Origin of the sequence: Streptomyces sp. NPDC050564, from assembly GCF_044457265.1 — a bacterium.
Taxonomy (GTDB): Bacteria; Actinomycetota; Actinomycetes; order Streptomycetales; family Streptomycetaceae; genus Streptomyces.
Genome location: NZ_JBITGS010000003.1, coordinates 113,048 through 337,454 on the forward strand (window position 1 = coordinate 113,048; position 224,407 = coordinate 337,454).

Annotated in this window: 204 protein-coding genes, 7 tRNA genes and 2 pseudogenes (2 of these 213 cut by a window edge); 62 read left to right on the forward strand and 151 right to left on the reverse strand. The window is 70.4% G+C overall.

Annotation, left to right across the window (positions count from 1 at the left end):
- The 5 genes from ACIBK0_RS06360 to rpe all read right to left on the reverse strand — a co-directional run.
- Window positions 1–643 carry the 5' portion of a GuaB1 family IMP dehydrogenase-related protein gene (locus ACIBK0_RS06360; protein ID WP_399076247.1) on the reverse strand. The gene continues 800 nt to the left of window position 1, outside the view, so the window shows 643 of its 1,443 coding nt (coding positions 1–643); it begins with the start codon at window positions 641–643; its stop codon lies beyond the left edge, outside the window.
- Between the two features lie 107 nt (window positions 644–750).
- Window positions 751–1,128 carry a barstar family protein gene (locus ACIBK0_RS06365; RefSeq protein WP_399076249.1) on the reverse strand — a complete coding sequence of 126 codons (378 nt, stop codon included), beginning with the start codon at window positions 1,126–1,128 and terminating at the stop codon, window positions 751–753.
- Entirely contained in the window at window positions 1,125–1,538 is a 414-nt protein-coding gene (locus tag ACIBK0_RS06370; protein WP_399076251.1) for a ribonuclease domain-containing protein, read from the reverse strand. Before ACIBK0_RS06370 ends, ACIBK0_RS06365 begins: the two co-directional genes overlap by 4 nt.
- 50 nt (window positions 1,539–1,588) lie before the next feature.
- Window positions 1,589–2,632 (reverse strand): sugar-binding transcriptional regulator, encoded by a 1,044-nt coding sequence (locus tag ACIBK0_RS06375; protein ID WP_399076253.1) that lies wholly within the window; start codon window positions 2,630–2,632, stop codon window positions 1,589–1,591.
- A gap of 78 nt (window positions 2,633–2,710) precedes the next feature.
- Window positions 2,711–3,397 (reverse strand): ribulose-phosphate 3-epimerase, encoded by a 687-nt coding sequence (rpe, locus tag ACIBK0_RS06380; RefSeq protein ID WP_399076255.1) that lies wholly within the window; start codon window positions 3,395–3,397, stop codon window positions 2,711–2,713.
- Window positions 3,398–3,531: 134 nt separating this feature from the next.
- Between rpe and ACIBK0_RS06385 the strand changes: the two genes are divergently transcribed.
- Window positions 3,532–5,703, forward strand: a complete 2,172-nt coding sequence (locus ACIBK0_RS06385; protein ID WP_399076257.1) for an MMPL family transporter — start codon at window positions 3,532–3,534, stop codon at window positions 5,701–5,703.
- A gap of 89 nt (window positions 5,704–5,792) precedes the next feature.
- Here the strand turns inward: ACIBK0_RS06385 and ACIBK0_RS06390 are convergent, their stop codons facing one another.
- Entirely contained in the window at window positions 5,793–7,226 is a 1,434-nt protein-coding gene (locus tag ACIBK0_RS06390) for an RsmB/NOP family class I SAM-dependent RNA methyltransferase (protein WP_399076259.1), read from the reverse strand.
- A 188-nt stretch (window positions 7,227–7,414) separates the two neighbouring features.
- Entirely contained in the window at window positions 7,415–8,347 is a 933-nt protein-coding gene (gene fmt, locus ACIBK0_RS06395) for a methionyl-tRNA formyltransferase (protein WP_399076261.1), read from the reverse strand.
- Window positions 8,348–8,913: 566 nt separating this feature from the next.
- Between fmt and ACIBK0_RS06400 the strand changes: the two genes are divergently transcribed.
- On the forward strand, window positions 8,914–9,456 hold the full coding sequence (locus ACIBK0_RS06400; protein ID WP_399076263.1) for a hypothetical protein: 543 nt from the start codon (window positions 8,914–8,916) through the stop codon (window positions 9,454–9,456).
- Between the two features lie 107 nt (window positions 9,457–9,563).
- On the opposite strand, the gene ACIBK0_RS06405 is transcribed toward ACIBK0_RS06400, so the two are convergent.
- From ACIBK0_RS06405 to pyrR, 14 genes are all read right to left on the reverse strand, one after another.
- A complete protein-coding gene (locus ACIBK0_RS06405) occupies window positions 9,564–11,711 on the reverse strand; it encodes a primosomal protein N' (protein ID WP_399076265.1) in 2,148 nt (715 codons plus the stop codon).
- Between the two features lie 405 nt (window positions 11,712–12,116).
- Window positions 12,117–13,325 (reverse strand): methionine adenosyltransferase, encoded by a 1,209-nt coding sequence (gene metK, locus ACIBK0_RS06410; RefSeq protein ID WP_399076267.1) that lies wholly within the window; start codon window positions 13,323–13,325, stop codon window positions 12,117–12,119.
- Window positions 13,326–13,565: 240 nt separating this feature from the next.
- Window positions 13,566–14,768: a bifunctional phosphopantothenoylcysteine decarboxylase/phosphopantothenate--cysteine ligase CoaBC gene (gene coaBC / locus ACIBK0_RS06415; protein WP_399076269.1), complete on the reverse strand. Its 1,203-nt coding sequence runs from the start codon at window positions 14,766–14,768 to the stop codon at window positions 13,566–13,568.
- Window positions 14,769–14,864: 96 nt separating this feature from the next.
- Complete coding sequence (gene rpoZ, locus ACIBK0_RS06420; protein ID WP_003982715.1) at window positions 14,865–15,137, reverse strand: DNA-directed RNA polymerase subunit omega; 273 nt, start codon at window positions 15,135–15,137, stop codon at window positions 14,865–14,867.
- 37 nt (window positions 15,138–15,174) lie between these two features.
- On the reverse strand, window positions 15,175–15,732 hold the full coding sequence (gene gmk, locus ACIBK0_RS06425; RefSeq protein WP_399076274.1) for a guanylate kinase: 558 nt from the start codon (window positions 15,730–15,732) through the stop codon (window positions 15,175–15,177).
- Between the two features lie 37 nt (window positions 15,733–15,769).
- Window positions 15,770–16,093, reverse strand: coding sequence for an integration host factor (locus ACIBK0_RS06430; protein ID WP_016638838.1), 324 nt, complete (start codon window positions 16,091–16,093; stop codon window positions 15,770–15,772).
- 310 nt (window positions 16,094–16,403) lie between these two features.
- Window positions 16,404–17,246, reverse strand: coding sequence for an orotidine-5'-phosphate decarboxylase (gene pyrF / locus ACIBK0_RS06435; protein ID WP_399076276.1), 843 nt, complete (start codon window positions 17,244–17,246; stop codon window positions 16,404–16,406).
- Window positions 17,243–18,349: a quinone-dependent dihydroorotate dehydrogenase gene (locus tag ACIBK0_RS06440; protein ID WP_399076278.1), complete on the reverse strand. Its 1,107-nt coding sequence runs from the start codon at window positions 18,347–18,349 to the stop codon at window positions 17,243–17,245. Before ACIBK0_RS06440 ends, pyrF begins: the two co-directional genes overlap by 4 nt.
- A gap of 75 nt (window positions 18,350–18,424) precedes the next feature.
- Window positions 18,425–21,733: a carbamoyl-phosphate synthase large subunit gene (gene carB, locus ACIBK0_RS06445; protein ID WP_399076280.1), complete on the reverse strand. Its 3,309-nt coding sequence runs from the start codon at window positions 21,731–21,733 to the stop codon at window positions 18,425–18,427.
- A complete protein-coding gene (carA, locus tag ACIBK0_RS06450; protein ID WP_399076282.1) occupies window positions 21,726–22,868 on the reverse strand; it encodes a glutamine-hydrolyzing carbamoyl-phosphate synthase small subunit in 1,143 nt (380 codons plus the stop codon). The genes carB and carA overlap by 8 nt, the downstream gene beginning before the upstream one ends.
- The gene (locus tag ACIBK0_RS06455; RefSeq protein WP_399076729.1) at window positions 22,865–23,416 is read right to left on the reverse strand and encodes a hypothetical protein; all 552 of its coding nucleotides are present in this window, start codon (window positions 23,414–23,416) and stop codon (window positions 22,865–22,867) included. Before ACIBK0_RS06455 ends, carA begins: the two co-directional genes overlap by 4 nt.
- Window positions 23,417–23,430: 14 nt before the next feature.
- The gene (locus ACIBK0_RS06460; RefSeq protein WP_399076284.1) at window positions 23,431–24,717 is read right to left on the reverse strand and encodes a dihydroorotase; all 1,287 of its coding nucleotides are present in this window, start codon (window positions 24,715–24,717) and stop codon (window positions 23,431–23,433) included.
- Window positions 24,718–24,721: 4 nt separating this feature from the next.
- A complete protein-coding gene (locus tag ACIBK0_RS06465; protein ID WP_399076286.1) occupies window positions 24,722–25,699 on the reverse strand; it encodes an aspartate carbamoyltransferase catalytic subunit in 978 nt (325 codons plus the stop codon).
- 90 nt (window positions 25,700–25,789) lie between these two features.
- Window positions 25,790–26,380 carry a bifunctional pyr operon transcriptional regulator/uracil phosphoribosyltransferase PyrR gene (gene pyrR, locus ACIBK0_RS06470; protein WP_399076288.1) on the reverse strand — a complete coding sequence of 197 codons (591 nt, stop codon included), beginning with the start codon at window positions 26,378–26,380 and terminating at the stop codon, window positions 25,790–25,792.
- Window positions 26,381–26,633: 253 nt separating this feature from the next.
- Between pyrR and bldD the strand changes: the two genes are divergently transcribed.
- A complete protein-coding gene (gene bldD, locus ACIBK0_RS06475; protein ID WP_067366005.1) occupies window positions 26,634–27,134 on the forward strand; it encodes a transcriptional regulator BldD in 501 nt (166 codons plus the stop codon).
- A 209-nt stretch (window positions 27,135–27,343) separates the two neighbouring features.
- On the opposite strand, the gene nusB is transcribed toward bldD, so the two are convergent.
- From nusB to ACIBK0_RS06550, 15 genes are all read right to left on the reverse strand, one after another.
- Window positions 27,344–27,778, reverse strand: coding sequence for a transcription antitermination factor NusB (gene nusB, locus ACIBK0_RS06480; protein ID WP_399076291.1), 435 nt, complete (start codon window positions 27,776–27,778; stop codon window positions 27,344–27,346).
- 2 nt (window positions 27,779–27,780) lie between these two features.
- A complete protein-coding gene (efp, locus tag ACIBK0_RS06485; protein ID WP_010988257.1) occupies window positions 27,781–28,347 on the reverse strand; it encodes an elongation factor P in 567 nt (188 codons plus the stop codon).
- 59 nt (window positions 28,348–28,406) lie between these two features.
- Window positions 28,407–29,513 (reverse strand): M24 family metallopeptidase, encoded by a 1,107-nt coding sequence (locus tag ACIBK0_RS06490; protein ID WP_399076293.1) that lies wholly within the window; start codon window positions 29,511–29,513, stop codon window positions 28,407–28,409.
- 72 nt (window positions 29,514–29,585) lie between these two features.
- Entirely contained in the window at window positions 29,586–30,485 is a 900-nt protein-coding gene (locus ACIBK0_RS06495) for a Pro-rich N-terminal domain-containing protein (RefSeq protein ID WP_399076295.1), read from the reverse strand.
- 318 nt (window positions 30,486–30,803) lie between these two features.
- Window positions 30,804–31,895 (reverse strand): 3-dehydroquinate synthase, encoded by a 1,092-nt coding sequence (gene aroB, locus ACIBK0_RS06500; RefSeq protein ID WP_399076297.1) that lies wholly within the window; start codon window positions 31,893–31,895, stop codon window positions 30,804–30,806.
- Window positions 31,892–32,374 (reverse strand): shikimate kinase, encoded by a 483-nt coding sequence (locus tag ACIBK0_RS06505; RefSeq protein ID WP_399076732.1) that lies wholly within the window; start codon window positions 32,372–32,374, stop codon window positions 31,892–31,894. Before ACIBK0_RS06505 ends, aroB begins: the two co-directional genes overlap by 4 nt.
- 29 nt (window positions 32,375–32,403) lie before the next feature.
- Window positions 32,404–33,588 carry a chorismate synthase gene (gene aroC, locus ACIBK0_RS06510; RefSeq protein ID WP_399076299.1) on the reverse strand — a complete coding sequence of 395 codons (1,185 nt, stop codon included), beginning with the start codon at window positions 33,586–33,588 and terminating at the stop codon, window positions 32,404–32,406.
- Window positions 33,589–33,803: 215 nt separating this feature from the next.
- On the reverse strand, window positions 33,804–34,262 hold the full coding sequence (locus tag ACIBK0_RS06515; RefSeq protein WP_383746246.1) for a (2Fe-2S)-binding protein: 459 nt from the start codon (window positions 34,260–34,262) through the stop codon (window positions 33,804–33,806).
- Between the two features lie 48 nt (window positions 34,263–34,310).
- Window positions 34,311–36,518, reverse strand: coding sequence for a molybdopterin cofactor-binding domain-containing protein (locus ACIBK0_RS06520; RefSeq protein ID WP_399076302.1), 2,208 nt, complete (start codon window positions 36,516–36,518; stop codon window positions 34,311–34,313).
- Between the two features lie 137 nt (window positions 36,519–36,655).
- On the reverse strand, window positions 36,656–37,495 hold the full coding sequence (locus ACIBK0_RS06525; RefSeq protein ID WP_399076304.1) for a shikimate dehydrogenase: 840 nt from the start codon (window positions 37,493–37,495) through the stop codon (window positions 36,656–36,658).
- The gene (gene mltG, locus ACIBK0_RS06530) at window positions 37,476–39,248 is read right to left on the reverse strand and encodes an endolytic transglycosylase MltG (protein WP_399076307.1); all 1,773 of its coding nucleotides are present in this window, start codon (window positions 39,246–39,248) and stop codon (window positions 37,476–37,478) included. Before mltG ends, ACIBK0_RS06525 begins: the two co-directional genes overlap by 20 nt.
- Before the next feature lie 123 nt (window positions 39,249–39,371).
- On the reverse strand, window positions 39,372–39,836 hold the full coding sequence (ruvX, locus tag ACIBK0_RS06535; protein WP_189188023.1) for a Holliday junction resolvase RuvX: 465 nt from the start codon (window positions 39,834–39,836) through the stop codon (window positions 39,372–39,374).
- A gap of 11 nt (window positions 39,837–39,847) precedes the next feature.
- A complete protein-coding gene (gene alaS, locus ACIBK0_RS06540; RefSeq protein WP_399076309.1) occupies window positions 39,848–42,520 on the reverse strand; it encodes an alanine--tRNA ligase in 2,673 nt (890 codons plus the stop codon).
- The gene (locus ACIBK0_RS06545; protein ID WP_399076311.1) at window positions 42,520–42,870 is read right to left on the reverse strand and encodes a DUF6167 family protein; all 351 of its coding nucleotides are present in this window, start codon (window positions 42,868–42,870) and stop codon (window positions 42,520–42,522) included. The genes alaS and ACIBK0_RS06545 overlap by 1 nt, the downstream gene beginning before the upstream one ends.
- Window positions 42,871–42,877: 7 nt before the next feature.
- A complete protein-coding gene (locus ACIBK0_RS06550) occupies window positions 42,878–43,312 on the reverse strand; it encodes a DUF948 domain-containing protein (protein ID WP_189188020.1) in 435 nt (144 codons plus the stop codon).
- 159 nt (window positions 43,313–43,471) lie between these two features.
- Here ACIBK0_RS06550 and ACIBK0_RS06555 point away from each other — a divergent pair, with 159 nt between their 5' ends.
- Complete coding sequence (locus tag ACIBK0_RS06555) at window positions 43,472–45,643, forward strand: ATP-binding protein (protein ID WP_399076313.1); 2,172 nt, start codon at window positions 43,472–43,474, stop codon at window positions 45,641–45,643.
- Window positions 45,644–45,673: 30 nt separating this feature from the next.
- Here ACIBK0_RS06555 and rpsD read toward each other — a convergent pair whose 3' ends face one another.
- The 3 genes from rpsD to ACIBK0_RS06570 all read right to left on the reverse strand — a co-directional run bounded on the left by rpsD (window position 45,674) and on the right by ACIBK0_RS06570 (window position 48,712).
- A complete protein-coding gene (gene rpsD / locus ACIBK0_RS06560; protein WP_362021045.1) occupies window positions 45,674–46,288 on the reverse strand; it encodes a 30S ribosomal protein S4 in 615 nt (204 codons plus the stop codon).
- A gap of 373 nt (window positions 46,289–46,661) precedes the next feature.
- Entirely contained in the window at window positions 46,662–48,017 is a 1,356-nt protein-coding gene (locus ACIBK0_RS06565) for a replication-associated recombination protein A (RefSeq protein ID WP_399076316.1), read from the reverse strand.
- A 59-nt stretch (window positions 48,018–48,076) separates the two neighbouring features.
- Entirely contained in the window at window positions 48,077–48,712 is a 636-nt protein-coding gene (locus ACIBK0_RS06570; RefSeq protein WP_399076319.1) for a vitamin K epoxide reductase family protein, read from the reverse strand.
- A 139-nt stretch (window positions 48,713–48,851) separates the two neighbouring features.
- Here ACIBK0_RS06570 and ACIBK0_RS06575 point away from each other — a divergent pair, with 139 nt between their 5' ends.
- Genes ACIBK0_RS06575 through ACIBK0_RS06590 form a run of 4 tightly spaced genes read left to right on the forward strand, consistent with a single transcriptional unit; the run spans window position 48,852 to window position 52,370 of the window.
- Window positions 48,852–49,718: an ABC transporter ATP-binding protein gene (locus ACIBK0_RS06575; protein ID WP_399076321.1), complete on the forward strand. Its 867-nt coding sequence runs from the start codon at window positions 48,852–48,854 to the stop codon at window positions 49,716–49,718.
- On the forward strand, window positions 49,715–50,560 hold the full coding sequence (locus ACIBK0_RS06580; protein ID WP_399076323.1) for an ABC transporter permease: 846 nt from the start codon (window positions 49,715–49,717) through the stop codon (window positions 50,558–50,560). The genes ACIBK0_RS06575 and ACIBK0_RS06580 overlap by 4 nt, the downstream gene beginning before the upstream one ends.
- On the forward strand, window positions 50,557–51,750 hold the full coding sequence (locus tag ACIBK0_RS06585) for a sensor histidine kinase (RefSeq protein ID WP_399076734.1): 1,194 nt from the start codon (window positions 50,557–50,559) through the stop codon (window positions 51,748–51,750). The genes ACIBK0_RS06580 and ACIBK0_RS06585 overlap by 4 nt, the downstream gene beginning before the upstream one ends.
- Window positions 51,747–52,370, forward strand: a complete 624-nt coding sequence (locus tag ACIBK0_RS06590) for a response regulator (protein WP_399076326.1) — start codon at window positions 51,747–51,749, stop codon at window positions 52,368–52,370. Before ACIBK0_RS06585 ends, ACIBK0_RS06590 begins: the two co-directional genes overlap by 4 nt.
- A gap of 169 nt (window positions 52,371–52,539) precedes the next feature.
- Here ACIBK0_RS06590 and hisS read toward each other — a convergent pair whose 3' ends face one another.
- Both hisS and ACIBK0_RS06600 read right to left on the reverse strand, forming a co-directional pair.
- Window positions 52,540–53,802, reverse strand: a complete 1,263-nt coding sequence (gene hisS / locus ACIBK0_RS06595) for a histidine--tRNA ligase (protein WP_399076328.1) — start codon at window positions 53,800–53,802, stop codon at window positions 52,540–52,542.
- Between the two features lie 12 nt (window positions 53,803–53,814).
- The gene (locus ACIBK0_RS06600; RefSeq protein WP_399076330.1) at window positions 53,815–54,528 is read right to left on the reverse strand and encodes an MBL fold metallo-hydrolase; all 714 of its coding nucleotides are present in this window, start codon (window positions 54,526–54,528) and stop codon (window positions 53,815–53,817) included.
- Window positions 54,529–54,709: 181 nt separating this feature from the next.
- On the opposite strand from ACIBK0_RS06600, the gene ACIBK0_RS06605 reads away from it, so the two are divergent.
- Both ACIBK0_RS06605 and ACIBK0_RS06610 read left to right on the forward strand, forming a co-directional pair.
- On the forward strand, window positions 54,710–55,558 hold the full coding sequence (locus tag ACIBK0_RS06605; protein WP_399076332.1) for a peptidylprolyl isomerase: 849 nt from the start codon (window positions 54,710–54,712) through the stop codon (window positions 55,556–55,558).
- 135 nt (window positions 55,559–55,693) lie between these two features.
- On the forward strand, window positions 55,694–56,923 hold the full coding sequence (locus ACIBK0_RS06610) for a DUF349 domain-containing protein (RefSeq protein ID WP_399076334.1): 1,230 nt from the start codon (window positions 55,694–55,696) through the stop codon (window positions 56,921–56,923).
- Between the two features lie 88 nt (window positions 56,924–57,011).
- Here ACIBK0_RS06610 and ACIBK0_RS06615 read toward each other — a convergent pair whose 3' ends face one another.
- The 16 genes and pseudogenes from ACIBK0_RS06615 to pgsA all read right to left on the reverse strand — a co-directional run bounded on the left by ACIBK0_RS06615 (window position 57,012) and on the right by pgsA (window position 73,149).
- Window positions 57,012–59,537 (reverse strand): RelA/SpoT family protein, encoded by a 2,526-nt coding sequence (locus ACIBK0_RS06615; protein WP_399076336.1) that lies wholly within the window; start codon window positions 59,535–59,537, stop codon window positions 57,012–57,014.
- Window positions 59,538–59,779: 242 nt separating this feature from the next.
- Entirely contained in the window at window positions 59,780–60,319 is a 540-nt protein-coding gene (locus ACIBK0_RS06620) for an adenine phosphoribosyltransferase (protein ID WP_399076338.1), read from the reverse strand.
- On the reverse strand, window positions 60,316–61,434 hold the full coding sequence (gene secF, locus ACIBK0_RS06625; protein ID WP_399076340.1) for a protein translocase subunit SecF: 1,119 nt from the start codon (window positions 61,432–61,434) through the stop codon (window positions 60,316–60,318). The genes ACIBK0_RS06620 and secF overlap by 4 nt, the downstream gene beginning before the upstream one ends.
- 1 nt (window position 61,435) lies before the next feature.
- The gene (secD, locus tag ACIBK0_RS06630) at window positions 61,436–63,196 is read right to left on the reverse strand and encodes a protein translocase subunit SecD (protein WP_399076342.1); all 1,761 of its coding nucleotides are present in this window, start codon (window positions 63,194–63,196) and stop codon (window positions 61,436–61,438) included.
- 141 nt (window positions 63,197–63,337) lie between these two features.
- Window positions 63,338–63,835 carry a preprotein translocase subunit YajC gene (yajC, locus tag ACIBK0_RS06635; RefSeq protein ID WP_399076344.1) on the reverse strand — a complete coding sequence of 166 codons (498 nt, stop codon included), beginning with the start codon at window positions 63,833–63,835 and terminating at the stop codon, window positions 63,338–63,340.
- A 166-nt stretch (window positions 63,836–64,001) separates the two neighbouring features.
- The gene (gene ruvB / locus ACIBK0_RS06640; RefSeq protein WP_399076346.1) at window positions 64,002–65,072 is read right to left on the reverse strand and encodes a Holliday junction branch migration DNA helicase RuvB; all 1,071 of its coding nucleotides are present in this window, start codon (window positions 65,070–65,072) and stop codon (window positions 64,002–64,004) included.
- 53 nt (window positions 65,073–65,125) lie between these two features.
- Window positions 65,126–65,734, reverse strand: a complete 609-nt coding sequence (ruvA, locus tag ACIBK0_RS06645; protein WP_399076348.1) for a Holliday junction branch migration protein RuvA — start codon at window positions 65,732–65,734, stop codon at window positions 65,126–65,128.
- Window positions 65,731–66,300, reverse strand: a complete 570-nt coding sequence (gene ruvC / locus ACIBK0_RS06650) for a crossover junction endodeoxyribonuclease RuvC (RefSeq protein WP_399076350.1) — start codon at window positions 66,298–66,300, stop codon at window positions 65,731–65,733. The genes ruvA and ruvC overlap by 4 nt, the downstream gene beginning before the upstream one ends.
- Before the next feature lie 135 nt (window positions 66,301–66,435).
- Window positions 66,436–67,188: a YebC/PmpR family DNA-binding transcriptional regulator gene (locus tag ACIBK0_RS06655; RefSeq protein WP_399076352.1), complete on the reverse strand. Its 753-nt coding sequence runs from the start codon at window positions 67,186–67,188 to the stop codon at window positions 66,436–66,438.
- A 48-nt stretch (window positions 67,189–67,236) separates the two neighbouring features.
- Window positions 67,237–67,842 (reverse strand): pyridoxal 5'-phosphate synthase glutaminase subunit PdxT, encoded by a 606-nt coding sequence (pdxT, locus tag ACIBK0_RS06660; protein WP_399076355.1) that lies wholly within the window; start codon window positions 67,840–67,842, stop codon window positions 67,237–67,239.
- 12 nt (window positions 67,843–67,854) lie between these two features.
- Complete coding sequence (gene pdxS / locus ACIBK0_RS06665) at window positions 67,855–68,703, reverse strand: pyridoxal 5'-phosphate synthase lyase subunit PdxS (protein ID WP_399076736.1); 849 nt, start codon at window positions 68,701–68,703, stop codon at window positions 67,855–67,857.
- Window positions 68,704–69,009: 306 nt separating this feature from the next.
- Window positions 69,010–69,555 carry a hypothetical protein gene (locus ACIBK0_RS06670; protein WP_399076357.1) on the reverse strand — a complete coding sequence of 182 codons (546 nt, stop codon included), beginning with the start codon at window positions 69,553–69,555 and terminating at the stop codon, window positions 69,010–69,012.
- An 86-nt stretch (window positions 69,556–69,641) separates the two neighbouring features.
- Window positions 69,642–70,128: pseudogene (locus tag ACIBK0_RS06675) on the reverse strand (SUMF1/EgtB/PvdO family nonheme iron enzyme); the annotation flags it as partial.
- 158 nt (window positions 70,129–70,286) lie between these two features.
- Window positions 70,287–71,447, reverse strand: coding sequence for a glycosyltransferase family 4 protein (locus ACIBK0_RS06680; RefSeq protein WP_399076359.1), 1,161 nt, complete (start codon window positions 71,445–71,447; stop codon window positions 70,287–70,289).
- Window positions 71,444–72,430, reverse strand: coding sequence for a phosphatidylinositol mannoside acyltransferase (locus tag ACIBK0_RS06685; protein ID WP_399076361.1), 987 nt, complete (start codon window positions 72,428–72,430; stop codon window positions 71,444–71,446). The genes ACIBK0_RS06680 and ACIBK0_RS06685 overlap by 4 nt, the downstream gene beginning before the upstream one ends.
- Complete coding sequence (gene pgsA, locus ACIBK0_RS06690) at window positions 72,427–73,149, reverse strand: phosphatidylinositol phosphate synthase (protein WP_399076363.1); 723 nt, start codon at window positions 73,147–73,149, stop codon at window positions 72,427–72,429. The genes ACIBK0_RS06685 and pgsA overlap by 4 nt, the downstream gene beginning before the upstream one ends.
- Window positions 73,150–73,365: 216 nt before the next feature.
- On the opposite strand from pgsA, the gene ACIBK0_RS06695 reads away from it, so the two are divergent.
- Together ACIBK0_RS06695 and ACIBK0_RS06700 are read left to right on the forward strand one after the other, a co-directional pair.
- Window positions 73,366–75,561 carry an elongation factor G-like protein EF-G2 gene (locus ACIBK0_RS06695; RefSeq protein ID WP_399076365.1) on the forward strand — a complete coding sequence of 732 codons (2,196 nt, stop codon included), beginning with the start codon at window positions 73,366–73,368 and terminating at the stop codon, window positions 75,559–75,561.
- 170 nt (window positions 75,562–75,731) lie between these two features.
- The gene (locus ACIBK0_RS06700; protein WP_399076367.1) at window positions 75,732–77,387 is read left to right on the forward strand and encodes a hypothetical protein; all 1,656 of its coding nucleotides are present in this window, start codon (window positions 75,732–75,734) and stop codon (window positions 77,385–77,387) included.
- A gap of 130 nt (window positions 77,388–77,517) precedes the next feature.
- Here the strand turns inward: ACIBK0_RS06700 and ACIBK0_RS06705 are convergent, their stop codons facing one another.
- Window positions 77,518–78,087, reverse strand: a complete 570-nt coding sequence (locus ACIBK0_RS06705) for an HIT family protein (RefSeq protein WP_399076369.1) — start codon at window positions 78,085–78,087, stop codon at window positions 77,518–77,520.
- A 67-nt stretch (window positions 78,088–78,154) separates the two neighbouring features.
- Between ACIBK0_RS06705 and ACIBK0_RS06710 the strand changes: the two genes are divergently transcribed.
- On the forward strand, window positions 78,155–78,811 hold the full coding sequence (locus ACIBK0_RS06710; protein WP_399076371.1) for a potassium channel family protein: 657 nt from the start codon (window positions 78,155–78,157) through the stop codon (window positions 78,809–78,811).
- Between the two features lie 80 nt (window positions 78,812–78,891).
- Here ACIBK0_RS06710 and thrS read toward each other — a convergent pair whose 3' ends face one another.
- The 3 genes from thrS to ACIBK0_RS06725 all read right to left on the reverse strand — a co-directional run bounded on the left by thrS (window position 78,892) and on the right by ACIBK0_RS06725 (window position 82,757).
- On the reverse strand, window positions 78,892–80,871 hold the full coding sequence (gene thrS, locus ACIBK0_RS06715) for a threonine--tRNA ligase (RefSeq protein ID WP_399076373.1): 1,980 nt from the start codon (window positions 80,869–80,871) through the stop codon (window positions 78,892–78,894).
- 105 nt (window positions 80,872–80,976) lie between these two features.
- A complete protein-coding gene (locus ACIBK0_RS06720) occupies window positions 80,977–82,194 on the reverse strand; it encodes a hypothetical protein (RefSeq protein ID WP_399076374.1) in 1,218 nt (405 codons plus the stop codon).
- The gene (locus ACIBK0_RS06725) at window positions 82,191–82,757 is read right to left on the reverse strand and encodes a DUF4365 domain-containing protein (protein ID WP_399076376.1); all 567 of its coding nucleotides are present in this window, start codon (window positions 82,755–82,757) and stop codon (window positions 82,191–82,193) included. Before ACIBK0_RS06725 ends, ACIBK0_RS06720 begins: the two co-directional genes overlap by 4 nt.
- 170 nt (window positions 82,758–82,927) lie before the next feature.
- Here ACIBK0_RS06725 and ACIBK0_RS06730 point away from each other — a divergent pair, with 170 nt between their 5' ends.
- Window positions 82,928–83,656: a 3'-5' exonuclease gene (locus ACIBK0_RS06730; RefSeq protein ID WP_399076378.1), complete on the forward strand. Its 729-nt coding sequence runs from the start codon at window positions 82,928–82,930 to the stop codon at window positions 83,654–83,656.
- A 68-nt stretch (window positions 83,657–83,724) separates the two neighbouring features.
- Here ACIBK0_RS06730 and ACIBK0_RS06735 read toward each other — a convergent pair.
- Window positions 83,725–83,796: transfer RNA gene (locus ACIBK0_RS06735), tRNA-Val, on the reverse strand.
- Window positions 83,797–83,835: 39 nt separating this feature from the next.
- The gene (locus tag ACIBK0_RS06740; RefSeq protein WP_399076380.1) at window positions 83,836–84,285 is read right to left on the reverse strand and encodes an SRPBCC family protein; all 450 of its coding nucleotides are present in this window, start codon (window positions 84,283–84,285) and stop codon (window positions 83,836–83,838) included.
- Between the two features lie 110 nt (window positions 84,286–84,395).
- On the opposite strand from ACIBK0_RS06740, the gene ACIBK0_RS06745 reads away from it, so the two are divergent.
- Entirely contained in the window at window positions 84,396–86,903 is a 2,508-nt protein-coding gene (locus tag ACIBK0_RS06745) for an SCO7613 C-terminal domain-containing membrane protein (RefSeq protein WP_399076382.1), read from the forward strand.
- 187 nt (window positions 86,904–87,090) lie between these two features.
- Here ACIBK0_RS06745 and ACIBK0_RS06750 read toward each other — a convergent pair whose 3' ends face one another.
- From ACIBK0_RS06750 to ACIBK0_RS06780, 7 genes are all read right to left on the reverse strand, one after another.
- Window positions 87,091–89,826 (reverse strand): Tat pathway signal sequence domain protein, encoded by a 2,736-nt coding sequence (locus ACIBK0_RS06750; RefSeq protein WP_399076384.1) that lies wholly within the window; start codon window positions 89,824–89,826, stop codon window positions 87,091–87,093.
- Window positions 89,827–89,929: 103 nt separating this feature from the next.
- Window positions 89,930–90,565, reverse strand: a complete 636-nt coding sequence (locus ACIBK0_RS06755; RefSeq protein WP_399076386.1) for a hypothetical protein — start codon at window positions 90,563–90,565, stop codon at window positions 89,930–89,932.
- Between the two features lies 1 nt (window position 90,566).
- A complete protein-coding gene (locus ACIBK0_RS06760; protein ID WP_399076388.1) occupies window positions 90,567–91,439 on the reverse strand; it encodes a carbohydrate ABC transporter permease in 873 nt (290 codons plus the stop codon).
- A complete protein-coding gene (locus tag ACIBK0_RS06765) occupies window positions 91,436–92,404 on the reverse strand; it encodes a carbohydrate ABC transporter permease (RefSeq protein WP_399076390.1) in 969 nt (322 codons plus the stop codon). The genes ACIBK0_RS06760 and ACIBK0_RS06765 overlap by 4 nt, the downstream gene beginning before the upstream one ends.
- Window positions 92,404–93,693: an ABC transporter substrate-binding protein gene (locus ACIBK0_RS06770; protein WP_399076393.1), complete on the reverse strand. Its 1,290-nt coding sequence runs from the start codon at window positions 93,691–93,693 to the stop codon at window positions 92,404–92,406. Before ACIBK0_RS06770 ends, ACIBK0_RS06765 begins: the two co-directional genes overlap by 1 nt.
- A gap of 1,409 nt (window positions 93,694–95,102) precedes the next feature.
- Window positions 95,103–95,174: transfer RNA gene (locus tag ACIBK0_RS06775), tRNA-Val, on the reverse strand.
- An 82-nt stretch (window positions 95,175–95,256) separates the two neighbouring features.
- A complete protein-coding gene (locus ACIBK0_RS06780) occupies window positions 95,257–95,691 on the reverse strand; it encodes a TIGR02611 family protein (protein ID WP_399076395.1) in 435 nt (144 codons plus the stop codon).
- 191 nt (window positions 95,692–95,882) lie between these two features.
- Between ACIBK0_RS06780 and ACIBK0_RS06785 the strand changes: the two genes are divergently transcribed.
- Both ACIBK0_RS06785 and ACIBK0_RS06790 read left to right on the forward strand, forming a co-directional pair.
- Window positions 95,883–96,296 carry an SsgA family sporulation/cell division regulator gene (locus tag ACIBK0_RS06785; RefSeq protein ID WP_003959770.1) on the forward strand — a complete coding sequence of 138 codons (414 nt, stop codon included), beginning with the start codon at window positions 95,883–95,885 and terminating at the stop codon, window positions 96,294–96,296.
- Window positions 96,297–96,555: 259 nt separating this feature from the next.
- A complete protein-coding gene (locus ACIBK0_RS06790; RefSeq protein WP_399076397.1) occupies window positions 96,556–97,113 on the forward strand; it encodes a CGNR zinc finger domain-containing protein in 558 nt (185 codons plus the stop codon).
- 86 nt (window positions 97,114–97,199) lie between these two features.
- On the opposite strand, the gene ACIBK0_RS06795 is transcribed toward ACIBK0_RS06790, so the two are convergent.
- Together ACIBK0_RS06795 and ACIBK0_RS06800 are read right to left on the reverse strand one after the other, a co-directional pair.
- Window positions 97,200–97,352, reverse strand: a complete 153-nt coding sequence (locus ACIBK0_RS06795; protein ID WP_010988207.1) for a hypothetical protein — start codon at window positions 97,350–97,352, stop codon at window positions 97,200–97,202.
- A gap of 165 nt (window positions 97,353–97,517) precedes the next feature.
- Window positions 97,518–97,964: a hypothetical protein gene (locus ACIBK0_RS06800; RefSeq protein ID WP_399076399.1), complete on the reverse strand. Its 447-nt coding sequence runs from the start codon at window positions 97,962–97,964 to the stop codon at window positions 97,518–97,520.
- A gap of 221 nt (window positions 97,965–98,185) precedes the next feature.
- On the opposite strand from ACIBK0_RS06800, the gene ACIBK0_RS06805 reads away from it, so the two are divergent.
- Entirely contained in the window at window positions 98,186–98,707 is a 522-nt protein-coding gene (locus ACIBK0_RS06805) for a DsbA family protein (protein ID WP_399076401.1), read from the forward strand.
- Window positions 98,708–98,724: 17 nt separating this feature from the next.
- On the opposite strand, the gene ACIBK0_RS06810 is transcribed toward ACIBK0_RS06805, so the two are convergent.
- From ACIBK0_RS06810 to ACIBK0_RS06820, 3 genes are all read right to left on the reverse strand, one after another.
- Window positions 98,725–99,549, reverse strand: a complete 825-nt coding sequence (locus ACIBK0_RS06810) for a GNAT family N-acetyltransferase (protein ID WP_399076403.1) — start codon at window positions 99,547–99,549, stop codon at window positions 98,725–98,727.
- A gap of 97 nt (window positions 99,550–99,646) precedes the next feature.
- Window positions 99,647–100,468 carry an aminotransferase class IV gene (locus tag ACIBK0_RS06815; protein WP_399076405.1) on the reverse strand — a complete coding sequence of 274 codons (822 nt, stop codon included), beginning with the start codon at window positions 100,466–100,468 and terminating at the stop codon, window positions 99,647–99,649.
- Window positions 100,465–101,508 (reverse strand): chorismate-binding protein, encoded by a 1,044-nt coding sequence (locus tag ACIBK0_RS06820; RefSeq protein ID WP_399076408.1) that lies wholly within the window; start codon window positions 101,506–101,508, stop codon window positions 100,465–100,467. Before ACIBK0_RS06820 ends, ACIBK0_RS06815 begins: the two co-directional genes overlap by 4 nt.
- 156 nt (window positions 101,509–101,664) lie before the next feature.
- Between ACIBK0_RS06820 and ACIBK0_RS06825 the strand changes: the two genes are divergently transcribed.
- The 5 genes from ACIBK0_RS06825 (at window position 101,665) to ACIBK0_RS06845 (ending at window position 102,146) form a co-directional block, all read left to right on the forward strand.
- Window positions 101,665–101,737, forward strand: a tRNA-Gly gene (locus ACIBK0_RS06825).
- A gap of 39 nt (window positions 101,738–101,776) precedes the next feature.
- A tRNA-Cys gene (locus tag ACIBK0_RS06830) sits at window positions 101,777–101,850 on the forward strand.
- Between the two features lies 1 nt (window position 101,851).
- A tRNA-Val gene (locus ACIBK0_RS06835) sits at window positions 101,852–101,923 on the forward strand.
- Window positions 101,924–101,959: 36 nt separating this feature from the next.
- Window positions 101,960–102,031 (forward strand) — tRNA-Val (locus tag ACIBK0_RS06840).
- A gap of 40 nt (window positions 102,032–102,071) precedes the next feature.
- Window positions 102,072–102,146 (forward strand) — tRNA-Val (locus ACIBK0_RS06845).
- A gap of 152 nt (window positions 102,147–102,298) precedes the next feature.
- Here the strand turns inward: ACIBK0_RS06845 and ACIBK0_RS06850 are convergent.
- From ACIBK0_RS06850 to ACIBK0_RS06865, 4 genes are all read right to left on the reverse strand, one after another.
- A complete protein-coding gene (locus ACIBK0_RS06850; RefSeq protein ID WP_399076410.1) occupies window positions 102,299–102,598 on the reverse strand; it encodes a zf-TFIIB domain-containing protein in 300 nt (99 codons plus the stop codon).
- 74 nt (window positions 102,599–102,672) lie between these two features.
- On the reverse strand, window positions 102,673–103,614 hold the full coding sequence (locus ACIBK0_RS06855) for a phosphotransferase family protein (RefSeq protein ID WP_399076412.1): 942 nt from the start codon (window positions 103,612–103,614) through the stop codon (window positions 102,673–102,675).
- A 391-nt stretch (window positions 103,615–104,005) separates the two neighbouring features.
- The gene (locus ACIBK0_RS06860; RefSeq protein WP_399076414.1) at window positions 104,006–104,215 is read right to left on the reverse strand and encodes a hypothetical protein; all 210 of its coding nucleotides are present in this window, start codon (window positions 104,213–104,215) and stop codon (window positions 104,006–104,008) included.
- Between the two features lie 199 nt (window positions 104,216–104,414).
- Window positions 104,415–104,690 carry a hypothetical protein gene (locus tag ACIBK0_RS06865; RefSeq protein WP_060902353.1) on the reverse strand — a complete coding sequence of 92 codons (276 nt, stop codon included), beginning with the start codon at window positions 104,688–104,690 and terminating at the stop codon, window positions 104,415–104,417.
- Window positions 104,691–104,886: 196 nt separating this feature from the next.
- Between ACIBK0_RS06865 and ACIBK0_RS06870 the strand changes: the two genes are divergently transcribed.
- Window positions 104,887–106,209: a serine/threonine-protein kinase gene (locus tag ACIBK0_RS06870; protein WP_399076738.1), complete on the forward strand. Its 1,323-nt coding sequence runs from the start codon at window positions 104,887–104,889 to the stop codon at window positions 106,207–106,209.
- A gap of 84 nt (window positions 106,210–106,293) precedes the next feature.
- On the opposite strand, the gene ACIBK0_RS06875 is transcribed toward ACIBK0_RS06870, so the two are convergent.
- The 9 genes from ACIBK0_RS06875 to ACIBK0_RS06915 all read right to left on the reverse strand — a co-directional run bounded on the left by ACIBK0_RS06875 (window position 106,294) and on the right by ACIBK0_RS06915 (window position 118,714).
- Complete coding sequence (locus ACIBK0_RS06875; protein ID WP_399076418.1) at window positions 106,294–107,112, reverse strand: TrmH family RNA methyltransferase; 819 nt, start codon at window positions 107,110–107,112, stop codon at window positions 106,294–106,296.
- A 64-nt stretch (window positions 107,113–107,176) separates the two neighbouring features.
- Window positions 107,177–108,421 (reverse strand): uroporphyrinogen-III C-methyltransferase, encoded by a 1,245-nt coding sequence (gene cobA / locus ACIBK0_RS06880; protein ID WP_399076421.1) that lies wholly within the window; start codon window positions 108,419–108,421, stop codon window positions 107,177–107,179.
- A gap of 244 nt (window positions 108,422–108,665) precedes the next feature.
- Window positions 108,666–112,466 carry a nicotinate-nucleotide--dimethylbenzimidazole phosphoribosyltransferase gene (gene cobT, locus ACIBK0_RS06885; protein ID WP_399076423.1) on the reverse strand — a complete coding sequence of 1,267 codons (3,801 nt, stop codon included), beginning with the start codon at window positions 112,464–112,466 and terminating at the stop codon, window positions 108,666–108,668.
- Window positions 112,467–112,811: 345 nt separating this feature from the next.
- Window positions 112,812–114,023, reverse strand: coding sequence for a precorrin-6y C5,15-methyltransferase (decarboxylating) subunit CbiE (gene cbiE, locus ACIBK0_RS06890; RefSeq protein WP_399076425.1), 1,212 nt, complete (start codon window positions 114,021–114,023; stop codon window positions 112,812–112,814).
- A gap of 173 nt (window positions 114,024–114,196) precedes the next feature.
- Entirely contained in the window at window positions 114,197–114,835 is a 639-nt protein-coding gene (locus ACIBK0_RS06895; RefSeq protein ID WP_399076427.1) for a GNAT family N-acetyltransferase, read from the reverse strand.
- A 175-nt stretch (window positions 114,836–115,010) separates the two neighbouring features.
- Window positions 115,011–115,841: a MetQ/NlpA family ABC transporter substrate-binding protein gene (locus tag ACIBK0_RS06900; RefSeq protein ID WP_399076429.1), complete on the reverse strand. Its 831-nt coding sequence runs from the start codon at window positions 115,839–115,841 to the stop codon at window positions 115,011–115,013.
- 67 nt (window positions 115,842–115,908) lie between these two features.
- On the reverse strand, window positions 115,909–116,658 hold the full coding sequence (locus tag ACIBK0_RS06905) for a methionine ABC transporter permease (RefSeq protein WP_399076431.1): 750 nt from the start codon (window positions 116,656–116,658) through the stop codon (window positions 115,909–115,911).
- On the reverse strand, window positions 116,655–117,689 hold the full coding sequence (locus ACIBK0_RS06910; protein WP_399076433.1) for a methionine ABC transporter ATP-binding protein: 1,035 nt from the start codon (window positions 117,687–117,689) through the stop codon (window positions 116,655–116,657). The genes ACIBK0_RS06905 and ACIBK0_RS06910 overlap by 4 nt, the downstream gene beginning before the upstream one ends.
- Before the next feature lie 377 nt (window positions 117,690–118,066).
- Window positions 118,067–118,714 carry an HAD family hydrolase gene (locus ACIBK0_RS06915; RefSeq protein WP_399076435.1) on the reverse strand — a complete coding sequence of 216 codons (648 nt, stop codon included), beginning with the start codon at window positions 118,712–118,714 and terminating at the stop codon, window positions 118,067–118,069.
- 69 nt (window positions 118,715–118,783) lie between these two features.
- Between ACIBK0_RS06915 and ACIBK0_RS06920 the strand changes: the two genes are divergently transcribed.
- The gene (locus ACIBK0_RS06920; protein WP_189187955.1) at window positions 118,784–119,143 is read left to right on the forward strand and encodes a hypothetical protein; all 360 of its coding nucleotides are present in this window, start codon (window positions 118,784–118,786) and stop codon (window positions 119,141–119,143) included.
- A 148-nt stretch (window positions 119,144–119,291) separates the two neighbouring features.
- Window positions 119,292–119,675 carry a hypothetical protein gene (locus tag ACIBK0_RS06925; protein WP_399076740.1) on the forward strand — a complete coding sequence of 128 codons (384 nt, stop codon included), beginning with the start codon at window positions 119,292–119,294 and terminating at the stop codon, window positions 119,673–119,675.
- An 18-nt stretch (window positions 119,676–119,693) separates the two neighbouring features.
- Here ACIBK0_RS06925 and ACIBK0_RS06930 read toward each other — a convergent pair whose 3' ends face one another.
- The 3 genes from ACIBK0_RS06930 to ACIBK0_RS06940 all read right to left on the reverse strand — a co-directional run bounded on the left by ACIBK0_RS06930 (window position 119,694) and on the right by ACIBK0_RS06940 (window position 122,009).
- The gene (locus ACIBK0_RS06930) at window positions 119,694–120,197 is read right to left on the reverse strand and encodes a GNAT family N-acetyltransferase (protein WP_399076437.1); all 504 of its coding nucleotides are present in this window, start codon (window positions 120,195–120,197) and stop codon (window positions 119,694–119,696) included.
- A 58-nt stretch (window positions 120,198–120,255) separates the two neighbouring features.
- Entirely contained in the window at window positions 120,256–120,750 is a 495-nt protein-coding gene (locus ACIBK0_RS06935; protein ID WP_399076439.1) for an RNA polymerase sigma factor, read from the reverse strand.
- A 92-nt stretch (window positions 120,751–120,842) separates the two neighbouring features.
- The gene (locus ACIBK0_RS06940; RefSeq protein ID WP_399076441.1) at window positions 120,843–122,009 is read right to left on the reverse strand and encodes a glycerophosphodiester phosphodiesterase; all 1,167 of its coding nucleotides are present in this window, start codon (window positions 122,007–122,009) and stop codon (window positions 120,843–120,845) included.
- 383 nt (window positions 122,010–122,392) lie between these two features.
- Here ACIBK0_RS06940 and ACIBK0_RS06945 point away from each other — a divergent pair, with 383 nt between their 5' ends.
- Window positions 122,393–123,082 carry a lysophospholipid acyltransferase family protein gene (locus tag ACIBK0_RS06945; RefSeq protein WP_369245295.1) on the forward strand — a complete coding sequence of 230 codons (690 nt, stop codon included), beginning with the start codon at window positions 122,393–122,395 and terminating at the stop codon, window positions 123,080–123,082.
- Window positions 123,083–123,191: 109 nt separating this feature from the next.
- Here ACIBK0_RS06945 and ACIBK0_RS06950 read toward each other — a convergent pair whose 3' ends face one another.
- From ACIBK0_RS06950 to nadC, 7 genes are all read right to left on the reverse strand, one after another.
- Window positions 123,192–124,715 carry an MFS transporter gene (locus ACIBK0_RS06950; RefSeq protein WP_399076443.1) on the reverse strand — a complete coding sequence of 508 codons (1,524 nt, stop codon included), beginning with the start codon at window positions 124,713–124,715 and terminating at the stop codon, window positions 123,192–123,194.
- A complete protein-coding gene (locus ACIBK0_RS06955; RefSeq protein ID WP_399076445.1) occupies window positions 124,712–125,263 on the reverse strand; it encodes a TetR/AcrR family transcriptional regulator in 552 nt (183 codons plus the stop codon). The genes ACIBK0_RS06950 and ACIBK0_RS06955 overlap by 4 nt, the downstream gene beginning before the upstream one ends.
- A gap of 83 nt (window positions 125,264–125,346) precedes the next feature.
- Window positions 125,347–126,318, reverse strand: a complete 972-nt coding sequence (locus ACIBK0_RS06960) for an aldo/keto reductase (RefSeq protein ID WP_399076447.1) — start codon at window positions 126,316–126,318, stop codon at window positions 125,347–125,349.
- Window positions 126,319–126,381: 63 nt separating this feature from the next.
- Entirely contained in the window at window positions 126,382–127,209 is an 828-nt protein-coding gene (locus tag ACIBK0_RS06965; RefSeq protein ID WP_399076449.1) for an alpha/beta fold hydrolase, read from the reverse strand.
- The gene (locus ACIBK0_RS06970; RefSeq protein ID WP_399076451.1) at window positions 127,182–127,724 is read right to left on the reverse strand and encodes a hypothetical protein; all 543 of its coding nucleotides are present in this window, start codon (window positions 127,722–127,724) and stop codon (window positions 127,182–127,184) included. The genes ACIBK0_RS06965 and ACIBK0_RS06970 overlap by 28 nt, the downstream gene beginning before the upstream one ends.
- Window positions 127,725–128,112: 388 nt before the next feature.
- A complete protein-coding gene (locus tag ACIBK0_RS06975) occupies window positions 128,113–128,406 on the reverse strand; it encodes a DUF1330 domain-containing protein (RefSeq protein WP_399076453.1) in 294 nt (97 codons plus the stop codon).
- Between the two features lie 282 nt (window positions 128,407–128,688).
- Complete coding sequence (nadC, locus tag ACIBK0_RS06980) at window positions 128,689–129,633, reverse strand: carboxylating nicotinate-nucleotide diphosphorylase (protein ID WP_399076455.1); 945 nt, start codon at window positions 129,631–129,633, stop codon at window positions 128,689–128,691.
- A 22-nt stretch (window positions 129,634–129,655) separates the two neighbouring features.
- On the opposite strand from nadC, the gene ACIBK0_RS06985 reads away from it, so the two are divergent.
- Together ACIBK0_RS06985 and ACIBK0_RS06990 are read left to right on the forward strand one after the other, a co-directional pair.
- The gene (locus tag ACIBK0_RS06985) at window positions 129,656–130,114 is read left to right on the forward strand and encodes a MarR family winged helix-turn-helix transcriptional regulator (RefSeq protein ID WP_399076457.1); all 459 of its coding nucleotides are present in this window, start codon (window positions 129,656–129,658) and stop codon (window positions 130,112–130,114) included.
- Window positions 130,115–130,164: 50 nt separating this feature from the next.
- On the forward strand, window positions 130,165–131,559 hold the full coding sequence (locus ACIBK0_RS06990) for an MFS transporter (RefSeq protein WP_399076742.1): 1,395 nt from the start codon (window positions 130,165–130,167) through the stop codon (window positions 131,557–131,559).
- 255 nt (window positions 131,560–131,814) lie between these two features.
- Here the strand turns inward: ACIBK0_RS06990 and ACIBK0_RS06995 are convergent.
- The 3 genes and pseudogenes from ACIBK0_RS06995 to ACIBK0_RS07005 all read right to left on the reverse strand — a co-directional run.
- A pseudogene (locus ACIBK0_RS06995) lies at window positions 131,815–132,800 on the reverse strand (DUF4158 domain-containing protein); the annotation flags it as partial.
- Between the two features lie 456 nt (window positions 132,801–133,256).
- Window positions 133,257–134,687, reverse strand: a complete 1,431-nt coding sequence (argH, locus tag ACIBK0_RS07000) for an argininosuccinate lyase (RefSeq protein WP_399076459.1) — start codon at window positions 134,685–134,687, stop codon at window positions 133,257–133,259.
- 109 nt (window positions 134,688–134,796) lie between these two features.
- On the reverse strand, window positions 134,797–135,990 hold the full coding sequence (locus ACIBK0_RS07005; RefSeq protein ID WP_399076462.1) for an argininosuccinate synthase: 1,194 nt from the start codon (window positions 135,988–135,990) through the stop codon (window positions 134,797–134,799).
- A 201-nt stretch (window positions 135,991–136,191) separates the two neighbouring features.
- Here ACIBK0_RS07005 and ACIBK0_RS07010 point away from each other — a divergent pair, with 201 nt between their 5' ends.
- Complete coding sequence (locus ACIBK0_RS07010; RefSeq protein WP_399076464.1) at window positions 136,192–137,037, forward strand: hypothetical protein; 846 nt, start codon at window positions 136,192–136,194, stop codon at window positions 137,035–137,037.
- Between the two features lie 112 nt (window positions 137,038–137,149).
- Window positions 137,150–137,743 carry a pyridoxamine 5'-phosphate oxidase family protein gene (locus tag ACIBK0_RS07015; RefSeq protein WP_399076465.1) on the forward strand — a complete coding sequence of 198 codons (594 nt, stop codon included), beginning with the start codon at window positions 137,150–137,152 and terminating at the stop codon, window positions 137,741–137,743.
- Between the two features lie 61 nt (window positions 137,744–137,804).
- Here ACIBK0_RS07015 and ACIBK0_RS07020 read toward each other — a convergent pair whose 3' ends face one another.
- Together ACIBK0_RS07020 and ACIBK0_RS07025 are read right to left on the reverse strand one after the other, a co-directional pair.
- Window positions 137,805–139,328 carry a sensor histidine kinase gene (locus ACIBK0_RS07020; RefSeq protein ID WP_399076744.1) on the reverse strand — a complete coding sequence of 508 codons (1,524 nt, stop codon included), beginning with the start codon at window positions 139,326–139,328 and terminating at the stop codon, window positions 137,805–137,807.
- A 23-nt stretch (window positions 139,329–139,351) separates the two neighbouring features.
- On the reverse strand, window positions 139,352–140,104 hold the full coding sequence (locus ACIBK0_RS07025) for a response regulator transcription factor (RefSeq protein ID WP_399076467.1): 753 nt from the start codon (window positions 140,102–140,104) through the stop codon (window positions 139,352–139,354).
- A 184-nt stretch (window positions 140,105–140,288) separates the two neighbouring features.
- Here ACIBK0_RS07025 and ACIBK0_RS07030 point away from each other — a divergent pair, with 184 nt between their 5' ends.
- The 5 genes from ACIBK0_RS07030 (at window position 140,289) to ACIBK0_RS07050 (ending at window position 145,200) form a co-directional block, all read left to right on the forward strand.
- Window positions 140,289–141,650, forward strand: coding sequence for a ferric reductase-like transmembrane domain-containing protein (locus tag ACIBK0_RS07030; RefSeq protein WP_399076469.1), 1,362 nt, complete (start codon window positions 140,289–140,291; stop codon window positions 141,648–141,650).
- A 7-nt stretch (window positions 141,651–141,657) separates the two neighbouring features.
- A complete protein-coding gene (locus ACIBK0_RS07035; protein ID WP_399076471.1) occupies window positions 141,658–142,143 on the forward strand; it encodes an FMN-binding protein in 486 nt (161 codons plus the stop codon).
- A 124-nt stretch (window positions 142,144–142,267) separates the two neighbouring features.
- Complete coding sequence (locus tag ACIBK0_RS07040; protein ID WP_399076746.1) at window positions 142,268–143,605, forward strand: ferric reductase-like transmembrane domain-containing protein; 1,338 nt, start codon at window positions 142,268–142,270, stop codon at window positions 143,603–143,605.
- A gap of 19 nt (window positions 143,606–143,624) precedes the next feature.
- Entirely contained in the window at window positions 143,625–144,419 is a 795-nt protein-coding gene (locus tag ACIBK0_RS07045; protein ID WP_399076473.1) for an FMN-binding protein, read from the forward strand.
- Window positions 144,412–145,200: an FAD:protein FMN transferase gene (locus ACIBK0_RS07050; protein ID WP_399076476.1), complete on the forward strand. Its 789-nt coding sequence runs from the start codon at window positions 144,412–144,414 to the stop codon at window positions 145,198–145,200. Before ACIBK0_RS07045 ends, ACIBK0_RS07050 begins: the two co-directional genes overlap by 8 nt.
- A 105-nt stretch (window positions 145,201–145,305) precedes the next feature.
- Here the strand turns inward: ACIBK0_RS07050 and ACIBK0_RS07055 are convergent, their stop codons facing one another.
- The 6 genes from ACIBK0_RS07055 to ACIBK0_RS07080 all read right to left on the reverse strand — a co-directional run bounded on the left by ACIBK0_RS07055 (window position 145,306) and on the right by ACIBK0_RS07080 (window position 151,165).
- Window positions 145,306–145,842: an arginine repressor gene (locus ACIBK0_RS07055; protein WP_399076478.1), complete on the reverse strand. Its 537-nt coding sequence runs from the start codon at window positions 145,840–145,842 to the stop codon at window positions 145,306–145,308.
- 23 nt (window positions 145,843–145,865) lie between these two features.
- Entirely contained in the window at window positions 145,866–147,053 is a 1,188-nt protein-coding gene (locus ACIBK0_RS07060) for an acetylornithine transaminase (RefSeq protein ID WP_399076480.1), read from the reverse strand.
- Window positions 147,050–147,964: an acetylglutamate kinase gene (gene argB, locus ACIBK0_RS07065; RefSeq protein ID WP_399076482.1), complete on the reverse strand. Its 915-nt coding sequence runs from the start codon at window positions 147,962–147,964 to the stop codon at window positions 147,050–147,052. Before argB ends, ACIBK0_RS07060 begins: the two co-directional genes overlap by 4 nt.
- Window positions 147,961–149,130 carry a bifunctional glutamate N-acetyltransferase/amino-acid acetyltransferase ArgJ gene (gene argJ / locus ACIBK0_RS07070; RefSeq protein ID WP_399076484.1) on the reverse strand — a complete coding sequence of 390 codons (1,170 nt, stop codon included), beginning with the start codon at window positions 149,128–149,130 and terminating at the stop codon, window positions 147,961–147,963. Before argJ ends, argB begins: the two co-directional genes overlap by 4 nt.
- Before the next feature lie 139 nt (window positions 149,131–149,269).
- Complete coding sequence (gene argC / locus ACIBK0_RS07075) at window positions 149,270–150,298, reverse strand: N-acetyl-gamma-glutamyl-phosphate reductase (RefSeq protein WP_399076486.1); 1,029 nt, start codon at window positions 150,296–150,298, stop codon at window positions 149,270–149,272.
- A gap of 345 nt (window positions 150,299–150,643) precedes the next feature.
- A complete protein-coding gene (locus tag ACIBK0_RS07080; RefSeq protein WP_399076488.1) occupies window positions 150,644–151,165 on the reverse strand; it encodes a putative immunity protein in 522 nt (173 codons plus the stop codon).
- Window positions 151,166–151,525: 360 nt separating this feature from the next.
- Between ACIBK0_RS07080 and ACIBK0_RS07085 the strand changes: the two genes are divergently transcribed.
- Genes ACIBK0_RS07085 through ACIBK0_RS07095 form a run of 3 tightly spaced genes read left to right on the forward strand, consistent with a single transcriptional unit; the run spans window position 151,526 to window position 152,819 of the window.
- Window positions 151,526–151,978: an SRPBCC family protein gene (locus tag ACIBK0_RS07085; protein ID WP_399076490.1), complete on the forward strand. Its 453-nt coding sequence runs from the start codon at window positions 151,526–151,528 to the stop codon at window positions 151,976–151,978.
- A complete protein-coding gene (locus tag ACIBK0_RS07090) occupies window positions 151,975–152,328 on the forward strand; it encodes an ArsR/SmtB family transcription factor (RefSeq protein ID WP_399076492.1) in 354 nt (117 codons plus the stop codon). The genes ACIBK0_RS07085 and ACIBK0_RS07090 overlap by 4 nt, the downstream gene beginning before the upstream one ends.
- Window positions 152,329–152,375: 47 nt before the next feature.
- Window positions 152,376–152,819 (forward strand): SRPBCC domain-containing protein, encoded by a 444-nt coding sequence (locus ACIBK0_RS07095; RefSeq protein ID WP_399076494.1) that lies wholly within the window; start codon window positions 152,376–152,378, stop codon window positions 152,817–152,819.
- 84 nt (window positions 152,820–152,903) lie between these two features.
- Here the strand turns inward: ACIBK0_RS07095 and ACIBK0_RS07100 are convergent, their stop codons facing one another.
- Both ACIBK0_RS07100 and ACIBK0_RS07105 read right to left on the reverse strand, forming a co-directional pair.
- The gene (locus ACIBK0_RS07100) at window positions 152,904–153,296 is read right to left on the reverse strand and encodes a hypothetical protein (protein ID WP_399076496.1); all 393 of its coding nucleotides are present in this window, start codon (window positions 153,294–153,296) and stop codon (window positions 152,904–152,906) included.
- Between the two features lie 331 nt (window positions 153,297–153,627).
- Complete coding sequence (locus tag ACIBK0_RS07105) at window positions 153,628–154,029, reverse strand: DUF5997 family protein (protein WP_399076498.1); 402 nt, start codon at window positions 154,027–154,029, stop codon at window positions 153,628–153,630.
- 239 nt (window positions 154,030–154,268) lie between these two features.
- Here ACIBK0_RS07105 and ACIBK0_RS07110 point away from each other — a divergent pair, with 239 nt between their 5' ends.
- Window positions 154,269–155,099, forward strand: a complete 831-nt coding sequence (locus tag ACIBK0_RS07110; RefSeq protein WP_399076500.1) for a LysR family transcriptional regulator substrate-binding protein — start codon at window positions 154,269–154,271, stop codon at window positions 155,097–155,099.
- Between the two features lie 4 nt (window positions 155,100–155,103).
- Here ACIBK0_RS07110 and ACIBK0_RS07115 read toward each other — a convergent pair whose 3' ends face one another.
- A complete protein-coding gene (locus tag ACIBK0_RS07115) occupies window positions 155,104–155,439 on the reverse strand; it encodes a hypothetical protein (RefSeq protein ID WP_399076502.1) in 336 nt (111 codons plus the stop codon).
- A gap of 47 nt (window positions 155,440–155,486) precedes the next feature.
- Here ACIBK0_RS07115 and ACIBK0_RS07120 point away from each other — a divergent pair, with 47 nt between their 5' ends.
- Window positions 155,487–155,906: a MerR family transcriptional regulator gene (locus tag ACIBK0_RS07120; protein WP_399076504.1), complete on the forward strand. Its 420-nt coding sequence runs from the start codon at window positions 155,487–155,489 to the stop codon at window positions 155,904–155,906.
- Window positions 155,903–156,355 (forward strand): carboxymuconolactone decarboxylase family protein, encoded by a 453-nt coding sequence (locus tag ACIBK0_RS07125; protein WP_399076506.1) that lies wholly within the window; start codon window positions 155,903–155,905, stop codon window positions 156,353–156,355. The genes ACIBK0_RS07120 and ACIBK0_RS07125 overlap by 4 nt, the downstream gene beginning before the upstream one ends.
- A 4-nt stretch (window positions 156,356–156,359) precedes the next feature.
- Here ACIBK0_RS07125 and ACIBK0_RS07130 read toward each other — a convergent pair whose 3' ends face one another.
- Both ACIBK0_RS07130 and ACIBK0_RS07135 read right to left on the reverse strand, forming a co-directional pair.
- Entirely contained in the window at window positions 156,360–158,207 is a 1,848-nt protein-coding gene (locus ACIBK0_RS07130; RefSeq protein ID WP_399076508.1) for an alpha-L-arabinofuranosidase C-terminal domain-containing protein, read from the reverse strand.
- Window positions 158,204–158,434 carry a hypothetical protein gene (locus ACIBK0_RS07135; RefSeq protein ID WP_399076510.1) on the reverse strand — a complete coding sequence of 77 codons (231 nt, stop codon included), beginning with the start codon at window positions 158,432–158,434 and terminating at the stop codon, window positions 158,204–158,206. Before ACIBK0_RS07135 ends, ACIBK0_RS07130 begins: the two co-directional genes overlap by 4 nt.
- Before the next feature lie 137 nt (window positions 158,435–158,571).
- On the opposite strand from ACIBK0_RS07135, the gene ACIBK0_RS07140 reads away from it, so the two are divergent.
- Window positions 158,572–159,021, forward strand: a complete 450-nt coding sequence (locus ACIBK0_RS07140; RefSeq protein ID WP_399076511.1) for a DUF6314 family protein — start codon at window positions 158,572–158,574, stop codon at window positions 159,019–159,021.
- On the opposite strand, the gene ACIBK0_RS07145 is transcribed toward ACIBK0_RS07140, so the two are convergent.
- Window positions 159,003–159,596: a histidine phosphatase family protein gene (locus ACIBK0_RS07145; protein ID WP_399076513.1), complete on the reverse strand. Its 594-nt coding sequence runs from the start codon at window positions 159,594–159,596 to the stop codon at window positions 159,003–159,005. The genes ACIBK0_RS07140 and ACIBK0_RS07145 overlap by 19 nt on opposite strands.
- A gap of 223 nt (window positions 159,597–159,819) precedes the next feature.
- Complete coding sequence (locus tag ACIBK0_RS07150) at window positions 159,820–161,277, reverse strand: PLP-dependent aminotransferase family protein (protein WP_399076515.1); 1,458 nt, start codon at window positions 161,275–161,277, stop codon at window positions 159,820–159,822.
- On the opposite strand from ACIBK0_RS07150, the gene ACIBK0_RS07155 reads away from it, so the two are divergent.
- Both ACIBK0_RS07155 and ACIBK0_RS07160 read left to right on the forward strand, forming a co-directional pair.
- On the forward strand, window positions 161,276–162,250 hold the full coding sequence (locus ACIBK0_RS07155) for a DMT family transporter (protein ID WP_399076517.1): 975 nt from the start codon (window positions 161,276–161,278) through the stop codon (window positions 162,248–162,250). The genes ACIBK0_RS07150 and ACIBK0_RS07155 overlap by 2 nt on opposite strands.
- Window positions 162,251–162,342: 92 nt before the next feature.
- Window positions 162,343–162,537, forward strand: coding sequence for a DUF1918 domain-containing protein (locus ACIBK0_RS07160; RefSeq protein WP_399076519.1), 195 nt, complete (start codon window positions 162,343–162,345; stop codon window positions 162,535–162,537).
- A 15-nt stretch (window positions 162,538–162,552) separates the two neighbouring features.
- Here ACIBK0_RS07160 and ACIBK0_RS07165 read toward each other — a convergent pair whose 3' ends face one another.
- A complete protein-coding gene (locus ACIBK0_RS07165) occupies window positions 162,553–163,806 on the reverse strand; it encodes a glycoside hydrolase family 10 protein (protein ID WP_399076748.1) in 1,254 nt (417 codons plus the stop codon).
- Between the two features lie 169 nt (window positions 163,807–163,975).
- On the opposite strand from ACIBK0_RS07165, the gene ACIBK0_RS07170 reads away from it, so the two are divergent.
- Together ACIBK0_RS07170 and ACIBK0_RS07175 are read left to right on the forward strand one after the other, a co-directional pair.
- Window positions 163,976–164,839, forward strand: coding sequence for a 3-hydroxybutyryl-CoA dehydrogenase (locus ACIBK0_RS07170; RefSeq protein WP_399076521.1), 864 nt, complete (start codon window positions 163,976–163,978; stop codon window positions 164,837–164,839).
- A 202-nt stretch (window positions 164,840–165,041) separates the two neighbouring features.
- The gene (locus ACIBK0_RS07175; RefSeq protein WP_399076523.1) at window positions 165,042–165,299 is read left to right on the forward strand and encodes a hypothetical protein; all 258 of its coding nucleotides are present in this window, start codon (window positions 165,042–165,044) and stop codon (window positions 165,297–165,299) included.
- 29 nt (window positions 165,300–165,328) lie between these two features.
- On the opposite strand, the gene ACIBK0_RS07180 is transcribed toward ACIBK0_RS07175, so the two are convergent.
- The 10 genes from ACIBK0_RS07180 to infC form a co-directional block, all read right to left on the reverse strand.
- Complete coding sequence (locus tag ACIBK0_RS07180) at window positions 165,329–165,874, reverse strand: NUDIX hydrolase (protein ID WP_028801563.1); 546 nt, start codon at window positions 165,872–165,874, stop codon at window positions 165,329–165,331.
- A 142-nt stretch (window positions 165,875–166,016) separates the two neighbouring features.
- Window positions 166,017–167,357, reverse strand: coding sequence for a transcriptional regulator (locus tag ACIBK0_RS07185; protein WP_399076525.1), 1,341 nt, complete (start codon window positions 167,355–167,357; stop codon window positions 166,017–166,019).
- Between the two features lie 265 nt (window positions 167,358–167,622).
- Window positions 167,623–168,621: a PP2C family protein-serine/threonine phosphatase gene (locus ACIBK0_RS07190; protein WP_399076527.1), complete on the reverse strand. Its 999-nt coding sequence runs from the start codon at window positions 168,619–168,621 to the stop codon at window positions 167,623–167,625.
- 603 nt (window positions 168,622–169,224) lie between these two features.
- Window positions 169,225–171,732, reverse strand: a complete 2,508-nt coding sequence (gene pheT, locus ACIBK0_RS07195) for a phenylalanine--tRNA ligase subunit beta (protein ID WP_399076529.1) — start codon at window positions 171,730–171,732, stop codon at window positions 169,225–169,227.
- Complete coding sequence (gene pheS / locus ACIBK0_RS07200; protein ID WP_399076531.1) at window positions 171,732–172,856, reverse strand: phenylalanine--tRNA ligase subunit alpha; 1,125 nt, start codon at window positions 172,854–172,856, stop codon at window positions 171,732–171,734. Before pheS ends, pheT begins: the two co-directional genes overlap by 1 nt.
- A gap of 181 nt (window positions 172,857–173,037) precedes the next feature.
- Window positions 173,038–174,243 (reverse strand): ATP-binding protein, encoded by a 1,206-nt coding sequence (locus ACIBK0_RS07205; RefSeq protein ID WP_399076533.1) that lies wholly within the window; start codon window positions 174,241–174,243, stop codon window positions 173,038–173,040.
- 51 nt (window positions 174,244–174,294) lie between these two features.
- Window positions 174,295–175,152: a TrmH family RNA methyltransferase gene (locus ACIBK0_RS07210; RefSeq protein ID WP_399076535.1), complete on the reverse strand. Its 858-nt coding sequence runs from the start codon at window positions 175,150–175,152 to the stop codon at window positions 174,295–174,297.
- Between the two features lie 853 nt (window positions 175,153–176,005).
- Entirely contained in the window at window positions 176,006–176,389 is a 384-nt protein-coding gene (gene rplT / locus ACIBK0_RS07215; protein WP_054236131.1) for a 50S ribosomal protein L20, read from the reverse strand.
- 95 nt (window positions 176,390–176,484) lie between these two features.
- Window positions 176,485–176,679: a 50S ribosomal protein L35 gene (gene rpmI / locus ACIBK0_RS07220; RefSeq protein WP_007829094.1), complete on the reverse strand. Its 195-nt coding sequence runs from the start codon at window positions 176,677–176,679 to the stop codon at window positions 176,485–176,487.
- A gap of 154 nt (window positions 176,680–176,833) precedes the next feature.
- On the reverse strand, window positions 176,834–177,568 hold the full coding sequence (gene infC / locus ACIBK0_RS07225) for a translation initiation factor IF-3 (protein WP_189187911.1): 735 nt from the start codon (window positions 177,566–177,568) through the stop codon (window positions 176,834–176,836).
- A 355-nt stretch (window positions 177,569–177,923) separates the two neighbouring features.
- Between infC and ACIBK0_RS07230 the strand changes: the two genes are divergently transcribed.
- Entirely contained in the window at window positions 177,924–178,280 is a 357-nt protein-coding gene (locus ACIBK0_RS07230; protein WP_399076538.1) for a DUF1844 domain-containing protein, read from the forward strand.
- A 30-nt stretch (window positions 178,281–178,310) separates the two neighbouring features.
- Here ACIBK0_RS07230 and ACIBK0_RS07235 read toward each other — a convergent pair whose 3' ends face one another.
- On the reverse strand, window positions 178,311–179,042 hold the full coding sequence (locus tag ACIBK0_RS07235) for an SseB family protein (protein ID WP_399076540.1): 732 nt from the start codon (window positions 179,040–179,042) through the stop codon (window positions 178,311–178,313).
- A gap of 149 nt (window positions 179,043–179,191) precedes the next feature.
- Here ACIBK0_RS07235 and ACIBK0_RS07240 point away from each other — a divergent pair, with 149 nt between their 5' ends.
- Window positions 179,192–180,157: a serine hydrolase gene (locus tag ACIBK0_RS07240; protein ID WP_399076542.1), complete on the forward strand. Its 966-nt coding sequence runs from the start codon at window positions 179,192–179,194 to the stop codon at window positions 180,155–180,157.
- Between the two features lie 63 nt (window positions 180,158–180,220).
- Here ACIBK0_RS07240 and mycP read toward each other — a convergent pair whose 3' ends face one another.
- Both mycP and ACIBK0_RS07250 read right to left on the reverse strand, forming a co-directional pair.
- Window positions 180,221–181,408 carry a type VII secretion-associated serine protease mycosin gene (gene mycP, locus ACIBK0_RS07245; protein ID WP_399076544.1) on the reverse strand — a complete coding sequence of 396 codons (1,188 nt, stop codon included), beginning with the start codon at window positions 181,406–181,408 and terminating at the stop codon, window positions 180,221–180,223.
- Window positions 181,405–182,358: a hypothetical protein gene (locus ACIBK0_RS07250; protein ID WP_399076546.1), complete on the reverse strand. Its 954-nt coding sequence runs from the start codon at window positions 182,356–182,358 to the stop codon at window positions 181,405–181,407. The genes mycP and ACIBK0_RS07250 overlap by 4 nt, the downstream gene beginning before the upstream one ends.
- A 151-nt stretch (window positions 182,359–182,509) precedes the next feature.
- Here ACIBK0_RS07250 and ACIBK0_RS07255 point away from each other — a divergent pair, with 151 nt between their 5' ends.
- Both ACIBK0_RS07255 and ACIBK0_RS07260 read left to right on the forward strand, forming a co-directional pair.
- Window positions 182,510–183,175: a hypothetical protein gene (locus ACIBK0_RS07255; RefSeq protein ID WP_399076549.1), complete on the forward strand. Its 666-nt coding sequence runs from the start codon at window positions 182,510–182,512 to the stop codon at window positions 183,173–183,175.
- A 541-nt stretch (window positions 183,176–183,716) separates the two neighbouring features.
- A complete protein-coding gene (locus ACIBK0_RS07260) occupies window positions 183,717–184,919 on the forward strand; it encodes an amino acid deaminase/aldolase (protein ID WP_399076551.1) in 1,203 nt (400 codons plus the stop codon).
- Window positions 184,920–185,151: 232 nt separating this feature from the next.
- Here ACIBK0_RS07260 and ACIBK0_RS07265 read toward each other — a convergent pair whose 3' ends face one another.
- The 5 genes from ACIBK0_RS07265 to ACIBK0_RS07285 form a co-directional block, all read right to left on the reverse strand.
- The gene (locus ACIBK0_RS07265; RefSeq protein WP_399076750.1) at window positions 185,152–186,072 is read right to left on the reverse strand and encodes a DUF2510 domain-containing protein; all 921 of its coding nucleotides are present in this window, start codon (window positions 186,070–186,072) and stop codon (window positions 185,152–185,154) included.
- Between the two features lie 70 nt (window positions 186,073–186,142).
- The gene (locus ACIBK0_RS07270; RefSeq protein WP_399076553.1) at window positions 186,143–187,432 is read right to left on the reverse strand and encodes a haloacid dehalogenase-like hydrolase; all 1,290 of its coding nucleotides are present in this window, start codon (window positions 187,430–187,432) and stop codon (window positions 186,143–186,145) included.
- 27 nt (window positions 187,433–187,459) lie between these two features.
- The gene (locus ACIBK0_RS07275) at window positions 187,460–188,242 is read right to left on the reverse strand and encodes a 3-oxoacyl-ACP reductase (RefSeq protein WP_399076555.1); all 783 of its coding nucleotides are present in this window, start codon (window positions 188,240–188,242) and stop codon (window positions 187,460–187,462) included.
- On the reverse strand, window positions 188,239–189,639 hold the full coding sequence (locus ACIBK0_RS07280) for an aldehyde dehydrogenase family protein (RefSeq protein WP_399076558.1): 1,401 nt from the start codon (window positions 189,637–189,639) through the stop codon (window positions 188,239–188,241). The genes ACIBK0_RS07275 and ACIBK0_RS07280 overlap by 4 nt, the downstream gene beginning before the upstream one ends.
- Before the next feature lie 8 nt (window positions 189,640–189,647).
- Entirely contained in the window at window positions 189,648–191,018 is a 1,371-nt protein-coding gene (locus ACIBK0_RS07285) for a glutamine synthetase family protein (RefSeq protein ID WP_399076560.1), read from the reverse strand.
- Between the two features lie 77 nt (window positions 191,019–191,095).
- On the opposite strand from ACIBK0_RS07285, the gene ACIBK0_RS07290 reads away from it, so the two are divergent.
- Window positions 191,096–191,833, forward strand: coding sequence for a FadR/GntR family transcriptional regulator (locus tag ACIBK0_RS07290; protein ID WP_399076562.1), 738 nt, complete (start codon window positions 191,096–191,098; stop codon window positions 191,831–191,833).
- Between the two features lie 116 nt (window positions 191,834–191,949).
- Complete coding sequence (locus ACIBK0_RS07295; protein ID WP_399076752.1) at window positions 191,950–192,630, forward strand: gamma-glutamyl-gamma-aminobutyrate hydrolase family protein; 681 nt, start codon at window positions 191,950–191,952, stop codon at window positions 192,628–192,630.
- 170 nt (window positions 192,631–192,800) lie between these two features.
- On the opposite strand, the gene ACIBK0_RS07300 is transcribed toward ACIBK0_RS07295, so the two are convergent.
- Window positions 192,801–193,808, reverse strand: coding sequence for a LysR family transcriptional regulator (locus ACIBK0_RS07300; protein WP_399076564.1), 1,008 nt, complete (start codon window positions 193,806–193,808; stop codon window positions 192,801–192,803).
- 70 nt (window positions 193,809–193,878) lie between these two features.
- Here ACIBK0_RS07300 and ACIBK0_RS07305 point away from each other — a divergent pair, with 70 nt between their 5' ends.
- Window positions 193,879–195,012, forward strand: a complete 1,134-nt coding sequence (locus ACIBK0_RS07305) for a TDT family transporter (protein ID WP_399076566.1) — start codon at window positions 193,879–193,881, stop codon at window positions 195,010–195,012.
- Here the strand turns inward: ACIBK0_RS07305 and ACIBK0_RS07310 are convergent.
- The 5 genes from ACIBK0_RS07310 to ACIBK0_RS07330 form a co-directional block, all read right to left on the reverse strand.
- Window positions 194,981–195,715 (reverse strand): helical backbone metal receptor, encoded by a 735-nt coding sequence (locus ACIBK0_RS07310; protein ID WP_399076568.1) that lies wholly within the window; start codon window positions 195,713–195,715, stop codon window positions 194,981–194,983. The two genes, ACIBK0_RS07305 and ACIBK0_RS07310, sit on opposite strands and share 32 nt — an antisense overlap.
- 246 nt (window positions 195,716–195,961) lie before the next feature.
- On the reverse strand, window positions 195,962–196,534 hold the full coding sequence (locus tag ACIBK0_RS07315; protein ID WP_399076570.1) for a helix-turn-helix domain-containing protein: 573 nt from the start codon (window positions 196,532–196,534) through the stop codon (window positions 195,962–195,964).
- Window positions 196,535–196,784: 250 nt separating this feature from the next.
- Window positions 196,785–196,964, reverse strand: coding sequence for a hypothetical protein (locus ACIBK0_RS07320; RefSeq protein WP_399076572.1), 180 nt, complete (start codon window positions 196,962–196,964; stop codon window positions 196,785–196,787).
- A 326-nt stretch (window positions 196,965–197,290) separates the two neighbouring features.
- Window positions 197,291–199,906 carry an ABC transporter permease/substrate binding protein gene (locus ACIBK0_RS07325; RefSeq protein WP_399076574.1) on the reverse strand — a complete coding sequence of 872 codons (2,616 nt, stop codon included), beginning with the start codon at window positions 199,904–199,906 and terminating at the stop codon, window positions 197,291–197,293.
- On the reverse strand, window positions 199,899–200,987 hold the full coding sequence (locus tag ACIBK0_RS07330; RefSeq protein WP_399076576.1) for a glycine betaine/L-proline ABC transporter ATP-binding protein: 1,089 nt from the start codon (window positions 200,985–200,987) through the stop codon (window positions 199,899–199,901). Before ACIBK0_RS07330 ends, ACIBK0_RS07325 begins: the two co-directional genes overlap by 8 nt.
- Before the next feature lie 181 nt (window positions 200,988–201,168).
- Between ACIBK0_RS07330 and ACIBK0_RS07335 the strand changes: the two genes are divergently transcribed.
- On the forward strand, window positions 201,169–202,098 hold the full coding sequence (locus tag ACIBK0_RS07335) for a 5'-3' exonuclease H3TH domain-containing protein (RefSeq protein WP_399076754.1): 930 nt from the start codon (window positions 201,169–201,171) through the stop codon (window positions 202,096–202,098).
- 101 nt (window positions 202,099–202,199) lie between these two features.
- Window positions 202,200–203,036 (forward strand): siderophore-interacting protein, encoded by an 837-nt coding sequence (locus ACIBK0_RS07340; RefSeq protein ID WP_399076578.1) that lies wholly within the window; start codon window positions 202,200–202,202, stop codon window positions 203,034–203,036.
- Window positions 203,037–203,178: 142 nt separating this feature from the next.
- Here the strand turns inward: ACIBK0_RS07340 and ACIBK0_RS07345 are convergent, their stop codons facing one another.
- The 3 genes from ACIBK0_RS07345 to ACIBK0_RS07355 form a co-directional block, all read right to left on the reverse strand.
- The gene (locus tag ACIBK0_RS07345; RefSeq protein ID WP_189187891.1) at window positions 203,179–203,955 is read right to left on the reverse strand and encodes an ABC transporter permease; all 777 of its coding nucleotides are present in this window, start codon (window positions 203,953–203,955) and stop codon (window positions 203,179–203,181) included.
- The gene (locus ACIBK0_RS07350; RefSeq protein WP_399076580.1) at window positions 203,952–204,965 is read right to left on the reverse strand and encodes an ATP-binding cassette domain-containing protein; all 1,014 of its coding nucleotides are present in this window, start codon (window positions 204,963–204,965) and stop codon (window positions 203,952–203,954) included. Before ACIBK0_RS07350 ends, ACIBK0_RS07345 begins: the two co-directional genes overlap by 4 nt.
- 187 nt (window positions 204,966–205,152) lie before the next feature.
- On the reverse strand, window positions 205,153–205,803 hold the full coding sequence (locus ACIBK0_RS07355) for a PadR family transcriptional regulator (protein WP_399076582.1): 651 nt from the start codon (window positions 205,801–205,803) through the stop codon (window positions 205,153–205,155).
- Window positions 205,804–206,049: 246 nt separating this feature from the next.
- Between ACIBK0_RS07355 and ACIBK0_RS07360 the strand changes: the two genes are divergently transcribed.
- On the forward strand, window positions 206,050–207,588 hold the full coding sequence (locus tag ACIBK0_RS07360) for an amino acid permease (protein WP_399076584.1): 1,539 nt from the start codon (window positions 206,050–206,052) through the stop codon (window positions 207,586–207,588).
- A gap of 29 nt (window positions 207,589–207,617) precedes the next feature.
- Window positions 207,618–208,568: an RluA family pseudouridine synthase gene (locus tag ACIBK0_RS07365; protein WP_399076586.1), complete on the forward strand. Its 951-nt coding sequence runs from the start codon at window positions 207,618–207,620 to the stop codon at window positions 208,566–208,568.
- Window positions 208,569–208,840: 272 nt separating this feature from the next.
- Here the strand turns inward: ACIBK0_RS07365 and ACIBK0_RS07370 are convergent, their stop codons facing one another.
- The 6 genes from ACIBK0_RS07370 to ACIBK0_RS07395 form a co-directional block, all read right to left on the reverse strand.
- Window positions 208,841–210,310: a cytochrome P450 gene (locus ACIBK0_RS07370; RefSeq protein ID WP_399076589.1), complete on the reverse strand. Its 1,470-nt coding sequence runs from the start codon at window positions 210,308–210,310 to the stop codon at window positions 208,841–208,843.
- 72 nt (window positions 210,311–210,382) lie between these two features.
- Window positions 210,383–211,003, reverse strand: a complete 621-nt coding sequence (locus ACIBK0_RS07375) for a GTP-binding protein (protein WP_399076591.1) — start codon at window positions 211,001–211,003, stop codon at window positions 210,383–210,385.
- Window positions 210,984–211,409 carry a DUF742 domain-containing protein gene (locus tag ACIBK0_RS07380; protein ID WP_399076593.1) on the reverse strand — a complete coding sequence of 142 codons (426 nt, stop codon included), beginning with the start codon at window positions 211,407–211,409 and terminating at the stop codon, window positions 210,984–210,986. The genes ACIBK0_RS07375 and ACIBK0_RS07380 overlap by 20 nt, the downstream gene beginning before the upstream one ends.
- A complete protein-coding gene (locus tag ACIBK0_RS07385) occupies window positions 211,406–211,813 on the reverse strand; it encodes a roadblock/LC7 domain-containing protein (protein ID WP_369245368.1) in 408 nt (135 codons plus the stop codon). The genes ACIBK0_RS07380 and ACIBK0_RS07385 overlap by 4 nt, the downstream gene beginning before the upstream one ends.
- Window positions 211,810–213,402, reverse strand: coding sequence for a sensor histidine kinase (locus ACIBK0_RS07390; RefSeq protein WP_399076595.1), 1,593 nt, complete (start codon window positions 213,400–213,402; stop codon window positions 211,810–211,812). Before ACIBK0_RS07390 ends, ACIBK0_RS07385 begins: the two co-directional genes overlap by 4 nt.
- Window positions 213,403–213,825: 423 nt before the next feature.
- Entirely contained in the window at window positions 213,826–214,452 is a 627-nt protein-coding gene (locus ACIBK0_RS07395) for a TetR/AcrR family transcriptional regulator (protein WP_399076597.1), read from the reverse strand.
- A 386-nt stretch (window positions 214,453–214,838) separates the two neighbouring features.
- Between ACIBK0_RS07395 and ACIBK0_RS07400 the strand changes: the two genes are divergently transcribed.
- From ACIBK0_RS07400 to atzF, 4 genes are all read left to right on the forward strand, one after another.
- Window positions 214,839–215,663, forward strand: a complete 825-nt coding sequence (locus tag ACIBK0_RS07400; protein ID WP_399076599.1) for an urea amidolyase associated protein UAAP1 — start codon at window positions 214,839–214,841, stop codon at window positions 215,661–215,663.
- Window positions 215,660–216,259: an urea amidolyase associated protein UAAP2 gene (locus ACIBK0_RS07405; protein ID WP_399076601.1), complete on the forward strand. Its 600-nt coding sequence runs from the start codon at window positions 215,660–215,662 to the stop codon at window positions 216,257–216,259. The genes ACIBK0_RS07400 and ACIBK0_RS07405 overlap by 4 nt, the downstream gene beginning before the upstream one ends.
- Window positions 216,256–219,783 carry a 5-oxoprolinase/urea amidolyase family protein gene (locus ACIBK0_RS07410; RefSeq protein ID WP_399076602.1) on the forward strand — a complete coding sequence of 1,176 codons (3,528 nt, stop codon included), beginning with the start codon at window positions 216,256–216,258 and terminating at the stop codon, window positions 219,781–219,783. Before ACIBK0_RS07405 ends, ACIBK0_RS07410 begins: the two co-directional genes overlap by 4 nt.
- A gap of 97 nt (window positions 219,784–219,880) precedes the next feature.
- Window positions 219,881–221,551 (forward strand): allophanate hydrolase, encoded by a 1,671-nt coding sequence (gene atzF, locus ACIBK0_RS07415; RefSeq protein WP_399076604.1) that lies wholly within the window; start codon window positions 219,881–219,883, stop codon window positions 221,549–221,551.
- Between the two features lie 303 nt (window positions 221,552–221,854).
- On the opposite strand, the gene ACIBK0_RS07420 is transcribed toward atzF, so the two are convergent.
- On the reverse strand, window positions 221,855–224,407 hold the 3' portion of the coding sequence (locus tag ACIBK0_RS07420; RefSeq protein ID WP_399076606.1) for a DEAD/DEAH box helicase. Its footprint extends 309 nt past the window's final position; the window shows 2,553 of its 2,862 coding nt (coding positions 310–2,862); its start codon lies off the right edge, out of view — the gene reads right to left on this strand; its stop codon occupies window positions 221,855–221,857.

A 224,407-nucleotide genomic window follows, 5' to 3' on the forward strand; every position in this document is an offset into this window, starting at 1 on the left:
TGCCGTTCGCGTCCGTGGCCGGGGTGTACAGCGTGGCGCGCAAGGCTGCCTTGCGGGTCAGGATGCCGGCGAGCTTGCCGTCCGCGTCCACGGCGGGGGCGTAGCGGCGGTTGGCGTGGTCGAGCTTGTGGAAGGCCTCGCGCGGCTCGATGTCGGCGTCGAGGAGCAGCAGGTCCCGGGACATGACCTCGGTCAGCTGCGTGAAGCGGTCCACGCCGGTGAGGTCGGCGTCGGTGACCACGCCGACCGGCCGGGCGTCCTCGTCCACGACGACGCCCGCGTTGTGCGCGCGCTTGTTCAGCAGCGCCAGCGCGTCGGCGACGGTCTGGTGGGGGGCGAGGACGATCGGAGTGTCGAGCACCAGGTGGCGTCCCTTGACCCAGGAGATGACCTCGGTGATGACCTCGATCGGGATGTCCTGCGGGATGACGACGAGGCCGCCGCGGCGGGCGACGGTCTCGGCCATCCGGCGGCCCGCGATGGCGGTCATGTTGGCGACGACGAGCGGGATGGTGGTGCCCGAGCCGTCCGGGGAAGCGAGGTCCACGCCCTGACGCGAGCCGACCGCGGAGCGGCTGGGCACCATGAAGACGTCGTCATACGTCAGGTCGTACGGGGGCTGGATGTCATTGAGGAAACGCACGTGCTGCACATCCCAGTCGATCAGAGGTGGCCCCCGGACAGGTCAGCCAGGGGGAAGAGCACGTACTTCATTGTCCCATGTCGACTGGTATGCGATGCCCGGACAGATCATCCAGGCTGGTCGGAGAGCAGTTGGTCGGATCCTCCAAGAGAGAGGACGACGGACAGGGTCGCATGGTGCTCCTGATAGTGCCCCGCGGCCGACGCCAGGACCTCCTGGGCGATCTCCCACTCGTCGGGGCGGCGGACCGCGTAGGGGCGCCAGCCGGTCACCACGAGCAGGCGGCCCGGCGTCGCGGGCCCCCAGTCGGGGTCGCCCAGGACGTCCGCGAGCGCGTCCCAGTTCCGGCCGAACCACTCGGGCAGATCGAGGGCGCGCACGCAGCGCTCCATGAAGGCGTCCTTGTCCCCGACGCCGGTGAGGTCGAGTTCGGTGACCTGCCATCCGGCCGCGCGGCACCCGTCCGCGAAGGGCTCGTGGGTCATCTCAGCACCGCCCTGAACGACTTGTAGTGATCACCGCTGTAGTAGATCTCACCGCCCTGCCCGGTGACAATGCGCCGGGCTCCGCGGTCCCGCTCGCCGGGGGTCTTGACGGTGTACTCGTGGTAGTAGCCGCGGGGGTGCTTCGGCAGCAGCCGCTCGAAGTTGCCGAAAACGACGCCGTCCCTGGCGTACGGGAAGGGGCCGCCCTTGTCGATGAGGGCGAGGGTCTGACGGGCCTCGGCGGGCAGCCGGTCCACGGGGACGGTCCGCATGTCGCCGACCCAGGACGGGGCTGCCGTCGACTCACGGGTGTCGGAGACACTCGTGCTCGTCGACGAGCAGCCCGTCAGCAGCACTCCGAGACACAGGAAAAGGCCCGCGAACGCGCGGGGGACGGACCGCAGCAGCATGACGTCGATGCTGCCACGGCCGCCCCCTCGCGGCGCGCGGTGCGGAGCCCTCAGGCCCCGTCGGGGTCCGCCCGGTTCAGAGCCGGACGCGGCGGCGACCCGGCCGTCATCAGATAGTCCGCGGCCGACGTGTCCGTCACCAGGCTGGTGACGAGCCCGGAGCGCAGCACCGCGTCGATGGCGGCCGCCTTCCGCTGCCCGCCCGCGATGGCGACGACCTCGGGAATGCGCCGCAGCCGGTCGGCCTCGACCGTGATGCAGCGTTCACCCAGGTCACGGCCGACCCGCCGGCCCTCGGCGTCGAAGAGGTGCGCGGACATCTCGGCGGCGACACCGAGCGAGGCGTAGTGCGCGCGCTCCTCGTCGCTGAGCATGTCGTGCACCGTGGAGATGCCCGGCTCCCAGGAACCGATGGACACGCACGCGACCGTGACCTTGTCGAAGTACTCGAAGGCGCGGGCGATCCCGGTCTGGTTGCGCAGCGCGGCCGCGGTGGCCGCGTCGGGCAGCAGCATCGGCGCGTAGATGGGGTGCGCGTCCCCGCCCGACACCTGGGCGGCACGCCGCACCGCCTCCACCGAACCGCGCTCGGCGGTCCCGGCGTCGTACACGCCTGTCAGCTGCACCACCGTGCACGGCGGGAGCCGGTCGAGCGCGGCCGCCATGTGAATGGTGGAGCGGCCCCAGGCGAGGCCGAGGACATCGCCCTCGTTGACGAGCTCGCCGAGCAGGTCGGCGGCCACTTCTCCGAGGTTCTCGGGATCGGGTGACTCCTCGGCCTCGGCCGGGGACTCGACCACGACGGCGTGCCTGAGGCCGTAGCGGGCGCGCAGCGCGTCGGAGCGCTCCGCGTCCAGCTCGGCGGGCACGCGGATCTCGATCCTCACCAGATCCCGTTCGAGAGCGGTCTCCAGGACCCGCGCCACTTTGAAGCGGCTGACGCCGAACTCCTCCGCGATCTGGATCTTGGACTTGCCCTCGAGGTAGAAGCGGCGGGCCATGGCCGCCGCCTGCACCAGCTCAGCGGGTCCCATCCGCATGGCTGACCGGCCCGCCGACATACCCGACACGGCGATCTCCTCACTGCTGTTCACACTCTGGATTCGCCGTTCATCCTTGCAGATCCGGCGTACTTGATCCGCCCTGATGGGCGGCGTTCACGTTCCCTTGGCTCAGTGGTCGCACGCCCACGCCGCATGGGACGTCGCCTCCTGTGCCTGGGTGCGCAATGCACGTACCGCCTGAGCCGGGTCCGATGCCCCGTACACCGCCGAACCGGCGACGAAGACATCGGCTCCCGCCTCCGCGCACCGCTCGATGGTGGAGGCCGACACACCGCCGTCGACCTGGAGCCACAGTTCGAGGCCGTGCTTGCTGATCAGCTCACGGGTGCGGCGGATCTTCGGGAGCATGATGTCGAGGAAAGCCTGGCCGCCGAAGCCGGGCTCGACCGTCATGATCAGCAGCATGTCGAGTTCGGGGAGCAGGTCCTCGTACGGCTCGATGGGGGTCGCGGGCTTGAGTGCCATGGAGGCGCGGGCACCCTTGGCCCGGATCTCGCGGGCGAGTCGCACCGGCGCGGCGGCCGCCTCGGCGTGGAAGGTCACGGAACCGGCACCCGCTTCGACGTACTGGGGAGCCCACCGATCGGCGTCCGCGATCATCAGATGGCAGTCCAGCGGCGTGTCCGTCGCACGGGCCAGAGACTCTACGACCGGCACACCGAGCGTGAGGTTCGGTACGAAATGGTTGTCCATGACGTCGACGTGGAGCCAGTCGGCTCCTTCCACCGCGTTTGCCTCCTCGGCAAGACGGGCGAAGTCGGCGGACAGGATGCTGGGGTTGATCTGCACGGCCATGCCCCAAGACTGCCATGCCCGGCACCGGTTGCTCTCCTCGGTCCAGACCTAGGCCGTTCTACGGATGTTGTACAGCGGCCCGACATGCCATGCTGGGCCGCCGACCGGCTCCAGATACGGCTACGGGGGTGGCCATGACGGACGGCAAACAGCGCCATGTGCGCCAGGGACTCATCGGTTTCGTGTGCGGGCGGCGCAGCAAGTGGCTGATCGTCGGCCTGTGGCTGGTGGCGCTCGTGGTGGCGGCCCCGCTCGCCTCGAAGCTCACCGACGCCCAGGACAACGACGCGGCCTCCTGGCTGCCCGGGTCCGCCGAGTCCACCCAAGTCCTTGACACGTCCAACAAGTTCAGGCCCGAGCAGATCCCGGCGGTCGTCGTGTACGCCCGCGAGGGCGGCCTGACCGCCGAGGACAAGCAGGCGATCGCCCAGGACGCCCAGCGGATCAAGGGGCTCACGGCACACGGCGTACGCGGCGCCGAGACGCGCGGCCCCGTCTACAACAACCCGACCGCCCCCGAAGCCGCCCAGATCTACGTGCCGATCACGATGGACAAGAAGGGCTGGGAGGAGATCGCGCCCGCGGTCGACTCCCTCCGTGACCAGGTCGGCAAGGGCGGCGGCGGTCTGGCGGTGCACATCACGGGCCCGGGCGGCACCTCGGCCGACTTCTCCAAGGCCTTCGAGGGCATCGACTCGACGCTGCTGTTCTCCGCGATGGGCGTCGTGATCGTGATGCTGCTGCTCACCTACCGCAGTCTCACCCTGATCTTCGTCCCGTTGATCGGTGTGGTCGCCGCGCTCTTCACGTCCCAGGCGCTGATCTATCTCCTCGCGAAACACGCGGGCCTGACCGTCAACGGGCAGAGCGCGGGCATCCTCACCGTCCTCGTCTTCGGCGCGGGCACCGACTACGCGCTCCTTCTGGTCGCCCGCTACCGCGAGGAGCTGCGCCGCCACGACGACCGCCACGAGGCGATGGCCCTCGCCCTGAACCGTGCGGGCCCGGCGGTGCTGGCGTCCGGCGCCACGGTCGTCCTGAGCATGCTGGTGCTGCTGGCCGCCGAGATGAACTCGACCCGGGGCCTGGGCCCGGTCGCCGCGATCGGCGTGGCCGTCGCCCTCCTCGCCATGGTCACGCTCTTCCCGGCCCTGCTGCTGGTCTTCGGCCGCTGGATCTTCTGGCCGGCGATCCCGCACTTCGGCTCGTCCGACCCGACCGCGAGCGGCGTCTGGGCCCGGATGGGCCGCCGTATCGCCCGCCGCCCGCGCGTCGTCTGGGGCGCCACCGCCCTCGCCCTGGCGGCCCTCTCCCTCGGCCTGCTGCAGATCCGCGCCGAGGGAATCAGCAACGCGGACGCGTTCACCGGCAAGCCGGACTCGATCACCGGCCAGGAGATCTCCGAGCGGTACTTCCCGGCGGGCAGCGGTGATCCGCTGGTCATCGTCTCCCACCGGGCCCAGGGCGAACAGGTCCGCAGTGCGGTGGCCGGTACGAAGGGGGTGGTGCCGAACAGCCTCACCGTGCCCGCCGGTACGAAACCCTCGTACGACGGCAACGTGCTGTTCGAGGCGACGATGAGCGATCCCGCCGACAGCGAGGCCGCGAAACGGACGGTCGAGCGCGTACGGGACGCCGCGCACGCCGTGCCGGACGCCGACGCGCGGGTGGGCGGCGGGACCGCGGCCCTGCTCGACATGGAGGCGGCGACCACCCACGACAACGTCCTGATCATCCCAGCGGTCCTGCTGGTCGTGCTGCTGATCCTGGGGGTGCTGCTGCGCGCCCTGGTGGCGCCGCTGCTGCTGATCGGGACGGTCGTACTGTCCTTCGCCGCAGCGCTCGGCGCCAGCGCGCTCGCCTTCCGGCACCTCTTCGACTACGCGGGCGAGCAGACGGACTTCCCGCTGTTCGTCTTCGTCTTCCTGGTCGCCCTCGGCATCGACTACAACATCTTCCTGACCACCCGGATCCGCGAGGAGGCCGGCCGCCAGGGCACCCGTGCCGGTGTGGTGACGGGCCTCGCGGCGACGGGCGCGGTCATCACGTCCGCCGGCCTGGTCCTGGCCGGCACCTTCGCCGCGCTCGGCACCCTCCCGATGGTCGCCTTCGCCGAGATCGGCTTCGCTGTGGCCCTGGGCGTCCTCCTGGACACCTTCGTCGTGCGGTCGATCCTGGTGACGTCGCTGTTCCTGGATGTCGGAGCGAAGGTGTGGTGGCCGCACCGACTGGCCCAGGAGGCCGGCTCGGGGCGGTCGACGGCGCCGCCGTCACACACTCCGGAACCCGCGTCGCAGCCGGACTAGGGAACCGCCGTCACACACTCCGGAACCGGCTTCGCAGCCGGACTGGGGAACCGGCGTCGCAGCCGGACCGGAACGGGCCGGGGGCCAGGTCAGCCGGTCCTGCGGATCAGCGCCAGGTACATGGCGTCCGTCCCGTGCAGATGCGGCCACAGCTGCACGTCGGGGCCGTCGCCCAGGGCCGGTACGCCCGGCAGGAGCGGACGGGCGTCGAGCAGCTCGGCAGAGCCGTCGTCGTAGTGCTTGAGCACGTCGTCGACGACCGCGCGGGTCTCGGCGAGGTGCGGCGAGCAGGTCGCGTACCCGACGACACCGCCGACCCGTACCGAGTCGAGCGCCGTGCGCAGCAGCCCCCGCTGGAGCGGCGCGAAGCCGTCCAGGTCCTCGGGGCGGCGCCGCCAGCGGGCCTCGGGACGGCGGCGCAGGGCGCCCAGACCCGTGCAGGGCACGTCCATGAGGACGCGGTCGAAGGTGCCGGGCCGCCACGGCGGACGGGTGCCGTCGGCGGCGATCACCTGATACGGCCCGGGGTTGCCGGCGAGCGCCTTCGCCACCAGGCCCGCCCGGTGCGGCTGCTTCTCCGAGGCGAGCAGGACGGCACCGCGTTCGGCGGCGAGCCCGCCCAGCATGGCGGCCTTGCCACCGGGTCCGGCGCAGCCGTCCAGCCAGGCCTTGTCGGGCCCGTCGAGCGGCGCGTTCGCCAGAGCGAGCGCGACCAGCTGGCTGCCCTCGTCCTGGACGCCCGCCCGGCCCTCCCGCACGGCATCGATGGCGCCCGGTTCGCCGCCCTCGGTGAGCCGCACGGCATAGGGCGACCAACGGCCGGGCAGCGCGGACTCGTCCCCGAGCACGTCGAGGAGCTCATCGGCGGTGGAACGCCCGGGCCGGGCCACCAGGGTCACCTCGGGCCGCTCGTTGTCGGCTTCGAGCAGATCCTCGATGCCCGCACGGCTGCCGCCCAGCGAGTCCCACAGCGCGGAGACGACCCAGCGCGGGTGCGAGTGCACGACGGCGAGATGGTCCTCGGGGTCCTGGTCGTAGGGCGGCGCGACCTGCTCCAGCCAGCCGTCGAGATCCTGCTGCGCGACCTTGCGCAGTACGGCGTTGACGAACTTGGCGCGACCGTCGCCGAGCACGACACGAGCGAGCTCGACGGAGGCCGAGACGGCGGCGTGTGTGGGAATCCGCGTCCCGAGCAGCTGATGCACGCCGAGGCTGAGCACATCGAGCACCGGCGGATCGACTTCCCTGAGCGGGCGGTCGACACAGGCCGCGATGACGGCGTCGTACGTCCCCTGCCGACGCAGCGTTCCGTAGACCAGCTCAGTCGCCAGCGCCGCGTCCCGCCCGTCGAAGTCGCCCTTCTCCCGCGCCTTGCGCAGCAGCGGCGGCAGAACGAGGTTCGCGTACGCGTCCCGCTCGTCCACGGCCCGCAGTGCCTCGAAGGCGAGCATGCGGACCGGGTCCTTCTGCGGACGGCGATAGGGCTTGCCGGGCTTGCGCGGCCGACGGGACTGCTCACTCACGAAAAAGGTGCTCCGGATTCTGGATGGTTCGACCCGTCCAGCCTACGTCCGGACAGGCGCGGGGAGACCTTGCGGGCGGCGTGCACCCGAACAGGCATGGGCTCGCGGCGCGGGCGCGCAGTGCCCGCGAGGGGCCCGGCCTCGTCGGCGGGGCGGAGGGGGCGGCCCTCGCGGCCCGCGTACGCCGGTCAGACCCCGAGACGCTCCCCGGAGGGAATCCGTACGCCGCGCGCCCAGTCGGCGGCGCGCATCGGCTTCTTGCCCTGGGCCTGGACCCAGAGCAGCTCGACGGCGTACGAACCGGTCCCGACGTACACGTTGTTCTTGCCGACGGACAGCTCGCCCGGGGCGAGGTCCGTGCGGTCGGGCACCGACGCGACCTGGATGAGCTTGAGCCGCTCCCCCCGGAACACGGTCCAGGCGCCGGGCGCGGGCGTGCACCCGCGGACGACCCGGTCGACGCGCAGCGCCGGGGCGGCCCAGTCGATGTGGGCGTTCTCGACGGTGATCTTCGGCGCCATGGTGATGCCGTCGGCGGGCTGCGGCACGGCCTTGAGGCTGCCGTCCTCGATCCCGTCCATCGTCGCGGAGAGCAGGCCGGAGCCGGCGAAGGCCAGCCGGGTGAGCAGGTCGCCACTGGTGTCGGTGGGCCGGATCTCCTCGGTGACGGTCCCGTACACCGGCCCCGAGTCGAGCCCTTCCTCGATGAGGAACGTGGACGCACCGGTGATTTCGTCGCCGGCCATGATCGCGTGCTGCACGGGAGCGGCGCCGCGCCAGGCGGGCAGCAGCGAGAAGTGCAGATTGACCCAGCCGTGGGCGGGGATGTCGAGGGCGACGCGTGGGAGCAACGCCCCGTACGCGACCACGGGACAGCAGTCGGGTGCGATCTCCCCGAGCCGGGCCAGGAACTCCTCGTCCCGAGGCTTCACCGGCTTCAGCACCTCGATCCCGGCTTCCTCCGCCCGCTCGGCGACCGGACTCGCGACGAGCCGCCGCCCCCGCCCGGCCGGCGCGTCGGGCCGCGTGACGACGGCGGCCACCTCGTGCCGCCCGGAGGCGATCAGGGCGTCCAGAGCGGGAACGGCGACCTCGGGGGTACCTGCGAAGACAAGCTTCATGGGTGGCGGTTGGCCTCTCGGGCGGGAGTTCTTGAGCCCCCGCACACCTGCCGGTGGGGCGAAGCACGGGGCAGCGCACCAGTCTATGCGGCGCCGGGACCCGGGGGCGCGCAGATTCCGCGCCGCCCGCCCCCCCAACTCGCAGCCCCCAACCGCCAGCCCGAACCCCCAGCCCACACCGTCACTCCCAACCGTCAGTCCCAACCGGGGGCCCCCACCCCACAGCCCCAACCGGCAGCCCTCAACCCGCAGCCCCAACAACCCGCGGTCCCACCCGGCAGCCCCCAACCGCAGCCGCCAACGGCGCCCCGCCGCCACGGGAGACCCGCACTTGACACCTGACTCGTACGGGTGGTGCGCGGGCGGGAGAACAAGTGAGCCAAGACCGAAGGCCGAGGCGAGTCCCCCACCGGGGGCGTACGCATCAAGACGCGCCCCGGGCATATGCCCTTACGCACCGGATGCGTGACCAGCGGAGCGCAAACGCGTTGGTCAAGAAAGAGTTGACCACAACGGGCCGCAATCGCGGCCCGATCCTTTTCAACGCCGGTTCGAGAGGCTTGTTCATGGCCGACCACGCAACCCACGACGCCCAGGCTCGGGCAAGCCTGCACTTGCTGGTGCGGGACATCGAGCGGGTCCGCCGGCAGGTGGACGCACTGCGCACGCTCACCGCCCAGTTGGGCAACGTCTACCGCCCGCGCCGCTCCGGCCCCTCCACGGGCTTCGTCGTCTACGGACGCGCCCCCGCCCCGACCGTCCGCCTCGCCCAGGAGCTGCGGGACAGTGTCGAGACCCTGGTCACGGCCGCCGTGGACTTCGACCGCTCACTCGGCTTCTCCTGGGACGCGGTGGGCTCGGCCCTCGGAGTCACCAAGCAGGCTGTGCACCGCCGTTACGGCGCCCGCCGCGCCGCCGCCCAGGCGGCGGCCGAGGCCGAGCGGGCCACCGAGACGTCGGACAGCCGCACGGTAGCCGTCAACACCGGCCTCCCCACGGTGCCGACGGTCCCCGCGGCCCGCTCGATGCCGACCCAGCCGACGGCGGGCAGTCCCACTCTCCGAGAGGACGTCAGGCCCACCGCGTTCCCGGGCCCGCGCAACGGCTGACCGACTCCCCCGCTGCCTCCCGGAGCAGACCGGCCCGGGAGGCAGCCTCATGGTGAGGCAGCCCGCGCCGAGGCGGCCCAGGAGGGCACGCCTTCACTGACGCGCCCTCACCCAATGTCCGGCGGATCGATCCGAACCCGTACGGGCTCGCTCCCCCCACGCGCCATCCGCGCCGCCTGCGCGGTCTTCAGCGCGGTCGCCAGCGCCGCACCGCTCCCGGGCGGCACGCGGATGAGGGCCCGCTCCCAGCGCTCACCCTGAGGCGGCGCGCCCACCCGCCGCGGCCGCCCCGCCTCCGTGACGGCCATCGGTACGGGCCCCAACACTTCGGCGTCGTGTGGCAGTTCGACCACGGCGAGAAATCCGGCGAGAGCCTCCGGCGCACCGGAGACGGCCGCCATCCGAGAGACAGGCGGAAACCCCAGCTCGGCCCGCTCGGCAAGCTCGCGCACCGCATGCCCGACGGGATCCCACCGCACGAGTGCCTGGACGGGCCGCAGCGTCGGCTCGGCGACGACCACCACGGTGCCCCCTGCCCCCTGCGGGCGCACGAGGGCCGCGGCCCCGATCCACCGCCGCAACGCATCCTCACCGGCCCGCAGATCGGGCCGCCCGAGCATCGCCCAGCCGTCGAGCAGCAGCGCGGCGGCGTACCCGCCCTCGGCGACGGGCTCGGCCCCCGGTGTGCTGACGACCAGGGCGGGCGCCTCCGAGACCGTGTCCAACACCTGCTCCCGCCCGGACGTCCGCACCGGAACAGCCGGAAACGCCCGCCCCAGCTCCTCGGCGGTGCGCCGCGCCCCCACGATCTGCGCCCGCAGCCGGAACCCGCCGCACTCGGGGCAGTGCCAGGCCGCCTCGTCCCGCCCGCACCACGCGCACCGCAGCGCCCCAGCGTCCTGCGCCTCCAACGGCCCGGCGCAGTGCCGGCACCGCGCGGGCGCCCGGCACTGCGCGCAGGCCATCCTGGGCACGTAACCCCGCCGAGGCACCTGCACGAGCACGGGCCCGCTCTTCAGTCCCTCCCTGACAACCTGCCAGGCAAGTGTGGGCAGCCGCGCGGCACGAGCCGCCTCGTCCCGCGCGAGATCGCCGTCCCCCACGGTCCGCACGAGCGGAGCGGCCCCCCGCACCTGCTCGCGCTCCGCGACCAGCGGCAGCGCCCACCCGCTCTCGACGAGCTGCGCCGCCTCGACTGTGCAGCCCCAACTCCCCAGCAGAAAAGCGCACTTGTCATGGGCGGCGCGCAGCAGCAGCACTTCCCGCGCATGGGGCTGCGGCGCGTGCTGCTCGCTGTGGCTGTCGTCCCCGTCGTCCCAGATGACGACCAGCCCCAGATCCCGCACGGGCGCGAACATCGCGGCCCTGGTCCCCACGACGGCCCGCACGGACCCGCGCCGGACGGCGAGCCACTCCCGATACCGCTTCTCGGGCCCGGCCTCGGCGGTGAGCACCGCATGCCGCCCCTCCCCCAACAGCGAGGTCAGCGCGCCATCGACCCGGGATACGGCCCGGCCGTCCGGTACGACGACGAGGGCCCCCCGCCCGGAGGCGAGCGTCGCGCCCACGGCTCTGGCGATTTCCTCGGCCCAACCGGGCCCCGGCAACGCGTTCCACACAGCTCGCGGCGCCCCGCCCGCCGCGAGCGACTCCAGAAAGGCGGCCCCGCGCCCGTAGCGCGCCCAGGACCCCACCTCGGGCGCCCCGGGAACCGGCAGCGGCGCGGGCGAGGGCTTTCCTTCGGCCCGCGCGTTCCGCGGCGGCACGGCAAGCTGCAGCACATCCGCGAGGCTCCCCGCATACCGATCGGCGACGGCCCGCGCCAGCCCCAGCAACTCGGGCCCGAGCACCGGCTCGGGAGACACCACCTGGGCCAGCGCGGCGAGCGGCCCGGAGTAGTCGGAGTCGGCGAGCCGCTCGACGAGATACCCGTCGATCAGCCCCCCGCCCTCACGCCGGCCCTCACGCACGCGATGCCGCCCGGCCCCGAACCGCACCCGGACGCGCACCCCGGGCTGAGCTGTCTCGTCGAGCTCCTCGGGCACGGCGTAGTCGAAGTACCGATCCAGATGCAGCACACCCTTGTCGACCAGCACCCGCGCGACGGGCAACTCCTTGGCAAGAGCCGCCCCCCGCCACGTCCGCGGCTTCGCCTTGGGCGCCTTGGCCTGCCGCACCCCCTCGCGAATCAGCGCAAGCTGCTCGGGCGGCGCACCCTCCGCGCCACCCTCACCCCGCCCATTCGCGCTGCTCACAGCAACATTCCTACCAGACCCCACTGACACCGCCGCGCGCCCGAGATCAAGCCGGCCGCGGATCACGAACGCCCTGAGGGCGCTTCTGCCATAGACCGCTCGGCCATACCGGTCCAGGACCGGCAGCAGGATTCGAACCTGCGAGGGAGATCTCCCGGAAGTACCCGCACCCATCGCACCGGGCGCCACGACGTCAGCACCTCCCGAGTTCCAAGCGGCAGCGGACCATGTTCCAGATTCACCGCGCACCATGGATGCACTCCACCGAAGTAACCGCGGCCATCACACCGGGAGATCACCAGCGTACGAACCAGTGGCCGGCCGAACCAGTCAATTTCGACTGCGTGGGAAAACGGCGAGGCCCGGCCCCCCGAAGGGGCACCGGGCCTCGCCGAACAGTTGGTCCTACAGACCGACGGCCTTGCGCAGCGCCTCCACCCGGTCCGTCCGCTCCCACGTGAAGTCGGGCAGCTCGCGGCCGAAGTGGCCGTACGCGGCCGTCTGGGAGTAGATCGGGCGCAGCAGGTCGAGGTCGCGGATGATGGCCGCCGGGCGGAGGTCGAAGACCTCGGTGATGGCGGTCTCGATCTTCTCGGCGTCGACCTTCGCGGTTCCGAAGGTCTCGACGAACAGACCGACGGGCTCAGCCTTGCCGATGGCGTAGGCGACCTGGACCTCGCAGCGGGAGGCGAGGCCCGCGGCGACGACGTTCTTCGCGACCCAGCGCATCGCGTACGCGGCGGAGCGGTCGACCTTGGACGGGTCCTTGCCGGAGAACGCACCGCCACCGTGGCGGGCCATACCGCCGTACGTGTCGATGATGATCTTGCGGCCGGTCAGGCCGGCGTCGCCCATCGGGCCGCCGATCTCGAAGCGGCCGGTCGGGTTGACCAGGAGGCGGTAGCCCTCGGTCTCCAGCTTGATGCCGTCGTCCAGGAGAGCCTTCAGCTCCGGCTCGACCACGAACTCGCGGATGTCGGGGGCCAGGAGCGAGTCCAGGTCGATGTCCGAAGCGTGCTGGGAGGAGACCACGACCGTGTCCAGGCGGACCGCCTTGTCACCGTCGTACTCGATGGTGACCTGGGTCTTCCCGTCGGGACGGAGGTAGGGGATCGTGCCGTTCTTGCGGACCTCGGAGAGGCGGCGCGACAGGCGGTGCGCCAGGTGGATCGGGAGCGGCATCAGGTTCGGCGTCTCGTCGGTCGCGTAACCGAACATCAGGCCCTGGTCGCCCGCACCCTGCCGGTCGAGCTCGTCGTCGTCGCCCTCGACCCGGTTCTCGTACGCCGTGTCGACGCCCTGCGCGATGTCCGGCGACTGCGAGCCGATGGACACGGAGACGCCACAGGACGCGCCGTCGAAGCCCTTCTTCGACGAGTCGTAGCCGATCTCGAGGATCTTTTCCCGCACGAGCTGCGCGATCGGCGCGTACGCCTTGGTCGTGACCTCGCCGGCCACGTGCACCAGGCCGGTCGTGATCAGCGTCTCCACGGCGACCCGGGACGTCGGGTCCTCTCGCAGAAGCGCGTCGAGAATGGTGTCGCTGATCTGGTCAGCGATCTTGTCGGGGTGACCCTCGGTCACGGACTCCGAGGTGAACAGGCGACGGGACACAACGCTCCCTGTGGTTGCAGCGGCTGCTGGCTGATCATTGGCGGACGGGACGGAGGCTGCGCCCGGCGTCGTCCGAGAACAGTTTATCGGTCGCGCTCGCCCGCAGGCCCCCTTGTCTCGCTTCTCGGAAGCGCTGTGACCTGCGGCACGGGCATTCTGCGCCATGACGATCGGTCTTCACCAGGTTCGTCACACCGTATTTCGCGCGGATGGAGGCGTCCGTTGAGGCGAATGAGACATTCACCGCAGGCGGCGTGTCACCAGGTCCCACACGGTCTCGGCCAAGGCCTCCTTGGGCCCGTACGGCACCGGGGTCTCACTGCCGTCGGCCCCGAGCACGACGGCCTCGTTCTCCTCGGAGCCGAACGTCTTGCGCTCCCCCACCTCGTTCACCACGAGGAGGTCGCAGCCCTTGCGCTCCAGCTTCGTACGGCCATTGGCGAGGACGTCGTCCGTCTCGGCGGCGAAGCCGACGACGACTTGGCCGGGGCGCGGGCGGTCCGTCGAGATCTCCGCGAGGATGTCCGGATTGCGGATCAGAACGATCGGTTCCGGTTCCTGACCGTCCTTCTTCTTGATCTTTCCGGCCGCGTACGTGGCCGGCCGGAAGTCCGCCACCGCTGCGGCCATCACCACGACGTCGGCGTCGGCGGCCGCCTTCAGCACCGCCTCGCGCAGTTGCACGGCCGTCCCGACCTGGATGACGTCCACCCCGGCCGGGTCCGGCAGTCCGGTGTTCGCGGCGATCAGGGTGACCCGGGCGCCGCGCGCGGCCGCCGTACGGGCGAGGGCGTACCCCTGCTTGCCGGAGGAGCGGTTGCCCAGGAAGCGGACCGGGTCGAGCGGCTCGCGTGTGCCGCCCGCGCTGACCACGACGTGACGGCCGGCCAGATCGGGCTCGGTCACGCCCCGCGCGAGCACCCGGCGGCAGATCTCGAAGATCTCGGCGGGCTCGGGCAACCGTCCCTTTCCGGTGTCGACGCCGGTCAGGCGGCCCACCGCGGGCTCGATGACGACGGCGCCGCGGCGGCGCAGCGTCGCCACGTTCTCCTGCGTGGCCGGGTGTTCCCACATCTCGGTGTGCATGGCGGGCGCGAAGACGACCGGACAGCGGGCCGTGAGCAGAGTGTTCGTGAGGAGGTCGTCGGCCAGGCCGTGGGCGGCCTTGGCAAGCATGTCGGCCGTCGCGGGAGCCACGACCACCAGGTCGGCCTGCTGGCCGATGCGAACGTGCGGGACCTCGTGGACGTCCGACCAGACCTCGGTGGACACGGGATGGCCGGAGAGCGCGGACCAGGTGGCGGCGCCGACGAAGTGCAGCGCCGACTCGGTGGGGACGACCCGTACGTCATGACCCGACTCGGTCAAACGACGCAACAGCTCGCAGGCCTTGTAGGCGGCGATGCCGCCGCTGACCCCCAGAACGACCTTCGGCTTGTCCACCGGGCCTCCCCAACACTCGAAAACGTACAACCCCATGACACACCACAGGCCCGACAGTCGCGCTGCCGGGCCTGGGATGAAGGAAAGAAACGGTGACTACTGGGCGGGGCCCTCAACGGCCTCGGACGTCAGCAGACCCGCGTTGATCTCACGCAGGGCGATCGAAAGCGGCTTCTCGTGGACGTGGGTGTCGACGAGCGGACCGACGTACTCGAGGAGGCCCTCGCCGAGCTGCGAGTAGTACGCGTTGATCTGACGGGCACGCTTGGCCGCGTAGATCACGAGGCTGTACTTCGAGTCGGTGGCCTCGAGGAGCTCGTCGATCGGAGGGTTGATGATGCCCTCGGGCGCGGTGATGGAAGAGGACACGCTTGGCCTTCCGAAAGGTGGGATTGATCAGTGAAGATCACACAACGTCCATCAAGGCTAGCAGCTCGCGCGCCACGTCCTCGACGGAGGTGTTGACCAGGGTGACATCGAACTCCGGCTCGGCCGCAAGTTCGATCTTGGCCGCCTCCAGGCGGCGCTCGATCACCTCGGGCGGTTCGGTGCCCCGCCCGGTGAGCCTGCGCACCAGCTCCTCCCAGGAGGGAGGGGCCAGGAACACGAGCAGGGCCTCCGGCATGGACTCACGGACCTGCCGGGCACCCTGGAGATCGATCTCCAGGAGGACAGGCACACCCGCCTCCAGGTGCTCCAGGACGGCCTGGCGCGGCGTCCCGTAGCGGTTGCCGGCGAATTCGGCCCACTCCAGCAGCTCACCGTTGGCGATCAGCTTGTCCATCTCCTCGTCGGTGACGAAGAAGTAGTGGACTCCGTGCTTCTCACCGGGGCGCGGCTTGCGGGTCGTCGCCGACACCGAGAGCCAGACCTCGGGGTGTTCCTTGCGCATATGGGCGACGACCGTGCTCTTGCCGACCCCTGAGGGGCCGGAGAGCACGGTCAGCCGCGGACGTTCACTCATGCAGCGATTATTCCAGCAATCCCGGAGTGCCCAGGACTCAGGCGCCGGAGCCGCCGAACTCACGCTCCAAGGAGGCGATCTGGTTCGAGCCGAGGCCGCGTACGCGGCGGCTCTCGGAGATCCCGAGTCGCTCCATGATCTGCTTGGCGCGGACCTTGCCCACGCCCGGCAGGGACTCGAGGAGAGCGGAGACCTTCATCTTGCCGATGACGTCGTTCTCCTGGCCCTGCTTGATGACCTCGTGAAGGGAGGCGCCGGAGTGCTTGAGTCGATTCTTGACCTCGGCCCGCTCCCGGCGAGCCGCGGCGGCCTTTTCGAGCGCGGCTGCGCGCTGTTCAGGGGTAAGGGGCGGAAGAGCCACGCCTACGTCACCTCGGATGTCGAACTGTCGGATACGGACCGGTGAGGAACCTAGTCGCCCCACACCTGGGGAGATACGAGCAACACGCTTGCCCGTTCTCCCCCACTGCCTTGAGGGCGTGGGAGGTGCCCTCACTCGACGGAGACTAGCGGGCAAGTGCGCCAGAGTCAGCGAGAACAGCGGAAAAGTCCTGGTCAGCCTCCCTGGAGCCGGACATTTCGGACATACTGCCCCGGATTTGAGGATGTATTCAGACTCGGGGCGCTCCGAAGACACTCATCGCAGCACTGCCGAGCGACTGTCCGAGGACTCAGACGGTGGCCACGGCGGCCCTGATCTCCTGCGCGAAGCGCTCCGCGGACGCACGCAGCGCGGCCACGTCGGGACCGTGACGCAGAACACCCCGGCTCACGTTCGGGACGACATTGCGCACCGCCGTGCCGAAGACACCCGGAAGATCGGCCGCCGTCGCCCCCTGAGCGCCGATTCCGGGCGCGAGGAGCGGTCCGTTGATGTCCAGGTCGTACGAGGAGAGATCGCCGAGCGTGGCCCCGACGACCGCGCCGAAGGAGCCGAGGGGCGCCTCCCCCGCATTCTCGGTGGCCAAGTGCCCGAGCATCGTCGCTCCGACGTTCCGGCCGTCCGCACGGACCGCGTGCTGCACCTCGCCGCCCTCCGGGTTGGAGGTGAGCGCGAGGACGAAGAGCCCGGCCCCGCTCTCGCGCGCGAGCTCCACCGCGGGCTTCAGCGATCCGTAGCCGAGGTACGGCGACACCGTCAGCGCGTCCGAGAAGAGCGGTGCGTCCTTGCGCAGGAAGGTCTCCGCGTACGCGGCCATGGTCGAACCGATGTCGCCGCGCTTGGCGTCCATCACGACCAGCGCCCCGGCCGCCCGCGCCTCCTCGACCGACTTCTCCAGGACGGCGATCCCGCGCGACCCGAAGCGCTCGAAGAAGGCGCTCTGCGGCTTGAGGACGGCGACCCGGTCGGCCAGCGCCTCGACGACGGTACGGCTGAAGCGCTCCAGGCCCGCGATGTCGTCGTTCAGGTCCCAGTCGGTGAGCAGGGAGGCGTGCGGGTCGATGCCCACGCACAGGGGGCCGCGCTCGTCCATGACGCGGCGAAGACGAGCGCCAAAGGGTTCCAGGCTCATGCGGACTTCCTCACGTCGGCGCCGACCGCGTCGGCGAGGGTGGCGTACGGGCTCGTACGCAGGCGGGCGGCGAGCCCCTTGTGGATGGCGCGGCCCCAGAAGGGGCCCTCGTAGATGAAGGCGCTGTAGCCCTGGACCAGCGTGGCGCCCGCCAGAATGCGCTGCCAGGCGTCCTCGGCGTTCGCGATGCCGCCGACGCCCACCAGGGTGATCCGGTCGCCCACGCGCGCGTAGAGGCGGCGCAGCACCTCCAGGGAGCGTGCCTTGAGCGGCGCGCCCGAGAGTCCGCCGGTCTCCTTCACCAGAGAGGGGTCGGACTTCAGACCGAGTCCCTCGCGCGCGATGGTGGTGTTCGTCGCGATGATCCCGTCCAGGCCGAGCTCGACGGCCAGGTCGGCGACGGCGTCGATGTCCTCGTCCGCGAGATCGGGCGCGATCTTGACGAGCAGCGGCACGCGCCGGTCGGTCACGGCACGGTCGGCTGCTTCGCGGACCGCGGTCAGCAGCGGTCGCAGCGACTGAGTGGCCTGGAGATTGCGCAGACCGGGCGTGTTCGGGGAGCTGACGTTGACCACGAGGTAGTCGGCGTGCGCGGCCAGCCGCTCGGTCGACTTCACGTAGTCGGCGGCGGCCTCGGCCTCCGGTACGACCTTGGTCTTGCCGATGTTGACGCCCACGACGGTCCTGAAGACGGGCGTACGAGCCGCCAGACGCTCGGAGACGGCCGCGGAGCCCTCGTTGTTGAACCCCATGCGGTTGATCAGCGCACGGTCCGGCACAAGACGGAACAGGCGCTTCTTGGGGTTGCCGGGCTGCGGCTCCCCCGTGACCGTGCCGATCTCGATGTGGTCGAAGCCGAGCATCGACATCCCGTCGATGGCGACGGCGTTCTTGTCGAAGCCGGCCGCGAGCCCGAACGGGCCGTGCATCCGCAGCCCGAACGCCTCGGTGCGCAGCTCCTGGTAGCGGGGCGCGAGCGCGGCGGCGATGAAGGTGCGCACTACGGGGACGCGGACGGCGAGCCGGATCCAGCGAAAGGCGAGGTGGTGCGCCTGCTCCGGGTCCATGCGCTTGAAGACGAGGTTGAAGAAAAGCTTGTACATGTCTCGATGTCCTCTTGAAGCCTCATGAGCCTCATGAAGAGGGGGACACCGTTTCCGATGTCCCCCTCAGGGCTGCTAGTCGCGGGCCGCGGTCAGATGCTCGGCGTGTTCCTGGAGTGAACGCACGCCCACGTCACCGTGGTTGAGCGCGTCGATACCCTGGACGGCGGCGGCGAGCGCCTGGACCGTCGTCAGGCACGGCACGGACCGGGCCACGGCGGCCGTACGGATCTCGTAGCCGTCGAGGCGGCCACCGGTGCCGTACGGCGTGTTGACGATGAGGTCGACCATGCCGTCGTGGATGAGCTGGACGATGGTCTTCTCACCGTTCGGACCCTCGCCCTCGCTCTGCTTGCGCACGATCGTGGCGTTGATGCCGTTGCGCTTGAGCACCTCGGCCGTGCCGGACGTGGCGAGCAACTCGAACCCGTGAGCGACGAGTTCACGCGCCGGGAAGATCATCGAGCGCTTGTCACGGTTGGCGACCGAGATGAAGGCGCGGCCCTTGGTCGGCAGTGGACCGTACGCACCCGCCTGCGACTTGGCGTACGCCGTCCCGAACACCGAGTCGATGCCCATGACTTCACCGGTGGAGCGCATCTCCGGGCCGAGGACGGTGTCCACGCCACGCCCGTGGATGTCGCGGAAGCGCGACCACGGCATGACCGCCTCCTTGACGGAGATCGGCGCGTCGAGCGGCAGCGTGCCACCGTCACCGCCCGCGGGCAGCAGCCCCTCCGCCCGCAGTTCGGCGACGGTCGCGCCGAGGGAGATCCGGGCCGCGGCCTTGGCGAGCGGCACCGCGGTCGCCTTCGACGTGAAGGGCACGGTACGCGAGGCTCGCGGGTTGGCTTCGAGGACGTACAGGATGTCGCCGGCCATCGCGAACTGGATGTTGATCAGTCCGCGCACGCCCACTCCGCGAGCGATGGCCTCCGTGGATGCCCGCAGCCGCTTGATGTCGAACCCGCCGAGGGTGATCGGCGGCAGCGCGCACGCCGAGTCGCCGGAGTGGATGCCGGCCTCCTCGATGTGCTCCATGACGCCGCCGAGGTAGAGCTCCTCGCCGTCGTACAGGGCATCGACGTCGATCTCGATCGCGTCGTCGAGGAACCGGTCGACCAGGACGGGCCGGGAAGGGCTGATCTCGGTCGACTCGGCGATGTACGAGGACAGCCGCGTCTCGTCGTACACGATCTCCATGCCGCGCCCGCCGAGCACGTACGAGGGCCGTACGAGGACGGGGTAGCCGATCTCGTCGGCGATGGCCTTGGCCTCGGCGAAGGTGGTGGCGGTGCCGTGCTTGGGCGCCGGGAGACCCGCCTCCGCGAGGACCCGCCCGAAGGCGCCGCGGTCCTCGGCGGCGTGGATGGCCTCGGGCGAGGTACCCACGACCGGCACGCCGTTGTCCTTGAGCGCCTGCGACAGGCCCAGCGGGGTCTGCCCGCCGAGCTGGACGATGACACCCGCGATCGGACCGGCCAGCGACTCGGCGTGGACGATCTCCAGCACGTCTTCCAGCGTCAGCGGCTCGAAGTACAGGCGGTCGGAGGTGTCGTAGTCCGTGGAGACGGTCTCGGGGTTGCAGTTGACCATCACGGTCTCGTAGCCCGCGTCGCTGAGCGCGAAGGAGGCGTGGACGCAGGAGTAGTCGAACTCGATGCCCTGGCCGATACGGTTCGGGCCGGAGCCCAGGATGATCACCGCGGGCTTCTCGCGGGGCGCGACCTCCGTCTCCTCGTCGTACGAGGAGTAGAAGTACGGCGTCTTGGCCGCGAACTCGGCGGCGCACGTGTCGACCGTCTTGTACACCGGGCGCACGCCCAGCGCGTGCCGTACCTCGCGCACGACGTCCTCGCGCAGCCCGCGGATCTCGGCGATCTGCACGTCGGAGAAGCCGTGCCGCTTGGCCTCCGCCAGCAGCTCGGGGTCGAGTTTGTCGGCGGCGGCCAGGTCGTCCGCGATCTCCTTGATCAGGAACAGCTGGTCGACGAACCACGGGTCGATCTTCGTCGCCTCGAAGACCTCCTCGGGCGTGGCGCCCGCGCGGATGGCCTGCATGACGGAGTTGATGCGCCCGTCGGTCGGCCGTACGGCCTCTTCGAGGAGCAGCTTCTTGTCGCCGGGCTCGCCCACGAACGTGAACTGCGAGCCCTTCTTCTCCAGCGACCGCAGCGCCTTCTGCAGCGCCTCGGTGAAGTTGCGGCCGATCGCCATGGCCTCGCCGACCGACTTCATGGTGGTCGTCAGGGTCGAATCCGCCGACGGGAACTTCTCGAACGCGAACCGCGGCGCCTTGACCACGACATAGTCGAGCGTCGGCTCGAAGGACGCCGGGGTCTGCTCGGTGATGTCGTTCGGGATCTCGTCGAGCGTGTAACCGACCGCGAGCTTCGCGGCGATCTTGGCGATCGGGAAGCCGGTCGCCTTGGAGGCGAGGGCCGAGGAGCGCGACACGCGAGGGTTCATCTCGATGACGATCACGCGACCGTCCTCGGGGTTCACCGCGAACTGGATGTTGCAGCCACCCGTGTCCACGCCCACCTCGCGGATGACCGCGATGCCGATGTCGCGCAGGATCTGGTACTCGCGGTCGGTGAGCGTCATCGCCGGGGCGACGGTGATCGAGTCACCGGTGTGCACGCCCATCGGGTCGAAGTTCTCGATGGAGCAGACGACCACGACGTTGTCGTGCTTGTCGCGCATCAGCTCCAGCTCGTACTCCTTCCAGCCGAGGATGGACTCCTCGAGGAGCACCTCGGTGGTCGGGGAGAGCGTGAGGCCCTGACCGGCGATGCGGCGCAGCTCCTCCTCGTCGTGCGCGAAGCCGGAGCCGGCGCCGCCCATGGTGAAGGAGGGACGGACGACGACGGGGTAGCCGCCGAGCGTCTCGACGCCCCCCAGCACGTCGTCCATGGAGTGGCAGATGACGGACTTGGCCGACTCGCCGTGCCCGATCTTCTGGTTCACCGCCTCCACGACGTCCTTGAAGAGGTCGCGGTCCTCGCCCTTGTTGATGGCCTCGACATTGGCGCCGATGAGCTCGACGCCGTACTTGTCGAGGGTGCCTGCCTCGTGCAGCGAGATGGCGGTGTTGAGCGCCGTCTGGCCACCCAGGGTGGGCAGGAGCGCGTCCGGGCGCTCCTTGGCGATGATCTTCTCGACGAACTCCGGGGTGATCGGCTCGACGTAGGTCGCGTCGGCGATCTCCGGGTCGGTCATGATCGTCGCCGGGTTGGAGTTGACCAGGATGACTCGCAGGCCCTCGGCGCGCAGGATGCGGCACGCCTGGGTTCCCGAGTAGTCGAACTCGGCGGCCTGGCCGATGACGATCGGGCCGGAGCCGATGACCAGGACGGACTGGATATCGGTGCGCTTAGGCACGCTGGCCCTCCATCAGGGATACGAAGCGGTCGAACAGGTAGGCGGCGTCGTGCGGGCCCGCTGCCGCTTCGGGGTGGTACTGGACGCTGAAGGCCGGCTGGTCGAGCAGCTGGAGGCCCTCCACCACGTTGTCGTTGAGGCAGACGTGGGAGACCTCGGCGCGGCCGTAGGGGGTGTCGGACACCTTGTCGAGCGGGGCGTCGACGGCGAAGCCGTGGTTGTGCGCGGTGACCTCGACCTTGCCGGTCGTGCGGTCCTGCACGGGCTGGTTGATGCCCCGGTGGCCGTACTTCAGCTTGTACGTGCCGAAGCCGAGCGCCCGGCCCAGGATCTGGTTGCCGAAGCAGATGCCGAAGAGCGGCGTCTTGCGCGAGAGCACTTCCTGCATGACCGCGACCGGACCGTCGGCGGTGGCCGGGTCACCCGGGCCGTTGGAGAAGAACACGCCGTCGGGGTTCACGGCGTACACGTCCTCGGCCGTGGCCGTGGCGGGCAGCACGTGCACCTCGATGCCGCGCTCGGCCATGCGGTGCGGGGTCATGCCCTTGATGCCCAGGTCGACGGCGGCGACGGTGAAGCGCTTCTCGCCGATCGCGGGGACGACGTACGTCTCCTTGGTGGCGACCTCGGCGGCGAGGTTCGCGCCCTTCATCTCCGGGGCCTGGCGCACCTCGGCGAGCATGGTGCCCTCGTCGGGCAGCGCGTTGCCGGAGAAGATGCCGACGCGCATGGCGCCGCGCTCGCGCAGGTGGCGGGTCAGCGCACGCGTGTCGATACCGCTGATGCCGACGACGCCCTGGTGGCGGAGCTCCTCGTCCAGCGAGCGCTTGGCGCGCCAGTTGGAGGGCACGCGCGCGGGGTCGCGTACGACGTAGCCGGAGACCCAGATGCGCTGCGACTCGGGGTCCTCGTCGTTGACGCCGGTGTTGCCGACGTGCGGGGCGGTCATCACGACGACCTGACGGTGGTACGACGGGTCGGTGAGGGTCTCCTGGTAGCCGGTCATGCCGGTGGAGAACACCGCTTCGCCGAAGGTCTCCCCCACGGCCCCGTAGGCACGGCCGCGGAACATCCGGCCGTCCTCCAGGACGAGTACGGCGGGAACCTTGGCAGCTCCCCTGGTGGAGGTCGTCATCGTGCGCCTTCCGTGTCGATGCTCTTGTTGATCATGCTGTTCAGGGTGTCGACCCACTCGTTGTGCTCGGCCGCGCGGTCCGAGCGGAAGCCCGAGTCGAGCAGCTTGTCGCCGTGCGCCCAGGTGACGACGAGGAGTCCGCCCTCGGTGAGGACCTTGCCCGCGATGCCCTTGTCGAGCCGGGCCTCGCGCAGGGCCGCGAGAGGCACGAAGAAGTCGGTCGCTCCCGGGCGTACGACATCCAGGCCCGCCTCCGTCAGAGTCAGCTCGACCCGGCTGCGGGTGCCCAGGCCGTGCGCCACGATGCGGTCGAGCCACTGCCCTGCGGTGGTGGAGCCGTGGTAGCGGCCGCTCATGCTCAGTTTCGCCGGGCCGAGGTCTTCTGGCGCGGTAAGCAGCTCGGGCAGGTCACCCTGGAGGGTGGCGCGCCACTTCCAGCCCTCGCGCATCAGCCAGTAGACGAGCACGACGAAGAGGGTGAGCCCGACGAGCCAGCCGATCCGGCCGGACCAGTCGGTCACGGGCGCCGACTTGTGTTCGGCGGCCATCGAGATGAGAGGTGTCACGCGAGCTTCCCGTCGACGAGGGTGGCCTTGCCCCGCAGCCAGGTGTGCGTGACCCGGCCCGGCAGCTCACGGCCCTCGTAGGGGGTGTTGCGGCTGCGCGAGGCGAAGCCAGCGGGGTCCACGGACCCACGGTATGCCGTGTCGACCAGCGTGAGGTTCGCGGGCTCACCTGCCGAGACGGGACGGCCGTGGCCCGCGGCCCGGCCGATCCGCGCGGGCTTGACGGACATGCGGTCGGCGACGCCGGCCCAGTCGAGCAGGCCGGTCTCGACCATCGTCTGCTGGACGACGGACAGCGCGGTTTCGAGGCCCACCATGCCCATGGCGGCCGCGGCCCACTCGCAGTCCTTGTCCTCGTGCGGGTGCGGCGCGTGGTCGGTGGCGACGATGTCGATCGTGCCGTCGGCGAGCGCCTCGCGCAGTGCCATGACGTCGCGCTCGGTGCGCAGCGGCGGGTTGACCTTGTAGACCGGGTTGTAGGTGCGTACCAGCTCGTCGGTGAGCAGGAGGTGGTGCGGGGTGACCTCGGCGGTGACGTCGATGCCGCGGGACTTGGCCCAGCGCACGATCTCGACCGAACCGGCCGTGGACAGGTGGCAGATGTGGACGCGCGAGCCGACGTGCTCGGCGAGCAGGACATCCCGGGCGATGATCGATTCCTCGGCCACCGCGGGCCAGCCGCCGAGCCCCAGCTCGGCGGAGACGACGCCCTCGTTCATCTGGGCGCCCTCGGTGAGGCGGGGCTCCTGCGCGTGCTGCGCGACGACACCCCCGAAGGCCTTCACGTACTCCAGCGCGCGGCGCATGATCACCGCGTCGTCCACGCACTTGCCGTCGTCCGAGAAGACCGTGACGCCGGCCGCCGACTCGTGCATCGCGCCCAGCTCGGCGAGCTTCTTGCCCTCCAGGCCGACGGTGACGGCGCCGATGGGCTGCACGTCGCAGTAGCCGTGCTCCCGGCCGAGCCGGTAGACCTGCTCGACCACACCGGCGGTGTCGGCGACCGGGAAGGTGTTGGCCATCGCGAACACGGCCGTGTAGCCCCCGCTCGCCGCGGCCCGCGTGCCCGTCAGCACGGTCTCGGAGTCCTCGCGGCCGGGCTCACGCAGATGGGTGTGCAGGTCGACGAGGCCCGGCAGCAGCACCTTGCCCTCGGCCTCGACGATCTCGGCACCGTCGGCGGACAGCCCGCTGCCCACCTCGGCGATCGTGTCGCCGTCGATCAGGACGTCCTGCGGCTCGCCCCCGAGCACCTTCGCACCACGGATCAGGATCTTGCTCATGTTCTTACTTCTCCTCGGTACGGGTGTGGGTGACGGCGGGCTCGTTGCCGCCAAGGAGCAGGTACAGGACGGCCATCCGGATCGAGACGCCGTTGGCGACCTGCTCGACGACGGTGCAGCGCTCGGAGTCGGCGACCTCGGCGGTGATCTCCATGCCGCGGACCATCGGGCCGGGGTGCATCACGATCGCGTGCTCGGGCATCTTCGCCATGCGGTCGCCGTTGAGGCCGTAGCGCCGCGAGTACTCGCGCTCGGTGGGGAAGAACGCCGCGTTCATCCGCTCGCGCTGCACGCGCAGCATCATCACCGCGTCGGACTTGGAGAGCGTGCTGTCGAGGTCGTACGAGATCTCGCAGGGCCAGGTCCCGACGCCGACCGGCACCAGGGTCGGCGGAGCGACGAGGGTGACCTCGGCGCCGAGGGTGTGCAGCAGATCGACGTTCGAGCGGGCGACCCGGCTGTGCAGGACGTCGCCGACGATCGTGATGCGCTTGCCGGACAGGTCCTGGCCGATCCCGGCGTCCCGGCCGACCAGACGGCGGCGCATGGTGAAGGCGTCGAGCAGGGCCTGCGTGGGGTGCTGGTGGGTGCCGTCACCGGCGTTGATGACGGCGGCGTCGATCCAGCCGGAGGTGGCGAGCCGGTAGGGGGCACCGGAGGCGCCGTGCCGGATGACGACGGCGTCGACGCCCATGGCTTCGAGGGTCTGGGCGGTGTCCTTCAGGGATTCACCCTTGGAGACGCTCGATCCCTTGGCGGTGAAGTTGATGACGTCCGCGGAGAGGCGCTTCTCGGCGGCTTCGAAAGAGATCCTGGTGCGGGTCGAGTCCTCGAAGAAGAGGTTGACGACGGTGCGGCCGCGCAGGGTCGGCAGCTTTTTGATCGGCCGGTCGGCGACCCGGGCCATCTCCTCGGCGGTGTCGAGGATCAGGACGGCGTCGTCGCGGGTGAGGTCGGCGGCCGAGATGAGATGACGCTGCATCTGTCAGGCTCCGTAAGGCAGTTCAGTTCGGGAGGATTCGGGCAGGCAGGGCGCGCTCAGGGGCGTACGACAGTGGCGTACGCCGGAGGGCTACTGCTGTGCGTCCGAGGAGGTCCGCTTCGCACCGAGCAGCACGGTGTCGCGACCGTCCTCCTCGGCGAGCTGGACCTTGACCGTCTCCCGCAACGACGTGGGGAGGTTCTTGCCGACGTAGTCGGCGCGGATGGGCAGTTCGCGGTGACCGCGGTCGACGAGGACCGCGAGCTGCACGGCGCGCGGGCGGCCGATGTCGTTCAGCGCGTCGAGCGCCGCGCGAATGGTGCGGCCGGAGAAGAGCACGTCGTCGACGAGGACGACCAGGCGGCCGTCGATGCCGTCACCGGGAATCTCGGTGCGGGCCAGCGCACGCGGCGGATGCATGCGCAGGTCGTCGCGGTACATGGTGATGTCGAGGGAGCCGACCGGGATCTTGCGGTCGGTGATCTCTTCGAGCTTGTCGGCCAGCCTGCGGGCCAGGAAGACGCCTCGGGTCGGAATGCCGAGGAGCACCACGTCGTCCGCGCCCTTGGCGCGCTCGACGATCTCGTGGGCGATGCGGGTCAGCACCCGCGCGATGTCGGGGGCTTCGAGAACGGGCCGCGCATCGGCTTCGTAACTCTGCTTGTCCTGCTCTGTGTCCATACGAAACGGACCTCCTTCTCCGCCTCACGGGACGGATCATTAAAGGACGTCGGAATTGCGCCATCCACGGTACCAGCCCGGCAACGCGCCTGATCACCACCCTTCAAGCCACCGCCGGTGACTCCCACGGAAGGGTCGGTCCGGACCATTCGGCTTGACGGGGGAGAGTAACGCTGCGTAACCTCACTGTGAGTCACAAGAGTCACCAGCCGCGCGGCGGAGCCGCACGTTGATACAGCGTCCGGGGAGCTATATGTCCAGCGAATACGCCAAACAGCTCGGGGCCAAGCTCCGCGCCATCCGCACCCAGCAGGGCCTTTCCCTCCACGGCGTAGAGGAGAAATCCCAGGGACGCTGGAAGGCGGTCGTGGTCGGTTCGTACGAGCGCGGCGACCGCGCCGTCACCGTGCAGCGCCTCGCCGAGCTGGCGGACTTCTACGGGGTTCCGGTGCAGGAGCTGCTGCCGGGCACCACGCCGGGCGGGGCCGCCGAGCCGCCGCCGAAGCTGGTCCTGGACCTGGAGCGGCTGGCCCATGTGCCGGCCGAGAAGGCGGGTCCTCTGCAGCGTTACGCGGCGACGATCCAGTCCCAGCGCGGTGACTACAACGGCAAGGTGCTGTCGATCCGCCAGGACGACCTGCGCACCCTCGCCGTCATCTACGACCAGTCGCCCTCGGTCCTCACCGAGCAGCTGATCAGCTGGGGTGTCCTGGACGCGGACGCGCGCCGCGCCGTCTCCCACGACGAGGGCTGACCCCTTCGGACAGCTCAGCAGAAACGTGCCGCCGGGGTGGCCGGAACTTCATCGTTCCGGCCACCTCGGCGGCTTTCTGTGCGCCTCGGGAGCCTCATGCGTACCGGAATGCCAAAGGGCCCGCAGCGTCTGCTGCGGGCCCTTTGTGACGGCTTCTGGGGGCGGAGCCAACGGTTTCCCTGTTCGCACCCGCCCTACCGGCGGAGCGCCTACGCCTCGTCCCGGCGGAGCGACGGCTTCAGGTCCTTCAGCCGGCCGAGCAGGCCGTTCACGAACGAGGGCGACTCGTCCGTGGAGAACTCCTTCGCCAGCTGCACCGCCTCGTCGAGCACCACGGCGTCCGGGGTCTCGTCGACCCAGATCAGCTCGTAGGCACCGAGGCGCAGGATGTTGCGGTCGACGACCGGCATCCTGTCCAGCGTCCAGCCGACGGCGTACTGCGCGAGCAGCTCGTCGATCCGGGCCGCCTTCTTGGCATAGCCCTCGACCAGCTGCATCGTGTACTCGCTCACCGGCGGCTGCCGGGTGTCGGACCGGGAGTGCCGGATCCAGTCCGCGAGGACCGTCAGGACGTCCACGCCGCGCTGGTCGCCCTCGAAGAGGATCTGGAAGGCGCGCTTGCGGGCCGTGTTGCGGGCAGCCACGGTTAGCTGTTCACCCGGCCGAGGTAGTCGCTGGTGCGGGTGTCGACCTTGATCTTCTCACCGGTGGTGATGAAGAGCGGGACCTGGATCTGGTGGCCGGTCTCCAGGGTGGCGGGCTTGGTGCCACCCGTGGAGCGGTCGCCCTGGACGCCCGGCTCGGTCTCCTGGATGACCAGCTCGACGGCGGCGGGCAGCTCGACGAAGAGCACCTCGCCCTCGTGCTGGGCGACGGTGGCCGTGAAGCCCTCGATCAGGAAGTTGGCGGCATCGCCGACGGACTTGCGGTCGACCATCAGCTGGTCGTACGTGTCCATGTCCATGAAGACGAAGTACTCGCCGTCCATGTACGAGAACTGCATGTCGCGCTTGTCGATCGTGGCCGTCTCGACCTTGACGCCGGCGTTGAACGTCTTGTCGACGACCTTGCCGGAGAGCACGTTCTTCAGCTTGGTGCGCACGAAGGCCGGGCCCTTGCCGGGCTTGACGTGCTGGAACTCGACGACGGACCAGAGCTGGCCTCCGTCGAGCTTGAGCACCAGGCCGTTCTTGAGGTCGTTCGTGGAAGCCACGGTTGCGGAATCTCCTGGACTGACGTGGACGACCCCGGGACACGCGCGTAGCTCGAAGGCTAGAGCGCGAGCAGTTCCTTGGTCGTGATGGTGAGTAGCTCGGGTCCGCCGTCCGCCTCGGGGCGTACGACGAGCGTGTCATCGATCCGGACACCGCCCCGGCCCGGGAGGTGGACCCCCGGTTCGACGGTGACCGGCACGCAAGCGTCCAGTTTACCCATGGCTGCGGGAGCCAGCTGCGGGTCCTCGTCGATTTCGAGCCCCACACCGTGCCCGGTCAGCGGTGGAAGGCCTTCCGCATAGCCCGCGGAGTCCAGTACCTGGCGGGCCGCTCGGTCCACGTCACGGTAGGCGGCGCCGGGTGCCAGCGACTCCCGTCCGGCGCGCTGGGCGGCGAAGACGAGGTCGTACAACTCGATCTGCCAGTCGGCCGGCGAGGTGCCGATCACGAAGGTACGGCCGATCTCGCAGCGGTAGCCGCGGTAGGTCGCGCCCAGGCAGACGGAGAGGAAGTCGCCCTCCTCGACCCGCCGGTCGGTGGGCCGGTGGCCACGCCGCCCCGAGTTCGGGCCGGTGCCGACCGAGGTCGCGAACGCCGGGCCGTCGGCGCCGTGGTCGACGAGGCGGCGCTCCAGCTCCAGCGCGAGATGGCGTTCCGTGCGGCCGACCAGGATGGATTCGAGGAGCTCGCCCAGGGCCTGGTCGGCGATCTCGGCGCCGATCCGCAGACAGGAGATCTCCTCCTCGTCCTTGATCACCCGCAGCTGTTCCACCGCACCGCCCAGGTCGCCGAGGCGCAGCCGTGGGGCCACCGAGCCGATGGCGCGGTGCCGGGTCACGGTCAGGTGGTGCTCCTCGACCGCGAGGGACTCGGCGCCCTGGGCCGCGGCGACATCGGCGGCGGCAACGGCGGCATCACCGCCGGCACGCGGCAGCACCTGCACCCGCAACGCCTCGTCGGGACGTCCTTCGCCGGCCTCGCCGCTCGGCGGGCCGGCGCACAGCAGCAGATCCTCGCCCCTGCCCAGCAGGAGCACGGCACCACGCGGCGCCGCGCCGGCGAGATACCTCACGTTGGCGGGGCGGGTGACGAGCGCCGTCGCACTGCCGCCCGCCGTACAGCGCTCTCGGACCCGCTCTCTGCGGGCCGCGTACACCTCTGGCATGAAACGAGCCTACGAGCGGTGGCCGGATGTCGCCGTTTCAGAGGGGCCGGACGGGCGGTGCGGGTGAGGGGACTACCACTGGGGCGGGCTGGCGATCGACCGGGCGAGCACGTCGTCCAGGACGCGGGCCGTGGCCGGTACGTCGAGCTGCGAGTTGTCGATGATGGGCAGCCCGGAGCCGTACCAGCCGGCCATCCGGCCGTGGATCCGGGCGACTTCCTCGTCGGTGAGGCGGCGGTTTCCGGAGCGCTCGGCGTTGCGCTCCAGGACTATCTCCAGACCCGGGAGCAGAACGACCGGCAGCAGGCCGGGACCGACGTGCCGCTTCCAGCCACCGAGACCGACGACCGGGCGGTCCGGGAAGACCGCGTCGTCGAGGATGCAGGAGATGCCGTTGGCCAGGAAGTTCCGCGCGGCGAAGCCGCAGGTGCGGCGGGCCAGTCGGTACTGCGCCTCCGAATGATCGTTCCACCCCGACTGCGGGTCCGCGAAACCCGAGCGCACCCATTCGCGTACGTCGTCGAGGCTGATGTGCGCGGTGGGCACCCGGCGGTGGTCCGCCCAGTACTTGGCGACGCTGGTCTTTCCGGCGCCCGCGGGGCCGATGAGCAGCACCGCGAGCGTGGTGGCTGTGGGGTCGGACGCGCCCGCGGCGGGCGGCGGCGACGGCATGGCGACGGGGCCGCCCGGGGGCAGCTGCACATGCCCGGTCGTGTCCGGCGTGGGAGGCACGGGAGCGTGGTGTGCGGGCTGCGCGGCGTGGTGCGGAGGCTGCTGCGGAGCGTGGTGCTGGGGCGCGTGATGCGGGACCTGCGTGGGAGGGACCCCGGGAGGCAGGGGCGCTCCGGTGAAACCGGGAGCGGGTGCGGGACCCGGGTGTCCCGGGTGCTGTCCGGTCGGCGACCAGTCGGCGGCCGTTCCCTGCCCCGGCTGGTGGGGCGGCGGCAGCGGAGCCCCCACTGCGTGCTGCATCCGGTGCCACTCCGTCTCGTGTCTTTTGGCTCGTTCGCCTTCGGGACGCCTCAGCCGGTGTCTGGAGGGCGACCGTGCTCAGCCCTTCGGGCCTTTGGGCACTCGCCCTCTCGACACCGACGCGTCCCTTCGGCTCACTCGCGTCAGGCAATTGGCGCTGGACGAACGGGGCCTCGGTCCCGCTCGCTACCGAACGGTACCTTCCCCGGCCGCCGTTGTGTGAACGGCCGGGGAACGTGCGAAGTGCCCGTGAGCGAGGGGCAAAACGGACCAAGTGTGGGCCCGTCGGGAGTTACCCGCCCCGTTCGCCGAGGGCCGTCACTCCCCGACTTCGCCGTACGCGGCGAGCAGCACGGCCGGGTCCGGGCCTTCCAGGACCGTCGGCTTGGCAAGGCCGTCGAGGACGATGAAGCGCAGCAGGTCGCCGCGGGACTTCTTGTCGACCTTCATGTTCTCCAGGAGCTTGGGCCACTGGTCGTAGCGGTAGCTCAGCGGGAGGCCGACAGACTCCAGGATCGTGCGGTGACGGTCGGCCGTCGCGTCGTCCAACCGGCCCGCCAGACGGCCGAGTTCGGCGGCGAAGTGCATGCCGACGGAGACGGCCGCGCCGTGCCGCCACTTGTAGCGCTCGTTCTTCTCGATGGCGTGCGCGAGCGTGTGCCCGTAGTTGAGGATCTCGCGCAGCCCGGACTCCTTGAGGTCGCCGGAGACGACCTCGGCCTTCACCTTGATGGAGCGCTCGATGAGCTCCGCGGTGTGCGGGCCGGCCGGGGTGCGGGCGGCCTGCGGGTCCTCCTCGATCAGCTCCAGGATCACCGGGTCGGCGATGAATCCGGCCTTGATGATCTCCGCGAGCCCGGACACGAAGTCGTTGACCGGCAGCGAGTCGAGCGCGGCCAGGTCGCAGAGCACGCCCGCGGGCGGGTGGAAGGAGCCCACCAGGTTCTTGCCCTCGGCGGTGTTGATGCCGGTCTTGCCGCCGACCGCCGCGTCCACCATGGCGAGCACGGTCGTGGGGACGGCGATCCAGCGCACCCCGCGCAGCCAGGTCGCCGCGACGAAGCCGGCCAGGTCGGTGGTGGCGCCGCCGCCGACACCGACGATGACGTCGGTGCGGGTGAAGCCGGACTGGCCGAGTGCCTTCCAGCAGTAGGCGGCGACCTCGGCGGTCTTGGCCTCCTCCGCGTTCGGCACCTGGATGGCGACGGCCTCGAAGCCCTGTCCTGCCAGGTCGGCCCGGAGCGCCTCGCCGGTCTCGGCGAGCGCCTCGGGGTGGATCACCGCGACGCGCTTGGCCCTGTCGCCGATCAACTCGCCCAGCTCGCCGAGGAGTTGACGGCCGACCAGGACCTCGTAGGGGTCGGTGCCCGCGGTACCGCCGACCTGGATACGGGTCACAGCCTCGCTCATGCTTCCTTCAACTCCAGTGCGTCGAGGACCGCCTGGGCGACCTCTTCGGGGGTACGGCCGTCGGTGGCCACGACCGCGCGGGCGACTTCGGTGTACAGGTGGCGGCGCGCCTCCATCAGGTCGCGCCACTGCCGGCGCGGGTTGACGGCCAGCAGCGGACGTGCGGCGTTGAGGCCGGTGCGCTTGACCGCCTCCTCGACGTCCATCGAGAGGTAGACGACCCGGTGCCCGGCGAGCAGCGCACGGGTGTCCTCGTCGAGGATCGCGCCGCCGCCGAGCGCGAGGACGCCGTCGTGCTCGGCGAGCGCCTTGTGCACGGCCCGCTTCTCGATCGCGCGGAAGACCGGCTCGCCCTCGTCGACGAAGATGTCGGCGATGGTGCGGCCCTGCTCGGCCACGATGTCGTCGTCCGTGTCCCGGTAGACGCAGCCGAGCCGCTCGGCGACCAGTGCGCCCACCGTGGACTTGCCGACCCCCATCGGGCCGACGAGGACGACGCTCGGAGCGGTCACCGCACGACCAGGTTGTCGAGGTACGACCGGACGTTGCGGCGGGTCTCGGGGACGCTGTCGCCGCCGAACTTCTCGGCGACCGCGTCCGCGAGGACGAGGGCCACCATCGCCTCGGCGACGATGCCGGCGGCCGGGACCGCGCAGACGTCGGAGCGCTGGTGATGGGCCTTGGCGGCCTCGCCGGTGGCGACGTCGATAGTGGCGAGCGCGCGCGGCACGGTCGCGATCGGCTTCATCGCGGCGCGCACGCGCAGCAGCTCACCGGTGGTCAGCCCGCCCTCGGTGCCGCCCGAGCGGCCGGAGGTGCGCCGGATGCCCTCGTCGGTGTGGACGATCTCGTCGTGCGCCTTGGAGCCGGGCACCCGTGCAAGCTCGAAGCCGTCGCCGACCTCGACACCCTTGATGGCCTGGATGCCCATGAGCGCGGCCGCGAGCCGGGCGTCGAGACGCCGGTCCCAGTGCACGTGCGAGCCGAGACCCACCGGCACGCCGTACGCCAGCACCTCGACCACGCCACCGAGCGTGTCGCCGTCCTTGTGGGCCTGGTCGATCTCCGCAACCATCGCCTTCGACGCGTCGGCGTCGAGGCAGCGCACCGGGTCGGCGTCGAGCTTCTCGACGTCCGAGGGCTTGGGGTAGACGCCGTAGGGCGCCTTCGCCGCGGCCAGTTCGACGACGTGCGAGACGATCTCGATCCCGGCCGTCTCCTTCAGGTACGAGCGGGCCACCGCGCCCAGCGCCACGCGGGCCGCGGTCTCACGGGCGGAGGCGCGCTCCAGGATCGGCCGGGCCTCGTCGAAGCCGTATTTCTGCATGCCCGCGAGGTCGGCATGGCCGGGCCGGGGCCGGGTCAGCGGGGCGTTGCGGGCCACGTCGGCGAGGATCTCCGGGGCGACCGGGTCGGCCGCCATGACCTGCTCCCACTTGGGCCACTCGGTGTTGCCGACCATGATGGCCACCGGCGAGCCGAGGGTGAGGCCGTGCCGTACGCCGCCGAGGAAGGTGACCTCGTCGCGCTCGAACTTCATCCGGGCACCGCGTCCATAGCCCAGGCGCCGCCGGGCGAGGTGGTCCGCCACCATCTCCGTGGTGATCGGCACGCCGGCGGGAAGGCCCTCCAGCGTCGCGACAAGTGCGGGACCGTGGGACTCCCCCGCGGTCAGCCAGCGCAACCTGCTCAACGGTGCTCCTCATGCTCGCGCCCTGGTACTGCTGCTGCGTACGCGCGTCCTCGCGTACGGCGACGGCGCGACCGGGTGCGCGGCCCTGGCCCGCCACCTCCGATCCTCCCACGTCTCGGCCCGGGATCCGGTCGCAGGTCCATCAGGCGGACGGACCCTGTCAGCTGGTGCGGCCCCGTGTGCGCCCCGCCATCGCCTCATCCGCGCCGCCGCCGTCACGCCATTCGTGCCGCCGCGCTCTTGATCGCCTCGCGGATGCGGAAGTACGTGCCGCAGCGGCAGACGTTCGCGATCTCGTCGATGTCGGCGTCCGTGGGGTTCTTCGTACGCTTCAGCAGGGCGACGGCCGCCATGATCTGACCGGGCTGGCAGTAGCCGCACTGGGCCACGTCCTGCTCCAGCCAGGCCTCCTGGACGGGGTGCAGCCGGTCGCCGTCCGCGAGCCCCTCGATGGTGGTGACCTCGCGGCCCGCGGCCTCGGCGACCGGAACCACGCAGGGACGCACGGCCTCGCCGTCGAGATGGCTGGTGCAGGCCTTGCAGACGTCGATGCCGCAGCCGTACTTGGGGCCGCGGACGCCGAGCAGATCGCGCAGTGCCCAGAGCAGCGGCAGGTCGTCGGGGGCGTCGACGGTGACGGTCTTCCCGTTGACGGTGAAGGTGTGGGAGGGCATGGAAGCTCGTGCTCCTCGAGACGAAGGGACGGCAGGCGGACAACGGGGTCAGCGCGGGAAGGGGGTGAAGTCGACGTCGAAGTTCACGGGGAAGCGGCGCGGCCTGGTGCCGGTGGCCCGCGCGTAGGCGTTGGCGATGGCACCCACGGCCGCCGGAACACCCAGCTCACCCGCGCCGCCCGGCTCGTGGTCCGTCGGCAGGACGAAGATCCGTACGTCCTTCGGGGAGTCCTTCTGGCGTGCGTAGTGGAACTGCGAGTAGCTCGCTTCCAGCGGGAGCCCCTTGTCGATGTGCAGTCCCGCCCGCAGCGTGGTGGAGATCGCGTCCGTGAGTCCGCCGAGCAGTTGTGCCTCCAGTCCGCGCGGATTGATCGGCCGCCCCACATCCGCCGCGATGACCGCCTTCGTCACCCGCGGCTTCCCGGGATCGGTGGCGTCGATCTCGACGAGGCAGGCGGTGCAGGACTTGTACTCGTCGTGGAACCCGACGCCCTGGGCCCAGCCGGACGGCAGGGTCCGCCCCCAGCCGCCCTCCTCGGCGACCTTGTCGAGCACGGCGCGCTGCCGGTCCGTCTTGAGGAAGGAGCGGCGGAAGGCGACCGGATCCCGGCCGAGCTCGGCCGCCAGTTCGTCGACGACGATCTCCTCGGCGCCCCGTGTGTTGGCCGAGTACACCGAGCGCCACGATCCCGTGTGCATCTTCAACGGCACTTCGGTGAGCGCCTGGGTCGTGACACCGAAGTTGTACGGGGACTTCACCGTGGTCAGGAAAAGGGTCTGCGCGAAGGTCGCGTTGCCGAGGCCGGTGGGCAGTGCGGCCGCGGCGGCGGTGATCGCGTCCCCGAGACCGTGCCGGAAGTCGGTCTCCACCGCGGCGACCTGGTGAACGAAGGTGAGCACCTGCCCCGCCGCGTAGGTGGCACGGATCCGGTGGTGGGTCGCGGGCCGCATCCGCCCGTGCCGCGTGTCGTCGATCCGCGACCACATCAGCCGCACCGGACGACCGCTCTTCTTGGACACCACGGCGGCCTCCAGGGCCGCGTCGTAGAACAGCCGGCGCCCGAAGGAGCCGCCCGACTGCACCACGTGGACCTTGACCTTGCTCACCGGCAGTCCGACGGCCTGGGCGATGGCCGCCTGGGCGACGATCGGCGACTTCATGCCCGACCAGATCTCGGCCCCGTCGGCCCGTACATCGGCCACGGCGGAGTTGGTCTCCATCGGCGCGTGGCTGACGAACGCGAAGTCGAACTCGGCGTCCACCTTCTTGACCAGGAGCCCGAGCAGATCCAGGGACGGCGTCGCCGCCTTCAGCTTCGCGCGGATGTCGTCGTCCGAGAGCGCGTCGACCGTGCCGCCGCCCCAGGTGACCTCCAGGGCGTTCTTGCCGTCGAGTGCCTGGCCGAAGGTCTCGGCGACCACGGCGACACCGGTGTCGATGGTGACCACGTCCAGGACGCCGGGCATGGCACGTACGACGGCCTCGTTGTCGACCGACTTCACCGTGCCGTTGATGCTCGGCGGCCGGCGCACCATACAGGGCTTGGCGCCGGGGACGTCGAGATCGAGCGTGTACGCCTGCCTGCCGGTGACGAGCGCGCGGGCGTCCAGGCGGGAGGTGGGGGTGCCGACGAGGGTGTGCTCGGACTCCTTCTTGGGTGTGCCGGTCAGCGAGCCCAGGTCGAGGGAGGCGGCAGCCGCCGACAGCGTGCCGTAGGAAGCGGTGCGGCCGTCGGGGGCGGTCACCACTCCTTGACGAACCGTCAAGTCATCGGCGTTCAGGCCCCATTGTTTCGCGGCCGCGCCCACCATACGGGCCCGCGCGGCCGCTGCCGTGTGCCGTACCGGGTCGTACAGCGACCGGATGGAGTTGGAGCTGCCGGTCAGCTGGTTGAACAGCAACTCGGGTCGGGCGTCCTCCAGTTGGACGCGTACGCGGTCGAGCGGCGTGTCCAGCTCCTCGGCCACCAGCATGGCCACCGCCGTGGTCAGGCCCTGCCCGACCTCCTCCCGCGGCAACCGGAAGTGCACGATGCCGTCCTCGTCCACGCTCAGGACCAGCATGCCCGCGGTGGGCTTGCCCGCCAGGATGAGCAGATCACCTAGGTCGATCAGATCCGCCGGCGCCGGCGGTGTGGGAATCGCCGCCTCCGCGGTGTCGGGACCGATGGCGTCCAGACCGATCCTGGTCGCCACGGCCAAGGCGGGCGCGGCCACCAGGTAGGTGAGGAAGGCGCGCCGGGCGTGTCCAGTCATGGGGGCTCCGTTCACGCGCCCGTCGCCGTCGTCGGGCCGCCCGGAGATCTTTACCGGAGGTAAGTCCCGCACTCAAGAGCGCACACATGATCGGACCATCAGTCGCCAACCCCTCACAGGCACCCCCTGCCGAACCTCTACCGGGCGGCGAGCGCGTGCTCGCCCGCCTTCCGCATGGCGTCGAGCGGCGCCGGCGAACGCCCGGTCATCTGCTCGACCTGGAGTACCGCCTGATGCACCAGCAGGTCGAGACCGCTGACCACGGCACCGCCGTACGCGGACCAGCGCGCCGCGAGGGACGTGGGCCACGGGTCGTACAGCACGTCGAAGAGGGTCGAGGGCCGCCCCGGGACGGCGGCGGCGAGCGCGTCCGTGGTCCCGGCCGGGGTCGTGGCGATCACCAGCGGTGCCCGCAGCGCCTGCTCCGCGTCCGCCCAGTCCTCGGTCCGCACCTCGACGTCGAGCCGCTCGCCCCACTGCCGCATCTCGGCAGCGCGCGCCTCACTGCGGACGTAGGCGACGACTTCACCGGTGCAGACGCGGGCGAGCGCCGCCAGCGCCGACGAGGCGGTAGCGCCCGCGCCGAGGACGGCCGCGGAGTCCACCTCCTCGATCCCCCGCTCACGCAGGGCGGCGACCATCCCGGGGATGTCCGTGTTGTCGCCCACGCGTCGGCCGTCCTGCGTGAACACCACCGTGTTGACCGCCTCGACCGAGGCGGCCGTGTCGGTGATCTCGTCGAGCAGCGGAATCACCGCACGCTTGAGCGGCATGGTCAATGACAACCCGGCCCACTCCGGCCCGAGTTCTCCCAAGAACCCGGGCAGCGCCTCCTCGTCGACCTCGAAACGGTCGTACGACCAGTCGCCGAGCCCCAGCTCCTTGTACGCGGTCCGGTGCAGCACCGGGGAGAGGGAGTGGGCGATCGGAGAACCGAGTACGGCAGCCCGGCGGGCGTCAGTTGCCCGAGCTTTCATTGAATTTGTCCTTGAGCCTCTGGAATTCGGCGTACGTCTTGGCGAATTCGGTGTTGTTCTGACCGTCGGTCGCCACGAAGTAGATCCAGCCGTCGCTCGTCGGGTTGAGCGCCGCCCTCAATGCGTCATCACCCGGGTTGCCGATCGGTCCGGGCGGCAGACCCTTCTGCGTGTACGTGTTGTACGGGTCCTTGTTGCTGTTGATCTCGGACTCGCTGATGTGGATCTTACTCTGGCCCTTCAAGTAGTTGAAGGTCGAGTCGAACTGGAGCAGCCGGTTGGTCTCGGTATTGGTGGACTTCAGGCGGTTGTAGACGACCTCGGCCATCTTCCGGAAGTCGTCATGGGTCTTTCCTTCGGCCTGGACGAGGCTCGCGACCGTGACAAGCTGCAACGGGTTGTCCAGGTCGAAGTCCTTGGCCTTCGCCGCGAGGTCCAACGCGTTGTACTTCGCGGTGGCCTGCGCCACCATCTTCTTCAGTACGTCCTCGGCCTTCATACCCTTCGCCGCGGGGTATGTGGCCGGGTAGAGGAATCCTTCCAGCGGATCCTTGATAAAGCGGTTGCTGTTCGCCCAGGAGGGGAGTCCGAGACTCTTGTAGTCCTTCTTGGCAACCTTCGCGGTGGTGCCCTTGGCGAGTTCGAGCTTCTTGTCGATATCCGCATAGACAACCGCGTTGCGCCGCCCCGGGGCGACGATCACGTTGGCCTGGCTCTTGGGGTCGAGCATCAATTTGACGGCGCTCGCTGCCGACATTTCCTTCTTCAGCAGATAGGCGCCCGCCTGGATCATTTTTCCATTGGGATTGTTCTGCTGAGCCGACACGAAGGCGTCGACGCTTTTGACGACGCCGGCATCCTTCAGCTTCTTGCCGATGTCGTAGCCGCCCGCCCCCGAAGGAATCTCGACCGGCACCTGTCCCGTGCCGTCGCCCGCATAGTCGGGCGCCGGGCCGAAACGATTCTGATAGAACTGATACCCGAAATATCCGACTCCGCCGAGCCCGCCTCCGAAGACCAGCACGACCACCAGGCAGGCGCAGCCGCTGCGGCGCTTCTTGCCCTTGGCGCCGCCCTTGCCGCGCCGGTCACCACGGCCGCGGCCGGACTTCGGATCGTCGTCGAAGTCGTCGTCATCGTCGCCGCCACCGGCGAAGAAGGCGTGTTCGCCCTGGTCGGGTCCCGGATCCCAGTCCGTCTGCAGTTCGGGTTCGGCGCGCCGGCGAGCGGGCGGCTCCGGCGGCGGGTAGGCGTCGGGGGTGCCGTAGAAGTCGGGCTGCTCACCGTTGTACTGGGCCGCGTAGGGGTCGGCCGGATCGGCGGCGTACGGGACGTGCGGGTGCGTCCCCGTGCTCCAGCCGCCCTCGTGGTACTGCTGCTGCCCCTGACCGCCGTACTGCTGTTGTCCCTGGTCGACGTACTGCTGCTGGCCCTGGCCGTTGTACTGGTGCTGCGCCTGGTCCGCGTACTGCGGGTGCCCCTGAGTGGGAAACTGCTGCTGGCCCTGGTTCTGGTACTGCTGCTGCCCCTGGTTGTGATACTGCTGCTGGTCGTGGCCGTAGCCGCCCTGCTGGCCCGTGCCCCAGTCGCCGTACTGCGCCTGCTGCTGTTGCGGCTGCTGCGGATGGTGCTGCGGCTGGCCGCCGTAGGGGGACTGGCCGTCGGCGGCCTGTCCTCCCCATCCGCCGTCCCCGTACAACGGGTCCTCCGGATGCCACGGTTCGGAGCCTGCGCCCCGGCCATACTCAGTCATCGATCCCCTACGAGCCGCGAGGCGGTGGCTGCTGGCGCTTGTGGCACGGCTCCCGTCCGCCTCTTTGCTGTGCGGCGGCTGTTCGAACACCACCGCATCGCGCGGAACGTTACCGTATCGCGATCAGATGACCACTTCGACGCCCTCGCCGGGAGACGTACCTGACACCCGTTCGGATTCCAGGGCCTGCTGCAGAATGATGACGGCGGCCGCCTGGTCGATCACCGACCTGCCCTTTTTGGACTTCACGCCCGAGGCCCGCAGGCCCTGACTGGCCGTCACTGTGGTCATCCTCTCGTCCACGAGCCGCACGGGAACGGGGGCGATCCCCCGGGCGAGCTCCTGGGCGAAGGCGCGGACCTTCACCGCGGCCGGACCCTCGCCCCCCTTGAGGGAGCGAGGGAGTCCGACGACGACCTCGATCGGCTCGTACTCCTCGACAAGTTGCCTGAGCCGACGATGGGCGGCCGGGATGTCACGCCCCGGGACCGTCTCCACCGGTGTCGCGAGGATCCCGTCGGGGTCGCACGAGGCGACCCCGATGCGGGCGTCCCCGACATCGATGGCGAGACGACGTCCTCTACGCATGTCCCTGGGCCTTACTTGGCCGTCTCGGCGACCAGGCGCTCGACCGCGTCGATGGCCTCGCCGATGGCGGCCGGGTTCTGGCCGCCGCCCTGGGCGACGTCCGGCTTGCCGCCACCGCCGCCGCCGAGGGTCTTGGCGGCGGCGCGGACCAGGTCACCGGCCTTGAGGCCGCGCTCGCGGGCGGCCTCGTTGGTGGCGATGACCGTCAGCGGCTTGCCATTGGCCACGGCGAACAGGGCGACCGCGGCGGCCCGGCCGCCCTGGATGCGGCCGCGCACGTCGAGGACCAGCTTGCGCAGGTCGTCGGCGGTGGTGCCGTCCGGGACCTGGCCGGTGACCAGGGCGACGCCGTGCACGTCCTTGGCGGACTCGACGAGACCGGCGGCGGCCTGCAGGACCTTCTCCGCGCGGAACTTCTCGATCTCCTTCTCGGCGTCCTTCAGCTTGCCGAGCATGGCGGAGATCTTCTCCGGGAGCTCCTCCGGACGGCCCTTGACCAGCTCCTGGAGCTGGGCGACGACCGTGTGCTCGCGGGCCAGGAAGTTATAGGCGTCGACGCCTACCAGGGCCTCGATGCGGCGGACACCGGAGCCGATCGACGACTCACCGAGCAGCTTCACCAGGCCCAGCTGGGCGGTGTTGTGGACGTGCGTGCCGCCACACAGCTCCTTGGAGAAGTCGCCGATGGTGACGACGCGGACCCGCTCGCCGTACTTCTCTCCGAACTCGGCGATGGCGCCCTGCTTCTTGGCCTCGTCGATGCTCATGATCTCGGCCTGGACGTCCAGGTCGCGGGCGAGCACCTCGTTGATCTGCTGCTCGACATCGGTCATCACGGCGGTCGGTACGGCGGACGGGGAGCCGAAGTCGAAGCGGAAGCGGCCGGGCTGGTTCTCCGAACCGGCCTGGGCGGCCGTCGGGCCGAGGGCGTCGCGCAGGGCCTGGTGCGTGAGGTGCGTGGCCGAGTGGGCACGGGCGATGGCCTTGCGACGGCGTACGTCGATGGAGGCCTGGGCCTTGGCGCCGACGGTGACCTCGCCGACCTGGACGACGCCCTTGTGGACGTACACCCCAGGCACCGGCTTCTGACAGTCGCGGATCTCGACGATGGCACCGGTGTCCACCTTGATGCGACCGGTGTCGCCGATCTGACCGCCGCCCTCGGCGTAGAACGGGGTGCGGTCGAGGACGATCTCGACCTCGTCGCCCTCGGTGGCGGCGGGCGACGAGGCACCGTCGACCAGGATGCCGACGATCGTCGACTCGCCCTCGGTGCGGTCGTAGCCGACGAAGTCGGTCTCACCGGCGGCGTCGGCGATCTGGCGGTAGGCGCCGAGGTCGGCGTGGCCGGTCTTCTTGGCGCGGGCGTCGGCCTTGGCCTGGTCCCGCTGCTGCTTCATCAGGCGCCTGAAGCCGTCCTCGTCCACCGAAAGGCCCTGTTCGGCGGCCATTTCGAGGGTGAGGTCGATCGGGAAGCCCCAGGTGTCGTGGAGCAGGAAGGCCTTGTCGCCGGCGAGGACCGTGCCGCCGGACTCCTTGGTGTCGGTGATGGCCGTGTCGAGGATGTTCGTGCCGGCCTTCAGCGTCTTGAGGAAGGCGGCCTCCTCGGCGAGGGCCACGGTCTCGATGCGCTTGCGGTCGGAGACGAGCTCCGGGTACTGCTGGCCCATCATCGCGATGACCGTGTCGATCAGGTCCTTCACGACCGGACCGGTGGCGCCGAGCAGGCGCATGTTGCGGATGGCGCGGCGCATGATGCGGCGCAGCACGTAGCCGCGGCCCTCGTTGCCGGGGGTCACTCCGTCGCCGATGAGCATGACGGATGTGCGCATGTGGTCGGTGACCACGCGCAGCGAGACGTCGGAGTCGTGGGCGGCGCCGTACTCGACACCGGTCAGCTCGGTGGCCTTCTTGATGACGGCCATGGAGGTGTCGATCTCGTACATGTTCTGCACGTCCTGCAGAATCATGGCGAGGCGTTCCATGCCGAGGCCGGTGTCGATGTTCTTGCTGGGCAGCTCGCCGAGGATCTCGAAGTCCTCCTTCGAGGTGCCCTCGCCGCGCTCGTACTGCATGAAGACCAGGTTCCAGATCTCCACGTACCGCTCATCGTTGACGGCCGGGCCGCCCTCGACGCCGAACTCGGGGCCGCGGTCGTAGTTGATCTCGGAACACGGACCACAGGGGCCCGGGACGCCCATGGACCAGTAGTTGTCCTTCTTACCGAGGCGCTGGATGCGCTCGGCCGGGACGCCGATCTTGTCGCGCCAGATGGCCTCGGCCTCGTCGTCCTCGAGGTAGACCGTGATCCACAGGCGCTCCGGGTCGAGCCCGTAACCACCCTTGTCCTGGGGCGTGGTGAGCAGCTCCCAGGCGTAGGTGATGGCGCCTTCCTTGAAGTAGTCGCCGAAGGAGAAGTTGCCGCACATCTGGAAGAACGTGCCGTGCCGGGTGGTCTTGCCGACCTCTTCGATGTCGGGCGTGCGCACGCACTTCTGCACGCTGGTGGCGCGCGACCACGGCGGCTTGACCTCACCGAGGAAGTACGGCTTGAAGGGGACCATGCCGGCGGGGACGAGGAGCAGAGTCGGGTCGTCCGCGATGAGCGACGCCGAAGGGACGACGGCGTGACCGCGCTCCTCGTAGAAGCTCAACCAGCGGCGGCGGATTTCAGCCGACTCCATCAGTGGTCCTCATTCCGGTTGTACGAGTACGTCGACCTCTCGACGTACGTCGGGTTCTTGCTGTACTTCGGGTTGTCGCTGTTCTCGATGGCGGCGACGCGCCGGGGGGCGGGCAGGTCGGGACGGGTGTTGAGCCCGAGCGCCTCGTCGAGTTCGGCCTCCCGCTGTGCCATGCCGTCGCGGACGTCGAGCGCGAAGTCCTTGAGCCGGTGGCCCGCCTCGATCGCCTTGTTCGCGGCCTGCGCCGCGAGGCTTTCGGGGGTCAGCTGCCTGAGCTTGCGGTTGACCTTGGTGGTGGCCCACACACCCGCGGCTGCGCCGGCGGTGAACCAGAACGTACGGCGGAACATCGCTGCGTCAGTCCTTCTTCCGCTTTCCCCGTCGCGCGGACGGGACGGTGCGGCCCACGATCACGGTACGCCGGGACGCCTTGTCGGGCACATTCTCACGACGGCCTCCGATGGCCCGGCGCACGCCGTAGCCGAAGGCCGCGACCTTCACCAGGGGGCCGCCGAAGGTGGAGGCGACGGTGGAGGACAGCGCCGAGGCGTTCGACGTGACCTCCTGGACGTCCGACGCGATGGCGTCGACCCGCTCGATCTGTGTCTGTGCGGAGCGCACGGCCGCGGAGGCGTCGGCGAGCAGCGGGACGGCCTGGTCGGTCACGTCCGCGACGAGCTTGGTGGTCGCCCTGAGCGTCTGGGCCAGCCTCGCCAGCGCGACGGCGAGGAAGGAGACCAGGATCGCCCAGAAGACGGCCACCAGGATCCCGGCCACCTCTCCACCGGACACTGTGCACCCGCTCCCTCATGCGTGCCTGAACATCGAAAAGTCGTCCCCCGAGCCTATCGCGCCGGGGCAGCCGCTCCGTACCGCATTAACGGCTGCTCGCAGCCGAGTTGCGCGAAGCGATTGTACGGACCGCTTACGGGTCAGTACGCTCCGTATCCCATGCGAGGTTCTCAGCCCGCCGTCCCTGCGGCACGCGGCAACCTGCCCCTGGAACTCGACGCGTTCGTGGGACGCTCGGCCGAACTCACGCGGCTGACCGAGGCACTGGAGACGGCGCGCCTGGTGACCGTGACGGGCATGGGCGGCGTGGGCAAGTCGCGGCTGGCGGCGCACGCCGCGGCGCGGACGGACGCGGGCGACGGGGCGTGGCGCGTGGAACTGTCCGCGGTGCGCGATCCGAGCCTCGTCGAGTACGCGGCCGTCGAGGCTCTCGGTCTGACCGATCAGACGTGGCGGCCGCTGCGCCGGGTGCTGCTCGACCATCTCGCCGAGCGTCAACTCCTCCTCGTCCTGGACGGGTTCGAGCATCTGGCGGACGTGTGCGCCTCGCTGGTGGGCGAACTGCTGCGGAGCGCGCCCGGGCTTCGCGTGCTGGCCGTGGGGCGCAGACCGCTGGAGGTCGGGGGCGAGCGGCTGTTCCCGTTGGCGCCGCTGAGCGAGCCGGAGGCGGCGCAGCTGTTCGAGGAGCGGGCGGCGGCCCGGGTCCCGGGATTCGCCCTGCACGAGGGCAACCGGTCCGACGTACGGGAGCTGTGCCGGCGCCTGGACGGGATCCCGCTCGCGGTCGAACTGGCGGCGGGGCGGCTGAGCACCCTCTCCCCCGCGCAGCTGCTGAGCCGGTTGGAGGACCGGTTCCGGCTGCTGACGGGCGGCGCGCGTGATGCGCCGCCACGGCACCAGGCCTTACGTACGGCGATCGGCTGGAGTCACGAGTTGTGCTCGCCCGAGGAGCGGCTGCTGTGGGCGCGGCTCTCGGTGTTCGCCGGACGGTTCGACCTGGAGGCCGCCGAGTACGTGTGCAGTGGGGACGGGCTGCACTGCGACGACGTCCTCGACGTGCTGGGCGAACTGCTCGCGCAGTCGGTGCTGTCCCGCGAGGAGACGGCGGCGGGCGTGCGCTACCGCATGCTGGACACGGTGCGGGCGTACGGAGCGGACTGGCTGGAGGCGACGGGCGACGCGGAGCGGCTGCGCCGACGCCACCGCGACTGGTACATGGGCCTGGCCACCTGGTGCGAGCTGGACTGGTTCTCGCCGCGGCAGGGCGACGTCGCCGCGCGCGTCGACACGGAGCTGCCGAATCTGCGCCGCGCACTGGAGCACTGTCTGACCGAGCCGGGCGAGGTCCATCTGGGCCAGTACCTGGCGGGCAGCCTGTGGTTCTACTGGGTCGGCTGCGGCCGGCTGTCGGAGGGCCGGCACTGGCTGGAGCGCAGCCTCGAGCTGTGCGCGCAGGACGGGACGCAGGAACAGGCGCGGCTGAAGGCGTTGTGGGTGCTCGGCTATGTGGCGGTCCTCCAGGGGGACACGGTGCCCGCGCTGTCCGCGCTCCTGGAGTGCCGCGAGGAGGCGGAACGCAGGGGCAACGCGACCGCGGTGGCGTACGCGGAGCACCGCACCGGGTGTCTGGCGCTGGTCACGGACGACATGACGCGTGCCGAAACCCTGCTGCGCTCGGCGCTGGACCGCTATCACGAGATCGGCGAGCTCAACAGCAATGTGCTGATGGGCCAGGTCGAGCTGGCGATGACCCTGGCGTTCCAGGGCGATCTGCCGGGCGCGGTGAGGCTGTGCGAGGACGTCCGCCGGGTCTGTGAGGACCACGGAGAGCGCTGGGCGCTGGCGTACGCGCTGTATGTCCTGGCGTACGAGGCCTTGACCGAGGGGGAAACGGCACGGACCCGGGACCTCCTGGCGGAGTGCCTCGGCATCGCGCACACCTTCCACGATCTGCTCGGCACGGTCCTCTCGGTGGAGTTGCTCGCGCTGGTCACGGCGGTGGAGGGCGATCCGGCCGAGGCCGCGGTGCTGCAGGGGGCGGCGACCCGGATGTGGCCGTCGGTGGGTCTGCCGCTGTTCGGCTCGGCGTACTACAACGCGCCGCACGAGCGGTGCGAGGCCATGGCCCGGGAACGGCTGGGCGACGAGCGCTACGCGGAGTGCCATCGCGCGGGGGCGCGGCTCGGGCAGGAGGCGGCGGTGGCACGGGCGCTGGGGCCGGCCCGGAACGGCCGCACGCTCGGTACGGTGCCCTCGCCGCGCAGGCTTCCCCCGGAAAAGCGCGAGCCCGCCGTCTCCCCCACCTCGAAGGGCGGGGAGACGACGGGCTGACGCGCAGGTGGTGCTACGTCCGCAGGAAGATCAGCGGGCGTAGTACTCGACGACGAGCTGCTCGTCGCAGATCACCGGGATCTCCTTGCGGTTCGGCTCACGGTCCAGGCGGAAGGCCAGGGCGCGGAGGTTCACCTGGAGGTAGCGCGGGGTCTCGCCGTCGGGGGCGAAGCCACCCTCACGCGACACCTGGAAGAGGGTCTTCTCGCGGCTGCGCTCGCGGACCATCACGACGTCGTCGGGACGGACGCGGAACGAGGGCTTGTCGACCTTCTGGCCGTTGACCTCGATGTGGCCGTGAACGACCATCTGGCGGGCCTGGTAGATCGTGCGGGCGATGCCCGAACGCAGGACCAGCGCGTCGAGACGACGCTCCAGCTCGATGATCAGGGCCTCACCGGTCTTGCCCTGGACCTTGGAGGCACGCTCGTAGGCGCGGACGAGCTGGCGCTCGGACACGTCGTACTGCGCGCGCAGACGCTGCTTCTCGAGCAGACGGACCTTGTAGTCCGAGTTCTGCTTGCGGCCACGGCCGTGCTCACCCGGCGGGTAGGGGCGGGCCTCGAAGTACTTGACGGCCTTCGGGGTCAGCGCGATACCGAGGGCACGCGACTTCTTGACCTTGGGGCGGGACTGGTTCGCCATGAACCAAACACCTCATGTTTCTGATGCGAGTACGGCTTCACCAGGGTTAGGGGAGGTCGCAATCCGCAGCCGGGGAAACCCTGCGGGCCCTGACGGACCTGCTGGGCAGCCGCTCCCTGGTCTGGGCACATACGTGCAGCACGCGAGTGGCCCACCGACCGCTCCGGAAGACCGGATGGTGGTGGGCTGCCCGCGACACCTTCGACGGTGCGCGACGCTCCTGGAATCCCTCCGTGGTGGCAGGGGCTCCGGCTGGATGTCCCGTTCTGGTGGTGCCGACCGGAGCCGGACACGGGACGCAGCGCTTCAGTCATCTTACAGGGGGATCAGGAGCGCTTTCGACCAGAGGCCACGGCAACGCCGCCCGGAGGTCTCAGTGCTTTCCCCGGCCGAGGTGCTTCCTGGTCCACTCCACGGCGTCCGCGTACCGCGCCTCGGCGCCGTGCCGGGTCGGCGTGTAGTACTCGCGGTCCTTGAGCTCCTCCGGGGCGTACTGCTGGGCGGCGATCCCCTCGGGCAGGTCGTGCGGATACACGTACCCCTGGGCGTGCCCCAGCTTGGCCGCGCCCTTGTAGTGCCCGTCGCGCAGGTGCACCGGCACGGGTCCCGCGTGTCCCTTGCGTACGTCCTCCATGGCGGCGCCGATCGCCATCGTCGCGGCGTTGGACTTGGGGGCCAGGGCGAGGGCGATGGTGGCGTGGCTGAGGGTGAGCGCAGCCTCGGGGAAGCCGATCATGGCGACTGCCTGGGCGGCGGCCACGGCTATGGGCAGCGCGTTCGGATCGGCGAGGCCGATGTCCTCGCTGGCGGAGATCATGAGGCGGCGGGCGATGAAGCGGGGGTCTTCACCCGCCTCGATCATCCGGGCCAGGTAGTGCAGTGCCGCGTCCACGTCCGAGCCGCGGATGGACTTGATGAGCGCGCTCGCCACGTCGTAGTGCTGGTCGCCGTCGCGGTCGTACTTCACGGCGGCGCGGTCGACCGTCTCCTCCAGGGTCTGGAGGCTGATCTCCGCCTCGCCCTTGTCGAGCGCGGCGCCGGCGGCAGCCTCAAGCGCGGTCAGAGCACGGCGGGCGTCCCCGCCGGCGATCCGCAGCAGGTGCTCCTCGGTGTCCGCGGGAAGCGTGACGGCGTCCTTGAGGCCGCGCTCGTCGGTGAGCGCGCGCTTGACGAGGCCGCGCAGGTCGTCGTCCGTGAGCGGTTCGAGGGTGAGCAGGAGGGAGCGGGAGAGCAGTGGAGAGATCACCGAGAAGTACGGGTTCTCGGTGGTGGCGGCGATCAGGGTCACCCAGCGGTTCTCGACCGCGGGAAGCAGGGAGTCCTGCTGGGCCTTGCTGAAGCGGTGGATCTCGTCGAGGAAGAGGACGGTCTCCTTGCCGAAGCCGCCGGTGGCGCGGCGTGCTCCGTCGATCACCGCGCGTACTTCCTTGACGCCCGCGGTGATCGCCGACAGCTCCACGAAGCGCTTGTTGGTGGCCTTGGACACCACATAGGCGAGGGTCGTCTTGCCGGTGCCGGGCGGGCCCCAGAGGATCACCGAGGACGGTCCGGCCGGGCCGCCGTTCCCCTCGCCGACGAGTCTGCGCAGGGGCGATCCCGGCTTCAGCAGATGCTGCTGGCCCACGACTTCGTCGAGGGTGCGCGGGCGCATCCGTACCGCCAGGGGACTGGCGGACGGGTCCTTCTCCTGGCGTTCTTCTGCCGCGGCGGTGAACAGGTCGGGCTCCACAGGCAAAACCCTATGTCACGCCACTGACAACGCCGCCGGGCCCGCGAGCACAGCGGGGCTCAGCTGGTCCAGAAGTCCCACCAGCGGGTCAGGATCAGCATCCCGATGATCCCGATGTGCAGCACCGGCAGGACCCAGGTGAACTCGCCGAAGAAGCTCTTCAGCCAGCGCGGGGCGGGCAGGAAGTTGTTGCGGATGTTGAACGACGTCACGTACCAGAACATCGTGATCGTGGCGACCCAGGCGAGGGAGCACCACAGGCACAGCGAGTTGATGCGGTACAGCGACTGGAACTGCAGCCAGGTGCAGAAGCCCACCCCGAAGAGCGTGCCGAAGTTGAAGGTCAGCCAGTACCAGCGCGGGAAGGTGGCCCGGGCGAGCAGGCTCATGCCGACGCAGATGACGATGCCGTAGGCGACGAGGCCCAGCATGGGGTTGGGGAACCCGAAGGCCGAGGCCTGGTCGCTCTTCATGATGTTGCCGCAGGAGACGACCGGGTTGAGGCTGCACCCGGGCACGAAGTTCGGGTTCTCCAGCAGCTTGAACTTGTCGATCGTGATGACCCACGCGGCAAGGAGACCGGCCGCACCGGTGATCACCAGCAGCAGGGCGAGCCCACGACTGCCGCCGACCGTCCGGGGAGCGGCGACGCGTTCCTGGTCGGTCGAGACGTCCTTGACTGTCGTCTTGCTCATCACGCCGTTTCCGTAGCTTCGAAGGGGCCTGCGGGCAGGGTCATTGTGCCGCACCCGCCCCCGTGTCCACCGTTCGATGGACATAAGGAAGTACGCACGGTCGTCCCGGAACGTTCGGTTCGGCGGGAGGCTCGTCGGCATGACAACACACGCGGAGCAACTCGCGGTGGACGTACGGGGGCTGCGCAAGCAGTACGGAGACGTGACCGCAGTCGACGGCATCGATCTGGGCATACGGCAGGGCGAGGTGTTCGGCCTGCTCGGACCCAATGGAGCGGGCAAGAGCACCACGGTGGAGATCCTCCAGGGCAACCGCGGCCGGGACGCGGGCGAGGTCTCGGTGCTCGGTGCGGATCCGGCGAGCGGCACGCGCGCGTGGCGCTCGCGCGTCGGCATCGTCTGGCAGGACGAATCCGCACCCGCCGAGTTGACGGTGCGCGAGACCGTGCGGCATTTCGCCCGCTACTACCCGAAGCCCCGCGACCCCGAGGAGGTCATCGGCCTGGTCGGTCTGGAGGAGAAGGCGGGCAGCCGCGTCAAGGCGCTCTCCGGCGGCCAGCGCAGGCGCCTGGACGTGGCGCTCGGTGTGATCGGCGGCCCTGAGCTGCTGCTCCTGGACGAGCCGACGACCGGCTTCGACCCGGCCGCGCGGCGGCAGTTCTGGGAACTGATCCGGAAGCTGGCCGACGAGGGCACGACGATCCTGCTCACCACGCACTACCTGGAGGAGGCGGAGGCGCTCGCGCACCGTCTCGCGGTCATCGCGAAGGGCCGGGTGGTCGCCGAGGGCGAACCGTCCGCGCTGCGCGAACGCTTCGGCACCGAGGCGACCGTCGAGTGGACGGAGCCCGACGGCTCCTCGCGCGAGGAGCGCACGGACACGCCCACCAGGACCGTCGCCGAGCTCATGCACCGCTTCGACGGCGAGATCCCGGGACTGCGGGTGAGCCGCCCCACCTTGGAAGACGTGTACCTGCGGCTGACCGGACAGGAGGAAGCGCGATGACCACGACCGCCGTACGCACGCGCGGCGCGACCTCGTCGGGCAGGCTGCCCGGCGCCTGGGGGCTCGGCCTCCAGCGGGGCGCACTGGAGATCAAGCAGTTCTTCCGCCAGCGCGACCAGGTGGTGTTCACCTTCGCCTTCCCGGTCGTGTTCCTCTTCCTCTTCGCCTCGATCTTCAGCGACGACGTCCAGGGAGCCGGCATCACCGCCTCCCAGCTGTACGTCCCCGCCATGATGGCGGCGGGCATCATGTCCACCAGCTTCCAGTCCCTGGGCATCTCGATCGCGATCGAGCGGGACGAGAAGGTGCTGCGCCGGCTGCGCGGCACACCCATGCCACCGGCCGCGTACTTCCTCGGCAAGATCTGGCTGGTTCTGGTGACCGGCGCCCTGGAGACCGCGATCCTGCTCCTCGTCGGCACGACGCTGTACGACGTGGACCTGCCCTCGGACCTCGGCAAGTGGGCGGACTTCGCCTGGATCTTCGTCCTGGGCCTTACGGCATGCGCCCTGCTCGGCATCGCGATCAGCTCGGTTCCGAAGTCCGGCAAGAGCGCCACGTCGGTGGTCGTCCTGCCCTTCCTGGTCCTCCAGTTCATCTCCGGGGTGTACATCGCCATCGACACCATCCCGGACTGGATGCTGAACATCGGCGCGCTGTTCCCTCTGAAGTGGATGTGCCAGGGTCTGCGCGGGGTCTTCCTGCCCGAGTCGGCGAAGGTCCTCGAACAGGCGGGTGGCTGGGAGTTCGGGCGGATCGCCCTGGTGCTCGGGGCCTGGTGCGTCGGAGGATTGCTGCTGTGTCTGCTGACTTTCCGGTGGAAGAACCGGCGCGACGGATGACGGATCCGGCCGGAGCGCGCGAGTCGAACACCTGGGACCGCTCGTTCGGGCTGTGGGACTCGTACTTCGCGATCGTCTGGGTGGCCACTCTGGTGTTCGTGCTGGGCACGAGCCATCCGGGGTGGCATATCCGGGTCGCCGCCGGCGCACTGCTTCTCCTGCTGATTCCCTGGTATCTGGCGGTCGGGCGCCCCATCCTCACGGCCGAGAGCCCGGACGAGTACCGCGCCCTCGGCTACATCGCGGGCGCGATCGTGCTGTTCCTGCCGCCCGGCATCCTGGTCGGCGAGACCCGCCTGATGACGTTCGCACTGGTTCCGCAGTGCTTCATCGGCCTTCGCCTTCGCCGGGCGCTGACGGCCGTGACCGTCATCAACATCGCGCCGGTGGTGGGCTGGGCGCTGCTGTGGTGGCCCAGCGACCAGGACGTCTTCTTCAACACCGTCTTCGCCGTGGTCACCCTCGTCTTCTCCGCGGTGCTCGGCAGCTGGGTCATCCGCATCATCGAGCAGAGCCAGGAACGGGCCGAGCTGATCGCCGAGTTGGACGCCAGCCGCCACGAGATCTCCCGACTCTCGGCCGCACACGGCGCGCTGGCCGAACGGGAGCGGTTCTCCCGGGAGATCCACGACACCCTCGCGCAGGGCTTCACCAGTCTGCTGATGCTGGTCCAGGCCGTCGACGCCGAGCTGGACCACGACCTGCCACAGGCCCGCCGCCACCTGGCTCTGATGGCCGAGACCGCCCGGCAGAACCTCGCCGAGGCACGGGCCCTGGTCGCAGGTGGCGCGCCCGCCGACCTCGACGGCGCCTCGCTGCCCGACGCACTGCGCCGGCTCGCCGCTCGCCATGACGCGACGGTCGACGTGACCGGCCCGGTGCGCGCACTGCCCGCCGGGCCCGAGGTCGTCGTGCTGCGCTCCTGCCAGGAGGCGCTGGCGAACGCCCGCAAGCACGCGGGGAGTTCGGCCGCGATCGCGGTCGCGCTCGCCTACGCCGACGATTCGCTGGCCGTCTCCGTGCGTGACGACGGCTGCGGCTTCGACCCTGCCGCGCCGGTCGACGGCTATGGTCTGGCGGGGTTGCGCGCCCGGGCCGCCGAGGTGGGCGGTACCGCCCAGGTCCGCAGTACGCCCGGCACCGGCACGACCGTCACCGTGTGCCTGCCCGTCCCCAGGAGCGACTCGTGATCCGGATCATCCTCGCCGACGACCATCCCGTCGTACGCGAAGGGCTGCGCGCCATGCTCAGCGCCGAGCCCGACCTCGATGTGATCGCCGACGCGTCCAGCGGACCACAGGCGGAGGCGCTGGCCGCCGAACTCCGGCCCGACATCGTCCTGATGGACCTGCGGATGCCGGAAGGCGGAGGCGTCGACTCGATCGTCCGCATGACGGAGGCGGGGTTGTCGTGCCGGGTCGTCGTGCTGACGACGTACGAGACGGACCGCGACATTCTGCGGGCGGTGGAGGCGGGGGCGGCCGGCTACCTGCTGAAGGATCTGCCGCGGGCGGAACTCGCCGACGCGGTACGGGCCGCGGCCCGTGGGGAGACCGTACTGGCACCGTCCGTGGCCGCGCGTCTCGTGGACCGGCTGCGTACGAAGCCGGAGCGGCCGCGGCTCTCGGAGCGCGAGACCGCGGTGCTTCGGCTGGTCGCCGAGGGGTGCACCAACGCCGAGATCGGCCGTCGGCTCTTCATCGGGGAGTCCACCGTGAAGACCCATCTGCTGCGGGTCTTCGGAAAGTTGGGGGTGGACGACCGGACGGCTGCGGTGACCAGTGCGATGCGGTTCGGGTTGCTGGAGTGAGGCCCGCGGCGGAGCCGCTGATGGATTGCAGCCGCCCCCTTCGTCCCTACCCGTCCCGTACCTGGGGCCTCCGCCCCAGACCCCGGTCGGCTGCTCTTCGGCTGCGGGTGAGTGGGGGTTTGTCGCGCAGTTCCCCGCGCCCCTTCAAGGGCGCGGGGAACTGCGCGATCTAGCCCAGCCTCGACTGAAGTTCCGCCACGATCCCGTCCACGGGCACCGCGGTCTGCTCGCCGGACTCCATGTCCTTGAGCTGCACCACGCCCTCGGCGAGATCCCGCTCACCGGCGACGATGGTGTACGGCGCGCCCGACCGGTTCGCGTTCTTCATCGCACCCTTGAGCCCCTTCGCGCCGTAGGAGAAGTCCGCCGCGACCCCGGCCTTGCGCAACGCCGTGACCACACCGAACAGCACCCGCCGGGCCTCTTCCCCGAGCGGCACCGCGAACACACTGGTGGAGGCGGGCAGTTCGAGCGTGACGCCCTCGGCCTCCAGGGCGAGGACCGTACGGTCGACACCCAGCGCCCAGCCCACCGACGGCAGCGCGGGACCGCCGATCATCTCGGACAGGCCGTCGTAACGGCCGCCGCCGCCCACCGCGGACTGCGAGCCCAGGCCGTCGTGGATGAACTCGAAGGTCGTACGGGTGTAGTAGTCGAGCCCGCGGACCAGCTTCGGGTCGTCCTCGAAGGAGACGCCCGCGGCCGTGATCAGCTCGCGCACCTCCTCGTGGTACGCCTTGCACGCGTCGCACAGGTAGTCCCGCAGGAGCGGGGCCCCCACCAGCTGCTTCTGGACGTCGTCGCGCTTGTCGTCGAGGACGCGCAGGGGGTTGATCTCCGCGCGGCGGAGGGTGTCCTCGTCCAGATTCAGGCCGCGCAGGAAGTCCTGCAGGGCGGCCCGGTAGACGGGGCGGCACTCCTTGTCGCCGAGGGAGTTCAGCAGGATCCGGAAGTTGCGCAGCCCCAGCGAGCGGTACGCCTGGTCGGCCAGGATGATCAGCTCGGCGTCCAGCGCCGGGTCCTCGGCTCCGATCGCCTCGGCGCCCACCTGGGAGAAGTGCCGGTAACGGCCCTTCTGGGGACGCTCGTAGCGGTAGTACGAGCCCGAGTACCAGAGCTTGACGGGGAGGTTGCCCGCCTTGTGCAGGTTGGCCTCCAGAGCCGCGCGCAGCACGGAGGCCGTGCCCTCCGGACGCAGGGCCAGCTTGTCGCCGCCCTTGGTCTCGAAGGCGTACATCTCCTTGGTCACGATGTCGGTGGACTCACCGACCCCGCGCGCGAACAGCTCGACGTTCTCGAAGCCGGGGGTCTCGATGTAGCCGTAGCCGGAGTTCCGCAGCGGCGCGGCGATCGCCTCGCGCACCGCGAGGTACTTCGCGCTCTCCGGCGGAATCAGGTCGTACGTGCCCTTGGGGGCCTTGAAGGTGCTCACGGAATTCTCTCGTCACATTCCTCGTCGAGGAGCGGAGGTCGGGTCCGCTCCCAGGCCGGCGGCCACCTGCCGCAGGTACGGATTGGTGGCGCGCTCCTGGCCGATGGTCGTCTGGGGGCCGTGGCCGGACAGCACCACGGTCGAGTCGTCGAGCGGCAGGCACACACGGGCCAGCGAGTCGAGGATCTCGGCGTGGGAGCCGCCGGGCAGGTCGGTGCGTCCGATGGAGCCGGCGAACAGCAGATCCCCGGAGAAGAACACGGACGGGATGTCCGCGTTCTCGGGCATCTGGAAGGTCACCGACCCCTTGGTATGGCCGGGCGCGTGCGCGACGGACAGCTCCAGACCGGCCAGCGCCAGCTTCGCGCCGTCGGTCAGCTCCTTCACATCGTCCGGCTCCCCCACCGTCAGCTCGCCCATCAGCGGCATTCCGATGGACCGGCCGAGCGCCTTCTCCGGGTCGCTCATCATGTACCGGTCGTCGGGGTGGATCCACGCCGGTACGTCGTGCGCTCCGCAGACCGGGACGACCGAGGCGACGTGGTCGATGTGTCCGTGGGTGAGGATGACCGCGACGGGCTTGAGCCGATGCTTCTTGAGTGCGTCCTCGACTCCCTGGGCGGCCTGATGGCCCGGGTCGATGATCACGCACTCCTCACCCGCGGCGGGGGCGACCAGGTAACAGTTGGTCCCCCAGGCCCCGGCGGGGAACCCGGCAATGAGCACGATCGTCCTTCGTGGTGGCGTACGCGTTTGTCTCGTACGGGGCGGGTGGCTGTGGACCAGAGCCTACCGGCGCTGCCGATTCCTCAGCGAACCCATATACGGTACGGGGCACACGCAGGCGGTCGGCTCACAAGACGCACGCGTCCCACTTGACGTACGAGACGCATGAGGAGAAAACCCGGTGGTCAGCCAGGAACAGCGGCGGCGTCAGCTCGCCCGGGAGAAGTTCTTGCGACAGCAGCAGCGGCGCACGGCCGCGCGACGCAAGACACACGCACGCAACGCGGTGGTCGCCTCGGTCCTGGGCGTCGTCGTGGTGGGCAGTGTCGTGTCGTACGCGACCGGGGTCTTCAAGAACGACGACAAGAAGGCCAACGCGGGCGCCGAAGTAACCCCGAGCGCCACGCCGACGAGCAAGGCGCCGGATCCGTGCGAGAAGGCCGCGGAGGGCAAGGTGAAGGCGCTGAGCTGGAAGAAGGAGCCGGCGATCACCATCGACAAGTCCGCGGACTACACGATGAAGATGGCGACGACGTGCGGTGACATAGACATCGCGCTGAAGACGGCCGCCGCCCCGCACACCGTGAACTCGTTCAACTTCCTCGCGGCCAAGGGCTTCTTCGACCACACCAAGTGCCACCGGCTCACCACCGACGGCATCTACGTGCTGCAGTGCGGTGACCCGCAGGGCACCGGCGCCGGTGGTCCGGGCTACACGATCCCGGACGAGAACCTGAAGGACAAAAGCCTGAAGGGCAACGTGTATCCGGCGGGCACCGTTGCTATGGCGAACCAGTACAACGCCCAGACGAAGCAGGGTCGCCACACCGGTGGCAGCCAGTTCTTCCTCGTCTACCAGGACAGTCAGCTGCCGCCCGACTACACACCGTTCGGAACGGTGTCCGATGCGGGGATGAAGGTTCTCAAGAAGATTGCCGCAGCCGGTGCGCAGCCCGCCGACCCTCAGACGGGCAACACCGCGCCGAACGCGACCGTGGTGATCAACAAGGCGACCATCACGAAATCCTGACCGTCAACCGGGGAACTTCGGTCGCGCGGGATGCGGACAGGCAACCCGCTGGTCGCCTATGTTGGCCGTGACGAAACTGTGGACGATGCCAGGGGGCGCTGACGCCCCTCACAGGCATCATGTGGAGGAGGCGCTGTGAGCAGCGACCCGTGGGGACGCGTCGACGAGACGGGGACCGTGTACGTGCGTACGGCCGATGGCGAGCAGGTCGTCGGTTCCTGGCAGGCCGGCTCTCCTGATGAGGCGTTGGCCTACTTTGAGCGCAAGTACGAGGGCCTGGTTGTCGAGATCGGCCTCCTCGAAAAGCGAGTGAAGACCACCGACCTGTCGGCGAAGGACGCCCAGGCCGCCATCGACCACATCCGCGAGCAGGTGGACGCCCACCACGCGGTCGGTGATCTGGACGCGTTGCGCGAGCGGCTGGACAAGCTCGTCGAGACGGTCGACGCGCGCCGTGAGGAGCGCAAGGCCCAGCGGGCCAAGCAGTCCGACGAGGCGCGGCACGCCAAGGAGGCGCTGGTCGTCGAGGCGGAGGAGCTGGCGCAGAGCGACCAGTGGCGGGCGGCCGGTGAGCGGCTGCGCTCCCTGGTGGACACGTGGAAGGGGCTGCCGCGACTCGACCGCAAGTCGGACGACGAGCTGTGGCACCGCTTCTCGCATGCGCGCTCGGCGTTCTCCAAGCGCCGCAAGGCGCACTTCGCCTCGCTGGACGCGCAGCGCGAGGAGGCCCGAAAGACCAAGGAGAAGCTGGTCGCCGAGGCCGAGTCGCTGTCCGGCTCGGCCGACTGGGGTCCGACGGCGGCGCGCTACCGCGAGCTGATGGCCGACTGGAAGGCCGCGGGCCGCGCCCAGCGCGAGCACGAGGACGACCTGTGGAACCGCTTCCGCGGCGCCCAGGACGTGTTCTTCGCCGCGCGCAGCTCCGTCTTCGCCGAGCGCGACGCGGAGCAGTCGGAGAACCTCAAGCTCAAGGAGGAGCTGGCCGAGGAGGCCGAGAAGCTCGTACCGGTGACGGACCTCAAGGCCGCTCGCGCCGCCTTCCGCTCCATCAACGAGCGATGGGAGGCCATCGGCCATGTGCCGCGCGACGCGCGCCCCAAGGTCGAGGGCCGGATGCACGCGGTGGAGCGGGCTCTCCAGGAGTCCGAGGAGGCCGAGTGGCGCCGGACCAACCCGGAGGCACGCGCGCGTGCCGAGGGGCTCACCGGTCAGCTCCAGGCCGCGGTGGACAAGCTCCAGGGCCAGATCGAGGCGGCTCGCTCCGCGGGCAACGCGTCCAAGGCCGACAAGCTCCAGAAGGAGCTCGAAGGCCGCCAGGCGCTGCTCGACCAGGCTCTGAAGGGCCTGCAGGAGTTCGGCGGCTGAGTTTTCCCGCTGCTGCGTAGAGGGGCTCCCGTACGGTGCGTACGGGAGCCCCTCTACGTAGTGGCCGATGTACGGCCTGCGAGTGGGTCTACGGCCTGCGGGCCGACGTCACGCGGTACACGTCGTACACGCCCTCCACGCCCCGCACCGCCTTCAGGACGTGCCCCAGGTGCTTGGGATCGCCCATCTCGAAGGTGAAGCGGGAGGTCGCGACGCGGTCGCGGGAAGTCTGGACGGCCGCCGACAGGATGTTGACGTGCTGGTCCGACAGGACGCGGGTGACGTCCGACAGGAGCCGGGAGCGGTCCAGGGCCTCGACCTGGATGGCGACCAGGAAGACCGAGGACTGGGTGGGGGCCCACTCGACCTCGAGGATGCGCTCGGGCTCGCGGGAGAGCGAGTCGACGTTGACGCAGTCGCTGCGGTGAACCGATACACCGCTGCCGCGGGTGACGAACCCGATGATGGGGTCGCCCGGGACGGGCGTACAACAGCGTGCCAGCTTGACCCACACGTCATCGACGCCCTTGACGACGACACCGGGGTCGGCGTTGGAGCGGCGTTTGCGACCCCGACCGCGCGCGGGCGGAACGCTCTCGTCGATCTCCTCGGTGGCCGCCTCCTCGCCGCCGAGTGCTTGCACCAGCTTCTGCACGACGCTCTGCGCGGCGACATGGCCCTCGCCGATCGCCGCGTACAGGGACGAGATGTCGGGGTAGCGCATCTCGTGCGCGAGGGTGACCAGGGAGTCACCGGTGAGGATGCGCTGGATCGGCAGGTTCTGTTTGCGCATCGCGCGGGCGATGGCGTCCTTGCCCTGCTCGATCGCCTCGTCACGGCGTTCCTTGGAGAACCATGCGCGGATCTTGTTGCGGGCGCGCGGCGACTTCACGAAGCCCAGCCAGTCGCGGGACGGGCCCGCACCGGCCGCCTTCGAGGTGAAGACCTCCACCAAGTCGCCGTTGTCCAGGGTGGATTCGAGCGGGACGAGGCGTCCGTTGACCCGTGCGCCTATCGTGCGGTGGCCGACCTCCGTGTGGACCGCGTACGCGAAGTCCACCGGCGTCGCACCGGCCGGGAGCGCTATGACGTCGCCCTTCGGCGTGAAGACGAAGACCTCGTTGCGCGACAGGTCGAAGCGCAGGGACTCCAGGAACTCGCTGGGGTCCTCGGTCTCCTTCTGCCAGTCGAGCAACTGGCGCAGCCACGCCATGTCGTTGACGGTGTCCTGGCCCGCGCTGCCCTTGGCCGCCCGGGGCACGTCCGTACGGATCTTGGAGGAACCGGCGACGGTCTCCTGCTTGTACTTCCAGTGCGCGGCGATGCCGTACTCGGCGCGGCGGTGCATGTCGAACGTGCGGATCTGGAGTTCGACGGGCTTGCCGTTGGGGCCGATCACCGTCGTGTGCAGCGACTGGTACATGTTGAACTTGGGCATCGCGATGTAGTCCTTGAACCGGCCGGGGACCGGATTCCATCGCGCGTGCACGGTGCCGAGGGCGGCGTAGCAGTCCCGGACGGTGTCGACGAGGACACGGATGCCCACCAGGTCGTAGATCTCCGCGAAGTCACGGCCGCGGACGATCATCTTCTGGTAGACGCTGTAGTAGTGCTTCGGGCGGCCGGTGACGGTCGCCTTGATACGGGCGGCGCGCAGGTCGGACTGGACCTCGTCGGTCACTATGGCGAGGTATTCGTCGCGCTTGGGGGCGCGCTCGGCGACCAGGCGGACGATCTCGTCGTACATCTTGGGGTAGAGGATCGCGAAGGCGAGATCTTCCAGTTCCCACTTGATGGTGTTCATGCCCAGGCGGTGGGCGAGCGGCGCGTAGATCTCCAGGGTCTCGCGCGCCTTCTTCTCCTGCTTCTCACGCTTGAGGTAGCGCATGGTGCGCATGTTGTGCAGGCGGTCGGCGAGCTTGATGACCAGGACACGGGGGTCCTTCGCCATGGCGACGACCATCTTGCGCACGGTCTCGGCCTGCGCGGCCTCGCCGAACTTGACCTTGTCGAGCTTGGTGACGCCGTCGACGAGGAGGGCGACCTGGTCGCCGAAGTCCCGCTTGAGGGTGTCGAGGCCGTACTCGGTGTCTTCGACGGTGTCGTGCAGCAGGCCCGCCATCAGCGTGGCCGGGTCCATGCCCAGCTCGGCGAGGATCGTGGTCACGGCGAGCGGGTGCGTGATGTACGGGTCGCCGCTCTTGCGCTTCTGGCCGCGGTGCCAGCGCTCGGCGACCTGGTAGGCCTTCTCGACCTGCCGGAGGGTCGCCGTCTCGATCTTCGGGTCGTTGCTGCGCACTATCCGCAGCAGCGGCTCCAGGACCGGGTTGTACGGGTTGGAGCGCTGCACGCCGAGACGGGCGAGGCGGGCCCGTACGCGGTTGGAGGAGCCGCCGGTGCGGGCGGGCTGGCCCGCCGCCGGTCGGATCGCCGGGGTGCTCGTGGCGCGCTCGGGAGGGGCCGGCTTGGCGCGTGGCTGCTCGGCCGCCTTGTCGTCGGGCGCGGACTGGGCGTGCTCGACCGGCCCGCTCGTGGCGTTCTTCGCGGGCTTCTCCGCCGGGGCCGAGGCGGGCTCGGGCTTGGCGGCGGTGAGTGGCTGGGCCTCGTCTGGCAAGAGGGCTCCTCGTGCGCGTTCCGGGTCCCCCGGTCAGGCTCCGGAAACCCCATGGTAGCGATCCTGAGTGTCGGACTCTCTCTCGGCCGCTGGGACGGCCTCGTACAGGTGGAACGCGAGAGGCGGGCGCCGGATTCCTCCGGGCCCGCCTCCGCGGTGTCCTACGGGTGTCTCAGGCCTTGCCCGAGGCTTTCCCGGGACTTTCCCCCGGGTGCTCGGACGCGACCTTCAGGCCTCGATCCTCAGACCTTGAGCAGCGCCTCCAGCGGAGCGCCCTCCAGGGCCGGCTCCAGACGGCCGCGGCCGCCCAGGAAGCCGAGCTCCATGAGCACGGCGACGCCCGCGACCTCGGCGCCCGCCCGGCGGATGAGCTGGAGCGAGGCCTCGGCGGTGCCGCCGGTGGCGAGGACGTCGTCGACGACCAGGATGCGGTCGCCCACGGCCAGGTCCTCGGCGTGCACCTCGATCTCGGCGGAGCCGTACTCCAGGTCGTACGCCTGCGCCAGGGTCGCTCCGGGGAGCTTGCCCGCCTTGCGTACGGGGATGAAGCCGAGCCCCGCGCGGACGGCGACCGGGGCACCGAGGATGAAGCCGCGGGCCTCCAGGCCGACGACCTTTGTCGCCCCGTTGCGGACGGCGATGTCCGCCAGCGCGTCGGTGAGCGCGGTGAACGCCGAAGGGTCCGCCAGGAGCGGGGTGATGTCCTTGAACATCACACCCGGCTCCGGGTAGTCGGCCACGTCGCGGATACGGCTGAGCAGCAGCGCCTCGATGTCGGTCATCGGCGCTTCCCCGACGGACGACCACGGCCCCGGTTGCGGGAGGCGGGCTGGTTGCGCGGGCCGACGACCGCTGGCGCGGCGTCCTGCGGCTCGTCGTCGTACGACTCGTCGCTGACCCGGGGCTCCAGGGACTCGCCCGTCGCGGCGGCCTGGGCGCGCTTGGCGAGCACGCGCTTGCGCAGGGCCCTCATCTGCGGCTCGCGCTCCTTGAGGTCGGCGACGAGCGGCGTGGCGATGAAGATCGAGGAGTACGCACCGGCCGCGAGGCCGACGAACAGCGACAGCGAGATGTCGTTGAGCATGCCCGCGCCGAGCACGCCGCCACCGATGAACAGCAGGCCCGCGACCGGCAGCAGCGCGACCACCGTGGTGTTGATGGAGCGCACCAGGGTGCCGTTGATCGAGCGGTCGGCGACGTCGCTGTAGGTGTAGCGGGTCTGCTTGGTGATGTCCTTCGTCTGCTCCTTGAGGCTGTCGAAGACGACGACCGTGTCGTAGAGCGAGTAACCGAGGATCGTGAGCAGACCGATCACGGTGCCCGGTGTGACCTCGAAGCCCACCAGGGCGTAGATGCCGACCGTGATGGTGATGTCGTGAATCAGCGCGACGAGCGCGGCCACGGCCATGCGCCACTCGAAGGCGATCGCCAGGTAGATCACGACGAGGACCATGAAGATCGCCAGGCCCTCCCAGGCCTTGTTGGCGATCTGGTCACCCCAGCTGGGTCCGACCAGGTCGGCGTTGATCTTCTCCGAGTCGATCTTCAGATCCTTGGCGAGCGTCTCCTTGATCTGGTCGGACTTGTCGGTGTCGATGCCGGCGATCTGGATGCGCAGGCTGCCGTCGCCGAGCTTCTGGACGATCGCGTCGTGGCCGGAGGCGTCCTGCGCGTACGACTCGGCCTGGTTCACCGAGACGGTCATGCCCTTCGGGGTGGTGAGGACGGCACCACCCTGGAACTCGATGCCCATGTTCAGACCGCGCACCGTCAGGCCGAGGATGGCCGTGATGGTGATCAGGATCGAGATGCCGTACCAGATCTTGCGCTTGCCGACGAAGTCGTAGCCGATCTCGCCGCGGTGCAGTCGGGCGCCGAGGGTGCCGAGTTTCGACATCTCACGCCTCCTTCGTGTCGACGGGGGCGGAGGGGCGACGGGTGCGGCGCAGCGGCGGCTTGGCGCCCAGTCGCTTCGGGTCGAGGCCGGACCAGCTGTGACCGTTCGCGAAGAACTTCTTGCGGGCGAGGATCGTCATCAGCGGCTTGGTGAAGAGGAAGACGACGACCACGTCGAGCAGGGTGGTCAGACCGAGCGTGAACGCGAAGCCCTGGACCTTTCCGACGGTGACGATGAAGAGCACCGCGGCGGCGAGGAACGACACGAAGTCGGAGACCAGGATGGTGCGCCGGGCGCGCGGCCAGGCCCGCTCGACGGCGGGGCGAAGCGAGCGGCCCTCGCGGATCTCGTCCCGGATGCGTTCGAAGAACACGATGAACGAGTCCGCCGTGATACCGATCGCGACGATCGCACCGCAGACGGCCGGCAGGTTCAGCGCGAAACCGATGGTGGGACCGAGCAGCGCCATGATCACGTAGGTGAGCATGGCGGAGACCATCAGCGACGCGATGGCGATGAGCGACAGGCCCCGGTAGTAGACCACCAGGTAGATGATGACCAGGCCGAGGCCGATCGCGCCGGCGATCAGGCCGGCATGCAGCTGCTCGCCACCGAGGGCGGCGGTCACCGTGGTGACGCTCGACTCCTTGAAGGTGAGCGGCAGGGCGCCGTACTTCAGCATGTTGGCCAGGTCCTGCGCCTCGGTCTGGCTGAAGCTTCCGGAGATCTCCGCGTTGCCGCTCAGCGACTGGTCGACGCGCGGGTCGGAGACGACCTCACCGTCGAGGACGATGGCGAACTGGTTCTGCGGGGGCTGGTTCTGGGCGAGCTTGCCGGTGATGCTGGCGAACTTCTTGGAGCCACTGGACGTGAACTCCATGGTGACTTTCCAGCCCGCGGCGCTCTGCGTGTCGAAGACGGCGCCGGCCTTCTTGATGTCCGTGCCGGACACCTCGGCCGGGCCCAGGATGTACTTCTGCCACTGACCGGAGGAGTTCTTGCCGCACGCCACGGTGGAGTCGGTGGGCTTGGCGCCGTCGCCGGCCTTGGCGCGGACCGCCTTGTCCGTGCAGTCGAGCGCGGTGTACTCGGCCTCGAGCTTGGCGGTCGCGGGGTCCACGCTGCCGCTCGGGGACGGCGAGGCGCTGGAGGAGGCCGAGGAGCTCGCGGAGCTGCTCGCCGACGGCGTGGAGTCGGCCTTCAGGGCGTCGGTGACCGCTCGGCCCTGGGAGGTGGCGGTGGCCGACGGCGTCGTGGAGCTCGACGGGGACGAAGACGAGCTCGCCTTGTCGGTGGCCTTGTCGGATGAGCTGCTGGAGGCGCTCGGCGACGGGCTGGCCGACGCGTCGGACCCGGAGACCTCGGTGGTCAGGACCGGACGGAAGTAGAGCTTGGCGGTCGTGCCGACCTGCTCCCGGGCCTGCTTCGAGTTCGTGCCCTTGGGGATGTTGACAATGATGTTGTCGGATCCCTGGGTCTGCACCTCGGCCTCGGAGACACCGAGACCGTTGACACGGCGGTTCATGATGTCGACCGCGGTGTCCATGTTGGTCTTGTTGATCGCGTTGGGCTGGCCCGGCTCGTTCTTCGCCGTGAGCGTGATGCTCGTGCCGCCGGCGAGGTCGATGCCGAGACGCGGAGTGGGGTGCCCGGAGACGAACATCCCCCCGGTGAGCGCCGCGATGGCGATCAGGATGAGGGCCAGTGAGCGCCCCGGCCTGCTCTGGGCGCTCGCGCTCCGGCCCTTCTTCGGTGCTGCCACCTTCTCGTACTCCCTCTCGGGCCGCCCTGCGCCGGGTGAGCGCGCGGACGGCCATGACATGGTGTCGGGACTCCGTGCGAGAACAGCACGTCCCGGGAAGCACGGGGCGCGAGCGGGTCGCGCCGTGCTCCCGGGTCGTGACTACTTCGCGTCGGCCTCGCCGTCGGTCTTCTTCGGCTCTGCTGCGACCTCGTCGGCCTTCGCCTCGGCGGGCTTGTCGGCCGGCTCGTCCGCCGCGTCCTTCTTGCCGAGGTCGATGGGCTTGTCGTCGGAGGCGTCGGCGGCGGGCTCGTCGGTCTCGGTGAGGGAGGAGGCGTCGTCCGGAACGACCGTGCCGTCGGACTTCAGGTCGTGCTCGATGCCGTGAACGATGCGGTTGTACTCGTCGTCGGTCAGGACGGCGCCGATCGCGTTCTTCGCGAAGAGCAGGTCCACGCCCGGGGCAGCGTCAAGGAGGACCGTGTCCTCGTTGACTTCCTTCACCGTCGCGTACATGCCCCCGATCGTGCGGACGCCGGCGCCGGGCTGCATCTCATTACGCATCGACGCGGCCTGCTGCTGCTTGCGCTTGGCCGAGCGGGTCATCAGGAACATGGCCCCGATGAGCACGATGAACGGGAGAAGGGTGACGATATTCACGGGACGGAGTTTCCTTCGCACGACCGCGGGATGAGAGCGGCCTGGTGGATGGGGGTGGTCGGCGCCGCCCACAAGGGCGGCATCGGCGGAGTCTAAGCGAGTCCGCACGCATGGAACAACGCTCAGCATGGCACCGGGGTTCCTGTCCCGGCACCTACCCGCGCCGTCACGTCCCGAACAGGTCCGGTTGTCCGTTTCCACCAGCTGACTGGCGGGGCGGGGTCAGGCCCAGATGCGCCCATGCCGCCGGTGTCGCCACCCGGCCACGGGGAGTACGCGCGAGCAGTCCCTCCCGTACCAGGAAGGGCTCGGCGACCTCCTCCACGGTCTCACGCTCCTCCCCCACCGCGACAGCGAGCGTGGACAGACCGACCGGGCCACCACCGAAGAGCTTGAGCAGGGCTTCCAGGACACCCCGGTCGAGCCGGTCGAGGCCGCGGGCGTCGACCTCGTAGACCTTCAGCGCGGCCGCCGCGATCTCACGGGTGATGATCCCGTCGGCCTTGACCTGCGCGTAGTCGCGAACGCGGCGCAGCAGGCGGTTGGCGATGCGGGGGGTGCCCCTGGAGCGCCCCGCGATCTCGGCGGCGCCTTCGGAGCCGATCTCGACGTCGAGCAGGTTGGCGGAGCGGTGGATGACACGCTCCAGCTCGGCGGGCTCGTAGAACTCCATGTGCGCGGTGAAGCCGAAGCGGTCGCGCAGCGGGGGCGGCAGCAGTCCCGCGCGCGTGGTGGCGCCGACCAGGGTGAACGGGGGCAGTTCGAGCGGGATGGCGGTGGCGCCGGGGCCCTTGCCGACGATGACGTCGACGCGGAAGTCCTCCATCGCCATGTAGAGCATCTCCTCGGCGGGCCGGGACATCCGGTGGATCTCGTCGAGGAACAGCACTTCTCCCTCCTGGAGGGAGGAGAGGATGGCGGCGAGGTCCCCGGCGTGCTGGATCGCGGGGCCGCTGGTGATGCGGATCGGGGCGCCCATCTCGGCGGCGATGATCATCGAGAGGGTGGTCTTGCCGAGTCCGGGGGCGCCCGAGAGAAGCACGTGGTCGGCGGTGGCGCCACGCGCGCGTGCGGCCCGCAGGACCAGGTCGAGCTGCTCGCGGACCTTCTCCTGGCCGATGAACTCGTCCAGGTCCTTGGGACGCAGGGCGGCCTCGACGGCCTGGTCCTCGCGGTCGGCGGACGCGCCGACGAGCCGCTCGGCGGCGGTCTCGTCGGTCGGGTCGTCCCAGTTCATTACGTGTGCCTCGCGGTGTGATGGATCGATCGGGGCTCAGGGCTGCGGGTGGTTCAGCGTGCTCTGTTGAGGGTCTGCAGGGCCGCCTTGAGGAGCTGGCCCACCTGGGGTGTGCCCTCCGCGGCCTCCGCCTGCGGGGCGACCGCGGAGACCGCCTCGTCGGCCTCGCGCGTCGCGTACCCGAGGCCGATGAGCGCGGCGTGCAGTTGGTCGCGCCAGCCGGTACTGACCGGAGCGCCGATTCCCGTACTGGTGCCGAGGGGTTCGCCGAGCCGGTCCTTGAGCTCCAGGAGGAGCTTCTGGGCGCCCTTCTTGCCGATGCCGGGAACGGCGGTGAGCGCCCTCTCGTCCCCGGTGGACACCGCGCGGCGCAGGGCGTCAGGGGTGTGCACGGCGAGCATGGCCTGCGCGAGGCGCGGGCCGACACCGCTCGCGGTCTGCAGCAGCTCGAAGGTCTGCCGCTCGTCGTCGTCCGCGAAGCCGTACAGGGTCAGCGAGTCCTCACGGACGACGAGGGACGTGGCCAGCTTGGCCTGCTGTCCCATACGGAGCCCGGAGAGCGTGTTGGGCGTGCACTGGACGGCGATGCCGATACCGCCGACCTCGACCACCGCGGAGTCGGGGGCGAGGGCGGCGACCGGGCCGCTGACGAAGGCGATCATGCGGTACGGCCTTTCGATGCGAGTTTCGATGCGTGCAGGGCGGCGGCCTGCTGGAGCCGGTTCTGCGCGACTGCCTGCTGAAGTCTGTTGTGGGCGGGGGCGCGCCAGATGTGGCAGATGGCCAGGGCGAGGGCGTCGGCGGCGTCGGCGGGCTTGGGCGGCGCGTCGAGCCGGAGCAGACGCGTGACCATGGCACCCACCTGGGCCTTGTCCGCACGCCCGTTGCCGGTGACGGCAGCCTTGACCTCGCTCGGGGTGTGCAGGGCGACGGGAATGCCGCGCCGGGCGGCGCAGAGCATGGCGACGGCGCTGGCCTGGGCGGTGCCCATCACCGTGCGCACGTTGTGCTGGCTGAACACCCGCTCCACGGCGACGAATTCGGGCTGGTGCTCGTCGAGCCACTGCTCGATGCCCTGCTCGATGGCGACCAGACGCGGGCCCAACTCGGCGTCCACCGGGGTCCGTACGACACCGACGGCGCGCATGGTCAGGGGCCGGCCCGCGACTCCTTCGACCACCCCGACTCCACACCGGGTCAACCCGGGGTCAACGCCCAGTACCCGCACCTCTGCCCCCCCATCATCGATCTCCCCCAGCTACCGCTGGGAGGTACTCCCAGTTTGTGCAGGCTATCGGGTGCCACTGACAAAGCGACGGGCCGACGGGTTGTGTCCCGTCGGCCCGTCGCGCTGTCAGTGCCCTCAGGCGTCGACCTTCGCCATCACGTCGTCGCTCACGTCGAAGTTGGCGAAGACGTTCTGCACGTCGTCGCTGTCCTCGAGGGCGTCGATCAGCTTGAAGATCTTCCGGGCGCCCTCCTCGTCCAGCTCGACCTGCATGGTCGGGACGAAGTTGGCGTCGGCGGAGTCGTAGTCGATTCCGGTCTCTTGCAACGCGGTGCGCACCGCGACCAGGTCGGTGGCCTCGGAGATGACCTCGAAGGACTCACCGAGGTCGTTGACCTCCTCGGCCCCCGCGTCGAGCACGGCACCCAGGACGTCGTCCTCGGTCAGCTCGCCCTTGGGGACGATCACGACACCCTTGCGGTTGAACAGGTACGAGACGGAGCCCGGGTCGGCCATGTTGCCGCCGTTGCGCGTCATGGCGACACGCACGTCCGAGGCGGCGCGGTTGCGGTTGTCGGTGAGGCACTCGATGAGCACCGCGACACCGTTCGGGCCGTAACCCTCGTACATGATCGTCTCGTAGTCGGCGCCACCGGCCTCGAGTCCGGCACCACGCTTGACCGCGGAGTCGATGTTCTTGTTCGGGACCGAGCTCTTCTTGGCCTTCTGGATGGCGTCGAACAGCGTCGGGTTGCCGGCCGGGTCGGCGCCACCCGTGCGCGCCGCGACCTCGATGTTCTTGATCATCTTCGCGAAGAGCTTGCCGCGCTTGGCGTCGATCACGGCCTTCTTGTGCTTCGTCGTAGCCCATTTAGAGTGGCCGGACATCTGCCTGTCTCCTTCGCGTAACCCAACTCTTTACGAACGCCAGAGATCCTACAAGGACTCCGGCGTCCGGTTCGCGCGCACCATGTCGACGAACAGGCCGTGCACGCGGTGGTCGCCGGTCAGTTCCGGGTGGAACGACGTGGCGAGCGCGTTGCCCTGGCGTACGGCGACGATGTGGCCTTCGTGCTCGGCGAGCACCTCGGCCTCGGCACCCACGGACTCGACCCAGGGGGCGCGGATGAAGACGCCCTCTACAGGATCGCCCTCGACGCCCTGGACGTCGACCGCCGCCTCGAACGACTCGTTCTGACGCCCGAAGGCGTTGCGGCGCACGATCATGTCGATGCCGCCGATGGTCTCCTGGCCCGAGCGCGGGTCGAGGATCTTGTCGGCGAGCATGATCATGCCCGCGCAGGTGCCGTAGACGGGCATACCGTCCCGCACGCGCGCGCGGAGGGGCTCCATCACTCCGAAGAGGACGGCCAGCTTGGAGATGGTGGTGGACTCGCCACCGGGGATGACCAGGCCATCCACCTCGGCGAGCTCCTCGGGGCGCCGCACCGGCCTGGCCACGGCATCAGCCGCGGCCAGTGCGATGAGGTGCTCCCGTACATCGCCCTGGAGTGCCAGGACGCCTATGACGGGGGTGTTCATGGGTGGTGTGCCTTACCAGCCGCGGTTGGCGTAGCGCTCGGTCTCGGGGAGGGTGTCGCAGTTGATGCCGACCATGGCCTCGCCCAGGTTGCGGGACGCGTCCGCGATGATCTTGGGGTCGTCGTAGAAGGTGGTCGCCTTCACGATGGCGGCGGCGCGCTTGGCCGGGTCGCCCGACTTGAAGATGCCGGAGCCGACGAAGACGCCCTCGGCGCCGAGCTGGCGCATGAGCGCGGCGTCGGCCGGGGTGGCCACGCCACCGGCGGAGAAGAGGACGACCGGAAGCTTGCCCAGCTCGGCGACCTCCTTGACGAGCTCGTAGGGGGCGCGCAGGTCCTTGGCGGCGGCGTACAGCTCGTTGTTGTCGTAGCCGCGCAGGCGGGCGATCTCGTTCTTGATCTGGCGCAGGTGGCGGACGGCCTCGACGACATTGCCGGTGCCGGCCTCGCCCTTGGAGCGGATCATGGCCGCGCCCTCGGCGATACGGCGCAGGGCCTCGCCCAGGTTGGTGGCGCCACAGACGAAGGGGGTGGTGAACGCCCACTTGTCGGAGTGGTTGACCTCGTCGGCCGGGGTGAGTACCTCGGACTCGTCGATGTAGTCGACGCCGAGGGACTGCAGGACCTGGGCCTCGACGAAGTGGCCGATACGCGACTTGGCCATGACGGGGATGGAGACCGCGTCGATGATCTCCTCGATCATGTTCGGGTCCGACATACGGGCCACGCCGCCGTCCTTGCGGATGTCGGCGGGGACCCGCTCCAGGGCCATGACGGCCACGGCGCCGGCGTCCTCGGCGATCTTCGCCTGCTCGGCGTTGACCACGTCCATGATCACGCCCCCCTTGAGCTGCTCGGCCATGCCGCGCTTCACGCGGGCGGTGCCGGTCTCGGGAGTCTGGGCGGAGTTGGAGAGCGTGCTGGACACGGGTTGACCTCACTCGGTGGAAGAGGGTTTGGTGCAGCACCGAGGAAACGCGAGGCGAGCAGGCCACAGCAAGGGCCAATGGGGAGCCGGTGGATTTTTTTCGCCCCCTCCGCCCCTGCCCGTCCCTGTGGGCTGCGCCCCCAGACCCCCGCCAAAAGATTGCGCAGTTCCCCGCGCCCCCATTGAGGGGGGCGGGGGACGGCGCGACAAGCGGGGGGGGGGGGGGGGCTGAACCCGGCCTCAGTTTGTCGGGCGGTCCGCCAAAGCCGTCGGGGGCTCATCGTCCATCTCGAAGGCCATGGGGAACGGGGCGTGGCCTGCGAGGCGGAACCAGCGGACCTTGCGGTGGCGACGGAGCGCACGGGCGGCACGCACGGCGTCGTTGTGGAAGCGCCGAGCCATCGGCACCCGCCGCACGGCCTGCGCCAGCTCACTCGCCGCCTCCTCACCGCCGGGCGCCTCCCGCACGGCCTCGACCTGGGCCACCTCCCCGAACACGGCCCGCAACGCCTGGCTCAGCTCGCTCTCGGCCACCTCCCGCTGCTCCTCCTCGGCCTGTCGAGCCGCGTGCGCCGCCTCGTACAGCACGATCGAGGCGGCCGGATCGAGGACCCCGGACGTGGCCAACTCCTGTGCCACGGAGGCCCGGCGCAGCAACTGCGCGTCGAGAGCGGCGCGGGCGGCGTCGATGCGGGCGTGCAGCCGGTCCAGTCGCCCGGCGGTCCAGCTCAGGTAGAGGCCGATCGCGACGAGGCCGACGAGGATCCAGATGAGGGTTGCGGTCACGGGCGGCAAGGCTACCCGGGTATGGTCACCGCTCTTCGAGGTCCCAGGCGCAACGGAAACCGCCGTGGCCGGTCGAGGAGTCGGGCCCAGGTGTTCATCCGCTCGCGCCCGCCGGGCACGCACTCGTCACCCCAGGGATAGCGCGCCCAGTCGAGGCCGCCTCTAGCCGCGTACTCCCACTCGGCCTCGGTGGGCAGCCGCGCACCCGCCCAGGAGCAGTACGCGAGCGCGTCGTGGAACGAGACGGTGCACGACAGGGTGGTCCGTGCGGCCTTCGAGATCGGAGCCGGGGCCCTCCGGCACGCTCCAGGAGGCGCCCTCCACACCGAGCCACCAGGGTGCCGCGGCGACTGCCCCCATCACGGCGTCCCGTGCACCGGGGTGCAGCAACAGGTGGAACACGAACGAACTGCCGTACCGCTCCGCCTCCGTGCGGTAGCCGGTGACCCGCACGAAGTCGGTGAACCTGGCGTTGGTGACGGCGGTCGCGTCGATCCGGAAGGGCTCCACTGTCACCGTGCGGACCGGTCCCTCCGCATCGTCCGGATACCCCTCGCCGAAGGTGTCGCCCATGCGGAACTCGCCACCCGGCAGCTCGACGGCAGAGATGTCGTGCCCGGATCCGCGACCACTTCGCGGACCGGGTACGGCGGCCCGTTGGAAAAGCGAACCGGCCTCCCCGCGCGCGGGGGCGCAACACGACGCTCCCCCGGCCGAGGTGTCCGGCACGTTCAGTCCCGCGCCAGCCCGAACCGGGCCCGGAACCCGGTCCGTTCGTCGGTGGCAACCGCAGCCGCCCCGTCCGTCACCGTCTCGTAGACGGACAGGATGTCCGCCCCGACCGTCGACCAGTCGAAGCGCCGTACGTGGGCGCTTCCCCGCTCGCGCAGTTCGGCCCGGCGCTCCGGGTCGCCGAGGAGCCGCAGCGCGGAGGCGGCCAGCGCGTCGGCGTCCTCGTTGGCGAACAGCTCGCCCGCCGCGCCCTGGTCGAGGACCTGGGCGAACGCGTCCAGGTCGGAGGCGAGCACCGGCGCCCCCGCCGACATCGCCTCCACCAGGATTATCCCGAAACTCTCGCCACCGGTGTTGGGCGCGACGTACACGTCGACGCTGCGCAGGAAGCGGGCCTTGTCCTCGTCGCTGATCATGCCGAGGAACTCCACGCGCGAGCGCATTTCGACGGGCAGCGACTCCACCGCCTCCTCCTCGTCGCCGCGTCCGGCGACCAGGAGCCTGGTCTGCGGGCGCTCGGCGAGGATCTTCGGCAGGGCCTTCATGAGCACCGGCAGGCCCTTGCGGGGCTCGTCGATGCGGCCGATGAAGCCGAGGGTGTCGCCCTGCCACTCGGCCTTGGGCTTGGCGCGGGCGAAGAAGTCGACGTCGACACCGTTCGGGATGACGACCGCGTCGCCGCCCAGGTGCTCGACGAGAGTGCGGCGCGCGTACTCGCTCACCGCGATCCGCGCGCTGATCTTCTCCAGGGCCGCCTGCAGGATCGAGTACGCGGCGACCATCGCCCGGGAGCGCGGGTTGGAGGTGTGGAAGGTGGCGACGATGGGGCCCTGCGCGGCCCAGCAGGCCAGAAGGCCGAGCGACGGCGAGGCCGGTTCGTGGATGTGGATCACGTCGAAGGTGCCGTCGTGCAGCCAGCGCCGCACCCGGGCCGCCGACAGGAAGCCGAAATTCAGGCGTGCCACCGAGCCGTTGTAGGGCACCGGGACCGCACGGCCCGCCGAGACGACGTACGGGGGCAGGGGTGTCTCGTCGTCCGCGGGGGCGAGGACGGACACCTCATGGCCGAGGCGGATGAGGTGCTCGGCCAGGTCACGGATGTGGAACTGGACGCCGCCCGGCACGTCCCAGGAGTACGGGCAGACGATGCCGATCCTCACAGGGTCCCTTTCTCAGGGTCCTTCTCGGAGTTATCGGAGACCTTTCCGGTGTTCTCAGGGTCCTTCCTGCTCTTGTCAGGATCCTTCCCCGGGTCGAGGTCCTTGAGCCACAAGCGCTGCAGCATGTGCCAGTCCTCCGGATGGTCGGCGATCCCCGTGGCGAAGGCGTCGGCCATCGCCTGTGTCATGACAGACGTCTTTTCCGCCCGGGTACCTGTCTCGGGCATCTCGACGGGGGGATGCACGCGGCCCTTCATCACGGGCGAGTCGTCGTACCAGAGCGTCACCGGAAGGAGCAGGGCGCCGGTCTGCTGGGCCAGCAGGGCCGGTCCCGCGGGCATCCGGGTCGCCTCGCCGAAGAACTTCACCTCGACGCCGGACGAGGACAGGTCACGCTCGGCGACCAGGCAGATCAGCCCGCCGTCGCGCAGCCGCCGGGCCAGCGTGCCGAACGCGGTGCCGCCGCTGTGCGGCAGGACCTCCATGCCGAGGCCCTCGCGATAGGCGACGAATCGGTCGTACAGCGACTCGGGCTTGAGGCGCTCGGCGACGGTCGTGAACGGCGTGCGGAGCTTGGTGGTGACCCAGGCGCCCGCGAGATCCCAGTTGCCCATGTGCGGGAGGGCGAGGATCACGCCCTTGTCGGAGGCGAGCGCGTCGGTGAGGTGGTGCACGTCCTTCGGGTCGAAGCCCGTCTTCACGCGCTCCTCGCTCCATGCGGGCAGCCGGAAGGACTCCATCCAGTAGCGCAGGTACGAGCGCATGCCCGCCTTGGAGAGCTCGGCGAGGCGCTCGGGCGTCGCGTCGGGCACCACGCGCGCGTAGTTGCTCTCCAGGCGCTGCACGCCCTTGCCGCGCTTCTTCCAGGCGAGGTCGGCGATAGTCCGGCCGAGCCGCACGGCGACCGGCTCGGGGAGCTTCTTCACGGTGCTCCAGCCGAGCGCGTACGCCCCGTCCACCAGCCGGTCCTGGAGGCTCGTCACGGCGTGGCTCCGCTGTTCTGGGCCGCGGCCTCGGCGTCGGCCTCCGCGGACTCGCGGCGTACCGTCACCACGCGCTGGATCAGCGTCACGAGGCTGCCGACCGCGACGATCCACAAGGCGATGGGCAGCAGCACCTGGATGCCGGGCACGCCGAACTTGTGCAGGCCCGCGAGGCCGGCCGCAACCAGCGAGATCACCAGCCGCTCGGCACGCTCCACCAGTCCGTTGACCGCGACCGGCAGCCCGATCGACTCGCCGCGGGCCTTGGTGTACGAGACCACCTGGCCGCTGGCCAGGCAGAAGATCGAGACGGCACACAGGACGTTGTCGTCGCCGTTGCCCGCGTACCAGAGCGCGAAGCCACCGAAGATCGCGCCGTCGGCGACCCGGTCGAGCGTCGAGTCGAGGAAGGCGCCCCAACGGCTGGAGCGACCGAGCTGGCGCGCCATGTTGCCGTCGACGAGGTCCGAGAACACGAAGAGCGTGATGACGATCGTGCCCCAGAAGAACTCTCCCCGGGGGTAGAAGACCAGCGCGCCCGCCATGACTCCGGCCGTGCCCAGGAGGGTGACCGTGTCGGGGCTTACCCCCCGGCGGATGAGAAACGCGGCGAACGGTGTGAGGACACGCGTGAAGAATGCACGCGCGTACTTGTTCAGCATGGCCTTCCCGAGGGTCGGTGTCGCCGCGCGGCCCCTGCTGGCCACCGGCTGGCCCATCGTAGCCAGGCGCGCGCGTGTGCGACGGTCGGGCACCCGCACCCCGTGTCATGACCCGATGCCGTCGGTGTCACGGCGCGATCGAGTCCGCCGTATGGACGCACCGTGACGTGAGTGCAAAGCTCGAAGACACCGCGGGCGTCATCGGAGCCGCACCGCACGCGGATCCGTATGCCCGCGCCCACAGAGACCTCACCGTGCACGGGAGGCAAGGCCATGGGCGACAAGGCGAACGCACACCCCGGAGCCGCCGGCAGGGCTACAGCGGCCGACCACCCCGCGTCCGTACGGAATGTGGTGCTGGTCGGCCACAGCGGATCGGGCAAGACGACATTGGTGGAAGCTCTCGCGCTCACCGCGGGAGCAGTGAACCGGGCGGGCCGTGTGGAGGACGGCGGCACCGTCTCCGACTATGACGAGATCGAGCATCGGCAGCAGCGCTCGGTGCAGCTCTCCCTGGTACCCGTCGACTGGGACGGATACAAGATCAACATTCTGGACACCCCCGGATACGCCGACTTCGTCGGGGAACTGCGGGCCGGTCTGCGAGCGGCGGACGCGGCCCTTTTCGTCGTTTCGGCCTCGGACGGCGTGGACGGCTCGACCCGGATGGTGTGGGAGGAGTGCGCGGCCGTCGGCATGCCGCGGGCCATCGTGATCACCCATCTCGAAGCCGCCAGAGCGGACTTCGAAGAGATGACACGGATCTGCGCGGAGGCCTTCGGCGCGGACGACCCCGACGCCGTGCTGCCCCTGTATCTGCCGCTGCGCGGCGAGGAGGGCCCCGACGGGCACGCTCCCGTGACGGGTCTGATCGGGCTGCTGTCCCAGCGGCTGTTCGACTACTCCTCCGGGGAGCGCAAGGAGGCGGAGCCGGGACCCGAGCAGTTGCCACTCATCGAGGAGGCACGTAACCGGCTCATCGAGGGGATCATCGCCGAGAGCGAGGACGAGACCCTCATGGACCGCTATCTCGGCGGCGAGGAGATCGATCTCAAGACGCTCGTGCAGGACCTGGAGCGGGCCGTGGCGCGGGGAACCTTCTTCCCGGTGCTGGCCGCCGCTCCGGCCTCCGACGGCGCCCGCCAGGGCCTCGGCACGGTCGAACTCCTCGAACTCGTCACGGGCGGCTTCCCGACCCCGCTGGAGCGCGAGGCCCCCACGGTGACCACGCCGGCCGGCGAGGCGCGCGAGGTGAAGGCCTGCGACCCGAACGGGCCGCTGGTCGCGGAGGTCGTGAAGACGGCGTCCGATCCGTACGTGGGCCGGGTCTCGCTGGTCCGCGTCTTCTCGGGCACCCTGCGCCCCGACGAGACGGTGCACGTGTCCGGGCACGGGCTGACCGACCGGGGTCACGAGGACCACGACGTGGACGAGCGCGTGGGCGCCCTGTCCAGGCCGTTCGGCAAACAGCAGCGCGCCCTCACGCACTGCATCGCGGGCGATCTGGCGTGCGTGGCGAAGCTGAACCGGGCCGAGACCGGGGACACCCTCTCGGCGAAGGACACTCCCCTGCTCATGGAGCCGTGGCAGATGCCCGACCCGCTGCTTCCGCTCGCCATCCAGGCGCACAGCAAGGCCGACGAGGACAAGCTCTCGCAGGGCCTGGGGCGGCTGGTCGCCGAGGACCCCACCATGCGCCTGGAGCAGAACCAGAACACCCACCAGGTCGTCCTGTGGTGCCTGGGCGAGGCCCACGCCGACGTCGCCCTGGAGCGGCTGCGCAATCGCTACGGCGTCCAGGTCGACGTCGTCCCGTACAAGGTCTCCCTACGGGAGACGTTCGCGGGCAGGTCCGCCGGGCGCGGGCGCCATGTGAAGCAGTCCGGCGGGCACGGCCAGTACGCGATCTGCGAGATCGAGGTCGAACCGCTGCCGAACGGCTCGGGCATCGAGTTCGTGGACAAGGTCGTCGGCGGCGCCGTGCCCCGGCAGTTCATCCCGTCCGTCGAGAAAGGCGTCCGCACCCAGGCCGCCAAGGGCGTGGCCGCGGGCTATCCCCTCATCGACGTACGGATCACGCTGCTCGACGGCAAGGCGCACTCCGTGGACTCCTCCGACGCCGCGTTCCAGACGGCCGGCGCGCTCGCCCTGCGCGAGGCGGCCGCCGAGGCCAAAATCCATCTCCTGGAGCCGGTGGCCGAGGTGACCGTCCTGGTCGGCGACGACTATGTGGGCGCCGTGATGAGCGACCTGTCGGGGCGGCGCGGCCGAGTCGTCGGCACCGAGCAGACGGGCGGCGGACGCACCCTAGTACGGGCCGAGGTCCCGGAGATCGAGATCGGGCGGTACGCCGTCGATCTGCGCTCCCTCTCGCACGGCACCGCGCGCTTCAACCGCAGTTACGCGCGGCACGAACCGATGCCGCCTCAGATCGCCGAAAGGATCCGCGAACAGGCCCAGGACGCCTGAGCGTTCGGCGCCTCATCGGTCGGCGGACGGCTTCGGCCGTCCGCCGACGAATGTCGGTCGCGGCCGATACTCTGAGAACCTGATCAAGACGATGACCTGATCAACAGGTGTGCGGGGCACGGAAGTCGGGAAAGGCCGCAGGAGCGGGTGTGGCGGCGAGGGGGGCGGAAGTGGCATTCGACGGTTTCGATTTCACTCCCGGGGCGCAGGTGCCGCTCTCGGGCTCCGCGGGGCAGACGGCGGCGACCTTCGCCCTGGCCTCGGCGGCGTACCGTGACAACGGCGTCGAGGAGATCCTCAAGGCCGACAACGACTGGCACAAGTCCACCGTGAAGCCCGGCAAGATCAAGCTGTTCGCGCCGAACCTGGGCGAGGCCTTCGCGCGAGCCGTGCAGGACCGCATGCTGGGCGCGGGCCGCAAACCGCTCATCCAGTCCTTCGGCACCGAGCCGCAGGTCATCGTGGAGCACTGCCTTGCGGCGAACCGCATCCGCAGGGAGCGCGACAACTGGCTGTCGGCCGTGATGGTGCTGTGCGGGCTGCTCTTCCTGCCCGGGCTCCTGGTCTGGCTGCTCGTCTTCCAGATCCGCACGCAGATCGCCAAGCGCGAGGACAAGCGCGCCTCGGCCCTCGCGACCACGCTCCTCGTCGCCGTCGGCGCCCTCGCCGTGCTCTTCCTCATCCGCATGCCGTTCACGGGCTTCTGGGCCTGGTACGCACGCGCGGCGATCGTGCTCCCCGTCGTCGGCTGGCTCTGGGCCAAGCAGATCTGCGAGCGTACGGCCAAGGACCTGCGCGACCGCTGGGACAGCCTGCTGTCCGGCGGCGGCATCGGCGCCAAGATCCCCGAGGCCGTGCCCGGCAGTCCCGGTGAGACGGCGGCCGAGCGGCTGCGCCAGTCCCTCGCCCGGCTCACCGCCGAGCAGCAGTCCAACTCGGTCTTCTACGCGGGCCCCAAGGGCATACTCGGCATGGGCACCCGCTGGGGTGCCTGGCAGCTCGCCGAGGACCTGGTGCCGCGCGACGCGGACAAGGAGATCCATCCGTTCCGCAGCTGGGACGTGATCCGGTCCATCCACGACCAGCTGCGCATGCTGGAGCGCGGCCCCCTCAACACCGGTGGTTTTCCCGCCCCTTCGATAAAGCACTGGGTCGTCACACCGATCGGTGAGAACGCGAAGGCGGTGTCCCGGCCGGCCGGTACGGACGTGGACGCGTACACGATCAAGACCCACGCCATACAGGACATCTGCAACAAGCAGCAGTTCGGCAGCGGGGACCGGCACTACCTCGGGGTCCAATGGACGCTCTGGGACGGCCAGTTGATCATCACCATGCTGATCACCGTGACCGTGCTGCACGAGACACTGCGCATCGAGGTCACGGGGCACGCGCTGGGTCCGGTGAACCCGCTCTTCACGACGAAGCCGGAGGCGCCGACCAAGGAGGTCGCGAAGGCCGTCAAGTTCTGGGAGACCCGCAAGGTGCATCTGCCGCTGGTCACCACGGACGAGGTCGTGCGGCTCACGGCGCGGGCGCCCTTCACCTGGTATCCGCCGTTCCTCAATTGGCTCGGCGGGACCCTGACGCTGCCTGAGCCCTTCGGGCTGCGGCACGCGTGGGCCGATCAGCCGTGGCGGCACCGCTTCATGGCGGACGACGCGCTGCGGGCCGCGACGCCGGTCCTGCGTGTGGTGCACGCGGCGGCGATCAGGGTCTTGGAGGAGAACGGCGTCGACACCGAGAAGTTCGGCAACCGCTCCGCGTTCCTCAGCACGGCGGTCCAGGACCCGATGCCTCGGAAGGCCGATCTCTACGACGCGTAGGGCCTCCGGCCGACGAGCGGGGACGCGACCGTGCGTCGTGATGTGCGGATCGTGGTGGGCTGGTCACGCCCAAGCGGCGGAGCCGCGTGATGTGACGCCCCGCGCCCCTCATGGGCGCGGGGAGACTCCGCTAACGCGGCTCAGGCCTCGGCCAGGCCTCGGCCAGCATCTTGCGGGTGTCCGCCAGGAGCTGGGGCAGGACCTTGGTGTGGCCCACGACCGGCATGAAGTTCGTGTCGCCGCCCCAGCGGGGGACGATGTGCTGGTGGAGATGGGCTGCGATGCCGGCGCCCGCGACCGTGCCCTGGTTCATGCCGATGTTGAAGCCGTGCGCGCCCGAGGCGGTGCGCAGCGCGGTCATGGCCTGCTTGGTCAGCTCGCCCAGTTCGGCGGTCTCCGGGTCCGTCAGGTCCGTGTAGTCGGCGACGTGGCGGTAGGGCACGACCATGAGGTGGCCGCCGTTGTACGGGTAGAGGTTGAGCACGGCGTACACCTGCTCGCCGCGCTTGACGATCAGCCCGTCCTCGTCGGACTTGGCCGGGATCGAGCAGAAGGGACAGCCGTCGTCGGCCCCCGGGCCGGTGGGCTTGTTCTCGCCCTGGATGTAAGCCATCCGATGGGGCGTCCACAAGCGCTGGAACGCGTCCTGCGTTCCCACTCCGATCTGCTGCTCCGGCTCACTCGTCATGTTGTGCAGCATATGACTTCGCCCGTTCGCGGCGTGTCGGCGGGTGCCGCGGAACAGGGCCCCCGGCCAAGCTGGGTCGATGGACGACGACAGCCCGCAGGCCCGCTGGGAGCGACGTACCGAGGTCGCGCTCGCCCTGGCCTCGCTGGTCTTTCTCGCCTCGTACGCGGCTCTTGTCCTGGGTCGCGGACTGCCCGCCGCCGCGCTGGACGCCTGCCTGGCGGCGATGGTGGCCGCCTGGGCATTGTTCGGCGTCGATTACGCGGTGCGCTGGCGGTTGAGCGGGCAGCGCCTCCGCTTCGTACGGACGCACTGGCTTGACACCCTGGTGCTCGTCCTGCCCCTGCTGCGCCCACTGCGCGTCGTGAAGGTCTACGAGGCCGTACAGTGCCGCCGTGGGCAGCCCCGGCTCGCGCTGTACGCGCGCGTGGTGTTCTACGCGGGTCTGTCGGTCGCCTTGATCGGTTTCGCGGGCGCCCTCGCCGTCTACCAGGTGGAGCACACGGCGCCGCACGCGACGATCCTGACCTTCGGGGACTCGGTGTGGTGGGCCTGCTCCACGCTCGCGACGGTGGGCTATGGGGATGTGACACCAGTGACGCCGCTGGGGCGCGTGATCGCAGTGGGGCTGATGGGGTGCGGCCTGGCACTGCTCGGTGCGGTGACGGGGTCGTTCTCCTCGTGGCTGCTGCAGGTGTTCACCCGTGAGGGCGACGAAAGGCCCCCGGGGAGCTGAGCTCTCCGGGGGCCTCACCTCACGTACGTGTCAGAAGAGCGCTGTATGCCTCACCTACGTACGCCTCGCAGCCGTGGGCGTCAGACCTGCGCGCGCTCCTGGACGACCTGCACGATCTTGGCGATCGCCTCGTCGACCGGGATGCCGTTCTCCTGCGAGCCGTCGCGGTAGCGGAAGGAGACGGCTCCGGCCGTCATGTCCTCGTCGCCCGCGATGACCATGAAGGGCACCTTCTGCTTCTGCGCGTTGCGGATCTTCTTCTGCATGCGGTCCGAGGACCCGTCGACCTCGACGCGCAGACCGGCCGCCTTCGCCTTCTTCGCGAACTCCTCGAGGTACGGCACGTGCGCGTCGCCGATCGGGATGCCGATCGCCTGCACGGGCGCCAACCACGCCGGGAACGCCCCCGCGTAGTGCTCCAGGAGCACCGCGAAGAAGCGCTCGATCGAACCGAACAGCGCGCGGTGGATCATCACCGGCTGCTGCTTGGAGCCGTCCGCGGACGTGTACTCCAGGTTGAACCGCTTGGGCTGCTGGAAGTCGACCTGGATGGTGGACATCTGCCAGGAGCGGCCGATGGCGTCCTTGGCCTGGACGGAGATCTTCGGGCCGTAGTACGCGGCGCCGCCCGGGTCGGGAACCAGCGGGAGGCCCTGCTTCTCGGCCGCCTGACGCAGCGCCTCGGTGGCCTCCTCCCACTCGGCCTCCTCGCCGATGAATTTCGGGGAGTCGTCGCGGGTCGACAGCTCCAGCTCGAAGTCGTTCAGGCCGTAGTCGCGCAGCAGATCCAGGACGAAGGTGAGCAGCGAGTCCAGCTCGCCGGCCATCTGGTCCTTGGTGCAGTAGATGTGCGAGTCGTCCTGCGTGAAGCCGCGGGCGCGGGTCAGGCCGTGCACGACGCCCGACTTCTCGTAGCGGTAGACCGTGCCGAACTCGAAGAGCCGCAGCGGCAGTTCGCGGTAGGAGCGGCCGCGCGCCTTGAAGATCAGGTTGTGCATGGGGCAGTTCATCGCCTTGAGGCGGTAGTTCTGCCCGTCGAACTCCAGCGGCGGGAACATCGCGTCCGCGTAGTTCGGCAGGTGCCCCGAGGTCACGAAGAGGTTTTCCTTCGAGATGTGCGGGGTGTTGACGAACTCGTATTCCGCGTCCTCGTGGCGCCGGCGCGAGTAGGTCTCCATCTCCCGGCGGACGATGCCGCCCTTGGGGTGGAAGACCGCGAGGCCGGAGCCCAGCTCCTCCGGGATGGAGAAGAGGTCCAGCTCGGCGCCGAGCTTGCGGTGGTCGCGCTTCTCGGCCTCGACGAGGAAGTCCAGGTACGCCTTCAGCTCGTCCTTGGTCGGCCAGGCGGTGCCGTAGATGCGCTGGAGCTGCGGGTTCTTCTCGCTGCCGCGCCAGTACGCGGCGGCCGAGCGCATCAGCTTGAACGCCGGGATGTTCCGGGTGGTGGGCAGGTGGGGACCGCGGCAGAGGTCCTTCCAGCACAGCTCGCCGGTCTTGGCGTCGAGGTTGTCGTAGATCGTCAGCTCGCCGGCGCCGACCTCGGCGTCGGCACCCTCGGCGGCCTGCGCGGCGTTGCCCTTGAGGCCGATGAGCTCCAGCTTGTAGGGCTCGTCGGCCAGCTCCTCGCGGGCGGCGTCGTCGGAGGTGACCCGGCGGGAGAACTTCTGTCCGCGCTTCTGGATCTCCTGCATCTTCTTCTCGACGCGCTTGATGTCCTCGGGCGTGAACGGCTCGGCGACATCGAAGTCGTAGTAGAAGCCGTCCTTGACCGGCGGGCCGATGCCCAGCTTGGCCTCGGGGAAGAGCTCCTGCACGGCCTGGGCCATCACGTGCGCGGTGGAGTGGCGCAGGATATTGAGGCCGTCCTCGGAGGAGATCTCCACACCCTCGACGGTCTCGCCGTCCTTCAGCTCGTACGCGAGGTCCTTGAGCTCGCCGCCGACACGGGCCGCGACGATGGTGCGCTCGCCGTCGAAGAGATCGGCGGCCGTAGTGCCCGTCGTCACCACGCGCTCTTCCCGCTCGGAATCGCGTTGGATGATCACACGGACGTCTGACACCGGACTCTCCTGCCTGAAGGTGGGCGCGCCGCCACTCGCGTACGCAGACAGGAATCGTACCGAGCCCAGGGTCCCGTTCGCGAAACGGATAACCACGGCCCCGTCTCAGTCCCCGCTGCACGCCTCCTCGAAGAAGTCCAGGTTCTCCTGGAGCGACTTCATCAACCGGTCCCGCTCGGCCTCGTCCACCTGCACGGGTACGACTCCGGAGGCGTCCGTGAGCCTGCGGAAGCCGCCGCGGCTCTCCAGCCTTCCGTGCACCCGCACCGGCAGTCCTACGAGATGGGCATGGCCCGCTATCCGGTACGCCTCCTCGTCGAGCGTCATGCGTACGTGCGGGACCTCGGCGCCCGCGATGACCCGCAGCCGTACAGTGCCCTCGCCGCGCGGCCCCGACCTGCGCATCCGCACAACGGCGCCGGTCAGGCGCACCGGCACGGACGGCTCCTCGCGCAGAAAGCGGGCTCCGGCCTCGCGCAGCACGGGCAGGTCGCCGGGTGAGAACTCGACCGGCTCGGCGGGACTCGCGCCGCCCTCGGGGACACCGGCGGCGGGCGCCCACTCAACGGCGATCCGGGCCCCCTCGGTGCCGCGGACGAGGGCCACCAGGGCCTCCATGAGCTCGTGGCTGACGCCCGCCTCGACCGCCGCGTCGAAGGCGTCCATGCCACCGGTGGCCCGCTGATAGTCGATGGCCTCGCGGGCGGCATAGAGGGCCTGGTGCAGGCGGATGGCGACCGGCCGCCCCGTGTCGACGGGCACGAAGGCGGTGAGCCTGCGCCCGCCAGGTTCGGCGCCGACCAGGACGTTCTCCAGGGAGGCGGCGGCGGACCTGCGGTGCCGGGCGCCGTAGTAGCCCGCACGCGCGCGCGTGGCGAGCGCGCCCGCGAGCAGCATCTGGCGGGCGGCCGCGCGCAGCTGCTCCTCGACGGTCCAGGGCGCGGCGCCCACGGGTCCGGTGGGGACGTCGCGCCACCAGCGGATCTCGTCGCTGGGCACGGCAAGCGCGACGAGTACGTCACGCGCGGACGGTGAGCCGCTGCGGGAGAGCGCGACGAGCGCCTCCCCGAGCAGGTCGTCGCTGTCGGGGAATGCCCGGTTCTCCGGCACCAGCAGGCTGGTGCCGCCGCCTCCGGGCCCGGGTGGGGTCCACCGGCCGTACCGTCCCGGCGCGCCTCCTCGCCGCTGCCAGCCGTGCCGCTGCAGCAGGGCGCTGAGCACGGCGGGGTCGACCTGACCGGGCGCGGGCGGCTCGTGCCACAGGGCCTCGGCCGGATGCGGCCTGACCGGTCGCAGGGCCTCGCCGATCGGGCGGTGGGTCATGGTCTGCCTCCCGTCCCGACCCGCGTCATGATCTCGCAGAGCGCCCGGTCGTCGAAGATCCGAGCCGTCGGAATGCGGACGGTGGTCCTGCGCCGGCCGGTGATGTCGTGTCCGGCGAGGTTGGTCCAGTAGCAGCAGTGCCGCAGATCGAGCCGGTCGTGGCTGGCGCGCAGCCAGTCGCCCTGGGACCTGGGCACGAGCATCACGACCAGGATCTTGTGCACCGAGACCGGGGTGCGGGCGAGCTTCGCCAGGTGCTCGTTGTCGAGCGTGAAGGAGAAGGCGGGCCCCGGCGGGTTCGGCGGGATCTGGTACGTGCACTTGAGCTGCACCTTGATGGTGACTTCGTCGTCGACCGTGTGCCCGGGGGCGCTGTGGCTGACGTGCCAGTCGATGCCGTTGTCCGGAAAAGGCTGGGACAGCGAGCAGCCCGCGGCTGCCGCGACGGCGTGCAGATAGCCGACCTGCAAGGTCTCCATGCAGGCGGTGGTGGCGAGTGTGCCGCGATGGGGTGCCGTCCGCTGGGGCAGCAGCCCGCCCCGTTCGGGCTGCGCGAGTGCCATGAGTCCAACAGCCTTCCCAACCAAGTGTTTCCCCGCGACGGGCCGCTGAACTGCAAAGACCCGTACCTCTGTTGTCTCCCTCCGGCGTACGGCGCAAACAGCCCGGGTATCACCAAACGGGCAGAAGACGGTACGTCAGCTGCCGTGGGTGAACGAGGAGTTGTGAACGTATGACGTGCTGGTACGAGGGCCCCTTGGCCGCGTTCGACACGGAGACCACGGGCGTGGACGTCGAGACCGACCGGATCGTGTCGGCCGCCGTCGTCGTCCAGGACGCCCCGGGTTCCCGTCCGCGGGTGACCCGATGGCTGGTGAACCCCGGAGTGCCGGTGCCCGCGGGGGCGACGGCGGTGCACGGGCTCACGGACGAACATCTGCAGCGCAACGGCCGCTGGCCGTCGCCGGTGATGGACGAGATAGCCCGGGAGCTGGGCGAACAGGCCGCGGCGGGCCGTCCGCTCGTGGTGATGAACGCGCCCTTCGATCTGACGTTGTTGGACCGGGAGTTGCGCCGCCATCGCGCCTCCTCCCTCGACCGCTGGTTCGAGGCTACGCCGCTGCGCGTGCTCGATCCCCGGGTCCTCGACAAACATCTGGACCGCTATCGCAAGGGCCGCCGCACCCTCACCGACCTGTGCGCGCACTACGACGTGGTCCTGGAGGGGGCGCACGACGCGGCTGCCGACGCGCTGGCCGCGATGGATGTCGTGCGCGCGGTGGGGCGCCGTTTCGCGGCCCGTCTGGAGCGGCTCACCCCGGCCGAGCTGCACACGCTGCAGGCGGTGTGGCATGCGGCACAGGCACGCGGACTGCAGGCGTGGTTCGCGCGCAGCGGCTCGGAGGAGGCGGTGGATCCGGCGTGGCCGCTGCGGCCGGACCTGCCCGCGGCAGCGGCCTGAAGGCGCCGAAAACCGGTCCGTGAGCACAGAAAAACCGGTCCGTCTGTGACGGACCGGTCTTCTCCGGGTGGGCGATACTGGGTTCGAACCAGTGACCTCTTCGGTGTGAACGAAGCGCTCTCCCACTGAGCTAATCGCCCGGGAACGCACTGAACCATACAGGTCCCGCCGGGTCTCGTTCAAACCGCTTCCAGGTAGGCCCTGAGGCCGCGCCGCCCCGCCCGCATCATCAGCGCGTGGTTGGCGCGGAAGACGGGCCGCCCCGGCACGGCGAACCGCCGCAGCAGCGGCTTGCTCACAACGACCTCCTGGTCGTACTGGGCGCGGGTGCTGCCCGGCCCGTCCGCGGTGAGCGTCCAGCGCGCCCAGCCGTCGATGTCGCCGGACATCGCGATCTCCAGCACGCCGCCCGCCGGGTCGCGCCGCACCTCCCGCCCGGTGAACGTCACGTCGTACGGAAGGACCGAGCGGATCCGGATGACGCCGCTGCGCTCGTCGACGGGGATCACCTCGCGCACCTGGGGCCACCAGCGGGGGTAGTCCTCGGCCTGTTGCAGCACGACGTACACGGCGGGGGGCGGCGCGGGCAGGTCCCACACGCTGCGGAAGCGGTAATGGCTCCAGTCCATGCACCGAGTGTGCCCGTCCGCGGTACCGAGTGTGCCCGTCCGCGGATCTGAGTAGATCCTGAGTACGCGCACTCATGCCGTCGAACGTGACCGGGACCACACTCCGGAGCATGACCCACATCCCGCCCCCGGCCGAGGAGTTGCGACTCCTCGACGCCGAGCTGCGGCAACTCGACGCCCGTCGGACCGTGTTGCTGGCGCGCCGCGCGTGGCTGGTCGCGGCCCTCCAGGCGGTGGCCGCGCCGCCCGCTCCCCCGCACCGGCCCCAGGCCGTCCCCGCGCGTCGGCCCGAGACCAGCGCACCCGGTGTCCAGAACCTGCTCCTGCTGCTCGGCGGCATCCTGCTGACCGTGGCCGCCGTCGCGTTCACCGTGGTCAGCTGGGGACACCTGGGGATCGTCGGGCGGGCACTGGTTCTCGGCGCGGTGACGCTGGCCGCGCTCGGTGCGCCCGTACTCCTCCTCGGCCGCGGGCTGCGTTCGACGGCCGAGTCGGTGGCGGGACTCGGCCTCGCGCTGACGGTCCTCGACGTCTACGCGCTGCACGAGGTCGCGCTGCCGGACACCGACGGACCGGGGTACGCGGCGATCGCGTCGGCGGTGCTGGCCGTGGTGTGGACGGCGTACGGTCTCGCCGTGGGCGCGCTGAACCGGACGGCCGCACAGCGGACGGACAGCACCCGTGCGGGAGAGCGGACGGACACCGCCGGCGCGGGAGAACGGGCGAACATCCCCGGCACCGCAGAGCCCGAGGCCACCACCGGCATGCGGCTCCCCTGGCTCCCCCTCCGACTGCCTCTGCCCACCGCCGTGGCCGCGGCCCAGCTCCCGCTGCTCCTCTGGGCGGCGGCGGCCGACGCGGGCGTCCGCACCGTCACGGCCGCGCTGCTGGTGACGGCCGCGTTCGACACGCTGGTCGCTCTGCGGATCCCCGTGAAGTCCGTCCGTGTGGTCGCCGCCGTCGGCGCGTACGGTCTGGGCGGCTGGGGCACCTTTGCCGCCGGTTGGCTGTCCTGGACGGCCTCCGGCCCGAGCGCCGCCGCCCGTGCGGCGGCGCTCCTCCTTCTTGCCGCGGCGATCGCCCTGGCGGCGGCGTGGCACGCCCCGAAGCCGAACGCCGCGACCGGCCTCGCCCTGGCGGGCGGTCTCATCTCCGTCGCCGCACTCGGCGGCGTCCTGCGCTCGGCGCTGCCCGACGACTGGACGGTCCCGGGCCATCTGGCGTTCGGTATCGCTCTGTTGGCCGCCGTACACACCCGCTGGCCCGATCCGGTGCGGCGCGGCCTCGCCTGGGCCTCCGGCTCCGTGCATGCCGTGGCGGTGGTGTGGGCGCTGCCGCCGGCCGCCCTCGCTCTGCTGGGTCCGGTCGGCTGGTCGGAGAGGATCTGGTCGGGCGCACCGAAGACCGCCCGGGACGCGGTGGCCATGGACGTGCCCTGGCCCGCCGCCGCGGCCACGGCACCCATCGTCCTGGCGCTCGTCGCCGCAGTCCTTGTGGTGGCGGTCCGCGGCACCTCCTGGCGTCCACAGGCCATGATCTGCGCACTGACGCTGGCCTGGGCGACGGTGCTCGTGCTCCCGGCGGCTCTCGAACTCCCCTATGTGGCGGGGCTGTTGGTGCAGGGCCTCACGACGGTGGCCGCTCTGGCGTACGCCGCCCGCCCGGGCCGGCCCCAGGCACCCCCGCTCCTGCTGGCCCTGCTCACCTCCCTCGGCCTCGCGTTCCTGTCGCTGGCCTCCGAGGGTCCGACCCTCACCGTCCTCGCCGCACTGGCCGTCCTGTTCGCGGCCTCGGCGTGGCGCCCCGGCCTCGGCTCCGTCGCGGCGCCGGCCTCCCTCGCGTACACCACCGCCCTGGCCTGTGCCGTGGGAGGCTCCCTCGGCTGGCAGCCACAGCACACCGCGCTGCTCGTCCTCGTGGTGCCGGTCGGCGCGGCCCTGCTCGCGGCGCGCCTGAGTGACTCGTCCGTGGCCGTGCCGGTGGAGGTGACGGGAGCCGTCGCGGGTCTGCTCGCCATCGCGCTCACGGTCACCGATCCCCCGATGCTGGCCCTGGTGCTGGCGCTCTGCGGGGTGATTGCCGGTGGCACCGCCGTACGGGAGGACCGACGCCCCGTCGGATACGCGGCCGCCGCCCTCTTCGTGCTGGCCACCTGGGTCCGCCTGGCGGCCTGGGACGTCGGCTCCCCGGAGGCGTACACACTCCCGGTGAGCGTCCCGGCGCTGCTGGTAGGGGCGTTGAGGCGCCGCAAGGACTCCCAGGTCTCGTCGTGGACGGCGTACGGACCGGGGCTGTCGGCCACGCTCGTGCCGAGCCTGTTCGCGGCGTGGGGCGACGCCCACTGGTCGCGCCCGCTGCTGCTCGGCGTGGCGGCGCTGCTCGTCACCCTCGTGGGCGCCCGGAACCGCCTCCAGGCGCCGCTCGTACTGGGCGGCACGGTGCTCACGTTGGACGCGCTGCACGAACTCGCCCCGTACATCGTGCAGGTGGTCGACGCGCTCCCCCGTTGGGTGCCTCCCGCACTCGCCGGTCTGCTGCTGCTCGCACTGGGTGCGACGTACGAGCAGCGGATCCGCGACGCGCGGCGAGTGCGGGAGGTGCTGGGGAGGATGGACTAGTGCCCCGGCAGGCAACGTTCGCCCCGTCGCGACGCCCGACACGCCCTCTCGCCGCACCGGCCGAAAGCCCAAGTACATCCAGTACGAGGGCTTCCGGCCGGCACACCGAGAGCACGCACCGGACGCCGCTCCTTGACGGGCAAACGTTGCCTGCCGGGGCACCAGCGCGTCCTCGACGGGCGTACGGCTACGGCATCTTGTCGCCCAGCAGCGCCAGATTCTCGATGGCGGCGAGGCCGTACAGCGCGGTGTCGTTCGTGTAGACCCAGTTGGCCTCGCTGCCCGGCACCAGGGTGACCGGGCCGCTCAGCTTCTCCGTCTTCCAGGGCGAGGACTCCGTGTAGCCGTCGGAGTTGTAGAACTTGCTCCACGCGCGCGTGGCGAGTTTCGCGTCGCCGGTCTGCACGGCGGCGTACGCGTCGAGGCGGGAGTGCCCCTGGAAGAGCAGCAGCGTGCCGAAATTGGAGCCGTAGCGCGCGGCCTGTTCGGCCTTGGTGGCGTTGAAGTAACGGCAGTAGTCGAGGTACGCGTCCTTGAAGGCGGGCATGTCGACGAGGTCGATGAGCTCGGCGCACAGCTCGTTGAGGCCGAAGACCGCGGAGAGATGCGAGACTCCGACGACGGGCGTCCCGGCGACCGCGAACTTGCCCGTGTCCAGGTCGTACAGGCCGCTGCCCTGCACGAAGCCGTTGGGCTGAGCGGCGATGGTCTCCATCGTCGACAGCACGCGCGCCTTGGCCTTCTCCCACTTCGGCCCCTTGCGCTCCCACTCCGTCAGCCACGCCGACACGAGCCCGCTCCAGTCCGTGCCGAAGCCGATCGACAGCGCGTGCCGGTCGGGCGTGTACGGCTCGGTGCGAATCTTGCGGATCGGGTCGAGCACCAGGAACGTCTCGTCGGAGTCGACGTTGGCGTGCATGAGGTCGCCGACCCGTTCGTCCGCGGTGAGGAAGTAGTAGTAGCGGCGGTACGTGGTGTTGGCGATGCGCTGCTGCTTGGCGCTGTCGGCGTAGTGCTGGACGCCGTGCCGGGTGCCGAGGCCCGCCCACTGGCCTAGGTGGTAGACGTCGACCTCGCCGGTGTGCCGGGTCATCGCCTCGGCGAAGCGGAAGATGTCCGAGCGGCCGCTTCGGATGTACGCGAACCACAGCCAGAGGTCCGGCGACAGCTCGGAGTTGTCCCAGGCGTAGCCGCCGACGTCATACCGCCACTGGTGCCTGACCGGGTCGTACGAGTGCATGATGTCGCCGTAGTCCCAGAAGCCGTACCAACGGCGCATCTCCACCTGGTCCTTGTAATAGGTGAAGAGGAAGTCGAGGTGCTCCTCGATCTTCGCCTTGGCGGGCGTGGAGCGGTCCGGCTCCGAGTAGAGGCCGGGACCGAACACCTTCGCCTTGATGAGCTGCTTGGGCGGGGCGGCGAGCTGCGGCAACACCCTTACGGCATCGACCTGTTCGGCCAGCTTCTCGGGGGCGGGCGTCGACTCGTTGGCCCAGAAGAGGAGTTCGGAGGTGCGGGCGATGCCGTAAGGCGTGCCGAAGCCCGGCTCGTAGTCCTCATAGGTGATATTGAGACCTTCGAGCTGTTCGGCATAGGTGTCCTGGCCCATGCCGTCGTGGTAGAAGCGCAGGTCCATGGGCTGCGCCTCGGGCGACCAGAGCCAGAGGGTGACCTCGGCCTCGTCGGTGTGGGCCTCGCGGATGTCGAGCTGCGCCGGGAACTTCTCCCAGAAGTCCCGCAGCCCGAAGGAGAATCCGCCGCTCGGACCGCCGACGTAACCGAAGCCCGACGCGCGCTGTCCGCCGCCCGCGCCGATCCAGCCGTACCCCTTCTTCGTCCGCTTGCGCAGCGTGAAGCCGTCGGCGGAGAGCTGGGCGAGGGTGTAGTCGCCCCACTCGGGGATGTACTGCAGCCGTGTCGTCACCCGCTGGTCCCAGGTCGACGGGTCGGGCAGCTTCTCGCCCGCGAACTGGGCCGCCTGCACGGCCGCGCCCGGGTCGCGCCGCAGCCCGGTGATGCCCTTGACGGCCTCGCGCAGCAGACCGGTCCCGTCGCCGCCGATGCGGATGTGGCGGTCGTACGCAGCATCCCGCATGGGCACGGTGAAGCGGACGCCGAGTCCGCGGATGAAGTCGCCGCTCGCCTTGCCCGGTTCCTGCTTCCCGTCGAAGGTGATGGTGTGCACCATGCGGAAGGAGTCGGCGCCCGCGTAGAAGTACAGTCGGATCGAGAACGGCAGCCAACTCCGGTCACCCTTGCGGTGCTTGCCGTCGATGCGGACGACGGCACGGACCGGGCCCTCCTGCTCGACCTCGACCTCGGAGATGGCACTGTCGAAGCGCTCGGACTTCTCCGCGCCCTGGTCCTCGTCCTCGATCTCCGGCTGGCGGATGAGGACCAGCCGGCCGTTCCTGGCGATCTCGGTCGAGCCGCGCGTCACGGACTTGACCAGCGTGGAGCCGCTCTTGCCGATCTTCGCGGTGATGACCCCGGTCGATATGTCGATGGTGCCGCCGCTCTTGTCGACGGTGACCTTCTTGGCGGGCGCGGCCGGGTCCCCCGCGGTGAGCGTGAGCTTCCCCGAGTCCGAACTCACTGCGTGCGCGGTCCACTTGAGAGAGCCGTCCGGCCAGTAGGCGATGGGCCAGGACTGCACGGGCACGGCCTTGCCGTCGGCGTCCGTGAGCGCGAAGGTCTGGTCCTGCTGGTACGTGCCCTTCGGCCAGGGCACGCCGACCGTGGAGCCGGGGGCGGCGCCCAGCCCGCCGTCCTCCAGCCAGTCCAGGGTCACGGGGTCCGCATCCGCGGCCTCGGCTCTGGGGGCGGCCTGTGCGTTCGTACCGCCCAGCGCCCAGCTGAACTGGGCGGCGGCTCCGGCGACGGCGGCCGCCTTGAGAAGGGACCTGCGGGGGATGGGGGACATGGCCTTTCCTTTCCGTGCGGGAAGCTTTTCCGTGCGGGTGGTCAGGGGCATGACAGAGAGAGGTGCGACGCCGGGGGCGCCGACCTGTGTGGTGCGAGGGTGGTCAGCGGCGCCGGTACCGCTCCTCCACGGCGACGGCCGCCGCCGCGACGGCCCCCAGGACGGGGACCGCCAGCGGCGCGATGAACAGGGCGGAACAGGCCACCACGGCCACTCCGCCGATCAGCAGGAAGGACCCGGCCGGGTCGAGAACGGTGCGGCGCCCGGCGTCCGCGAGCAGCGTCCGCCAGGACTCCCCCGGCTCCCAGGCCGCCGCCGCGCGCAGTCCGGCGACCACCGCTGCGATCAGGGCGAAGAGGCCGACGGCCCCGACCAGCGGGCCACCGGGGATACCGGCACGCACGGCCTGGACGTCCACCCACACCGCGGCCGCCGCGGCCCATCCGGCGAGCCCGGCGATCCAGCCACCCCGCACGGCCGCCCGGAAGTCGGCCACGAACTCCCGCCAACCGCCCGCCTCATGGTGCGTACGCCGCCGCAGATGCCGCGCGCCGGCCGCGAACGCGGCAGGGTAGGTGACCAGCGGCAGCGAGGCCACCGCGATCCAGACTCCGGTGAGCAGACACTCCGCGAACACGGCGAACCGCTCGGCGAAGACGGATTCACGGGGCGCCCTGCGGGACTTCTCCTTCGCAGGCGTCTTCTGATGCGCCTTGGCCCGCGGCTGGGTGGTGGCCATGTCAGCCCTTCAATCCCGACGTCGCCATACCGTCGATCAGATACCGCTGGAAGGCGAGGAAGAAGAGGAGCACGGGCAGCAGCGCGACCAGCGACATCGCGATCATGCCGCCGTAGTTGGCGACTCCCTCCTGGTCGCGGAACATCATCATGCCCAGCGAGACCGTGTACTTGCTGGGCTCGTTGAGGTAGATCAGCGGGCCCATGAAGTCGTTCCAGGCGTTGATGAAGGTGAAGATCGCGCTGGTGATGAGCGCGGGCCGGCACAGCGGCAACACGATCGACCAGTAGATCCGCAGATGTCCGCACCCGTCGAGCCGCGCCGCCTCGTCCAGTTCCCTGGGAAGGTTCCGCATGAACTGCACCATGAGAAAGACGAAGAACGCCTCGGTGGCCAGGTACTTGCCGATCAGCAGCGGCACATAGGTGTTGACCAGCTCCATCTTCTGGAACATCACGTACTGCGGGATGAGCAGCACGTGATACGGCAGCAGCAGCGTGCCGATCATCAGCGAGAACAGCAGGTTCCGTCCGGCGAACCGGATCTTGGCGAAGGCGTACGCCGTCAGCGAGCAGGAGATGAGGATGCCGACGACGGAGCCGAGCGCGTAGATGAGGGAGTTCTGGAAGAAGGTGGCGATCGAGATGTCGGCGATGCCGTCGGCCAGCCCCTTGAAGTTGCCGAGGATGGGACTGGTCGGGAACAGGTTCAGACTGCCGATGATCTCCCGGCTGGGCTTGAACGAGGCGCCGAGGACCCAGATCACGGGATAGAGGACGACCGCGAGGATCAGCAGGGCGCCGATGTGCCAGACCAGCGAGCCGGCGCGCTTGCGGCCACCGAGTTCCATGGGCTTGCGCAGGATGGTGCTCATCGGGCGTCCTCCTCGTAGTGCACCCACCGCTTCTGCGACCAGAAAAGGACGGCCGTGACCAGGGCGACGGCGAGCAGCAGCATCCAGGCCATGGCGGACGCGAAGCCCATCTGGGACTCCTTGAAGCCCTTTTGGTACAGGTAGCAGGTGTAGACGAGCGTGGCGTCGGCCGGTCCGCAGGTGGCGTTGGAGACTACGTAGGCGGAGCCGAAGATCTGAAAGGAGTGGATGGTCTCCAGGAGCACATTGAAGAAGAGCACGGGCGAGATCATCGGCAGGGTGATGCTCCAGAACCTGCGGAACGGTCCAGCGCCGTCCACCTCGGCCGCCTCGTACAGCTCCTTCGGCACCTGCTTGAGCCCGGCGAGGAAGATCACCATGGGGGCGCCGAACTGCCAGACGGTGAGCGCGACCAGGCTGAACAGCACCCAGTTCGGATCTCCGACCCAGCCGCCCGTGTGGAAGCCGAAGAAGGACTGCGTACGGTCCACGATGGCGTCGTCGGAGAAGAGCGCGCGCCAGACGAAGCCGACGGAGACGCTCGCGCCGATCAGTGACGGGGCGTAGAACGCGGCCCGGTAGAAGGCCTGGCCGCGACGGCTCTGCGCCAGCAGCAGGGCGACCCCGAGCGCCAGCAGCAGCTTGAGCGGCGTCCCGATGACGACGTACTTGGCCGTCACCTCGACCGACTTCTGCCACCGGGGATCGTCGAACATCTTGGTGAAGTTGTCGAAACCGATCCACTTCGGTGAATTGAAGAGGTTGTAGTCGGTGAACGCGAAGTAGAGGGAGGCGACCATCGGGCCCGCTGTCAGCAGCAGGAAGCCCGCGATCCACGGGGACATGAAGAGATAGCCGGCGAGATTCTCCCGGCGCCCCCGCCGCTTTACGGCGGCGGGGGCCGAAGGGCGTATCTCCGGGGCATCGGGCGGAGAGTCCTTGACGAGCGTCACAGCGGTTCCCATCAGGCGGCGAGGGCGGTCTTCGCCTCGGAGAAGAACTGCTTCACCGCGTCGGAGACCTTGGTCGTGCCCTGCGACATGTCACCGCCGATGCGCAGGAAGGCGGACTCGACGGTGTCGGCGCCGGCCGGGTGCGGGGTGATGGTGCCGAGGACTCCGGCGGCGGCGACGTCCGTCTCGTACTGAGCGATCGCCTTGTTGGGGGCGTCGGTCGGCTTGTACGCGTCGAACTGCTCGGTGGTGGCGAGGATGCCGCGGTCGTAGCCCATGATCTTGCCGACCTCGGGGTCGTGGACCATGAAGTTGATGAACTGGGCGACTTCCTTGGGGTGCTTGGTGCGCGCGGAGGCGCTCAGCATCAGCGAGGCGAGGTACTGCCCGGTCTGCTTGCCGTCGGTCGTCGGGATCGGCGCGAGGCCGTAGCTGCTGTCGCCCTCCGCGGTGTAGCGGACCGTGAAGTTGTCCCAGGTGAACTCGGAGGCGGCGTGCCCCGCCGAGAGCGAGGACTTCGGCTTGTCCTGCTCGACCCGCTTGGGGTCGGTGATGATCCCGGCCTTGACGCGGTTGTAGCCGTCCGTCCACCACTCCGTCAGATCGGCCTCGTCGAAGCCGAGTCCGTCCTTGGTGAAGAACGCCTTGCCGTTCTGCCGGAGGTAGAGGTCGTACAGGTACATGATGCTGAAGTAGCCGGTGTCGCCCGGCACCTTCTGGGTGTCGTGGATCTTCTTGAGGGCCGCGAAGTACTCGTCCCAGGTCCAGCCCTGCTCGGGCGTGATGCCCGCCTTCTTGAACACCTTCTCGTCGATGACAAGTGACATGGTGTTGGATCCGACGGGAATACCGAGCTGCTTTCCGTCGACCTGGCCGACCTTCTCGACTCCGGCGCGGAAGTTTTTCAGGCTCAGATGTCCCGCGTCTATCTGGGACTTGAGGTCGAGGAGCACTCCCCTCTTGTCGTACTTCCGAAGAAATCCGACAGCGTTCTGGAATACGTCCGGCGGATTTCCACCGGCGGCCTGGGTCTGGAACTTCTCCCAAAAGGCCACGTAATCCTGGAAGTCCGTCTTCACCTTGATCTTCGGGTACTTCTTCTCGAAGAGCGCGATGGACTGATTGATCCTCTTCGCCCGCTCGTCGGCACCCCACCAGGCGTAACGGATCGTCACCGTCCCGTCTCCGGAACTGCCGCTGTCGCCACCGCAGCCCGTCGTCGCGGCCAGCCCCAGCGTGGCCAGCGAAGCTCCGGCCGCCTTGAGGACCGTCCGCCTCTCAACACTCCCGTTGTTTCCCACAGTCGGGCCTCCCCGCAACGTCGTCGCCGCCTGCATGAATCGTTTCAAGTAAGCGCTTGCTGGCACAAGGTACGGAGGGCTTTCGGGCTCGTCAATGATTCGGACAGGAATTGATGGGATGCGGTTTGCCTGGACGGGAGCGGGGACGGGGGTGCGGCTCGCGCGTCCGGGGGTAACTGCGCAGGTCGGGGGCATCCGGTCGACCCGCCGGACACGCTGCGATGGGTCGGGTGGGGTGAGGACGAGGCCGAAAAGTGCTGCGGTTCGCAGGGGTTGGGCGGAGGTGGGGGAACTGAGAGTGAGGGATGGGAGGCTGGGCGGAGCCGGGCCCGGGGGGCGCGACAGGCTTGGCTCGGGCAGGGGTCGAGTCACGGCGCATGGCTCGACCCGGGCAGGGCCGCGAGGCTGCACGAAAGGGCCCGAGCAGGACGAGGCCCGGGCACGCGAAGGGCTCCAGTCACGTGGAGGCCGGGCGCCGCGAAGGGCGCTGCCAGGACGACTCCCGGGCACCCGAAGAGCTCGACCCGGATGGAGGCCGGACACCGCGAAAGGCTCGCCCCGAAGCGGAGTTCGAGCGCGGCGATCGGCTCAACTCGGACAAGGCCGAAACACCCTGCCGGGTTCGACCCGAGCAGCGGGCGGGGCCCATGAAAGGGCCAACTCGGACAGGCCAGGGACACCCCCCGAAGGCTCTGTCCGGGCAGGATCCGGGGCACCGCGAAGGTTTCAAACCGAAGAGGGCCGGAGAGACCCGAACCGGCTCAGCCCGAGCAAGAGGCGGGCTCCCCGGATGACCCGCGTCGGACCCAAAGCCCGTACCCACAAGGGCCGTTCACGCGGCGCGAAGACCGGAGGCCGGAGCACTGCCGGCCCGCGTCCGTCAAGCGCGTATCGGTGCAGGTCAGGCGGGCGATCGGCTGCGGCGTCGGACAGCAGCCCGTCCGCTCGGAGTTCAAGCGGCCGCGCGGCTCCAGTCCCCCTCCAAACACACCGAGTCCGGCATCGGTCGCCGTAACGCATCGTCGGACTTCGACGTCTCAGTAACGCACGCCGTCGCGCTTCTGTGCTTCAGCAACGCACGCCGTCGCGCTTCACCTTCAGCGCCGCACACCGCCAGGCTTCACATCTCGGCAACGCACACCGTCAGGCTTCACGTCTCGGCAGCGCACACCGTCAGGCTTCCACGTCAGCGACCGTCCCGGCACCGGCACCCCCTGGCTCGGACGACCACCTCTCGACGCCTCCGAGCAACGTCAACTCCATTGCTCCCAACGGGCAACATCCCTCCCGCGTCCCGTCACTCCCACTGCCTCGGCGTCCCCGTGGCAAAGCCCCCGCCGTGCGCGCAGGAACGACGAAGGCGACCCAGGGCCACGGAATCCGTGGACCTGGGTCGCCTGTCGCATACGTGGGCGATACTGGGATCGAACCAGTGACCTCTTCGGTGTGAACGAAGCGCTCTCCCGCTGAGCTAATCGCCCGGGCGCAGGAAGAACATTACCCCATGTCAGGGGGTGGCTTCGACCAGCCGAGGAGCCTCAAGGGGGCACCTGGGCAGGCCCGTCACTCCTTGATGTTCCAGGGCATCGCGAGGCCGAACTTCCAGACGTAGACGCCGACAAGGGCCGCGACGATCACCAGGCCGACGGTCGTGAGGATGATGTTGCGACGCCGGACCTTGGGGTCGAGCGCTCGCTGAGTCGCCTCCGTGACCTTGCGCTTCGTCCAGCGGAGTACCAGCTGCGCCCAGACGAACTCGGTCGCCCAGATCGCCATGCCACCGAAGATCACCAGCCAGCCCGGCCCGGGCAGCGGAAGCATGATCACGCCCGCGACGACCACCGCGAGCCCCACGATGAAAACGCCCACCTGCCAGCTCAGGTGCAGCGCGCGGCGCGCTTTGACGAATGCCGGTGCTCGCGAACCGAGCGCTCGCTCACCCTTCGCCCCGTCGTCAGCCATGGCAACCTCGCCCGGCCCGTCACTCCCCGTATTCATACGACCAAACCCTACCCGAGAGAAACCAGTCACCGGAATGGCCCTATCGGGCGAACGGTCTCTCGGCCGGATGAGTTACGTAAAGGCACGCAAAACACTCAGAGGGGTTTACAACGGCACCGTAGGTGGCATGTCGATTTCGCCGACGTGCGAATCCCCGAGCGCACACTGAGCGAAAGGCCCTGGCGCTTATGAACACCACGGTCAGCTGCGAGCTGCACCTGCGCCTCGTTGTGTCGAGCGAGTCCTCACTGCCTGTTCCCGCAGGACTGCGGTATGACACGGCCGATCCCTACGCCGTGCACGCCACCTTCCACACCGGAGCCGAGGAAACCGTCGAGTGGGTGTTCGCCCGCGACCTCCTCGCCGAGGGCCTGCACCGGCCCACCGGTACCGGCGACGTCCGAGTCTGGCCGTCCCGTAGCCATGGCCAGGGCGTCGTATGCATCGCCCTGAGCTCCCCGGAGGGCGAGGCTCTGCTCGAGGCCCCGGCGCGGGCCCTGGAGTCGTTTCTCAAGCGAACAGACGCCGCCGTGCCCCCCGGCACGGAACACCGGCACTTCGATCTCGACACGGAGCTCTCACACATCCTGGCCGAGAGCTAGCGAGACACCACAGAGCCGCCCGGCGCCGTCCACTCGGGGAGACGGCTCGGGCCTAGACAACCGCATAGGGCACAACCGCATAGGGCACAAACACCGGCGCCGTCGCCGCGGACCACCGCGGAGGCGGCGTCGGCGTGCATGCCCGGCCCGCCGTTGCCGCTTCGCCGCTCCCCGCGACCGCTCTCCGCGCCGCGAAGCCACTACCATCGGCCAGCATCGGGGCGGGCGCCCGCCCGACCCCCAGGCCAGGGAGCGAAACGTGCTGATCACCCACGACACCCGGTGCGCCCTCGACGCCGTGGTGGATCTGGTGAACACCGCACCGGAGGACAGGACGGCGGACGGACTCGCGGATGTCGCGTCCCTCGCTGATTTCGTACGAAAGCACGAAATCAGTGATGTCGGTGTGCTGTCCGAGCATGATCTCGCGGCGGTGCGCAAGGTTCGCGACCGGTTCGCCGGGATCTTCGCCGCCTCCGACCCGCGGACCGCCGCCGCGCTGATCAACGAACTGGTCGCCGCCGCGGGCACCACCCCCCGGCTCACCGACCACGACGGCTACGACTGGCATGTGCACTACTTCGCGCCGGGGGCCTCCGTCGCCGACCATCTCGCGGCCGACTGCGGGATGGCGCTGGCGTTCTTCGTGGTCGCCGGGGAGCAGGAGCGACTGCGCCGCTGCGAGGCCCCGGACTGCCGGCACGCCTTCGTCGACCTCTCCCGCAATCGCTCCCGCCGCTACTGCGACAGCCGCACCTGCGGGAACCGCCTCCACGTCGCCGCGTACCGGGCACGCCGGAAGGAAGCGGCGGGCTGACGGACGTATCCCCGCAACCCTCGACACGAGGAGGTGGCGGGCTGACGGAGCCCTCGGCGGGTGACGCCAGGGGCTCCGCGTACGGCTCAGAGCAGCAGCAGGTCGTGCAGCGAAGCCATGAGCAGCAGACAGCCGATCACCGCAAGGAAGATCATCAGCGGTGGCTGAGAGAGCGCGAAGAGACAACCACGCCGCTCCTCGGGCGGGGCGGCGGTGTCGCTCTGTGTTGTGTCCAGCATCTCGCGGCGATGATGACCCAGCCGACACCCCTAGCGCGATCAACACGCCCGGAAAATGCGGGAGTTCGCCGGATCTTGCGAGAGAAGCGCCCGAACGTGAACGCTTTCGCGCACTCCACGAGGCCCCGGTGAAGCTTTGTGTCGTTTCAGCTGGTCATGTGCGGGTCATATGCCGTGCTTCTTCAGGATGGCCTCGATGTCACTGAAGTCGTCCCCGGAGCCGGTGGCACGGGGCGTCGCGGCGGGGCGGGCGGCCGGGCGAGACCCCTGCCCCAGCGAAGGCGCCGAGGCCGCCGGGGCTACCGCCTCGCGCTGGGCGGCGGCCTTCGCCGCCTTGCGTTCCTTCCGCGTCCCGCCGCCGCGCCGCTCTATGGCCCGCGTGGTCATGAACATCAGCCAAGCGCCACCGAGCACCACGAAACCGGCCCACGCGGTCGGACTGAACGCGGTGTCGGCCAGCCAGCCGACGACCCCGGTCATCACCAGGCCGACCGGCACGAGCGAGTAGGCGGCGATGCGGGCGGCCGCCAGGAAGCGCTTGCGGTAGGCCGTGACCGCGGCGATGCCCAGGCCGGCCGCGGAGACGGCGGAACAGACAGTCTCGGCAATCATCCGGTCCTCCAGGGCAGGGCTCGGTCGGGTCGGGTCGGTTCGTCCCTTCCATCCTGCACCGCCCGGCGCCCGGTATGCCATGCTCCGGGCGGACCTCAGGGACATCTCCGGGTCGGCGTCCTCCCCAGGTCCCGGTTGAGACGCCGCCGCCAGGCCCCGGTTGGGACGCCCCCCAAGGTCCTGGTTGGGTCCCACCCGCCAGGGCTGGAAGACTGGTCTCCATGAACGACTCCTCACCCGCCCGCCCGGCCGCCGTCCTCGACGTCTGGTGCGAACTCCAGTGCCCCGACTGCGGCAGCGCCCTCGCCGACCTGCGCGCGCTGCGCGCCCGCTACGGCGACCGCCTGGAGCTGCGGCTGCGGCACTTCCCCCTGGAGAAGCACCAGCACGCCTTCGCCGCGGCGCAGGCCGCCGAAGAAGCCGCGGAGCAGGGCCAGGCCTGGCCGTACGTGGAGGCGGTGCTCGGCCGGGTGGCGGAGCTGGACCGGGAGGGAGAACCCTTCCTGGTCGAGGTCGCCCGTGAACTCGGACTGGACGCCGAGGAGTTCGACACGGCCCTGATCGACGGCCGGCACATCCTGATCGTCGACGCCGATCAGGCCGAGGGCAAGGCCATCGGCGTGACTGGTACCCCGACCTACGTCATCGGTGGCGAACGCCTCGACGGCGGCAAGAGCCAGGAGGGGCTGCGCGAGCGCATCGAAGAGATCGCCGACCGCCTGCTGGCCGAGCAGGAGGCGTGACGCCCAAGGGGGGCTGCCTACAGCAGGTCCTTGTACAGATAGCGCTCCGTCGTCCGGTAGCCGAGTGACTCGTAGAGCCGCTCGGCCGGGGCGTTGCCCGAGAAGACGTTGAGACCTATGCGGTTCACCCCGGCGGCGACCGCCTGCACCTCGGCGAGCAGCATGAGCGTACGGCCGTGGCCGCGGCCTCGATGCGCCGCGTCGACCTGGACGTTGTAGACGAAGGCGCGGCCGCCGCGCTCCCCCAGCCAGAGGTCGCCGACCGGGGTGCCTTCGTGTTCCAGGACGGTGAACCACATGTTCTGCGTGTCGAGACCCTGCGGCATCAATTGGTCGTGGTCCCGGTTCGACTTGGCGTAGGCCTCCCTCTCCGGCAGGCCGCGCTCGATCCAGTCCTGCGCGAAGTCCTCCCGGCCGTGCCGGTCCCAGACTTCGTACTCGGCCTGTGTCATCGGGCGGGCGAGGCTCCCGGCGGGCATCTCGGGCGAGGTGTCGCCGAGCAGTTTCTCCATGCGGCGGTTACGGGTGACGTACCCGAGTGCCTCCGCGAGCCTCAGCCCTGCCTCGGCGTCGCCGGGGACCGACAGCTCGATCTGCTTGCACCCCCAGCCGCGTGCCACCTCCTCGGCGGCCAGCGCCGCCACGGTGCCCCGTCCACGCCCACGGTCCGGCTCGTTGATGCGGAGCTCGTGGAACAGCGCGAGGAACGTTCCGAAGTTTGGGTCGGTCCCGAGGCGCACGGCACCGACGGGACGGCTGTTCACACACACTTGGTAACGGCGCGAACGCGTCCCGTCGGCGGCGTGCTGAAGCGGCTCGGTCGGCCGCAGGGTGGTGGTCATCACGGCTGTTGTACCCGCTGCCGGGTCCGACGTCAGCCGAATTTCTTCAGCGACCGAGCGATGGAGCGATAGGGAAATCGCGAGATCGAGCGAGCGATCAGGGATCGAGGTCGTCCCCGGCCCGCTCGTCGAAGATCCGCATCGCCTTGGCGGTCACCGGGCCCGGCGCGCCCGCGAGTTCACGGGTGTCGACCCGGTGCACGGCCTGCACGTCGCGCAGTGTGGAGGTCACGAAGACCTCGTCGGCGCGCTCCAGGACATCCAACGGCAGGTCGGTCTCCTTGGCGCCGGTCCACTCGACGGTCAGCGCGCGGGTGATGCCGGCGAGGCATCCGGAGGCGACTGGCGGCGTGTGGATCTCGCCGTCGAGGACGACGAAGACATTGGACCCCGTGCCCTCGCAGAGCTGACCGACCGTGTTGGCGAACAGCGCCTCGGACGCGCCGTGTTCGCGCGCGCGGGCCAGGGCGACGACGTTCTCGGCGTACGAGGTGGTCTTGAGGCCGGTCAGCGCGCCGCGTTCGTTGCGGGTCCAGGGGACCGTGACGACGGCGGTGGAGTCGGGGCGCCGCGAGGACTCACCGAGCGCGACGACCAAGGTGGGGCCGTGCTCGCCGCGGTCGGAGCCGAGCGGCCCGTGACCGCCGGTGTACGTGATCCGCAGCCGGCCGAGCGGCATCGGGTTGGCGTCCATGACCGCCGCACAGGCGCGGCGCACCTCGTCGAGGTCGGGCTCGGGCAGGCCGAGGCCGCGGGCCGAGCGGGCCAGCCGGTCGAGGTGGCGGGTCAGCGCGAACGGCCGCCCGTCGACCGCCTTCACGGTCTCGAAGATGCCGTCGCCCACGGTCAGTCCGTGGTCGAAGACGGAAACGCGGGCCGTCTCGATGTCCTGCAACCCACCGTCGAGCCAGATCTTCACGTAAGGGTCCCTCCACTCGCCTCGTACGCTCCCGACGCTACCGCGAGCAGTCGCGCGGCCTTCAGCTCGGTCTCCCGCCACTCGCCCTCGGGGTCCGAACCCCAGGTGATACCGGCACCCGTCCCGAACCGCAGCACCCCTTCCTCCCGGTCGATCCAGAAGGTGCGGATGCCGACGGCCAGCTGTCCGGTGCCGCGGTCGGCGTCGACCCAGCCGATGCCCCCGCAGTACGGGCCCCGGGGCGCGGTCTCCAGGGCCTCGATGATCCGCAGAGCGCTGGACTTGGGGGCGCCGGTGACGGAGCCGGGCGGGAAGGCGGCGGCGAGCAGGTCCGGCCAGCCGACGCCCTCGCGCAGCTCGCCGTGGACCGTGGAGACGAGGTGGACCAGGCCCGGATGCTTCTCGACGACGCACAGGTCGGGGACGGTGACGGTGCCGGTGGCGCAGACCCGGCCGATGTCGTTGCGGACGAGGTCCACGATCATCACGTTCTCGGCGTAGTCCTTCTGCAGAAGGTCCGCCTCGGTGCGTCCGGTGCCCTTGATCGGGCCGGACTCGACAATCCGGCCGTCGCGACGCAGGAAGAGTTCCGGGGAGGCCGTGGCCGTCTCCACGCCGTGCGCGGGCAGCCGGATCGTTCCTGCATAAGGCGCCGGGTTGCCTCGGGCCAGCAGCGCGGTCAGCGCGTCCACGTCCGCGTCGGGTGCGATCGGTGCGGAGAGTACCCGGCAGAGGTTCGCCTGATAGACCTCGCCGGCCGCGATGTGCTCGCGGATCCGGCGTACGCCTTCAGTGTACGAGGCGCGGTCCAGGGACGACTTCCAGTCATCGGGCGCCGGCCCGCGCCACTGCCCGGGCACCGGCGCGGGCACGGGCTCCTCTCTTACGTCCCGGAAGCGGGCGCAGATCAGACGCCCCTCGAAGTCGGCCGAGACGGCCCAGAAACCGGTCGAGTCCAGAGCCGCGGGGTCGCTGGTGACGTCGAGGAGACCGGTGGCGACGAGGCCACCGAAGCGGGCGAGAGGAGGGAGGTCGGGCACGCAGTCGAGTCTATGGCGGGTGACCTGCGGGTGCCCTGACCATGTCCTTGGGCGGACAGACCGCAGCACGCTGCACAAACGCGTTTTTGTGCTGGCCCCGGAATCCGCTAGAGTTCAACACGTCGCCGGGACGCGCAAGCCGAACGGAAACGACAAGCGGACGTAGCTCAGTTGGTAGAGCGCAACCTTGCCAAGGTTGAGGTCGCCAGTTCGAACCTGGTCGTCCGCTCGCAGGAAGTGGGGGATCTTCTCGAACCCCTACGCTCCTGGTGGAGTGGCCGAGAGGCGAGGCAACGGCCTGCAAAGCCGTCTACACGGGTTCAAATCCCGTCTCCACCTCCAAGGACGATTAGCTCAGCGGGAGAGCGCTTCCCTGACACGGAAGAGGTCACTGGTTCAATCCCAGTATCGTCCACTGGATCTTCCAGCACGTACGGCAAGATCCGAACCCGCGCGATTAGCTCAGCGGGAGAGCGCTTCCCTGACACGGAAGAGGTCACTGGTTCAATCCCAGTATCGCGCACGCAGTACCGGCAGTACGCGTGGCTCAGGCCGCGTGACCTGCGCGATTAGCTCAGCGGGAGAGCGCTTCCCTGACACGGAAGAGGTCACTGGTTCAATCCCAGTATCGCGCACCAGCCGAAGCCCCCGGCCGTCTCGTACGGTCGGGGGCTTCGTCGTGCCCATGGCTGCGACCTGCGTACGACGAAGGGGCCTCCGCTGAGGAAGAAGGCCCCTTCGGTCGTTCAGCCTGTTCAGTCCGTTCAGTCCGTTCAGTCCGTTCAGTCCGTCAGGACGAGAAGAGCATGTGGCCGAAGCTCTTGTGGCGGTGGTGGCCGCCGTAGTGACCGCCGTGGCCTCCGTGGCCGCCGTGTTGCGGGGCGCCCCAGGCGGGTGCGGGGGCGGAGGGGTACGCCTGCGGGGCGGCCGGGGGCGGCGGCGCGGGCTGCTGCCACTGGGACTCCAGGCGGGTCAGCGCCTCCAGCTCGCCGTAGTCGAGAAATATCCCGCGGCAGCCGCTGCACTGCTCGATCTGGACGCCATTGCGGTTGTACGTGTGCATCGGCGCATGACACTTCGGACACTGCATGCTCGGCTCAACTCCTCGCCGGTCGGTACTGCTTCCGCCAGGACAGACTCCGCCCGGCTTCGGTCGGTTGCACCTTACGTCGCGAAACCCTGCGCCAACTCGGGCGGGACGGTGCCCATTCGGTCACAGGCATCGATCACGGCCTGCTGCACCTCGTCCAACGGATGCCCGGCGGCGACGGATTTGGCGATCGCCAGGGCCGCCGTCTGCACGGTGAGGGCGCGGGCCGCGACGTCCAGAGCGGGCCAGGGGTCGCTGGTGGCGGGGACGGCCGGGCCACCGGCGCGCTGGTAGGCGGTCAGGAAGCGCAGCCATGCGTCGGGCGGGAGCAGGCCGCAGGCGTACCAGGCGGCGGGGCGGGCCAGGTCCCAGGCCGGGGCGCCCACGCCCAGGTCGTCGACGTCGATGAGGAGCCAGCGGCCGTTCGGCTCGGGGAGGCGGACGAGCTGGCCGAGGTGCAGGTCGCCGTGGCACAGGGTCGTGGCGTCCGGCATCGGGGCCTCGGCGCGGGCCCAGGGCGGAAGGCCGGCCCAGGCGTGCAGGACCGGGGCGGCGGCCGGGTGCGGGCCCGCCGCCCGGAGCCGGGCAATCGCGCGGGCCGCCTTGGCGGGGCCGCGCATGGGCGGCAGGCCGTGCGGCGCGGGGGTTAGGTGGAGGCGAGCCAACAGGGTGGCGGCGGCCTCCCAGGGGGCCGCTTCGGGGTTCTCGGGATCGACCGGGTTGCCGTACGGCCAGAGGGTCACCAGGCGGCCGTGGAGGGCGACGGGTGTCCGGGTCAGCGGGGACAGCAGGACGCCGGGGAGTTCGGCGGCGACGGACAGGCGGGCGGCGAGTTCCGCGGGGGCCGCGTCGGGGGCGTGCGCTTTGGCGACGGTGTCGCCGTGGCGGACGACGGTGCCGTCGCCGCGGTCGGCGAGGACCGTGTCCTTGGTCCCGCAGGGACAGGGGCCCGGCACGGGGTGGACCGCGCCGCGCACCTTGGCGGTGAGTGCGGGCAGCAGGGTGTCTGCGGTCACGGGTCCCCCTGGGGTGTACGGCGTCTGGGTGAGCGTACGCAGGTGGGGTGCGGTGGGGGTGGGGTACCCGGCGCGGGTGGGGCACCGGCATGGTGGACGGTACCCGGCGCAGGCGCTGAACTCGAGGGCGGTGCGCTGCCCCGCGCTTGGCGGGTGCCGCAGGGAGGGGCGCCGACCGGCCGCGCGGTTACCCGCAGGGAGGACCGTCGCGCCGCTACCCGCGGCTGGGACGGGTGTGCGGGCAGTGCCCCGCTGGGCCTGTGTAAAAAATGCCCGCGCAGCTCCCCAGCTGCGCGGGCATTTTTTGTGCCGTCCGCCGCACCCCCGTCCCCACGGGGTTTCATGGCCGGATGTCCCCGCCCGGACCGCTCTTCCGGGCCTGGGGCGCCGCTCAGCGCCCCAGCATCACGCCCACGGACGACGCTTGTGTGACCACTGCGTCCCAGCCGCCGAAGACGACTACGAGCAGGGCCGCCAGGGGAAGGACCATCGCTGTCGCCACCAAGGGGTGGCGCCGGCCCTGACGGCGGGTGCCGAACGCGATGCCGTACGCCTTGCGTCCCTGCGTGCGGAGCGCTGTCCGCGGTGCCGTGTGGGCCATGGTCCCTCTCCTGACCGAGCTTCTGTTGTGGTTGGCAGCGGCGGGTGTCTGACCTCGGGGGACGAGTGCTGCACCCGCCGCTTGACCTCAAATCTAGGCTCGCGGCGGCGGTGGGTCGTCATGCCCTCGTACCGATTGGCGGGCCTCCCGGAGGATGAGCGATGACCTGCGGAGTACTCCCCTGGGTGGAGATGAGGACCTAGGTCTCAGGGTCTTCCCGGAGGGGGCGCCCGGTGTGCCCCGACTGTTCCGAGCTGTCCTCCCTGGGTACCGGCTGCTCGACCAGCGCCAGCACCCGGGTCGCCATGAAGCGGGCGGTACGCACCACTGATCCGCTTCGCGTGACTTCGCTCACTTCCACGACACCTCGGCGTACCGCCGTCTCCACTCGGCGGCCCGCCCTGCTCGCCACCACCTCGTACGTACGCGTCGTGTCCCCGGCGTCCACGACTATCTCGACACGGTCACCCTTCACGGGCCCAATCCCCCTTCTGCGACGGATGGTTGGGATCACAGGCAGCCCAAAGCCGTCCTGTTCACACGCTCCCTGACCACCTTTCAAGTTTCCCACCCGGCACTGACAATCGATCGGGCCGAGAGGGCGCGGCCTCTGCGCGTGCTCGGCCGCGGAAACGTAAGCTGTGGCTCGTCAAACGGACCGGGCAGCGGGGATGGACATGGCGATGATGCGCCTGAGGCGCGAGGACCCGCGTGTCGTCGGCTCGTTCAGGCTTCACAGACGGCTCGGCGCGGGCGGCATGGGCGTGGTCTACCTGGGCTCCGACCGGCGTGGCCAGCGGGTCGCGCTGAAGGTGATCCGACCTGATCTTGCGGAGGATCAGGAGTTCCGGTCGCGGTTCGCACGCGAGGTCTCGGCGGCCCGCCGCATCAGGGGCGGATGCACGGCGCGGCTCGTGGCCGCCGATCTCGAGGCGGACCGGCCGTGGTTCGCCACGCAGTACGTACCCGGGCCCTCCCTGCACGACAAGGTCGCCGAGGAAGGCCCACTGTCGGCCGCCGATGTCGCCGCCGTCGGTGCCGCCCTCTCCGAGGGGCTCGTCGCCGTGCACGAGGCCGGTGTCGTCCACCGTGATCTCAAGCCGTCCAACATCCTGTTGTCCCCGAAGGGGCCGCGGATCATCGACTTCGGCATCGCCTGGGCGACGGGCGCCTCGACGCTCACGCATGTCGGTACGGCCGTCGGCTCCCCCGGATTCCTCGCTCCCGAGCAGGTGCGCGGGGCCGCCGTCACCCCGGCCACGGACGTCTTCGCGCTCGGCGCCACGCTCGCGTACGCGGCGACCCAGGACTCGCCCTTCGGGCAAGGCAGTTCCGAAGTGATGCTCTACAGGGTGGTGCACGAGGAACCCCAACTGCACGGTGTGCCGGACGCCCTGGCTCCGCTCGTCCGGGCGTGTCTGGCGAAGGACCCCGAGGAACGACCCACCACCCTCCAACTGTCCCTGCGGCTCAAGGAGATCGCGGCCCGCGAGGCACAGGGCATGGCGGATGTACGGCCGCCCGCACCGCGCACGGATCCCGACCGGCCGACGGGCCGCCTGGCCGAGCAGTACGTCGAGCAGCGCACCCAGCGGCGTCCGCAGGGCACTCCCCCGCCGCGCACGGGCGGGACGAACGGCGGCACGAGGTCGGCTCAGTCGGGTGCGCGCCCCACGCCCGCACGGAACACCGGCCGCTCCGGCAGTAGGCCGGCGCCCCGCAGCGGTGCCGGGCGACCGGCGCCCCGAACGACCGGTACCGGTCGGCGGCCCGCCAATCCGCGACTGCTGCGCCAGCGGCTCTTCGTGTTCGTCGTGGTGACGCTGCTCGTCGCGCTCGGCATCGCGGCGGCCCAGGGGTGTCAGGGACCGGCGCGCGGGCTGGACGACGGCGGCACCCACAAGGGCGTACGACAGGAGCGGTCGTACGCACCGCTGCCCACCGGGGGCCTGATGTCCCAGCAGTACCGGAGTGAGATCCGCAAGGACGGCTGAGCGGCCTCGGGGGCGTGCCTCGCTTCCCTCGAGGGCGCTCAGCGTCAGGGCGCCCAGCGTCCCGGACGGTCGCCCGTCAGGACGTCAGGGCTGCGGGCGGCCCGTCGCCACCGCGTAGAACGCGACCGCGGCCGCCGCGCCCACGTTGAGCGAGTCGACGCCGTGGGCCATCGGGATGCGGACCCACTCGTCCGCCGCCATCAGGGCCTTCGTGGACAGACCGTCGCCCTCCGCGCCGAGCATCAGCGCGACCCGGTCCATGCGGTGCGGGGCCGCCTCGTCGAGGGACTTCGCCTTCTCGTCCGGGGTGAGCGCGAGCAGGTTGAAGCCGGCCTCGCGGACCGTCTCCAGGCTCTTGGGCCAGGAGTCGAGACGCGCGTAGGGGACCGAGAAGACGGCCCCCATGGAGACCTTCACGGAGCGCCGGTAGAGCGGGTCCGCGCAGTCCGGGGAGAGCAGGACCGCGTCCATGCCGAGAGCGGCGGCGGAGCGGAAGATCGCGCCGATGTTGGTGTGGTCGTTGACCGACTCCATGACGACGACGCGGCGCGCGGACTGCAGGAGTTCCTCGGCCGTCGGCAGCGGCTTGCGCTGCATCGAGGCGAGCGCGCCGCGGTGCACGTGATAGCCGGTGACCTGCTCGGCGAGGTCCGGACTGACCGCGTAGACCGGAGCCGGGAGCTCGTCGATGACGTCGCGCATGACATCGACCCACTTCGCGGACAGGAGCATCGAGCGCATCTCGTACCCGGCGTCCTTGGCCCGTCTGATGACCTTCTCGCCTTCGGCGATGAACAGGCCCTCGGCGGGTTCGCGCTTGCGGCGCAGTTCCACGTCGGTCAGGCCCGTGTAGTCGCGCAGACGTGGGTCGTCGGGGTTCTCAACGGTGATGAGATCGGCCACAGGGTGATACTGCCTTGTCCTGGGTGCGGTGCCAACGGCTGGGAACGGGTTGGGTTACCCGTGGTTACTCAGAAGCCTTGTGCGGGCTCTGCACGCCCACGTTCACGACCTCGCCGATGACGATCACCGCCGGCGGCTTCACGTCCTGCGTCCGTACGGTCTCGGCGACCGTCGCCAGGGTCGCGTCGACGCGGCGCTGCGCGGCGGTCGTGCCCTCCTGGACCAGGGCGACGGGGGTGTCGGCCGGCTTGCCGTGCGCGACCAGGGTTTCGGCAATCTTGCCGATCTTGTCGACGCCCATGAGGACGACGAGCGTGCCGCGGAGCTTGGCGAGGGACGGCCAGTCGACGAGGGACCGCTCGTCGTCGGGGGCGACATGGCCGCTGACCACCGTGAACTCGTGGGCGACACCCCGGTGTGTGACGGGAATGCCGGCCGCGCCCGGGACCGAGATCGAGCTGGAGATGCCCGGGACGACCGTGCAGGCGATGCCCTCCTCGGCGAGCGCCTGGGCCTCCTCCATGCCGCGGCCGAAGACGAACGGGTCGCCGCCCTTGAGTCGCACGACGGACTTGCCTTGCTTGGCGTGCTCGATCAGGGCGTTGTTGATGGCCTCCTGGGCCATGTAACGGCCGTACGGGATCTTCGCCGCGTCGATCACCTCGACGTGCGGCGGGAGTTCGGCGAGCAGGTCGCGCGGGCCGAGGCGGTCCGCGATGACCACGTCGGCCTCGGCGAGCAGGCGGCGGCCGCGGACCGTGATCAGGTCCGGGTCGCCGGGGCCGCCGCCGACCAGGGCGACGCCGGGGGTGCGGGTGCGGTGGTGCGGCGCCACCAGGGTGCCGTCGCGCAGCCCCTCCACCACTGCGTCGCGGATCGCCGCCGTGTGGCGGGGGTCCCGGCCCCGGGCTTGCGTCGTCAGGACCGCGACCGTCACGCCCTCGCTGTGGCCCGTCGCGGGGGTCCACGCCGTCGCCGCGTCGGCGTCGTCGGAGCGGACGCACCAGACGCGGTGGCGCTCCGCTTCGGCGGAGGCCCGGGTGTTCGCCTCGTGATCGCTGGTCGCGATCAGGGCGTACCAGGCGTTGGCCAGGTCGCCTTCTTCGTACGGGCGCCTCGTCCAGGTGATCTCACCCGCGTCCGCCATCGCCTCCACCGAAGGTGTGGCCTCCGGTGAGACCAGGTGGATGTCCGCGCCTGCCGCGATGAGTGCCGGGAGGCGGCGTTGGGCCACCTGGCCGCCGCCGAGGACGACTACGCGGCGGCCGGTGAGGCGGAGGCCTACGGGGTAGGCGGGGTGTTCGGCCATAGCGGTGCGGCTCCCTCGTGCGGGGTGGTGCGTAGGCGGGGCCTCTGCGGCTCTGGAGTGGCCCCTGACGTGGGGATTTTAAGGTGCGGGCTCGGTGGGGGCCGGGGTGGGTGGGGGTTCTTTCCCCAAGCCCGCCCCTTCCCGAAACCGGGGGCTCTGCCACCGGGCCCCGCCAGTGCGGCCCGGTGGGCGGGCTGTGCCGACTCGTTCCGACCTGCGGAACGAGTCGGCACAGCCCTTGTGCCTACTTTTCGGTTACCCCTGCCGAATCGAAGGTCGCCACCTCGTGCATCGCCCGTGCCGCGCTCTGGACCACCGGGAGGGCCAGGAGGGCGCCCGTGCCCTCGCCCAGGCGGAGGTCCAGGTCGACCAAGGGGCGCAGGCCCAGCTTGTTCAGGGCCGCCACGTGGCCGGGTTCCGCGCTGCGGTGGCCAGCGATGCAGGCCGCGAGGACCTCGGGGGCGATGGCGCGGGCCACGAGGGCCGCGGCGCCGGCGCTGACGCCGTCCAGGATGACCGGCGTACGGAGGGAGGCGCCGCCCAGGAGGAGGCCGACCATGGCGGCGTGCTCGAGGCCACCGATGGCCGCGAGGACGCCGATGGGGTCGGCGGGGTCCGGCTGGTGGAGTTCGATGGCACGGCGCACGACCTCGGTCTTGCGGGCCAGGGTCTCGTCGTTGATGCCGGTGCCCCGGCCCGTCACCTCGGACGGGTCGGTGTCCGTGAAGACCGAGATCAGGGCCGCCGACGCCGTGGTGTTGGCGATGCCCATCTCGCCCGTCAGGAGGGCCTTGTTGCCCGCCGCCACGAGGTCCCGGGCCGTTTCGATGCCCACCTCGATGGCAGCCGTGACCTCTTCGCGAGTCATCGCGGGGCCCGTCGTCATGTCGGCGGTGCCCGCGCGGACCTTGCGCGGGAGGAGGCCCGGGGTCGCGGGCAGGTCGGAGGCGACGCCCACGTCGATGACGCAGACCTCGGCGCCCACCTGGTTGGCGAACGCGTTGCAGACCGCGCCGCCGCCCAGGAAGTTGGCCACCATCTGGCCGGTGACCTCCTGCGGCCAGGGGGTGACGCCCTGGGCGTGCACGCCGTGGTCGCCCGCGAAGATCGCGACGGCGGCGGGCTCCGGAATCGGCGGTGGGCACATCCGCGACAGGCCCGACAGCTGTGCGGAGATGATCTCCAGCATGCCGAGCGCGCCCGCGGGCTTGGTCATCCGCTTCTGACGCTCCCACGCCTCGCCGAGCGCCTTGGCGTCGAGCGGGCGGATGTTCGAGACCGTCTCGGCGAGCAGGTCGTGCGGCTCCTCGCCGGGCAGCGCGCGACGGCCGTACGTCTCCTCGTGCACGACCCACGACAGCGGGCGGCGCTTGGACCAGCCGGCCTGCATCAGCTCGGGCTCGTCCGGGAACTCGTCGACGTAGCCGACGCAGAGGTACGCCACGACCTCCAGGTGCTCGGGCAGGCCGAGGGCACGGACCATCTCGCGCTCGTCGAAGAAGCTGACCCAGCCGACGCCGAGGCCCTCGGCGCGGGCCGCGAGCCAGAGGTTCTCGACCGCGAGCGCGGAGGAGTACGGGGCCATCTGCGGCTGGGTGTGGCGGCCCAGGGTGTGGCGGCCGCCGCGGGTCGGGTCGGCGGTGACGACGATGTTCACCGGGGTGTCGAGGATGGCCTCGATCTTCAGTTCCTTGAACTGCTTCGCGCGGCCCTTGGGCAGCGACTTGGCGTACGCCTCGCGCTGGCGCTGGGCGAGTTCGTGCATGCTCCGACGGGTGTCGGCGGAGCGGATGACGACGAAGTCCCAGGGCTGGGAGTGGCCGACGGACGGCGCGGTGTGCGCGGCCTCCAGGACACGGAGGAGCACGTCGTGCGGGATCGGGTCGCTGCGGAAGCCGTTGCGGATGTCGCGGCGCTCGCGCATCACGCGCAGCACCGCCTCGCGCTCGGCGTCGTCGTAACCGGGGGCCGCCGGGCCGGTGGACTCTCGTACGTCTGCCACTGCGGCCGTGCTCTCTTCCTGGTCGGCGACCTGGGTGTCCAGGTCGTCCGCTTGCTGTGTGACTACGGGTTCCGGGTCCGCGGGGAGCGGCTCCGGTACGGGGGGTGTCTCGGTCTCGGTCTCGCCCTGCGGTTCGCGGGGCGCCGGCACGACTGCCGGAGCGATCTGCTCCGCTTCCTCGACGGGAGTCTCCGAGGGTTCCTCCGCGGCCTCCTCGACCGGGGCGGGCGCCACCACGATCATCTCCTCCGCGGGCTCCTCGGCCGGGGGCTGCTCCTCCGCCGGGAGGGGCGGCACGGTCATGGCGTGCGGCGGGGTCGGGGCCAGGTGCGGGGTCGTCGGCACCTGGCCTTCGACAGGCACGAACTGGCCGAGAGGCTGGTCCGCGTGGGGCTCCAGGGGGGTGTCCGGGAATCCGGACGCTCCTGCCGCGTCGCCGCCGGCGGCACCGGGGAAGCTCTGCTCGCCCTGAGGCCGGCCCGCGGATGCCTGTGCGGCCTCCGCGTGGGCGGCCACACCCACCGGGACACCGTGTGACACCTCGGCGGCACCGGTCTCGGAGAACGCGGCCTGGTCCGTGAACTGCTCGACCGGGAAGGTTTCGAGGCCGGGGACCGCCCGGCCGTGCGAGGCGTCCACCGAGAGCACGGCCTGCGCGGGCTCGGGAGCGTGCACCGCGGCTGCCGCGAGCGATTGCGCAGCCTCCGCGTGGGATGCCGTGTCCGTGAACTGGGCGGCCGGTTCCGGGATGTGGACACCAGGGTCCGCCAACTGGGCGGGCTGGGCGGAGAACTGGGCCGCGGGCTCGGCCTGTTCGGCTCCGTGTGCGACCGGGTCGACGGTGGCCCGCTCCGCGCTCTGCGGCCGGGTCACGTGCGCTGCCTGCGCACCCTGCTCGGACGCGAGGTCCGGCACGGGAGCGAGGTCCGGAGCCGGGGCAAGGTTCTGCGCGGGCGTGAAGTGCTCGCCGTCCGACGGGATCTGGGACTGTGCGACATCGGGTGCGGGTGTCTGGGCGTCGCCCGAGTGTCCGACGTATCCGATGTCGTCCGTCGCCTGGAGGGCGTGCGGCATCCCCGGAGCTGCCGGGAAGGGCGTGTCCGGAGTCTGCGGATCCGACGGGACCTGCGGATCCAGCGAGCCGTCCACTGCGGCCGCGGCCTCGGGGGCCTGGGCGCCCGCCTGTTCCTGGAGGGCGAGCGGGGCCCCCGGAGCCTGGGGTGCCTGCGCCGGGGCCTCGGCGGCCTCCGGGATCCGTGGATCGTGCGCGAGCCCCGGGACCTCGGCGGCCTCCGGAGCCTGCTGCGGGTCCACGAACTGCGGCACATCCTCGACCTGGTCCGCCTCGGGGACCGTCCCGGCCTCGGTGGCCGGCCCCGTCGCGACGGCCGGCACGGACTCGGTGGTCGGTACGGACCCGGGCGTCTGCCCCGTCTCCGGGACGACCGTTTCTGCAGCGCCCACCTCTGTGGCCACGGGCGGAGCGCCCCACGGCACCGCGCCCTGCGGCGGGGTCTCCCCGAACTGCGACACATCGAGGTACTCCGGTCCCACCGTCGGCGGACCCGCGTGCCGTGGGGGAATTACGGGAGTGGCGGGCACAGGAGCGGTGGGGGGGACCGGCGCACCCGCAGGGCCGCGGTCGGCCAGCGAGCGCACCGGGCTCGCGGAGCCGTCCGGCGTCGGCGGGCCGAGGTGCAGCGGGCGGCGCTGCGGCATCGGCTGTGGGGCGGGCGCCGCGTTCGGCATACGGACTCCGCCGAGGTCGACCGAGCCGCTGTCGCGTCCGGCCATCTCGTGCGGGCCCGGCTCGTGCGAACCCGGCTCGTGGACGAACGGCATCGGGGCCGGCGGCGGCACCTCGTTGCCCCACGCGCCCTGTGCTCCCGGCGCGCCCGGCATCAGGAGCAGGTCGTCGTCCTCGGCGGGGTTCTCGGAGGGGTCGAGGAAGGTGTACGCGCCCGGCGCGGTGACGCCCGGCTGCTCCACCATGCCTGCGTTCTCCGGCAGTCCCTCGCCCGGGACCTGGCCGGTGTCGGTCATGCGTACCCCTCGCCCATCGGTTAGTGCTTCCAAGTCCAGCTCGCCCGGAACGGCGCACCGACCGCCCCACTGTGAAGAACGAGCGTGCGTGCCCAGCGGCACGAACGACCGGCCAACAAAGACGACAAAGCCACTTACTGGCATTGTCCCGGTCATCCCGCCTTCGCGACACCTCGATCCGCGAGGGCCCGCTGTGGACTGCGCCACGTTGCGCGTCCTCCGGTTCTGCCGTACCACACACGCCTCAAAACGGGCGCGCTTTCCGGACATTGACCGACGAAAGGCCGATCACCCAGGAGCGGTACAACGATCGGCCAGCCTACCGCGCGCAGTACGACAACAGGATCACGGGGCGCGATCCGGCAGACGGCCGCTGAGCAGGAACGCGACGCTCCGTTCCTTCTCCGTCCAGGCCCTTGTATCGAGTTCGACGGACTGAATGAGGGCGCACTCGACCTCGTAGCCGTGCTCCGTCAGGTCGCGGCCGATGAGTTCGGCTGCGTCGCGGGTGGCGGCGTGCGTCACGATGCGCTGCGGACGGCGGTCGGCGACGGCCGAGACCACCGCCACTCCCCCGCCCCCGACGCGTACGACATCGGGCTCGGGCAGGTTCTCGAGAATGTGCGGCGCGGCGCCATGCACGATCTGCACCTGGACACCGAAGCGGCGGGCGGAGTCCTCGGTGCGGGCGCAGGAACCGGGGTTGCGGTCGACCGCGATGACGGCGGCGCCGGTGCGTGCGGCCTCGGTGGCGAAGGCGCCGCTGCCGGAGCCGATGTCCCACACGAGGTCGCCGACGCGCGGGCCCAGGCGGGCGAGTTGGGCGGCGCGCAGCAGATCCGTTTCTCCTTCGCCGAGCGCACCGCCGTACGCCTCGGCGGGCATTGCCCAGCCGCGCGGCCCGTTGCCCGGATCGCGTCCGGCGATCCAGCCGCCGCCCTCGGCCGCGGCCCTGAAGGCGCCGATGACGATGACGACGTTGGGGTCGCGCCAGGTGTGGTCGGCGGCCTTGTCGGAGGTGACGACGGTGACCTGTTCGCGGGCGGTGCCGAGTTCCTCGCAGATGACGAAGGTGCGGTGCACTCCTTCGAGGAGCAGACCGAGTTCGGCGGGGCCGGCGCCCGGCGAGGTGAGAACGGCGACCTTGGTGTGGGCGCGGCACACATTCACCGCGCGTCGTAGGGTGCGGGGGTGTGCGACGACCACCTGTGCGTCGTCCCAGGGCATTCCAGCGCGGGCGAAGGCGGCGGCCACCGAGGAGACGGCGGGCACCACTTCGACCTCCAGGCCGAACTCGGGGCCCCGCAGGGTGCGTACGACACCGAAGAAGCCCGGGTCCCCGTCGGCGAGGACGACGGCGGTGCCCCGGTGGTTCGCGATCCGGCGAGCGGCGAGGGAGACACTGCCGAGGCGGATGCGCTCGGCGGCCCGGGGCACCTCGGGCAGCGCGAGGTGGTGGGCCGCGCCGGCCACCAGCGTGGCGGCACCGAGTGCGGAGCGCGCCGCGGCGGTCAGCGGCGAGCCGTCCCAGCCGATCACCGTGACCCGGTCGGCCATCGTCGTCAGTCTCCAGAAGGTTTTCGCAGGTCGTCAGGGGCCAGCCCGAGAGCGGGCTCCGTGAGGGTACCTGGTACGGCTGGGCAGTGCCGTGACGGGCTCCGGCGCGTGGGAGCGGTCCCGCGGATTCAGGTAGGCGGTTCCAGGTTCCCGGGGCGCGGCTCCCGTAGTTCTCAGTTCCAGTCGGAGAACGACGTGAAACCACCGGTGTCGGCGAGTTGATCACCGACGCCCTCGAGGTCCTCCGGCAGGAGGCTCCACACGATGAAGTCGGTGCGCAGATCGACCCAGGTTCCGTCCTCGGTGCGGGTGCGCGCTATACAGGCGTTGCGCAGCACGCCCTCGCTGATGCAGCCGATCTTCTGGGCGACCTGCTGCGAGGCGGTGTTGTCGGCCGCCGTACGCAACTCGATCCGCTCGAACTTCTGGTCTCCGAAGAGCCATTGGGCGGTGGCGAGCGCCGCCTCGGAGGCGTAGCCCTCGCCGCGCGCCCACGGGGCGATGATGTACGAGAGTTCGGTGGACCGCACATGCCAGTTCGTCTTGCCGAGCTGGATGACGCCGACCAGGCGCTGGGTGAGGAACTCGGTGACGGCGAGGTCGAGTCCGCGGCCCTGCGTGCGTTCCGTGGGCGCGTACTCGGTGATCCAGGTGCGGGCGCCGTCCTCGGTGAAGGGCTGCGGCACCGATGTCCAGGCCGCCACCATCTCGTCGTTCATCATCTCGGCCAGGGCGGGTACGTCGTCCTCGTCGAGCGCACGCAGGACCAACCGCTCCGTGCTGATGGAGATGTCGGGGAAGGTGCTCGTCATGCGCCGCTCCGTAACCTTCGGGGACTTGGGGCCCGCGGAATCCTCAGGGCCCGCTGAACTGCCCAGCATGCAGCATGAAAGCACTGAACTGCACCACGGGGTCCACTCCAAGTGATGGAGTGGACCCCGTGCGGTGACCAAGGGCGCGTCAGCCGGAGGTGACCGGCAGGACCGACTAGAACGACGGGATGACGGAGCCGGCGTACTTGTCCTCGATGAACTTCTTGACCTCGGGCGAGGTGAGGAGCTTGGCCAGCTTCTTCACGCGCGGGTCGTCCTCGTTGCCCTTCTTGACGGCGAGGAAGTTGCCGTACGGGTTGTTCTTCGCGGACTCCAGGACGAGGGCGTCCTTGGCGGGCTTGAGGTCGGCCTCGATCGCGTAGTTGCCGTTGATCACCGCGGCGTCGACATCGTCCAGGGAACGCGGGGTCTGGGCCGCCTCCAGCTCCTTGAACTTGAGGTTCTTCGGGTTCTTGGTGATGTCCGCGGGGGTCGCTTCGTTGCCCGCACCGTCCTTGAGCGTGATGAGTCCGTTCGCTGCGAGCAGCTTGAGGGCACGGGCCTCGTTGACGCTGTCGTTGGGGACGGCGATCGTCGCACCGCTCTTCAGGGCGTCGGCGCTCTTGACCTTGTGGGAGTAGAGGCCGAGCGGCTCCAGGTGCACCGTGACGACGGGCACGATGTGGGTGCCGTTCTTCTTGTTGAAGTCGTCGAGGTACGGCTGATTCTGGAAGTAGTTGGCGCCCACGGAGCCGTCCTCGGTCGCCGTGTTCGGCGTCACGTAGTCGGTGAACTCCTTGACCTCCAGGTCGAGGCCCGCCTTCTTCGCCAGGTTCTTCTTGACGAAGTTCAGGATCTCGGCATGCGGGGTCGGGCTCGCGGCGACGACCAGCGGACCGCTGGTGTCGGAGGAGGCGGAGTCCTTGTCCGAGCCGCAGGCGGTGAGCCCGAAGGTGAGGGCTCCGGCGGCGAGGACGGCGGTGGTGATCTTGGCGGTGTTACGCACGAAAAGTGCCTTTCCTTATGGGTGGAGCGACCCCGTCTTGGGTGGTACGGGGAGTTCGGGGAGGGGGTCAGGAGACCTTGCCGGCCTCGGCCGTGGCGACTTCGGCAGTCGGCGCCTTGACCTTCAGCAGCCGCAGCTTCGGCGCGGTACCGGAGTGCCCGCCGCGCCGGTGCAGCCCGCGGGCGGCGTAGTCGCCGGCGAACTGGATGACGGAGATGACGACCGCGAGGATGGCGACCGTGATCCACATCAGTCCGGTCTCGAAGCGCTGGTAGCCGTAGCGGATCGCGATGTCGCCGAGGCCTCCGGCGCCGACCGTGCCGGCCATCGCCGAGTAGCCGATGAGGGCGACGATCGTGGTGGTCGCGGAGGAGATCAGCGACGGCAGCGACTCCGGTACGAGGACCTTGCGGACGACGGTCCAGGTGTTGCCCCCCATCGACTGCACGGCCTCGACGAGCCCGCCGTCCACTTCGCGAACAGCCGTCTCGACGAGCCGCGCGAAGAAGGGGATCGCACCGATGGCGAGCGGCACGATCGCGGCCTCGCGACCGATCGTCGTCCCCGTGATCGTGCGCGTGAAGTTCATCAGCGCGACCATCAGGATGATGAAGGGCATCGAGCGGGCGATGTTCACGACCTGCCCGATCACCTTGCTCGCGACGACGTTCTGGAGGAGTCCGCCGCGGTCGGTGAGGACGAGCAGGATGCCGAGCGGGAGGCCGGCCACGGTCGCGATCAGCGTGGACCAGCCGACCATGTAGAGCGTGTCCCAACACGCCTGGGACAGCAGCGGCTGCATCTCCGACCAGGTCACTTGGCACCTTCCTTCACCAGGACGGGCGCCTGGCCCTGGATGTCGATCTGCAAGCCCTGCTCGCGCAGGAATCCGATCGGCACGACGTTGTCCTCGTAGCGGCCGGGCAGCTCGATGCGCATCCGGCCGACCTGCTTGCCCGCGACGGTGTCCATCGCCGCGCCCAGGATCGAGATGTCGATGTTGTACGTGCGCGAGAGCTGCGAGATGACGGGCTGGGTGGCGGCCTCGCCGTGGAAGGTGACGTCGATGACGGTGCGGTCGTCGCCGGAGGCGTCGCCGCTGACCGGGAAGAGCGCGGAGGCCAGTTCGGAGCCGGGCGTCGCGAGCAGTTCGCTGACGGTGCCCGATTCGACGATCCTGCCGTTCTCCATCAGAGCGGCCGAGTCGCAGATGGTCTTGACGACGTCCATCTCGTGGGTGATGAGCAGGACCGTCAGTCCCAGCTGCCGGTTCAGGTCGCGCAGCAGTTGGAGGATGGAGCGGGTGGTCTCCGGGTCGAGGGCGCTGGTCGCCTCGTCGGAGAGCAGCACCTTCGGGTCGCCGGCGAGCGCGCGGGCGATGCCGACGCGCTGCTTCTGGCCGCCGGACAGCTGCGCCGGGTAGACCTTCGCCTTGTCGGAGAGGCCGACGAGGTCGAGGAGTTCGAGGGCCTTGCGGCTGCGCTCCTTGCCGGAGACGCCGAGAATTTCGAGCGGCAGCTCGACGTTGTCCTGGACGGTGCGCGAGGACAGCAGGTTGAAGTGCTGGAAGACCATCCCGATGCGGCTGCGCGCCTTGCGGAGCTCCCGTCCCGCGCGCGGGCCGTGGCCCGCGAGGGCGGTGAGGTCCTGTCCGGCGACGGTGACCGTGCCGGAGGTGGGACGCTCCAGGAGGTTGACGCAGCGGATGAGCGAGGACTTGCCGGCACCGGACTGGCCGATGACGCCGTACACCTCGCCTTCGCGGACATGCAGATCGACGCCGTCGAGGGCGGTCACTTCACGGCCGCGCGAGCGGTAGACCTTGGTGAGGCCCGTTGTCGTGATCACTGGGTTTCCGTCACTGTCGAGTGCAGGGCGTGGGTGTGCGCCGGGCACGGGTGCATTCGGTCGGGAACGCGGCACGGTTCTCGCGATGGCGATGGAACCGGAGGGAACCGGGGGGGGAGAACTTGTGCGCGGGGCAGCCTCGGTCACGTACGCGGTACGGACAGGGCGCGGCGGTCTCGCTTCGGGGCGCGAGACCAGGCGGTGGTGCGGGGGCCCTCTAGAAGGCGCACATTCGACACATACAACGAGCACCGGGCGTCATGGTCGCCTCGGTCGCAAGGGTGCGGCTGCTCGTCGTGGTCATGGGATCAAGTAAAGCAGACCCACGGGAGGGGCCTGCCATCGCTGTCCGAATACCGGACAGCGGTGGACACCATTCAGCCTCGGGCGGAGATCTCCATCCCCTGGGCCGTGACCAGTACGGACAGGGCCGAAAGGTCCTTGACCACCAGGTCGGCGTCCAGCTCGTGGGCCTGGTGGGTTGTGGCCAACGCCACGGTGGTCATGCCGGCGGCGCGGCCCGCCTGGAGACCGGCGGGGGCGTCCTCGAAGACGACGCAGCGGGCCGGGTCGACGCCCAGTTCGCGGGCGGCCAGGAGGTAGGGCTCGGGGTCGGGCTTGCCGCGTGTGATGTCGTCGGCCGCGATCAGCGTCTTGGGGCGGATGCCGACCTCGTCGAGCCGGGCCTCGGCCAACCGTCGGGTGGCGGAGGTGACGACGGCCCAGCGCTCGGCCGGCAAGGCGCCGAGCAGCGCGAGGGTGCCGGGCAGCGCCTCGACTGCGCCCGGAACGTCCTCGACCTCCAGCTGCTCGATGCGCGCGAGGGCCTCGGGGACGATGTCGGCGGCCAGCAGGTCGGCGGCTATCTCGACGGCGGGGCGGCCGTGCAGTTCGATCCGGGCGAAGTCCTCCGCCGTGATGCCGTACTCCTGCGCCCATCGGGTCCAGCACCGGTCGACCGACTCAAGGGATGAGACGAGCGTTCCATCGTTGTCGAACAGCAGGGCTTCAGCGTGGATCTTCATGCCCTCGACCCTACGGGCGACCCCGGGGGTGCGGGCATCGGGTCTTTTGGCCCGTAATAGGGTCGCGGCATGCTTGATGCCCTGACGGTGGCGACCGCCGTCGCCGCGCTCGCGCTCGCCGCCTGGTGCGGCTGGGCCGCCTACCGTGATCAGCCCACCAAGGACTGGCACTTCATCGGCATGGCCGTAGTGTCGCTGCTCGCCGTGGTCCAGCTGGTGATCGGTATCGTCCAACTGGCGCGCGGCGAGAAGCCGGAGCAGGGCACGACGATCTTCGTGGCGTATCTGCTCGGCGCCTTCGCGTGCATTCCGGCCGCGGGTTTCATGTCGCTGGCGGAGCGCACCCGTTGGGGTTCGGTCACGGTGGCGGCCGGCGGCATCGTCCTCGCCGTCCTTGAGGTGCGGCTCTATGACATCTGGGGAGGCTGAGATGACGGCCACGGAGGAGAACGGGACCGTTCCTCAGGAGAAGAAGCCCACGGCAGAGAAGCCGGTGGCAGAAGATCCGGCAGCGGGAAAGCCGACGGACGAGAAGTCGTCGAAGAACAAGCGGACGCGGCTCATCTCCGGCCCGGGCATGCTGCTGCTCTGGCTGTACGGCGTGATGGTCGTCGGCGCCGTCTCACGCTCGGCGGTGCAGATCTCGACCGAGTTCGACAAGGCCCCGCTCGCCTACTCGCTGTCCGCGGTCGCGGGCGTCGTCTACGGCTTCATCACGTACTCGCTGGTGCGCGGTGGTGAGACGGCCCGCAAGGCGGCGCTGGTGTGCTGCGCCGCCGAGCTCGCGGGCGTGCTGACCATCGGGACCTGGACGCTGGTGGAGCCGTCCGCCTTCCCCGACGCCACGGTGTGGTCGGACTACGGGATGGGCTATCTGTTCATCCCGGTGCTGCTGCCGCTGTCGGCGATGTACTGGCTGCGCAAGGCGCGTACCGCCGGTTCGGCAACCGCGGTTCGGTAACCGCGCATCCGGCAGCGGCTACGCGCTGGCCACGAACGCGCTCGCCTCGACGCCCTTCGCCAGGGTCACCAGGGTGAGCCGCTCGTCGACGCGCTCCTGGGAGACCGGGGCGTAGCCGTGCTTGCGGTAGAGGCGGAGATTGCGGTCACTGCGGTGGCCCGTGAAGAGCTGGAAGGACTTGGCCGCGCCGTCTTCGCCGAGCCGGGCCTCGATCGCGGCGAGCAGGCGTCCGCCGAGACCGTGGCGCTGCATGCGCGGGTGGACGATGAGCTTGTTGATGCGGGCCGTGCCATCGGCGTCCACGGCGCCGCGGACCGAGGCCACCACCTCTTCTCCGAGTCGGGCCACCAGGACGGTGCCGGCCGCCAGTTCCCCCCTGAGGGAGTCGAGCGGCTGAGTGAGCGGCTCGATGCCGTAGTCGCCGTACAGCTCCGCCTCGCTCTGGTAGCAGAGGTACTGCAGCTTGAGGATCTGCTCTGCGTCCTGCTCGGTCGCCGCCGAGATGGTCACGCTCATGCCCATGTGTGCATGCCTCCCGCTCACCTGTTCAACCGGATGTCCCTCACTCCTATCCCCGCCGTCAGCGGGCCGCAACCTCCACCGTGAGCAATCGCCGCAGACATCCCAGACATCTGGAGCGTTCCGGACCAAGACTGCCCTGTGAGATACCCAACTCCCCTGCGATCTCCCGGTAGGTGAGGTCCTGCGGGGACAGCAGTGCCGCCATCAGGCTCGGGCAGCGGCCGGGCAGCCGTCGTACAGCGGCGTGCAGCGCCCGCCGGCGGTCGGCGGTCATCGCCGCCTGTTCCGGGCCGAGACCGCCTTCGTCGGCGGGTTCGGCGGCGTACGGCTGCTCAATGCGCGCCGTACGGCGGCTGCGGCGGGCTTCGGAGCGCACGGCGCGGCGCAGCCAGCCGTGCGGATCGACGGGTGGGCCGTCGCTGTCGAGTCGCTCCAGGAGGCGCAGCCAGACGGCCTGTTCCAGGTCGCTCTGCTCGGCGCCGGACGCATGCGCCTCCGCCGAGGCCTCGGCGACGAGGAGGGGGCGCAACGTCGCCACCATGTCGTGTGTCATATGCGGCACGACGCGGCCGCCCCGGCGCGAGGTTGCCGGGGCGGCCGACTGTCACCCCAATCGGGGTTGGTGGGGTCATGCGTTGACGCGGGTCATCCGTTGAGGAAGTCCGCGCGAGCGAGCAGCGCGGTGTCCGCGTTGTCGGAGAAGACGCCGTCGATGCCGGTCTCGAAGTAGGTCTGGAACGCGCCGAAGGCGTCGCCGTAGGCGGTCGGGTCCGTGCCCTTGCGGAAGTTCGCCGGCAGGAAGGGGTTCTCGTTGCGCATCGTGTACGGGTGCAGGATCAGGCCCCGCTTGTGCGCGTCGGCCACGAGTGAGGTCGGCGTGGTGAGGTTGCCGCTCGCGTCCTTCGGGATGATCAGGTCGAGGGTGGGACCGATGCCCTGCGCGTAGCCGGCGATCTCCCTGAGGCCCTTCGGGGTGATCAGGTCGGCGACCGTGCGCGGGTCGCCCGCCTCGACGAAGTCCCAGGGGCGGCTGGTCGCGGTGGAGAGCAGGACGACCAGGGGGTTGTCGACGAGCTCGTTCAGCCGCTGGATGCTGGTCGGCTCGAACGACTGGAGGACGACGGGCGAGTTCCGCTTGTCCTTGCCGTATTTGTGCAGCAGCTTGGCCACCCGCTCCTCCAGGCCGAGGCCCAGCTTGCGGAAGTAGGTGGGGTGCTTGGTCTCGGGGTAGATCCAGACCTGCTTGCCGCGCTTGCGGGTCTGCTCGTCCTGCCAGCGGAGCACCTCTTCGAAGGTGGGGATCTCCCAGCGACCGTTGTAGAGGGTGTTGTGCGGGCGGTTGGCCGGGATGCGCTCGACGGCACGCAGGGTCTTCAGCTCGGCGAGCGTGAAGTCCTCGGTGAACCAGCCCGTCGTGGCGACGCCGTCGAGGGTCTTGGTGGTCTTGCGGTCGGTGAACTCGGGGTGCGCCGCGACGTCAGTGGTCCCGCCGATCTCCGGCTCGTGACGGCACACGAGGTGGCCGTCCTTGGTGGGCACCAGGTCACCCGCCTCGACTATGTCCGCGCCCAGGTCGAGGGCCAGCTGGTACGAGCCGAAGGTGTGCTCCGGCCGGTAGCCGCTGGCCCCGCGGTGGCCGATGATCGTCGGCACGGGCAGGCTCTTCAAACCGCCGCCTCCGTGCTGCGCGTCCCCGGCTCTCGCCGTGCCCGCCGTCCCCAGTGCCGCCACGCCCGCGCCGAGCACCGCCGCGCCGAGCAGCGCCCGCCGTCCGGTCCCACGCGTCCGCTCGTCCGACTCCTGCGTTCCCATGAGCGCCTCCGTCGTCCTGTCTTCGCCAGTGCGGGCCGATCGTAGGGGCGCGCCCGTGACGGGCGGGAGACGCCGTCGAAAACTCAGGGGTGACGCTGGATGTCGTACGAGGACAGATAGCTGACGATCCGTCGGCTTGGCCCGGATCGGATCGGGTACGCGGCCATTGGGCCGCCGGGCGATGTCGGGGACGCGCCCACTGGGCCTGACGGGCGATGTCCGTCACATCGTGGCGGTCACGTTACGCGCGGCCGACGGAGCGACACCGCAGGTAAAGCTGCGTCAACAGTGCGTAAGACCTCGGTGAACCCGATGTGCCCGATGTGCAATACCCCGGGGGGCGCGAGTATCGTCCTCACCTGCACAGACTTCATACCGATCCCTTGACACCGGAGGGCCCGTTGTCCCGCTTCGCGCTCATCAAGGCAGTGCTCGGACCGATCATGCGCCTGATGTTCCGCCCACGGGTGGAGGGCGTGGAGCACATTCCGGGCGACGGTCCGGTCATCCTGGCCGGCAACCACCTCACGTTCATCGACTCGATGATCCTTCCGCTGGTCTGCGACCGGCAGGTGTTCTTCATCGGCAAGGACGAGTACGTCACCGGCAAGGGCTTCAAGGGCCGTCTGATGGCCTGGTTCTTCACCGGCGTCGGCATGATCCCGGTGGACCGGGACGGCGCGAACGGCGGTGTCGCGGCACTGATGACCGGCCGCCGCGTCCTGGAGGAGGGCAAGGTCTTCGGGATCTACCCCGAGGGCACCCGCTCCCCCGACGGCCGTCTGTACCGCGGCCGCACCGGCATCGCCCGGCTGACCCTGATGACCGGCGCCCCGGTCGTGCCGTTCGCGATGATCGGCACGGACAAGCTGCAGCCAGGCGGGGCGGGCATGCCGCGGCCGGGCCGTGTCACGGTGCGCTTCGGTGAGGCGATGGAGTTCTCGCGGTACGAGGGCATGGACCGTGACCGGTATGTACTGCGTGCCGTGACCGACTCCGTCATGACCGAGGTCATGCGGCTGTCGGGGCAGGAGTACGTGGACATGTACGCCACGAAGGCGAAGGCCGCGTAGCGGACACCGCGGACCGCCACGGCGCCGTTGCGGGTCTGCCGTCGTTGGGCGACTGCGGGTCCGCAGTGGACTGGTCGCGCAGCTTCCCGCGCCCCTTATGGGGCGCTTCTTACCCGGCGCTTTCCAGGCGCTGTCCCTTCAGCAGGAACCACGCCGCAGCCGCCGTGGCGAGCAACACCACCGCGCCGCCGCCCGCCGCCAGCGTGAGGCCGTCGACGAAGGACTCGCGAGCCGCGTTCAGCAGGGCCTCGGAGGTGTGGGCGGGGAGGCCCTGGGCCGCCTCCACCGCACCGCCCAGTGACTCGTGGGCCACGGCCGGTGTGCCCGCGGGGCCGGTGAAGCCGGCGTAGACGCCGGTCACGACGGAACCGAGCAGGGCGATGCCGAGGGCAGCGCCGAGTTCGTACGCCGTCTCGGAGACCGCGGACGCGGCGCCCGCCTGCTCCTTGGGCACGCTGGAGAGGATCACGTCGGCGGTGACCGTGAACGAGAGACCGGCGCCCACGCCGACGACCAGCAGGGCGGCGCCGAGCAGCGGATAGCCGGTGCTCTGGCTCAGCAGCGTGAGCGAACCGAGCGCCAGACCCACTGCGGCCAGACCGCCGGAGACCACGGCGCGCACCGAGAACCGCCGCGCGAACGTGCCCGCGACCAGACCCGTCGCCACCGCGCCGACGGCAGCGGGGACTTCGGCGAGTCCGGCCTCGAACGGCCCCCTGCCCTGGACGAGTTGCAGGTACTGGGAGAGGAAGAAGACGAGCCCGGACATCCCGAGGACGGTGAGCAGGTCGGCGAGAACGGCTCCGGAAAACCCCCGGTTGCGGAACAGCCGTACGTCCAACAGTGGTGCAGGCAGCGTGAGTTGGCGGCGCACGAACCAGTACAGGGCGGCGGCACCGAGCAGGCCGGTGGCCATCGGCTGCCAGCTGACACCGTGCGCGGCGGCCTCCTTCACCCCGTACACGACACCGATCACGCCGACGAGCGAGAGGGCGACGCTGTACAGGTCCCAGGGCCCGGGGTTCGGGTTCTTCGACTCGGGCAGCAGCTTGCTGCCGACGAGGACGAGGACGATCATCACCGGAAGGTTGATGAGAAAGACGGAACCCCACCAGAAGTGTTCGAGCAGGAAACCGCCGACGACCGGCCCGACTGCCGTACCGGCGGAGGCGGTTGCGCCCCAGATGCCGATGGCGAGGCTGCGCTCGCGCGGGTCGTGGAAGAGGTTGCGGATCAGGGCGAGTGTGGCGGGCATCAGCGTCGCACCCGCGACGCCGAGCAGCGCCCGCGCCAGGATCATCAACTCCGGTGTCGTGGCATAGGCGTTGAGCACCGATATCAGGCCGAACGCCGTGGCACCGAGGAGCAGCAGCCTCTTGCGGCCGATGCGGTCGCCGAGGCTGCCCATGGAGACGAGCAGGCCGGCGATGACGAACGAGTAGACGTCACCGATCCACAGGAGCTGTGTGCCCGAGGGCTTCAGGTCCTCACTGATGTACGGGGTCGCGAGGCCGAGGACGGTCGCGTCGACGGCCACGAGGAGCACGGCGAGGATCAGCACCGCGAGCGCGGCCCAGCGGCCCGGGCGCTTCTCCACCGCCACCGTCGATACCGGCTGCAGGGTGCTGGTCATGATTCCTCTCTCCGTAGTGCGCCGCCGAGCAGCAGCTCGACGATCATGTGGTGGAAGTCCTTGGCGGCGACCCGGCCCTCGGTCACGGCCCACGCCCCCGAGGCCATCAGTCCGTAGAGCGCCTCGGTGAGCCAGGCCGGAGTGAGGTCGATGCGGAACTCGCCGTTCTCCTGGCCGCGCCGGAACAGGGCGGCCATCCGCGCGTCCAGCCGGGCCCAGCCCTCGTTCTGCTCCTCACCCTCGAACAGCTGGTTCTCGGTGTAGAGGAAGGCGAGCAGCCCGGCCGCCGTTTCGAGCTCCTTCACCAGGCGGCGCACGGCCTCCTGAGCGGTGCCCTCGTCGAGGCGGGCGGCGTCCAGCGCCGCCTCGCACTCCTGGATGCCGAGCGACTCCAGCGCCCGCACGAGGGCGTCGCGGCCCGCGAACTGGCGGTGCAGCGTGGCCCGGCTGATCCCGGCCGCCTTGGCGACCTCGTCCATGGTGGCGGTGGATTTGCGGGTGAGCAGGGCGGCTGCGCTGCGCAGCACGTGATCACGGTCGACGGCCATGAGACAATGGTAGACCACATGAGACATGTTTGTCTCATTGAATACATGCGAGTCTCATCGACCGGGTGTCGGGCGGGTCGCGCTCAGTGCCAGGGCAGCTGCCCGCGTCGCTCCCAGTACGCCCGCGGGTCCTCCACGAGCGCGGCGAGCCGGGACAGCTGGTCGTCGTCGAGGTCGACGACCGCTGCGTGCAGGTTCGAGGCGAGCTGGTTGGCGGTGACCGCCCCGGAGAGCACCACGCCGGCCCAGGGCTGCCGCAGGATCAGCGCCAGGGCCACCGCGTCACAACCCAGGGAAGTCTCCGCGGTGACGGCCTTGAGAACGTCCGGCGCATACGGCTCCACGAGCCGGCCGTTGGCCACGCCCTCCTTGACGATCACCGTCAGTCCGGCGTCGTGGGCCTCGGCGAGCGCGGGCGCCGCCGAGGTCTCCAGCACGTTGTACGTGGCCTGGACCGTACGGAAGAGCGGTGCGCCGTCCACCGTGACCGCGAGCGCGGCGCGGATGGCCTCGGCCTGGGCGGGCCCGCTGGTGGAGAAGCCGATCGACAGACCCCCAGCGGCCGCTTCGGCGAGCCTGGCGTGGAGTTCCTTGTCGGTGAGGGCCGGGCTGTCCGGGGTCACCGAGTGGATCTGGTAGAGGTCGAGCCGGTCGCCGAGCAGCTCCGCCGTCTCGGCGCGCTGCCGCTCGTACGTGGCGAGGCTGTGGTCCTTGACCTCGTGCGCCTCGGCGTCGATGTGCCAGTCCGCTGTGTAGGTGTAGCCCCACTTGCTCCCGATCACGACGTCGTCGATGTCCGGCCGGTGGTTCAGCCAGTCGGCGAGGAACTCCTCGGAGCGGCCGTAGGAGCGGGCGACGTCGAAGTAGCGCACGCCCTGGGCGTAGGCGGCTTCGAGGAGTTCGTGGGTGCGCTCTCGCAGGGCTTCGACGCTCCGCTCGGCCGGGAGGTCGTCCTCCCGGCCGAGGTTGATGTAGCCCGGGCGGCCGACGGCGGCCAGGCCGAGTCCGATGTGCGCGGTGGGCGTGGTCGCGTGGGCCAGGCGACTGAACGGCATGGGGGCTCCCTGCACGATCGGCGGAGGGCGGATGCCGCACCAATCTACCCAGCTCCGTGCGGTTCAGCCCGCGCTGACGCAGCGTGGCACAAAGGCGGGGTCGGCCGGGCCGTTCCGCTTGAGGGCGTTGAGCACCCACTGCTCGACCAGCGGGGACTTGGGGGCCTGGTCGTGGTCGGTGATGTCGAGCGGACAGCGGTCCTGGAGCAGCACGTTGGTCACACGGGAGTCCGGGCCGTCGAGGAAGGCACTGGTGTACGGCACCACGACCTCGTCGTACTTGGTGGCGATCGCCGTGTAGTCGGGACCGACCGGGGTCTCCGGGTCGGAGTTGAGCTTCTGCAGGAAGTCCGAGCCGGCGGTCTGGTCGACACAGGAGGGACAGACGGTGGCGCCGGCCGCGAGGGCGAGCGGGTTGGTGGTGCCGTGGTTGGAGGGCACGATGCCGACGAGGTCGTCGACCTTGGTGGCTCCGCCGAGGAACTTCACGTAGTAGCGGGGCATCATGCCGCCCTGACTGTGGCCGACGATGTCCACCTTCTTGGCGCCGGTCGCGCCAAGCACGGCGTTCACGAAGTCGCGGAGCTCGGCCGCCGAGTCCGGGATCGGGGCGGTCTCCAGATCGCCGTACTCGAAGGAGAAGACGCAGTAGCCGGCGTCCGCGAGCGCAGGCGAGAGGGTCAGCCAGTTCTCGTACGAGGTCTTGAAGGTGCCGTTCACCAGGACCACCGGCTGCGGGTGGGCGGAGTCCGGCTTGCAGGACCAGTCGTTGGCGCCGGGTGGCGGAGTGTCGGCGGCACCGGCCGGGGCCGTGAGGCCGAAGGCGCACAGCGCCGCGACGGCGCTGACAGAGAGGAGGCGGGCTATGCGTCTTGTACGTCTTGCGCGCATGACGTCCCTTTCATGCTCGGCTGTGACAGGACCGGCGTTCGACAATGCCGACCAGTAACCGGAATCGTTACCTCCGAGTAGCCACAAGTCAAGGTTTCGGCCAGTGGCCGAATCTCATCTGTTATCCAGCGGTCCGGGGTGGTCCGGGTGTGAGTAGTTGCGGTACAGGAAATCCCGGTGCCCAGCGCCGCGCCGACCTCCTTGACCTTCACCGGCCCGGCCGCCTCGCGCACGATCGCCAGGATGCGCTGGTAGTCCGCCGGCAGCACCTCGGGTCCGATGTCGCCGGCGCGGACCGGGATCAGCAGCACCGACTGGCCGCCCACCTGCGCCTGGACCGGCGCTGGCGCGAGCGACAGGTACTCCCCGAAGCCCTGCTCGCTGATCCGCTGCACGACACGCTCGGCCACCACCAGCTCGTCCCACTCGACCCGCACCTCGGCCAACTGCTTGACCCGCCGCTCTTCCTGCTCCTCCAGCTCGACTCGGCGAGCGACGATCCGCTCCAGCATCACGGCATCAAGATGGCGAACGCTCTCTACGCCAGCCTGGCGCAGTCAGGCGCGTCCCTGAGCTACTCCAACAACAGAAAAACCGCCGGTCGAAACCCCCCGAAAGAGGTCTTGACCTGCGGTTCTTCAATCTGTATATCAGCACCCTGAGTAGCCCCGACGGGGCACACGGCAGATGGATGCAGGATGCGCCCCTGGTCATCGAAGCCGTGTGTTCGCTGGACCGACCTGTCGTGTGAGAAGCGGTTCGCGGTTCGCTTCGGGCGAGCGTGAATTTCGTCGACGAGGTCAGCGAGACAGTCCAGTCGGCCCGGACCTCGTCTCGTGAGTCGTCGTTCAGCACCGTGGGCGTATCAGGTGACGGATGCTCAGTGATGGCTGAGTCCGTCGGTCAGTCGATGCCTTCGATGATGCGGAAGTCGCGCTCGACCCCGTCGGAGAGGACCACCAGCGCCTTCTGGTATGCCTCGCTCTCATATGCCGCGACGGCCTGTTCAAAGCTGTCGAACTCGATCAGAACGACGCGTTGCGTGATTCCGGCCTCGTGGGCGACGACTCGGCCGCCACGGGACAGGAGGCGCCCGCCCCCAGCTCGGACGGCCGGACCGGCCAGCTTGTCGTAGGCGGCTAGCTTCTCAGGGTCGGAAATGGCGCGGTAGACACTGACCCAGTAGCCCTTAGCCATGGAAACCTCCTGTGTTCGGCCGGAGATGTCCGACTTCGAATTGACACCCAGATCGATCGATCCCGGTGACGGATCACCGGGCATTTCTGAGGACGTGCTGATCCGGCCTGGTTCGGGTCCGCCACCCGCGGCTGCCGGTTCGCGTCCCGGCGAAGTCTTCCTCACGCCCCGGGCGCCTTCGGCGACGGGGGAACGTGCCGGAGACGGAAACGAAGGCCTCCCGGTCGACGGGGTCGGCCATGGCGGGCATTCCGGCCCGTCCACGCAGAAGGAGATACAGCCTCATGCGGACCTCGCCGGGTGCCCGCCGCCCGCTGGTGCCGTCGGCGTCAGCAGCAGACTGAGGTCGAACGCCGGCGCGCTGTGGGTGATGGCACCGACGGATATCGCGTCGACTCCGGTCTCCGCGACGGCCCTGACCGTGTCCAGCGTGCTGGATCCAGACGCCTCGAGTCGGTGCCCTTCCGACCCGCGCAGTGTCACGATGTGCCGCATGTCTTCGATGGGCATGTTGTCCAGCATGATCCACTCGACTCCCGCGCGGAGCGCCTCGACGGCCTGGGCTGTCGACTCGACCTCCACCTCGACGGCGACGCCCCGCGTGTTACACGCGTGCACTGCCGCGATCGCGGCGCTCACGCCGCCCGCCGCGGCGATGTGGCTCTCCTTGAGCAGGACCATCGCCGCGAGGTCGAGCCGGTGGTTGCTCACTCCGCCGGCGGCGACCGCGGCCTTGTCGAGCGCTCGAAGCCCGGGCGCTGTTTTGCGGGTGTCCAGGATCCGTGCCGGAAGCCCGGTCACCGCCTCCGCGAAGGCCGCGGCGGCGGTGGCGATGCCGGACATGCGTTGCAGGAAGTTCAAAGCTGTCCGCTCGCCGGTGATGATCTCTCGTGCGGGTCCTGCCAGCGTGAGCAGGTCCTGCCCGGTGTGGACGCGGTCGCCGTCCTGAACGTGCTCGGTGACGACGACGTCGCTGCCGAGCTGCCGATATACCTCGGCTGGGACCGCCGTGCCGGCGATCACGCCGTCTTGGCGGGCGACGACGCGCGCATGGGCGCGGGTGCCGTCCGGCACCGCCCAGCGGGTGGTGATGTCGTCCTCGGCGCGGTCTTCGGCCAGGGCGCGGCGAACGACGTCCGTCATGGTGCCGACGGCGGCCGCCGTCTGGTGCGCCGGGTGCGGGGCTGGGGCACGGCGTTCGGGGTGAGAGGTACATAAAGCATTCATATAAATATTGTATGCTTCACCCATGAGCCGTCAAGACGCCACTCGTGGCGCATCCACTGCGATCGGGTCGGCCCTCTACGGGCTGGCCACCAGGGCTGTGAGACGCCTTCCGCGCGATATGAGCATCACGTCCGCCGCCACCCTGGCCACCCTGCACAGGACCGGCCCACGACGCATCACCGATCTGGCCGTGATCGAGGGTGTCACCCAGCCCGCGATGACCGTGCTGGTCCGGGTGATGGAGGAGTCCGGACTGGTCGAGCGGAAGGGCGATCCCTCCGACAAGCGGGTCACGCTGGTGTGTCTGACCGAGGCCGGCACGTCGTACGTTCAGACGCGGCACCAGGCGGGCGTCGATGCGTTCGCGCGGCTGATCGACGAACTCGCCGACGACGAGGTCGAGGCCCTGGTGGCGGCGCTTCCGGCGCTGGCGCACCTGGCAGAGCTCGAAAGCCAGGACCGCGAAGGGCCGAAGCGGTGACGGAGCGCACCCCGGAGCGCTCCGAGGCGCGGCTGCTGGTCCCCGCCCTGATGTTCATCGCCCTGGTCGTGGCGGCGGTCGCCAGCCTCGGGACGCCGCTGATCACCAGTGTGGCGACCACGTTCCACGTCTCGCTCGACAGCGCGCAGTGGACGCTGACCGTCGCACTGCTGAGCGGCGCCATCGCCACGCCCGTCCTCGGCCGGCTCGGAGCCGGCCCGCACCGACGGGCCACGATCCTCGCCACGCTGGCGATCGTCGTCGTCGGCAGTGCGCTGACCGTGCTGCCGCTGCCGTTCGCGGGGCTGCTCATCGGCAGGGCGGCCCAAGGCGTCGGGCTCGGTCTGACGGCGCTGATGATGGGCGTGGCCCGGGACCATCTTCCCGAGGAGCGCAGCACGGCGACGATCGCCCTGATCTCGGTGGTCTCGATCATCGGCGCCGGCGTCGGCTACCCGCTCACCGCACTGCTCGCCGAGATCGGCGGCGTACGGGCCGCCTACAGCTTCGGTCTGTTCGTCACCGCTGTCGCCTTCCTGACCGCATGGCGTTCCATACCCGCGGCTCCCGAAGGCCGCTCCGCTCACGTGACCGTGGCGGGCGCGCTCGTCCTCGCGGGTGGACTGTTCCTCGTCCTGTTCCTGGCCGGCCAGCGGAGCCTGTGGAGCCGTCACCTCGCCGTGGCGGTGATCCTCGCCGTCGTCGCCGTGCTCCTGCTGTGCGTCTGGACCGCCTCCGAGCTGCGCAGCAAGGCGCCCCTGGTCGATGTCCGGGCGGTACGGCACCCGGCGGTCGCCGGAGCGAACATCGCCATGTTCGTCGGCGGGAGCGGCATGTACCTCCTGCTCACGCTCATCACGCGGTACGCGCAGACGCCGCACAGCGCCGGCTACGGCTTCGGGCTGACCACCTTCGTCGCCGGGCTGGTCCTCGTCCCGTTCTCGGTGCTGGGGTTCGTCGCCGGCAAACTCACGCCCCGGGTTCGGACGCTGATCGACGCACCCGTGCTCCTGGCCGGCAGCGCCGTCATCGTCGGCGGCGGGTTCGTCCTCTTCGCCGCGGCCCGGTCGAACCTGGCCGAACTGCTCGTCGCGATGGGTGTGCTGGGCTTCGGCGTCGGCAGCTTCTCAGCCGCCATGCCCGGCGTCATCCTGGCCGTCACGCCCAAGAGCGAGACGTCGAGCGCGATGAGCTTCAACTACGTCGTCCGCAGCGTCGGGTTCTCCCTGGGCAGCGCGATAGGCGGCCTGGTCCTGGCCACCGGCACCGACACCGGTCATCTCTTCCCGAACGACCACGCCTACACCACCGCAGCGCTGGTCGGCATCGCCGCGATGGCGGTCACCGCCCTGACCGCCACCGCTCTCGCCCGCCAACGCCCGCCCGAGATCAACCCCACCGCGGCCACGGCCAGCGTGCCGAGTCAGGGCCGGTCGAGCCGATGACCGGCTCGCCGGAAGGGCGGCGGCCCCGTCGCCCTGGCCGGCGCCGAGGAGACATATCGACGATCGCCAACGCCAATGGCCTGCTGAGACGAGAGAAACACGCGCAGCCTGGGAAAGCCCAGGTCAGTCCAGGGCCTCGTCGTCCTCGTCCAGCTCGGGCGCATCCGGGTCGCGCAGCGGGCGCAGGTCCCGGCCGGGGCTGCTGGCCTTGATGTTGAACAGGTAGCGGCCCAGGAAGTTGATGTGCCGGTCCTTGAGCGGGGAGAGGCGGGCGACGTCCTCCGCCCTGCGGGCAGGGCTGATCAGCCGGTTCGCCATCAGCACCGTGAACAGGTCGAGCGCGTCGTCGACCGCCTGGCCTCCAGCTGGCGCACCACCGCCGTCAGCAGCGCGGTGCGCCGCGGTTCCGGCGCCCGCTCGATCGTCTGCGCCTTGCTCAACTGCCCGTAGCGGGCCAGCGCCGAGAGCCGGTTCACCGGCACCCTGGAGAGGTTCACCCGGCCCAGCGAGAACGTGGAGATCTCCTCCACTCGCTCCATGGCCCGCACCATCGCGGTCCCCGTCGTCTTCGTCGGTGGCGTACGCAGCCGCTCCAGCTCCGAGACCCGCTTGCCCTCCGGCATGTCGAGCAGCCCGGCCAGCGCCGGCGCGAGCGTGGGATCGGCCCGGTGCGCGCCACGGGTCACCGCGTCGTACAGGCGCCGCTCGGCCGCCGTACGGGTCTCCGACACCTGCCGGGCCAGCATCGAGACCCCGGGCAGCAGCACCCGGTTCTTGCGCAGCCACGTCACCGCGTGGTTGAACAGCGCCACCGGCCCCTCGGCGTGCGTCCACGCCCGCCCGTACAGGAAGCTCCGGAACTCCCGGCCCCACTTCCGGCCGGTAAAGTCCCGGTACTTGAACCGCTCCTGGATCTCATCCGCGTGCTCGTACACCGTCGACCTGCGCTCGGGGTACCGCTTCACGCACGAGGAGTCCTCGATGCCGAGCTGCCCGGAGAGGTACTCCACAACCTCCCACGGCACCGCGAGCGGATCCTCGCCCAGGAACCGGCCGATGTATCGGACCGTGCAGATCTGCACCGCCATACCCAGACGGTTCGCATCCGTACGACGCCGCGCGATCAGATCGCAGTCGTCATCGTCGAGGAAGAAGAACCGCTCCAGCTCCGGACGCGTGGGCACCGCGGTGAACGTCCCGTACGCCTCGGCCTGCTCATCAGTCAGAAACTCCACCGGCACGAGCCGGACCGTAGCCAGCGGCGACGAGCAACCGGCGGCTTTCCGTGAACCCCAGCAGCAGCCGCATCCGGTGCGCTAGCCGACCATGATCGTTCTCACCGGGATTTCCTGTACCGCAACTACTCACACCCGTGGTCCGGGCAGCACGAAGGGCCCGGACGTGATGTCCGGACCCTTCAGCCGACTGCGGGGCGGCCCCGCTCCCATGTGTTCTGGTGCCGCGTCAGCCAAGGTTCGCCCCGTCGCGACGCCCGGCACGCTCCCCCACTGCCTTAAGGGCGTGGGAGGTGCCCCCACTCGCCGCACCGGCCGAAAGCCCAAGTACATCCAGCGAAAGCCCAAGTACATCCAGTACGAGGACTTCCGGCCGGCACTCCCCCAGCCTTCGGCCGGGGGGACCCCCAGAGCACGCACCGGACGCCCGTCCTCAACGGGCAAACCTTGGCTGACGCGGCACTAGGCCTGCTTGGCCGTGGCCCATGCGTGCTGGGCCACCACGTCCGCCTTGACCTCGGCGAGCTGGACGGCGACCGCGCTCGGCGCCGTACCACCCCGGCCGTTGCGGGAGGCCAGGGCGCCGGGGACGTTGAGAACCGACCGCACCTCGGGCGTCAGATGCGCGGAGATCTTCGCGAACTGCTCGTCGGTCAGACCGTCGAGCTCCTTGCCCTCGGCCTCGGCGACCTTCACGCACTCGCCCGCGACCTCGTGCGCGACGCGGAACGGTACGCCCTGCTTGACCAGCCACTCGGCGATGTCGGTGGCGAGCGAGAAGCCGGCCGGGGCCAGCTCCTCCATGCGCTCGCGGTTGACGGTGAGCGTGGCCATCATGCCCGTGAAGGCGGGGAGCAGGACCTCCAGCTGGTCGCAGGAGTCGAAGACCGGCTCCTTGTCCTCCTGGAGGTCGCGGTTGTACGCGAGGGGCAGCGCCTTGAGCGTCGCCATCAGGCCGGTGAGGTTGCCGATCAGGCGGCCCGACTTGCCGCGCGCCAGCTCGGCGATGTCCGGGTTCTTCTTCTGAGGCATGATCGACGAGCCCGTCGAGAACGCGTCGTGGAGGGTGACGAAGGAGAACTCCTTCGTGTTCCAGATGATGACCTCTTCGGCGATCCGGGAGAGGTTGACGCCGATCATCGCGGTGATGAAGGCGAACTCGGCGACGAAGTCCCGCGAGGCCGTGCCGTCGATGGAGTTGGCGGAGCTGCCGTGCTCGAAGCCGAGGTCCTTGGCGACGGCTTCCGGGTCGAGGCCGAGAGAGGAACCGGCAAGGGCGCCCGAGCCGTACGGCGACACGGCCGTCCGCTCGTCCCACTGGCGCAGGCGTTCGGCGTCCCGGGACAGGGACTGGACGTGCGCGAGGACGTGGTGGGCGAAGAGCACCGGCTGGGCGTGCTGGAGGTGTGTACGTCCGGGCATGGCGACGTCCGGGTGCGCCTCGGCCAGGCCGATCAGGGCGTCCTGGAGGTCGGCGATCAGGCCGCCGATGATGCGGGCGTGGTCGCGCAGGTACATCCGGAAGAGGGTCGCGACCTGGTCGTTCCTCGAGCGTCCCGCGCGCAGCTTGCCGCCGAGGTCGGGGCCGAGGCGCTCGAGGAGGCCGCGCTCCAGGGCGGTGTGCACGTCCTCGTCGGCGATGGTGCCCACGAAGTCGCCGGACGCCACGTCCGCTTCGAGCCGGTCGAGGCCAGCGAGCATGCGCGTCAGCTCATTCTCGGTGAGCAGGCCCGCCTTGTGCAGCACGCGCGCGTGGGCACGCGAACCGGCGATGTCGTACGGCGCCAGGCGCCAGTCGAAGTGGACCGACGCGGACAGCTTGGCCAGGGCCTCGGCGGGACCGTCGGCGAAGCGGCCGCCCCAGAGCCGTACGTCACCGCTGTTGCTGCTCACTTGCTGTGCTCCTCGGAGGTGGTGGCTGTGTTGTCTGGGGGACCCCCAGATCGCCGTGCGACCGCCTCCTCGTCGGATGCAGACGAAGAGGCGGTGATCACGCTACTGCTTACGCGAGGTCCCGCTGGGCGGCGATCTTCGACGACAGGCTGTAGATGTCGATGAAGCCCTTGGCCGCGGCCTGGTCGAACGAGTCGCCCGTGTCGTACGTCGCCAGGTTGAAGTCGTAGAGCGACGTGTCGGAGCGACGGCCGGTGACGACGGCGCGGCCGCCGTGCAGGGTCATCCGGATGTCGCCGTTGACGTGCTGGTTGGCCTCGTCGATGAAACCGTCCAGGGCGCGCTTGAGCGGGGAGAACCACTGGCCGTCGTAGACCAGTTCGCCCCAGCGCTGCTCGACCTGCCGCTTGTAGCGGGCGAGTTCACGCTCGACGGTGACGTTCTCCAGCTCCTGGTGGGCCGTGATCAGCGCGATCGCGCCCGGAGCCTCGTACACCTCACGGGACTTGATGCCCACGAGCCGGTCCTCGACCATGTCGATCCGGCCGATGCCCTGCTGCCCGGCTCGCACGTTCAGCTCCTTGATGGCCTGGAGCACGGTGACGGGCTTGCCGTCGATGGCGACCGGGACGCCCTGCTTGAAGGAGATGATCACCTCGTCGGCCTCGCGGGGCTCGGCCGGGTTGGAGGTGTACTCGTAGATGTCCTCGATCGGCGCGTTCCAGATGTCCTCCAGGAAGCCCGTCTCCACGGCGCGCCCGAAGACGTTCTGGTCGATGGAGTACGGGGACTTCTTGGTGGTGGCGATCGGGAGCTGCTTCTCCTCGCAGAAGGCGATCGCCTTGTCCCGGGTCATCGCGTAGTCACGGACCGGGGCGATGCACTTGAGGTCGGGGGCGAGGGCGACGATGCCGGCCTCGAAGCGGACCTGGTCGTTGCCCTTGCCGGTGCAGCCGTGGGCGACCGTGGTGGCGCCGTGCTTCTGGGCGGCGGCGACGAGATGCTTGACGATCGTCGGCCGGGAGAGGGCCGAGACCAGCGGGTAGCGGTCCATGTAGAGGGCGTTGGCCTTGATCGCCGGAAGGCAGTACTCGTCGGCGAACTCGTCCTTGGCGTCCGCGACTTCGGCCTCGACGGCACCGCAGGCGAGCGCGCGCTTGCGAATGACGTCCAGGTCCTCGCCGCCCTGGCCGACGTCCACGGCAACGGCGATGACCTCGGCGCCCGTCTCCTCGGCGATCCAGCCGATGGCGACGGAGGTGTCCAGACCGCCCGAGTAGGCGAGTACGACGCGCTCGGTCACGGGGTTCTCCTCACACTCATTCGCTGACATGCATGAGTATGCAGCACTCTGCATGAATCGTCAATCGAGGGGGCATCGACCCGGAAATCCCGGGAGCGATTGAACGCACGAAACCGCTTTCTCGTACTTCACTCCGAACGCAGGCGCCGCGTTTGTACACCCACTTCCGTGCACCCACTCCTGACCAAGTGAGGCTTCCGCATGTCCAGGGCTCTTCCGAAGTACCACAAACGTCGCGTAGCGATGATCGGCGGCGCCGCCGCGGTGGTGTTGTCCGGAGCGGTGATCGCCGGCTCCGCCTTGGCCGGGGAGACGTCCAAGAGCGGCGGCCAGAACGCCACGACGAAGGCCGCGTCCCCGGGAACGGTGAACTGCCCGGCCGTCGCGCCGAGCCTGCCCGCGGTTCCCGCCTCCGCCAAGGCGGAGGTGGACCGCAATCTCGCGCTGCTGAACACCCAGATCTCCGAGGCCGACAAGCGGCTGGTCGACACGGTCGGACAGGGCGGACCCAACTTCGTCCAGAACGCGATCCTCGGCCCGCTCAAGGACAAGCGGGTCGCCACCATCAATCGCATCGCGACAGCCATCGGCCGCACGGCGGCCAAGCCGCAGGGGCTGGACGCCCTGGCGCCGTGCACGCTGAACTCGGTGGGCGGCGGCGCCGCCACGACGCCGAGCGCGGCCGCATCCACGAGCCCGACGGCGCCCGCCCAGACGGGCGGCAACACCGGGAATGCGGGGAGCACCACCGCCGCGGGCACCATCTCCTGCCCCGACGTCGCATCGAAGCTGCCCGCGATCCCCGCCTCCGCCAAGGCGGAGGTCGACCGCAATCTCACGCTGCTGAACACCCAGATCTCCGAGGCCAACACGCGGCTGGCGAACACCGTCGGACAGGGCGGACCCAACTTCGTCCAGAACGCGATCCTCGGCCCCCTGAAGGACAAGCGGGTCTCCACCATCGACCGCATCGCCATCTCCATCGGCCGCACCGCGGCCAAGCCGCAGGGCCTGAACTCCCTCGCCGCCTGCACGCTCACCAAGTGACATGACAGGTACTGTGGCCGCCCCGCGGAGCGCCGGCCGGGGGCGGCCATGGACCCACCGGAACCGTCAATTCATTAGACAGACGAAAGACTTTCTCCAATAATCGTTAGACATGGGAAAGACCTATGAGCGCATTGACGGCCGCCTGCGTACGTTCATCGAGGCGCAGCCCCTCTTCTTCACCGCGACCGCGCCCTTGTCCGGCGACGGCACCATCAACCTCTCCCCCAAGGGACTCACCGGCTCGTTCGCCGTGCTCGACGAGCTGACCGTGGCCTATCTGGACTTCGCGGGTAGCAACGCCGAGACGATCGCGCATCTGCGCGAGAACGGCCGGATCACCCTCATGTGGTGCGCCTTCCAGGGCCCGCCCAACATCGTCCGGGTGCACGGCCGCGGTGAGCCCGTCTTCCGGGACGATCCGCGCTTCCAGGAGCTGCTCACCCACTTCCCGGACATCGACCCGACACCGCACGGACTGCGCGCGATCATTGTGGTGACCGCCGAACTCGTCCGTGACACCTGTGGTTACGCGGTGCCCTTCATGTCCTACGACGAGGATCGCGATCTGCACGCCAAGCGGTTCGCGCGCGAGGACGACGCCTCGCTCGACGCGTACTTCGCCAAGAAGGACCACATCGCCACGAGCCTGGACGGTCTGCCGGGGCTGCCTCTCCCGCTGCCACCGAGTACGACTGCGCCGTAGGGGGCGAGCCGTGTCGTGGCCACCGGTCGTGTGCGGCTGGTCGCGCAGTTCCCCGCGCCCGTTACGAGGCGCCTTCGGCGCCGCCCATCCGTAGGCGGACCGTGAACGTCGTCGATCCCGGACGGCTCTCCAGCCGCACGCTTCCACCGTGCGCCGCCACCACTGCCGCCACGATCGACAGGCCGAGCCCCGCGCCACCGCCCGCTCCCTCGGCGCGGCGACGGTCGGCTCGGGTGAAGCGTTCGAAGACGCCGGGCTGGACGTCCTTCTGGACGCCCGGGCCGTCGTCGTGGACCGTGAGGACGGCCGTCTTGTCGTCGGTCTCCAGCGACACCGTCACCTTGGTGCCCACGGGCGTGTGCAAACGTGCGTTGGCCAACAAGTTGGCCAACACCTGTTGGAGTCGGTGCGCGTCGCCGGTCACCGTCACCGGCTCCTCCGCCAGCTCCAGCGTCCAGCGGTGGTCGGGACCCGCGGCCCGGGCGTCGGTGACGGCATCGAGGACGAGGTGGGTGAGGTCGACGGGGAGCCGTTCCAGAGGGCGGCCGGCGTCGAGGCGGGCAAGCAGCAGCAGGTCGTCGACCATCTCGCCCATCCGGGCCGACTCGGCGGCAATGCGTTCCAGTGCGCGGGTCACCTTGACGGGCACCGGGCCCGGGTGCAACAGCGCCAGCTCGGCATGGCCACGGACCGAGGCCACCGGGGTGCGCAGCTCATGGCTGGCGTCGGCGGCGAAGCTGCGCAGCCGTTCCTCGCTCGCGTGCCGCTTGGTCAGCGCGTCCTCGACATGGCCGAGCATGCGGTTGAAGGCACCGGCGAGCCTGCCCACCTCGCTGCGCGGATCGGACTCGGGCGCACGTGGCGGTAGCGCCACCTCGCCGCTGGCGAGCGGGAGTTCGCTGACCCGCGTCGCGGTCGCGGCGACCCGGCTCAGCGGGCGCAGCGACCAACGCACCCAGAGGGCGCCGGCGACGCCGGCGACGGCGAGGGCCGCGCCGAAGACGGCGGAAGCCACCAGTTCCAGACGGTGGACCGCGGCCGTGACCGGCTCCATCGGCAATCCGGTGATCAGGACGTCGCCGTCGAGACCTGGCACCGCCGTCACCCGGTACTCGCCCACCGTCGACAGGCAGATGGTGTGTCCCCCGCCGTCGAGCGGGACTCCGGCGAGGGCCTTCTTGTCGGCGGCGGTCACCCGCACGTTCACGGCGGTCGCCCTGCCGCCGGAGGGTACGACCGCCGCGTTGGTGACGTCCTGGCCCACCAGCCGGGCGCCGAGCGTCCCGGCGCTCTGGTTGCGTGTGTCGCCGTGTTCGTCGCCGTCGTGGTCCGACGGCTTCACGGCGCCGTGCTCCAGGCTCGCGGGAAATCGCGCCCCCACATCGTGCAGCTGCTGGTCGAGGCGGCCGGTGAGGAAGCCGTTCAGTTCGTACACGGCGGCCACCCCGACGGCGGCGCAGCTGATGGCGAGCAGCACCACGAGCCCGGCGGTGAGCCGCGCCCGCATCGTGCGCGGGCGCGGCAGCCGGCGCACGCCCGCCCCCAGCCACGACCACCGTCCCCTCACCCACGACCACCGCCGCATCGCCCAGGGCCACGCCCGCGGGCTCATCGTGCCGCCACCGGCTTGATCACGTATCCGGCGCCGCGCACCGTATGGATCACGGGCTCGCGGCCCGCGTCCACCTTCTTGCGCAGATACGAGATGTAGAGCTCGACGACATGGGCCCTGCCGCCGAAGTCGTACGACCAGACACGGTCGAGGATCTGCGCCTTGCTGAGGACCCGGCGCGGGTTGCGCATCAGGAAACGCAGGAGCTCGAACTCGGTCGGCGACAGTTCGATCAGCTCGCCGCCCCGGGTCACCTCACGGGCCTCCTCGTCCATGACCAGGTCGCCGACGACCAGCCGTGGCCCCTCGTCCAGTTGCCGGGCCATGCCCGCGCGGCGCAGCAGCCCGCGCAGCCGGGCGACCACCTCCTCCAGGCTGAACGGCTTGGTCACGTAGTCGTCGCCCCCCGCGGTGATGCCCGCGATCCGGTCCTCGACGGCGTCCCGCGCGGTGAGGAAGAGGACACAGACGTCCGGCTTCACCGTGTGCAGGTCGCGCAGCACCTGGAAGCCGTCGGTGTCCGGAAGCATCACGTCGAGGACGACGGCGTCGGGCAGTAGCTCGCGGGCCCCGGCGACGGCCGAGGCCCCGTCGCCCGCCGTGCGCACCTCCCAGCCCTCGTAGCGCAGGGCCCCGGAGAGGACCTCGGCCAGATCCGGGTCGTCGTCGACGACCAGGACGCGGACAGGGGTGCCGTCGGGGCGGGTGAGCGCGGGCCGGCCGTTGCCTCGGGATCGGGGAGTGTTCATGTCGTCTTCCAGCATCGCTCTTCCCGGAGGCCGCACCCTCCCCCGGCGCCTCTGAGTTTCCTCTGAGTCACCTCTCCCCGAGGCTCTCGGTTTCCTGTGAGTCCGCGCTGAACGCGCCTGTTCAGAGGTTCCTCAGAAGTTCCGGACGCACTGTTTCCTCTCGGACAGCCGGAAGGACGGACAGATGACCACGGTGTACGAGCGGGCTGCGGTCCCGCGCCCCACCCGAGGACGCGGGCGACCCCGCCCCTCGCCCGCCGGGCCGCTGCTGGCCCTTCTCTGGGCCGGAGCCGCGGCCGTCGTCGCCCTGTGGTGGACCGACACGCGGTCGGTGGTGGGCCTCGCCGGATGGCTGACCGACGCCGGGCGGATCGCCGGACTGCTGTGCGGCTACGGCTGTGCGGTGCTGGTGGCGCTGATGGCCCGGGTCCCCCTCCTGGAGCGGAACGTGGGCTCCGACCGGGTGGCCCGCTGGCATTCCATGGCGGGCCGGTACACGATCTGCCTGCTTGTCGCGCACGTCACGCTGATCCTCTTCGGGTACGCGTCCCAGGACGGGTCGGGCATCGTGCACGAGACCCTGAGCGTGGTGTTCGACTATCCGGACATGCTCAAGGCGACGATCGGCACGCTCATCCTCTTCGCCGTCGGCATCACCTCGGCGCGCGCCGCCCGCCGCCGGATCCCCCACGAGTTCTGGTACTACGTGCACCTGCTCACGTACGTAGCGGTCTTCCTGGCCTTCTTCCACCAGCTCGCACTCGGCTCCGACTTCGTCGGCAACAGCCTCGCCCAGGCCGCCTGGTACGTGCTCTACCTGGGCACGGCCGCACTCGTCGTATGGTTCCGGCTGCTCGTCCCGGTGCGGCTCAATCGGCGCCATCGGCTGCGGGTGGAGTCGGTGTACCGCGAGGCGCCGGGGGTCTTCTCCATCGTCGTGCGCGGGGAGCGGCTGGACGAACTGAACGCCCAGGCGGGGCAGTTCTTCCGCTGGCGGTTCCTCTCGGACGGGATGCGGTGGACCTCCACGCCGTACTCGCTGTCGGCGCCGCCCCGGCCCGACCGGATGCGGATCACCGTGAAAGCGCTCGGCGACCACAGTGCCGCGGTGGGGCTGCTGCGGCCCGGCACTCGGGTGTGGGCGGAGGGCCCGTACGGCTCCCTGACCGCCGAGCGGCGCACCTCCTCGAAGGCGCTGCTGATCGCGGGCGGCGTCGGCATCACCCCGTTGCGCGCCCTGTTCGAGACCCTGCCGGGCCAGGTCACCCTCCTCTACCGGGCGCGTACGGCCGAAGACCTCGCGCTGGGCGCCGAGTTGGAGGCCATCGCGAAGTGGCGCGGCGCGCGCGTCCTGTACGCGGTCAACGGCGCCGACGGAACGCGCCCGCGATTCACCGCCGAGACCCTGCGGGCGAGCGTGCCCGACATCGCGGCGCACGACGTCTATCTGTGCGGCCCGCCCACGATGGCGCGGGATCTGTACGAGTCGCTGCGCGCGGCGGGTGTCCCCGACCGCCGTATCCACCACGAGTCGTTCGAGCTGTGAGGCCGCCTTGCACGCCCTGAAGAAGCAACGTCCGCTGCGCCGCGTCGTCCTGGCGGCCGCCAGTACCGTCACCGGCGTCGTCCTGCTGCTGTCGCTGAAGCCGCACACACCACCGACCGTGGCCCAGGCGTCCTCGTCCGCCGGCCAGTCCCCGTCGCGGTCCTCTCAGTCCCCCTCTCCCACAAGCACTGCCGGCTCCCCCAAGAGCAGCACGGGCACCAAGACCGTCACCGGTGACACGGTCCAGACCCGTTGGGGCCCCGTCCAGGTGCGCATCACGCTGAAGAACGGAAAGATCACTGACGTCACCGCGGTCGCCTACCCCTCGGACAATCCGAAGGACCAGGAGATCAACAGCTACGCGATCCCCCAGCTCAGGCGTGAGGCGCTCGCCGCGCAGAGCGCCCAGATCGACTCCGTGTCCGGAGCCACGTACACCAGCGACGGTTACCGGCAGTCCCTTCAGTCGGCACTGGACTCGGCCGGCCTCTGAACGCACTGCAGTCGTGGACCGTATCTCTGGGCCAGGGGACCACTCCCCTTGCCCCGTCCCCCCGGACGAACACGGAGGAACCGTGTCCACGATCGCCGGTGGTCGCGCCGCGCGGCGCCAGACCATGCGCCGTATCCGCCCACGCCGCTCGCCCGCCGTCCCGTTGCTGCTCGCCGTCTGGGCGGGGGCGGCCGGGGTCATCTGGCTGTGGTGGAACAACACCCCGTCCATCGCGGACGACAACAGCAAAATCCTCAATGCGGGCCGGATCACCGGACTGCTCGCCGGTTATCTGATGGCGCTCGTGGTGCTGCAGATGGCCCGTGTTCCCGCCCTGGAGCGCCGGGTGGGCTCCGATCGGGTCGCGCGCTGGCACGCCATGAGCGGCCGGTACACGATCTGTCTGGTCCTGGCCCACCTCTTCCTGACCATGTGGGGCTACGCCCTGCAGTCCGGGAAGGGGCTCGGCGGGATCGTGCAGCAGACCATCGACTCGGTCAACCAGCTGCCCGGCATGGGCAAGGCCGCGATCGGCACGGGTCTGCTGGTGCTCATCGGGTTCATCTCCGTCGGCGGCATCCGCCGCCTCATCCCGTACGACACCTGGTACCACGTCCATCTGCTGACATACGCAGCCGTGTTCCTGACGTTCTGGCACCAGCTGTCCACCGGCAACGACTTCGCCGTCGAGCCCGTCGCGAAGACGGTCTGGTACGGGCTGTACGGGACGGTGACCGCGCTCGTGATCTGGTACCGGATCCTCGCGCCGATCCGGCTCAACCTCAAGCACCGGATGCGGGTCGAGGCGGTGATCGAGGAGACGCCCGGGATCGTGTCGGTGCTGATCAGCGGGCAGAAGCTGCACCGGATGGGCGCGGAGGCCGGGCAGTTCTTCCGCTGGCGCTTCCTGGCGCCGGGGATGCGGCTCAGCTCCCACCCGTACTCGCTGTCGGCGGCGCCCCGCCCCAACATGCTGCGCATCACCGTGAAGGCGATCGGCGACCACAGCGCCGCGCTGCGCGACCTGGAGCCGGGCACCCGGGTCTGGGCGGAGGGCCCGTACGGGGCGCTGACAGCGGGCAAGCGCAGCCGCGGCAAGGTGCTCCTGGTGGCGGGTGGCGTCGGTATCACTCCGATGCGGGCGCTCTTCGAGACGCTGCCCGGCGCCTCCGGCGACCTGACGCTGCTCTACCGGGCCAACAGCACCCAGGACCTGGCCCTGTGGGACGAGCTCGCCACCATCTCCAAGGAGCGCGGGGCCCGCCTGATGTACGCGGTGAACAGTCCCGAAGGGGAGCGCCCGGACATCTCGGCGGAGTCGCTGCGCCGGAAGCTGCCCGACATCGACCGCCACGACGTCTTCATGTGCGGGCCGCCCGGCTTCGCGCAGCAGGTGTACGAAGCACTGCGCGGCGCGGGGGTCCCCGCCCGCCGCATCCATCACGAGTCGTTCGAGATGTGAGCGACGGGAGTCAGGAGCGATGAAGAAGAGTCACCCCATTCGGCGCGTCATGCTCGCCACCGCCGCCACCGTGTCCGGGATCGTCCTGCTGCTGTCGCTGAAGCCGTCCTCGGACCCTGCGGCCGCAGCCGCGGGAGCGGCCCCTCAGCAGACGGCGGCCGGGCAGGAGTCGCCCCAGGGCGGCAGCGCGCAGCAGACGGGTACGCAGACCGTCACCGGTGACGTGGTGAAGACCCAGTACGGGCCGGTCCAGGTAGAGCTGACCATGAGCGGCGGCAGGATCACCAAGGCGGACGCGGTCCAGGCCCCCAAGGGCGGAACCAGCGACCAGAAGACCGCTCTGGCCGTACCCAAACTGAACGAGGAAGCGGTCGCCGCACAGAGCGCGGACATCGACGCCGTCTCCGGAGCGACCTACACGAGCGGCGGATACAAGCAGTCCCTGCAGTCGGCCCTGGACAAGGCGAAGGCCGCCGGCGGTACGTCGGGATCCTCGGGAGCTGCCGGGGCCTCCTCGTCGCCGCAGGCCCCGGCCACGCAGGCCCGCACCGTCACCGGAAACGTGGCCCAGACCCAGTACGGACCCGTCCAGGTACGGCTCACCCTCACCGGCGACAAGATCACCAAGGCCGAGGCCGTCCAGGCGCCCAGCGGCGGAACCAGCACCCAGAAGACGGCCCTGGCCGTCCCCAAACTCAACCAGGAAGCCGTCGCCGCCGGGAGCGCCGACATCGACGCCGTCTCCGGCGCCACCTACACCAGCAGCGGATACAAGCAGTCCCTGCAGTCGGCCCTGGACAAGGCCGGTGGCTGAGCCCGCGGAGGCCCCGCCCGCGCTGCGCCACGCCGAGGAGGTCATGGGCACGGTCTTCTCCTTCGACGTACGGGGCGGGGAACCGGCGGCCGTGCAGGCGGCGTTGGAGGAGGCGATCACCCAACTCCACCACGTGGACGAGGTGTTCAGCACCTACCGCGAGGACAGCCAGCTCTCGCGTCTCGCGCGCGGTGAGCTGACGGTCGAGGAGTGCGATCCGGAGGTCGCCGAGGTGCTCGGTCTGGGCGCGGAGGCGGAGCGGCTGAGCGAGGGCTGGTTCAGCACGACGTACCAGGGTGAGCTCGACCCGACGGGGATCGTGAAGGGCTGGGCGACCGAGCGTGCGGCCCGGCACATCGCGGCGGCCGGGGCGAGCGGAGTCAGCGTCAACGGCGGCGGCGACGTCCAGCTGTGCGGCGTGCCCGGGTCGCACCGGCCCTGGCGGGTCGGCGTGTCGGACCCGCTGCGCCCGGGTTCGCTCGCCGCCGTGGTCTCCGCGGCCGGCGTCGACGAGCTCGCCGTGGCCACCTCCGGCACCGCCGAGCGCGGCACCCACATCGTCGACCCGCGCACCGGCAGGTCCGCGGTCACCGACCTGGTCGCCGTGACCGTGGTGGGGCCCCGACTGACCTGGGTCGACGCCTGGGCGACGGCGGCGTTCGCGATGGGCTCCCGCCAGGCCCTGGACTGGCTGGAGTCCCTCCCCGACATCGAGGCCCTGCTGATCACTGCGGGGGACGAGGTGAGATGCACCGGGGGGTTGGCTCAAAGACTGGGCTGAGACCTGTAAGGGACGCGGGGAACTGCGCGAGCAACCACAACCGGCCCGCACCTGGACACACAGAGGCGCACCCCGACCGGGGGTGCGCCTCCACCGTCGTACACCTCAGTGATGGTTCTGAGCCAACCGCAAGAGGTGATCGGCCAGCGCCTGACCGCCGGTCGGGTTGCGACTGATGAGCAGCAAAGTGTCGTCCCCGGCGATCGTGCCGAGAATGTCATGCAGCTCGGCCTGGTCGATGGCCGAGGCGAGGAACTGCGCGGCCCCCGGCGGGGTCCGCAGCACCACAAGATTCGCGGAGGCCTCCGCGGAGATCAGCAGCTCCGCGGACAGCCGCCGCATCCGCTCCTCCTTCGCCGACTCACCCAGCGGCGCGCGCGGCGTGCGGAAGCCCCCCTCGCTCGGTACCGCGTAGATGAGGTCGCCGTCGTTGTTGCGGATCTTCACCGCGTTCAGCTCATCCAGGTCCCGGGAGAGCGTCGCCTGGGTGACGCTCAGCCCGTCGTCGGCGAGAAGCTTCGCCAACTGGCTCTGGGAACGCACCGGTTGCCGGTTGAGGATGTCCACGATCCGGCGGTGGCGTGCGGTGCGGGTCTGCGGCACGGCAGGCCCTGCGTGCTCGTGGTCCTGCGCCTGACTCATCGTCGTCGTCCCATTTCTCAGGATCATCCATCCCCGTTGGCTGCGTCGAGGACACCGGGAAGGGCCTGGAGGAACGCGTCCACTTCGTCATCGCCGAGGTTCAGCGGCGGCATCAGCCGTACGACATCGGGGGCGGGCGCGTTCACCAGGAAACCGGCGTCCTGAGCCGCCTGCTGCACCTGGGGCGCGAGCGGCTCGGTGAGCACGATACCCAGGAGCAGCCCCGCACCCCGGACAAGGTCGATCAACGGGTGCCCAAGTGACTCGATTCCGTCCCGCAGCTTCTCGCTCGTGCGCTTCACGTTCTCGAGGAGTCCTTCGGACTCGATCGTGTCGAGTACGGCCAGTCCGGCGGCGCAGACGACCGGGTTGCCGCCGAAGGTCGTGCCGTGGTGGCCAGGCTTCAGCAGCCCGGCGGCCCGGCCGAAGGCGACGGTGGCGCCGAGCGGCAGTCCGCCGCCGAGGCCCTTGGCGAGCGTGACGACGTCCGGCAGCACGCCCTCGTGCGCCTGGTACTCGAACCAGTGTCCGGTCCGGCCGATTCCGGTCTGCACCTCGTCGAGGACCAGGAGGGCTCCGGTGGCGGCGGTGATGGCGCGGGCGGCCTTGAGGTAGCCGACGGGCGGCACGACCACGCCGTTCTCGCCCTGAATGGGCTCGATGATCACCAGGGCGGTGTCCTCGGTGACCGCTTCGGCCAGGGCCTGCGCGTCGCCGTACGGGACATGCGTGACGTCGCCGGGCAGCGGCAGGAACGGCTCCTGCTTGGCGGGCTGGCCGGTGAGCGCGAGCGCGCCCATGGTGCGGCCGTGGAAGCCGCCGGTGGTGGCGACCATGTGGGTCCGGCCGGTGAGCCGGCCGATCTTGAAGGCGCCCTCGTTGGCCTCGGCGCCCGAGTTGCAGAAGTACACCCGGCCCTCGCGCCCGAAGAGCTGCAGCAGCCGTTCGGCGAGTGCGACCGGCGGCTCGGCGACGAAGAGGTTGGAGACATGGCCGAGGGAGCCGATCTGCCTGCCGACGGCCTCGACGATCGCGGGGTGGGCATGGCCGAGCGCGTTGACCGCGATCCCGCCGACGAAGTCCAGGTACTCCTTGCCGTCGGCGTCCCACAGCTTGGTCCCGGCGCCCCGGACGAGCGGCAGCCGCGGGGTGCCGTAGTTGTCCATGAGCGAGCCCTGCCACCGCTGGGTGAGCTCTTCGTTGCCGGTCATGCGGCGTCCCCCGCTTCCTCGTCGTCCGGCACGACCATCGTGCCGATCCCCTCGTCGGTGAAGATCTCCAGCAGGATCGAGTGCTGGACCCGGCCGTCGATGACGCGGGCCGTGGTGACGCCGTTGCGCACGGCGTGCAGACAGCCCTCCATCTTCGGCACCATGCCGCTGGCCAGCTCGGGCAGCAGTTTCTCCAGCTCGGAAGCGGTGAGGCGGCTGATCACCTCGTCGCTGTTCGGCCAGTCCTCGTAGAGGCCCTCGACGTCCGTGAGGACCATGAGGGTTTCGGCCCCCAGTGCCGCAGCGAGTGCCGCAGCCGCCGTATCAGCATTGACGTTGTAGACATGTCCGTCGTCCTGGGAGCGGGCGATCGAGGAGACGACCGGGATCCGGCCGTCGGAGAGCAGCGCCTCGATGGCGCCCGTGTCGATGGCGGTGATCTCGCCGACCCGCCCGATGTCGACCAGTTCACCGTCGATCTCGGGCTGGTGCTTGGTGGCCGTGATGGTGTGCGCGTCCTCGCCGGTCAGGCCGACGGCGAGCGGACCGTGCTGGTTGAGCAGCCCGACCAGCTCGCGCTGCACCTGTCCGGCCAGCACCATGCGTACGACGTCCATGGCGTCCTCGGTCGTGACGCGCAGCCCCGCCTTGAACTCGCTGACGATGCCGTGCCGGTCGAGGGCGGCGCTGATCTGCGGCCCGCCGCCGTGCACGACGACCGGCTTCAGACCGGCGTGGTGCAGGAACACGATGTCCTGCGCGAACGCCGCCTTCAGTTCCTCGTCGATCATGGCGTTGCCGCCGAACTTGACGACGACCGTCTTGCCGTTGTGCCGGGTCAGCCAGGGCAGCGCCTCGATGAGGATCTGCGCCTTGGGCAGAGCGGTGTGTTTCCTGGTCACATTGCTCATGAGGAGTACGCGCTGTTCTCGTGGACGTAGTCGGCGGTGAGGTCGTTGGTCCAGATCGTGGCGGTCTCTGCGCCCGCGGCGAGGTCGGCGACGATGTGGACCTCGCGGTAGCGCATGTCGACGAGGTCGCGGTCCTCGCCGACGCCGCCGTTCTTGCAGACCCATACGCCGTTGATCGCGACGTTGAGCTGGTCGGGTTCGAAGGCCGCCCGGGTCGTACCGATGGCCGAGAGGACGCGGCCCCAGTTGGGGTCCTCGCCGTGGATCGCGCACTTGAGGAGGTTGTTGCGGGCGATCGAGCGGCCCACCTCGACGGCGTCGTCCTCGCTCGCGGCGTTGATGACCTCGACCTTTATGTCCTTGCCGGCGCCCTCGGCGTCACGGATGAGCTGCTGACCGAGGTCGTCGCAGACCGCCCGTACGGCCTCCGCGAACTCCCCGTATTCCGGGGTGATGCCGCAGGCGCCGGAGGCGAGCAGCAGCACGGTGTCGTTGGTGGACATGCAGCCGTCGGAGTCGACGCGGTCGAAGGTGACCTTCGTGGCCGCGCGCAACGCCTTGTCGAGGGTCTCGCTGTCCACGTCGGCGTCCGTGGTCACCACCACGAGCATGGTGGCGAGGCCGGGGGCGAGCATGCCGGCGCCCTTGGCCATGCCGCCGACGGTCCAGCCGTCCTTCGTCACCACCGACGTCTTGTGGACCGTGTCGGTGGTCTTGATGGCGATGGCGGCCTTTTCGCCGCCGTGCGGGCTGAGGTGGGCGACTGCCGCGTCGACGCCCGGCAGCAGCTTGTCCATGGGCAGCAGCACGCCGATGAGCCCGGTCGAGCACACCGCGACCGTGCCCGCGCCGATCTCGCCGAACCCCGCGGCGTCGAGGGACTCGGCCACCTTCTCCGCCGTGGCGTGGGTGTCCTGGAAGCCCTTCGGCCCCGTACAGGCGTTGGCGCCACCGGAGTTGAGGACGACGGCGGTCAGCCAGCCGCTCTTGAGAACCTGTTCCGACCAGAGGACCGGCGCGGCCTTCACGCGGTTGGAGGTGAAGACGCCCGCGGCGGCGAGGCGGGGCCCGTTGTTGACCACGAGGGCCAGATCCAGGTTGCCGTTCTCCTTGATCCCGGCGGCGATCCCCGCCGCCGTGAATCCCTGTGCTGCCGTGACACTCACTGCATCTCCTTGTTCGCCCCGCCGCGGTAGCGGCTGATGTCACCGTCGCCCGTACAGCGCAGAGGTGCGGCCTTCATCGTTGTCTGCGGCCCGGCGGCTGCGCGTGCTCCCGCAGCTACCGCTGGGCGGTACCCCCAGCTCACGGTGCGACTCCGATCGTGGAAAGACCCAGCTCCTCGGGGAGCCCCAGGGCGAGGTTCATGCTCTGGACGGCACCCCCGGCGGTGCCCTTGGTCAGGTTGTCGATGGCGCTGATCGCGATGATGCGGTGCGCGGCGGCGTCGTACGCGACCTGGACCTGAACGGCGTTGGAACCGTAGACGGACGCCGTGGCGGGCCACTGCCCTTCGGGCAGCAGGTGCACGAACGGCTCGTCGGCGAACGCCTTCTCGTACGCGGCCCGTACGGACTCGACGGTGACGCCGGGCTTCGCCTTGGCGCTGCAGGTGGCGAGGATGCCGCGGGGCATCGGCGCGAGGGTGGGCGTGAAGGAGACGGTGACGGGCTCACCGGCGGCCGCGCCGAGGTTCTGGATCATCTCGGGGGTGTGCCGGTGGACGCCGCCGACGCCGTACGGGGACATCGACCCCATGACCTCACTGCCGAGGAGGTGCGCCTTGGGCGCCTTGCCCGCACCGGACGTCCCGGAGGCGGCGACGATCACGGCCTCGGGCTCGGCGAGCCCGGCCGCGTACGCCGGGAAGAGGGCCAGGGAGGCGGCCGTCGGATAGCAACCGGGCACCGCGATGCGCTTGGACCCCTCCAGCGCAGCGCGGGCACCCGGCAGTTCGGGGAGGCCGTAGGGCCAGGTCCCGGCGTGCGCGGAGCCGTAGAACTTCTCCCAGTCGGCCGGGTCCTTCAACCGGAAGTCGGCACCCATGTCGACCACGAGGACATCCGGGCCGAGCTGCTCGGCGACGGCGGCGGACTGCCCGTGGGGCAGCGCGAGGAAGACGACGTCGTGCCCGGCGAGCACGTCGGGGGTCGTCTCCTGCAGGACCCGGTCCGCGAGCGGCAGCAGATGCGGCTGCAGCGCGCCGAGGCGCTGGCCCGCGTTGGAGTTGCCGGTCAGGGCGCCGATCTCGATCTCGGGGTGCACCAGGAGCAGACGCAGCAGTTCCCCGCCCGCGTACCCACTTGCTCCCGCCACTGCCGCACGTACCGCCATGGAACCCTCCTCTTGGATGGCATGACTATACGTTTCGCTGCACGTTTATGCAATCCCGTCCTCGGCGGTCCGGAGATCGGGGGTGTGACCGAGTCCTGAGCCTGCTGGTGAACGGTTGAGTCGGCCCGCTCGGCGTTGGGGGTGACCCACCTGCGGCGGGAGCCGGTCGGCCGGCCGGGTTCAGAGCCTGAGCACTTCAGCCGACGCGTCAGCAGTGGATCCGGCGCGTTGAGCTTGTCGAGTCCAGGGTGTCGGCGAACCGATCTGCACACGTGTTGCTCCGGGGAGCGTGGTGGGGGGCTTTGCCGTTCCGGCGGTCCCCACAGAGGCGGCATGCCTCGCTGATCAGCGGCGAAGGGCCGTGTCGAGCTGGTAGTAGAGCGCGTCCAGCCGACTACGGCCAGGACTGCGAGCCGGCATCCGCCGCACGAGCTCGCGAACTGCCGGCGAGACGTGGTCGATCGCCCATCGGATCTCCTCGTCACCGGCCCTGGCGTCATCGCCCGCCGCGAGCTCACGAGCGCGCGCCTCGTAAACCGCAGGTCCAAGGGCGTGCTTCGACTGGTGAGGGGTGGCCAAGGGGTGGATGTAAGGTGTCGCCGCCGCGTAGCACGCGGCGCGGGCGGCGGCTGTGGCAGCCGGGTCGCCGACCTCGCGTGCGGCTGCGTGAGCCGCCCAGGCAAGGGAGCGCAGTCGCCCTGTCCGCTTCCCCTCGCGCACGAAGGCCCGGATGCCCTCGATCGCCTCGCGAGGACGGGTGTCACAGGGAGCCTTCGCCTCGAACAGCGGGAGCACTCGCTCGACGCAATCGGCGGCCCACAGCCCGAGAAGTCGGCGGTCTTCCTCGGTTATGGTCACCTTGTCCACCCGCACATCATGCCGGTTCGGGTGCTTCCTGTCGCCGCCGACCACACCGGCGACGGAGTCGACTCCCCCCGTGCGGACTGGGCGCCGCGATGCTCAACTCGCCCGCCGAAGTGCTCAGTACCGAAACTCAACCACCTGGCGCCTCCTACGGCGCCCGGATCAGCGCCGTCCACGCCGCCCGGTTCCCCCAGCGCGGCGCACCGGCCACCCCCCTCCGCCTGCGCGAAGCAGTACGTCAACCACTTCCTGGAGACGCGGCAGCCGTCGGCCGCAGTTACGCAACCAATGGTTGCGCGACTGCGTATTGCGCGCTAGCGTAATACGCAACCAAACGTTGCACGTGGGGAAAGGGTGGAGAGCATGGAGTACGGCAGCATCGAACGCGAGATCCACGTCGACGCCTCGCCCGAGGTGGTCTTCGAGGTCGTCAGCCGGCCCGAGCACATCTCGGAATGGTGGTCCGACGACGCCGACATCGAAGCGGCTCCCGGCGCTGTCGGTGAGCTCGTCTGGGGCGACAGGGCAGAGGTCGTCCCGATCACCGTGGTGAACGCCGAGCCGCCTCGATTGTTCTCGTTCCGCTGGTGCTATCCCGACGGCAAGGTCGACGACTCGGCCAACACCCTGCTGGTCACCTTCGAGCTCACCCCGTCGGGCACGGGCACGAGGATTCGGCTCACCGAGACCGGATTCCGGGAGATGGGCTGGGAGGCCGCCAAGCTGGAGGAGCAGTACCGCGAACACGGCGTCGGTTGGGACACCTTTGTTCCCCGCCTCGGGGAGTACGTCGCGCGGCTGGTGTCAACGCCATGACGACCGCCGTCGACGACGCCCTGTGGTCCGCGGTCGGGGACCCGACCCGTCGGCGGATGCTCGATCTGCTCCTGGCGGACGGCAACGGCACCGCCACCAGCCTCAGCGAGCAGCTACCCGTGACACGGCAGGCCATCGCGAAACATCTCGGCGTGCTCGACCGCGTCGGTCTGGTGCACGCCACGCCTGCCGGGCGGGAGAAGAGGTACCGGGTGGACGAGGCTCAACTGGCCCGCGCGGTCGCTCAGTTGTCCTCGGTGGGGGCGGCATGGGACGCCAGGCTCCGGCGCATCAAGCAGATCGCCGAGGCGATTCAGCGCAGCAAGGATCAGCAGGGCACCCAGCCGTGAATTCAGGCCGCACAGACGAGAACCAGGACCGAAAAGAGGAATCGAAAATGGTGGACATCCTGCACAGGGTCGGAATCAAATCGCCGGTGGCCGATGTCTACGCGGCCTTGACCACCGCCGAGGGGCTTGCCGGCTGGTGGACGACCAACACACAGGGCGAAGGCAACGACCTCGGCGGCGTGGTCCAATTCCGGTTCGGGGCCGGTGGATTCGACATGAAGGTCCTCGAACTCGACCCGGGCAAGCACGTGCTGTGGGAGGTGGTCGACGGACCCGAAGAATGGATCGGCACGCACGTGGACTGGGACCTCGATCAGGTCGACGACCACACCATCGTTCTCTTCAAGCACGAAGGCTGGAAGGAGCCGGGGGAGTTCATGCACCACTGCAGCACCAAGTGGGCGGTCTTTCTGATGAGCCTGAAGTCGCTGATCGAAACCGGGAAGGGCGCTCCGGATCCCCACGACGTCAAGATCGACAACTGGAACTGACGCTCCGCTCGATTCGCATGCGTGCGCTCGAGTCGGCCGGACGGGCCGACTCGAGCACTGAGTCGACGGGGGCAGGGCAGCGCCTCAGTCGGCGAGCTGCTGCGCGGAGGTCAGCCATCGCCAGCGTGGGCGTTCCGTGACAAGGGTGGCGGCGGCCAGGAGGGTCACCGGGACCGCAGCCCACGCGGGCCAGGCCAGCCACGAGGAGACCACGGCCGCGGCGAGCTGGAGCAGCACCAGCAGGATCGTGACCCGGCCCGGCACCGCGATGATCACGTTCGTCTTGTCACCCGGAGTGGAGAAGCAGGTCGGAAGGCCGATCAGCAGCACCACGGACAGGGCGGCGAGCAGCCATGAGCGGTCGGCCAGTGCCCACGGAGTCGCTACCCAGGCGACGAGTTCCACGGCGAAGCGCAGGGCTGACGCGGTGCGGTCGTCCGGGCGTCCCGGGATCGTGTCGTCGGCAGAGTCGGTCACCCGCGGACGATCTCACGGCGGGTGCGCGGATGTCAGGGGCTTGACGGGCCCGACTGCCAGGGCTCGAGGCGTCGCGGTCGCCGCGGTGCCGCCACGCTCACGTCTCTCAGGCGGAGGCCGTCGGCGGTGCCGCGCTGCCGACCGATGAACTCGCCCCGCGGGCGGACCTCGGGCGACCAGCCCCAGGGACCCCGGGCCCCGGGGTCACCGGAGTGGCGGGACGGCTGGGACGGGCCACCGGGCCGTGCCGGTGAAGGCTGGGACGGGCCACCGGGCCGTGCCGGTGAAGGCTGGGACGGGCCCCACCGGGCCGTGCCGGTGAAGGCCTGGGTCAGCGCGGGTCGCCGGAACGAGCCGCGCGCTCCGCGTTCTTCTCCTTGATGCGGGCCGCTTCCTTGCGGACTTCGGCCTGGGTGGCGCGCTCCTTCTGCAGCCACTCGGGGTTGTCCGTCTTCAGCGCCTCGATCTGCTCGGTGGTGAGGGCCTCGGTGACCCCGCCCCGGGCGAGCCCCGCGATGGAGACGCCCAGCTTGGCCGCGACGACGGGCCGGGGGTGCGGGCCGTCGCGGCGCAGCTCACGCAGCCACTCGGGCGGGTCGGCCTGCAGCGCATTCAGTTCGGCACGCGAGACGACACCCTCCTGGAACTCGGCGGGGGTGGCCTCGAGGTACACACCCAGCTTCTTGGCCGCGGTCGCGGGCTTCATCGTCTGGGTGGTCTGGTGCGAACTCATGGTGTCAAGGGTATCGAGCATGTGAGCCACCTCCGACCACACGCGTCCGGCACCCGACTGTGACGTGCGCGCCACCCGACCCTCGCGAGCGTGGCACCCGCCCTCGCCCGTGCGCCGCCCCGACCGTGACCGGTGGGGTGCACATGACCATGACCGGGGCCGCCCACGACCACGACCGGGGAGGCGCTCATGACCACGACCGGTGAGGCGCCGATGACCACGACCGGTAACCTGACGAAGTGACTGGCTCCGAAGCACCCCCCTCGTTCCGGCTCGCGTACGTCCCGGGGGTCACACCCGCCAAGTGGGTACGGACCTGGAACGAGCGGTTCCCCGCCATCCCGCTGGCCCTCGTCGCGGTGCCCGCCGCCGAGGCGTTCGGCCTGCTGCGGAGCGGTGGCGCCGACGCGGGCTTCGTGCGGCTGCCGGTCGACCGGACCGACCTCAGCGCGATCCCCTTGTACACCGAGACGACGGTGGTCGTGGTCCCGAAGGACCACGTCGTGGCGGCGGTCGACGAGGTCTCCACGGAGGATCTGGCCGACGACATCGTGCTGCACCCCCTCGACGACACCCTCGACTGGGAGCGCCTGCCGGGGAAACCCGCGTTCGAGCGCCCCGCCACCACGGCGGACGCGATCGAACTCGTGGCGGCGGGCATCGGAGTCCTCGTCGTCCCGCAGTCCCTCGCCCGCCTCCACCACCGCAAGGACCTCACCTACCGGCCGGTCACGGACGCCCCCGAGTCGCGCGTCGCGCTGTCCTGGCCGCAGGACGAGACCACCGACCTGGTGGAGGACTTCATCGGGATCGTCCGCGGCCGGACGGTCAACAGCACGCGCGGTCGTACCCCTGCCGCCGCCCAGCCGAAGTCCCAGCCCGCGGCCAAGCGCTCCGACGCGCGCGGCGGCGCCCGGCAGAAGCCCGCGGCGGGCAAGGCGAGCGGCAAGAGCGCACGCGGCGCCGGTTCGGGTTCGGCCAGGGGCGGAACCAAGGGCGGAACCAAGGGCGGGGCGAAGGGCGGACCCAAGGGTGGAGCCAAGCGCGGCAAGCCCCGCCGCCGCCCCTGACCCCTCAGTCGGCGATCATCCGGTTGCCCAGCCACGCGCCGCGCTCCGTGCCGCGCTCGCGCTGACGGCGTACGAGGTACCGACCGGACGCGATGCCGGTGCCACCGTGTTCGAGGTGGATGAGGTGCACGACCTCCAGGACGTCGATCATGCCGAGGGCGAGCCCCGCGGGGGCGCGCACGGAGGTCGTCCAACGGCAGGTGCCGGCGTCGGCCACGAGGGAGTGCGGGTTGCCGCCGGCGGCGCTGCGGAGCAGTTCCACGGCGGGGACGTCTTGCCAGCGGGCGTGCGGGAACACGCCGACATGCCGTGCCAACGAGCCCGTACGGGATGCGATCACCGAGAGGGCTTGACCTGGAGCGCGCTCCAGGTTCTACCGTTCTTGTCATGACCAGCGGACAGCCCCTCCCGCACCACCAGGAGCCGACGCTCACGATCGCCGAGGTCGTCGAGCGCACCGGGCTCTCGCACGACACGTTGCGGTACTACGAGAAGGCCGGCCTGATCGAACGGGTCGGCCGCACCACCGGGAACCAGCGGCGCTACGAGATGGCCGACCTGGCCTGGCTGGAGTTCCTGATCCGGCTGCGCGAGACAGGCATGTCGATCGCGGACATGCAGCGGTTCGCACAGCTGCGGGCCCGGGGCGACGCCACGGTCCCCGACCGGCTGGCGATGCTCCGGGAGCACCGCGCCGACCTCGGGGACCGCATCCGCGCACTGCGCCGCAACGCGGCTGCCCTCGACGACAAGATCGACCACTACGAACGGCTGCTCGACCAGCCGGGATCGGACGACCTCTCATGAGCAACGCCACCACCCTGAGCACGGCCACCACCCGCGAGGAGCGCTTCGAGCACGGCCTGGAAGTCCTCCAGCGGGTGGACGGCGAGGCCGGGCAGCGGGTCGTCGACGCGCTCGCCGACATCAACCCCGAACTCGGTCACCAGATCGTCGCCTGGGCCTTCGGCGACATCTACGACCGGCCCGGACTCGCCCCGCGCGACCGGCAGTTGGTGACCCTCGGCATGCTCACCGCGCTCGGCGGCTGCGAGGCCCAGCTCGACGTGCACGTCAACGCCGCTCTGAACGTGGGCCTCACACCGGAGCAGATCGTCGAAGCGCTGCTGCACTCCGCGGTGTACTGCGGTGTCCCCAAGGCGCTGAACGCCACGTTCGCGGCGAAGAAGGTGTTCGCCGAGCGTGGGCTGCTGCCCGTCGGACAGCAGCCCACGACGTCGGCCGACCTTTCCTGAGGGGCTATTTCTGCTTGATCCTCAGGAAGGTCACGGAGTTCGCCGGGAAGGTGTACGTGAAGCGGTCGGCGACCCCTGCGAAGGTGGACCTCACCGGGGCGACCGCCGTGGCCGTCTCCGAGTTCACCGCGTCCGGCGCGGCCTGCAGTGTGGTGACGGCGGCCTTGCGGCCCACCTTCGCCCCACCCAGGTCGATCGCCGTACGGGCGTCCGCGGACTGGGCGTTGACGACCTTGACGATGAGATCACCGGTCTTCGCGTCCCGCGTGATGACCTGCCGGAACGGCTCCGCGGGCTTGTCGTCCGTGAAGCTGCCCCACTCCTGGCCGTCCAGGTAGAGGGTCACCTGACGGCCTCGTACCTTGATGTCGATGTCGTAGGCACGGCCCGTCTCGATCGAACCGGCCTTGGAGATCAGCGTCGACTTGCCGCCGTCCACGGCCTGTTCGACCGCGGAGGTGGTGTTGTTCCAGCCGCCGAGGTTCCACCAGTAGTAGTTGCCGGTGTCCTTGACGCCGAAGGCGACGAGGAAGCCCTCCTTGCCGGACTTCTTGGTGGCCTTCACCCGCAGGTCGTAGTCGTGCCAGGCCGGGTCGCCGGCCGGCACCATGGTGTTCTCGGCGGCCACGTCGCTCTGCACGTACTGCCCGTCCTGGAGACTCCAGCTTCCGCCGCCGGTGTGGGTCCACTGCGCGGCGTCACCGCTGAAGTCGTCGCTCAGCAGCGTGGTCCCGTCCGCGCCGGTGACCTTGACGTCGTCGTACGCCGCCGTGGTCGCCCAGGCCGACAGGCCGACGGCGCCCGAGATCGGCGCGCTCAGCGACGGTGTGGTGGTGGCACTGCTGGGCACCACCCGGTCGCCGACGTTGCTCATGAAGAGCTTCTGCACCTCGTAGTCGGCCGAACCCCATGAGGCGTGGTTGTTGAACCAGATCATGTCCGGACGCCACTGCACGTAGTCCTCGTTGGCGAGCAGCGGGGCGTACGAGGCGAGCTTCACGACGTCCGCGTTGCGCTCCAGGCCGGTCATGTACGCGGCTTCGGAGAGGGCGTTCTTGAAGGTGTTGCCGCCCGAGGCGTACTCCCCCAGGAAGACCTTCGGGCCGTTCCGGTCGTACGAGTCGTAGCGGTCGTTGTTCTGCAGGAACCACTGCGGGCTGTTGTAGTAGTGCTCGTCGACCATGTCGACGTTCGCGTCCTTGTTGAGCTTCCAGGCCGTGTCGAAGGTGGTGCCGGAGTCGTCCGGGCCGGCGTTTGAAACCACCGTGACGTCCGGGTACTTGGCCTCGATCGCGGCGCGGAACTGCTGGAAGCGGGCGAAGAACTCGTTCGGCAGGTTCTCCTCGTTGCCTACTTCCAGGTGCGTGAGGTGGAAGGGCTTGGGGTGGCCCATCTGGGCCCGCTTCCTGCCCCACTCGCTCGTGACCGGCCCATTGGCGAACTCGATGAGGTCGAGGGTGTCCTGGATGTGCCGCTTGAGCAGCGCGTCGTCGTCGGTGGCCTTGTTCTGGCCGCAGCCGGTGACCAGCGCGGGCACGACGGGCAGCGGCATCGCGCCGATGTCATCGGCGAACTGGAAGTACTCGTAGTAGCCGAGGCCGTAACTCTGGTTGTATCCCCAGAAGTTGGAGTTGGTGGCGCGCTGCTCGACCGGGCCTATGGTGTCCTTCCACTGATACGAGCGCTTGCGCGGATAGCCCGACGCCTCGTCATATCCCTGCATGCTCCCGGTGTTGACCAGACAGCCTCCCGGGAAGCGCACGAACCCGGGATGGAGAGCGGCGATCTTCTCGGCGAGATCCTTGCGCAGACCGTGCCCCTTGTACGTGTCCCGGGGCAGCAGCGAGATCATGTCGAGCGAGACGGGGCCGGCCGCGGCGACGGTGAGGCGTCCGGGTGGTGCTGCTGCGGGCCGCGGTCGTCGATCTTCGCACCCGAGCCCTTCGGGTCGACGGTGATCGCGTAGTCGGTGACGTCGGCGGCGGCGCTCGCCGGAGCGGGCCCGGATACGACGGTGGAGGCCACCAGGAGGGCGGTGGCCGTGAGTCCGAGTCTCCAGCGGGTGCGGGTGGGTGACATGGATACTCCGCGGCTCTGTAGTGTTGAGTTGTTCGAAATATCAGACGTCGATCAGTACTTCGAACGGCAAGATAGGGAGGGGGCCGGAGTGCGTCAATGGGTCGCGCAGCATCGGATGGGACGGAGAGCGGGTCGGCATGGGCGAGTTCTGGCCAGTGGCGGACGTACTGGCCTACCTGACCGGCAACTGGCGGGTGGAGCGCTCGGTGCGGGATCTGGCGAGCGGCGCCGAGGGCCGGTTCACCGGGACGACCGTCTTCTCGCCGCTCGAAGACGGCGGCGACGGCCTCCTCCATCGGGAGTCCGGGACCTTCGTCTGGCAGGGCACGTCCCGGCCCGCCGAGCGGACGCTGTGGTTCCTGCCGGGAGAGCGCCCGGGCAGCGCGGCCGTACGGTTCTCCGACGGCCGCCCCTTCCACGATCTGGACCTGACCACCGGGCGGCACATCGCCGACCATCCGTGCGCGGCGGACCTCTACCGGGGCGAGTTCACCGTCCGCGACGAGAACCGCTGGCGGACCGTGTGGCGCGTGCGGGGGCCCGCGAAGGACCTGGTGCTCACCACCGACTACGCGCGCGTGGACTGAGAGAACGCGCCGTCGAAGCGGAGGTTCCAGCGGCCGGCCCGCCCGGTGACGGTGGTCGTCGACAGGGGGCGTACATCGATGTTCCAGTACGTCGAGGGCGGCGCCTTCAGGGCGTAGACCAGGGCGGCCCGGATCACGGAGGGTTCGGCCACGGCGACGATGCGCCCGCCGTCGTCGGCGGGCCTGGTGTCGAGCCAGGCGCCGACGCGAGCGATGAAGGCCAGCAGCGATTCGCCGCCGTGGGGCGTGGACCGTGGGTCCGCGAGCCAGGCGTCGACGGCCTCGGGTTCACGGGCCATCGCCTCGCCCAGCGTGAAGCCGCGCCAGCGGCCCATGTCGCAGTCGCGCAGGGCGAGCTGGACGAGCGGCGCGTACCCCAGGGCGTCGCCCGTGGCACGGCTGCGTGGCGTCGGCGAGCAATAGCGCAGCTCGGCCGCCGCCAGCGACACCAGCTCGGGGGCGGCTCGCTGCACCTCGTCCCAGCCGGCCTGGTCCAGCGGCCGGTCGTCCTGGAAGCGCTCCGCGAGCAGCGAGGAGCTGCGCGCGGCGGCGACGAACGTGACCCGAAGATGCATGCGGAGATCGTGGAGCGCGGGACTCCGCAGGTCAAGGGGGGTTACGCAGGGTATTTACGGGCTCACTGGAGCGGGTCCGCCAAGCGGGCTTGCGGCGCGCGGGCTCCGACGCACCGTTTTGGTTCTTCGCCTCCTCCGCCCCTTCCCGTCCCGTGTCCGGGGGCTGCCGTCCCCAGCTCCGCGGCATCGGTCTCGACGGCGTCGTCCTCGAACGCCGGACGGGCTAAGAACCTCCGGCGGCGGCCGGCCAAGAGATCTCCGCACACGCCGCCCGCAGTCTGCGTACCCCCTCGGTGATCTCCTCCGCTCCCGCCACCGCCGCGAAGCTCAACCGGAGGTGGGCGGCCGGGGGTTCGGCGCTGAAGTAGGGGCGACCGGGTGTGACGGCGACGCCTGCGCGGAGGGCGGCGGTGACCAGGGCGGCCTCGTCCGTGCCGTCGGGCAGGCGCAGCCAGAGGTGGTAGCCGCCGAACGGGATGTGAGGGAGAGAGAGTTCGGGGAGGTCCAGCCGCAGCGCGGTGGTCATCGTGTCGCGACGGGCCTTCAACGCGGTGGCCAGGGCGCGGAGATGGCGGGGCCAGGCGGGAGAGCCGACGAGTTCGAGCGCGGCCTCCTGGAACGGGCGCGGCACGAAGAAGGTGTCGACGACCTGGATGGCGCGCAGCCGCTCGAGTACCGGACCGCGCGCTGCCAGTGCGCTCACCCGGAAGCTCGGCGAGGTCGCCTTGGTCAGCGAGCCGACGTGCACGACGACTCCGTCGGGGTCCTCGGCGGCCAGCGGCCTGGGCAGCGGGCCCGAGTCCTCGTGCACCAGGCGGCGTACGAAATCGTCCTCGACCACGAACGCGCCGGCGTCGCGCGCGATGCGCAGCACCTCGCCCCGCCGCTCGGGCGCGAGGACGGCACCTGTCGGGTTCTGGAAGAGCGGCTGGCAGACGAAGACGCGGGCGCCGGTCGCGCTGAAGGCGTCGGCGAGCAGTTCGGGCTTCACACCGTCGGCGTCGACGGGCACCGGCACGGGGCGCAGTCCGGCCGCGCGGGCGATCGCCAGCATGCCCGGATAGGTGGGCGATTCGACCAGGACCGGCGCCCCGGGGGGCGCGAGCGCGCGCAGGGCGGTCGTCAGCGCGGACTGACCGCCCGCCGCGATGAGCACCTCGGCCGCGGTGATGGCGCCCCCGATCCCCCGCGCGAACCACTCGCGCAGTTCCGTGAGCCCTTCCATGGGCGGCCTGGACCAGGCGCCGGGACGGCGCCCGGCCCGGGACAGGGCCGCGCCCATCGCCCGCTCGGGCTGCAGCGACGGGTGCAGATAGCCGCCGTTGAACTCGACGACACCGGGCGGCGGGGCGGCGAGCGAGACGAGGACGCCGGACGCATCCACCGTGCGCGGTACGAGTTCGGCCGCGGCGTCCGCGCTGAGTGCGAGCTCCTGCCAGGCGGTGTCGCCGGTGGGAGCGGGGGCGGTACGCGGCTGCGCCCGGAACGCGCCGGCTCCGGGCCGGGTGACCACAAGACCCTCGGCGGCGAGCTGCGCCAGCGCCCGCGACACGGTCACCGGACTCACCCGGAACCGCTCCACGAGTGCCCGACTCGACGGCAGCTTTCCACCGGGTGAGTAGCGGTCCAGCTCCCGACGCAGCTGATACGCCAGATCTCCCACACTGCTACGCTCATGCATGAGAACACAGGATAGCGCTACTGTAGAGACCCCGATAGCGGTTGTCACCACCGGGACCCCCGCGAGCGCCACTGCTCGGAGCGCCGCGACCGGCACCCCGCGGACCGCTGCGAGGGCCCGCCGCTCGGGCACCCTCCAAGCCGCCCTCGGCGTCACAGCCTTCTCCCTGACCTTCCCTTCCACCGCCTGGGGCCTGGAGGGCTTCGGACCCTGGTCACTGGTGGCCGTGCGCAGCGTCCTGGCGGCGGTCATCGCGGGCGGCTGCCTGTTGGCGCTGCGTGTTCCGGTGCCGGGCCGCCGCCACGTGGCGGGGCTGGCCGTCGTCGCTGCGGGTGTCGTGGTCGGCTTCCCGCTGCTGACGACGCTGGCGCTGCAGACGTCGACCACCGCCCATGCGGCCGTGGTGGTCGGGCTGCTGCCGCTGACGACCGCGCTGTTCTCGGCGCTGCGCACCGGGGCGCGGCCCTCGCGGATGTTCTGGGTGGCGGCCGTGGCGGGCGCGGCCGCGGTGATCGCGTTCACCGTGCAGCAGAGCGGTGGCGCGCTGACCGGCGCGGACGCGTATCTCTTCGGAGCGCTGCTGATCTGTGCGGCGGGCTACACCGAGGGCGGTCGGCTCGCCCGTGTCATGCCGGGCTGGCAGGTCATCGGCTGGGCGCTGGTCCTGTGTCTGCCGCTGTCGGTGCCGGGCGCGCTGATCGCGCTGTCGCAGGAGCCCGTGCAGCTGACCACGCACAGCGTGACGGGTCTGCTGTGGGTGTCGACCGTGTCGCAGTTCCTCGGCCTGGTCGTCTGGTACCGCGGCATGGCATCGATCGGAATTCCGAAGGCCAGCCAGTTGCAGCTGGCGCAGCCGCTGCTCACACTGGTGTGGTCGGTACTGCTCCTGGGCGAGCAGCTCACACCGGCCGCACCCCTGACGGCCGCCGCCGTTCTGGTCTGCATCGCGCTCACCCAACGGGCGCGGGGCTGACCGGCACGCACGGGCCGGGCCAACCGGCGCCACCAGCCGTAGACTTGCGGCAACGGACCGCTACTCCCGCACATGACGAGGAGACCGTTCACATGCGTGCAACCGTGGGCGACCAGATTGTGCAGCACGGCAGGATTGTCGGGCAGCACGACAAGGTCGGGAAGATCACCGAGGTCCTGGGGGCGGAGGGCAATCCCCCGTACCGCGTGAAGTTCGAGGACGGGCACGAGGGAGTGTGCTCACCGGGCCCGGACACCGAAATCCGCCACAAGGACATGATGCAGTAGCCAGCAGACAGAAAATCAGCGCGGAGTTCTCGCCGACTGCTGATAGTGGTCGGCGACAACCCGTGCCATCGCGCCGATGCGATCCGAGCCGACCTCCCTGGCGGAGAAGAAGACGTGCCCGCGCACCTGCGGGTAGTCGCGGGCGAGCGTGAGGTGCCGGGAGAGCTCTGCCGGGTCCTGCCAGACCGCGGGCTGCGCCGGATCGCCCGCCTTGTACAGCGCCTCACCGACGTACAGCTGCACGCCCGTCCCCTCGGCGACCGACGACCACCAGGGCAGGAGTTTCGCGTAGTCGGCGGCGGCGAGTCCGATGTTCCAGTACAGCTGCGGGCAGATGTAGTCGATCCAGTGTTCCCGGACCCACTTCCTGGTATCGGCGTGCAGATCGTCGTAGGTCTGCACGCCGGCCCGGGTCGGCGAGCCGAGCCCGTCGGTGGTGGCGTTGCGCCACACCCCGAAGGGGCTGATCCCGAAGCGCGCCGCGGGCCGGATCTCCTTGATGCGGGCGGCCATCTCCAGGACCAGGCAGTCGATGTTGTCGCGCCGCCAGGCGGCCTTGTCCGGGAAGCCCGCGCCGTGGGCCGCGTACGTCGCGTCGTCGTCGAAGACCTGGCCGTCGACCGGATACGGGTAGAAGTAGTCGTCCCAGTGCACGGCGTCGATCTCGTACTTCCGCACGGCGTCGAGCATCGCGTCCTGGACGAACCCTCGGACCTGGGGCAGCCCGGGATCGTAGTAGAGCTTCCCGCCGTAGGGCACGACCCAGTCGGGGTGCTCGCGGGCGGGGTGGTTCGCCACGAGCCTCGTCGGGTCGGTGTGGTGGGCGATCCGGTACGGGTTGAACCAGGCGTGCAGCTCCAGGCCGCGCGCATGGGCCTCCGTCACCGCGGTGCCCAGCGGGTCCCAGCCTGGGTCCTTGCCCTGGACACCGGTCAGGTACTGGGACCACGGCTCGTAGGGCGAGGGCCACAGCGCGTCGGCCGTGGGGCGCACCTGGAAGATGACCGTGTTGAGGCGGAGGCGTACGGCGGTGTCGAGATGGTCGAGGAGTTCGGCGCGCTGCCGGCCGGCGGTCAGGCCCGGGCTCGACGGCCAGTCGCGGTTGGAGACGGCGGCCAGCCACATCCCGCGCAGCTCGCTCGCGGCCCGCGCCCGGTCGCGACCCCGGGAGGTCGGGCTCGGGGATGCGGCGGTGTCCCCCGCCGTCGCAAGCCCGGAGAGCGTCGCCACGGCTGCCACCGCGAACGCCCGACGCGACAGTCGCCCCATCTCCCACACCCCGCTACGCAGCGGATCCGTGCTGTCACGGATCGTCTCCGCGCCCAGCATGCCCGACCCGGACGATCGATCATCGATACTTCGGAGTAACGTGCACGATCGGAGCAGGCACCGAACAACGGGGGTCCTGCCAGTGCCGTAGATCAGCGAAGGGGACGATGTGACCGACATCGAACGCGTCGGAGTCGTGGGCTGCGGCCAGATGGGAGCGGGCATTGCCGAGGTGTGTGCCCGCGCCGGTCTGGACGTCAAGGTCGCCGAGACCACCGGTGAGGCCCTGGAGATCGGCCGTACCCGGCTCTTCAACTCCCTCTCCAAGGCGGCCGAGCGCGGAAAGATCTCCGAGGAGGAGCTCAAGAGCACCCAGGACCGGCTCAGCTTCACCACGGATCTCGGCGAGTTCGCCGACCGCGACCTGGTGATCGAAGCCGTCGTGGAGAACGAGCAGGTGAAGACCGAGATCTTCCAGGTGCTCGACCAGGTGGTGACCCGGCAGGACGCGATCCTCGCCTCCAACACCTCCTCGATCCCGCTGGTGAAGCTCGCCGTCGCCACCTCGCGCCCCGACCAGGTCATCGGCATCCACTTCTTCAACCCGGCCCCGGTGCAGCAGCTCGTCGAGCTGATCCCGGCGCTGACCACCTCCGAGGGCACGCTCAGCCGTGCCCAGCTGTTCGCCGAGAAGGCGCTCGGCAAGCACGCGATCCGCGCCCAGGACCGTTCGGGCTTCGTGGTCAACGCGCTGCTGATCCCGTATCTGCTCTCCGCGATCCGGATGTTCGAGTCGGGCATCGCGAGCCGCGAGGACATCGACAACGGCATGGAGATGGGCTGCGCCCACCCGATGGGCCCGCTCAAGCTGTCCGACCTGATCGGCCTCGACACGGTGGCCTCGGTCGCGTACTCGATGTACGAGGAGTACAAGGAGCCCCTGTACGCCGCTCCCCCGCTGCTCCAGCGCATGGTGGACGCGGGTCGCCTGGGCCGTAAGTCGGGCTCGGGCTTCTACACGTACGGCCAGTGAGCCGAGGGGCTGACTACGGTCCGTATATCTCGGGCAGGCGCGGGCCCGGCACCCTTTCGGGTGCCGGGCCCGCGCCATTCACACACCGTGTGCGCGCCGGGCCCGCATATGCCCCTCGCACACGCTCCCCACTCGTCCACCAGGCGAGTTGACTTTCCGTGCGCATGTAAGGGATGTGCCGACTACGGAAAGGAGCGGACTCGTGACCGCCGACCCCGAGCATCCCGTGGCCCCAAGGGAACTCGCAGAGTTACGCCGGTCGCTCGAAGTGGGCTTCACCCGCATCGAGGGCGGACTGGCGCTGCTCACTCAGCGCGACGACCAGACCGCCAAGGATCTCGACGACCTGAGCGCACGGGTCGTCGCCCTCGAGCACACCCGCTGGCCACTGCCCACCCTCGCGGCCGTCGCGGCCGTGGGCGCGACGGCCGTGGCGGTCTGGCAGGCTCTGGGCCACTAGGTACCTGGACGCGTGGGGGGGGGGACGGATCAGGGCAACGCGTCCTGCCCGAGCCTGAGATGGTGCAGAAGGAGCAGTGCGGCAGCCATGTTGGCGGCCGGGACCTCGCCGCGGGCGACCATGTCGGGGACGAGCTTTAAGGGAACCCATTCCCTTCGGTCCGATTCGAAGTCGTCCACAGGGTGTCCGATGTACGTGCCCTCGTCGGCCCAGAAGATGTGGTGCCGGGCGTCGGTGAGCCCGTTGGAGGGCTCGACGCTCATCAGATGCCGCAGCGGTCCCGGCCGCCAGCCGGTCTCCTCCTCGAGTTCGCGGGCCGCCGCGACGGCGATGTCCTCACCGTCCTCGACGACACCCGCCGCGAGTTCCCACCCCCAGCTGTCGGTGATGAAGCGGTGCCGCCACAGGAGCAGCACCTCATTGGCCTCATTCACCACAGTGGCCACGGCCACCGGCCGCAGCCGTATCAAAAAGTGATCGAGGTGCCGACCGTCCGGCAGCTCCACATCTGCGAGATTGACGCTGAACCAGCGGTTTGCGTACACAGTTTGTTCGTTCTGTTTCGTCCACTGCACGGTTCTGCCACCTTCCGCCGAGTAGATGGCAATATCGCAGCAGGAGCGTCCTCACAGCAGGCTCACAGCGGTCGGGGCACGGTGCAGCGGCAGCGCAGGCACGGTGTTCTGAAGCGGTACGCGGTGTTTCCGGAGCACATGTCTACAGCGGTACGCGCAGTGCCCCGTCGATGAGTTCGGCGGCCTCGGCCGTGCCCGCACAGCCGCTGCGCACCAGGTGTTCGCGCACCGCGCGGAGTCTGTCGCGCAGTCGCTGCGACTCCATACCCCGCGCCTGTTCGGCCATTTGGACCGCGGTGGCCACCGCCTTGTCGGCATTGCCCTGGCGCAGCTCGATCTGACTGAGCATGGCGAGCCTGTGCACCCGTCCCCGGTCGTGCGCCGGGTTGTCGACGGCGGCTATGGCGTGCTCCCCCGCCGCCACCAGATCGCCGAGGCTGAGCAGCGCCTCCGCCACCTGCACGTTGACCAGGCCCGGCTGGACATAGCCGGTCTCGTCGGGCTCGTAACCCCGACGGATGCGCTCGGCGGCCTGTTCGGCACGCCGGATGCAGGACAGTGCGCTGCTGCCATCACCGAGGTGCGCGTACGCCTTGGCCTGCATCGCGTAGAGATCGGAGGCGAGCGCCGGAGTGATGTGCCGCCCCGCGGCGCGCAGTGCGGCCTCGGCAAAGGCCACGGACTGCCGGTACTCACGCATGAACAGCGACTGATTGACGAGCAGGGCTATGACATAGGCCCCGAGTCCCCTGTCCCCGCTGGCCTTCGCCAGACGCAGCGCCTGGTGGAAGTAGCGCTGGGCGAGTCCGTGGGCGTCGGAGTCGTAGGCGCAGATACCCGCGATGGCGACCAGACCGCCGGTCGCGCGGTGGAGTTGGCGGCCGGTGGCGTCGGTGTAGCTGCCGCGCAGCAGAGGTGCCGTCTCCGAGTTGAGGAAGCCGACGATCCGGGTGCGGGTCGCGATGCCGCCGGCCTTGCGGTACATCTGCTCGTAGTGGGCGCGGGCCGCGCGCAGCATCTCGATGTCGGCCATGCTGACGCGGTGGCGTCCGCCGCGCGAGACGTCGACGTCCTCGGGCGGGTTCTCCCATTCCCACACCGGCATCACGGCGGGCGTTCCGGTGACGGCCGGTGCGCCGAGGATGTGCGGGCGCTGCTGTTCGTCGGAACGCCACAGGGCGGTGGCGCGCTCGACGAAGCCGGAGAGTGAGGTGCCGTGCGGGGTGGACGGCTCGCCGGGCACGCCGAGGCCGATGTCGTCGAGCGTGACCGGCCGGTGGAGTCGGCCGGCGAGCACCTCGCAGATCAGGTCGGGCACTTGGCCGCGCGGGCGCTGGCCCTTCAACCAGCGCGCCACAGCGGTGTGTTCGTACCTGAGCGCGAGACCGCGCGCTCTCCCCGCCTGATTGACGTGGGCGGCGAGTCCCGCGTGCGAGATGCCCGCCTCGTCGAGAATCGCGTCGAGCAAAGTGTTGGGCTGCATGAAGGCCCCCCGGGTGGCTCGGTGCCGACAGACTAGTGCGTCCCGTTTCACACGGGGTGTGAAACGAGTGCCCGTATCCGGGCAGTACGCGCGCTGTCGCAGAGCGTTTCTGGCCGGTTGACTGAAATGCCTCGCAAGAGGCCGGCCGGGCCGCCGGCTCCCCCTCGTACAGTGCGGCGGCCCGATTCCGCGCCGTCCGCCCAGCTGCCTGCCCGACACTCCGTGGCGGGGCGGACGGCCCCGCCGGTTGCACAGCCCCGCGCCCCTAGGGCGCGTGGTGGACCACGGCGTGCCCCTGGTGCAGGGAGACACAACTGCGGTCGTTGCGCAGCACGAGCACGGCAACGTCGTCGGCGGGTCTGCCGCCGGTGTGACGCAGCAGCCCGGTGAGGACTGCGCGCAGGACGGACTGGGGTGAGACGGGCTGGGTACGGACGGCTTCGGTGAGTTCGGCCGGGAGCGGGAAGTAGCGGCCGCGGCCATCGCGTGCGTCCTCGACACCGTCGGTGTGCAGGAACAGCACCTCACCGGGAAGAAGTTGGCCGCAGCGCACGGCCGGCAGCTCGGCCGGGAGCGGGAACGGCCCCAGCGGGGGCAGCGGGTCGGCACGCACAAGTGGTTCGGCCCGGCCGCCGCTCAGCAGATACGGCCAGGGGTGACCGCAGTTGAGGGCGTACACCTCGCCGTCGCGGCGGATCTCCAGCAGCAGCACGGTGACGAACTCCTCGGCGACCGGACTGTCCGGATCGATGCCGGTCGAGGGGTGGTCGGCCCGGGCCCGCTCGCGCAGATGCCGGGCCAGCGCGCGCTCAAGTCTCCTCAGTACGCAGCCGAGTTCGGGCTCGTCGTGCACGGCCTCGCGGAAGCTGCCGAGGACAGCGGCGACGGTTCCGATGGCGCCGAGCCCGTGCCCGCGGACGTCGCCCATGACGATCCGTACGCCGTGCTCGGTGGCGATCACCTCGTACAGGTCACCGCCGACGCTCGCGCCACGGTCCGCGGACAGTTGGGCCGCGGCGACGCTCAGCCCGTCGATGCGCGGGGGCAGCGGCCGCAGCAGCACGTTCTGGGCGGCGCCGGCGACCTTGCGGATCTGCCTGAGCTCCCGCAGCAGCGCCCCTCTGACGTGGAGTATCAGGCTCGCGCCGACCGCGAAGAAGACGGCGCTGGTGACGATCCGGGCGCCGAGCCCGCTCTGCTGCGCGAGCGGGCAGGCCATCTTGTACGTGATCGCCATCGCGCCCCAGGCGATGGGCAGCCCCATGCTGAGTGCCCGGCGCAGCGGTGGGCGCTCGGCCCGGCGAACCGAGTGGTCTAGGCCGCCACGAGGGGCACGTCCGCGGACCAGCCGGGGTCTTCCTCCGCGCACCGTCCGAGTGAGCCCGGCCCGCAGGGCGTCGCCCCGGCCCCGCGGCCCGAGGGCCGCCCGGGCCAGCACCCGTGAATGCGTCCGGAGCCTCGCCCTGCAGGGAGCCCCAGCCTTGATACGGATCATGCCGATTGGCCCCCCAATAGGCCCTGACAGCGCAGAAGGCCTCCGAGAGGCCGGTCCGATTCTGTCGACCGCATGCCCCGATCGGGCCAGATCACCCGGACTTCTCACCCGAATGAGTGAGGTGCCTTCGGATACATGCATTTATGCAGGTGGGCGCAAGGGCAGGCGCCCCGGAAAGCGGCGCGGGGCCGGGTGACACGGCGCGGCTCCGCCGCGTGCGCGCGACCGGTCACGGGCCTCGGACGCGCCCCGATGGACGCGCAGGGAACCCCGATGGACGCGCAGGGAACTGCGCGGGGAACTGCGGGCTCAGCCGCGCACATCCGCAGCCGACAGACGACCCGCAGTTCCCCGAAACAGCCGGCGGAGCCCCTAGGCTCCACGCAGCACGGCCTCCGTACGCTCGGCGGCCAGCGCCACCGCAGCGTCGCGGGCCGCGGACGCCTCGTCCACGGTCAGCGTGCGGTCGGCGGCACGGAACCGCAGCGCGTACGCGAGGGACTTCTTGCCCTCACCGAGCTGCTCGCTGTTCTCGTAGACGTCGAACAGCCGGATGGACTCCAGCAGTTCACCGGCGCCCTCGCGGAGCGCGGCCTCGACGTCCGAGTGCGGGACGAACTTGTCGACGACCAGCGCGACGTCCTGCGTGGCGACCGGGAAGGTCGAGATCTTCGGGCCCTTGGGGAGGCCCTCGCTCGCCTCCTCCAGCGCGTCCAGGTCCAGCTCCATCGCGCAGGTGCGCGCGGGCAGGCCCAGGGTCTTCAGGACACCGGGGTGCAGCTCACCGGCGTACCCGATGACCTGCTCCGCGCCGCCCACGCGGACTGCCAGCTCGGCGCAGCGGCCCGGGTGCCAGGGACCGTACTGGCCGGAGCGGACGAGGAGCTCGGTCCCCGCCTCGCGGGCCAGGGTGCGCGCGGCCTCGACCGCGTCGGCCCAGTCCGCCGGGCGGCCCTTGCCCCACCAGCCGGCCTGCTCCCGTGCGCCCGCGAGGACGACGGCGGCGTGCCGGGGCTGGACGGGGAGCGCGGCGGTGAGTGACGCGATCTCCTCGTCGGTGGGGCGGCGGTCGACGGGCAGCCGCCCGGCGATCCGCAGCTCCTCCTGCGGGTGGAAGACCAGGCCCGTCTCGAAGAGCGCCAGGTCGTGCGAGCCTCGTCCGTCGTTGCGACGCAGGGCCTGGAGCAGGCCCGGCAGCAGCGTCGTACGGAGCGCGGGCTCCTCGTCGGAGAGCGGGTTGACCAGCTTGACGACCTTGCGCTTCGGGTCGTCGTCGGCCAGGCCGAGCTGGTCGAAGACGTGCTCGCCGATGAACGGGTAGTTCAGCGCCTCGACGTAGCCGGCGCCGGCCAGTGCCCGGCCGATACGGCGGTGCAGCCGCTGCCGGTCGGTGAGGCCGAGGCCCGCGGGGGGCTTGGGCAGCGTGGAGGGCAGGTTCTCGTAGCCCTCGAGACGGATGACCTCCTCCGCGAGGTCGTTCGGGTCCGTCAGGTCGGGCCGCCAGGACGGCGCGGTGACGATCAGCTCGTCCTGCCCGTAGACGTCGCAGCCGACCTGCTGGAGACGGCGTACGACGGTCTCGCGCCCGTAGATGACTCCGGCCACCTTGTCCGGGTGGTTCGCCGGAATGGTGATGGTGTGCGGCGCGGAGGGCGCGATGACCTCGGTGACCCCGGCGTCGGCCGTGCCGCCCGCGAGGAGGACCAGCAGGTCGACGGTCCGCTGGGCCGCGGCGGAGGCGGCCTGCGGGTCGACGCCGCGCTCGAAGCGCTTGGACGCCTCGGAGGCCAGCTTGTGCCGACGGGCCGTGCGCGCGATGGAGATCGCGTCGAAGTGGGCGGCCTCGATGACGACCTCGGTGGTGGTGCCCTCGGTGTCGTCGATCTCGGTGTTGGCGCCGCCCATGACCCCCGCGAGGCCGATCGGGCCGCGGTCGTCGGTGATCACCAAGTCCTCGGCGTCGAGCGTGCGCACGACGCCGTCGAGGGTGGTGAGCTTCTCGCCCTGCTCGGCCCGGCGCACTCCGATCGCGCCCTGGACGCGGTTGCGGTCGTAGGCGTGCAGGGGCTGACCGAGCTCCAGCATCACGTAGTTGGTGATGTCGACGGCGAGCGAGATCGGGCGCATGCCGGCCTTCTGCAAGCGCCGCTTCAGCCAGATCGGAGAACGTGCCTCGGGGTCGAGACCCGTCACCGTGCGCGCCGTGAAGCGGTCGCAGCCGCGCGGGTCGGCGACCTGCACCGGGTAGCCGAACGCGTTCGGCGCCGGCACGTCGAGCAGCGCCGGGTCGAGCAGCGGCCGCCCGTACGCGATGGCGGCCTCGCGGGCCACACCGCGCATCGACAGGGCGTAGCCGCGGTCGGGCGTGACGGCGATGTCGAGGACCTCGTCGACGAGCTGGAGCAGCTCGATGGCGTCGGTGCCGACCTCGTGCTCCGGCGGCAGGACGATGATGCCGCCGCTGCCGTCGTCGCCCATGCCCAGCTCGTCGCCGGAGCAGATCATGCCGTGCGAGGTCTTGCCGTACGTCTTGCGCGCGGCGATCGCGAAGTTGCCGGGCAGGACGGCGCCCGGCAGGACCACGACGACCTTGTCGCCGACGGCGAAGTTGCGGGCGCCGCAGACGATCTCCTGCGGCTCACCCGTGCCGTTGGCGGTGCCGACGTCGACGGTGCAGAAGCGGATGGGCTTCTTGAAGCCCTCCAGCTCCTCGATGGTCAGCACCTGGCCGACGACCAGGGGGCCCTTGAGGTCGGCGCCGATCTGCTCGACGGTCTCGACCTCGAGACCGGCCGAAATGAGGTTGGCCTGGACGTCGCGCCCGGTCTCCGTCGCCGGCAGGTCGACGTACTCCCGCAGCCAAGAAAGCGGGACCCGCATCAGATCTCCATCCCGAACGGCCGGGTGAACCGGACGTCACCCTCGACCATGTCTCGCATGTCTTCGACGTTGTGGCGGAACATCAGCATCCGCTCGATGCCGAACCCGAAGGCGAATCCGCTGTACTTCTCCGGGTCGACGCCGCAGGCGACAAGGACCCGCGGGTTGACCATGCCGCAGCCGCCCAGCTCGATCCAGCCCTCGCTGGAGCAGGTCCGGCAGGGGCGGTCGGGGTTGCCGACGGACTCGCCCTTGCAGACGTAGCAGAGCATGTCCATCTCGGCGGACGGCTCGGTGAAGGGGAAGTAGTTCGGGCGCAGCCGGGTCTTCATGTCCGAGCCGAAGAGCGACTGGACCATGTGGTCCAGGGTGCCCTTGAGGTCGGCCATCGTCAGACCCTCGTCGATGGCGAGGAGCTCGATCTGGTGGAAGACCGGGGTGTGCGTGGCGTCCAGCTCGTCCGTGCGGTACACGCGGCCCGGGCACACGATGTAGACGGGCGGCTCGCGGTCGAGCATGGCGCGGGCCTGTACCGGCGAGGTGTGGGTGCGCAGCACGACACCGGACTCGCCGTGGTCGCCCGTCGGGCCCTCGACGAAGAACGTGTCCTGCATCTGCCGGGCCGGGTGGTCCGGGCCGAAGTTCAGCGCGTCGAAGTTGAACCACTCCGCCTCGACCTCGGGGCCCTCGGCGACCTCGTATCCCATGGACACGAAGACGTCGGCGACCCGCTCCATCATGGTGGCCAGCGGGTGGCGAGCGCCGGCCGGTACGCGGTCGTGGGGCAGCGTGACGTCCACCGCCTCCTCGACCAGCACCCGGGCGTCGCGCTCGGCCTCCAGCTCGGTCTGGCGGGCGGCGAGGGCCTTGTTCACGGCGCCACGGGCCTGCCCGACCAGCTTGCCGGCCGCGGCCTTGGCGTGCGGGGGCAGGGCGCCGATCTCGCGGTTGGCGAGGGCCAGTGGCGAGGTGCCGCCGGTGTGGGCGACCTTGGCCTCCTGGAGCGCGTCGAGGTCACCGGCGGCCGCGAAGGCGGCGAGCGCCTCGTCCCGCATGCGCTCGATCTCTTCCGGTTTCAAGGCCTCGACCTCTACAGGGTCGTACGACTTATTCGGTGCCGACATCTCTTCCCGTGCTTCCGGTTGGCTGGCGGATGGTCCCCGTCCACGACTCGGAGACGAATCGTCCACAGATGAGAGGACGCAAAGGTGCCAAAGGCCGAGTCTAACGGGGTGGGAGCCTGCCTCGGACTCGCAGTCCAAGGGGTGGCTCCGGTGCGCGTGCGCCCGTGGGGCCTCTTCGGCGTTACAGCAGATACGCCGGCGTGCCCACGGGCAACGTAAATCGGAACTCGGCGCCGCCGCCGGGGGCGCCGCCGACCGTGATGGTGCCGCCGTGGGCCTCGACGATGCCCTTGACGATGTAGAGCCCGAGCCCGGTGCCGCCGCGCTTACTGCCCCGCCAGAAGCGGGTGAAGACGCGGTTCATGGACTCCTCCGGGATGCCGGTGCCCTCGTCGCTCACGGTGACCGACGTGGCCGCGTACTCGCCGTCCTCCCGCTCACGCGGGGACGCCGAGGGCGCTACGTCGATCGTGACGGTTCCCTCGCCGTGGCGCACCGCATTTTCGAGCAGGTTGCTGAGCACCTGGTCGATCTTGTCGGGATCCGCCCAGAGAGCGGGCAGGGGCTGTTCGAGGCGGAGCAGGAAGCGGTCGGCGGGCTGGCCCGCGGTGACGTACGCCTGGATGTGGCGGCCGACGGCGGCGCCGATGTCGACGGGCTGGCGGCGCACCTCGAGGCGCCCGGAGTCGATGCGGGAGATGTCGAGCAGTTCGGCGATGAGCCGCGTGACGCGGTTGGCGTCGGCGTCGACGGTCTCCAGCATGAGCTTTTTCTGGTCGTCGGTGAAACGCTCCCACTTGGCCAGCAGCGTCGCGGTGAAGCCCTTGACGGAGGTGAGCGGGGAGCGCAGTTCATGGGCGACGATGGCGATCAGCTCGGCATGGCTGCGCTCGGTGCGGCGGCGGGCCTCGGTGTCGCGCAGGGAGACGACGACGCGGTGGATGGGGCCGGTGGGGTTCGTCCGCACATAGCGAGCCGAGACGAGCACCTCACGGCCGCCGGGCAGCAGCAGATTGCGCTCGGGCTGACCGTTGCGGATCGCGAGACCGCCGTACGGGTCGGTGAGCTGCCACCAGCGGCGGCCCTCCAGGTCCTCCAGAGGCAGGGCCGACTCGAGTCGGCGGCCGAGGGCCTCGGAGGAAGGAACCGCGGTGATCCGCGCCGCGGCGGCGTTGAAGCAGATCACCCGGCCCTGCTCGTCGGCGACGACGAGTCCGTCGGGCAGGTCGTCGGGGTCGATGCCCAGCTCGGCTCCGAGCTCGGCGCCGGGGTCGACCGCTGCACCGGCTTCGAGCTCGGCGGCGAGCTCACCGCGCCGGGACGCGGGTGTGCCGCGCACGTCCCGTGCTCGCGGCGCCTTCTGGGCACCGCTCGTGCCGACACTCATCCCCGTACCCCACCTCTCGTCTGGCAGTGGGCCCCCGAGCCCGTCACCCTACTAGCTGTCGGTGACGGAACGGCACCCTCCGGAGGCGCGCTGTGCACGGGCGGATGCATAGAGACATACGGCGGCGGCCGTGGCGAGGTTCAGGCTCTCGGCCTTTCCGTGAATCGGAACGCGCACGACGGCATCGGCCAGCGCGCGGGTCTCCTCCGGAAGCCCCCATGCCTCGTTCCCGAACACCCAGGCGGTGGGCCCGCCCATGGTCCCCTTGTCGAGCTCGTCGTCGAGATCGTCGTCACCGGCGCCGTCGGCGGCGACGATCCGCACCCCCGCGTCCTTGAGCCCCTGCACGGCCCGCTCGACGGGCACGCCGACGGCGACGGGCAGATGGAACAGCGAGCCGACCGAGGCCCGGACGGCCTTGGGGTTGTAGAGGTCGACGGACGCGTCGGTGAGGACGACGGCCTCGGCGCCGGCGGCGTCCGCGCACCTCAGTACCGTCCCGGCGTTCCCGGGATCCCGGACGTGCGCGAGTACGGCGACGAGCTTGGGCTCGGTCCGGAGGATCTCCTCGAACGGCGTGTCCAGGAAACGGCAGACCCCGACCAGCCCCTGCGGGGTGACGGTCGTCGAGATGTCGGCGATCACCGCCTCGTCCGCGAGATGCACACGCGCGCCGGCGTCCCGGGCCTCCCCGACGATGTCGGCGTACCGCTCCGCCGCCTCGACGGTCGCGAAGAGCTCGACCAGCGTGGCGGCACCGTCGGCCCGGTGTGCCGCCGCCTCTCGTACGGCCTGCGGCCCCTCCGCGAGAAACAGCCGCTCCTTCCCCCGGAAGTTCCGCTTCTCCAGCCGCCGCGCGGCAGAGACACGAGGCGAGCGCGGGGAGATCAACTCGGGGGCGGCAGCCATGGGTTCACCTTCGGTGGGTTACGGAGAGTGGTTCAACGCCCGCCGTACCGGGCTGAACCGACGGCGGGGATCTCGTGGACGGAGGGTCTTGCATCTGCCGCCGAGCACAACAGCGGGCTGTCGTGTGCGGCTGCGGCTGCGGCTGCGGCTGCGGCTGCGGCTGCGGCTGCGGCTGCGGCTGCGGCTGCGGCTGCGGGCGAGTATCCCGGCAAGCCGGAGCCTTCAACCTCGGGAGCGACGGGGACCTTCAGCCGCGGCGGCGACCGGAGCCTTCGGCCTCGGTAACGACCGGAGCCTCACCCTCGGAGGCGACCGGAGCCTTCAATCGCGGCGGCGAGCCGGGATTCCCCCGCCTTGGCCCGGGAGTGCGTGGAAATTCCCGCGGCTGCTTCGCCCAGGGCCCGCACCGCTGCGCGGGCGAGCGTCTCCCGCCACGACAGCGGCTGAGGCTTCCCGTCTGCGGTGGGGGTCGTTCCCGCAGTGGCGGGTGAGCCCCTTGCCGCCGACAGCGAGCGCCCTGTGGGCGAGGCTCTTCGCCCAGGGCGGCAGCCGCCTCTTCCCGCCGTGACGGCACTCGGCCGCGCCGGCGGACTCCGGGCGGTGCCGAACCGGGCGGAGCTGCGCAGCGTACGGTCCACGGCCCGGCCGTGGACGGCCCGCGGAGCCGAATCAGCCGCCACCGCGACGCGAGCCGCGCACGGCCCGCGAGGCCGAAACCGAACGTCCGGCCGGGAGAACCGGCCCTCGCACAGCGCAGGGCAGGGCAGCGCGGGCGCAGCGAAAACGCACATGGACCCGCAAGCCGCAAGGCAAGCGGGTCCACAGCTACGTCCGGCTCAAGCCAGCGCGAGCGTCACGCGGCCTTCGGCGCGTTGACGTCCGACGGCAGCGCCTTCTGCGCGACCTCGACGAGCGCGGCGAACGCGCCGGCGTCGTTGACGGCCAGCTCGGCGAGGATCTTGCGGTCGACCTCGATGTTCGCGGCCTTCAGACCCTGGATGAAGCGGTTGTACGTGATGCCGTTGGCGCGGGCAGCGGCGTTGATGCGCTGGATCCACAGCTGACGGAAGTCGCCCTTGCGCTTCTTGCGGTCGTTGTAGTTGTAGACCAGCGAGTGGGTGACCTGCTCCTTGGCCTTGCGGTACAGACGCGAACGCTGACCGCGGTAGCCGGAGGCCGCCTCGAGGATCGCCCGGCGCTTCTTGTGGGCGTTGACTGCCCGCTTGACGCGTGCCACTTGTTAACTCCTTGTAGCGGGGCCGTGGTGGTCGTCACACGGCCCGAAATCGATTGGGTCCCGGTCCAGACGTACGGCGGCTAGGCGCCGGTACGTCACTTGCCGAGAAGCTTCTTGATCTTCTTGGCGTCGCCCGGGGCCATCTCGGCGTTGCCGGTGAGGCGGCGCGTCAGGCGCGACGACTTGTGCTCGAGCAGGTGGCGCTTGCCGGCGCGCTCACGGAGCACCTTGCCGGAGCCGGTGACCTTGAAGCGCTTGCTGGCACCGCTGTGCGACTTGTTCTTCGGCATAGCGCCGTTCTCTCCTCGTCAGTGGCGTTCCGATGCCCGGTCGTTAAACCGGGCACGGTGGAACGTCATGTATGTATCGATTGTCATCCCTGGACGGGTGTCCCAGGACTCCACGGACTCTCGTCCGTGGCTCCCCGGGGCCTTCGCCCTGGGATCAGGCCTCGGCGGAAGCCTCGGCCGGGGCCTCGGCGGTCTCGGCGTCGGTCGTCTCGGCGTCAGCCGTCTCGGCGGCGTTCTGCGAGCGGCCCGGGTTGGCCTTCGCTTCCGCCTTGCGAGCCGCCTGGGCCTCACGGGCCTCGGCCATCGCCTCGGTCTTCTTCTTGTGCGGACCGAGAACCATGATCATGTTTCGGCCGTCCTGCTTCGGGTTCGACTCAACGAAACCGAGGTCCTCGACGTCCGACGCGAGACGCTGCAGCAGTCGGTAGCCGAGTTCCGGCCGGGACTGCTCGCGACCACGGAACATGATCGTGATCTTGACCTTGTCGCCCTGCTTGAGGAACCGGACGACGTGACCCTTCTTGGTGTCATAGTCGTGCGGGTCGATCTTCGGCCGGAGCTTCATTTCCTTGATGACCGTGTGCGCCTGGTTCTTGCGCGCCTCACGGGCCTTCATGGCCGACTCGTACTTGAACTTCCCGTAGTCCATGAGCTTGCAGACCGGCGGGCGCGCGTTCGCGGCCACCTCGACCAGGTCGAGGTCGTACTCCTGCGCAAGCTCCAGGGCCTTGGCAAGCGGAACAATCCCGACCTGCTCGCCGCTGGGACCGACAAGTCGCACCTCGGGAACGCGAATCCGGTCGTTGATGCGGGGCTCGGCGCTGATGGATCCTCCTCGGTAGCACCACACGGCGGTCTGGCGGACAGCCGCGTATGTCTCTGATGACATGTGGACCAACCACCGCGGGGCATGAAAAATGCCCCGGACGATTCACAGGCGGGGCTCCAATGACTACCGGAGCACCGCCGCGGTGAACCGCGGGGCGCGCTCTCGGGCGACTCCACCGTCCGTACGGAACGGTGGTGGCCGCCTGACCGGAGACCCGCCGTCCCGGAGGACGGTCAGGTGGGAGATCGGAGCCTCCACTTGTGGGCCGGGCACGCTGACATATGTCTGTGCGCATCCAGCCGGTCGTTACACAAGGTTAGCAGCTCCCCCGGGGAGGCGCGAACCGGTGTGCACCGGACAGTGCACGGGCCTCCCCCGCACGGAGGCGGGCGCGCCGGGGCCTATCGTGTGAGGCATGAGTGACACCCCTCCCCAGACACCCGACTACGACGCCATGACCCGCGACATCGCCGAGGTCCCCGCGGTCGAGGTGATCGTGACGGTCGCCGTCAACCTGATGAGCGCCGCCGCAGTGAAGCTCGGTCTGACCGAGGAGGGAGACGAGCACAAGGACCTCGACGAGGCGCGCAAGCTGGTGTCCGCGCTGGCCGGGCTGCTCGACGCGAGCGCGACCGAGATCAGCTCCTTCCACGCGGCACCGCTGCGCGACGGCCTGAAGTCGCTGCAGCTCGCCTTCCGCGAGGCGTCGATCGTCCCGGACGAGCCCGGCCAGGGCCCGGGTGAGAAGTACACGGGTCCGGTCTACGGCTAGGGCCTGATCCAAACGACAGGCCTCAGGTCTTCAGGAGCGCACGTACAAGGGCTCGCCCGGCGGCGTCGCCCCGGCCGGCAGCAGTGCCAGGTCGAGGCCGCGCACCAGGCGGGCCCTCAGCGTTTCGTCGGCCGCGAGCCGCTCGGCGACCGCGCGGGCGGTGTCGGCCGGGGCGGCGGACGGGTCCAGTACGAGGGCGAGGGTGCCGTCGGCCGGCCCGGGGCCGAGGTGAGCGCGGAGCACCAGGGGCTCGGCGGCGACCGCGGCCCGTACCGCTTCGACGACGGCCGGGTCCGCCAGCGGGTCGGCGGAGGTACGCCCCTCGGCGAGCGCCAGCAGGGCCGGGCCGGTCAGCTCGTAGGGCACGGGTCCCGCCATGTCCAGCACGATCGTGTCGGCCTTCTCGTGCGCTGCCGCCTGCAGGGCCTGGTGCAGGGGTACGGCGACGGGGCGGGCCTCGGGGTCCCAGCGGGCCAGCGACTCGGTGGAGGTGAAGGCGGGCAGCGCCGTGCGGCTGCCGGCCTTCAGGGTGGGCACGGCCATGTCGCTGGTCTTCTCATGGCGGAGGCCGTTCTCGTCCTCCTCCACCTCGCCGAGGACGGCCACGACCGGCACGAGCAGCCGGGCGCCCTTGAGCGCCTCCAGGACCGGCCGCACGGCGGTGCGGTCCTCGGCCCAGGCCGCGAGCGCCGCCGTCAGTCCGGGGTCGGCGGAGCCGTCGTCGTCGGAGAAGCCGGAGTCGGGAATGTTCTTGTTCGCCACGGTCCCCGACCCTATCGGGGGGATGCTGTTGCGCTTGTGCGGCCCCGGAAACCCCGCGTTGACAGGACTCATGGGTTTCTCAGCCTTCCCTGACACACATCTAACATTCGTCTAACCGCGGGCACAGCCCCGGCACCCAGCATCGCGGGATGGATCGTCACAGAGCCCGCGGGCGCCGCGCCCGACCCTCCCGACGCAAGCCAATCCTCTATACCTTGGTGGCCTCCGCCGTCCTGGTGGGCGGTACGGCGGCCGGAACGGTGTATGTGAAGGCACAGGCGCCCGACGGCTCGGGCCTCGTATCGTCGTCCCCGGCCTCGACATCGTCCTCGACATCGCCGACCGTCAGCGAGGAGGCCTCGGTGGAACCGGTCGCGGACCCCGCGGTGGACCGGGACGCGCTGCTCACCAGGGCGATGAAGGCAGTGACCGTGGAGGACGGCGCGGAGGTGTCGGTCGCGGTTCTCGACCTCGACTCCGGTGAGAGCGCCGCGTACGGCGACGGCACCTTCGACACCGCGAGCATCGTCAAGGTCGACATCCTGGCCACGCTGCTGCTCCAGGCCCAGGACGCGGACCGGCATCTGACGGCCCAGGAGAAGACGTACGCCACCTCGATGATCGAGAACAGCGACAACACCTCCGCGTCCGCCCTGTGGCGCACGATCGGGCAGGCGGACGGCCTCGCCGCCGCCAACCAGCGCTTCGGGCTGACCGGTACGGAAGGCGGGGACGGCATGCTGTGGGGTCTGACGCAGACCACCGCGGCCGATCAACTGACTTTGCTGCGGCAGGTGTTCGGGGACGACTCGGAACTCGGCGAAAGCTCGCGGACGTATCTTCAGGAGCTCATGGGTGACATCGCCACCGATCAGCACTGGGGGGTGTCGGCCGCGGCCGACGGCTCCAAGTGGGCCCTGAAGAACGGGTGGTTGGCGCGCAGCACGACCGGCCTGTGGGACATCAACAGCATCGGGCGGGTCACGCTCGACGGACACGTCTATCTGGTGGCGACGCTGTCGAACGGCAACTCGACGAAGGCGAAGGGGATTTCACTGGTGGAGGCGGCGGCGCAGGCGGCAGTCTCCGCCTTCCAGGACACGGACGACGACTGAGGCCTGCGCCGCCGACAGCCGGGGCGTGCGCCTAGGTGGCGTCCGTCTGTCTCGAAGGCGTCGCTACAAGCCGTACCGGCGCGGGCCCCTGCGGCCGCGCCACAGCAGCACCGCCGCCGCCAGCAGGACCGCGCCGAGGCCGCCCGCGAGGGGACCCACCCAGCCGGAGGAGTCCTCGTCGTCCGCGGGGCTGTCGGGCCCCGAACCGAAGTACTTCTGGCCGTACGCCGCCGAGTGGAGCCCTTCCGGCTTGAGTCGGCCGGCCGCCTTGATCGCGGCGGCGGGGTCGATGAAGCCGAAGCCGCGGGAGTCGTCGTGGCCGCCGGAGGGGGCGTTGCGGGCCGTGTCCTCCAGGAGCTGCTTGATCTGGGCCGGTGACAGGCCCGGGTGAGCCGCCTTGATGAGTGCGACCGCGCCGGAGACGAACGCGGAGGCCGCGCTGGTGCCCCAGCCCTCGTAGTACCGGTCGTCCGGGTCGGCGATGACGACGTCGACTCCGGGGGCACTGACCGTGGCGTACCAGCGACGGGTGGAGAACGAGGCGCGGGTGCCGTACCGGTCGACGGCGGTCGCCGTGATCACGCCCGGGTAGGCGGCGGGGTACGAGACGTGGTCGCCCTTCTCACCGCCGTTGCCGGCCGAGGCTACGACGGCCACGCCCCTCTTCAGGGCGTACTGGACGGCCTCATCCTCGGCGGGTTCGGGGTGGGCGGACTTGGAGTCGTCGCCGAGGGAGAGGTTGATGACGTCGGCGCCGTGGTCGGTGGCCCAGCGAATGCCCTCGGCGAGGGCGTTGCCACGGGTGCTGCGGGCCTTCGTACGGGCGGAGTCGCCGTCTTCGAGGATGACGCGGACGGGGAGGATCTTGGCCTCGGGGGCGATGCCCATGACGCCGTCGGCGTCCCCCGCGCCGTGGCCGTGACCCGCGATGATGCCCGCCATGGCGGTGCCGTGCCGGGCCCAGGCCCGGTCGCCGCGGCTCGCGCCGAAGCCGACCATGTCCTTGCCGGTGAGGACGTTGCCCGCGAGGTCGGGGTGCTGGGCGTCGACGCCGGTGTCGAGGACCGCGACGGTGATGCCCTTGCCCTTCGTCGTGCGCCAGGCCTCCTGGGTGTGCATCGCGTCGAGGGCCCACTGTTGGGCGCGTATGCCGTCGGCGTGGGCCGCGGTCGGCGGCACCAGGGCGAGCGAGGCGGCCAGCAGGACGCCGAGGAGCCCGGCCCTGCGGGTCGGTCCGGCCTTGCGGGTCATGACGGCTTCTCCGTGGCCGAGGTGACGGTCTTGCGGAGGCTCCGCTCCACGCGGTCGGCGAGGCCCTGTGCCTCGTGCCCGAGGCCCGCCTGGGCCGGCGCCGTGGTCGCTCCGGGCTTCATGGCGTCGGCGGCGGGCTGCGGGGCGGTGACGTTGCGGCCGTCGGCGAACCCGGAGACCGCGTAGACGATGACAGGGGCGTCGGTGAGGACCGACACCGTCCAGGAGGCACGCTGGGCGTCGCCGAAGTCCTCGGCGTCGGTGCCCTTCGCGGCGTACGGGCGGGGCATCAGGTCGGTGCGCCGGTCCAGGCCCTCCTTCTGGAAGCGGGCCTTCAGCGAGGTCATGGCCGCCGCGTCCGCCTTGGTGAACAGCAGACCGACGGTGGTGACATGGCTGCGGGTCGCGTCCGCGTACGTGGCGCGCAACAGGCGCAGGCAGCCGACCGGGGCCAGTGCCTTGCGCAGGAGCGGGTCGAAGGCGTCCTTGCAGCCGCTGTCGGGGGCCACGGCGATACGGGTCCAGGTGCGGTCGGCGCCACCGGGGCCCGCGCCCACGCCCTGCACGGTGGGCGGGAAGAGCTGGTCCACGGGCACGCTGTGCCAGAGCTCACCGGCCGCCGCGAAGGCGTTCCGCGAGCCGGCCTCGTCCGCGCCGTCCCCGGTCAGCCAACTCCCCGTCGCCGCACCGCCGATGAGGCCGAGTCCGAGCACGACGCAGGCCGCGGCTGCCACGACACGGGGCCGGGTACGGCCGCCGAGCGGGCGCAGCCGTGCGGTGTCGTCGTCGTACGTCTCCGGCTGCGCGAACGACACGAAAGGGCGCTCCACGCTCGGGGTGTTCGACGGGGGTGCGGGAACCGGGGCCGGGGCGACCGCGGATTCGGCCGGCTCCTCGGCCCGGATGGGCCGCAGCCGCCGGGTCGTCTCCGTGGGCCTCTCCTGGGGCACGGCGGCACGTTGGTGAGTGGATGCCGGGGGTGCGTCCGGGAACCGCGCGGAGGCCGCGGGCGGGGGCGGAGGCGTCGCACTCGACCGCGGCTCGGGACGCAGTTCGGGGAACCGCCGGGCCTCCTCCGGCGCGGAGGACCGCGGGGCACGCGTGAGCTGCGTCGCCGACGTCGATGTATCGGACGTATCCGACATATCGGCCGAAGAGTCGAAGAAGTCGAAAGACCTCGACGGCGAGGGCACTCGCCCCGCACGGGACATCGCGCCGACACCGGCCGCCCGAGGATCGTCACCGTCCGCCGAGGGCGCACCGAAGTCCTCCCCCGCCGAAGGCGGCTCCGCCGGGCGGGGCGGAAGCGACGGGGCATCGCCCGACCGCGGGACCACGCGCCGCGACGCGTCCACCGGCCGGGACGACGAGGCATCGCCGGTCCGCGCGGCGGCGGGGCGGAACGAGGACGGCGCTGCGTCGCTCGCCGACGTCGGCGCCGTCGCGGGGCGCGGCGGAACCGACGGAACATCACCCGACACCAGATCCCGAGCGCGGGACGACGAGGCCTCGCCGGAAGGCGAAGCCGTCGGACGGGGCGGTAGTGGCGCGCTGCCGCCCTGCAGCGGATCCCGCGAGGGGCGCGGCGGGGCACAGCCCGGGGGCGGGGCGGTGGGGCGGGGCGGCGCCAGGGGCTCTGCCCACGAGACGGCCTCGCCGCGCGACGGGGTTTCCCCCGGAGTCGCCGCCTCGCGCCGTGCGGCCTCGGCCCGCGAGGCGACTTCGCCGAGCGTCGACGGCTGTTCCGGCGCCGCAGGCTGGTCCTGACGGGGCGCGCTCGACGGGGCGGGCCAAGCCGACGGGCCGGTGGCACCGGACCGGCCGGGCGAAGCCTGCGGGCCGGACGGGGAGGAGGCACCGGACGCAGTCGACGCGTCGGGCAGCGGCGACGTGCCCGACGAAACAGACGTGCGCGCCGGAGCCGCCGCGCTCGGCGGTGGCGTGGTGTCCGGTGGCGTGGTGTCCGGCGGCGGCGAGGCGGGGGGCGTCGTCGGGCGTGGGGGAAGGGAGGCGCGGCGCGCTTCCGTGCTCATGCACCCCCCGTTTCCTCGTACCCGGGCCGACGGACCGCCTCGGAGCTCGGCGGGGCCGTTTCACATGCGTGGAAGGGAACCCCGCCACGGGCACGCATACCCGCACCGGTGGACCGTCACCCCGGGCAGGGCCCGCCGGGGCAAGGTCGTTCCTCCCTGCGTGCGCGTCACTCTACGGGTTGACCCCGGCCCCGAGGGAACCAGTCCGGGGCCCCGGGGCATCTGCCCGGAACGTCCCCCTACCCTGCGGTAATCGAGTCTGGCAGGCTTCGGTCATGACTGCCCGCGCCGCAGACAGGGCCCGCTACGACCGGGCCACCGCACACCTCGACGCCCCCGTCGCGATCGTGGACCTGGAGGCCTTCGACGCGAACGCGGACGATCTGGTCCGCCGGGCCGCCGGCAAGCCGATCCGCGTCGCCAGCAAGTCCCTGCGCTGCCGCGCCCTGCTCGAACGCGTCCTGGACCGGGACGGCTTCGCGGGCATCATGTCCTTCACTCTGGCCGAGTCCCTGTGGCTGGCCAGGTTCGGCTTCGACGACGTGCTGCTCGCCTATCCGTCGGCGGACCGCAAGGCGTTCGCCGAGCTGACCGGTGACCCCAAGTTCGCCGGCGCGGTGACCGTCATGGTCGACGACCCGGCCCAGCTCCGTCTCATCGACGAGGCCCGGCAGGGCGGCACCGAAGTCGTGCGCGTCTGCCTGGAGTTGGACACCTCCCTCAAGCTGCTCGGTGGCCGGGTCCGGGTCGGGGCCCTGCGCTCGCCGCTGCACTCGCCGGCCCAGGTCGCCGAGATGGCCCGCGCCGTCTCCCGGCGGCCGGGGTTCAAGCTCGTCGGGATCATGGCTTACGAGGGCCATGTCGCGGGCGTCGGCGACGCGGTCGAGGGGCGGCCGCTGCGCTCGCGTGCCGTCCGGCTGATGCAGTCCACCGCTCGCAAGGAGCTCGCCCAGCGGCGCGCCGAGGTCGTCCGCGCGGTTCGGGCCGTGGAGCCGGAGCTGGAATTCGTCAACGGCGGCGGCACCGGCAGCGTCCAGCACACCGCCGCCGAGGACGCGGTCACCGAGATCGCGGCAGGCTCGGGGCTCTACGTGCCGCGGCTCTTCGACAACTACACCTCGTTCACCGGGCGTCCGGCCGCGCTGTTCGCCCAGCCCGTCGTGCGCCGGCCGGGCGTCGGGGTCGTCACGGTCCTCGGCGGCGGCTACCCGGCCTCGGGCGCTCCCGGCCACGACCGGCTGCCCGTCCCCTACCTTCCCGAGGGGCTGAAGTACGACCCCCAGGAGGGCCCCGGCGAGGTGCAGACACCGCTGCTCGGCTCCGCCGCGGACGATCTGCTCATCGGTGACAAGGTGTGGTTCCGGCACGCCAAGGCCGGCGAGCTGTGCGAGCGGTTCGACACGCTCCATCTGGTGCAGGGCGATGAGGTGACGGCCGCGGTCCCGACGTATCGCGGGGAAGGACACACCTTCCTCTAGGGCCGGTCATTTGGATCAGGCCGGATCAGGGAGCGGGCCTTGGCGCGTGCAGCGGCAAGGCGGAGGAGGGAGTCGACGCGATGGGGGTCCCCCCGCGCGAGCGAAGCCGAGCGTGGGGGAATCGGCGAGTGACGACAACGCCGCAGATGTGCGTGCAAAGCCCCGCGAGCCCGGCCCGATCCAAACGACCGACCCTAGGGCCGGTCGGGCCTAGGGAGCCGGTCCGGCGGCCTCACTGCGACGGGCCGATGCTGCTGCCCACACCCCCGCCCGTGTCCGCGTCGCCCAGCGGCCGGATCCCCTTGGTGATCTCGTCCATGTCGGACAGCGGTGGCCCGTCGGCGCCCGCGTCGAAGGCGAAGCGGACGATGACGAGCGACTCCGAGCCCACACTGGACGGGAAGGCCAGCGACTCGACGTAACCCCCGGGCCCCACCCCCGTCCTGACCTTCCAGCGCACGAAGTACCCGGCGCGCCCGGCCACGGCGACCGAGCCCGCCTTCACCATCCGGTGGGACTTGATGCCCTTGTAGGGGCGGCTGTCGACGAGGTCACGGTCGTAGGCGCTGTTCGCGGCATCCTCTATGTCCTGCTGGGCGAGGACCCGGGGGGACTTCTCGTCGTTCGCCGTGACCGTGCGCGAGATGACCCGGCCGTGGCGGCAGAGGCCGGGGTCGCCCGGGCAGTCGTACGTACCCGGAGTCGTCATCACGACGTCGTCCTCGGCGACGTACTGCGGTCTGGCCCAACCGTCGAGCAGGGGCAGGGTGATGCCGTTGAGCTCGTCCACGACGACGGACGGGTCGTTCGTCGAGGGGGCGGACGTGGACACCGAGGGCGACGGGGTGCCGGTCTCCGGCGGGGCAGGAGACGCGCCGCTCGGGGTGGTCTGCGCCGCCGCGTCGCCGTTGCCGCCGTCGCGGCCGAGCAGGACGGCGCCCGTGACGATCGAGGCGAGGAGGACGACCGCGGCCACGGTGAGCGCGACGGCCTTGGCACGGCCGGAACCGCCCTTTCCCGGCGACTCCGGCTGCGCCAACGGCGGTTGGGGCACCTCGGGCTGGCGCCGGTGGTCGGTCCAGGCGGTCCCGTCCCACCAACGCTCGGTGAGGGGGTACGAGGGGTCGCGGTACCAGCCGGGCGGTGGCGTCATGCTCATCCCGGCACTCTAGGGCGAGCCCCGAAGCTCGGTACACGGTGCTCGGTACTTGGTGCTGAGGTGCTCAGTGGACGGCGTCCTCCTGGTCGGGCACGATCGAGCCGTCCGCCTCGCGCAGGGGCCCCTTGCTGCCATCGGGCGCGTTGTAGGCGCTCGTCGAGCACGGGTAGGGATCCCTCCTGCGCGGCAGCGGGTCGATGAACATCGGGTTGATCACCCAGCGGCCGTCGGCGTCGTCGTAGGCCCGGCACATGAGTTCGCTCTTGTTGCGGTTGAGGACGAGGTGCGCGCCGGTGGCGTCGCCGACGAAGGTGACGTCGGTGTCGGCATCGCCGGCCGCGATCGCGGGGCGGTGGCGCCGGTCCTGCCGCTGCCAGGCCGCGGCGCCGCGCACACCGTAGATCTCCTGGTTGATCCAGCAGCGCTTCCCGTCGATGTACGGGATGGCCTCGCCGCGGTTCACCGGTACGTCGCCGCAGCCCTGGTTCCAGGTGGTGATGCGCCCGTGCCGGTCGAGGACCGAGCGGATCGCGACGGTGTGCCGTGCGTCGATGCCGACGCCGCGCGACCAGACCTCGGTGACGGGTTCGGAGCCCGCCGAGACGATGTAGACGTCGAATCCGGCCCTTTGGAGCGTACGGATCAGATCGCGCTGCTGGTCGTAGTAGCGGACGTACGCCGGGAGGGTGTGGGTGCCGAGGGTCCGTGTCGCGCCGACGGGCGCCGCGAGGGCCTCCGCACGGGCCCGGCGGGCGTACGAGGTCAGCTCGGGAATCGTGTGTCCGGCGAACAGCTGGGGCACCCAGGCGTACTGCGGGACGGTGCGCCGGTGGTTCCAGTCTCCGGCGAAGGCGGCGGCGCCGCTCATCGTCCTGCCTTCCGCGCGGATCTCGAAGATCTCGTCCGTGCAGCGGGTGTTCGTGGCGGTGGGCAGCGGCGCGCCCACGGGTACGTCCGTGCCACAGGCGGCGGTGAGCGCGGTGTCCGCCGCGTCGGTGAGCCACTTGCCGGTAGCCTTCCAGCTCGCCGGGCGCAGGATCTTGTCGTGCCGCAGGGCCCAGGCGAGGGTGGCGTCGGTGACGTCGTTCTTGGTGACCGTGTTGTCCCAGTCGAAGGCGGCGACCACGGGGGTCCTCCCTGCTCGAGCCGGACCGAGAGCTTGGGGGAGACCACCGGTGTGTCCGGTGCAGGTGCCCCACTCGTCGATCGCCTGCTGGAGCCGGGCGCGATTGTCGCCGTACCAACTCCCGGACAGCCGTGGGCAGTTCGTGCGGAGGGACGAGTCAGCGGGTGGCGCGGCCGCCAGGGCGGCGGCCGCGACCAGGATCCACGCGAAAACGTGACGGTATCGCATGAAATGTGGACGGTATACCCGGGCGACCTACAGAGGCGTGACGTACGCGCCCGAGATTCCGCCGTCCACCAGGAAGTCGGTGGCGTTCACGAAGGAGGAGTCGTCGCTGGCGAGGAAGGCGACCGCCGCGGCGATCTCGTCGGCCTCGGCGAACCGCCCGACGGGGATGTGCACGAGCCGTCGCGCGGCCCGCTCCGGATCCTTGGCGAACAGCTCCTGGAGAAGCGGAGTGTTGACCGGCCCGGGACACAGGGCGTTGACCCGGATGCCCTCCCTGGCGAACTGCACACCCAGTTCGCGGGACATGGCCAGCACACCGCCCTTGGAGGCCGTGTACGAGATCTGAGAGGTCGCCGCGCCCATCCGGGCCACGAACGACGCCGTGTTGATGATGGAGCCCTTGCCCTGGCGTTGCATGTAGGGGATCGCGGCCTTGCAGCACAGGTAGACGGAGGTCAGGTTGACCTCCTGGACGCGCTTCCAGGCCTCCAGGCCCGTCTCCAGGATGGAGTCGTCGTCGGGCGGCGAGATGCCCGCGTTGTTGAAGGCGATGTCGACGGAGCCGTAGGTGTCGTACGCCGTCCTGAAGAGCGCCTCGACCTGCTCGGGGTCGGTGACATCGACCTTCACGAAGGTTCCACCGACCTCCTCGGCGGCTGCCTTGCCGCGCTGCTCGTCCACGTCGCCGCAGACGACGCGGGCGCCCTCGGAGGCGAGTCGGCGCGCGGTGGCGAGGCCGATGCCGCTGCCGGCGCCGGTGATCACGGCGGTGCGGCCGACGAGACGGCGGCAGATACTTTCTTCGGTCACTGTGCGGGGCCCTCCGTGCTGATGAAGACGTTCTTGGTTTCGGTGAAGGCGGTGAGGGCGTCCGGGCCGAGTTCGCGGCCGATCCCCGACTGCTTGAAGCCCCCGAAGGGGGTCCAGTAGCGGACGCTGGAGTGGGAGTTGACGGACAGGTTCCCGGCGCGGACGGCACCCGACACCCGCAGTGCCCGGCCGACGTCGCGGGTCCAGATGGAGCCGGAGAGGCCGTACGACGTGTCGTTGGCGAGCCGGATCGCGTCCGCCTCGTCCTCGAAGGGGAGGACGACGGCGACGGGGCCGAAGACCTCCTCCACGGCCACGCGCGCGTGCGGCTCGACGCCGGTGAGGACGGTCGGCGGGAACCAGAAGCCGGGGCCCTCGGGGGCCTTGCCTCGGATGCCGGGCGCGTCGGCGGCGACGTAGGACCGTACGCGCTCCAGCTGCGCCCGGGAGATCAGCGGGCCCATCTGCGTCTGCTCGTCGGCCGGGTCGCCGACGAGGACGGACTCGACGGCCGGGGTGAGAAGCTCGAGGAAGCGGTCGTAGGCGGAGCGCTGGACGAGGATACGGGTGCGGGCGCAGCAGTCCTGGCCTGAGTTGTCGAGGAAGGACATGGGGGCGGCGGCCGCTGCGGCCTCGATGTCGGCGTCGGCGAAGACGATGTTGGGGCTCTTGCCGCCGAGTTCGAGGGTGACCCGCTTGAGGAGGGCCGACCCCTTCGTCATCACCTGTTTGCCCACGGTCGTGGACCCGGTGAAGACGATCTTGGCCACTCCCGGGTGCTCGACGAGGGCGTTGCCCGCGACGGGTCCCGCGCCCGGCAGCACCTGGAACAGGTGCTCGGGAAGGCCGGCCTCCAGGGCGAGTTCGGCCAGGCGCAGTGCCGTCAGGGGTGTGGTCTCGGCAGGCTTGAGGATCACCGAGTTGCCGGCCGCGAGTGCCGGTGCCGTGCCCCACGCCGCGATCGGCATCGGGAAGTTCCAGGGCGCGATGATCCCCACGACGCCGAGCGGTTCGAGGATCGTGACGTCCAGACCGCCCGGCACCGGGATCTGGCGGCCGGTCAGCCGCTCCACTCCCCCGGCGGCGTAGTCGAGCAGATCACGGACGTTGCCCGCCTCCCATCGTGCGTTGCCGAGTGTGTGGCCCGCCTCGCGGACCTCCAGCCGGGCCAGCTCTTCGAGGTGTTCGTCCACGACGACGGCGAAGCGGCGCAGCAGCCGGGCGCGCTCGCCCGGCGCCAGGGCGGCCCACCCGGCCTGCGCCTTCGCAGCCCGTACGACGGCGGTGTCGACGTCCTGCGGGGTGGCTCCCGGGACGGTGGCGATGACCTCTTCCGTCGCGGGATTGAGTACCTGGAGCTCGTACGGTGCGGCGTACTGCTCGGACTGCTCGGACAAGAAGGGCCTCACATGCGTTCGAAGGAGCGGCGCAGCTCCCAGTCGGTCACCGCGGCGTCGAAGGCTTCGAGCTCGACGCGCGCCATGTTGCGGTAGTGCGCGACCACCTCGTCACCGAAGGCGGCCTTGGCGATGGGGCTGTTCTCCCAGAGCTCGGCGGCCTCGCGCAGCGTGGTGGGCACGTGCTCGTACTCGGAGGCGTAAGCGTTACCCGCGCACGGCTCCGGCAGCTCCAGCTTCTGCTCGATGCCGTACAGGCCGGCCGCGACGAGTCCGGCGACGGCCAGGTGCGGGTTGACGTCGCCGCCGGGGAGCCGGTTCTCGAAGCGCATCGAGCGGCCGTGGCCGACGACGCGGAGGGCGCAGGTGCGGTTGTCGTATCCCCAGGCGACGGCGGTCGGCGCGAAGGAGCCGGGCTGGAAGCGCTTGTACGAGTTGATGTTGGGCGCGTAGAGGAGCGAGAAGTCGCGGAGCGCGGCGAGCTGCCCGGCGAGGAAGTGGCGCATGACCTCCGACATGCCGCCCTCGTCGTGGGAGGAGCCCGCCATGACATTCGTGCCGTCGGCGTCCGCGAGTGAGAGGTGGATGTGACAGGAGTTGCCCTCGCGCTCGTTGTACTTCGCCATGAAGGTGAGCGAGACGCCCTCCTGGGAGGCGATCTCCTTGGCGCCGGTCTTGTAGATGGCGTGCTGGTCACAGGTGACCAGCGCCTCGTCGTACTTGAACGCGATCTCGTGCTGGCCGGGGTTGCACTCGCCCTTGGCGGACTCGACGGTCAGCCCGGCGGCCTGCATTTCGTTGCGGATGCGGCGCAGGAGCGGCTCGATGCGTCCGGTGCCGAGGACCGAGTAGTCGATGTTGTACTGATTGGCGGGCGTCAGGCCCCGGTACCGCGCGTCCCAGGCCTGCTCGTAGGTGTCCTTGAAGACGATGAACTCGAGCTCGGTACCGACCTGAGCGGTGTAGCCGAGCGCCGCAAGGCGGTCGAGCTGGCGGCGCAGGACCTGGCGGGGCGCGGCCACGACCGGGGAGCCGTCGTTCCAGGCGAGGTCGGCGATGAGCAGGGCGGTGCCCTCGTTCCAGGGGACGCGCCGCAGGGTGCTGAGATCGGGATGCATGGCGAAGTCGCCGTATCCCCGGTCCCAGGAGGACATGTCGTACCCGTCGACCGTGTTCATCTCGGTGTCGACGGCCAGGAGGTAGTTGCAGCCCTCCGTGCCGTGCTCCAGGACCTCGTCGAGGAAGAAGCGCGCGGCGAACCGCTTGCCCTGGAGTCGCCCCTGCATATCGGGGAAGGCCAGGACGACGGTGTCGATCTCACCGCCCGCGACGAGGGCGTGCAGCTCCTCGACGCCGAGCGGGGGTGTGCGGTCTGCCACCGGAAAAGCCTCCTTGGGTCAGCCGAGAGCCATAAGGTATTGCCGAGAACCATTGCTTGGGAAGGGGGCACGACCGGATGACGCAGACGGAACCCGACCGCGGGGTGGACGACCGGCTGACGCCGGTACTGCGGCCGGTGCGGGCGGGCAACGGTTTCGAGGAGGCGCTGGAGCAGATCCTCCAGGTCGTCCGGCTCGGCCTGGTCCCCGGCGGCGAACGGCTGCCCGCCGAGCGAGAGTTGGCGGAGCGGCTGGGGATCAGTCGGGTGACGCTGCGCGAAGTGCTGAAGGTGCTTCAGGATCAGGGCCTGGTCGAGTCCCGGCGCGGCCGCTACGGCGGAACGTTCGTGCTGCCGAGGAGCGACGCACCCGGCGAGCAGGAGCTGAGGCGGCGGATCGCCGAGGTCGACATCGAGGACGTCCTGCGCTTCCGTGAGGTGCTGGAGGTGGGCGCGGCAGAGCTGTGCGCCACGCACGGGCTCGACGACGACCGGGCCGGCCGCCTGCGCGAGGCGCTCGCCTGCACGCATGACGCGCCGCTGGCCGACTACCGGCGCCTGGACACGATGCTCCACCTCACCCTCGCGGAACTGTGCGGCTCCCCGTCGTTGGCGGCCCAGTACGCCGCCGTCCGCGCTTCCGTCAACGACCTCCTGGACTGCATCCCCCTTTTGGTCCGGAACCTGGAGCATTCCCAGAGCCAGCACACCGCGCTGGTCGAGGCGGTGCTCGACGGGGACGCGGACGGTGCGCGGGAGATGATGCGGGAGCACTGCGCGGGGACTGCGGCGCTGCTGCGGGGGTTCCTGACGTGAGCCGGATGTGACGCGGGCCGGGGGTTGCTCTTTCCGCGTCCACGCCGCAAAGGTATGAGCGCATTCCATTAGACCCGGTAGACCTGTTTGATCCGAGGGAGAGCAGCGTGGGCAGCGTGGGCAGGCCGCTGATCGGCGTGAGTACGTATCTGGAGTCCGGGGCGCGTTGGGGTGTGTGGGAGCTGGAGGCGGCGCTGCTTCCGGCCGGTTACCCAAAGCTCGTGCAACGCGCGGGCGGGCTCGCCGCAATGTTGCCGCCGGACGATCCGGCGCGGGCGGCCGCGACCGTCGCCCGCCTCGACGGGGTGGTCGTCGCGGGCGGCCCTGACGTCGACCCCGCTCGCTACGACGCCGAGCGCTCCCCGCGCACGGGGGCGCCCGCGCCCGAGCGCGACGCCTGGGAACTCGCCCTGATCCAGGCCGCGTTGGCCTCCGGCACGCCGCTGCTCGGCATCTGCCGGGGTATGCAGCTTCTGAACGTCGCCCTGGGCGGCACGCTCGTTCAGCACATCGACGGGCATGTCAAGGACGTCGGGGTCTTCGGGCACCACGAGGTGTCGCCCGTAGCGGGCAGTCTCTACGCGGGCATCGTGCCGGAGTCGTGCGCCGTGCCCACGTACCACCACCAGGCCGTGGACCGCCTCGGCGAGGGGCTGGTCGCCTCGGCGCACGCCGGGGACGGGACCGTGGAGGCGATCGAACTTCCCGGCTCCGCCTGGGCGTTGGGGGTTCAGTGGCATCCGGAGATGGGCGAGGATCTGCGGGTCATGCGCGCACTGGTTCGCGCCGCTTCGTGAGCAGTCCGGTGCGGGAGGGGGGTGGAGGGTTATTCGCCCCCGCCACCCCTACCCATTCCCGTACCGGGGGCTGCACCCCCAGACCCCCCTGGAAGATCGCGCAGTTCCCCGCGCCCCTGACAAGGGGCGCGGGGAACTGCGCTTAGGGGCGTAGCGCTCCCGCCCCGGTGCTACACCCCACGCGTCAGCGACAGCAGGTCGCGGGCCGGGCCCGTGGGGCGATGACCCGTCGGCCAGACCGCGCGGAGGGCGCGGTCGAGTTGGACGTCGGCCAGCGGGATGGTCACCAGGCGATGGGCCGAGAGCTCCTCACCGAGGGCCAGCTCGCTGAGGACGGCGGGTCCGGCACCACTGACCGCGGAGGCCTTGACCGCCGTGGTCGAGGAGAGCTCGATGAGCGGGCGGGCGAGACCGCCGAGCGCCGTGTCGAGGACTTGGCGCGTGCCCGACCCCTCCTCGCGAAGGATGAGCGGCGTAGCCGCGAGTTCCGCGGCGGACAGGGGCGAGCGGCGACGCGCCCATGGGTGCCCGGGCGACGTCACGACGATCAGCCGGTCGTGAGCGATGGTCGCCGAGTCCAGGCCAGTCGGAACCGAAAGGCCCTCGACGAAGCCGAGGTCCGCCTCGCCGGCGAGAAGACGTTCCGCGACGGCGGCGGAGTTCCCGGCGAGCAGCGACACCGCCGTGTCGGGCCGCTGCGCGCGCAGCGCGATCAGCCAGCCCGGGAGCAGATACTCGGCGATCGTCATGCTCGCGGCCACCCGGAGCCGCGAGTCCCGACGGTCCCGCAACGCCTGTGCTCCCGCGTCGAACGCCTCGGCCGCCTCCACCACCCGCCGCGCCCAGTCCGTGACCAGCGCTCCCGCGTCGGTGAGCCGGGACCCGCGCGGTGAGCGGTCGACGAGCGCCACCCCGAGCTGCCGCTCCATGGAGCGGATACGGCTACTGGCCGCCGGCTGGGTGATGCCGAGCTCGCGTGCTGCCCGCCCCAGACTCCCGAGGCGTGCCACGGCCAGCAACAGCTCCAGCGCGCCCAGATCCGGCACACGGTGCGCGATCCCGATCCCGATCGAGGCCGGCTCCTCGCCCCTGCCCCCGGCCGGCCCTGTTCCGACCGCTCCTGCTCCGGCCGGCCCTTTCCCGGTCGCCGCCTCTGCCGCCTCTTCCGTCTTGCTCATAAAGCCAGCTTATGCCCTCATAGAATCAGGCTCCCTGGTGGGCGGCGCATCACCGCGCGACCGTGGACACATGGTCACCGCAACCCAGCCCCTCACCCTCCAGAAGGCGGGTACCTCCCGCACGACGGGAACCCCCCGCGCCGCCGCCGTCCGGCACCTCGGGCCGAACTGGTACGCCTCAGTGATGGGCACCGCGATCGTGGCGACGGCGGGGGCGGGGCTGCCCGGGCACGTGCCGGGTCTGCGGACCGCCTGCACGGCCGTATGGGCGCTCTCGCTCACGATGCTCCTGGTCCTGCTCACCGCCCGTACCCTGCACTGGGCGTACCACCGCGACCAGGCCCGCGCGCACCTCCTCGATCCGGGGATGGCCCCCTTCTACGGCTGCCTCTCGATGGCTCTGCTGGCCGTCGGGGGCGGCGCCCTGGTCGTCGGCCAAGACTGGATCGGGACACGAACGGCGGTGGCCCTGGACTTCGTCCTGTTCGGCATCGGCACCGCGACCGGACTCGTCGCCGCCGTGGCCGTTCCGTACCTCATGGTCGTCCGCCACCGCATCGAGCCCGGCCAGGCCAGCCCCGTATGGCTGCTCCCCCTCGTCGCCCCCATGGTCTCCGCGGCTCTCGGCCCCCTGCTCGTCTCCCATCTCCCGACCGGGCAGCCGCGCGAGACCCTGCTCTTCGCCTGTGTCGCCATGTTCGGGCTGAGCCTGCTCGCCGTCCTCGTGATGATGCCGTTGATCTTCGCGCGACTCATCACCACCGGTCCGCTGCCGCTCGCGCTCACCCCGGCCCTGTTCCTCGTGCTCGGCCCGCTCGGCCAGTCGACCACCGCCGTCGGCAAGTTCGCGGACTTCGCGCCCGGCGTGGTGCCCGCCCCGTTCGAGCAGGGCTTCAGCACCCTCGCCGTCCTCTACGGCGTCCCCGTGATGGGCTTCGCGCTGCTGTGGCTGGGACTGGCCGTCGCGATGGTGCTGCGGGCCCGCCGCCGCAGCATGGGCTTCGCGATGACCTGGTGGGCGTTCACCTTCCCGGTGGGGACCTGCGTGACCGGCGCCGAGGTGCTGGCCCGGCACACGGGACTGGTCGCCTTCGAGGTGCTCGCGGTCGCCCTGTACGTCCTGCTCGTGGCCGCCTGGTCCGTGGCCGCCGTCTGCACGACTCGCGGTCTGGTCAGCGGCGAGCTGCTCGCAGCGCCTCGCTGAGCAGACGGGGCGCCTGCGCCAACGAGGGTCCGTACCACGTCAGTTGGCGACCGTCGACCAATGCGCAAGGCACGCCCCCGAAGGCCTCGGGACCGTCGTCGGCGGTGAAGCGGTACGGCTCGTCGGGCAGGACCACCAGATCCGGGTCCGCCGCCCTGAGCTCGGGAAGCGGGATGCGCGGGTAGCGGTCCTCGTGGCGCGCGTACACGTTGTCCACGCCCAGCCGGGCCAGCACGTCCCCGGCGAAGGTGTCCCGGCCGAGGACCATCCAGGGCCGCCGCCAGATCGGCACGATCGCGGTCGTACGGCGGTCGGGAGCCGGCAGGTCGGCCCACGCCGTCTCCGCCTCCTCCAGCCAGCGCGGCCGGTTCGCCGCCCCGCACACGGCCAGCACCCGCTCCAGTTCACGGAAGGCACCCGGCACATCCCGCACCTCGGTGACCAGTACGTCGATGCCCGCCTGCCGCAAGGCCGTCAGATCGGGCTCGCGGTTCTCCTCCTCGTTGGCGACGACCAGGTCGGGGGCGAGCCGCACGATGCTGTCGACCCGGGGATTCTTGGTGCCCCCGATCCGTACGACCTCAAGATCCGCGGGGTGGCTGCACCAGTCCGTCGCGCCGACCAGGGCACCGGGCACGGAGACGGCCACCGCCTCCGTGAGCGAGGGCACGAGCGACACGACGCGAGGCAGGGAACGCGTCATGGCTGTACACCCCAAGTCGTGTGACAGCAGCTCTCCAGGGCCTCGAAGCGCCCGCCGACGCGCTCGGAGGTGTCGTCGTAGGCGTAACCGGGGGTGCCGGACATGGCGTCAGTATCGCAGTGCGGCTCGGCGAGCATCCGTCACGGAAGGGTCAGCGCCACCCGAAGGTGTACTGGGCCTCAACGGAACGCTCGGTACCGCCCAAGGGTGTACCGGCTCTCATACGTTCCGGCCCTGCGAGCGTGGTCAGCGCCTGCCGTGCCGGTCCTCCACCGCGTCGATGTGGTCGGCGACCTCGACGACGATCACCCGGGTGTCCGGCACGGTGGCCCGCCACCGATGGCGCACACCGCCCGTCAGATACAGCGTGTCGCCGCGTCCGAGGCGATGAGCGCGACCCTCCGCCTCGACCTCGACGGCGCCGTCGGCCACGTACATCAACTTGTCGTTGCGGTGCTGGAGTTCGCGCCCCTCGTCGTGGTCGCCGGTGAACTCGGTGGCGTGCAACTGGTGGTGACCGCGCACCAGGGGGCGCACCCGGGCCTCGGGGGTGAAATCCGCGCCGTCCGCACGCACCACGTCGACGCTGCACGCCGGGTCGGCGGCGGCGAGCAGCTCGACCGCGGTGGTGCCGAGTGCGTCGGCGACTCTTTCCAGGGAACTCCTGCTGGGCCGGGCCCGCTCGTTCTCGACCTGGCTGAGAAAGGGGACCGACAGGCCGCTGCGCTCGGCCACGACGGCGAGGGTGAGCTCCAGTGCCCGGCGCCGCCGCCGGACGGCCGCGCCCACCCGAAGGGGCTGTTCTTTGTGGTCGCCCATCGCTCCGGCTCCCTCCCTTGCGTCGTCGGTCCGCTGAATCTTCGGTTTCTTGGGTCCACTACTTCTGATGAGTTGTTTGCACCCTACGCATGTTCGGCAAACCGTTTCATGCACCCGTCACATCGCTGACACGTCGAAGGAGCGCGAGGGTCACAGTTCTCGCCACTGCACGAGCTGCCCCGATTCCCCGGGCGCCGCCCCGTCGCGCGGCACGAAAGGGCTGACCAGCGGGGCCGGGCGCCCGCCCGGATCAAAGAGCAGCATTGTCGGCGGGCGGGCGAAGGCCCGGCTGCCCCCCGCGGGTGCACGACGTCAGCCGGTCGGGCCCGGCGTGCCGGGTCGTGAAGTATCCCAGCGTGGCGTGGAGTTGGCCGTCCGTGTCGCGCTCGGCCCGGTAGCGGCCGGTGAGTTCGACCGTGCCGTCGTGCACGGAGGTGAGGTCCGGGGTGCCCCTTGGCGCAGCGCGGGAGGGTGCGCGGGGCGTGTACGCGCGGGTGGCGTCGCCGGACCGGAGGGCGCCGAGACGACGTAGCCGCGTACGGCGATGTGGTTGTCCGGATCCTGCTCGTACGCCAGTGCGCAGCCACCGGCCCCGTCGGGCGCGAGTGCGGCCCGGCTGGGAAGCATCGGATGGCCCGGGGCGCGCCTGCGGGTTCTGCTTCACCGCACAGGAACGGCGGATTTCGCTGCGCGGTGCGCTTCGCGCGCCTGCGTGGGCGGTCGGTTTCGAGACGGACCGCCCACGCACGCGTGGTCCTACTGCGGAGTCATCCGCTCCACCATGTCCGGGTGCTCCTTCAGCCACGCGGCGACGGCGTCCTCCTCGTGCCCCTGCCCGCGCTGCTTGATCTCGCTCTCCAGGCTGCCGAGTTCGGCCTCGCTCATCCTGAAGTTCTTGACCCACTTGGTGAGCTGCGGATACTGCTCGGGGAACTTCTTGCTGGAGATGGTCCGGATCGTGTTGCCCTCGCCGAACAGCTTCTTGTCGTCCGCGAGCTTGGTGAGCTTGTACTCGCTGTAGGCCCAGTGCGGGGACCACAGGACGACGGCGACCGGCTGCTTCTTGGCGTAGGCGCGCTTCAGCTCGGCCAGCATCGCCGGCGTGGAGCCGTCGACGACCTTGTACTCCTTGTCCAGCCCGTACCCCGGAAGCACCTTCGTCTTGAGGAGGTTCATCTCGCCGGTGCCCGGCTCGATGCCGATGATCTTCCCGCCGAAGGTGCCGGACTTGCCCTTGAGGTCGGCGAGGGACTTGACGTCCTTCACATACGAGGGGACGGCGATCTCCAGGGAGGTCGGCTGGTACCAAGTGCCGAGATCTCTCAGGTCGTTCTTGTGCTGGTCCCAGTAGTTCGCCTGGGCGTAGGGCAGCCACGCGTCGAAGTTGAGGTCGAGGTCACCGGAGGCCAGACCCGTGTAGACGGGGCCGACGTCCATCTGCTTCAGGTTCAGCGTGTAGCCGCGCCGGGCCAGGACGTTCTTCCACAGGTAGGTGACGGCGACGTCCTCGTCCCAGGGGAACCAGGCGACGTCCAGCGCGCGCTTCGCCTCGGCCGGGGCGGCGGCCGCGGAGCCCTTGACCGGGGCCAGCTTGTCGACGACGCCGGGGTTCTTCTTCAGCCAGGCGCGCACGGCGTCCTGCTGCTTGCCCTTGCCGGCCTTGTTGATCTCGGCTTCCAGGCCGGTGAGTTGCTTCTCGGTCATCCTGAAGTCCTTGAGCCACTTCCCGACGACCGGATTGTCCTGGGCGAAGCCCTTGCGGGAGAGCGTGTGCACTCCGTCGCCCTTGCCCCAGGCGCCCTTCGGGTCCTTGAGCTTCTTCAGCTTGTAGTCGCTGTACGCCCAGTGCGGCGACCACAGGGTGACGACGATCGGCTCCTGCTGGGCGTACGCGCGCTTCAGCTCGGCCAGCATGGCGGGCGTGGAGCTGTCGACGACCTTGTACTCCTTGTCGAGGCCGTACTCCTTGACGACCTTGTTCTTGAGCAGGCTCATCATTCCGGCGCTGGACTCGATGCCGGTGATCTTGCCGCCGAAGTCGCCGGCCTTGCCCTTGAGGTCCTCCAGGGAGTCGATGCCCTTCATGTACGCGGGCACGCTCAGCTCCAGCGAGGTCGGGCCGTACCAGGAGCCCAGGTCTTCGAGCTGCTTGCCGTACTTCTTCCAGTACTGCTCGTGCGTGGTCGGCAGCCAGGAGTCCGTCTCGAAGTCGATGTCGCCCTGGGCGAGGGAGGTGTACAGCGGACCCGCGTCGAACTGCTTGGTGTCGACCTGGAAGCCGCGCTGCTCCAGAATCTCCTTCCACAGGAAGGTGGAGGCGACGCCTTCGTCCCACGGGATGTAGCCGATGGTGACCTTCTTGCCCTGGCCGACGTTCTCGCCGTCGGCCGCGGTGGACTCTCCGTCGGCGGAGCCGAAGATACCCATCCCGCCGGCGACCAGGGCGAGCACGACCACACCGACCATGGCCACGACGGGCCGGGGGCGGTAGGACCAGATCTTCAGGCCCTGCGCGGCGCGCAGCTTGGCGGCGGCGCGGCGGCCCAGCGGGGAGACCTGGGTGCCCAGGGCGCTGGTCATGCGGTCCAGGTAGATGGCCAGGATGACGATGGCGACGCCCGCCTCGGAGCCGAGGCCGACGTTCAGCTGGCCGATGGCCTCGTTGACGTCGCCGCCGAGGCCTCCGGTGCCGACCATGCCCGCGATGGCCGCCATGGACAGGCCCAGCATGATGACCTGGTTGACACCGGCCATGACGGTGGGCAGGGCCAGCGGGAGCTGGATGCGCAGCAGGGTGTTGCGGGGTGTGGTGCCGAACGCGTCGGCGGCCTCGACGAGTTCCTTGTCGACCTGGCGGATGCCGAGTTCGGTCATGCGGACGCCGGGGGCCAGCGCGAAGATCAGGGTGGCGACGATGCCCGCGGGGGCGCCGGTGCCGAAGAACAGGATCGCCGGGATGAGGTAGATCATCGCGGGCAGCGTCTGCATGAAGTCGAGCACGGGGCGGACGATGCCGCTGACCCGGTCGGAACGCGCCGCCCAGATGCCCACGGGCACGGAGACGACGAGCGCGATGATCGTCGCCACCAGGACGAGCGAGAGGGTCACCATCGCGTCCTCCCACAGTTCGAGGGAGTCGATGAAGGCGAAGCCCACGAAGGCGAGGACGCCGGCGGAGGTGCCGCGCAGCCAGAACGCGATGACCGCGAAGATGCCCGCGAGGAGGAGCGGTTCAGGGGCCTGGAGGACGGCGTCGATGCCGTCGTAGGTGCCCTGGAAGACGGTCTTGAAGAAGTCGAAGAGCCACGCCATATGGTTCAGCAGCCAGTCGACCGTGTCGTTGACCCAGTCGCCGAAGGGGATCCTAGGCACCGGCCTTCACCGCCTTGTCGCGCTGGTCGCGCGGGCTGGCACAGCCTTCGGGCGCGCCCTGCTCGTCGCCGAGGAAGCCGACGAGCCGCTGCCGCGGGACGACTCCGACGAGTTTGTGGGTCTTGTCGAGCACCGCGACCGGGTGCGACAGGCGGGCGCTGAGGGCGCACAGGTCCACGAAGGAGGTGCCGGGGGTGGCGGTCTCGCAGGAGCAGTCCGCCTCGTCGCCGCGTACGTCCGTGTCCATGACGGCCCCGGCGGTCAGTACGCGGGAGCGGTCGACGTCCTGGGTGAAGGAGGCGACGTAGTCGTTGGCCGGGCGGACCAGGATGTCCTCGGCGCTGCCGATCTGCACGATGCGGCCGTCGCGCATGACGGCGATGCGATCGCCCAGCCGCATCGCCTCGTTGAGGTCGTGCGTGATGAAGACGATGGTCTTCTTGAGCTTCTTCTGAAGCTCGATCAGCTGGTCCTGCATGTCCCGGCGGATCAGCGGGTCGAGCGCGCTGAAGGACTCGTCCATCAGCAGCAGATCGGCGTCGGTGGCGAGCGCTCGGGCCAGGCCCACGCGCTGCTGCATTCCGCCGGACAGTTCGTCGGGCCAGGACTTCTCCCAGCCCGCGAGCCCGGCCAGTTCGAGGGCCTTGGTGGCGCGTTCCCTGCGCTCGGCGCTCGGCACGCCCTGGACCTCCAGGCCGTACGCGGCGTTCTCCAGGACGCTGCGGTGCGGGAAGAGCGCGAAGTGCTGGAAGACCATGCTGATCTTCTTCGAGCGGACCTCGCGCAGTTCGGGGGCGCTGAGCGCGGTCAGGTCCTGGCCGTCGAAGCGCACCTGTCCGGCGGTCGGCTCCAGAAGTCCGTTGAGCATCCGCAGCAGCGTGGACTTGCCGGATCCGGACAGGCCCATGACGACGAAGATCTGGCCCGGCTCCACCGTGAAGGAGGCGTCGATCACCGCGGCGGTGGTGCCGTCGGCGCGCAGTTCCTCACGGTCGGCTCCTTGCCGGAGCCGTTCCACCGCCTGTTCGGGTCGTCTCCCAAACACCTTGTACAGATGCTCGGCCTCTAGCCTGGCTGACACGTGTGCCTCTCGTTGGACGCTTGGACCGAGGCGAACGGTTGAATGAACAACAGGATTCGCCCCGGTGCCGCGCCTGCCCCCGCTTACGCGGAGCAAACACAGGAGTGGTCCAGGTCACTGTCCGTGGCGCATGTCGTCGTCGGTGGCGTAAGAGACGTCACTGTCAGTGGCGTACGGCATGATGCGATTCGTGACCCGACGCCTGATGCTCCTCGACTCCGCCTCGCTGTATTTCCGCGCCTATTTCGGCGTGCCGGAATCCGTGAAGGCCCCGGACGGCACAGCTGTGAACGCCGTGCGCGGGCTGCTGGAATTCATCGACCGCCTGGTCAAGGACCACCGCCCCGACGACCTGGTGGCCTGCATGGACGCGGACTGGCGCCCGCAGTGGCGGGTCGACCTGATCCCCTCCTACAAGGCACACCGGGTGGCCGAGGAGCACGAGGTGGGTCCGGACGAGGAGGAGGTGCCGGACACGCTGTCGCCGCAGGTGCCGATCATCGAGGACGTCCTGGACGCCCTCGGCATCGCGCGCGTGGGGGTCGAGGGGTACGAGGCGGACGATGTGATCGGCACGTTCACCGGGCGGGCCCCGGGCCCGGTCGACATCGTCACCGGCGACCGCGACCTCTACCAACTCGTGGACGACAAGCGTGGGGTGCGCGTCCTGTATCCCCTCAAGGGCGTCGGCACGCTCCAGCTCACCGACGAGGCCTGGCTGCGCGAGAAGTACGGCGTGGACGGCCCGGGTTACGCGGATCTGGCGCTGCTGCGCGGCGACCCGAGCGACGGCCTGCCCGGCGTACCCGGCATCGGCGAGAAGACGGCCGCCAAGCTGCTCGCCGAATTCGGCGACCTGGCCGGGATCATGGCCGCGGTCGACGACCCGAAGGCCAAGCTGACTCCCTCGCAGCGCAAGCGCCTCGACGAGGCGCGGCCGTACGTCGCGGTCGCGCCCAAGGTCGTCAAGGTCGCCGGTGACGTCCCCCTGCCGGACGTGGACACCGCGCTGCCGCACGCGCCGCACGATCCGGCCGCGTTGGACGAACTCGCCGTACGCTGGGGGTTGGGCGGCTCGCTGCAGCGGTTGCTCTCCACCCTGCAGGCATAGGTGAACTCTTCAGGCATAGGTAGTACCGCTGCACGCATAGGTCGCGCAGAGGGAAGGGTGCTAACTTAGGTAAGCCTAAGCATGTAAACCTGGAGGTTGTCATGGCAGAGCGCCCGGCACGCAAGCCCCGGAAGCCCCACTCCGCGCAGGTGGTGCGGACCGAGCGACTGACTCCGCACATGCAGCGGGTGGTGCTGGGCGGCGACGGCCTGGCCGAATTCACCGCGGGCGGCAGCACCGACCATTATGTGAAGCTGTTGTTCGGCGCCGAGGGGGTCACTTACCCCGAGCCCTTCGACATGCAGCGCATTCGCGAGGAGTTCCCGCGCGACCAGTGGCCCGTGACACGGACGTACACCGTGCGCGCCTGGGACCCCGAGGTGCGCGAGTTGACTCTGGACTTCGTGATTCACGGCGACGAGGGTCTGGCCGGTCCGTGGGCCGCCCGGGTCCAGCCGGGCGAGATCGTACGGTTCATGGGCCCCGGTGGTGCCTATGCGCCCGACGCGAGCGCCGACTGGCATCTGCTGGCCGGTGACGAGAGCGCGTTGCCCGCGATCGCGGCCGCTCTGGAGGCGCTGCCCGACGGCGCGGTGGCCCATGCCTTCGTCGAGATCTCCGGCCCCGAGGAGGAGCAGAAGATCGACTCCGACGTGGACGTGGTCTGGCTGCACCGCGGGGACCGGCCCCTGGGCGAGGCCCTGGTCGAGGCCGTACGCGCCCTCGCGTTCCCCGAGGGCCGGGTGCACGCGTTCGTGCACGGCGAGGCCGGCTTCGTGAAGGAGCTGCGCCAACTGCTGCGGGTCGAGTGTGAGATCCCGCGCGAGGACCTGTCGATCTCCGGCTACTGGCGCCTTGGGCACAACGAGGACGGCTGGCAGGCGACGAAGCGGGAGTGGAACGCGCAGGTGGAGGCGGAGCAGGAAGCGTCCGCGTAGGCGCTTGGAGACCTGAGCAACAGGGAGCGGCCACCTGCTCGGTGGCCGCCCCCTGGTCAACCGCCCGATGGCCGCATCCTGGTCGACCGCCTCACGGCAGCCCCCTGGTCAGCTGCTCCGTGGCCGCCCCCGGTCAACCGCCTTACACCGACCGCTGGTACGACCGGAACGTGCGGATCGACAGCCACACCGCCGCCACCGCGAGAGCGAGCAGCGCACCGCCCCTGCTGAAGACGTCACCCCAGTCGGGGTGGGCGGACAGCGCCGAACGGCCCGCCACCATCGCCCAGTTGAGCGGGTTGAAGTCGGCGATGTGCCGCATCCAGCCGGGCATCTGGGACGGGGCCATGAAGGCCGAGGACAGGAACGTCAGCGGCAGCAGCAGGAAGGTGTTGATGCCGATGATGGACTCCCGCTCCCGGACCAGCATGCCCAGTGCGTTGGAGAGTGCCCCGAAGATCGTGCCGAGCAGCACCGAGGCGATGATCAGGATCGCGACGCCGCCGATCCCGCCCGGGTAGTCGGCGCCGCCGAGCAGTCCGAGCAGCACGATGATGACCGACTGCAACGCGGTGACCAGGCCGTTGTTGACGACATTTCCGTTCATCAGAGCCGCCCGGCTGACGGGCGTGGTCAGGAACCGGTTGAGCGTGCCCCGCTGGATCTCGTCGAGCGTGGTCATGCCCGCCCACATGTTGGAGCTGAGCGCGCTCATCACGACGACGCCCGGCACGAGGTAGTCGAGATACGAGGTGGTGCCGAAGCCGCCGAGCTCGACGACCTTCTTGAACAGGTTGCCGAACAGGAACAGCCAGACCACCGGCTGGATCAGGGTGATCAGCAGATACGCGGGCTGCCGTACGAACACCATGAGTTGACGCTGGGTCATGTACCAGGTCTGGGAGACGGCGGTACTCATCGGGCACCTCCGGAGAGGACAAGGCTGTCGGCGCCTTCCGCTTCGGCCTCGGAGTAACGGCGGCCCGCATAGCGCAGATAGACGTCGTCGAGCGAGGGGCGGGCCACGGTGGCGGCGGCGACGCCGACCCCGGCGCGCTCGAGCGCCCCGAGCAGGGCGGGCACAGCGGCGGCCCCGTCGTCGGCGCGGACACTGATGCGGCGGCCGTCGAACAGTGCCTCGTGCACGCCGGGCAGCCGCGTGAGGGCGCCGTTGAGCAGCGTACGACCGGCTTCGCCGACCGCGTCGCGCAGGTCCAAGTGAACGGCGTCGCCGCGGAGTTCACCCTTGAGGGCATCCGGCGTGCCCTCGACCACGACGCGGCCCCGGTCGACGATCGCGATGCGCTCGGCGAGCCGGTCGGCCTCCTCGAGGTAGTGCGTGGTGAGCAGGATCGTCAGGCCCTCGTCGCCGGCGAGGCGGGCGATCTCGTCCCACATCGCGGTGCGCGCCTCGGGATCGAGACCGGTGGTCGGCTCGTCGAGAAAGAGCACCTCGGGACGGTGGACCAGGCCGAGCGCCACGTCCAGACGCCGCCGCATCCCTCCGGAGTAGCCCTTGACCTGGCGCTTCGCGGCGTCGGCGAGCTTGAAGCGGTCGAGGAGTTCGTCCACCCGGCGGCTCAGCCCGGCACTCCTCAATCCGTAGAGCCTGCCCTGGAGTTGGAGGTTCTCCCGACCGGTCGCCACCGGGTCGGCGCCCGAGCTCTGGGCGACCACCCCGATCGCGCGGCGCACCCGGTCCGGGTGGCGCAGCACGTCATGCCCCGCGACGTTGGCGGTACCCGAATCGGGACGGGCCAGGGTGGTGAGGATCTTGACGGTGGTGGACTTGCCTGCGCCGTTCGGACCGAGCAGTCCGAAGACGGTGCCTGGCTCGACGGTGACGTCCATGCCGCTGAGCGCGGTGACGTCACCGGGGTAGGTCTTGATCAGCTGACGCGCCTCGACCGCGGGCGCACGGGTACTCATGACGACTGCTCTCCTGTGTGAGCGGTGATCTCGGGCAGGGCCGAGCCGATCCGCGTGAAGAGCGCCGGGCTATCCTGGGTGTGCCGCACCTCGATCGCCTGGAACTGCCTCACGGCGGATTCAGTTCGGGGTTCGAGACCCTGGCGGGGCTGCTGCAACAGCTCTGCCGGGGTCTTTCTCTGTTCGGCTACGGTCTCTCGACGTCGCCGTCCTCCAGATTCCGGTATTCCTCGGGGACCTCCCCCGTCTCGTTGAAGGTCCGCCACTCCTCGACTCCGGGAAACGTGCCCGCCGTGACCTCCGTCAGGAAGCCGCGCACCCACGAGGCCTCCGCGTCGATCATGTGCAGCTTGAACTCGGACTCGATCAGGAAGAGCCGGGGCAGCGTCTCGTAGAGCTTCTCCATGCCGCCGCGCAGGCTCGCGGCCCGCACCTCCAGCATGTTGAGGCGCTCCTCCAGCAGGCGGGCCACCTCGTCGGGGTGGAGCACGCCCATCAGTGAGAGCGCGGCCTCGAAGATCGGATACTCCTGCGCCGGGACGGCGAGCAGGTCCGACAGCCACTCCGTGGCCTCTTCACGTCCGGCCTCCGTGATGCCGTAGAGGGTGCGCTCGGGGCGGTTGCCCTGCCGCTGCACCTCGGCGACCTCGACGAAGCCGTGCTTCTCCAGGTTCTGGACGACGGTGTAGAGCGAGCCGTAGTTGATCTTCAGGCTGGCGTCCTTGCCCCGACGACGCAGGGTCTGGGCGATCTCGTACGGGTGCATCGACCGCTCGGCGAGCAGCACCATGACCGCGAGCGCCAGCGGATTGCTCAGCTTCCGGCGTTTCGTCGCCACGATGACCTCACCTCGCCCCCGAATATCCGTGGCCGAACATATCGCGTATCCGGAGGGAGAGTCAATACACACGATGTATCGCGTCTGCGTTCGGATGGCAAGGGCGTGAGGACTTAGGCCCGCCGTCGACATGGCCGCGTCACGCGAGCGAAACAGGGTCTCCCTAATTTCTGTCACCCGACAGGAATCCCGCTCGGATCCCCCGCAGATCCCGCCCACCCTTCCGCGCCGAAGGCAGGTGCCGCCGTGACCACTACCGCCCCCTCCGACGTACGCCCCGACCCGCCGGAGTCCTCCGGCGACCGCTCCCTGGCCGAGTTCGGCTACCGCCAGGAGCTGCATCGCAGCCTCGGCCGGTACGCCTCGTTCGCCGCCGGGTTCTCCTTCATCTCCGTCCTGACGACCGTCTTCCAGTTCTTCGCCTTCGGGTACGCGTTCGGCGGTCCGGTCTTCTTCTGGACCTGGCCGGCCGTGCTGGTGGGCCAGTTGCTGGTCGCCGCGTGCTTCGCGGAGCTGGCCGCGCGCTATCCGCTCTCGGGCGCGATCTACCAGTGGTCGTCCCGCCTGTCGAACCTCTCGTTCGGCTGGTTCGCCGGGTGGATCATGGTGATCGGGCAGATCGTGGTGGTCGCGGCGGCGGCGCTGGCGCTGCAGATGGTGCTGCCGGCGATCTGGTCCGGCTTCCAGCTGGTGGGCAGCGACCCGGCGCCCACGAGTGCGGACGGAGCGGCCAACGCCGCCGTGCTCGGCGTGATCCTGCTGGTCCTGACCACACTGGTCAACGTCGTCGACAACCGTGTGATGTCCGTGATCAACCGAGTCGGCGTGACCGCCGAGATCATCGGCGCGGTCCTGATCATCGTGCTTCTGCTCACGCACTCCGAGCGTTCCCCCGGCATCACCTTCCACACCGGCGAGGGCAGCACCGGCCTCTTCGGGGCGCTGATGGTGGGGTCGTTCATGGCCGCGTACGTGATGATCGGCTTCGACAGCGCGGGCGAGATGAGCGAGGAGACCCACAACCCCCGCCGTACCGCGCCCCGTACGATCCTCACCGCGCTCGGCGCGGCCGGCCTGCTCGGCGGGCTGATCGTCCTCGGCGGACTCCTGGCGGCCCCCAGCCTCACGGACGGACACCTGGGTGTCGACGGCCTGAGCTACGTCCTGACCAGCAGCCTCGGCGACGGAATCGGCCGTGCGCTGCTCGCCGACGTGGTGGTGGCCATCGCGGTGGCGACGCTGGCGATCCAGACGGCCGCCTGCCGCATGCTCTTCTCGATGGCCCGAGACAACCAGCTCCCCTTCTCCCGCCGCCTCGCCAAGGTCAACCCGCGCACCGGCATGCCGAGCGCCCCCGCTCTGGTCGTGGGCATCCTCGCCGCCGCCCTGCTGCTCCTCGACTTCGCCTCCCCGGACGCGTTCCTGGCGATCGGCACCACCTGCATCGTGATGCTGTATCTGGCGTACGCGATGGTGACCGGACCACTGCTGGTGCGCCGCCTGCGCGGTGAGTTCCCCGGCTCCGACGGCGTCGACGAGGAGGGCCGCCCCCTCTTCTCCCTCGGCCGCTGGGGTGCCCCCGTCAACGCGATCGCCCTCCTCTACGGCCTCTTCATGACCGTCAACCTCGCCTGGCCCCGTGCCGCGGTGTACGACCCGGCGGGCGGGCACTGGTACTTCCAGTGGTTCACCCTGCTCTTCCTGGGCGTGACGCTGGTCGCGGGCGCGGCGTACCGGGCGTACCGGGCGCGGGCAACGGTGGCAGAGGCACCTGCGTACGCCTGACCGCCAGCGGGCCTCGTACGCTTGACCAGGTGAGACGCAAGCCCCGGATCCCGCCCTCCCCCCTGCCGCAGCGCGACGGGGTCGACCCCGTGCGGATCAAGCTGCCGCAGGGCGGGGGCTGGGCCACCGTGCGCGAGCATCTGGTGGAGCGGCTCGCGGCGGGGGCCGGGGTGATCGACCGGATGATCGGCGAGAGGCTGATCATCGGGGAGGACGGGCGGCCGCTGAGCGCCGACGCGGCGTATGTGCCGGGGATGTTCGTGTGGTTCCACCGGGAGCTGCCGGACGAGGAGCGGGTGCCGTTCGCGCTCGACGTCGTGTACCGCGACGAGCACATCGTGGTGGCCGACAAGCCGCACTTCCTCGCCACCACCCCGCGCGGCAGCCATGTCGCCCAGACCGCTCTCGCCCGGCTGCGGCGGGAGCTGGACCTCCCGACGCTGGGCGCCGCGCACCGCCTGGACCGGCTCACCGCCGGACTGGTGCTGTTCACCGTACGGCCCGAGGAACGCGGCGCGTACCAGTCGCTGTTCCGCGACAAGCTCGTCGGCAAGGAGTACGAGGCCGTGGCCGCGTACGACGCGGAGCTGGACCTGCCGCGTACGGTCCGCAGCCGGATCGTGAAGGAGCGCGGGGTGCTGGCCGCCAGGGAGGTGGCGGGCGAGCCCAACGCGGTCAGCCGGGTCGAGCTGCGCGACCACCGCGACGGAGTGGGGCGTTACCGGCTGACGCCCAGCACCGGGCAGACCCATCAACTCCGGGTCCACATGAACACGTTGGGCGTGCCCATCCTCGGCGATCCGCTCTACCCGGTGGTGACCGGCCCCGTGCCGGCCGGTGACTTCCGGCGCCCGCTGCAACTGCTGGCGCGGGTGCTGGAGTTCACCGATCCGGTCACGGGGCACGCGCACCGGTTCGTCAGCGAGCGGGAGTTGGCGGCCTGGGCCTCGTACGACGCGTGGGCGTCCCGCGACGCATAGCCATCGCCTGACAGGTGGGCGTGACCCCACGCGGACAGGTGGGCGTGCCCCTACGCGGGAGGCCACCGCCCGACATGCGGGCGTCCCGCGACGCGGAGGCACCGCCCGATACGTGGGCCTCCCGCGACGCCAAGGCACTGTCTGACACACAGGCACCCGCTGACATGCAGGCACGCTCCGACGCACAGGCACCCCGTGACGCGTACGCGTCGCACGACCGCCAGGGCCGGGGCAGCTCCCCGGAGCGGCCCCGGCCCTCGCCGCGCAGCCGGTCAGTAACCGCGCCACCAGCGCAGGAAGCGCTGCCAGGCGCCGAGACGCCGGGCAGGCTCCGGTGTCGGCGCGGGCTGGGCAGCCACTGGCTCCGGTGCGGGCGCGACCGGCTCGGCCCTATCCGTGGTGACCTGCCAGTTCGGCCGCTGGCGCGGCACCGCGTTGACGGCGGGACGCTGCATCACGTCCTGCGGCGGCTTCGGCACGAACCGCACGGGCAGCTCCACCAGGTGGCGCGACGACAACGACGCGCGCCAGCGCAACTCGCTCTCCTCGCAGTCGAGTTCGACATCCGGCAGACGCAACAGAAGTGCGTCGACGCCGACATCGGCGATGGCACGGCCGATGTCCTGACCGGGACACTCGTGCGGGCCGCCGCCGAACGCGAGGTGGGAGCGGTTGCCCTGCATGTTGGCGGCGAGGTCGGGGCGGACCCGTGGGTCGACGTTGCCCGGCGCGATCGCGAAGAGCAGTCCGTCGCCCTTGCGGATACGCCGGCCGCCCAACTCCGTTTCCTGCTTGGCGAAGTAGCCGAGGACGGCACTGAACGGCGGCTCGTCCCACAGGGACTGCTCGACCGCCTCGGGCACCGTCATCTGGCCGCCGTTCAGCTGGGCGCGGAAGCGCGGGTCGGTGAGCACCATGCGCAGCACGTTGGCGATGAGGTTGGCCGTGGCCTCGTACGCGGCGAGCAGGACGAGCCGAAGATGCTGGGCGACCTCGTCGTCGGTGAGCCCGGCCGGGTGGTTGATGAGGTGGCTGGTGAAGTCGTCCTCGGGCATGGCGCGGCGCCGGGTGGTGAGCTGCATCAGCACACTCATGACGTACTCGTTGCTGGCGATCGCGGTCTCGGTGCCCTTGAGCAGGTCGCGGGTGGCGTGCACCATGCGGTCGTTGTAGTCCTCGGGCATGCCGAGGATCTCGCAGAGCACGGCCATGGGCAGATGCTCGGCGAACTGGCCGACCAGGTCGGCCTTGCCGATCTCGCAGATCTGATTGACCAGGCGCTGCGTCGAACGGTTGATGTGGCGCCGCAGGCTGCGGAAGTCGATGGTCGTCATGGCGCCGGTGACCGCCCCGCGCAGCCGCAGATGTTCGTCGCCCTCTGCGTGCGAGCAGATGGGCTGCCAGGCGATGAGGGGCATCAGCGGGTTGTCCGGCGCCACCGTGCCGTCCTGGACCGCGGTCCACAGGCGGCTGTCGCGCGCGAAGTGCGAGGGGGTGCTCACCATGTGCAGGTTCTCGCCGTGGCCGAGCACCACCCAGATCGGCACGTCGTCATGGAGCAGCAGGGGGGCGACGGCGCCGTGTTCGGCACGGAGTTTCTCGTACAGGGCTCCCAGGTCCTCCGCCTCGGGTCCGTACAGGCGGTGCAGCCCGCCAGGACCGAGGCCGTGGGCGGGGCAGCCGGGCGGCGGACCGAGCGTGGGGTCGTCCGTACCGGTCGGGGAGTGGGATTCAGGCGTCACGGTGATCGCTCCGAAACTGAAATGGATCCGGTTTATGGGGAGTTGACGTATGTGCTGCTGTGGGTCGCGGGCTCAGGCACGCGCCTGGGACATGGCCAGCTGGTGCAGGAAGCGCATCAGCGTCATCAGGACGTCCCGGCTGGAGGCCCTGCGGCGCGCGTCGCACTTCACGATGGGGATCTCCGCGGACAGGTCGAGCGCGGTCCGCAGGTCCTCGATCGGATAACGGGGCGCGTCCGGGAAGTCGTTTATGGCAACGACGAACGGCACACCGCGCTCCTCCAGGCGGCCGATCACGTCGAAGCTGACCTCCAGGCGGCGGGTGTCGATCAGCACGACCGCGCCGAGCGCGCCCTCGAAGAGGCCGTTCCACAGGAACCAGAAGCGCTCCTGCCCGGGCGTACCGAACAGATAGAGCACCAGCTGTTCGGTGAGGGAGATGCGGCCGAAGTCCATGGCGACGGTGGTGGCCGTCTTGGTCTCGGAACCGTAGTTGTCGTCGACTCCGATGCCGGCCTGCGTCATGGTCTCTTCGGTGGTCAGCGGCCTGATCTCGCTGACGGATCCCACCATGGTCGTCTTGCCGACCCCGAAGCCGCCCACGATCACGATCTTCACCGCCGCCTGTGTGGTGTGCGGCAGATGGTCCTCGGCGCGAGGGCCCGTGATGGTGTCAGAGCTTTTGAAGTCCATGCATCACCGCTTCGAGGAGGGAACGGTCGGGGAGCGCCGAGCGGACGATCGGGGCGCGCGCCTGTACCAGTTCGGCCGCCAGCAGCTCGGTGAGCAGGACGGTCACCACGCTGAACGGCAGGTTGAGATAGGCCGAGAGCTCGGCCACGGACAGAGGGGCCTTGCAGAGCCGCAGCAGCGCCGTCTGCTCCGGCTGGGCGGCGGGCGGCGGCGCGTCGGCGCGCGCCACGATTAACGTGACCAGGTCGATGTCGGCCCGATCACCGCCCTCTCCTCCGCCCGTGAGGACATACAGGCGCCCGGGGTCCTTCGGGTTGTCCTGGCCCTCCGGAGCGGAACCCGCTTGAGGGGGCTCCGGAGGTTCTTCTTCCTTGGGGTAGCGCCGCCGGCGTTGCGGAGGAGTCATACGGTCTGCCCGTTGCGCCGCGGCGGACTCGTCAGATGGGCGCCGATCCGAACGACGAGGTCACGCATGCGGTTGCTCATCAGCCCCGGTTCCGCGGTCTGGTTGGCGAGCACCGCGAGATAGGCGTTGGGTCCCGCGGACATCAGATAGAAGTACCCGCCGTTGATCTCGATGATGACCATCCGCATCCGGCCGTCACTGCGGGGGATCTCGCTCGCGACGGCTCCGGCCAGGCTCTGCAGGCCCGCGCAGGCCGCGGCGACCCGGTCGGCGGCGTCCGGATCCCCGCCGTAGCGGGCGATGCGCAGGCCGTCGGCGGAGAGCACCACGATCTGCTGGATGCCCGGTACGCCGTCGGCGAGCTCCTTGAGCATCCAGTCGAAGTTGGCTCGCTGCTGGATCACTTGAGGTCCCCCTCGTCGTCGGCCTCGGCAGGGGCCGGCTCGTTGTTCCTGGTGAATGCGGTCGGGTCCGGGTCACCCTTGAGTCCGTTCATGAACGCCTCGACCCACAGCCCCGGTTCGGGTTCCTTCTCCTCCGGGACGGGCTCGGGTGACCATGCGGAGGCCGCAGCGGCCTTGGCCTCGGCAGCCTCCGCCTCGGCCCGGGCGGCCTCGGCGTACCGCTGGCTGAGCGGGACCTTGACCCGGCTGCGACGCTGCGGCAGCCCGTTGGCCGTCCATTCGGTGACGGTGGGGACGTCGTCCTCCATGGCCTCGCCCATCGGGGCCGGGATCCGGGGACCGGTGGTCGGGCGGCGCTTCTTGGGCTTGCGCGCGGGACCCTCGACGCCGCCGGTGTCGACACCCGTGACGGAGGCCGCGCCGACGCCGTGCGCGAGACCGGGAGCCGGGTCGGTGGTGAGCATGTCGCGGGGCGCGATGAGGACGGCGCGGACGCCGCCGTACGCGGACTGCCGCAGCGAGATCTGCATGTTGTACATCTGCGCGAGTCGGCCGACGACCGCCATGCCGAGCCGCGGGGCCTGGCCCATGACGTTCGGGTCGACGCCGGCCGCGGCCAGTCGGAGCAGCTCCTCGATCTTTCCGCGTGCCTCGTCGCTGAGGCTGACGCCGCCGTCCTCGATCTCGATGGCGACGCCGGTCTGCACCTCGATGGCGGTGACGTGCACCTTGGTGTGCGGCGGCGAGTAGCGCGTGGCGTTGTCGAGGAGCTCGGCCAGGGCGTGGATGAGCGGTTCGACGGATACGCCCTTGACGGCGACGTCGACGATGTTGTGCAGTTCGATGCGGCGGTACTCGAGGATCCGGGACATCGCGCCGCGCAACACGCTGAACAGCGGTACGGGCTGTGGCCATTGGCGTCCGGGACGGCCGCCGCCGAGGACCGCGATGGAGTCGGCGAGCCGGCCGATCAGCGCGGTGCCGTGGTCGATGCGCAGCAGGTCGTCGAAGACCTCGGGGTTGCGCCCGTGGTCCTCCTCCATCTCGCGCAGTTCGTTGTTCTGCTGGTGCACGATGGCCTGGACGCGCCGGGCGATGTTGACGAAGGAGCGCTGCGCCGCGTCGCGCATCGACTCCTCGGTGTCGATGATCTTGAGCAGCGTCTTCAGCAGATCGCGCTGCGACTCGGGGATTCCGCCGTGGCCCGGGTTGTCACGGCCAAGGGTGCGGATCACCTCTGCGGGCGAATCGCCGCCGCGCAGCTGGTCGAGCGCGGCGGGCAGGACGTCCTCGTGCAGGTACACGATGTCCTGGTCGTGGGCGGTGATGCGCTGTTCCAAGGAAGCGGTGCGTCGCGCGAGTTCGGTGCGCAGGTCGCGGGCGATGCGGCCGCGGCGTACGGCTTCGGCGCCGATCGCGACGACCAGGAGCGTCGCGATGCCGCCGCACCAGCCGACGGCGGCCCGGGCCGGGTCGGTCACGACGGCGACGGCGGCTCCGGTCGCCGCGGCCATCAGTATGGCCGGCAGCAACAGCACGCGCGCGTAGGGAAGTTCACGGCCGCCGGGAGGCGATTGAACACTCACCATGTATGCCCTCTGAGACAAATCGGCTGGGGGGTAGGGGGAGATTGTGGGGGAAACGGCATGGTCAAACTGAATCTTCGGAACTTTTGGGAACAAGCGCACGAATACACCTCAACTCGGTGCGCTGCGGGCGAGCTTAGTCCGACCGGATCATCGCTGTGTCATATTCAGCAAGCACCTGAAATCGCCTTGGAGGCAGGAGTACCCTCGGCCCCATTTGCACGCTGAGGCTTCACCCGCACACGGTGCGTGATGGCGTACGGGCATACGAAAGTCACCCCTCAGGGGGGTGAAAACTCCGGAAACTCGGGCCGGACTCCACTCGAATTGCAGTCGGACTCCGGCTCGGACTGCGATCGAACTCGGACTCGGACTGCGATCGAATTCCGGCTCGGACTCCGGCTCGGACTTCGCTCGGAGTCCGGCTCAGATCCCGGCGATCCGCAGCGCCGCGTCCGCCGTGGCCTCGGCGAACGCCGACACCGGCCGGTCCGGATCGGAGCGGTGCACGAGGATGACTCCCTCGATCAGCCCGAACAGCAGATCTGTACGCAGATCCAGCTCACTCTTGGCGAGCGCACCCCCCGCCGTCGTCGCCGCGAGCAACTGCCGGTAGGCGTCCTTGAGTTCGGCCCGTACGGCATGGAAGCCCGCGAAGCGTTCGGTGCGCACCTCGGGCAGCAGATAGAGCCCGCCGAGGTTGTGCGGGCCGCCACAGAGCAGCTCCACATCCGTACGGCACAGCTCCCACAGTCGGCGCTCCGCCGGGGTCGCGTCGTCCGCGAGGAGCTCGCGGGCGAAGGACAGCGACGGCGTGACCGTGGACTCCAGGAGCTCGGCGAGCAGCTCTTCCTTGCCGGAGACGTAGTGGTACATGGATGCCTGGCGCATGCCGGCCCGCTCGGCGACAGCACGGGTGGTCGTCGCGGCGTAGCCGTGCGTGGTGAACAACTCGGCGGCGGCATCGAGCAGTTCGGCGCGCGGGGTCAGCCCGCTGTCCGGCCGCTGCGCTGCGCGCGGCCGGCCGACGCGCCGTCCGCCACCGGTTCCCATGCGTTCGATCCTAGTGCCCCAGCAGGCAACGTTCGCCCCGTCGCGACGCCCGGCACGCCCTCTCGCCGCACCGGCCGAAAGCCCAAGTACGTCCAGTACGAGGACTTCCGGCCGGCACACCGAGAGCACGCACCGGACGCCGCTCCTTGACGGGCAAACGTTGCCTGCCGCGGCACCAGCTGCGGGTCCGCCGTGGCTGGTCGTGCCCGCGCGGCGGAGCCGCATGGTGTCACAGCCCCGCGCCCCTTTGGGGCGCGCTCCGGCGCCCCCGGTGAGGGATCGGTAACCGCACGGCAATGCACGGGCAACGGCTCCGACCCCCTGGGCTCCTAATTTCTGTCGGGCGACAGAAATGACCCGAGCCGTCAACAGCCGGAGGTCCCGCGATGGCGACAGCCACCACTTACGGAGCCCGCGACCATGCCCGATCCCAGGAAGGCACCCGCGCCGAGGCCATGCCCGTCGTCCCGGCGAACGCCTGGCCGGCACCGCCTTGCGAGGCGGGCCACCTGGTGTGGGCGGAGACGGTGGCGGGCGGCAACTACACACACAAGGTGCTGGCCCGCGGCACCGAGCTGCGGCTGACCGACCTGCGCGGCGACGCGTGCGCGCACCTCCTGCTGTACGTCGCCGACCGCCCCTGGGAGCGCCTCAACGTGGCGGACACGGTCAAGGTCCAGTGGAACGCCTACCTGGGCGAGGGGCAGCTGCTCCTGTCCGACCAGGGCCGGGTGCTGGCCTCGGTGATCGCCGACACCTCCGGGCGGCACGACGCGCTGTGCGGCACCTCCACGCTCGTACGGAACACCGAGCGGTACGGGGACGGGACGCCGCAGTCCCCCTCCCCGGCCGGCCGCGAGCTCTTCAAGCTGGCCGCCGCCAAGAACGGTCTGGAACCGCGTGATCTGCCGCCCTCGCTCTCCTTCTTCCAGGGCGTGGAGGTCCGCGACGACGGCTCGCTGGACTTCGCCGGCTCGGCCGGGCCCGGCGGCAGCGTGACCCTGCGCGCCGAGCAGGACGTGACCGTGCTGATCGCGAACGTGCCGCACCCTGCCGATCCCCGGTCGGAGTACGTGAGCACCCCGCTGGAGGTGCTGGCCTGGCGCTCGGAGGCGACCAAGCCGGGCGACCCGCTGTGGGAGGCGACGCCCGAGGGCCGCCGCGCGTTCCTGAACACCGCCGAATTCCTTGCCGCGAGGGGGATCGCATGACCCGCACCGTCATTCCGGCCCGGGCCGCCTGGTCGGCCGTCGTCCGCACCGGCGAGACGCTCACCGTCACCGATCTGCACGGCAACCAGGCCGTCGACTTCCTCGTGTACGACGCCCACGACACCGCCGTCCGCTACAGCGCGCCCGACACGATCCACGCGCAGGGCAACCTCTTCCTGACCACCGGCAGTGTGCTCATGTCCAACGAGCACACCCCGCTGATGACCCTCCTGGCGGACGAGGTCGGCCGGCACGACACGGTCGGCGGCGCCTGCTCCAAGGAGTCGAACACGCTGCGGTACGGGCACCACACCTGGTCCCAGCACGCCTGCGTCGACAACTTCCTCGCGGAGGGCGCCAAATACGGCCTGGGCAAGCGCGATCTCGTCTCGAACATCAACTGGTACATGAACGTCCCGGTCGAGAAGGACGGCACCCTCGGCATCGTCGACGGCATCTCGGCCCCGGGGCGCAGGCTCACCCTGCGCGCCGAGCGCGACGTGATCGTGCTGGTCTCCAACTGCCCGCAGATCAACAACCCGTGCAACGGCTTCGAGCCGACCGCCGTGGAGATGACCATCGGGGCGCCGGAATGACCTTCGACACGCTGCTCGTCGCCAACCGGGGCGAGATCGCGGTGCGGATCATCCGGACGGCACGCGAACTCGGCGTGCGCACGGTCGCCGTGTACTCCGACGCCGACCGCTCCGCACCCCACGTCCGGCTCGCCGACGAGGCCGTACGGCTGGGACCCGCGCCCGCGAAGGAGTCGTACCTCGACGCCGACCTGATCCTGAAGGCGGCCAAGGACACCGGTGCCGGGGCGATCCACCCCGGGTACGGCTTCCTGTCCGAGGACGCGGCGTTCGCGCGGCGCTGCGAGGACGCCGGGATCGTGTTCGTGGGGCCGACGCCGGAGCAGCTGGAGCTGTTCGGCGCGAAGCACACGGCGCGGGCGGCGGCCGAGGCGGCGGGAGTACCGCTGGCGCCGGGTACGGGGCTCCTGCCCGGCCTTCCGGAAGCCCTGGAGGCCGCCGACCGCATCGGCTATCCGGTCATGCTCAAGGCCACCGGCGGTGGCGGCGGCATCGGTATGTCGGCATGTCGCTCCGCCGATGAGTTGACCGAGGCCTGGGAGCGGGTGCAGCGCGTCGCCGCGGCCTCCTTCTCCTCGGCGGGGGTCTTCCTGGAGCGCCTGGTCGAGCACGCCCGCCATGTCGAGGTGCAGGTCTTCGGCGACGGCCGGGGCCGTGTCGTCACCTTCGGCGACCGCGACTGCTCGCTCCAGCGCCGCAACCAGAAGGTGCTGGAGGAGGCTCCGGCCCCGGGGCTGCCCCCGCGCGTCCGCGACCAACTCACCGCGTCGGCAGGCGACTTGTGCGCCTCCGTGGACTACCGCTCGGCCGGAACCGTCGAGTTCGTCTACGACGCCGCCCACGAGGAGGCCTACTTCCTGGAGGTCAACACCCGCCTCCAGGTGGAGCATCCGGTCACCGAGGAGATCTACGGCGTCGACCTCGTCGCCTGGATGCTGCGGCTGGCGCGCGGGGAATCGGATGTCGTACGGGACCCGGGGGCGCCCCGCGGTCACGCCGTCGAGGCCCGCTTGTACGCCGAGGACCCCTCGCGCGAACACCGGCCGAGCGCGGGCCTGTTGACACGGGTCGAGTTCCCCGGCGGTGTCCGCGTGGACGGCTGGGTCGAGACGGGCACCGAGGTGACCACGTCGTACGACCCGATGCTCGCGAAGGTCATCGCGTACGGCCCGGACCGGGCGCACGCCCTGGAACGCCTCGACGAGGCGCTGGCCAGGACCCGGGTCGACGGCATCGAGACGAACCTGGGGCTGGTGCGGGCGGCGCTCGCGGAGGAGTCCTTCCGGGCGGCGACGCACTCGACGGCGACGCTGGCCGGCATCACCGACCCGACGGCGCGCATCGAGGTCGTGGCCGGCGGGACCCTCACCACCGTGCAGGACTGGCCCGGCCGCACCGGCTACTGGCAGGTGGGCGTGCCGCCGTGCGGCCCGATGGACGACCTGTCCTTCCGGCTCGGCAACCGGGCGCTCGGCAACCACGAGGGCGCGCCGGGGCTCGAGTGCACCTTGCAGGGACCGACGCTGCGATTCACCCACGCCACGACCGTGTGCGTCAGCGGTGCTCCCGCGCCGGTCACGGTGGACGGCGCGCCGGTCGCCCAGTGGGAACCGGTGGCGGTGCCCGCGGGAGCCGTACTGGAGGTGGGCGCCCCCACCGAGCACGGGCTGCGCACCTATGTGCTGGTCGCGGGCGGCGGCCTGGACGTGCCGGCGTTCCTCGGCAGCGCGGCCACGTTCACGCTGGGCCGTTTCGGCGGCCACGGGGGGCGGTCACTGCGGACCGGGGACGTGCTGCACGGCGGGTCGGTGACGGACCACGGGGCGCCCGTGCCCGTGGGCGATCGGCCCGTGTTCACGTCCGATTGGCGGGTCGGCGCCCTCGAAGGCCCGCACGCGGCACCGGAGTTCTTCACCGAGGACGACATCCACGACTTCTACGCCGCCGGCTGGAAGGTCCACTTCAACTCGGCGCGCACGGGGGTACGGCTGGTCGGGCCGAAGCCCCGCTGGGCGCGTACGGACGGCGGCGAGGCGGGTCTGCACCCGTCCAACATCCACGACACGCCCTACTCGGTGGGCGCGGTCGACTACACCGGCGACATGCCGGTGCTGCTCGGCCCGGACGGTCCCTCGCTCGGCGGCTTCGTCTGCCCGGCGACGGTCGTCAGTACGGAGCGCTGGAAGCTCGGGCAGTTCCGTCCCGGTGACACCGTGCGCTTCGCGCCGCTCGCCGAGGACGGCTCGGCGCGGCCCGCGATCGTGGACGGCGGGGTGCTGGCCCGGGACGGTGACGTGACCTTCCGCCGCAGCGGCGACGACAACCTGCTGGTCGAATTCGGCCCCATGCAGCTGGACCTGGCCCTGCGGATGCGCGTCCACGCGCTGATGGAGGCGGTCGCCGAGGCGGATCTCGACGGCGTCACGGACCTGACACCCGGCATTCGCTCCCTGCAGATCCAGACGGACCCGCGCAGGCTTCCGCAGCGCGCGCTCCTCACCACCGTCAGGGCCGTCGCCGCGGCGCTCCCTGACTCCGACCAGCTGGTGGTCCCCTCCCGCACGGTCCACCTCCCGCTCTCCTGGGACGATCCGGCCACCCGCGAGGCGATCGCCCGCTACATGGCGGGCGTCCGCGACGACGCCCCCTGGTGCCCGTGGAACATCGAGTTCATCCGCCGTGTGAACGGCCTGGACGCGGTGGAGGACGTGTACCGGACGGTCTTCGACGCGGAGTACCTCGTCCTGGGCCTGGGCGACGTGTACCTGGGCGCCCCGGTGGCGACACCGCTGGATCCGCGCCATCGCCTGGTCACCACCAAGTACAACCCGGCGCGCACCTGGACGGCCGAGAACTCGGTCGGCATCGGCGGCGCCTACCTCTGCGTCTACGGCATGGAGGGCCCCGGCGGCTACCAGTTCGTCGGCCGCACGACCCAGGTCTGGTCGGGCTGGCAGCAGCGCGGCGCGTTCGAGCCGGGCTCGCCGTGGCTGCTGCGCTTCTTCGACCGCATCAAGTGGTACCCGGTGTCGGCCGAGGAACTGCTGCAGCTGCGGGCCGACATCACCTCGGGCCGCTTCGTCCCCCGGATCGAGGAGGGCGAGTTCTCACTCGCCGCGTACGAGGCCTTCCTCGCCGAGAACGCCGACTCCATCGCGGAGTTCCGGTCCCGGCAGGGCGCCGCCTTCTCGACGGAACGGGATGCCTGGGAGGCGGCGGGAGAGTTCGCACGGGCAGCGGCGGCGACCGCGCCGGCCGCGCCCCCCGTGGAGGTCTCGGTGCCCGAGGGCGGCCGCCTGATCGAGGCCGAATTCGCGGCGTCGGTATGGCAGCTGAACGTGCGAACGGGCGACGCGGTGACGGCCGGCCAGCCCCTCCTCGCCCTGGAGGCGATGAAGATGGAGTCGAGGGTGCCCGCCCCGATGAACGGCATCGTGAAGGAGATCCTCGCCAGGCCGGGCGACCAGGTGGAAGCGGGCACGGCCCTGATGGTCCTCGCGCCGACGGGACCAGCAGTGCCTTGAAAACCCGCCCGGTGGTCTGTGACCAGGCGTTTCGCAAGGGCGGAACGGGTGGGCACAGACCACCCACCGGCCCGCCCCCGAGCAGCAAGGAGCACCCATGTCCACCGTGACCCGAGTCGAAATGGCGTACGCCCGCATCGAGGCCGTCGACCACCCCGAGATCTGGATCGACCTACGCCCCCGGGCGGAGGTCGATCGGGAAGCCCGGGCCATCGACGCCCGCGTCAACGCGGGCGAGCCCCTCCCCCTGGCCGGCAAGCTCTTCGCCGCGAAGGGCAACATCGACGTGGCGGGCCTCCCCACCACCGCCGGCTGCCCGGCCTACGCGTACACCCCGCAGGGCGACGCCCCCGTGGTCGCCCGCCTCCGCGCCGCAGGCGCGATCGTGCTGGGCACCACGAACCTGGACCAGTTCGCGACGGGCCTGGTCGGCACCCGTTCCCCCTACGGCGCCGTACGCAACCCCCTCGACCCGAGCAGGGTCAGCGGCGGCTCCAGCTCAGGATCGGCCGTAGCCACGGCCCTCGGCATCGTCGACTTCGCCCTCGGTACGGACACCGCCGGCTCGGGCCGCGTCCCCGCCGCCTTCAACGGCATCGTCGGCCTGAAGCCGACCCGCGGCCTGGTCCCGATGACCGGCGTCGTCCCGGCCTGCGCCTCACTGGACTGCGTGACCGTGTTCGCCGGTACGCTCCCGGAGGCCGAGCAGGCGCTCGCGTACATGACGTCCCCGTCCGGCCGCGACCTCCCGCCGCTCCCCCAGCGGGCCCCCGGCCCTTGGCGCGTCGCCGTGGCGCCGACGGCACAGCTCGGCGAGCTGGACGAGGGCTGGGCAAAGGCGTACGAGGCGGCGGTGGCCCAGCTGACGGCGGCGGGTGCGGAGGTGCGCGCCCTCGACCTCACGCCGTTCACCGAGGCCGCCGCGATGCTCTACGAGGGCGCGTTCGTCGCCGAGCGCTATACCGCCGTGGGGAGCTTTATCGACAAGTTGATCAGTGAAGGGGGTGCTGGGCTCGACCCGACCGTCGCCGGAATCATCACCCGCGCCCGGGACATCCCGGCCCACCAGCTGTACGCGGATCAGGACCGGCTGGCCGAGCTCCGCGCCCGGGCGCTCGCTGGACTCGGCGACGCGGACGCACTGTTGCTGCCGACCACGCCGGGCCACCCCACGCTCGCCGAGGTGGCCGCCGATCCGCTGGGCGCCAACGCCCGCCTGGGCCGTTTCACCAACTCCACGAATCTCTTCGACCTGGCCTCGGTCGCCGTTCCCGGCGGCACCGTGGACGGGCTGCCCTTCGGCGTGATGCTGATCGGTCCTGCGTTCACGGACGAGCGCCTGGCCCGGATCGCCCGGCTGCTCCAGCCGCGGCTGCGGATCGCCGTCGTCGGCGCACACCTGTCGGGCCAGCCGCTCAACCCCCAGCTCCTCTCCCTGGGAGCGGAGTGGGAACGGACGACCACGACGGCACCCGCCTACCGTCTGCACGCCTTGTCCACCACGCCTCCCAAGCCCGGCCTGGTCCACGTGGGCACCGGCGGGAACGCCATCGAGGCAGAGGTGTGGCGGCTGCCCGCCGAAGGCCTCGGGCGCCTGCTCGCCGACCTGCCCCGGCCGATGGCTCTGGGCCGGGTCGAGCTGGCCGACGGCACGCACGTAACCGGATTTCTGTGCGAGCCCGGCGCGCTCGAAGGGGCCGAGGACATCACGGAGTACGGCGGCTGGCGCCGTTACCTCCGGGCGCGGCCCGCGCAACCGGGGCTCTAGCTGCTCCCGCCCCCGCTGCCCGCTGTCGCCCCCTCCCGCTCCCGCTCCCGCCCCTTCCCGCTCCCCGCTCCCTCCCACTCCGCGCTCCGCGCTCCCCGCTCCCCGCTTCCCGCTTCCCGCGACCATCGGAGCCCTCGTCCCGGCAACCTGTCCGCAGCCGTACGGCAGCCGGCCTCGGACCTGTTCCACAGCCCCGCTCGGCCCTCGTACGCATGCGCGCGCCCGGCCCGTACAAGCCCCGGAACGAAAGAGCGCGCCGCCTCCCTGACATCAAGAAGGCGGCGCGCCACGGAACCGGTCGGCTCAGCCCACCGAGGAGTAGGCCACGACCCCGCGCAGCAGCCCGTCGACCGCCTTGCGCGCGTTCTTCGCGACCGTCGAACTCCCGCCGCCGGAGACGGGTGCGGCGGCCGCGATCTGGCCCAGTACGTCGATGACCTGCTTGCACCAGCGCACGAAGTCACCGGCGGGCATCTCCGCCTCGCGCAGCACCTCGTCGAGCCCCTTGCCGGAAGCCCACTCATACGCGGCCCAGGCGAAGCCGAGGTCCGGTTCGCGCTGGCCGACGCCCTCGGTCTGGGTGATCCGGAAGTCCTCCTCCAGCGCGTCGAGGCGGCCCCAGATGCGGACCATCTCGCCGAGCGCGTCCTTGGCCTTGCCGGACGGCACCTTCGGTGCCATGGCGTCGTCGGCGACCCGGGACTCGAACACCAACGCCGAGACGCAGGCGGCCAGTTCGGCGGGGTTGAGCCCTTCCCAGACCCCGGCGCGCAGGCATTCGCTGGCGAGCAGGTCGAGTTCGCCGTAGAGCCGGGCGAGCCGCTTGCCGTGTTCGGTGACCTCGTCGCTGCGCAGGTAGTCCAGCTCGGTGAGGAGGGCGACGATGCGGTCGAAGGTGCGGGCGATGGTGTTCGTCCGGCCCTCGATGCGGCGCTCCAGCTGCGTGGTGTCGCGCAGCAGCCGGTGGTAGCGCTCGGCCCAACGAGCGTGGTCCTCACGGTCGTTGCACCCGTGGCAGGGGTGGGCCCGAATCGCCGTGCGCAGCCGGGCGATCTCGCGGTCGTCGGCCGCCTCGGACCGCTTCTTGCGGTGCCGGTCGGGGACGAGGTGCCCGGCCTTGGTGCGCAACGCGGACGCCAGGTCGCGACGCGACTGCGGCGAGCGCGGGTTGAAGGACTTGGGGATCCGCATCCGGTCCAGCGCTTCGACCGGGACCGGGAAGTCCATCGAGGCCAGCCGCTTCACCTGGCGCTCGGCGGTGAGTACCAGCGGGCGCGGGCCGTCGTGCTGCTCGAAGCCGCGGTGGCCGTTCGACCGGCCCGCGGGCAGCCCGGGGTCCAGCACCAGCGCGAGTCCCGCGTACTTTCCGGTCGGAACGTGGATCACGTCACCGGGCTTGAGCTTCTCCAGGGCGACGGCCGCTTCCACACGACGCTGCGAGGCACCCTGCCTCGCCAGCTCGGTCTCGCGGTCCTTGAGCTCGCGGCGCAGCCGCATGTACGCGTCGAAATCGCCCAAGTGACAGGTCATGGACTCCTTGTAGCCGTCCAGACCCTCCTCGTTGCGCTGCACCTGCCGGGAGATCCCGACGACCGACTTGTCGGCCTGGAACTGCGCGAAGGACGTCTCGAGGAGCTCGCGCGAGCGGTGCCGCCCGAACTGCTCGACCAGGTTCACCGCCATGTTGTACGACGGCTTGAAGCTCGAGCGGAGCGGATACGTGCGCGTGCCCGCGAGTCCCGCAAGATGTTCGGGGCTGAAGCCGCGCTGCCACAGCACGACCGCGTGGCCCTCGACATCGATGCCGCGGCGCCCGGCGCGGCCGGTCAGCTGGGTGTACTCGCCGGGGGTGATGTCGGCGTGCTGCTCGCCGTTCCACTTGACGAGCTTCTCCAACACCACCGAGCGGGCGGGCATGTTGATGCCCAGCGCAAGGGTCTCCGTCGCGAAGACGGCCTTGACCAGGCCGCGTACGAAGAGTTCCTCGACGACCTCCTTGAACGTCGGCAGCATGCCCGCGTGGTGGGCCGCGATGCCGCGCTCCAGGCCCTCCAGCCACTCGTAGTAGCCCAGGACGTGCAGATCCTCGGTCGGGATGGAGGCCGTACGCTCCTCCACGAGTTCGCGCACCCTGGCCCGCGCCTCGTCGTCGTTCAGCCTGAGGCCCGCGTACAGGCACTGCTGGACCGCGGCCTCGCAGGCCGCGCGGCTGAAGATGAACGTGATGGCGGGCAACAGCCCTTCGGCGTCGAGCCGCTCGATGACCTCGGGGCGGCCCGGCGTCCACATGCGGGAGCGCTGTCTGCGCTCCCGCTCACGGTCGGCCTCGCGCATGGCGCGGCCCCGTCTGCGGTCCTGGTACGACGGCCGGCTGGCCTCCATCCGCGCCATGCGCGTGAGATCGGGGTTGACGGCCTTCTTCTGGCCCTCGCCCTCCTCGAAGAGGTCGTACATCCGGCGCCCGGCCAGTACGTGCTGGAACAGCGGCACGGGCCGGTGCTCGGAGACGATCACCTGGGTGTCGCCGCGCACGGTGTCCAGCCAGTCACCGAACTCCTCCGCGTTCGACACGGTCGCCGAGAGCGACACCAGGGTCACCGACTCGGGGAGGTGGATGATCACTTCCTCCCAGACGGCGCCGCGGAATCGGTCGGAGAGGTAGTGCACCTCGTCCATGACCACATAGCCGAGACCGAGGAGGGTCTGCGAGCCCGCGTACAGCATGTTGCGCAGCACCTCGGTGGTCATCACGACCACCGGGGCTTCGGAGTTGACGCTGTTGTCGCCGGTGAGCAGGCCGACCTTCTCCGCGCCGTAACGGCGGCACAGATCGGCGTACTTCTGGTTCGAGAGCGC

What these genes read in the sequence shown, in the direction of transcription:
- ACIBK0_RS07090 (WP_399076492.1), top strand. Translation starts at nt 151,975, where the DNA reads ATGACGACCGCCGTCGACGACGCCCTGTGGTCCGCGGTCGGGGACCCG.
- ACIBK0_RS07405 (WP_399076601.1), top strand. Translation starts at nt 215,660, where the DNA reads ATGACCCGCACCGTCATTCCGGCCCGGGCCGCCTGGTCGGCCGTCGTC.
- rpe (WP_399076255.1), bottom strand. Translation starts at nt 3,397, where the DNA reads ATGGCCGTGCAGATCAACCCCAGCATCCTGTCCGCCGACTTCGCCCGT.
- ACIBK0_RS06765 (WP_399076390.1), bottom strand. Translation starts at nt 92,404, where the DNA reads ATGGGAACCGCTGTGACGCTCGTCAAGGACTCTCCGCCCGATGCCCCG.
- mltG (WP_399076307.1), bottom strand. Translation starts at nt 39,248, where the DNA reads ATGACTGAGTATGGCCGGGGCGCAGGCTCCGAACCGTGGCATCCGGAG.
- ACIBK0_RS06920 (WP_189187955.1), top strand. Translation starts at nt 118,784, where the DNA reads ATGCTTGATGCCCTGACGGTGGCGACCGCCGTCGCCGCGCTCGCGCTC.
- pyrR (WP_399076288.1), bottom strand. Translation starts at nt 26,380, where the DNA reads ATGGACACAGAGCAGGACAAGCAGAGTTACGAAGCCGATGCGCGGCCC.
- ACIBK0_RS06455 (WP_399076729.1), bottom strand. Translation starts at nt 23,416, where the DNA reads ATGGCCGCCGAACACAAGTCGGCGCCCGTGACCGACTGGTCCGGCCGG.
- ACIBK0_RS07230 (WP_399076538.1), top strand. Translation starts at nt 177,924, where the DNA reads ATGAGTGACACCCCTCCCCAGACACCCGACTACGACGCCATGACCCGC.
- ACIBK0_RS07015 (WP_399076465.1), top strand. Translation starts at nt 137,150, where the DNA reads ATGGGAAAGACCTATGAGCGCATTGACGGCCGCCTGCGTACGTTCATC.
- ACIBK0_RS06555 (WP_399076313.1), top strand. Translation starts at nt 43,472, where the DNA reads ATGCGAGGTTCTCAGCCCGCCGTCCCTGCGGCACGCGGCAACCTGCCC.
- ACIBK0_RS06925 (WP_399076740.1), top strand. Translation starts at nt 119,292, where the DNA reads ATGCTGCTGCTCTGGCTGTACGGCGTGATGGTCGTCGGCGCCGTCTCA.
- ACIBK0_RS06370 (WP_399076251.1), bottom strand. Translation starts at nt 1,538, where the DNA reads ATGCTGCTGCGGTCCGTCCCCCGCGCGTTCGCGGGCCTTTTCCTGTGT.
- ACIBK0_RS07400 (WP_399076599.1), top strand. Translation starts at nt 214,839, where the DNA reads ATGGCGACAGCCACCACTTACGGAGCCCGCGACCATGCCCGATCCCAG.
- ACIBK0_RS07140 (WP_399076511.1), top strand. Translation starts at nt 158,572, where the DNA reads ATGGGCGAGTTCTGGCCAGTGGCGGACGTACTGGCCTACCTGACCGGC.
- ACIBK0_RS06850 (WP_399076410.1), bottom strand. Translation starts at nt 102,598, where the DNA reads ATGCAGTGTCCGAAGTGTCATGCGCCGATGCACACGTACAACCGCAAT.
- ACIBK0_RS06740 (WP_399076380.1), bottom strand. Translation starts at nt 84,285, where the DNA reads ATGGACTGGAGCCATTACCGCTTCCGCAGCGTGTGGGACCTGCCCGCG.
- ACIBK0_RS06440 (WP_399076278.1), bottom strand. Translation starts at nt 18,349, where the DNA reads ATGTACAAGCTTTTCTTCAACCTCGTCTTCAAGCGCATGGACCCGGAG.
- ACIBK0_RS07270 (WP_399076553.1), bottom strand. Translation starts at nt 187,432, where the DNA reads ATGCGATACCGTCACGTTTTCGCGTGGATCCTGGTCGCGGCCGCCGCC.
- ACIBK0_RS07240 (WP_399076542.1), top strand. Translation starts at nt 179,192, where the DNA reads ATGGATCGTCACAGAGCCCGCGGGCGCCGCGCCCGACCCTCCCGACGC.
- ACIBK0_RS06960 (WP_399076447.1), bottom strand. Translation starts at nt 126,318, where the DNA reads ATGCCGTTCAGTCGCCTGGCCCACGCGACCACGCCCACCGCGCACATC.
- ACIBK0_RS07290 (WP_399076562.1), top strand. Translation starts at nt 191,096, where the DNA reads ATGACGCAGACGGAACCCGACCGCGGGGTGGACGACCGGCTGACGCCG.
- argC (WP_399076486.1), bottom strand. Translation starts at nt 150,298, where the DNA reads ATGGCGGTACGTGCGGCAGTGGCGGGAGCAAGTGGGTACGCGGGCGGG.
- ACIBK0_RS06915 (WP_399076435.1), bottom strand. Translation starts at nt 118,714, where the DNA reads ATGAAGATCCACGCTGAAGCCCTGCTGTTCGACAACGATGGAACGCTC.
- ACIBK0_RS06785 (WP_003959770.1), top strand. Translation starts at nt 95,883, where the DNA reads ATGAACACCACGGTCAGCTGCGAGCTGCACCTGCGCCTCGTTGTGTCG.
- ACIBK0_RS07260 (WP_399076551.1), top strand. Translation starts at nt 183,717, where the DNA reads ATGACTGCCCGCGCCGCAGACAGGGCCCGCTACGACCGGGCCACCGCA.
- ACIBK0_RS07055 (WP_399076478.1), bottom strand. Translation starts at nt 145,842, where the DNA reads ATGAGTCAGGCGCAGGACCACGAGCACGCAGGGCCTGCCGTGCCGCAG.
- fmt (WP_399076261.1), bottom strand. Translation starts at nt 8,347, where the DNA reads ATGAAGCTTGTCTTCGCAGGTACCCCCGAGGTCGCCGTTCCCGCTCTG.
- ACIBK0_RS06720 (WP_399076374.1), bottom strand. Translation starts at nt 82,194, where the DNA reads ATGACCCACCGCCCGATCGGCGAGGCCCTGCGACCGGTCAGGCCGCAT.
- ACIBK0_RS07340 (WP_399076578.1), top strand. Translation starts at nt 202,200, where the DNA reads ATGGCAGAGCGCCCGGCACGCAAGCCCCGGAAGCCCCACTCCGCGCAG.
- ACIBK0_RS06495 (WP_399076295.1), bottom strand. Translation starts at nt 30,485, where the DNA reads ATGCAGCACGCAGTGGGGGCTCCGCTGCCGCCGCCCCACCAGCCGGGG.
- ACIBK0_RS06965 (WP_399076449.1), bottom strand. Translation starts at nt 127,209, where the DNA reads ATGCGCGCAAGACGTACAAGACGCATAGCCCGCCTCCTCTCTGTCAGC.
- ACIBK0_RS06935 (WP_399076439.1), bottom strand. Translation starts at nt 120,750, where the DNA reads ATGACACACGACATGGTGGCGACGTTGCGCCCCCTCCTCGTCGCCGAG.
- ACIBK0_RS06655 (WP_399076352.1), bottom strand. Translation starts at nt 67,188, where the DNA reads ATGTCCGGCCACTCTAAATGGGCTACGACGAAGCACAAGAAGGCCGTG.
- ACIBK0_RS06985 (WP_399076457.1), top strand. Translation starts at nt 129,656, where the DNA reads ATGAGCCGTCAAGACGCCACTCGTGGCGCATCCACTGCGATCGGGTCG.
- ACIBK0_RS06710 (WP_399076371.1), top strand. Translation starts at nt 78,155, where the DNA reads ATGGACGACGACAGCCCGCAGGCCCGCTGGGAGCGACGTACCGAGGTC.
- ACIBK0_RS07300 (WP_399076564.1), bottom strand. Translation starts at nt 193,808, where the DNA reads ATGAGCAAGACGGAAGAGGCGGCAGAGGCGGCGACCGGGAAAGGGCCG.
- ACIBK0_RS07315 (WP_399076570.1), bottom strand. Translation starts at nt 196,534, where the DNA reads ATGGGCGACCACAAAGAACAGCCCCTTCGGGTGGGCGCGGCCGTCCGG.
- pheS (WP_399076531.1), bottom strand. Translation starts at nt 172,856, where the DNA reads ATGTCGGCACCGAATAAGTCGTACGACCCTGTAGAGGTCGAGGCCTTG.
- ACIBK0_RS07010 (WP_399076464.1), top strand. Translation starts at nt 136,192, where the DNA reads ATGTCCAGGGCTCTTCCGAAGTACCACAAACGTCGCGTAGCGATGATC.
- ACIBK0_RS07085 (WP_399076490.1), top strand. Translation starts at nt 151,526, where the DNA reads ATGGAGTACGGCAGCATCGAACGCGAGATCCACGTCGACGCCTCGCCC.
- ACIBK0_RS06870 (WP_399076738.1), top strand. Translation starts at nt 104,887, where the DNA reads ATGGACATGGCGATGATGCGCCTGAGGCGCGAGGACCCGCGTGTCGTC.
- ACIBK0_RS06750 (WP_399076384.1), bottom strand. Translation starts at nt 89,826, where the DNA reads ATGTCCCCCATCCCCCGCAGGTCCCTTCTCAAGGCGGCCGCCGTCGCC.
- ACIBK0_RS06490 (WP_399076293.1), bottom strand. Translation starts at nt 29,513, where the DNA reads ATGCCAGAGGTGTACGCGGCCCGCAGAGAGCGGGTCCGAGAGCGCTGT.
- ACIBK0_RS06730 (WP_399076378.1), top strand. Translation starts at nt 82,928, where the DNA reads ATGACGTGCTGGTACGAGGGCCCCTTGGCCGCGTTCGACACGGAGACC.
- ACIBK0_RS06545 (WP_399076311.1), bottom strand. Translation starts at nt 42,870, where the DNA reads ATGTTCCGCCGTACGTTCTGGTTCACCGCCGGCGCAGCCGCGGGTGTG.
- atzF (WP_399076604.1), top strand. Translation starts at nt 219,881, where the DNA reads ATGTCCACCGTGACCCGAGTCGAAATGGCGTACGCCCGCATCGAGGCC.
- ACIBK0_RS06795 (WP_010988207.1), bottom strand. Translation starts at nt 97,352, where the DNA reads ATGCTGGACACAACACAGAGCGACACCGCCGCCCCGCCCGAGGAGCGG.
- infC (WP_189187911.1), bottom strand. Translation starts at nt 177,568, where the DNA reads ATGTCATCAGAGACATACGCGGCTGTCCGCCAGACCGCCGTGTGGTGC.
- ACIBK0_RS06810 (WP_399076403.1), bottom strand. Translation starts at nt 99,549, where the DNA reads ATGACCACCACCCTGCGGCCGACCGAGCCGCTTCAGCACGCCGCCGAC.
- ACIBK0_RS07305 (WP_399076566.1), top strand. Translation starts at nt 193,879, where the DNA reads ATGGTCACCGCAACCCAGCCCCTCACCCTCCAGAAGGCGGGTACCTCC.
- ACIBK0_RS06860 (WP_399076414.1), bottom strand. Translation starts at nt 104,215, where the DNA reads ATGGCCCACACGGCACCGCGGACAGCGCTCCGCACGCAGGGACGCAAG.
- ACIBK0_RS07265 (WP_399076750.1), bottom strand. Translation starts at nt 186,072, where the DNA reads ATGACGCCACCGCCCGGCTGGTACCGCGACCCCTCGTACCCCCTCACC.
- ACIBK0_RS07120 (WP_399076504.1), top strand. Translation starts at nt 155,487, where the DNA reads ATGACCAGCGGACAGCCCCTCCCGCACCACCAGGAGCCGACGCTCACG.
- ACIBK0_RS06465 (WP_399076286.1), bottom strand. Translation starts at nt 25,699, where the DNA reads ATGCAGCGTCATCTCATCTCGGCCGCCGACCTCACCCGCGACGACGCC.
- ACIBK0_RS06805 (WP_399076401.1), top strand. Translation starts at nt 98,186, where the DNA reads ATGAACGACTCCTCACCCGCCCGCCCGGCCGCCGTCCTCGACGTCTGG.
- ACIBK0_RS06745 (WP_399076382.1), top strand. Translation starts at nt 84,396, where the DNA reads ATGACCCACATCCCGCCCCCGGCCGAGGAGTTGCGACTCCTCGACGCC.
- ACIBK0_RS07345 (WP_189187891.1), bottom strand. Translation starts at nt 203,955, where the DNA reads ATGAGTACCGCCGTCTCCCAGACCTGGTACATGACCCAGCGTCAACTC.
- cbiE (WP_399076425.1), bottom strand. Translation starts at nt 114,023, where the DNA reads ATGGCCGACCGGGTCACGGTGATCGGCTGGGACGGCTCGCCGCTGACC.
- ACIBK0_RS06365 (WP_399076249.1), bottom strand. Translation starts at nt 1,128, where the DNA reads ATGACCCACGAGCCCTTCGCGGACGGGTGCCGCGCGGCCGGATGGCAG.
- ACIBK0_RS06585 (WP_399076734.1), top strand. Translation starts at nt 50,557, where the DNA reads ATGACGGATCCGGCCGGAGCGCGCGAGTCGAACACCTGGGACCGCTCG.
- ACIBK0_RS06525 (WP_399076304.1), bottom strand. Translation starts at nt 37,495, where the DNA reads ATGAAAGCTCGGGCAACTGACGCCCGCCGGGCTGCCGTACTCGGTTCT.
- rpsD (WP_362021045.1), bottom strand. Translation starts at nt 46,288, where the DNA reads ATGGCGAACCAGTCCCGCCCCAAGGTCAAGAAGTCGCGTGCCCTCGGT.
- ACIBK0_RS06800 (WP_399076399.1), bottom strand. Translation starts at nt 97,964, where the DNA reads ATGATTGCCGAGACTGTCTGTTCCGCCGTCTCCGCGGCCGGCCTGGGC.
- ACIBK0_RS07105 (WP_399076498.1), bottom strand. Translation starts at nt 154,029, where the DNA reads ATGAGTTCGCACCAGACCACCCAGACGATGAAGCCCGCGACCGCGGCC.
- ACIBK0_RS06505 (WP_399076732.1), bottom strand. Translation starts at nt 32,374, where the DNA reads ATGGGGGTCGGCAAGTCCACGGTGGGCGCACTGGTCGCCGAGCGGCTC.
- ACIBK0_RS07155 (WP_399076517.1), top strand. Translation starts at nt 161,276, where the DNA reads ATGAGAACACAGGATAGCGCTACTGTAGAGACCCCGATAGCGGTTGTC.
- mycP (WP_399076544.1), bottom strand. Translation starts at nt 181,408, where the DNA reads ATGACCCGCAAGGCCGGACCGACCCGCAGGGCCGGGCTCCTCGGCGTC.
- ACIBK0_RS07350 (WP_399076580.1), bottom strand. Translation starts at nt 204,965, where the DNA reads ATGAGTACCCGTGCGCCCGCGGTCGAGGCGCGTCAGCTGATCAAGACC.
- nadC (WP_399076455.1), bottom strand. Translation starts at nt 129,633, where the DNA reads ATGAATGCTTTATGTACCTCTCACCCCGAACGCCGTGCCCCAGCCCCG.
- ACIBK0_RS06930 (WP_399076437.1), bottom strand. Translation starts at nt 120,197, where the DNA reads ATGGGCATGAGCGTGACCATCTCGGCGGCGACCGAGCAGGACGCAGAG.
- cobT (WP_399076423.1), bottom strand. Translation starts at nt 112,466, where the DNA reads ATGACCGACACCGGCCAGGTCCCGGGCGAGGGACTGCCGGAGAACGCA.
- ruvB (WP_399076346.1), bottom strand. Translation starts at nt 65,072, where the DNA reads ATGAACTGGGACGACCCGACCGACGAGACCGCCGCCGAGCGGCTCGTC.
- ACIBK0_RS07025 (WP_399076467.1), bottom strand. Translation starts at nt 140,104, where the DNA reads ATGAACACTCCCCGATCCCGAGGCAACGGCCGGCCCGCGCTCACCCGC.
- ACIBK0_RS07135 (WP_399076510.1), bottom strand. Translation starts at nt 158,434, where the DNA reads ATGTCACCCACCCGCACCCGCTGGAGACTCGGACTCACGGCCACCGCC.
- ACIBK0_RS06940 (WP_399076441.1), bottom strand. Translation starts at nt 122,009, where the DNA reads ATGGGAACGCAGGAGTCGGACGAGCGGACGCGTGGGACCGGACGGCGG.
- ACIBK0_RS07165 (WP_399076748.1), bottom strand. Translation starts at nt 163,806, where the DNA reads ATGGGGCGACTGTCGCGTCGGGCGTTCGCGGTGGCAGCCGTGGCGACG.
- ACIBK0_RS07040 (WP_399076746.1), top strand. Translation starts at nt 142,268, where the DNA reads ATGCGCCGTATCCGCCCACGCCGCTCGCCCGCCGTCCCGTTGCTGCTC.
- pyrF (WP_399076276.1), bottom strand. Translation starts at nt 17,246, where the DNA reads ATGAGCCTGGAACCCTTTGGCGCTCGTCTTCGCCGCGTCATGGACGAG.
- aroB (WP_399076297.1), bottom strand. Translation starts at nt 31,895, where the DNA reads ATGAGCGAGGCTGTGACCCGTATCCAGGTCGGCGGTACCGCGGGCACC.
- ACIBK0_RS06990 (WP_399076742.1), top strand. Translation starts at nt 130,165, where the DNA reads ATGTTCATCGCCCTGGTCGTGGCGGCGGTCGCCAGCCTCGGGACGCCG.
- ACIBK0_RS07375 (WP_399076591.1), bottom strand. Translation starts at nt 211,003, where the DNA reads ATGGACTTCAAAAGCTCTGACACCATCACGGGCCCTCGCGCCGAGGAC.
- ACIBK0_RS07185 (WP_399076525.1), bottom strand. Translation starts at nt 167,357, where the DNA reads ATGCAGCCCAACACTTTGCTCGACGCGATTCTCGACGAGGCGGGCATC.
- pheT (WP_399076529.1), bottom strand. Translation starts at nt 171,732, where the DNA reads ATGCGGGTCCCGCTTTCTTGGCTGCGGGAGTACGTCGACCTGCCGGCG.
- ACIBK0_RS06520 (WP_399076302.1), bottom strand. Translation starts at nt 36,518, where the DNA reads ATGACTGGACACGCCCGGCGCGCCTTCCTCACCTACCTGGTGGCCGCG.
- ACIBK0_RS06580 (WP_399076323.1), top strand. Translation starts at nt 49,715, where the DNA reads ATGACCACGACCGCCGTACGCACGCGCGGCGCGACCTCGTCGGGCAGG.
- ACIBK0_RS06705 (WP_399076369.1), bottom strand. Translation starts at nt 78,087, where the DNA reads ATGCTGCACAACATGACGAGTGAGCCGGAGCAGCAGATCGGAGTGGGA.
- ACIBK0_RS07210 (WP_399076535.1), bottom strand. Translation starts at nt 175,152, where the DNA reads ATGGCTGCCGCCCCCGAGTTGATCTCCCCGCGCTCGCCTCGTGTCTCT.
- ACIBK0_RS06895 (WP_399076427.1), bottom strand. Translation starts at nt 114,835, where the DNA reads ATGACGAGCACCTTCCCCGACATCTCCATCAGCACGGAGCGGTTGGTC.
- ACIBK0_RS06975 (WP_399076453.1), bottom strand. Translation starts at nt 128,406, where the DNA reads ATGGCTAAGGGCTACTGGGTCAGTGTCTACCGCGCCATTTCCGACCCT.
- ACIBK0_RS07045 (WP_399076473.1), top strand. Translation starts at nt 143,625, where the DNA reads ATGAAGAAGAGTCACCCCATTCGGCGCGTCATGCTCGCCACCGCCGCC.
- ACIBK0_RS07150 (WP_399076515.1), bottom strand. Translation starts at nt 161,277, where the DNA reads ATGCATGAGCGTAGCAGTGTGGGAGATCTGGCGTATCAGCTGCGTCGG.
- carA (WP_399076282.1), bottom strand. Translation starts at nt 22,868, where the DNA reads ATGACGACCTCCACCAGGGGAGCTGCCAAGGTTCCCGCCGTACTCGTC.
- ACIBK0_RS06760 (WP_399076388.1), bottom strand. Translation starts at nt 91,439, where the DNA reads ATGAGCACCATCCTGCGCAAGCCCATGGAACTCGGTGGCCGCAAGCGC.
- ACIBK0_RS06385 (WP_399076257.1), top strand. Translation starts at nt 3,532, where the DNA reads ATGACGGACGGCAAACAGCGCCATGTGCGCCAGGGACTCATCGGTTTC.
- ruvA (WP_399076348.1), bottom strand. Translation starts at nt 65,734, where the DNA reads ATGATCGCCTTCGTCAGCGGCCCGGTCGCCGCCCTCGCCCCCGACTCC.
- ACIBK0_RS06755 (WP_399076386.1), bottom strand. Translation starts at nt 90,565, where the DNA reads ATGGCCACCACCCAGCCGCGGGCCAAGGCGCATCAGAAGACGCCTGCG.
- ACIBK0_RS06460 (WP_399076284.1), bottom strand. Translation starts at nt 24,717, where the DNA reads ATGAGCAAGATCCTGATCCGTGGTGCGAAGGTGCTCGGGGGCGAGCCG.
- ACIBK0_RS06575 (WP_399076321.1), top strand. Translation starts at nt 48,852, where the DNA reads ATGACAACACACGCGGAGCAACTCGCGGTGGACGTACGGGGGCTGCGC.
- ACIBK0_RS07095 (WP_399076494.1), top strand. Translation starts at nt 152,376, where the DNA reads ATGGTGGACATCCTGCACAGGGTCGGAATCAAATCGCCGGTGGCCGAT.
- ACIBK0_RS06570 (WP_399076319.1), bottom strand. Translation starts at nt 48,712, where the DNA reads ATGAGCAAGACGACAGTCAAGGACGTCTCGACCGACCAGGAACGCGTC.
- ACIBK0_RS07310 (WP_399076568.1), bottom strand. Translation starts at nt 195,715, where the DNA reads ATGACGCGTTCCCTGCCTCGCGTCGTGTCGCTCGTGCCCTCGCTCACG.
- ACIBK0_RS07205 (WP_399076533.1), bottom strand. Translation starts at nt 174,243, where the DNA reads ATGAGTGTCGGCACGAGCGGTGCCCAGAAGGCGCCGCGAGCACGGGAC.
- ACIBK0_RS07410 (WP_399076602.1), top strand. Translation starts at nt 216,256, where the DNA reads ATGACCTTCGACACGCTGCTCGTCGCCAACCGGGGCGAGATCGCGGTG.
- bldD (WP_067366005.1), top strand. Translation starts at nt 26,634, where the DNA reads ATGTCCAGCGAATACGCCAAACAGCTCGGGGCCAAGCTCCGCGCCATC.
- ACIBK0_RS06950 (WP_399076443.1), bottom strand. Translation starts at nt 124,715, where the DNA reads ATGACCAGCACCCTGCAGCCGGTATCGACGGTGGCGGTGGAGAAGCGC.
- ACIBK0_RS07020 (WP_399076744.1), bottom strand. Translation starts at nt 139,328, where the DNA reads ATGCGGCGGTGGTCGTGGGTGAGGGGACGGTGGTCGTGGCTGGGGGCG.
- ACIBK0_RS06400 (WP_399076263.1), top strand. Translation starts at nt 8,914, where the DNA reads ATGGCCGACCACGCAACCCACGACGCCCAGGCTCGGGCAAGCCTGCAC.
- ACIBK0_RS07145 (WP_399076513.1), bottom strand. Translation starts at nt 159,596, where the DNA reads ATGCATCTTCGGGTCACGTTCGTCGCCGCCGCGCGCAGCTCCTCGCTG.
- ACIBK0_RS06695 (WP_399076365.1), top strand. Translation starts at nt 73,366, where the DNA reads ATGGGCGACAAGGCGAACGCACACCCCGGAGCCGCCGGCAGGGCTACA.
- ACIBK0_RS06780 (WP_399076395.1), bottom strand. Translation starts at nt 95,691, where the DNA reads ATGAATACGGGGAGTGACGGGCCGGGCGAGGTTGCCATGGCTGACGAC.
- alaS (WP_399076309.1), bottom strand. Translation starts at nt 42,520, where the DNA reads ATGGAGTCGGCTGAAATCCGCCGCCGCTGGTTGAGCTTCTACGAGGAG.
- ruvX (WP_189188023.1), bottom strand. Translation starts at nt 39,836, where the DNA reads ATGCGTAGAGGACGTCGTCTCGCCATCGATGTCGGGGACGCCCGCATC.
- ACIBK0_RS07030 (WP_399076469.1), top strand. Translation starts at nt 140,289, where the DNA reads ATGACCACGGTGTACGAGCGGGCTGCGGTCCCGCGCCCCACCCGAGGA.
- ACIBK0_RS07125 (WP_399076506.1), top strand. Translation starts at nt 155,903, where the DNA reads ATGAGCAACGCCACCACCCTGAGCACGGCCACCACCCGCGAGGAGCGC.
- ACIBK0_RS06955 (WP_399076445.1), bottom strand. Translation starts at nt 125,263, where the DNA reads ATGGCCGTCGACCGTGATCACGTGCTGCGCAGCGCAGCCGCCCTGCTC.
- pgsA (WP_399076363.1), bottom strand. Translation starts at nt 73,149, where the DNA reads ATGGGCCAGCCGGTGGCCAGCAGGGGCCGCGCGGCGACACCGACCCTC.
- ACIBK0_RS07335 (WP_399076754.1), top strand. Translation starts at nt 201,169, where the DNA reads ATGCGATTCGTGACCCGACGCCTGATGCTCCTCGACTCCGCCTCGCTG.
- pdxS (WP_399076736.1), bottom strand. Translation starts at nt 68,703, where the DNA reads ATGGCCGAGCAGCTCAAGGGGGGCGTGATCATGGACGTGGTCAACGCC.
- ACIBK0_RS07395 (WP_399076597.1), bottom strand. Translation starts at nt 214,452, where the DNA reads ATGGGAACCGGTGGCGGACGGCGCGTCGGCCGGCCGCGCGCAGCGCAG.
- ACIBK0_RS07390 (WP_399076595.1), bottom strand. Translation starts at nt 213,402, where the DNA reads ATGGTGAGTGTTCAATCGCCTCCCGGCGGCCGTGAACTTCCCTACGCG.
- secF (WP_399076340.1), bottom strand. Translation starts at nt 61,434, where the DNA reads ATGTCGAAACTCGGCACCCTCGGCGCCCGACTGCACCGCGGCGAGATC.
- ACIBK0_RS07380 (WP_399076593.1), bottom strand. Translation starts at nt 211,409, where the DNA reads ATGACTCCTCCGCAACGCCGGCGGCGCTACCCCAAGGAAGAAGAACCT.
- ACIBK0_RS06620 (WP_399076338.1), bottom strand. Translation starts at nt 60,319, where the DNA reads ATGACCGACATCGAGGCGCTGCTGCTCAGCCGTATCCGCGACGTGGCC.
- gmk (WP_399076274.1), bottom strand. Translation starts at nt 15,732, where the DNA reads ATGAGTGAACGTCCGCGGCTGACCGTGCTCTCCGGCCCCTCAGGGGTC.
- pdxT (WP_399076355.1), bottom strand. Translation starts at nt 67,842, where the DNA reads ATGAACACCCCCGTCATAGGCGTCCTGGCACTCCAGGGCGATGTACGG.
- argB (WP_399076482.1), bottom strand. Translation starts at nt 147,964, where the DNA reads ATGAGCAATGTGACCAGGAAACACACCGCTCTGCCCAAGGCGCAGATC.
- cobA (WP_399076421.1), bottom strand. Translation starts at nt 108,421, where the DNA reads ATGGCCGAACACCCCGCCTACCCCGTAGGCCTCCGCCTCACCGGCCGC.
- ACIBK0_RS07130 (WP_399076508.1), bottom strand. Translation starts at nt 158,207, where the DNA reads ATGATCTCGCTGCTGCCCCGGGACACGTACAAGGGGCACGGTCTGCGC.
- ACIBK0_RS06515 (WP_383746246.1), bottom strand. Translation starts at nt 34,262, where the DNA reads ATGCCCTCCCACACCTTCACCGTCAACGGGAAGACCGTCACCGTCGAC.
- ACIBK0_RS07060 (WP_399076480.1), bottom strand. Translation starts at nt 147,053, where the DNA reads ATGACCGGCAACGAAGAGCTCACCCAGCGGTGGCAGGGCTCGCTCATG.
- ACIBK0_RS07160 (WP_399076519.1), top strand. Translation starts at nt 162,343, where the DNA reads ATGCGTGCAACCGTGGGCGACCAGATTGTGCAGCACGGCAGGATTGTC.
- ACIBK0_RS07190 (WP_399076527.1), bottom strand. Translation starts at nt 168,621, where the DNA reads ATGGGGCTGCCCATCGCCTGGGGCGCGATGGCGATCACGTACAAGATG.
- ACIBK0_RS06725 (WP_399076376.1), bottom strand. Translation starts at nt 82,757, where the DNA reads ATGGCACTCGCGCAGCCCGAACGGGGCGGGCTGCTGCCCCAGCGGACG.
- rpmI (WP_007829094.1), bottom strand. Translation starts at nt 176,679, where the DNA reads ATGCCGAAGAACAAGTCGCACAGCGGTGCCAGCAAGCGCTTCAAGGTC.